This is a genomic window from Xanthobacter sp. 126 (genome assembly GCF_000526175.1).
In the GTDB taxonomy this organism is placed as follows: Bacteria; Pseudomonadota; Alphaproteobacteria; order Rhizobiales; family Xanthobacteraceae; genus Xanthobacter; species Xanthobacter aminoxidans.
Genome location: NZ_JAFO01000001.1, coordinates 2510073 through 2732808 on the forward strand (window position 1 = coordinate 2510073; position 222736 = coordinate 2732808).

At 68.1% G+C, this 222736-nt stretch carries 214 protein-coding genes, 8 tRNA genes, 1 pseudogene and 1 riboswitch (2 of these 224 only partly in view); of the genes and pseudogenes, 121 read left to right on the plus strand and 102 right to left on the minus strand.

Annotation, left to right across the window (positions count from 1 at the left end; translation table 11 throughout):
* The 4 genes in view from proS to XAN126_RS0111980 are tightly spaced (at most 31 nt apart) and all read left to right on the plus strand, a layout consistent with a single transcriptional unit that may run on beyond the window.
* Nucleotides 1-593, plus strand: the 3' portion of a protein-coding gene (gene proS / locus XAN126_RS0111965; protein WP_024278830.1) for a proline--tRNA ligase. 730 nt of this gene lie to the left of the window's left edge; 593 of the gene's 1323 nt are visible here — the last part of the coding sequence; its start codon lies off the left edge, out of view; its stop codon occupies nucleotides 591-593.
* Nucleotides 590-1891 carry a lipoprotein-releasing ABC transporter permease subunit gene (locus XAN126_RS0111970; protein WP_024278831.1) on the plus strand — a complete coding sequence of 434 codons (1302 nt, stop codon included), beginning with the start codon at nucleotides 590-592 and terminating at the stop codon, nucleotides 1889-1891. The genes proS and XAN126_RS0111970 overlap by 4 nt, the downstream gene beginning before the upstream one ends.
* Nucleotides 1891-2628 (plus strand): ABC transporter ATP-binding protein, encoded by a 738-nt coding sequence (locus tag XAN126_RS0111975; RefSeq protein ID WP_024278832.1) that lies wholly within the window; start codon nucleotides 1891-1893, stop codon nucleotides 2626-2628. The genes XAN126_RS0111970 and XAN126_RS0111975 overlap by 1 nt, the downstream gene beginning before the upstream one ends.
* Before the next feature lie 31 nt (nucleotides 2629-2659).
* Nucleotides 2660-3457 (plus strand): YdcF family protein, encoded by a 798-nt coding sequence (locus XAN126_RS0111980; RefSeq protein ID WP_024278833.1) that lies wholly within the window; start codon nucleotides 2660-2662, stop codon nucleotides 3455-3457.
* 14 nt (nucleotides 3458-3471) lie between these two features.
* Here XAN126_RS0111980 and XAN126_RS0111985 read toward each other — a convergent pair whose 3' ends face one another.
* Nucleotides 3472-3774 carry a DUF3253 domain-containing protein gene (locus tag XAN126_RS0111985; protein ID WP_024278834.1) on the minus strand — a complete coding sequence of 101 codons (303 nt, stop codon included), beginning with the start codon at nucleotides 3772-3774 and terminating at the stop codon, nucleotides 3472-3474.
* A gap of 220 nt (nucleotides 3775-3994) precedes the next feature.
* Here XAN126_RS0111985 and XAN126_RS28725 point away from each other — a divergent pair, with 220 nt between their 5' ends.
* The 4 genes from XAN126_RS28725 (at nucleotide 3995) to XAN126_RS0112005 (ending at nucleotide 7073) form a co-directional block, all read left to right on the plus strand.
* Nucleotides 3995-4132 carry a hypothetical protein gene (locus XAN126_RS28725; protein WP_197023034.1) on the plus strand — a complete coding sequence of 46 codons (138 nt, stop codon included), beginning with the start codon at nucleotides 3995-3997 and terminating at the stop codon, nucleotides 4130-4132.
* 218 nt (nucleotides 4133-4350) lie between these two features.
* Nucleotides 4351-5364 (plus strand): hypothetical protein, encoded by a 1014-nt coding sequence (locus XAN126_RS0111995; protein WP_024278835.1) that lies wholly within the window; start codon nucleotides 4351-4353, stop codon nucleotides 5362-5364.
* 10 nt (nucleotides 5365-5374) lie between these two features.
* Nucleotides 5375-5809 (plus strand): DUF1489 family protein, encoded by a 435-nt coding sequence (locus XAN126_RS0112000; RefSeq protein WP_024278836.1) that lies wholly within the window; start codon nucleotides 5375-5377, stop codon nucleotides 5807-5809.
* A gap of 106 nt (nucleotides 5810-5915) precedes the next feature.
* Complete coding sequence (locus tag XAN126_RS0112005; protein WP_024278837.1) at nucleotides 5916-7073, plus strand: hypothetical protein; 1158 nt, start codon at nucleotides 5916-5918, stop codon at nucleotides 7071-7073.
* A gap of 34 nt (nucleotides 7074-7107) precedes the next feature.
* On the opposite strand, the gene XAN126_RS0112010 is transcribed toward XAN126_RS0112005, so the two are convergent.
* Both XAN126_RS0112010 and thiD read right to left on the minus strand, forming a co-directional pair.
* On the minus strand, nucleotides 7108-7722 hold the full coding sequence (locus XAN126_RS0112010; RefSeq protein ID WP_024278838.1) for an XRE family transcriptional regulator: 615 nt from the start codon (nucleotides 7720-7722) through the stop codon (nucleotides 7108-7110).
* 105 nt (nucleotides 7723-7827) lie between these two features.
* Nucleotides 7828-8640: a bifunctional hydroxymethylpyrimidine kinase/phosphomethylpyrimidine kinase gene (thiD, locus tag XAN126_RS0112015; protein ID WP_029877086.1), complete on the minus strand. Its 813-nt coding sequence runs from the start codon at nucleotides 8638-8640 to the stop codon at nucleotides 7828-7830.
* Nucleotides 8641-8764: 124 nt separating this feature from the next.
* On the opposite strand from thiD, the gene XAN126_RS0112020 reads away from it, so the two are divergent.
* The 6 genes from XAN126_RS0112020 to XAN126_RS0112045 all read left to right on the plus strand — a co-directional run bounded on the left by XAN126_RS0112020 (nucleotide 8765) and on the right by XAN126_RS0112045 (nucleotide 13423).
* Nucleotides 8765-9001, plus strand: a complete 237-nt coding sequence (locus XAN126_RS0112020; protein WP_024278840.1) for an Lrp/AsnC ligand binding domain-containing protein — start codon at nucleotides 8765-8767, stop codon at nucleotides 8999-9001.
* 237 nt (nucleotides 9002-9238) lie between these two features.
* Entirely contained in the window at nucleotides 9239-9463 is a 225-nt protein-coding gene (locus XAN126_RS29010) for a hemin uptake protein HemP (protein ID WP_024278841.1), read from the plus strand.
* 195 nt (nucleotides 9464-9658) lie between these two features.
* Complete coding sequence (locus XAN126_RS0112030; protein ID WP_051460594.1) at nucleotides 9659-11392, plus strand: glycosyltransferase family 39 protein; 1734 nt, start codon at nucleotides 9659-9661, stop codon at nucleotides 11390-11392.
* Nucleotides 11389-12351: a phosphatase PAP2 family protein gene (locus XAN126_RS27155; RefSeq protein ID WP_024278843.1), complete on the plus strand. Its 963-nt coding sequence runs from the start codon at nucleotides 11389-11391 to the stop codon at nucleotides 12349-12351. The genes XAN126_RS0112030 and XAN126_RS27155 overlap by 4 nt, the downstream gene beginning before the upstream one ends.
* Entirely contained in the window at nucleotides 12348-13094 is a 747-nt protein-coding gene (locus XAN126_RS0112040; RefSeq protein WP_024278844.1) for a glycosyltransferase, read from the plus strand. The genes XAN126_RS27155 and XAN126_RS0112040 overlap by 4 nt, the downstream gene beginning before the upstream one ends.
* A complete protein-coding gene (locus tag XAN126_RS0112045; RefSeq protein ID WP_024278845.1) occupies nucleotides 13094-13423 on the plus strand; it encodes a lipid-A-disaccharide synthase N-terminal domain-containing protein in 330 nt (109 codons plus the stop codon). The genes XAN126_RS0112040 and XAN126_RS0112045 overlap by 1 nt, the downstream gene beginning before the upstream one ends.
* 87 nt (nucleotides 13424-13510) lie before the next feature.
* Here XAN126_RS0112045 and XAN126_RS0112050 read toward each other — a convergent pair whose 3' ends face one another.
* The 4 genes from XAN126_RS0112050 to XAN126_RS0112065 form a co-directional block, all read right to left on the minus strand.
* Entirely contained in the window at nucleotides 13511-14287 is a 777-nt protein-coding gene (locus XAN126_RS0112050; protein ID WP_024278846.1) for an amino acid ABC transporter ATP-binding protein, read from the minus strand.
* Between the two features lie 10 nt (nucleotides 14288-14297).
* Nucleotides 14298-15707, minus strand: a complete 1410-nt coding sequence (locus tag XAN126_RS0112055; protein WP_024278847.1) for an amino acid ABC transporter permease — start codon at nucleotides 15705-15707, stop codon at nucleotides 14298-14300.
* A 1-nt stretch (nucleotide 15708) separates the two neighbouring features.
* Nucleotides 15709-17004: an amino acid ABC transporter permease gene (locus XAN126_RS0112060; protein WP_024278848.1), complete on the minus strand. Its 1296-nt coding sequence runs from the start codon at nucleotides 17002-17004 to the stop codon at nucleotides 15709-15711.
* A 127-nt stretch (nucleotides 17005-17131) separates the two neighbouring features.
* Entirely contained in the window at nucleotides 17132-18142 is a 1011-nt protein-coding gene (locus tag XAN126_RS0112065; protein ID WP_024278849.1) for an amino acid ABC transporter substrate-binding protein, read from the minus strand.
* A gap of 178 nt (nucleotides 18143-18320) precedes the next feature.
* On the opposite strand from XAN126_RS0112065, the gene metC reads away from it, so the two are divergent.
* Together metC and XAN126_RS0112075 are read left to right on the plus strand one after the other, a co-directional pair.
* Entirely contained in the window at nucleotides 18321-19535 is a 1215-nt protein-coding gene (metC, locus tag XAN126_RS0112070) for a cystathionine beta-lyase (RefSeq protein ID WP_024278850.1), read from the plus strand.
* Between the two features lie 80 nt (nucleotides 19536-19615).
* On the plus strand, nucleotides 19616-19810 hold the full coding sequence (locus XAN126_RS0112075) for a hypothetical protein (protein ID WP_024278851.1): 195 nt from the start codon (nucleotides 19616-19618) through the stop codon (nucleotides 19808-19810).
* Between the two features lie 17 nt (nucleotides 19811-19827).
* Here XAN126_RS0112075 and panC read toward each other — a convergent pair whose 3' ends face one another.
* On the minus strand, nucleotides 19828-20673 hold the full coding sequence (gene panC / locus XAN126_RS0112080) for a pantoate--beta-alanine ligase (RefSeq protein WP_024278852.1): 846 nt from the start codon (nucleotides 20671-20673) through the stop codon (nucleotides 19828-19830).
* Between the two features lie 154 nt (nucleotides 20674-20827).
* Between panC and XAN126_RS0112085 the strand changes: the two genes are divergently transcribed.
* Nucleotides 20828-21562, plus strand: coding sequence for a hypothetical protein (locus XAN126_RS0112085; RefSeq protein ID WP_024278853.1), 735 nt, complete (start codon nucleotides 20828-20830; stop codon nucleotides 21560-21562).
* A 104-nt stretch (nucleotides 21563-21666) separates the two neighbouring features.
* Nucleotides 21667-22356: a DnaJ domain-containing protein gene (locus XAN126_RS0112090; RefSeq protein ID WP_245272248.1), complete on the plus strand. Its 690-nt coding sequence runs from the start codon at nucleotides 21667-21669 to the stop codon at nucleotides 22354-22356.
* Nucleotides 22357-22371: 15 nt separating this feature from the next.
* Here the strand turns inward: XAN126_RS0112090 and XAN126_RS29285 are convergent, their stop codons facing one another.
* Nucleotides 22372-24408 carry a D-alanyl-D-alanine carboxypeptidase gene (locus tag XAN126_RS29285; protein ID WP_029877089.1) on the minus strand — a complete coding sequence of 679 codons (2037 nt, stop codon included), beginning with the start codon at nucleotides 24406-24408 and terminating at the stop codon, nucleotides 22372-22374.
* A gap of 294 nt (nucleotides 24409-24702) precedes the next feature.
* Here XAN126_RS29285 and XAN126_RS0112100 point away from each other — a divergent pair, with 294 nt between their 5' ends.
* From XAN126_RS0112100 to clpA, 3 genes are all read left to right on the plus strand, one after another.
* Nucleotides 24703-25035: a phasin family protein gene (locus tag XAN126_RS0112100; RefSeq protein ID WP_024278856.1), complete on the plus strand. Its 333-nt coding sequence runs from the start codon at nucleotides 24703-24705 to the stop codon at nucleotides 25033-25035.
* A gap of 497 nt (nucleotides 25036-25532) precedes the next feature.
* On the plus strand, nucleotides 25533-25859 hold the full coding sequence (clpS, locus tag XAN126_RS0112105; protein ID WP_169121436.1) for an ATP-dependent Clp protease adapter ClpS: 327 nt from the start codon (nucleotides 25533-25535) through the stop codon (nucleotides 25857-25859).
* 245 nt (nucleotides 25860-26104) lie between these two features.
* On the plus strand, nucleotides 26105-28555 hold the full coding sequence (clpA, locus tag XAN126_RS0112110) for an ATP-dependent Clp protease ATP-binding subunit ClpA (RefSeq protein ID WP_024278858.1): 2451 nt from the start codon (nucleotides 26105-26107) through the stop codon (nucleotides 28553-28555).
* Nucleotides 28556-28627: 72 nt separating this feature from the next.
* Here clpA and XAN126_RS0112115 read toward each other — a convergent pair whose 3' ends face one another.
* Nucleotides 28628-29134, minus strand: coding sequence for a sterol desaturase family protein (locus XAN126_RS0112115; RefSeq protein WP_024278859.1), 507 nt, complete (start codon nucleotides 29132-29134; stop codon nucleotides 28628-28630).
* A gap of 146 nt (nucleotides 29135-29280) precedes the next feature.
* Between XAN126_RS0112115 and XAN126_RS0112120 the strand changes: the two genes are divergently transcribed.
* Both XAN126_RS0112120 and XAN126_RS0112125 read left to right on the plus strand, forming a co-directional pair.
* Nucleotides 29281-29661 carry a 4a-hydroxytetrahydrobiopterin dehydratase gene (locus XAN126_RS0112120; RefSeq protein WP_024278860.1) on the plus strand — a complete coding sequence of 127 codons (381 nt, stop codon included), beginning with the start codon at nucleotides 29281-29283 and terminating at the stop codon, nucleotides 29659-29661.
* 42 nt (nucleotides 29662-29703) lie between these two features.
* Complete coding sequence (locus XAN126_RS0112125; protein WP_197024030.1) at nucleotides 29704-30762, plus strand: aminotransferase class III-fold pyridoxal phosphate-dependent enzyme; 1059 nt, start codon at nucleotides 29704-29706, stop codon at nucleotides 30760-30762.
* Nucleotides 30763-30768: 6 nt separating this feature from the next.
* On the opposite strand, the gene XAN126_RS0112130 is transcribed toward XAN126_RS0112125, so the two are convergent.
* Genes XAN126_RS0112130 through XAN126_RS26295 form a run of 5 tightly spaced genes read right to left on the minus strand, consistent with a single transcriptional unit; the run spans nucleotide 30769 to nucleotide 34686 of the window.
* Nucleotides 30769-31488, minus strand: a complete 720-nt coding sequence (locus XAN126_RS0112130; protein WP_024278862.1) for a (5-formylfuran-3-yl)methyl phosphate synthase — start codon at nucleotides 31486-31488, stop codon at nucleotides 30769-30771.
* The gene (locus XAN126_RS0112135) at nucleotides 31485-32054 is read right to left on the minus strand and encodes a DUF447 domain-containing protein (RefSeq protein WP_024278863.1); all 570 of its coding nucleotides are present in this window, start codon (nucleotides 32052-32054) and stop codon (nucleotides 31485-31487) included. The genes XAN126_RS0112130 and XAN126_RS0112135 overlap by 4 nt, the downstream gene beginning before the upstream one ends.
* Nucleotides 32051-33469: a DUF6513 domain-containing protein gene (locus tag XAN126_RS0112140; RefSeq protein WP_024278864.1), complete on the minus strand. Its 1419-nt coding sequence runs from the start codon at nucleotides 33467-33469 to the stop codon at nucleotides 32051-32053. Before XAN126_RS0112140 ends, XAN126_RS0112135 begins: the two co-directional genes overlap by 4 nt.
* Nucleotides 33470-33472: 3 nt before the next feature.
* Nucleotides 33473-34051: a flavoprotein gene (locus XAN126_RS0112145; protein ID WP_024278865.1), complete on the minus strand. Its 579-nt coding sequence runs from the start codon at nucleotides 34049-34051 to the stop codon at nucleotides 33473-33475.
* Entirely contained in the window at nucleotides 34048-34686 is a 639-nt protein-coding gene (locus tag XAN126_RS26295; RefSeq protein WP_024278866.1) for a hypothetical protein, read from the minus strand. Before XAN126_RS26295 ends, XAN126_RS0112145 begins: the two co-directional genes overlap by 4 nt.
* Nucleotides 34687-34900: 214 nt before the next feature.
* Here XAN126_RS26295 and XAN126_RS0112155 point away from each other — a divergent pair, with 214 nt between their 5' ends.
* The 6 genes from XAN126_RS0112155 to XAN126_RS0112180 all read left to right on the plus strand — a co-directional run bounded on the left by XAN126_RS0112155 (nucleotide 34901) and on the right by XAN126_RS0112180 (nucleotide 42509).
* Complete coding sequence (locus XAN126_RS0112155; protein WP_024278867.1) at nucleotides 34901-35293, plus strand: cytochrome c family protein; 393 nt, start codon at nucleotides 34901-34903, stop codon at nucleotides 35291-35293.
* A 291-nt stretch (nucleotides 35294-35584) separates the two neighbouring features.
* The gene (locus XAN126_RS0112160; RefSeq protein WP_024278868.1) at nucleotides 35585-36310 is read left to right on the plus strand and encodes a 16S rRNA (uracil(1498)-N(3))-methyltransferase; all 726 of its coding nucleotides are present in this window, start codon (nucleotides 35585-35587) and stop codon (nucleotides 36308-36310) included.
* A 251-nt stretch (nucleotides 36311-36561) separates the two neighbouring features.
* On the plus strand, nucleotides 36562-37683 hold the full coding sequence (locus tag XAN126_RS0112165; RefSeq protein WP_024278869.1) for a carboxylate-amine ligase: 1122 nt from the start codon (nucleotides 36562-36564) through the stop codon (nucleotides 37681-37683).
* Nucleotides 37684-37835: 152 nt separating this feature from the next.
* A complete protein-coding gene (mgtA, locus tag XAN126_RS0112170; RefSeq protein WP_051460853.1) occupies nucleotides 37836-40418 on the plus strand; it encodes a magnesium-translocating P-type ATPase in 2583 nt (860 codons plus the stop codon).
* Nucleotides 40419-40447: 29 nt separating this feature from the next.
* On the plus strand, nucleotides 40448-40855 hold the full coding sequence (locus XAN126_RS0112175) for a DCC1-like thiol-disulfide oxidoreductase family protein (RefSeq protein WP_038226167.1): 408 nt from the start codon (nucleotides 40448-40450) through the stop codon (nucleotides 40853-40855).
* Complete coding sequence (locus tag XAN126_RS0112180; RefSeq protein WP_024278872.1) at nucleotides 40848-42509, plus strand: SDR family oxidoreductase; 1662 nt, start codon at nucleotides 40848-40850, stop codon at nucleotides 42507-42509. Before XAN126_RS0112175 ends, XAN126_RS0112180 begins: the two co-directional genes overlap by 8 nt.
* A 34-nt stretch (nucleotides 42510-42543) precedes the next feature.
* Here the strand turns inward: XAN126_RS0112180 and XAN126_RS0112185 are convergent, their stop codons facing one another.
* Complete coding sequence (locus tag XAN126_RS0112185; protein WP_024278873.1) at nucleotides 42544-43392, minus strand: fumarylacetoacetate hydrolase family protein; 849 nt, start codon at nucleotides 43390-43392, stop codon at nucleotides 42544-42546.
* Between the two features lie 617 nt (nucleotides 43393-44009).
* On the opposite strand from XAN126_RS0112185, the gene XAN126_RS0112190 reads away from it, so the two are divergent.
* The 4 genes from XAN126_RS0112190 to XAN126_RS0112205 are packed head-to-tail and all read left to right on the plus strand — an operon-like array spanning nucleotide 44010 to nucleotide 48095.
* The gene (locus tag XAN126_RS0112190; protein ID WP_024278874.1) at nucleotides 44010-44822 is read left to right on the plus strand and encodes a UDP-2,3-diacylglucosamine diphosphatase; all 813 of its coding nucleotides are present in this window, start codon (nucleotides 44010-44012) and stop codon (nucleotides 44820-44822) included.
* Nucleotides 44822-45889: a glycosyltransferase family 1 protein gene (locus XAN126_RS0112195; RefSeq protein WP_024278875.1), complete on the plus strand. Its 1068-nt coding sequence runs from the start codon at nucleotides 44822-44824 to the stop codon at nucleotides 45887-45889. The genes XAN126_RS0112190 and XAN126_RS0112195 overlap by 1 nt, the downstream gene beginning before the upstream one ends.
* Nucleotides 45886-46887, plus strand: coding sequence for a threonine/serine dehydratase (locus XAN126_RS0112200; RefSeq protein WP_029877095.1), 1002 nt, complete (start codon nucleotides 45886-45888; stop codon nucleotides 46885-46887). Before XAN126_RS0112195 ends, XAN126_RS0112200 begins: the two co-directional genes overlap by 4 nt.
* 5 nt (nucleotides 46888-46892) lie before the next feature.
* Nucleotides 46893-48095 (plus strand): MFS transporter, encoded by a 1203-nt coding sequence (locus tag XAN126_RS0112205; RefSeq protein WP_024278877.1) that lies wholly within the window; start codon nucleotides 46893-46895, stop codon nucleotides 48093-48095.
* Here the strand turns inward: XAN126_RS0112205 and dgcA are convergent.
* The gene (gene dgcA, locus XAN126_RS0112210) at nucleotides 48047-49027 is read right to left on the minus strand and encodes an N-acetyl-D-Glu racemase DgcA (RefSeq protein WP_024278878.1); all 981 of its coding nucleotides are present in this window, start codon (nucleotides 49025-49027) and stop codon (nucleotides 48047-48049) included. The two genes, XAN126_RS0112205 and dgcA, sit on opposite strands and share 49 nt — an antisense overlap.
* Before the next feature lie 312 nt (nucleotides 49028-49339).
* On the opposite strand from dgcA, the gene XAN126_RS0112215 reads away from it, so the two are divergent.
* From XAN126_RS0112215 to XAN126_RS0112230, 4 genes are all read left to right on the plus strand, one after another.
* Complete coding sequence (locus XAN126_RS0112215) at nucleotides 49340-50452, plus strand: MlaE family lipid ABC transporter permease subunit (RefSeq protein WP_280938303.1); 1113 nt, start codon at nucleotides 49340-49342, stop codon at nucleotides 50450-50452.
* 6 nt (nucleotides 50453-50458) lie between these two features.
* A complete protein-coding gene (locus XAN126_RS0112220) occupies nucleotides 50459-51265 on the plus strand; it encodes an ABC transporter ATP-binding protein (RefSeq protein WP_024278880.1) in 807 nt (268 codons plus the stop codon).
* A 92-nt stretch (nucleotides 51266-51357) separates the two neighbouring features.
* The gene (locus tag XAN126_RS0112225; protein WP_024278881.1) at nucleotides 51358-52281 is read left to right on the plus strand and encodes an MlaD family protein; all 924 of its coding nucleotides are present in this window, start codon (nucleotides 51358-51360) and stop codon (nucleotides 52279-52281) included.
* Nucleotides 52282-52288: 7 nt separating this feature from the next.
* Entirely contained in the window at nucleotides 52289-52927 is a 639-nt protein-coding gene (locus XAN126_RS0112230; protein ID WP_024278882.1) for an ABC-type transport auxiliary lipoprotein family protein, read from the plus strand.
* Between the two features lie 28 nt (nucleotides 52928-52955).
* Here the strand turns inward: XAN126_RS0112230 and XAN126_RS0112235 are convergent, their stop codons facing one another.
* Together XAN126_RS0112235 and XAN126_RS0112240 are read right to left on the minus strand one after the other, a co-directional pair.
* Entirely contained in the window at nucleotides 52956-54422 is a 1467-nt protein-coding gene (locus XAN126_RS0112235) for a YcjX family protein (RefSeq protein ID WP_024278883.1), read from the minus strand.
* Between the two features lie 2 nt (nucleotides 54423-54424).
* A complete protein-coding gene (locus tag XAN126_RS0112240; RefSeq protein ID WP_024278884.1) occupies nucleotides 54425-54946 on the minus strand; it encodes a histidine phosphatase family protein in 522 nt (173 codons plus the stop codon).
* A gap of 189 nt (nucleotides 54947-55135) precedes the next feature.
* Between XAN126_RS0112240 and XAN126_RS0112245 the strand changes: the two genes are divergently transcribed.
* A complete protein-coding gene (locus tag XAN126_RS0112245; RefSeq protein ID WP_081762619.1) occupies nucleotides 55136-56644 on the plus strand; it encodes an FAD-dependent oxidoreductase in 1509 nt (502 codons plus the stop codon).
* On the opposite strand, the gene XAN126_RS27160 is transcribed toward XAN126_RS0112245, so the two are convergent.
* From XAN126_RS27160 to XAN126_RS0112260, 3 genes are all read right to left on the minus strand, one after another.
* A complete protein-coding gene (locus XAN126_RS27160; RefSeq protein ID WP_024278886.1) occupies nucleotides 56632-57156 on the minus strand; it encodes a hypothetical protein in 525 nt (174 codons plus the stop codon). The genes XAN126_RS0112245 and XAN126_RS27160 overlap by 13 nt on opposite strands.
* An 84-nt stretch (nucleotides 57157-57240) precedes the next feature.
* Complete coding sequence (locus tag XAN126_RS0112255; protein WP_024278887.1) at nucleotides 57241-58233, minus strand: P1 family peptidase; 993 nt, start codon at nucleotides 58231-58233, stop codon at nucleotides 57241-57243.
* 131 nt (nucleotides 58234-58364) lie between these two features.
* Complete coding sequence (locus XAN126_RS0112260) at nucleotides 58365-62735, minus strand: hypothetical protein (RefSeq protein WP_024278888.1); 4371 nt, start codon at nucleotides 62733-62735, stop codon at nucleotides 58365-58367.
* A gap of 383 nt (nucleotides 62736-63118) precedes the next feature.
* Between XAN126_RS0112260 and XAN126_RS0112265 the strand changes: the two genes are divergently transcribed.
* Nucleotides 63119-63439, plus strand: a complete 321-nt coding sequence (locus XAN126_RS0112265) for a 2Fe-2S iron-sulfur cluster-binding protein (protein ID WP_024278889.1) — start codon at nucleotides 63119-63121, stop codon at nucleotides 63437-63439.
* 31 nt (nucleotides 63440-63470) lie between these two features.
* On the opposite strand, the gene XAN126_RS0112270 is transcribed toward XAN126_RS0112265, so the two are convergent.
* A complete protein-coding gene (locus XAN126_RS0112270; protein WP_024278890.1) occupies nucleotides 63471-64019 on the minus strand; it encodes an SH3 domain-containing protein in 549 nt (182 codons plus the stop codon).
* Between the two features lie 156 nt (nucleotides 64020-64175).
* Between XAN126_RS0112270 and XAN126_RS0112275 the strand changes: the two genes are divergently transcribed.
* The gene (locus XAN126_RS0112275) at nucleotides 64176-65177 is read left to right on the plus strand and encodes a D-glycerate dehydrogenase (RefSeq protein WP_024278891.1); all 1002 of its coding nucleotides are present in this window, start codon (nucleotides 64176-64178) and stop codon (nucleotides 65175-65177) included.
* Between the two features lie 12 nt (nucleotides 65178-65189).
* On the opposite strand, the gene XAN126_RS0112280 is transcribed toward XAN126_RS0112275, so the two are convergent.
* The 8 genes from XAN126_RS0112280 to XAN126_RS0112315 all read right to left on the minus strand — a co-directional run bounded on the left by XAN126_RS0112280 (nucleotide 65190) and on the right by XAN126_RS0112315 (nucleotide 71783).
* On the minus strand, nucleotides 65190-66137 hold the full coding sequence (locus XAN126_RS0112280; protein WP_024278892.1) for a glycosyltransferase domain-containing protein: 948 nt from the start codon (nucleotides 66135-66137) through the stop codon (nucleotides 65190-65192).
* Nucleotides 66138-66140: 3 nt separating this feature from the next.
* Nucleotides 66141-66959 carry a molybdopterin-synthase adenylyltransferase MoeB gene (gene moeB / locus XAN126_RS0112285; protein ID WP_024278893.1) on the minus strand — a complete coding sequence of 273 codons (819 nt, stop codon included), beginning with the start codon at nucleotides 66957-66959 and terminating at the stop codon, nucleotides 66141-66143.
* Nucleotides 66960-66992: 33 nt separating this feature from the next.
* Nucleotides 66993-67589: a DsbE family thiol:disulfide interchange protein gene (locus XAN126_RS0112290; protein ID WP_024278894.1), complete on the minus strand. Its 597-nt coding sequence runs from the start codon at nucleotides 67587-67589 to the stop codon at nucleotides 66993-66995.
* Nucleotides 67586-67756, minus strand: a complete 171-nt coding sequence (ccmD, locus tag XAN126_RS0112295) for a heme exporter protein CcmD (RefSeq protein WP_024278895.1) — start codon at nucleotides 67754-67756, stop codon at nucleotides 67586-67588. The genes XAN126_RS0112290 and ccmD overlap by 4 nt, the downstream gene beginning before the upstream one ends.
* Nucleotides 67757-67766: 10 nt before the next feature.
* Nucleotides 67767-68498 (minus strand): heme ABC transporter permease, encoded by a 732-nt coding sequence (locus tag XAN126_RS0112300; protein ID WP_024278896.1) that lies wholly within the window; start codon nucleotides 68496-68498, stop codon nucleotides 67767-67769.
* A 77-nt stretch (nucleotides 68499-68575) separates the two neighbouring features.
* The gene (locus tag XAN126_RS0112305) at nucleotides 68576-69766 is read right to left on the minus strand and encodes an ABC transporter permease (RefSeq protein WP_024278897.1); all 1191 of its coding nucleotides are present in this window, start codon (nucleotides 69764-69766) and stop codon (nucleotides 68576-68578) included.
* A complete protein-coding gene (locus XAN126_RS26310) occupies nucleotides 69763-70737 on the minus strand; it encodes an ABC transporter ATP-binding protein (RefSeq protein ID WP_024278898.1) in 975 nt (324 codons plus the stop codon). Before XAN126_RS26310 ends, XAN126_RS0112305 begins: the two co-directional genes overlap by 4 nt.
* Entirely contained in the window at nucleotides 70734-71783 is a 1050-nt protein-coding gene (locus XAN126_RS0112315) for a polyprenyl synthetase family protein (RefSeq protein WP_024278899.1), read from the minus strand. Before XAN126_RS0112315 ends, XAN126_RS26310 begins: the two co-directional genes overlap by 4 nt.
* A 225-nt stretch (nucleotides 71784-72008) precedes the next feature.
* Between XAN126_RS0112315 and fni the strand changes: the two genes are divergently transcribed.
* A complete protein-coding gene (gene fni, locus XAN126_RS0112320) occupies nucleotides 72009-73040 on the plus strand; it encodes a type 2 isopentenyl-diphosphate Delta-isomerase (protein WP_024278900.1) in 1032 nt (343 codons plus the stop codon).
* Nucleotides 73041-73071: 31 nt separating this feature from the next.
* Here fni and XAN126_RS0112325 read toward each other — a convergent pair whose 3' ends face one another.
* Together XAN126_RS0112325 and ribB are read right to left on the minus strand one after the other, a co-directional pair.
* On the minus strand, nucleotides 73072-73914 hold the full coding sequence (locus XAN126_RS0112325; RefSeq protein ID WP_024278901.1) for a DUF1194 domain-containing protein: 843 nt from the start codon (nucleotides 73912-73914) through the stop codon (nucleotides 73072-73074).
* Between the two features lie 212 nt (nucleotides 73915-74126).
* A complete protein-coding gene (ribB, locus tag XAN126_RS0112330) occupies nucleotides 74127-75434 on the minus strand; it encodes a 3,4-dihydroxy-2-butanone-4-phosphate synthase (protein ID WP_024278902.1) in 1308 nt (435 codons plus the stop codon).
* Between the two features lie 167 nt (nucleotides 75435-75601).
* On the opposite strand from ribB, the gene XAN126_RS0112335 reads away from it, so the two are divergent.
* Nucleotides 75602-76159 (plus strand): HXXEE domain-containing protein, encoded by a 558-nt coding sequence (locus tag XAN126_RS0112335; RefSeq protein ID WP_024278903.1) that lies wholly within the window; start codon nucleotides 75602-75604, stop codon nucleotides 76157-76159.
* 30 nt (nucleotides 76160-76189) lie between these two features.
* Here the strand turns inward: XAN126_RS0112335 and XAN126_RS0112340 are convergent.
* Nucleotides 76190-76265, minus strand: a tRNA-Lys gene (locus tag XAN126_RS0112340).
* 152 nt (nucleotides 76266-76417) lie between these two features.
* On the opposite strand from XAN126_RS0112340, the gene XAN126_RS0112345 reads away from it, so the two are divergent.
* Entirely contained in the window at nucleotides 76418-77584 is a 1167-nt protein-coding gene (locus XAN126_RS0112345; protein ID WP_024278904.1) for a M20 aminoacylase family protein, read from the plus strand.
* A gap of 97 nt (nucleotides 77585-77681) precedes the next feature.
* Here the strand turns inward: XAN126_RS0112345 and XAN126_RS0112350 are convergent, their stop codons facing one another.
* A complete protein-coding gene (locus XAN126_RS0112350; protein ID WP_024278905.1) occupies nucleotides 77682-77918 on the minus strand; it encodes a sulfurtransferase TusA family protein in 237 nt (78 codons plus the stop codon).
* A complete protein-coding gene (gltX, locus tag XAN126_RS0112355) occupies nucleotides 77915-79330 on the minus strand; it encodes a glutamate--tRNA ligase (RefSeq protein WP_024278906.1) in 1416 nt (471 codons plus the stop codon). The genes XAN126_RS0112350 and gltX overlap by 4 nt, the downstream gene beginning before the upstream one ends.
* 237 nt (nucleotides 79331-79567) lie before the next feature.
* Here gltX and XAN126_RS0112360 point away from each other — a divergent pair, with 237 nt between their 5' ends.
* The gene (locus XAN126_RS0112360) at nucleotides 79568-81742 is read left to right on the plus strand and encodes a ComEC/Rec2 family competence protein (RefSeq protein WP_024278907.1); all 2175 of its coding nucleotides are present in this window, start codon (nucleotides 79568-79570) and stop codon (nucleotides 81740-81742) included.
* Nucleotides 81743-81862: 120 nt separating this feature from the next.
* Here the strand turns inward: XAN126_RS0112360 and lexA are convergent, their stop codons facing one another.
* The 9 genes from lexA to XAN126_RS0112405 form a co-directional block, all read right to left on the minus strand.
* Nucleotides 81863-82573, minus strand: a complete 711-nt coding sequence (lexA, locus tag XAN126_RS0112365) for a transcriptional repressor LexA (RefSeq protein ID WP_024278908.1) — start codon at nucleotides 82571-82573, stop codon at nucleotides 81863-81865.
* A gap of 158 nt (nucleotides 82574-82731) precedes the next feature.
* Nucleotides 82732-83946 (minus strand): gephyrin-like molybdotransferase Glp, encoded by a 1215-nt coding sequence (gene glp / locus XAN126_RS0112370; RefSeq protein WP_024278909.1) that lies wholly within the window; start codon nucleotides 83944-83946, stop codon nucleotides 82732-82734.
* A 55-nt stretch (nucleotides 83947-84001) separates the two neighbouring features.
* Entirely contained in the window at nucleotides 84002-84487 is a 486-nt protein-coding gene (moaC, locus tag XAN126_RS0112375; RefSeq protein ID WP_024278910.1) for a cyclic pyranopterin monophosphate synthase MoaC, read from the minus strand.
* A 117-nt stretch (nucleotides 84488-84604) separates the two neighbouring features.
* Nucleotides 84605-85018 carry a DUF2147 domain-containing protein gene (locus XAN126_RS0112380; protein WP_024278911.1) on the minus strand — a complete coding sequence of 138 codons (414 nt, stop codon included), beginning with the start codon at nucleotides 85016-85018 and terminating at the stop codon, nucleotides 84605-84607.
* 89 nt (nucleotides 85019-85107) lie between these two features.
* Nucleotides 85108-85899, minus strand: a complete 792-nt coding sequence (gene trpC / locus XAN126_RS0112385) for an indole-3-glycerol phosphate synthase TrpC (protein ID WP_024278912.1) — start codon at nucleotides 85897-85899, stop codon at nucleotides 85108-85110.
* Nucleotides 85896-86930 carry an anthranilate phosphoribosyltransferase gene (gene trpD, locus XAN126_RS0112390; RefSeq protein ID WP_024278913.1) on the minus strand — a complete coding sequence of 345 codons (1035 nt, stop codon included), beginning with the start codon at nucleotides 86928-86930 and terminating at the stop codon, nucleotides 85896-85898. Before trpD ends, trpC begins: the two co-directional genes overlap by 4 nt.
* Before the next feature lie 20 nt (nucleotides 86931-86950).
* Nucleotides 86951-87583: an aminodeoxychorismate/anthranilate synthase component II gene (locus XAN126_RS0112395; protein ID WP_024278914.1), complete on the minus strand. Its 633-nt coding sequence runs from the start codon at nucleotides 87581-87583 to the stop codon at nucleotides 86951-86953.
* A 272-nt stretch (nucleotides 87584-87855) separates the two neighbouring features.
* Nucleotides 87856-89367 (minus strand): anthranilate synthase component I, encoded by a 1512-nt coding sequence (trpE, locus tag XAN126_RS0112400; protein WP_024278915.1) that lies wholly within the window; start codon nucleotides 89365-89367, stop codon nucleotides 87856-87858.
* Between the two features lie 11 nt (nucleotides 89368-89378).
* Nucleotides 89379-91274, minus strand: coding sequence for a peptidylprolyl isomerase (locus XAN126_RS0112405; RefSeq protein ID WP_024278916.1), 1896 nt, complete (start codon nucleotides 91272-91274; stop codon nucleotides 89379-89381).
* A gap of 175 nt (nucleotides 91275-91449) precedes the next feature.
* Here XAN126_RS0112405 and tpiA point away from each other — a divergent pair, with 175 nt between their 5' ends.
* From tpiA to XAN126_RS0112440, 6 genes are all read left to right on the plus strand, one after another.
* Complete coding sequence (tpiA, locus tag XAN126_RS0112410; protein ID WP_024278917.1) at nucleotides 91450-92199, plus strand: triose-phosphate isomerase; 750 nt, start codon at nucleotides 91450-91452, stop codon at nucleotides 92197-92199.
* Nucleotides 92200-92431: 232 nt separating this feature from the next.
* On the plus strand, nucleotides 92432-92728 hold the full coding sequence (locus tag XAN126_RS0112415) for a succinate dehydrogenase assembly factor 2 (RefSeq protein ID WP_024278918.1): 297 nt from the start codon (nucleotides 92432-92434) through the stop codon (nucleotides 92726-92728).
* Nucleotides 92729-92777: 49 nt separating this feature from the next.
* Nucleotides 92778-96287, plus strand: coding sequence for a transcription-repair coupling factor (mfd, locus tag XAN126_RS0112420; RefSeq protein WP_024278919.1), 3510 nt, complete (start codon nucleotides 92778-92780; stop codon nucleotides 96285-96287).
* Between the two features lie 135 nt (nucleotides 96288-96422).
* On the plus strand, nucleotides 96423-97928 hold the full coding sequence (locus XAN126_RS0112430; RefSeq protein WP_197024032.1) for an EAL domain-containing protein: 1506 nt from the start codon (nucleotides 96423-96425) through the stop codon (nucleotides 97926-97928).
* A 58-nt stretch (nucleotides 97929-97986) separates the two neighbouring features.
* A complete protein-coding gene (locus XAN126_RS0112435; protein WP_024278922.1) occupies nucleotides 97987-98919 on the plus strand; it encodes a MoxR family ATPase in 933 nt (310 codons plus the stop codon).
* Nucleotides 98916-100121, plus strand: coding sequence for a VWA domain-containing protein (locus tag XAN126_RS0112440; protein ID WP_024278923.1), 1206 nt, complete (start codon nucleotides 98916-98918; stop codon nucleotides 100119-100121). Before XAN126_RS0112435 ends, XAN126_RS0112440 begins: the two co-directional genes overlap by 4 nt.
* Here XAN126_RS0112440 and XAN126_RS0112445 read toward each other — a convergent pair.
* Entirely contained in the window at nucleotides 100084-100950 is an 867-nt protein-coding gene (locus XAN126_RS0112445) for a DUF296 domain-containing protein (protein WP_024278924.1), read from the minus strand. The two genes, XAN126_RS0112440 and XAN126_RS0112445, sit on opposite strands and share 38 nt — an antisense overlap.
* Nucleotides 100943-102037, minus strand: a complete 1095-nt coding sequence (locus tag XAN126_RS0112450; RefSeq protein ID WP_024278925.1) for a lysine-2,3-aminomutase-like protein — start codon at nucleotides 102035-102037, stop codon at nucleotides 100943-100945. The genes XAN126_RS0112445 and XAN126_RS0112450 overlap by 8 nt, the downstream gene beginning before the upstream one ends.
* A 62-nt stretch (nucleotides 102038-102099) precedes the next feature.
* Here XAN126_RS0112450 and XAN126_RS0112455 point away from each other — a divergent pair, with 62 nt between their 5' ends.
* The 3 genes from XAN126_RS0112455 (at nucleotide 102100) to XAN126_RS0112465 (ending at nucleotide 104853) form a co-directional block, all read left to right on the plus strand.
* On the plus strand, nucleotides 102100-102423 hold the full coding sequence (locus tag XAN126_RS0112455; protein WP_024278926.1) for an XdhC family protein: 324 nt from the start codon (nucleotides 102100-102102) through the stop codon (nucleotides 102421-102423).
* 82 nt (nucleotides 102424-102505) lie between these two features.
* Nucleotides 102506-103204 (plus strand): XdhC family protein, encoded by a 699-nt coding sequence (locus XAN126_RS0112460; protein ID WP_024278927.1) that lies wholly within the window; start codon nucleotides 102506-102508, stop codon nucleotides 103202-103204.
* Nucleotides 103201-104853: a molybdopterin-binding/glycosyltransferase family 2 protein gene (locus tag XAN126_RS0112465; protein ID WP_024278928.1), complete on the plus strand. Its 1653-nt coding sequence runs from the start codon at nucleotides 103201-103203 to the stop codon at nucleotides 104851-104853. Before XAN126_RS0112460 ends, XAN126_RS0112465 begins: the two co-directional genes overlap by 4 nt.
* Here XAN126_RS0112465 and XAN126_RS0112470 read toward each other — a convergent pair.
* Complete coding sequence (locus tag XAN126_RS0112470) at nucleotides 104825-105292, minus strand: DUF488 domain-containing protein (RefSeq protein WP_024278929.1); 468 nt, start codon at nucleotides 105290-105292, stop codon at nucleotides 104825-104827. The genes XAN126_RS0112465 and XAN126_RS0112470 overlap by 29 nt on opposite strands.
* Nucleotides 105293-105498: 206 nt before the next feature.
* On the opposite strand from XAN126_RS0112470, the gene XAN126_RS0112475 reads away from it, so the two are divergent.
* Nucleotides 105499-106671 (plus strand): putative zinc-binding peptidase, encoded by a 1173-nt coding sequence (locus XAN126_RS0112475; RefSeq protein WP_024278930.1) that lies wholly within the window; start codon nucleotides 105499-105501, stop codon nucleotides 106669-106671.
* Nucleotides 106672-106811: 140 nt separating this feature from the next.
* Nucleotides 106812-108311: an MDR family MFS transporter gene (locus XAN126_RS0112480; protein ID WP_024278931.1), complete on the plus strand. Its 1500-nt coding sequence runs from the start codon at nucleotides 106812-106814 to the stop codon at nucleotides 108309-108311.
* A 28-nt stretch (nucleotides 108312-108339) separates the two neighbouring features.
* Here the strand turns inward: XAN126_RS0112480 and topA are convergent, their stop codons facing one another.
* Nucleotides 108340-111027: a type I DNA topoisomerase gene (topA, locus tag XAN126_RS0112485; protein ID WP_024278932.1), complete on the minus strand. Its 2688-nt coding sequence runs from the start codon at nucleotides 111025-111027 to the stop codon at nucleotides 108340-108342.
* 328 nt (nucleotides 111028-111355) lie between these two features.
* Here topA and XAN126_RS0112490 point away from each other — a divergent pair, with 328 nt between their 5' ends.
* Nucleotides 111356-111568 carry a hypothetical protein gene (locus tag XAN126_RS0112490; protein ID WP_024278933.1) on the plus strand — a complete coding sequence of 71 codons (213 nt, stop codon included), beginning with the start codon at nucleotides 111356-111358 and terminating at the stop codon, nucleotides 111566-111568.
* A gap of 12 nt (nucleotides 111569-111580) precedes the next feature.
* On the opposite strand, the gene dprA is transcribed toward XAN126_RS0112490, so the two are convergent.
* From dprA to XAN126_RS0112510, 4 genes are read right to left on the minus strand one after another with little or no spacing between them, the layout of a single operon-like run.
* Entirely contained in the window at nucleotides 111581-112729 is a 1149-nt protein-coding gene (dprA, locus tag XAN126_RS0112495; RefSeq protein ID WP_024278934.1) for a DNA-processing protein DprA, read from the minus strand.
* A 6-nt stretch (nucleotides 112730-112735) separates the two neighbouring features.
* On the minus strand, nucleotides 112736-113341 hold the full coding sequence (gene plsY, locus XAN126_RS0112500) for a glycerol-3-phosphate 1-O-acyltransferase PlsY (protein ID WP_024278935.1): 606 nt from the start codon (nucleotides 113339-113341) through the stop codon (nucleotides 112736-112738).
* A gap of 58 nt (nucleotides 113342-113399) precedes the next feature.
* Nucleotides 113400-114716 carry a dihydroorotase gene (locus XAN126_RS0112505; protein WP_024278936.1) on the minus strand — a complete coding sequence of 439 codons (1317 nt, stop codon included), beginning with the start codon at nucleotides 114714-114716 and terminating at the stop codon, nucleotides 113400-113402.
* Nucleotides 114709-115656, minus strand: coding sequence for an aspartate carbamoyltransferase catalytic subunit (locus tag XAN126_RS0112510; protein WP_024278937.1), 948 nt, complete (start codon nucleotides 115654-115656; stop codon nucleotides 114709-114711). Before XAN126_RS0112510 ends, XAN126_RS0112505 begins: the two co-directional genes overlap by 8 nt.
* A gap of 245 nt (nucleotides 115657-115901) precedes the next feature.
* Here XAN126_RS0112510 and XAN126_RS26315 point away from each other — a divergent pair, with 245 nt between their 5' ends.
* A complete protein-coding gene (locus XAN126_RS26315) occupies nucleotides 115902-116327 on the plus strand; it encodes a hypothetical protein (RefSeq protein WP_024278938.1) in 426 nt (141 codons plus the stop codon).
* A 66-nt stretch (nucleotides 116328-116393) separates the two neighbouring features.
* Here the strand turns inward: XAN126_RS26315 and XAN126_RS0112520 are convergent, their stop codons facing one another.
* Complete coding sequence (locus tag XAN126_RS0112520; protein WP_024278939.1) at nucleotides 116394-117329, minus strand: AEC family transporter; 936 nt, start codon at nucleotides 117327-117329, stop codon at nucleotides 116394-116396.
* A 178-nt stretch (nucleotides 117330-117507) separates the two neighbouring features.
* Nucleotides 117508-118026 (minus strand): Holliday junction resolvase RuvX, encoded by a 519-nt coding sequence (gene ruvX, locus XAN126_RS0112525; protein ID WP_024278940.1) that lies wholly within the window; start codon nucleotides 118024-118026, stop codon nucleotides 117508-117510.
* A 91-nt stretch (nucleotides 118027-118117) separates the two neighbouring features.
* Here ruvX and XAN126_RS0112530 point away from each other — a divergent pair, with 91 nt between their 5' ends.
* The 5 genes from XAN126_RS0112530 to gatA are packed head-to-tail and all read left to right on the plus strand — an operon-like array spanning nucleotide 118118 to nucleotide 120458.
* Nucleotides 118118-118360: a type II toxin-antitoxin system ParD family antitoxin gene (locus XAN126_RS0112530; protein WP_024278941.1), complete on the plus strand. Its 243-nt coding sequence runs from the start codon at nucleotides 118118-118120 to the stop codon at nucleotides 118358-118360.
* Between the two features lie 6 nt (nucleotides 118361-118366).
* A complete protein-coding gene (locus tag XAN126_RS29025; RefSeq protein ID WP_245272249.1) occupies nucleotides 118367-118486 on the plus strand; it encodes a type II toxin-antitoxin system RelE/ParE family toxin in 120 nt (39 codons plus the stop codon).
* A gap of 35 nt (nucleotides 118487-118521) precedes the next feature.
* A complete protein-coding gene (locus tag XAN126_RS29030; RefSeq protein WP_245272374.1) occupies nucleotides 118522-118662 on the plus strand; it encodes a hypothetical protein in 141 nt (46 codons plus the stop codon).
* Nucleotides 118663-118689: 27 nt separating this feature from the next.
* Nucleotides 118690-118977, plus strand: coding sequence for an Asp-tRNA(Asn)/Glu-tRNA(Gln) amidotransferase subunit GatC (gene gatC / locus XAN126_RS0112540; protein ID WP_024278942.1), 288 nt, complete (start codon nucleotides 118690-118692; stop codon nucleotides 118975-118977).
* Nucleotides 118974-120458, plus strand: coding sequence for an Asp-tRNA(Asn)/Glu-tRNA(Gln) amidotransferase subunit GatA (gatA, locus tag XAN126_RS0112545; protein ID WP_024278943.1), 1485 nt, complete (start codon nucleotides 118974-118976; stop codon nucleotides 120456-120458). The genes gatC and gatA overlap by 4 nt, the downstream gene beginning before the upstream one ends.
* A gap of 76 nt (nucleotides 120459-120534) precedes the next feature.
* Here gatA and XAN126_RS27165 read toward each other — a convergent pair whose 3' ends face one another.
* Nucleotides 120535-121596: a glycosyltransferase family 2 protein gene (locus XAN126_RS27165; RefSeq protein ID WP_024278944.1), complete on the minus strand. Its 1062-nt coding sequence runs from the start codon at nucleotides 121594-121596 to the stop codon at nucleotides 120535-120537.
* 259 nt (nucleotides 121597-121855) lie between these two features.
* Here XAN126_RS27165 and gatB point away from each other — a divergent pair, with 259 nt between their 5' ends.
* Nucleotides 121856-123346, plus strand: coding sequence for an Asp-tRNA(Asn)/Glu-tRNA(Gln) amidotransferase subunit GatB (gatB, locus tag XAN126_RS0112555; protein ID WP_024278945.1), 1491 nt, complete (start codon nucleotides 121856-121858; stop codon nucleotides 123344-123346).
* A gap of 189 nt (nucleotides 123347-123535) precedes the next feature.
* Here gatB and lipB read toward each other — a convergent pair whose 3' ends face one another.
* Nucleotides 123536-124264, minus strand: a complete 729-nt coding sequence (gene lipB / locus XAN126_RS0112560) for a lipoyl(octanoyl) transferase LipB (RefSeq protein ID WP_024278946.1) — start codon at nucleotides 124262-124264, stop codon at nucleotides 123536-123538.
* Nucleotides 124265-124467: 203 nt separating this feature from the next.
* Between lipB and XAN126_RS0112565 the strand changes: the two genes are divergently transcribed.
* Nucleotides 124468-124552: transfer RNA gene (locus XAN126_RS0112565), tRNA-Leu, on the plus strand.
* Between the two features lie 75 nt (nucleotides 124553-124627).
* On the opposite strand, the gene XAN126_RS0112570 is transcribed toward XAN126_RS0112565, so the two are convergent.
* From XAN126_RS0112570 to aroC, 3 genes are all read right to left on the minus strand, one after another.
* Nucleotides 124628-125284: a LysE family transporter gene (locus XAN126_RS0112570; RefSeq protein WP_024278947.1), complete on the minus strand. Its 657-nt coding sequence runs from the start codon at nucleotides 125282-125284 to the stop codon at nucleotides 124628-124630.
* A gap of 99 nt (nucleotides 125285-125383) precedes the next feature.
* Nucleotides 125384-126157: a polysaccharide deacetylase family protein gene (locus XAN126_RS0112575; RefSeq protein ID WP_024278948.1), complete on the minus strand. Its 774-nt coding sequence runs from the start codon at nucleotides 126155-126157 to the stop codon at nucleotides 125384-125386.
* Nucleotides 126158-126171: 14 nt separating this feature from the next.
* The gene (aroC, locus tag XAN126_RS0112580) at nucleotides 126172-127287 is read right to left on the minus strand and encodes a chorismate synthase (protein WP_024278949.1); all 1116 of its coding nucleotides are present in this window, start codon (nucleotides 127285-127287) and stop codon (nucleotides 126172-126174) included.
* A 163-nt stretch (nucleotides 127288-127450) separates the two neighbouring features.
* Between aroC and XAN126_RS0112585 the strand changes: the two genes are divergently transcribed.
* A complete protein-coding gene (locus tag XAN126_RS0112585) occupies nucleotides 127451-128779 on the plus strand; it encodes a hemolysin family protein (RefSeq protein WP_024278950.1) in 1329 nt (442 codons plus the stop codon).
* A gap of 35 nt (nucleotides 128780-128814) precedes the next feature.
* On the opposite strand, the gene XAN126_RS0112590 is transcribed toward XAN126_RS0112585, so the two are convergent.
* From XAN126_RS0112590 to fabI, 4 genes are all read right to left on the minus strand, one after another.
* Nucleotides 128815-129567 (minus strand): hypothetical protein, encoded by a 753-nt coding sequence (locus XAN126_RS0112590; RefSeq protein WP_024278951.1) that lies wholly within the window; start codon nucleotides 129565-129567, stop codon nucleotides 128815-128817.
* A 142-nt stretch (nucleotides 129568-129709) separates the two neighbouring features.
* Nucleotides 129710-130297, minus strand: coding sequence for a histidine phosphatase family protein (locus XAN126_RS0112595; RefSeq protein ID WP_024278952.1), 588 nt, complete (start codon nucleotides 130295-130297; stop codon nucleotides 129710-129712).
* A 35-nt stretch (nucleotides 130298-130332) separates the two neighbouring features.
* Complete coding sequence (locus tag XAN126_RS0112600; protein ID WP_024278953.1) at nucleotides 130333-130845, minus strand: hypothetical protein; 513 nt, start codon at nucleotides 130843-130845, stop codon at nucleotides 130333-130335.
* A gap of 31 nt (nucleotides 130846-130876) precedes the next feature.
* Nucleotides 130877-131704 (minus strand): enoyl-ACP reductase FabI, encoded by an 828-nt coding sequence (fabI, locus tag XAN126_RS0112605; protein ID WP_024278954.1) that lies wholly within the window; start codon nucleotides 131702-131704, stop codon nucleotides 130877-130879.
* Between the two features lie 166 nt (nucleotides 131705-131870).
* Here fabI and XAN126_RS0112610 point away from each other — a divergent pair.
* Nucleotides 131871-131947 (plus strand) — tRNA-Pro (locus XAN126_RS0112610).
* 209 nt (nucleotides 131948-132156) lie between these two features.
* On the plus strand, nucleotides 132157-132801 hold the full coding sequence (locus XAN126_RS0112615) for a DUF1796 family putative cysteine peptidase (RefSeq protein ID WP_197024033.1): 645 nt from the start codon (nucleotides 132157-132159) through the stop codon (nucleotides 132799-132801).
* 13 nt (nucleotides 132802-132814) lie between these two features.
* Here the strand turns inward: XAN126_RS0112615 and XAN126_RS0112620 are convergent, their stop codons facing one another.
* Entirely contained in the window at nucleotides 132815-133900 is a 1086-nt protein-coding gene (locus tag XAN126_RS0112620) for an MFS transporter (RefSeq protein ID WP_081762838.1), read from the minus strand.
* An 83-nt stretch (nucleotides 133901-133983) separates the two neighbouring features.
* The gene (locus tag XAN126_RS0112625; protein ID WP_024278957.1) at nucleotides 133984-135351 is read right to left on the minus strand and encodes a hypothetical protein; all 1368 of its coding nucleotides are present in this window, start codon (nucleotides 135349-135351) and stop codon (nucleotides 133984-133986) included.
* 155 nt (nucleotides 135352-135506) lie between these two features.
* Between XAN126_RS0112625 and XAN126_RS0112630 the strand changes: the two genes are divergently transcribed.
* Nucleotides 135507-135767 (plus strand): hypothetical protein, encoded by a 261-nt coding sequence (locus tag XAN126_RS0112630; protein WP_024278958.1) that lies wholly within the window; start codon nucleotides 135507-135509, stop codon nucleotides 135765-135767.
* Nucleotides 135768-135771: 4 nt separating this feature from the next.
* On the opposite strand, the gene mgtE is transcribed toward XAN126_RS0112630, so the two are convergent.
* Together mgtE and XAN126_RS0112640 are read right to left on the minus strand one after the other, a co-directional pair.
* A complete protein-coding gene (mgtE, locus tag XAN126_RS0112635) occupies nucleotides 135772-137112 on the minus strand; it encodes a magnesium transporter (RefSeq protein ID WP_024278959.1) in 1341 nt (446 codons plus the stop codon).
* A gap of 190 nt (nucleotides 137113-137302) precedes the next feature.
* Entirely contained in the window at nucleotides 137303-137914 is a 612-nt protein-coding gene (locus XAN126_RS0112640) for a carbonic anhydrase (protein WP_024278960.1), read from the minus strand.
* A gap of 619 nt (nucleotides 137915-138533) precedes the next feature.
* Here XAN126_RS0112640 and urtA point away from each other — a divergent pair.
* The 13 genes from urtA to ureG all read left to right on the plus strand — a co-directional run bounded on the left by urtA (nucleotide 138534) and on the right by ureG (nucleotide 150749).
* Nucleotides 138534-139844 carry an urea ABC transporter substrate-binding protein gene (gene urtA / locus XAN126_RS0112645; protein ID WP_024278961.1) on the plus strand — a complete coding sequence of 437 codons (1311 nt, stop codon included), beginning with the start codon at nucleotides 138534-138536 and terminating at the stop codon, nucleotides 139842-139844.
* 187 nt (nucleotides 139845-140031) lie between these two features.
* Nucleotides 140032-141690 (plus strand): urea ABC transporter permease subunit UrtB, encoded by a 1659-nt coding sequence (gene urtB / locus XAN126_RS0112650; protein WP_155982297.1) that lies wholly within the window; start codon nucleotides 140032-140034, stop codon nucleotides 141688-141690.
* Complete coding sequence (gene urtC / locus XAN126_RS0112655; RefSeq protein ID WP_024278963.1) at nucleotides 141687-142820, plus strand: urea ABC transporter permease subunit UrtC; 1134 nt, start codon at nucleotides 141687-141689, stop codon at nucleotides 142818-142820. The genes urtB and urtC overlap by 4 nt, the downstream gene beginning before the upstream one ends.
* A gap of 116 nt (nucleotides 142821-142936) precedes the next feature.
* Entirely contained in the window at nucleotides 142937-143683 is a 747-nt protein-coding gene (gene urtD, locus XAN126_RS0112660; RefSeq protein ID WP_024278964.1) for an urea ABC transporter ATP-binding protein UrtD, read from the plus strand.
* A 4-nt stretch (nucleotides 143684-143687) separates the two neighbouring features.
* Nucleotides 143688-144383: an urea ABC transporter ATP-binding subunit UrtE gene (gene urtE / locus XAN126_RS0112665; protein WP_024278965.1), complete on the plus strand. Its 696-nt coding sequence runs from the start codon at nucleotides 143688-143690 to the stop codon at nucleotides 144381-144383.
* Nucleotides 144358-145206: an urease accessory protein UreD gene (locus XAN126_RS0112670; protein WP_024278966.1), complete on the plus strand. Its 849-nt coding sequence runs from the start codon at nucleotides 144358-144360 to the stop codon at nucleotides 145204-145206. Before urtE ends, XAN126_RS0112670 begins: the two co-directional genes overlap by 26 nt.
* 22 nt (nucleotides 145207-145228) lie before the next feature.
* Complete coding sequence (locus XAN126_RS0112675) at nucleotides 145229-145849, plus strand: urease subunit gamma (protein WP_024278967.1); 621 nt, start codon at nucleotides 145229-145231, stop codon at nucleotides 145847-145849.
* A gap of 1 nt (nucleotide 145850) precedes the next feature.
* Nucleotides 145851-146207 carry a GFA family protein gene (locus XAN126_RS0112680; RefSeq protein WP_024278968.1) on the plus strand — a complete coding sequence of 119 codons (357 nt, stop codon included), beginning with the start codon at nucleotides 145851-145853 and terminating at the stop codon, nucleotides 146205-146207.
* A 38-nt stretch (nucleotides 146208-146245) separates the two neighbouring features.
* Complete coding sequence (gene ureC, locus XAN126_RS0112685; protein ID WP_024278969.1) at nucleotides 146246-147958, plus strand: urease subunit alpha; 1713 nt, start codon at nucleotides 146246-146248, stop codon at nucleotides 147956-147958.
* Between the two features lie 87 nt (nucleotides 147959-148045).
* Nucleotides 148046-148585 (plus strand): DNA starvation/stationary phase protection protein, encoded by a 540-nt coding sequence (locus tag XAN126_RS0112690; RefSeq protein WP_197024034.1) that lies wholly within the window; start codon nucleotides 148046-148048, stop codon nucleotides 148583-148585.
* Between the two features lie 64 nt (nucleotides 148586-148649).
* Nucleotides 148650-149414 (plus strand): urease accessory protein UreE, encoded by a 765-nt coding sequence (locus XAN126_RS0112695; protein WP_024278971.1) that lies wholly within the window; start codon nucleotides 148650-148652, stop codon nucleotides 149412-149414.
* Nucleotides 149407-150129 carry an urease accessory protein UreF gene (locus tag XAN126_RS0112700; RefSeq protein ID WP_051460856.1) on the plus strand — a complete coding sequence of 241 codons (723 nt, stop codon included), beginning with the start codon at nucleotides 149407-149409 and terminating at the stop codon, nucleotides 150127-150129. Before XAN126_RS0112695 ends, XAN126_RS0112700 begins: the two co-directional genes overlap by 8 nt.
* Entirely contained in the window at nucleotides 150126-150749 is a 624-nt protein-coding gene (gene ureG / locus XAN126_RS0112705) for an urease accessory protein UreG (protein WP_024278973.1), read from the plus strand. Before XAN126_RS0112700 ends, ureG begins: the two co-directional genes overlap by 4 nt.
* 37 nt (nucleotides 150750-150786) lie before the next feature.
* On the opposite strand, the gene XAN126_RS0112710 is transcribed toward ureG, so the two are convergent.
* Nucleotides 150787-151272 (minus strand): hypothetical protein, encoded by a 486-nt coding sequence (locus XAN126_RS0112710; protein WP_024278974.1) that lies wholly within the window; start codon nucleotides 151270-151272, stop codon nucleotides 150787-150789.
* Between the two features lie 73 nt (nucleotides 151273-151345).
* A complete protein-coding gene (locus tag XAN126_RS0112715; RefSeq protein ID WP_024278975.1) occupies nucleotides 151346-151918 on the minus strand; it encodes a hypothetical protein in 573 nt (190 codons plus the stop codon).
* Between the two features lie 169 nt (nucleotides 151919-152087).
* Between XAN126_RS0112715 and XAN126_RS0112720 the strand changes: the two genes are divergently transcribed.
* From XAN126_RS0112720 to XAN126_RS0112730, 3 genes are all read left to right on the plus strand, one after another.
* Nucleotides 152088-152864, plus strand: a complete 777-nt coding sequence (locus XAN126_RS0112720; RefSeq protein ID WP_024278976.1) for a TlyA family RNA methyltransferase — start codon at nucleotides 152088-152090, stop codon at nucleotides 152862-152864.
* Entirely contained in the window at nucleotides 152861-154081 is a 1221-nt protein-coding gene (locus XAN126_RS0112725; RefSeq protein ID WP_024278977.1) for an RNA methyltransferase, read from the plus strand. Before XAN126_RS0112720 ends, XAN126_RS0112725 begins: the two co-directional genes overlap by 4 nt.
* Nucleotides 154082-154166: 85 nt before the next feature.
* Nucleotides 154167-154940: a queuosine precursor transporter gene (locus XAN126_RS0112730; protein WP_024278978.1), complete on the plus strand. Its 774-nt coding sequence runs from the start codon at nucleotides 154167-154169 to the stop codon at nucleotides 154938-154940.
* A 244-nt stretch (nucleotides 154941-155184) separates the two neighbouring features.
* On the opposite strand, the gene XAN126_RS28330 is transcribed toward XAN126_RS0112730, so the two are convergent.
* The 3 genes from XAN126_RS28330 to XAN126_RS0112740 all read right to left on the minus strand — a co-directional run bounded on the left by XAN126_RS28330 (nucleotide 155185) and on the right by XAN126_RS0112740 (nucleotide 156817).
* Nucleotides 155185-156003 carry a hypothetical protein gene (locus XAN126_RS28330; protein WP_155982298.1) on the minus strand — a complete coding sequence of 273 codons (819 nt, stop codon included), beginning with the start codon at nucleotides 156001-156003 and terminating at the stop codon, nucleotides 155185-155187.
* Nucleotides 156004-156134: 131 nt separating this feature from the next.
* Nucleotides 156135-156209 (minus strand) — tRNA-Glu (locus XAN126_RS0112735).
* 185 nt (nucleotides 156210-156394) lie between these two features.
* Nucleotides 156395-156817 carry a VOC family protein gene (locus XAN126_RS0112740; protein WP_024278979.1) on the minus strand — a complete coding sequence of 141 codons (423 nt, stop codon included), beginning with the start codon at nucleotides 156815-156817 and terminating at the stop codon, nucleotides 156395-156397.
* Between the two features lie 66 nt (nucleotides 156818-156883).
* On the opposite strand from XAN126_RS0112740, the gene XAN126_RS0112745 reads away from it, so the two are divergent.
* The 3 genes from XAN126_RS0112745 (at nucleotide 156884) to XAN126_RS0112755 (ending at nucleotide 158850) form a co-directional block, all read left to right on the plus strand.
* Nucleotides 156884-157654 (plus strand): Sir2 family NAD-dependent protein deacetylase, encoded by a 771-nt coding sequence (locus XAN126_RS0112745; protein ID WP_024278980.1) that lies wholly within the window; start codon nucleotides 156884-156886, stop codon nucleotides 157652-157654.
* Between the two features lie 99 nt (nucleotides 157655-157753).
* Nucleotides 157754-158329, plus strand: a complete 576-nt coding sequence (locus XAN126_RS0112750; RefSeq protein WP_024278981.1) for a cold-shock protein — start codon at nucleotides 157754-157756, stop codon at nucleotides 158327-158329.
* A complete protein-coding gene (locus XAN126_RS0112755) occupies nucleotides 158329-158850 on the plus strand; it encodes a DUF192 domain-containing protein (protein ID WP_024278982.1) in 522 nt (173 codons plus the stop codon). The genes XAN126_RS0112750 and XAN126_RS0112755 overlap by 1 nt, the downstream gene beginning before the upstream one ends.
* A 43-nt stretch (nucleotides 158851-158893) precedes the next feature.
* On the opposite strand, the gene XAN126_RS0112760 is transcribed toward XAN126_RS0112755, so the two are convergent.
* The 3 genes from XAN126_RS0112760 to XAN126_RS0112770 are packed head-to-tail and all read right to left on the minus strand — an operon-like array spanning nucleotide 158894 to nucleotide 160947.
* Nucleotides 158894-159442 carry a chromate transporter gene (locus tag XAN126_RS0112760; protein ID WP_024278983.1) on the minus strand — a complete coding sequence of 183 codons (549 nt, stop codon included), beginning with the start codon at nucleotides 159440-159442 and terminating at the stop codon, nucleotides 158894-158896.
* On the minus strand, nucleotides 159439-160056 hold the full coding sequence (locus XAN126_RS0112765; RefSeq protein WP_024278984.1) for a chromate transporter: 618 nt from the start codon (nucleotides 160054-160056) through the stop codon (nucleotides 159439-159441). The genes XAN126_RS0112760 and XAN126_RS0112765 overlap by 4 nt, the downstream gene beginning before the upstream one ends.
* 54 nt (nucleotides 160057-160110) lie before the next feature.
* Nucleotides 160111-160947, minus strand: a complete 837-nt coding sequence (locus XAN126_RS0112770) for a hypothetical protein (protein ID WP_024278985.1) — start codon at nucleotides 160945-160947, stop codon at nucleotides 160111-160113.
* Nucleotides 160948-161504: 557 nt separating this feature from the next.
* On the opposite strand from XAN126_RS0112770, the gene XAN126_RS0112775 reads away from it, so the two are divergent.
* Nucleotides 161505-162359 carry a transporter gene (locus XAN126_RS0112775; protein WP_024278986.1) on the plus strand — a complete coding sequence of 285 codons (855 nt, stop codon included), beginning with the start codon at nucleotides 161505-161507 and terminating at the stop codon, nucleotides 162357-162359.
* 190 nt (nucleotides 162360-162549) lie between these two features.
* On the opposite strand, the gene XAN126_RS0112780 is transcribed toward XAN126_RS0112775, so the two are convergent.
* The gene (locus XAN126_RS0112780) at nucleotides 162550-162834 is read right to left on the minus strand and encodes a hypothetical protein (RefSeq protein ID WP_024278987.1); all 285 of its coding nucleotides are present in this window, start codon (nucleotides 162832-162834) and stop codon (nucleotides 162550-162552) included.
* A gap of 212 nt (nucleotides 162835-163046) precedes the next feature.
* Between XAN126_RS0112780 and XAN126_RS28735 the strand changes: the two genes are divergently transcribed.
* Nucleotides 163047-163193: a hypothetical protein gene (locus XAN126_RS28735; protein WP_197023028.1), complete on the plus strand. Its 147-nt coding sequence runs from the start codon at nucleotides 163047-163049 to the stop codon at nucleotides 163191-163193.
* A gap of 28 nt (nucleotides 163194-163221) precedes the next feature.
* Here XAN126_RS28735 and XAN126_RS0112790 read toward each other — a convergent pair.
* From XAN126_RS0112790 to XAN126_RS0112810, 5 genes are all read right to left on the minus strand, one after another.
* Nucleotides 163222-163298 (minus strand) — tRNA-Pro (locus XAN126_RS0112790).
* A 242-nt stretch (nucleotides 163299-163540) separates the two neighbouring features.
* A tRNA-Asn gene (locus XAN126_RS0112795) sits at nucleotides 163541-163616 on the minus strand.
* A gap of 123 nt (nucleotides 163617-163739) precedes the next feature.
* The gene (locus XAN126_RS0112800) at nucleotides 163740-165590 is read right to left on the minus strand and encodes an ABC transporter ATP-binding protein (protein WP_024278988.1); all 1851 of its coding nucleotides are present in this window, start codon (nucleotides 165588-165590) and stop codon (nucleotides 163740-163742) included.
* Between the two features lie 169 nt (nucleotides 165591-165759).
* A tRNA-Cys gene (locus tag XAN126_RS0112805) sits at nucleotides 165760-165833 on the minus strand.
* Between the two features lie 83 nt (nucleotides 165834-165916).
* A complete protein-coding gene (locus XAN126_RS0112810) occupies nucleotides 165917-166897 on the minus strand; it encodes a glycosyltransferase family A protein (protein ID WP_024278989.1) in 981 nt (326 codons plus the stop codon).
* Nucleotides 166898-167315: 418 nt separating this feature from the next.
* On the opposite strand from XAN126_RS0112810, the gene XAN126_RS0112815 reads away from it, so the two are divergent.
* A complete protein-coding gene (locus tag XAN126_RS0112815; RefSeq protein WP_081762622.1) occupies nucleotides 167316-169001 on the plus strand; it encodes a fibronectin type III domain-containing protein in 1686 nt (561 codons plus the stop codon).
* Between the two features lie 53 nt (nucleotides 169002-169054).
* On the opposite strand, the gene XAN126_RS0112820 is transcribed toward XAN126_RS0112815, so the two are convergent.
* Nucleotides 169055-169504 carry a group III truncated hemoglobin gene (locus XAN126_RS0112820; RefSeq protein WP_024278991.1) on the minus strand — a complete coding sequence of 150 codons (450 nt, stop codon included), beginning with the start codon at nucleotides 169502-169504 and terminating at the stop codon, nucleotides 169055-169057.
* A gap of 243 nt (nucleotides 169505-169747) precedes the next feature.
* Between XAN126_RS0112820 and XAN126_RS0112825 the strand changes: the two genes are divergently transcribed.
* The 5 genes from XAN126_RS0112825 (at nucleotide 169748) to XAN126_RS0112850 (ending at nucleotide 177337) form a co-directional block, all read left to right on the plus strand.
* Entirely contained in the window at nucleotides 169748-170410 is a 663-nt protein-coding gene (locus tag XAN126_RS0112825) for a protein-L-isoaspartate O-methyltransferase (RefSeq protein WP_024278992.1), read from the plus strand.
* A 157-nt stretch (nucleotides 170411-170567) separates the two neighbouring features.
* On the plus strand, nucleotides 170568-171956 hold the full coding sequence (locus XAN126_RS0112830) for a TolC family outer membrane protein (RefSeq protein WP_024278993.1): 1389 nt from the start codon (nucleotides 170568-170570) through the stop codon (nucleotides 171954-171956).
* A 611-nt stretch (nucleotides 171957-172567) separates the two neighbouring features.
* Nucleotides 172568-172960, plus strand: coding sequence for a DUF2497 domain-containing protein (locus XAN126_RS28335; protein ID WP_024278994.1), 393 nt, complete (start codon nucleotides 172568-172570; stop codon nucleotides 172958-172960).
* Between the two features lie 172 nt (nucleotides 172961-173132).
* Entirely contained in the window at nucleotides 173133-175922 is a 2790-nt protein-coding gene (locus tag XAN126_RS0112845) for a valine--tRNA ligase (protein ID WP_024278995.1), read from the plus strand.
* Between the two features lie 557 nt (nucleotides 175923-176479).
* A complete protein-coding gene (locus XAN126_RS0112850; RefSeq protein ID WP_245272251.1) occupies nucleotides 176480-177337 on the plus strand; it encodes a tetratricopeptide repeat protein in 858 nt (285 codons plus the stop codon).
* Nucleotides 177338-177340: 3 nt separating this feature from the next.
* On the opposite strand, the gene XAN126_RS0112855 is transcribed toward XAN126_RS0112850, so the two are convergent.
* Nucleotides 177341-177757, minus strand: coding sequence for a GFA family protein (locus XAN126_RS0112855; RefSeq protein WP_024278997.1), 417 nt, complete (start codon nucleotides 177755-177757; stop codon nucleotides 177341-177343).
* Nucleotides 177758-177762: 5 nt separating this feature from the next.
* Complete coding sequence (gene xth, locus XAN126_RS0112860; protein ID WP_024278998.1) at nucleotides 177763-178551, minus strand: exodeoxyribonuclease III; 789 nt, start codon at nucleotides 178549-178551, stop codon at nucleotides 177763-177765.
* Nucleotides 178552-178716: 165 nt separating this feature from the next.
* Between xth and XAN126_RS0112865 the strand changes: the two genes are divergently transcribed.
* Nucleotides 178717-180123, plus strand: coding sequence for an MBOAT family O-acyltransferase (locus XAN126_RS0112865; RefSeq protein ID WP_024278999.1), 1407 nt, complete (start codon nucleotides 178717-178719; stop codon nucleotides 180121-180123).
* 10 nt (nucleotides 180124-180133) lie between these two features.
* Entirely contained in the window at nucleotides 180134-181300 is a 1167-nt protein-coding gene (locus XAN126_RS0112870) for a hypothetical protein (protein WP_024279000.1), read from the plus strand.
* Nucleotides 181301-181381: 81 nt separating this feature from the next.
* Here the strand turns inward: XAN126_RS0112870 and XAN126_RS0112875 are convergent, their stop codons facing one another.
* A complete protein-coding gene (locus XAN126_RS0112875; protein WP_081762624.1) occupies nucleotides 181382-181759 on the minus strand; it encodes an iron-sulfur cluster assembly accessory protein in 378 nt (125 codons plus the stop codon).
* 145 nt (nucleotides 181760-181904) lie between these two features.
* Here XAN126_RS0112875 and XAN126_RS0112880 point away from each other — a divergent pair, with 145 nt between their 5' ends.
* The 3 genes from XAN126_RS0112880 (at nucleotide 181905) to XAN126_RS27175 (ending at nucleotide 186905) form a co-directional block, all read left to right on the plus strand.
* Entirely contained in the window at nucleotides 181905-183110 is a 1206-nt protein-coding gene (locus tag XAN126_RS0112880; protein WP_024279002.1) for a deoxyguanosinetriphosphate triphosphohydrolase, read from the plus strand.
* Between the two features lie 36 nt (nucleotides 183111-183146).
* Nucleotides 183147-184907, plus strand: coding sequence for an arginine--tRNA ligase (gene argS, locus XAN126_RS0112885; RefSeq protein WP_024279003.1), 1761 nt, complete (start codon nucleotides 183147-183149; stop codon nucleotides 184905-184907).
* Between the two features lie 123 nt (nucleotides 184908-185030).
* Nucleotides 185031-186905 carry an SPOR domain-containing protein gene (locus tag XAN126_RS27175; RefSeq protein WP_155982299.1) on the plus strand — a complete coding sequence of 625 codons (1875 nt, stop codon included), beginning with the start codon at nucleotides 185031-185033 and terminating at the stop codon, nucleotides 186903-186905.
* A 53-nt stretch (nucleotides 186906-186958) separates the two neighbouring features.
* Here XAN126_RS27175 and XAN126_RS26330 read toward each other — a convergent pair whose 3' ends face one another.
* Both XAN126_RS26330 and XAN126_RS0112900 read right to left on the minus strand, forming a co-directional pair.
* Nucleotides 186959-187447, minus strand: coding sequence for a CinA family protein (locus XAN126_RS26330; protein ID WP_024279005.1), 489 nt, complete (start codon nucleotides 187445-187447; stop codon nucleotides 186959-186961).
* A 32-nt stretch (nucleotides 187448-187479) separates the two neighbouring features.
* On the minus strand, nucleotides 187480-188679 hold the full coding sequence (locus XAN126_RS0112900) for a bifunctional 2-C-methyl-D-erythritol 4-phosphate cytidylyltransferase/2-C-methyl-D-erythritol 2,4-cyclodiphosphate synthase (RefSeq protein ID WP_024279006.1): 1200 nt from the start codon (nucleotides 188677-188679) through the stop codon (nucleotides 187480-187482).
* Between the two features lie 169 nt (nucleotides 188680-188848).
* Here XAN126_RS0112900 and dusB point away from each other — a divergent pair, with 169 nt between their 5' ends.
* From dusB to hflX, 11 genes are all read left to right on the plus strand, one after another.
* Nucleotides 188849-189868 carry a tRNA dihydrouridine synthase DusB gene (dusB, locus tag XAN126_RS0112905; RefSeq protein WP_245272252.1) on the plus strand — a complete coding sequence of 340 codons (1020 nt, stop codon included), beginning with the start codon at nucleotides 188849-188851 and terminating at the stop codon, nucleotides 189866-189868.
* Nucleotides 189869-190050: 182 nt separating this feature from the next.
* Nucleotides 190051-191136, plus strand: coding sequence for a nitrogen regulation protein NR(II) (locus XAN126_RS0112910; RefSeq protein ID WP_081762840.1), 1086 nt, complete (start codon nucleotides 190051-190053; stop codon nucleotides 191134-191136).
* A 7-nt stretch (nucleotides 191137-191143) separates the two neighbouring features.
* The gene (gene ntrC / locus XAN126_RS0112915) at nucleotides 191144-192586 is read left to right on the plus strand and encodes a nitrogen regulation protein NR(I) (RefSeq protein ID WP_024279009.1); all 1443 of its coding nucleotides are present in this window, start codon (nucleotides 191144-191146) and stop codon (nucleotides 192584-192586) included.
* Between the two features lie 118 nt (nucleotides 192587-192704).
* A complete protein-coding gene (locus tag XAN126_RS0112920) occupies nucleotides 192705-193520 on the plus strand; it encodes a substrate-binding domain-containing protein (RefSeq protein ID WP_024279010.1) in 816 nt (271 codons plus the stop codon).
* Between the two features lie 314 nt (nucleotides 193521-193834).
* Nucleotides 193835-195994, plus strand: coding sequence for a PAS domain-containing sensor histidine kinase (locus XAN126_RS0112925; protein WP_245272253.1), 2160 nt, complete (start codon nucleotides 193835-193837; stop codon nucleotides 195992-195994).
* A gap of 3 nt (nucleotides 195995-195997) precedes the next feature.
* Nucleotides 195998-197365, plus strand: a complete 1368-nt coding sequence (locus XAN126_RS0112930) for a sigma-54 dependent transcriptional regulator (protein WP_024279012.1) — start codon at nucleotides 195998-196000, stop codon at nucleotides 197363-197365.
* Nucleotides 197366-197475: 110 nt separating this feature from the next.
* Nucleotides 197476-198852 carry a Trk system potassium transporter TrkA gene (gene trkA, locus XAN126_RS0112935; protein ID WP_024279013.1) on the plus strand — a complete coding sequence of 459 codons (1377 nt, stop codon included), beginning with the start codon at nucleotides 197476-197478 and terminating at the stop codon, nucleotides 198850-198852.
* Nucleotides 198853-198875: 23 nt separating this feature from the next.
* On the plus strand, nucleotides 198876-200288 hold the full coding sequence (locus tag XAN126_RS0112940) for a hypothetical protein (RefSeq protein WP_024279014.1): 1413 nt from the start codon (nucleotides 198876-198878) through the stop codon (nucleotides 200286-200288).
* A gap of 14 nt (nucleotides 200289-200302) precedes the next feature.
* Complete coding sequence (locus XAN126_RS0112945) at nucleotides 200303-201160, plus strand: D-amino-acid transaminase (protein WP_024279015.1); 858 nt, start codon at nucleotides 200303-200305, stop codon at nucleotides 201158-201160.
* Nucleotides 201161-201309: 149 nt separating this feature from the next.
* Nucleotides 201310-201564 (plus strand): RNA chaperone Hfq, encoded by a 255-nt coding sequence (gene hfq, locus XAN126_RS0112950; RefSeq protein WP_024279016.1) that lies wholly within the window; start codon nucleotides 201310-201312, stop codon nucleotides 201562-201564.
* 170 nt (nucleotides 201565-201734) lie between these two features.
* Nucleotides 201735-203114: a GTPase HflX gene (gene hflX / locus XAN126_RS0112955; protein ID WP_029877129.1), complete on the plus strand. Its 1380-nt coding sequence runs from the start codon at nucleotides 201735-201737 to the stop codon at nucleotides 203112-203114.
* 15 nt (nucleotides 203115-203129) lie between these two features.
* On the opposite strand, the gene mazG is transcribed toward hflX, so the two are convergent.
* Entirely contained in the window at nucleotides 203130-203978 is an 849-nt protein-coding gene (gene mazG / locus XAN126_RS0112960) for a nucleoside triphosphate pyrophosphohydrolase (protein WP_024279018.1), read from the minus strand.
* 126 nt (nucleotides 203979-204104) lie between these two features.
* On the opposite strand from mazG, the gene XAN126_RS0112965 reads away from it, so the two are divergent.
* A complete protein-coding gene (locus XAN126_RS0112965; RefSeq protein WP_029877130.1) occupies nucleotides 204105-204569 on the plus strand; it encodes an SAM-dependent methyltransferase in 465 nt (154 codons plus the stop codon).
* 188 nt (nucleotides 204570-204757) lie between these two features.
* Here XAN126_RS0112965 and XAN126_RS0112970 read toward each other — a convergent pair whose 3' ends face one another.
* Nucleotides 204758-205621 (minus strand): MBL fold metallo-hydrolase, encoded by an 864-nt coding sequence (locus XAN126_RS0112970; RefSeq protein WP_024279020.1) that lies wholly within the window; start codon nucleotides 205619-205621, stop codon nucleotides 204758-204760.
* A 248-nt stretch (nucleotides 205622-205869) separates the two neighbouring features.
* On the opposite strand from XAN126_RS0112970, the gene XAN126_RS27760 reads away from it, so the two are divergent.
* Nucleotides 205870-206340, plus strand: a complete 471-nt coding sequence (locus XAN126_RS27760; RefSeq protein ID WP_245272254.1) for a DUF2190 family protein — start codon at nucleotides 205870-205872, stop codon at nucleotides 206338-206340.
* Nucleotides 206341-207108: 768 nt separating this feature from the next.
* Here XAN126_RS27760 and XAN126_RS0112975 read toward each other — a convergent pair.
* Nucleotides 207109-207186 (minus strand) — tRNA-Pro (locus XAN126_RS0112975).
* A 328-nt stretch (nucleotides 207187-207514) separates the two neighbouring features.
* On the opposite strand from XAN126_RS0112975, the gene XAN126_RS0112980 reads away from it, so the two are divergent.
* Nucleotides 207515-207808, plus strand: a complete 294-nt coding sequence (locus XAN126_RS0112980) for a septal ring lytic transglycosylase RlpA family protein (protein WP_245272375.1) — start codon at nucleotides 207515-207517, stop codon at nucleotides 207806-207808.
* Between the two features lie 2354 nt (nucleotides 207809-210162).
* Here the strand turns inward: XAN126_RS0112980 and XAN126_RS29040 are convergent.
* The 6 genes and pseudogenes from XAN126_RS29040 to XAN126_RS0113015 form a co-directional block, all read right to left on the minus strand.
* Nucleotides 210163-210435 (minus strand): annotated as a pseudogene (locus XAN126_RS29040) (MerR family transcriptional regulator); the annotation flags it as partial.
* 159 nt (nucleotides 210436-210594) lie between these two features.
* Nucleotides 210595-210912, minus strand: a complete 318-nt coding sequence (locus XAN126_RS0112995) for an integration host factor subunit alpha (RefSeq protein ID WP_024279023.1) — start codon at nucleotides 210910-210912, stop codon at nucleotides 210595-210597.
* Between the two features lie 208 nt (nucleotides 210913-211120).
* Nucleotides 211121-212095: a beta-ketoacyl-ACP synthase III gene (locus XAN126_RS0113000; protein WP_024279024.1), complete on the minus strand. Its 975-nt coding sequence runs from the start codon at nucleotides 212093-212095 to the stop codon at nucleotides 211121-211123.
* The gene (gene plsX / locus XAN126_RS0113005) at nucleotides 212092-213162 is read right to left on the minus strand and encodes a phosphate acyltransferase PlsX (protein WP_024279025.1); all 1071 of its coding nucleotides are present in this window, start codon (nucleotides 213160-213162) and stop codon (nucleotides 212092-212094) included. Before plsX ends, XAN126_RS0113000 begins: the two co-directional genes overlap by 4 nt.
* A gap of 175 nt (nucleotides 213163-213337) precedes the next feature.
* The gene (locus tag XAN126_RS0113010) at nucleotides 213338-213844 is read right to left on the minus strand and encodes a DUF177 domain-containing protein (RefSeq protein ID WP_024279026.1); all 507 of its coding nucleotides are present in this window, start codon (nucleotides 213842-213844) and stop codon (nucleotides 213338-213340) included.
* A complete protein-coding gene (locus tag XAN126_RS0113015; protein WP_051460598.1) occupies nucleotides 213841-214422 on the minus strand; it encodes a ubiquinol-cytochrome C chaperone family protein in 582 nt (193 codons plus the stop codon). The genes XAN126_RS0113010 and XAN126_RS0113015 overlap by 4 nt, the downstream gene beginning before the upstream one ends.
* Nucleotides 214423-214673: 251 nt before the next feature.
* Here XAN126_RS0113015 and XAN126_RS0113020 point away from each other — a divergent pair, with 251 nt between their 5' ends.
* The 5 genes from XAN126_RS0113020 (at nucleotide 214674) to XAN126_RS0113040 (ending at nucleotide 218058) form a co-directional block, all read left to right on the plus strand.
* Nucleotides 214674-215093 carry an outer membrane protein assembly factor BamE gene (locus tag XAN126_RS0113020; protein ID WP_081762841.1) on the plus strand — a complete coding sequence of 140 codons (420 nt, stop codon included), beginning with the start codon at nucleotides 214674-214676 and terminating at the stop codon, nucleotides 215091-215093.
* A gap of 176 nt (nucleotides 215094-215269) precedes the next feature.
* Nucleotides 215270-216058: an adenosylcobinamide-GDP ribazoletransferase gene (gene cobS / locus XAN126_RS0113025; protein WP_024279029.1), complete on the plus strand. Its 789-nt coding sequence runs from the start codon at nucleotides 215270-215272 to the stop codon at nucleotides 216056-216058.
* Between the two features lie 105 nt (nucleotides 216059-216163).
* Nucleotides 216164-216355, plus strand: coding sequence for a DUF1289 domain-containing protein (locus XAN126_RS0113030; RefSeq protein WP_024279030.1), 192 nt, complete (start codon nucleotides 216164-216166; stop codon nucleotides 216353-216355).
* A 6-nt stretch (nucleotides 216356-216361) separates the two neighbouring features.
* Nucleotides 216362-217078: a TIGR02281 family clan AA aspartic protease gene (locus tag XAN126_RS0113035; protein WP_024279031.1), complete on the plus strand. Its 717-nt coding sequence runs from the start codon at nucleotides 216362-216364 to the stop codon at nucleotides 217076-217078.
* A gap of 68 nt (nucleotides 217079-217146) precedes the next feature.
* Nucleotides 217147-218058: a cation transporter gene (locus XAN126_RS0113040; protein WP_024279032.1), complete on the plus strand. Its 912-nt coding sequence runs from the start codon at nucleotides 217147-217149 to the stop codon at nucleotides 218056-218058.
* Between the two features lie 52 nt (nucleotides 218059-218110).
* On the opposite strand, the gene XAN126_RS0113045 is transcribed toward XAN126_RS0113040, so the two are convergent.
* Entirely contained in the window at nucleotides 218111-218947 is an 837-nt protein-coding gene (locus XAN126_RS0113045; protein WP_024279033.1) for an aldo/keto reductase, read from the minus strand.
* A gap of 146 nt (nucleotides 218948-219093) precedes the next feature.
* Between XAN126_RS0113045 and XAN126_RS0113050 the strand changes: the two genes are divergently transcribed.
* Together XAN126_RS0113050 and XAN126_RS0113055 are read left to right on the plus strand one after the other, a co-directional pair.
* Nucleotides 219094-219471, plus strand: coding sequence for a hypothetical protein (locus XAN126_RS0113050; RefSeq protein ID WP_024279034.1), 378 nt, complete (start codon nucleotides 219094-219096; stop codon nucleotides 219469-219471).
* Between the two features lie 77 nt (nucleotides 219472-219548).
* Nucleotides 219549-220133, plus strand: a complete 585-nt coding sequence (locus XAN126_RS0113055; protein ID WP_197024035.1) for a DUF983 domain-containing protein — start codon at nucleotides 219549-219551, stop codon at nucleotides 220131-220133.
* Between the two features lie 60 nt (nucleotides 220134-220193).
* Here XAN126_RS0113055 and XAN126_RS0113060 read toward each other — a convergent pair whose 3' ends face one another.
* The 4 genes from XAN126_RS0113060 to XAN126_RS26340 form a co-directional block, all read right to left on the minus strand.
* On the minus strand, nucleotides 220194-220877 hold the full coding sequence (locus tag XAN126_RS0113060; RefSeq protein WP_024279036.1) for an energy-coupling factor ABC transporter permease: 684 nt from the start codon (nucleotides 220875-220877) through the stop codon (nucleotides 220194-220196).
* A 36-nt stretch (nucleotides 220878-220913) separates the two neighbouring features.
* Nucleotides 220914-221156: riboswitch (cobalamin riboswitch) on the minus strand.
* A gap of 92 nt (nucleotides 221157-221248) precedes the next feature.
* Nucleotides 221249-221740, minus strand: a complete 492-nt coding sequence (locus XAN126_RS0113065; RefSeq protein ID WP_024279037.1) for a copper chaperone PCu(A)C — start codon at nucleotides 221738-221740, stop codon at nucleotides 221249-221251.
* Between the two features lie 144 nt (nucleotides 221741-221884).
* Nucleotides 221885-222340, minus strand: a complete 456-nt coding sequence (locus XAN126_RS0113070) for a hypothetical protein (RefSeq protein ID WP_024279038.1) — start codon at nucleotides 222338-222340, stop codon at nucleotides 221885-221887.
* Between the two features lie 15 nt (nucleotides 222341-222355).
* Nucleotides 222356-222736: the final stretch of an autotransporter outer membrane beta-barrel domain-containing protein gene (locus XAN126_RS26340; protein WP_155982302.1), read on the minus strand. Its footprint extends 9678 nt past the window's final position; the window shows 381 of its 10059 coding nt (coding positions 9679-10059); its start codon lies beyond the right edge, outside the window; its stop codon occupies nucleotides 222356-222358.

Consider the following 222736-nt stretch of genomic DNA (forward strand, 5'->3'; position numbering starts at 1 on the left):
GCCTGCAAAGCGTGTTCGACCGCTGGACGCAGCTTTATGCCGCGACCTCCGAAAAGCACGACACGGCAGCCTTCGAGGCCATCCCGGAAGACCGCCGCCTCGCCGCGCGCGGCATCGAGGTGGGCCACATCTTCTATTTCGGCACCAAATATTCCGAGCCTTTCGGCGCCAAGGTGCTCGGCCCGGACGGCAAGGAGCACACCATCCACATGGGCTCCTACGGCATCGGCCCCTCGCGCCTCGTGGCGGCCATGATCGAGGCGTCTCACGATGAGAACGGCATCATCTGGCCGGACGCGGTCGCGCCCTTCCAGGTGGGCATCCTGAACCTCAAGGTCGGGGACAGCGCGACCGAGGCGGCCTGCGGCGCCCTTTACGCGGAATTGACTGCTGCCGGCTACGACGTGCTGTACGACGACACCGAGGAGCGCGCCGGCGCCAAGTTTGCCACCGCCGATCTCATCGGCCTGCCGTGGCAGATACTGGTCGGGCCGAAGAGCCTCGCCGAGGGCAAGGTGGAACTGAAGCGCCGGGTGGACGGCTCGCGCGAGCTGATCGCCCCGAGCGACATTGTGGAGAGGCTGAAGGCATGACGGCAACCCATGCGGCGGCGGCGAGGGCAGGCGGGGACACCACCGGTACGCGCCCCTTCGCGCCGTTCGAGTGGATGCTGTCGTTGCGTTATCTCAGGGCCCGCCGCAAGGAGGGCTTCATCTCCGTCATCGCCGGCTTCTCCTTCCTCGGCATCATGCTGGGGGTGGCGACGCTCATCATCGTCATGGCGGTGATGAACGGCTTCCGGCAGGAGCTGCTGGGCAAGATCCTCGGCCTCAACGGCCACGTGCTGGTGCAGCCGCTGGAATCACCGCTCACCGACTACAAGGCGGTGGCCCAGCGCATCGCCGCGCTCAACGGCATCCGCATCGCGGTGCCTCTGGTGGAGGGGCAGGCGCTCGCCTCCTCGCCCTTCGGCGCCTCGGGCGTGCTGGTGCGCGGCATGGCGGAGAAGGACCTGCGCGGCCTGCCGTCCGTCGCCCATAACATCCGCCAGGGCACGCTGGAGAATTTCGACCAGGGGCAGGGCATCGCCATCGGCAAGCGCCTCGCCGACCAATTGTCCCTGCGTGCGGGCGACAACATCACCCTCGTCGCCCCGCGCGGCGCGGTGACGCCCATGGGCACCTCTCCCCGCATCAAGGTCTACAAGATCGCCGCGGTGTTCGAGGTGGGCATGTCGGAATACGACAGCGCCTTCGTCTTCATGCCGCTGCCGGAGGCGCAGGCTTATTTCAACCGCAACGCCGACGTGAACGCCATCGAGGTCTATCTCGATAATCCCGACGACGTGGGCGAGCTGCGCGCCGCCATCCAGAGCGCGGCGGAGCGGCCAGTCTATCTCGTGGACTGGCGAGTACGGAACGCCACCTTCTTCGGCGCGCTGCAGGTGGAGCGGAACGTGATGTTCCTCATCCTCACGCTGATCGTGCTGGTGGCGGCGCTCAACATCGTCTCCGGCCTCATCATGCTGGTGAAGGACAAGGGGCACGACATCGCCATCCTGCGCACCATGGGTGCCACGCAGGGCTCCATCATGCGCATCTTCTTCATCACCGGCGCCTCCATCGGCGTGGTGGGGACGCTCTCGGGCCTGCTGCTCGGCGTGATCGTGTGCCTCAACATCGAGAGCATCCGCCAGTTCATCTCCTGGCTCACCGCCACGGAGCTGTTCTCGCCCGAGCTCTATTATTTGTCCCGCCTTCCGGCGCAGATGAATTTCGGCGAAACCTCCTCCGTGGTGCTGATGGCAATGGCGCTCTCGTTCCTGGCCACGCTCTATCCGTCCTGGCGGGCCGCCCGGCTCGATCCGGTGGAAGCTCTGAGGTACGAGTGATGGACATGCCCACCCCGCCCGAAGTTCGCGGTCGCGGCCCCGGCACCGGCTCCCGTCCCCAGTTCGCGCTGGCTTTGGCCGGCGTCGTGCGGCGCTATGCGCAGGGGCAGGGGGCGCTGGAAATCCTGCGCGGCGCCGACCTCGGCATCGCCCAGGGGCAGTCGGTGGCCCTCGTAGCGCCGTCCGGCTCCGGAAAATCCACCCTGCTGCACATCGCCGGGCTGCTGGAGCATTCCGACGCCGGAGAGGTGTTCATCGACGGCGCGCCCACCGCCCGCCTGCCGGATGCCGAGCGCACGCGCATCCGCCGGCTCTCCATCGGCTTCGTCTACCAGTTCCATCATCTCCTGCCCGAGTTCACGGCGTTGGAGAACGTGGCCATGCCGCAGATGATCCGCGGCCTCACCAAGAAGGAATCGGAGACGCGGGCCAAGGAGCTGCTCTCCTATCTCGGTCTCGGCGCCCGCCTCACCCATCGGCCGTCCGAGCTGTCGGGCGGCGAGCAGCAGCGCGTCGCCATCGCCCGCGCGCTCGCCAACGCGCCACGGCTGCTGCTGGCGGACGAGCCCACGGGCAACCTTGATCCCAAGACGTCCGACCACGTGTTCAGCGCCATGTCGGAGCTGGTGCGGGCCACCGGGGTGGCGGCCTTGATCGCCACCCACAATCTCGACCTCGCCGCCCGCATGGACCGGCGTGTCACCCTGCGCGAAGGCAAGGTGGTGGAGCTGGCCTGACGGGCGCCACGGGGCGCTCCCAGAGGGTGGAATGGATTCGTTTTTCGCCGCCTCCAAGATGTTCTGGTTCCTCGTCGCGCCGTCCAACCTGCTGATGCTGCTTGGCGGCTTTGGCCTCTTTCTGGCGATCGCCAGCGGGCGTCGGTGGGGACTGGGGCTTCTCGCCGTTTCCATCGTCGGCTGGGGGGTGCTGGGCTTCTCGCCGGTGTCCAATTATCTCCTCAACCCCCTGGAGGAGCGCTTTCCCATCTACCGGGGCGATGAGCCGATCACCGGCGTGATCCTCCTGGGCGGGGCGGAAGTGGCCGAGGTGGGCATCGCGCGTGGCGTGCCGGCCTATGCCAATGCCGGCGAGCGCGCCATCGCCTTCGGAGCGCTGGCGCGGAAGTACCCCGATGTCCGGCTTGTCTTCTCGGGCGGCAACGGCAAGGGCACCTCCAGTACGCTCACCGAAGCGCGCATGACGATGATCGCCCTGCCCGAACTCGGAATTGCTCCGGAGCGGGTCGAGTTCGAGAGCCATTCACGCAACACCGCAGAGAACGCGCTTTTCACCAAGGAATTGCTGAAGCCCAAGCCGGGCGAGCGATGGCTGCTGGTGACGAGCGCGTTCCACATGCCGCGTGCGGTCGGCTGCTTCCGCAAGGTGGACTTCGACGTGATCCCCTATCCGGTCGATTTCCGCACCGCCGGCCCGAACGAGCTCAACGAGACCTTCTCGCGCACGGCGGTCGGGCTCGATATGGCGGATGTGTCGATCAAGGAGTGGGTGGGTCTCGTCGCCTACTATCTTTCGGGCAAGACCAGCGCGCTGTTTCCGGCGCCCTGAGCGTTTCGTCGGCTTCAGTCGTCGCGCGGCAGGCCGATGCGGTAGACGCCGCGGAAATCGGCCGGGTCCACCGCCTTGCCCTTGCGATAGATCATCAGCCGGCCCTCCAGTGCGAGGCGGACGGCCACCCGGCGCACCACCGGCAGTGCCCGCTGCCATTCGTCCTTCGGCATCAGCGCCAGCGCCGCATCCATGGGGCCGATGCTCTTGCCCGGCCCGGCCTCGCCCGCGAGACGCAGGAGCAGCGCCGCGGCGGCCTCATCGTCGGGCAGAGGGGAATGGCTGGCGGTCGAATCGGAGGGGCGGCTCTCGGTCATGGGGAAGTCCTACCCCATCCGCGCGGATTTTCGCATGGGCAAACCCGGCGCCCCCCGATCCGGCGGCCTGTGGATTGCGGCAGTCCCGGCTCTCGCATGCGAGCCGTTCGTAGGAAGCATGACGCAGGGCTTGCCGGGGCGTTCATAAATTCTTAATGAATGTTGCGTTGCGGGACGCTCGTCGTGCCGCGGGGACTCGTCGAAAGAGCCGCTATCCATCATGGATCTCAGCCAAGGTTATGCCCATCGCCGCTCCTGCTGGGGCGTCGCGCGCACTGCGCTTGCTGTCTTTCTGGTCGCCGTCGCGGTGATCTATCTCTACGGAGGCTTCGACGCCTCCGCGCTTCGGCCCCACTGAACGCGGCCGCCGGGAACACCGGGCGGCTTCGCGGCCGGGGGAACGGGTTTTCCTTTACCATGGGAATTGCGCGCCGGTGCGCCGCGTTGCCTTTGTGCGGCGGACCGGACAATGATCCGCGCCCCGACCGGCAGCCGTAGGCGTATCGTGGGGGCGGGAACCGGAACAGGGACGCAGGCGTTCGCCCGCGTCCCAAGGGCTGCGTCGCGGAGGGCGCCATGCTGGAATGGATGAACCGGACGCTCAGCATTCTGAACAGCAATTTCGATGTGCCGGGCTGGGTCGTGCTCGCGGCCATGGTCATCGGGGCGGTGTTCGTCTTTGTGCTGTTCGTGCGGTCGGAGCCCAATGAAAACCCGCTGACCCTGCTCGTGCTCATCGGCATCCTACTGGGTGGCCTGTCGGTGGGCAGCGCCATGGTCAAGCAGATCATCCAGGCTGCCGCCATCTCGGAAGCGCGGTCGCTGGAATCCCGCGCCGCCGGCCTTGATTCCGCAGCCGCGCAGGCACCGGCCCTCGGCTGTATCGGCGCCGATCCATCCCTGACGGGGGTGTGCGAGGCGGTGTTGTTCGAGCGGCCGGACACGGTGGCCGCCGCCCGCGCCATGGTGCGCGCACGCATGGCGCTGGTCGAAGACGCATTCGAGTTCGTGCGCCGCCGCAAGGCCGACTACCTGACCGAGCGCATCATCGCCTGGCGTCGGCCGCTGGAGCAGGACCCCTACGGCCTCGTCGCTTCCGCGCTGGTGGATTTCTCCGGCTGCACGGTGAGCTATTGTCCGCAGGCCGCGATCTTCGGCGATCCGACGCACATCATCGCCAACATGAACGAGGGGCGCTATGCCAGCCTCGTCAGCAAATATACCCCGGTGTGGGAGCGCAACGCGCGCAACCGCGGCATGACCGGGGGACCGCCGCCACGCACGGGCCCCTTCGGCATGCTGGTGACCCAGCCTGACCCAGCCCACCCGGCCCAGCCCGGTGCCCCGGGCGTTCCCGCTCCGGCCGCGGCGGCGCCAGCCCCGGCGGCGGAAGATCCTGACGTGATCGCGCCGCCTCCCAGCGCGCCGCTGCCGCCCGCCCGCCCGGCGCGCACCCCGGCCGCGCAGGCGACGCCCCCGGCCAATCCGGCCCCGCGTCCCGCCGCGCCCCGTCCGCGGCCCCAGCCTGCGGCGCCGGCCGAAGCCGAACCCGCCGCCGAGGGCGCACCCGCCGCCCCGAACGGCCAATAGCGCGGGCGCGATGGCGCTCCACCTCATCAAGCTGTGCGTCGGCGCGACCTCCATCGCCGACCTCGAAGGCTGGATCGCCGACCGTGCCGATACCGCCCGGCGGGCCGGGGTCCCGTTCGAGCAGATCCACGTCACCCGCATGGTGCCCAGCCGCAAGGACGAGCTAATCGACGGCGGCTCGCTCTATTGGGTCATCAAGGGCGAAGTGGCGGCACGCCAGCGCCTGCTCGAGCTGCGGACCGTGGTCGATCCGGACGGGGTGCGCCGCTGCGGCCTCGTGCTCGATCTCGCCGTCATCCGCGTGGAGCCGCGTCCCTCGCGTCCCTTCCAGGGCTGGCGCTACCTCGCCGACCGGGAGGCGCCCCGCGATCTCGGCACCAGCGCCGGCACCGCCGATCTGCCCGAAGCCCTCAGCCGCGAGCTGCGCGATCTGGGCCTTCTCTGAACGGGGCGGATGACGCTTGGTCATCTGCCGTTCAGGAAGCCTTCGCCATGGTCCGCCCCCGAAGCACCCGGTGCCCCCGCGCCCGGTGCCATCGAGGGAGATCCACATGACCATCCGCTTCGCGCCGGCCATATTCGCCTGTGCCGCCGGCCTGTGCGCGGCCAGCCTGACGGCGCCGGGCGCCGCGATGGCCCAGCAGAGCCAGGCGCTGAAGGAGATTCCCGCCGACAAGGCGAAGCTCACCGGCGCCATGACGGTGGACTACAACTCCCGCTCCATGCGCTCCACCAGCGGCACCGATCTCTACGAGATCAGCGACCTCTCGGTGGCCGACCTGATGATCCTGAAGGGCTCGGTGCAGCGCACGCCGGGCAAGAGCCTCGTCTATTCGGTGAAATTCGACGTCATCAACCCGTCCAACCCTTCCCAGGTGGCGCGGGAGGTGGCGATCCTGCGCGGTGACCTGCAGATCGACGCCAACGGCCGCTACATTCCGGACGCCGGACGGTTGCGCATCGATGTGGTGAAGGGCAACCAGACCTCCTCGCCCTTCGGCGGCTCCATCCAGGGCCGCAACGTGACGCGCTGGTGGGAGGTGGCCGAGCAGCTCCGCCGGGCGCAGAAGGAGGCGGACAAGATCTATTCCCGCATGGTCGACGGCAAGGTGGTGTCGATCCAGGTGAAGAACCCCGATCCGCTGCGCTTCGAGCGCACCCAACTCGCGGCAGGCCCCTTCTCCTTCCTCCCGGACGTGCGTGTCTCCGGCAACCTCGATTACGACTACGAGCTGGGCAATTGGCTGACCGACGCCAATGGCGTGACCTTCGCCTACCCCGTCGCCGACAAGTCGTTCACGGACCGCGTGTCAGGCTCGATCCGCTATGTGGAGGAGAACGGCAACTTCACCGACAAGGCCGGCAAGAAGAAGCCTTATACCGGTTATTACGAGTACAACCTGCGCTGGAACGAGCAGGCGGTGAACACCGACCAGTCCTTCTTCGACGCAAGCGCGGCGCAGGCGCAGTCTGACGCCTTCTTCTCGTCCGCGGACCAGTCGAAGCCCGGCCTCTACGGCCGCGTCTTTTACAACGACAGCGAGGACGCCTGCAAAAGGGTGAAGGGCGACAACGGCCGGGACAAGTGCGTCGGCCCCACCCGCTCGGAAGTGACCTGGGACCTCAAGGCGGAGAAGCTGACCTACGCGCAGCTCGCCAACTGGGTGAAGCTGGAGATGCTCATCCTCGGCCCGCTGACCGACGAGTGAGCTTGCGTGAAGGGGAGGTGGCGCCCCTCCCCATTCACTCCAGAACCGCGGCCTTGAGCAGGCACACCATGAAGGCGCGGGCGGGCGCGCCGCTTCGGTTGCGGATGACATGGCGGCGGTCGCAGCGATAGCGCACCGTCTCGCCCTCCTTCACCGTCTCCACCTGGCCCGCGACGTCCACTTCCAGCGTGCCGGCGATGACGGTGAGGCATTCCACCGACCCGCGCTGGTGCCCGTCGGAATCGAGCTCCCCGCCGGGCGCGGCCTCCATGTCGTAATATTGGAGCCACTCCACCGTCTTGATCCAGCCGATGATGGACAGGCGCACCAGCCCGTCCTCGGAGAGGAGGATCGGCGTGTCGGCGCGGGAGAGCTTCTCCACGAAGGGCGCATCGTCGGAGGAGGCGAGCACCCGCTCCACCGACATGTCCAGGGCCTGCGACAGGCGCCACACGGTGGCCAGCGTCGGATTGGTCTCGTTGCGCTCGATCTGGCTGATGATGGACTTCGCCACGCCGGACTGCTCGGCGAGGTCCGACAGGGACAGGTTATAGGCCTTGCGCAGGCGCTGGATGGTCTTGCCCAGCTGCCCGGTTATCACCTGCGCGCCGGTTTCGAGAGAGCTGCCCCCGCGTTCCCTGACGGCCATGCCCCAATATCCTTTCAACCGAACGAGCGTTCGCTTCAGCGGACGTTACCGTCCGGGCGCGCGGGAGGGAAGGGGACGCAAGGCAAAGGGGCGTTTTTCCGCGTCCTAGCTGCGCCAGAGCTGGAAGAAGTGGTGCACCGGGCCGTGGCCGGCGCCCACATCGAGGCGGTCGGCGGCGGCGATGGCGCCGGTGATGTAGGCCTTGGCCTTCTCCACCGCATCAGGCAGGCCGAGCCCGGACGCGAGCCCCGCAGCGATGGCGGACGAAAGGGTGCAGCCGGTGCCGTGGGTGTTGCGGGTGACATGGCGCGGGGCGGTGAACCGCCGCGTGCCGTCCGGCGTGACGAGGAGGTCCACGCTCTCCGGCCCCTCGCCGTGTCCGCCCTTCATGAGAACGGCACGGGCGCCGAGCGCCAGCAGGGCCGCGCCCTGGCGCTGCATCTCCTCTTCCGTGTGCGCGGCCTCAAGGCCGAGCAGCGCACCGGCCTCCGGCAGGTTCGGCGTGATGAGATCGGCGGCGGGAATGAGGATGGTGCGCAGGTCGTTCAGCGAATCGTCGCTCAGCAGCCGCGCCCCGGATGCCGCGACCATGACCGGATCGAGCACCACCGGCCGCGCCTTGTGGCGCGCCAGCCCCTCCGCCACCGTGCGGATGGCGCCGGGGCGCGACAGCATGCCGATCTTTACCGCCTTCACCGCGAGATCGGAAAACGCCGCATCCATCTGCGCTGCGATGAAATCATCCGGCACGTCGTGGATGGCGCTGACGCCCGTCGTGTTCTGCGCCGTGAGCGCGGTGATGACGCTGGCGCCGTAGACGCCCAGCGCGGAGAAGGTCTTCAGGTCCGCCTGGATGCCGGCGCCGCCGCTGGAATCCGAGCCGGCGATGGTGAGGGCGATGGGAATGGGCCGGCTCATGGACGCGGTGAGGCTCCGGTGGGGCAGGGATGATCGAGCCGCCACCCTTGCCAGTCCCGGCGGATTTGTCCACCTTGGCGCGGCCCGCGAGGGCCTTCCGATCCCGCCGCCAGCGGAGCACGCCGTGGTTCCCTTCTTCGTCCAGATCAAATGCCAGCTCGGGAAGTCCTACGAGGTGGCTGATGCCCTCGCCAATGCGGAGATCGCCTCCGAGATCTATTCCACGGCCGGCGAGTTCGACCTGCTGGTGAAGTTCTATGTGGAGCCCGGCACCGACATCGGCCACTACGTGAACCAGAAGGTGCAGACCATTCCGGGTATCCAGGACACCCGCACCATCATCACCTTCAAGGCCTTCTGACGCGCCTTCGCGCACCGATTCCAAGCCATCATTCGGGCCGGCCGGAGCGAACGCAGCGGAAGCTGCGGGCGCGAAGCCGTGCGTCCAGTACATCACGCGCTTCGCGGGGATTGATCGCGGAGGCCGCATGCATTACTCAAGGATAAGTCAGTGGTATTCAAGTATTGAATGCTTCTAAAGTGAGCCGCGACCCTCAGCATTGGTCGTGGCCCACGCCCGGATCTGGAGCGATTCAAAATGAACAGGTACGAACACGGGAGCGCTCATCTCGATAACGACAAGGCCGGTGGCGAGTGGACCTATCGTCCCGCGGATGAAACCTGCCGGACCATCCCCATGGTGGACGCGCAGCTCGACAGCCGGGACCTGTTCGCGGCCGGGCGGCTGGTGACGATCGCCCACGGCGAGCACACGTATCAGTTGCGGCTCACGGCGCAGAACAAGCTGATCCTGACCAAATAGCGCAGCCCACGCTTCGATCCCATCTGGCGCCGCGGTCCGCCTTGAGCTTGGCCGGTGCCATTCCTTCGCCGCGTTTGCTCTTCATGAGGAGGCGCTCCGGCGGAAGGCGGCTTTCGCGCACGACCGTCCGGTCCTTTTCGGCACGGGCGTTTCTGCTATTGTCCGCGCCCAATTCGAGCGGATCCAGACCGAAGCATGGCCATCTCACAGCCCGCATCCGACGACCGGCGGGCGTTCGATCTTGACCTGCCGCAGCGCCTCGTGGGGATCCTCGACACGGCGTCGGCGCGTCATGGCCGTGCCGTGCTGCTGCTGGTGGTGGTCGCCCTCATCACGTTTCTGCCGGGCTTCTTCAGCCTCCCGCCCGTCGATCGCGACGAGGCGCGCTTCGCCCAGGCGACGAAGCAGATGCTGGAGAGCGGAAATTACGTCGACATCCGCTTCCACACCCAGGTGCGGTACAAGAAGCCGATCGGCATCTACTGGTTGCAAGCCGCGACGGTGAAAGCCGGCGAGGCGGTGATCGGGCCGTCCGCCCGGACCTCCATCTGGCTCTATCGCCTGCCGTCGCTGGTCGCGGCCATCGGCGCCGTGCTGCTCACCTACTGGACGGCCCTCGTCTTCCTGTCCCGCCGCGGCGCGTTGTTCGCATCCCTTATGATGGCGGGATGCGTGCTGCTGGGGGTGGAGGCGCGGCTCGCCAAGACCGACGCGGTGCTGCTCTTCACCATTCTCGCCTGCTTCGGAGCGCTGGCGCGGGCCTATGTCCGCCCGCCCGAGGCGCGCCGGGGCGACTGGACCCTCGCCTTCATCTTCTGGACCGCCCTTGCGGCGGGCATCCTTGTGAAGGGGCCGGTGGCTCCGCTGTTCATCGGCCCCGCCATCGCCTCACTCGCCATCGCGGACCGCTCGGGTGCCTTCCTGCGGCCGCTGAAGCCCCTTCCGGGCCTGCTGTGGTGCCTGTTGCTGGTGCTGCCGTGGTTTGTCGCCATCTACCTCCTCACCAACGGCGCCTTCTACCAGCTGGCCGTCGGCGTCGACATGATGGGCAAGGTGGCCGAAGGCGCGGAAGGCCACTGGGGGCCGCCGGGCACCTATTTCCTCGCTGCGTGGGGCACGTTCTGGCCGTCCATCGTGGTTGCCGCAGTGGCGGCGCCCTATGTCTGGCGCCACCGGCGCGGGCGGGCGGAGCGCTTTCTGCTGTGCTGGCTGGTGCCCAGCTGGGTGGTGTTCGAGATCGCCGTCACCAAGCTCCCGCACTATGTGCTGCCGGTCTATCCGGCGCTGGCAATCCTCTCGGCCCTCGTCGTCGAGCGGGGCGGGCTGGTCCAGGCGGGCTCGCGACTGGCCGGGCTGGTGTGGATCTGGCCGGGGCTCGCCATCGCGGTCACGCTGGGGCTGGGCGGGGCCTACCTCTATTTCGGCAGCGGCTTCGGCCTCGCTGCGTGGCCGTTGCTGCTGCTGGGCGTCATGCTTTTGTGGTGGGCGGCGCGGGCGTTCCCGCGGGTCGGCATCGAGGGGGCGTTCCTCACTGCCCTGGCCGGCGCCATGGTGCTCTATCTCGCCGTCTGGCAGACCATGCTGCCGCAGATGCGGGCGCTGTGGATTTCCGAGCGCCTCGCAGCCGTGGTGAAGCAGCAGGGCTGCCCGGCCGCCAAGGTCGCGTCCTTCCCCTATCAGGAACCGAGCCTCGTCTTCCTGGTGGGGACGCAGATCAACTACGTCCTGCCCAACGAGGCGGCGGCGCTGCTGAAGAAGGGCGGCTGCGCCCTAGCCTTCATGGACGCGCGCTTTACCCCCGCCTTCGAGCGGCACGCGGGCCTGCTCGCCCTGAAGTATCACGCGGTCGCGACCATCTCCGGCTTCACCTACAACGGCGGGCGATCCACCTCCATCACGGTGTTCCGCTCCGATGAGGCCGCCCCGTGAGCCCGGAGGCCGGCACCGGCGCGGCTCCGTCCGGTTCGTTCGCCGCAGGGTTGCGGTGGGTGGGAGAAGCCGTGCGCCTGCTCCTCATCTCCATCGGACGTGGGCTCGCCTATCTGCGCGGGCGCCGCATCGGCGTGCCGCGCCCGCGCCTCGGCTTTCTCGGGCGCTGGGAGGCGCTGGCGCTCGCGGCGCTGACGGTCGGCGTGGTGGCCGCACTGATGCTGCTGGTCGACCCGCTCACCCTCGGCCTCAGGCTCAAGGCCCCGTCTTGGCTCGTCGTCATGAGCGACCGTGTCACGGACCTCGGCTTCAGCGGGGTGGTGCTGTGGCCGCTCGGCATCGGCCTCGCCTATGCGTTGATGCTCACCCACGCGGGTGACGAGATGACCCGGAGGATCGCCGCCAGCGTCGCCGCGCGCCTCGGCTTCCTGTTCCTCGCCATTGCGCCGGTGGGGCTGCTGGTGGCCATCGTCAAGCACAGCCTCGGCCGGGCGCGTCCCCACGCCGCCATGCACATCAAGGGGCCGAGCCCGGAGATGACGTTCGATGTCATGATCTGGAAATCGAGCTTCGCCTCGTTCCCGTCCGGGCATGCCACCACCACCTTCGCGGCCGCGGTGGCGTTCGCCGCTTTGTTCCCGCGGGCGCGGACGATCCTCCTCGTGGCCGCCTTTCCCATCGCGGCGACCCGCATCGTGCTCAGCTCCCATTATCCGAGCGACGTGGTGGCCGGCGCTGTGCTGGGGACCGCCGCCGCCTTGTGGACGGTCAAGCTGTTCGCTGCTCGCCGCGTCGTCTTCGCGGTTGACGCGGGCGGGACGATCGTGCCCATGGCGGGGCCGTCCGCGCGACGGCTCGCGCGGCTCCTCGCTCCCGTCAATCCCGCTCGGGCTGGAGCATCCCTCCCGCCGCCGCAAGACATGAGCACAGCCGTTCCAGCCCAAGAGGCGAGACCTTGACTTCCCTTTCTTCCGAAACCCCAGCGGCCCCGCGGCTGTCGGTGGTGATCGCCGTCAAGGACGAGGCGGACAACGTGCTGCCGCTGATCGAAGAGATCGATGCGGCGCTGTCGTTCGAACCGTTCGAGCTGATCTTCGTGGATGACGGCTCCACCGACGCCACCCTCGCCAATCTTCGGCTGGCGCAGCAGACACGGCCCTATCTGCGCATCGTGGTGCATGCGAAGGCGTGCGGGAAGTCGGCCGGCGTCGAGACCGGCGCCTGGGCGGCCCGGGGCGATCTTCTCCTGCTGCTCGACGGCGACGGCCAGAACGACCCCGCCTATCTGCCCGAGATGGTCCGCGTCATGGACGCGGGCGGACCAAGCATCGGCATGGTGCAGGGCGAGCGTCAGGGGCGCAAGGACACGGGCTTCAAGCGCTTCCAGTCGCGTCTCGCCAACCGGGTCCGTCGCAGCCTGCTCAACGACGGGTCACGCGACACCGGCTGCGGCCTCAAGGTCGTGCGCCGGGAGGTGCAGCTGCGCCTGCCCATGTTCGACGGCCAGCACCGCTTCATGGCGGCCCTGGTGCGGCGCGAGGGCTACGACATCCTCACCGTGAAGGTGGTGGACCGCGAGCGCTGGCACGGCGTATCCAAATACGGGTTCTGGAACCGCCTGTGGGTCGGCATCATCGACATGTTCGGCGTGTTCTGGCTGGTCCGCCGCCGCCGCACGCCGCATGTGGTGGAGCGCGGGTGATGGTCTATTACCTGTCGCAGATCGGGACTTACCTGCACGAAGTGTTCATTGACCAGTTCGACTGGTGGGTGGCACTCGGCCTCGTCGCGCAGTTCATGTTCACCATGCGCTTCGTGGTGCAGTGGATCGCCAGCGAGCGGGCGCAGCGCTCGGTCATTCCCTTCGCGTTCTGGACCTTTTCCCTCGGCGGCGGCTCGCTGCTGCTGGTCTATGCCATCTACCGCAAGGACCCGGTGTTCATCGCGGGACAGGCGCTCTCCACCTTCATCTACATCCGCAACCTGCAGTTCGCCCTGCGCGAGCGGCGCGCGAACCGCGCGGTGACGTAAGCCGCGCCTTTCCAAGCCGCAACCGGCGCAGGCCCCGGCCCCCGGCGAGGCCGGAGGGCGGCGGCATGCTGTGGGACCAGCGCCTCCTCAGTGCAGGATCTGGCTGAGGAAGAGCTTGGTGCGCTCGTGCTGCGGGTTGGAGAAGAAGGCGTTGGGCTCGTTCATCTCCACGATCTGCCCGGCATCCATGAAGATCACCCGGTTCGCCACCTGACGGGCAAAGCCCATCTCGTGAGTGACGCACAGCATGGTCATGCCGTCCTGGGCGAGGGAGACCATGGTGTCCAGCACCTCCTTCACCATCTCGGGGTCGAGGGCGGAGGTGGGCTCGTCGAACAGCATGATGCGCGGGCGCATGCAGAGCGCACGGGCGATGGCCACGCGCTGCTGCTGGCCGCCGGAGAGCTGGCCGGGATATTTGTGGGCCTGGTGCGGGATCTTCACCTTCTCGAGGAAGTGCATCGCCAGATCCTCGGCCTCCTTCTTCGGCATCTTGCGCACCCACATGGGGGCAAGCGTGCAGTTCTCGAGAATGGTGAGGTGCGGGAACAGGTTGAAGTGCTGGAAGCACATGCCCACCTCGCGGCGCACCTCGTCGATGCGCTTGAGGTCGTCGGTCAGTTCGATGCCGTCCACCACGATGCGGCCCTTCTGGTGCTCCTCCAGACGGTTGATGCAGCGGATGAGGGTGGATTTGCCCGAGCCGGACGGGCCGCAGATGACGAGGCGTTCGCCCCGCTCCACGGTCAGGTTCACGTCCCTGAGGACGTGGAAGTCGCCGTACCACTTGTTCACGCCGGTCATCTCGACCGCGATCTTCGGGGCGGTGGCCTCGACTTCGGCGATGATGGGATCGGTGCTCATGAAGTCCCTCTCAGTGTCGCTGGGCCCGGTCGAGGCGCTTCTCCAGCGCCATCGAATACCGGGACATGCCGAAGCAGAAGACGAAGTAGATGATGCCGGCGAAGCCGAAACCGGTGAACAGGGTGGTGGGCGAGGCCCAGTTGGGGTCGGTGAAGGCCGCCCGCATGGAGCCGAGCAGGTCGAAGATCGAGACGATCAGCACCAGCGTCGTATCCTTGAACAGGCCGATGAAGTTGTTGACGATGCCGGGGATCACCAGCTTCAGCGCCTGCGGCAGGACCACGAGGCGCATCATCAGCCCCGAGCGCAGGCCCACCGCCATGGCGCCCTCATACTGGCCCTTGGGAATGGCCTGCAGGCCGCCGCGCACCACTTCCGCCATGTAGGCCGAGGCGAACAAGGCAACGCCCACCAGCGCCCGCAGCAGGCCGTCGATGGTGAAGCGGCCGGGCAGGAACAACGGCAGCATGTAGGTGGCGAAGAACAGCACCGTGATGAGCGGCACGCCGCGCCAGAACTCGATGAAGATGATGCACAGCCACTTCACCAGCGGCAGCCGCGAACGCCGGCCGAGGGCGAGGAGGATGCCGAAGGGCAGGGACACGGTGATGCCGGTGACGGCGATCACCAGCGTCACCAGCAGGCCGCCCCACAAGCGTGTCTCGACCTGAGGCAGGCCGGTGTCGATGTCCACCGCCAGTAGCACCACGGCAAGAACGCCGTGCACGCTGAGCGTCGTCTGCGCCGCCGAGCGTCCGCCCTCCGGCCCCGCAAGGAAGCGGGAGATGCCGTAGGCGATGGCCGTCAGTAGGACGGTGGAGAGGACGTAATCGATCCAGAAGCCGATCCGCAGACCCTGCGCGCCGCCGATGGTGGAGAAATCGACGCCCAGCCAGCCGAGGACGAAGCGCTGGAGATCGAGGTTGCCGCCGGTGAGCAGCACGAAGGCCACCACCGGATAGACGCCGAAGAAGAGAATCGCGTTGAGCCTCTTGTAGGGCAGGCTCTGGATCAGCAGCGGCAGCAGCAGGATGGCGCCGAGCCAGTAGACCACATTCACCCGCCAGCGCTCGCTGGCCGGGTAGAAGCCGTAGATGAGCTGGTCGAGCTTGGCCCAGATGAAGGGCCAGCAGGCGCCCACCGGCCGCCCGAGCTTCTCAGCGAGGCAGGCGTCGCGGTTCGTGCCGGTCCACACCGCATCGATCAAGAAGAATTTGATGAGCGGCGGCACCGTCACATAAAGCAGCCAGATGCCGAACAGGGTGAGCAGCACCTGAGGCACCGAGCCGAACAGGTGCTGGCGGGCCCACAGGATGGGGCCGCGGGTCGCGACCGGGGCCGGCTGCGGCTCGTGGAACGCCGTCGAGACGAAGGGCGTCGCGGGGGTGATGGACGGGCGGGAGGCGGAGATGTCCGTCATGTCACCGCTCCACCAGCGCGACGCGCTTGTTGTACCAGCCCATGATCGTCGAGGTGACGATGGAGATGGTGAGATAGACCGCCATGATGATGGCGATGATCTCGATGGCCTGGCCGGTCTGGTTCAGCGTGGTGCCGGCGAACACGGCGAACAGGTCCGGGTAGCCCACCGCGACGCCCAGCGACGAGTTCTTGGTGAGGTTGAGATACTGGCTGGTCAAGGGCGGCACGATCACCCGCATGGCCTGCGGGATGATGACGAGGCGCAGCGTCGGCCCGTTGCGCAGGCCGAGCGAATGGGCCGCCTCGGTCTGGCCCTTGGACACGGCGAGGATGCCCGAGCGCACGATCTCGGCGATGAAGCCGCCGGTGTAGATGGACAGCGCCAGCAGCAGCGACACGAATTCGGGGATGACGCGCAGCCCGCCAACGAAGTTGAAGCCGCGCAGCTCCGGCTTCTCGACGCCGACCGGGAAGTCCATCGCGGCGGAGGCGAGGAGCGGCAGCACGATGATGAGGCCGAGGGAGGTCCAGAAGACGGGGAAGAAACGTCCCGTCGCCTCCCGCCGCTTCTTTGCCCAACGGCCGAGCAGGAAGCTCAAGATCAAGGCGGCGATGAGGGCGTAGAGGATGGCCATGGAGCCGTCCTCGAAGATCGGGCGCGGCACCACGAGGCCGCGGTTGTTCACGAACACGCCGGGTGCCGCGAGGGTGGCGGCATAGGTCGAGAGCGGGCCGCCGAGGAAGCCGAGGCCGATGGAGGACAGGCCCGAGCCGATGGCGCCGAGCAGCGGTTGCAGCCCGAAGCCCCAGCTTTGGCGCGGACCCGGCAGGGTGGCTAGCACGGCGAGGTACCAGAACATGATCTGGAACAGCGGCGGCAGGTTGCGGGTGATCTCCACATAAGCGGAGGCCAGCGCCTTGATGACCACGTTCTTCGACAGCCGGGCCACACCCATCAGGAAGCCGATGAGGGTCGCGAGGATGATGCCGAGGAAGGCCACCAGCAGCGTGTTGAGAAGGCCCACCAGGAAGGCGCGACCGTAGGACATGGATTCGTTGTAGGGGACCAGCGACTGGCTGATGGCGAAGCCGGCGCGATTGTCGAGGAAGCCGAAGCCTGAGGCGATGCCGAGCCTGGAGAGGTTGGACTGGGCGTTGGAATAGAACGACCACAGCAACCAGAGGAGGATGACCGCGACGGTGATCTGGATCACCTGGGACCGCAGCTTGGGATCCGTCCAGGACCAGCGACGGCCCCGTGGCCGCGGCGGCGCGGCAGGGCTGACTTCAGACATGAAACCCCCGAAAGCTCAGGCCTTTGGCCTGTGTTCTTGGTGGCGGAGGGCACGATGCCCGCGTCCTCCGCCCCGTCTTCAAGCCAAGTTCTCAAGCAAGGCGTGGGCCATCAGGCCGCGGATGCGCTCAGCGCACCGGCGGGCCGTACTGGATGCCACCCTTGGTCCAGAGGTTGTTGAGGCCGCGCTCGATGCCGAGCGGCGTGGCGGGACCGACATTGCGGTCGTAGATCTCGCCGTAGTTGCCGGTCGCCTTGATGATGCGCACCACCCAGTCGGGGGTGAGGCCGATGCCCTCGCCATACTTGCCGTCGGTGCCGAGCAGGCGCTTGATGTCCGGATTCTCGGACTTCACCATCTCGTCGACGTTCTTCTGGGTGATGCCCAGCTCTTCCGAGTTCAGCAGCGCGAAGTAGGTCCACTTTACGAGGTCGAACCACTGGTCGTCGCCGTGGCGGACCAGCGGGCCGAGGGGCTCCTTGGAGATGGTCTCGGGCAGGAGCACATGGTCGGCCGGGTTGGTGAGCTTGAGGCGCACGGCGGCGAGCTGGGACTTGTCCGAGGTGAACACGTCGCAGCGGCCGGATTCATAGGCCTTCACCGTCTCGTCGAGGGTCGCGAAGGCGATGACCTCGCGATACTTCATGTTGTTGGCGCGGAAGTAGTCGCCGACATTCAGCTCGTTCGACGTGCCGGTCTGCACGCAGATGGAGGCCTCCTGCAGCTCCTTCGCGGACTTCAGGCCCACCGACTTGCGGATGAGGAAGCCCTGGCCGTCGTAGTACATCACGCCGGCGAAGTTGAAACCGAGGGTGGTATCGCGCGACATGGTCCAGGTGGTGTTGCGCGACAGCACGTCGATGGCGCCGGAGGTCAACGCCGTGAAGCGGTCCTTGGCGGAGAGGGGGGTGAACTTCACCTTGGTGGGATCGTTGAAGATGCCGGCGGCGATGGCGCGGCAGAAGTCCACGTCGAGCCCGCTCCATTCATTCTTGTCGTTGGGGCTGGAGAAGCCGGGCAGGCCCTGCGTCACGCCGCAGTTGAGGGCGCCTCTCGCCTTCACGTCGTCGAGGGTCGCGGCCTGCACGGCACCGGCCAGCGACAGAAGTCCTGCTGCTGCGAGGAGGATGCGTTTCACGGAAGGTTCCTTTTTTCGCGACGACGAGCCCTGCCGCGGCCGCCTCCCGCCGCGATCCGGCACGAGATGGCTCGACGGACGGATCAAGGCCGTCTATCCCGCCCATCACAACCCCTCACAGCGGAGCGGTCAATAGCGGCCGGCCGGTCGCAAGCTGCCGTGACCACAGGAGATGCGCATGTCGGACGCAAGCAGGGATGACCACGGGGCAGACGGAGCGTCAGGCGATGGGCGGGGCACGGCCACCAAGATCGTCCATGCCGGCCGCGATCCCCGCCGCTTCGACGGATTCGTGAACACCCCGGTGGTGCGCGGCTCCACCGTGCTCTACCCGAACTACGACGACCTCATTCACCATCGCGCGCGCTACACCTACGGCCGCCACGGCAACCCCACCAGCGAGAGCCTGCAGGTCGCGCTCACCGCGCTGGAGGGCGGTGACGGCGTGGTGCTCACCCCGTCCGGCCTTTCGGCGGTGACGACGGCGCTGCTCGCGGTCGCCGGCAGCGGCGATCACGTGCTCGTGGTAGACAGCGTATATCGGCCCACCCGCAATTTCTGCGACGGGCTCTTCGCCCGCCTCGGCGTCGAGACCACCTATTACGATCCCCTGATCGGCGCGGGCGTCGAGGCGCTGATCCGGCCGAACACCAAGGCGATCTTCCTGGAGGCGCCCGGCTCCCAGAGCTTCGAGATGCAGGATGTGCCGGCCATCGTCGCGGTGGCGAAGGCGCGCGGAATCACGACCCTTATCGACAACACCTGGGCGACGCCGGTCTTCTTCAAGCCCCATGCGTTCGGTGTGGATATCTCGATCCAGTCCGGCACCAAATACATCTGCGGCCATGCGGACGTGAGCATCGGCACCATCTCCGCCATCGGCTCCGCCCTCGGCAAGGTGCGCGCCACCTACAGCGCGCTGGGCATGACGGTCGGTCCCGACGACATCGCGCTCGCCGCCCGCGGCCTGCGCACACTGGCGGTGCGGCTCGCCCACCACCAGAAGGCGGGGCTGGAGATGGCCGAGTGGCTCGCCGCGCGGCCGGAAGTCTCGCGTGTGCTGCATCCCGCGCTGCCGTCAGATCCCGGCCATGCCATCTGGAAGCGGGACTTCTGCGGCGCCAGCGGGCTGTTCAGCCTCATCCTGAAGCCGGTGCCCGAGAAGGCGGTCGCGGCCTTCTTCGATGCGCTGACGCTGTTCGGGATGGGCTATTCCTGGGGCGGATACGAGAGTCTCACCATCCCCTTCGACTGCAAGGACTACCGCACCGCGACGCGGTGGGAGGTGGAAGGGCCGGCGGTGCGCGTGCATATCGGGCTCGAGGACACCGCCGACCTCAAGGCCGACCTCGTCCAGGCCTTCGCCCGGATGCGCGAGGTGGCCGCAGGCTAAAGCCTTCGCCGGCGCCACGGGAAACCCATGGCGCCGGGGAGCGTTCTCCTAACGGAACACAACACCGTCAGGAGAACGCCATGCAAGATCCGAAGGAAGCCCGCGAGGACGTGGAATTCCACCGCACCGATGGCCACACGGTGGACGGGGGGCCGGTGAAGACGGCTGCCAAGGCCAGGCAGGGCCTCACATCCGGACGCATGCTCGTGGTCCTGTCCGTCGGGATCGCATTGGTCGTGATCGGCTTCGCGGCGAGCTATATGGGGGCGGTCTAGGCCGCCGCCCATGGTCTTCACACGGGAATGTTGTCGATTAGCCGGGTCTGGCCGAGCCATGCGGCGGCGAGCAGGCGGATGGGCTCCTTGGCGTCCTTGAGCGGCGCCAGAGTCTCGGCGTTGCGCGCCGCCACATAGTCCACCTCGAGGCCGAGCGCGGAGATCATGCCGGAGGCGGTGGCCACCGCCGCCTGCGGTTCCGTGCCCGCGCGAATCTGCTCGGCGGCGCGTGTGAGCGCGGCGTAGATCACAGGAGCGATCTTGCGCTGCTCCTCGTCGAGATAGGCGTTGCGGGAGGAGAGGGCGAGGCCATCCTCCTCGCGGATGGTCGGCACCGGCACCACCTCGACGCCGAGATCGAGATCCCTCGACAGCCGCGTCACCACCTTGAGCTGCTGGTAGTCCTTCTCACCGAACATGGCGTAGTCGGGCGCGCACTGGATGAAGAGCTTGCCCACCACGGTCGCCACGCCGCCGAAGAAGTGCGGGCGGAAATCTGTCTCCAGCCCTTCGGAGGGGCCGCCCACGCTGATGCGGGTGGCAAAGCCCGCCGGATACATCTCGGTCGACGTGGGCGCATAGACGAGATCGACCCCGACTTCGGCGAGCTTGGTGAGGTCCGCCTCCAGTGCGCGGGGATATTTGTCGAAATCCTCATGCGGGGCGAACTGGGTGGGATTGACGAAGATCGACACCACGGTGCGGCCGGCGCGTTCCCGCGCCTTCTCGGCGAGCGCCATGTGACCCACATGCAGCGCGCCCATGGTCGGCACCAGCGCCACCTTGGAGCCCTCGGCCCGGAAGCCGGCCACCGCCGACCTCAGTTCGCGCACGCGGCCCACAACCCTCGGCAAAGTCGCCATCGTCCCATCCCCTCGATACGGCGTCCGGCCGCTGGGGGGTGCAGATAGGCCCTGGGCCGGTCCGCTTCAAGCCATTGCCGCCATCCGGAGGGGTGGGGGAGGGGCCTTGGTGCGCCGTTCGATGCGGCTTATGTGTGGGAACAGAGAGGAACGCATGGCCACGCGCGACGACAGCAAGGGGAAATTGGCGGAAACCAAAGCCGCCGGATCGGTTCCGGTTTCCGGTTCGGCCGAGGTGGAGGCGTTCCTGGCCGCGGCCCGCAGCATGCCGCCGGCCCGCCCTGCGGATGGGCGGGGCAGACTGTCCTTCGCACTCGATGCCACCGGCTCGCGCCAGCCCACATGGACGCTCGCGTGCGACATCCAGGCGGACATGTTCGCCTCCGCTGCCGCCCATGGCGGCCTCGACATGCAGATCGTCTATTACCGGGGACAGGATGAGTGCCGCGCCTCCCCCTTCGTGCGCGATGCCGCGACGCTGGGCGGGCTGATGCGGCGCATCTCGTGCATGGGCGGCCTCACCCAGATCAACCGCATCCTGGGCCATCTCGGCAAGGAAGCTGAGCGCTCGGGGCTGCGTGCCGCGGTCTTCGTCGGCGACGCGGTGGAGGAAGACCCGGCGGGGCTGAAGGAGGCCGCGGGGCAGCTCGCCCTGCGCGGCGTGAAGCTGTTCATGTTCCAGGAAGGCCACGACGGGCGCGTGGAAGACGTCTTCCGCGGCCTTGCGCAGGTCACAGGTGGCGTGTGGTGTCGGTTCGATCCCTCGGCCCCCGGCGAGCTTCGCCAATTGCTCGCGGCGGTCGCCGCCTATGCGGCCGGCGGCCAGATGGCGCTGACGTCCCGCCGCGACGACGGGGCCCGTCGCCTCATCGCCGCCATGGGCCGCTGACCGGTGGCGTTTCGCCCGTCTTTCGAAACCATCCCGCCGGCGCAGGGGCGCGGCGACCCGATCCGGAGTTCCGCGTGATTAGCCTTGTCGCCGGTGCGTTGCTGTTGCTGATCGGCCTCTATGGCCTTTCGGTCTGGACCAAAGCCGATCCGAAGGCCCTCATCGCCGCCATGATGCGGACGCTGGCCTATGCCGCCCTTCTCGGCGCCGCAGGCGCTCTGGTGACAGGGCGGATCGGCATCGCGATTCCGCTCGGGGCGGTGGGCATCGCCCTCCTGGGGCGGCTCGATCCGCAGGGGATCGGCGGTTATCTCGGCGGGCTGTTCAAACGGCGGAGCGCACCGAAAACCTCGGGCGTGCGCACCGCGATGATCGAGATGGAACTGGACCATTCCACCGGGGACATGCGGGGAACGGTGCTTGCCGGCGTCCATGCCGGGCGACGTTTGGAGGAGCTGGACATCCCCTCCCTGGTGGCGCTGCGCCCGCAGTGCGATGCGCAGTCGCTCGCCTTACTCGAAGCTTATCTCGACCGCCGGGCGCCCGCCTGGCGTGAGAACGCACAGGGAAACGCGGGTGCGGGGGATATGGGCGGAGGCGGTGGCCTGGACGCTGCGATGCCCGAGGAGGAGGCCTATCAGATCCTTGGCCTTCAGCCGGGCGCGAGCGCGGAAGCTGTCCGCGCGGCGCACCGCTCCCTCATGAAGAAGCTCCACCCCGATCATGGGGGCTCCGATTATCTCGCGGCGAGGATCAACCGAGCGAAGGACGTGATCTTGCGCAAGCATCTCTGATTCTCTGTCAGAACTTCAATTCCTGATAGGCATGCAGTCGAAATCGTTACGCTTGAGTAAACGACAAGCTTCCTTGGCCGACTTCTCATCGAACCCGGCAAAGCGGGCGCGGTAGAGTTCGGTCGAACCCTTGGTCACCTTCTCGGTGTAGGGGTCCGCGCCGGCCAGCGCCGACTTCACCCGTGTGCGGGCGGCATCAAGCTTGGTGCGGGCCGCGCGCTCGGCATCGAACGCGCCGATCTGGATGCTCCAGCCGGTCTTGGCGGAAGCCGGCACGTGGCTGCGCTGGGAGGGGGCTGCGGCAGGCGCGGGCTGGGGCTCGGCCACCGGGGCGAGGGAGGCCGTGCGCACCGGCTTTGCGGCCTGCTGGACCGCCTGCGGGTTGGCGCGGTTGTCCACCACGCCTTCACGGGCGGCGCGCAGGGCGCGGGCATAGGGATCATCCGGCTCCATGGCGGCGATGCGCGCGGCGCGCATGGCCTGCTCGGCGGCGGCGTCGTGCGCGCCGAGCCGTGAATTGTCCTTGCCCGACGGCGGGGTGGCCGGAGCGGGCACATCGGTGCGCGCGGCGACCTGCTGCGGCTTGGCGTGGGCCCGGCCCTCGGCCGCGGCGGTCGCGGCTGCGGCGGCAGGCGACTGGGCAAGGCGGGAGGGGCCGAGATAGCCGAGGACGCCCGAGGGAGCGGAGGTGAACTGGGTGTTGGCGGCCACCTGGACCGGGGCGGGGGCGGCGGCAGGCGCAGCAGCCACGTTGGCGGCGATGGGCTTCTGGATGGCGACGGTCTTGACGGCCACCGGCTTGATGGGCTCGGCCGACCCGGGCTTCACTTGGGGCAGGGGAGCCGAAGGCGCTGCGGCGGCGACGGTCTGATTGGCCGTGCGCGCGGCGGGCTTGGCGGGGATGGAGGCGGTGGTGGTCGGCTCGGCGTTGGCCTCGACCACGGCCGGCTTCGGCAGCGGCGCCACCGCATGGGGCTGGACGTCGTCGCGGGCGGCGACGATGGGCATGGGCGCGTTGAAGGTGCCGGGCTTGCTGATGGAGAAGGCGTTGTCCGCCACTTCGGTGATCTTCGGCGCGATGCGGCCGCCGGCATAGGCGGTGGGCAGGTTCTGGCTGATGAGGCTGGTCATCCGCGCATCGCGCGAACCGCCGCTGGAGCCGCCGAGCACGACGCCGACGAGATAGCGGCCGTCCCGCTTCACCGAGGTGACGAGATTGTAGCCCGAGGCATTGGTGTAGCCGGTCTTGATGCCGTCCACGCCGTCGATCCGGCCGAGCAGGCGGTTGTGATTGCCGATGGCCTGCCCGCGATAATAGAAGGTGCGGGTGGCGAAGTACTTGTATTGCTTGGGGAAGCGCTCCTGGATGGCGCGGCCGAGGATGGACAGGTCGCGGGCCGTCGTCACCTGGTTCACGTTCGGCAGCCCGGAGGCATTGCGATAGACCGTGCGGCTCATGCCGAGGGCGTGGGCCTTCTCGGTCATCGCCTCGGCGAAGGCGGACTCGGAGCCGGCGAGATTTTCCGCGATCACCACCGCCACGTCGTTGGCCGAGCGGGTGACGATCGCCTTGATGGCGTCTTCCACTTCAAGGGTCTGGCCGGGCTTCATGCCGAGCTTGGAGGGCTGCTGCGACGCCGCCTTCGCGGATACCTCCAACTTGCTGTCGAGGCGAAGATTTCCGGCCTCCAGCTGCTCGAACAGGAGGTAAAGCGTCATGATTTTGGTGACTGAGGCAGGATGTCGCAGGGCGTCCGAATTTTCCTCGTACAGCACCTTGCCGGTATTCCCGTCCACGATGATGGCGGCGGAGCCGTAGCGCCAGCGCCCACCGTCCGGGTCCGCAGCGGCAGCGGTCTTGGTATTGGAGGATGGCTTCGACTTGGATGCGGACTTCGACGCGGACTTGGAGGACGACTTCGCGCTGCGCTCCACCTGCGTCTTCTTGCGCGGCTTCGCGTCGGCCACCGTTGCCGTCAGGGAGAAGGCCGCAAGCACCGCAAGGGCAAGGGCTTTCGAGCAATGTGGCAGACCGCCGCGAGCGTAACGCATGTACTTTTGTCCCGTGTCGCTGGTCGCAGACGCCGCCCCTTTTCCGGAAGACCGATGTGACAGGGAAGCCTTGTGAGAGGCTTGTGCGTCGCACCGGAGGTCCAGGGAAGCGACCAGTGCCTGACCCTAAAAACGCGGAGTTACCAAGGCGTAAACCGGGCGCCTCTGCCATATTGTGCGGTGCACCATATCGCTTGACTTTCGTTGTGCAGTGCATAATATCCACAACTGAGCGGAGGCATAATCCACTCGACGTTAGGCCGGCGCGTTTGCTGGCGCGAAAGGGGACATCCAATGGTTCAGGGCGCTGAAGAGCTCCAGAAGCTCAGCAAGGACAATGTCGAAGCCGCGATGAAGAGCTTCGGCACGCTTTCCAAGAGCGCGCAGGCGATCGCGGTGGAAATCGCCGACTACACCAAGGCTTCCTTCGAGCAGGGCACCGCTGCCCTCGAGAAGCTGCTCGGTGCCAAGACCCTCGAGCAGGCCATCGAGATCCAGCAGTCCTACCTCAAGACCGCCTACGAGGGCGCCGTCGCCCAGGCGACCAAGCTCGGCGAGCTCTACACGGAGCTGGCGAAGGAGAGCTACAAGCCCTTCGAGACCTCCTTCGGCAAGTTCGGCCGCTGAGGCAAATTCCTCGGGCTTGCGGCCTGAGGCTCGCCCCGTCCGGCGCGCAGCACTGCGTGCCGGGGGCTGGATGATCCCGCGAGGCCGGCCCGTCAGGGGTGGCCTCCCGGTTCTTCGCCGGGGGCTCGTATCGCGTCGCGCCCCGGCGCCCCCATCTGTGACGCCCCGGTCGCGCCCGATCCCTGACCGCGCATCAATGCGCCGCACGCGGGATATGCGCACCTGACCTTGCGCTCGTCAGCATTGCTCCCGACATAGAAGCCGACCGAACGTCCATACGGCCGCATGCGCTTGGTGTCCTCCTTGCGCACTGCGGTACTGGCGCGGACGCATCGATTTTTCTATGATTGCCAGCCGTCAGGGGCTGCGCCGAGGCTCCGGCTTGCCGCCGGGGATCGCGACAGGGCGCGAGGATCATGAAGCACGATTTCCATCCGTCTCTTCCGGCTGGCGCCCATTCGGCCCGCGTGATGCCCGCGCGCGTGCTGCCGCGTGCCATGGCGGGCGAGCCGCCGCGCAAGGGCGACGGACCGGGTACGGCCGTCATCACCCGCACCAAGCCCCAGACCAAGCGGCCGAGCCTTTATCGCGTGCTGCTGCTCAACGACGACTACACGCCCATGGAGTTCGTGGTGCACGTGCTCGAGCGGTTCTTCAGCAAGAACCGGGACGAGGCGAACCGCATCATGCTCCACGTCCATCACCACGGCGTCGGCGAATGCGGCGTTTTCACCTACGAGGTCGCCGAGACCAAGGTGACTCAGGTGATGGATTTCGCCCGCAAGCATCAGCACCCGCTTCAGTGCGTGATGGAAAAGAAGTGAGCCGCAACAGGCGGCGTTCAGACTTCCCGCAGAAAAGTGATCGTGCCCCGACCCGGGCGGAAGTTCGGGCCGGCGGGGCGTTGTGCCGTCGTCAAGCGGAATTCGGCGGCGGGCCCGCGCGCTTTCCTTTCGCCGAGGGACTTGCGCACTGCGGCATCCAGTACGAAGTTTGTGTGAATGGTGCACGTGCTCCGGATCTGGGGGAAGATTCCGAAAGTCCGGTGCGACGCGCGAAAGAGGTGTCGATGCCTACATTCTCACGCAGCCTCGAACAGTCGCTCCATCGCGCTCTGGCCCTCGCGAACGAACGCCACCACGAATATGCGACTCTCGAGCACCTGCTTCTCTCGCTCGTCGATGATCAGGATGCGGCCGCCGTCATGCGCGCCTGCAACGTCGACATGGAGAAGCTCCGTCGCAACCTCATCGAATATGTCGACACCGAGCTGGAAAATCTCGTCCAGTCCGGCTCCGACGATTCAAAGCCCACGGCCGGTTTCCAGCGCGTTATCCAGCGCGCGGTGATCCATGTCCAGTCCTCGGGCCGCGAGGAGGTGACGGGCGCCAACGTGCTCGTCGCCATCTTCGCCGAGCGCGAGAGCCATGCCGCCTATTTCCTGCAGGAGCAGGACATGACGCGGTACGACGCGGTCAACTACATCTCCCACGGCATCGCCAAGCGCTCCGGCATGTCCGAGAGCCGCCCCGTGCGCGGCGCCGAGGAGGAGACCGAGACCAAGTCCGGCGACGACAAGCAGAAGAAGGCCGACGCGCTCGACGCCTACTGCATCAACCTCAACAAGAAGGCGCATGAGGGCAAGATCGATCCCCTCATCGGCCGCGACAGCGAGATCACCCGCACCATCCAGGTGCTCTGCCGCCGGCAGAAGAACAACCCGCTGTTCGTGGGCGATCCGGGCGTCGGCAAGACCGCCATCGCCGAGGGTCTCGCCAAGCGCATCAACGATGGCGAGGTGCCGGAGGTGCTGGCCACCGCCACCGTCTTCGCCCTCGACATGGGCGCGCTGCTCGCCGGCACCCGCTATCGCGGCGACTTCGAGGAGCGCCTCAAGCAGGTGGTGAAGGAGATCGAGGCCTATCCCAACGCGATCATGTTCATCGACGAGATCCACACGGTCATCGGTGCCGGTGCGACCTCGGGCGGCGCCATGGACGCGTCCAACCTGCTGAAGCCCGCGCTCGCCTCGGGCTCGCTCCGCTGCATGGGCTCGACCACCTACAAGGAATACCGCCAGTATTTCGAGAAAGACCGCGCCCTCGTCCGCCGCTTCCAGAAGATCGATGTGGCCGAGCCGACCGTGCCGGACGCCATCGAGATCCTGAAGGGGCTGAAGCCCTACTTCGAGGACTACCACAAGCTGCGCTACACCAACGACGCCATCAAGGCGGCGGTGGAGCTGTCGGCCCGCTACATCCACGACCGCAAGCTGCCGGACAAGGCGATCGACGTGATCGACGAGTCGGGTGCGGCCCAGATGCTGCTGCCCGAGGCCAAGCGCAAGAAGACCATCGGCCTCAAGGAGATCGAGGCGACCATCGCCACCATGGCGCGGATTCCGCCCAAGACCGTCTCCAAGGATGATGCCGAGGTGCTGGCCAACCTGCAGACGACCCTGAAGCGGGTGGTCTACGGGCAGAACAAGGCCATCGAGGCGCTCTCCGCTTCCATCAAGCTGGCCCGCGCTGGCCTGCGCGAGCCGGAAAAGCCCATCGGCTGCTACCTGTTCTCCGGCCCCACCGGCGTCGGCAAGACCGAGGTTGCCAAGCAGCTCGCCTCCATCCTGGGCGTGCAGCTCCTGCGCTTCGACATGTCGGAGTATATGGAGCGCCACACCGTGAGCCGCCTCATCGGCGCGCCTCCCGGCTATGTGGGCTTCGACCAGGGCGGACTGCTGACGGATGGCGTGGACCAGAACCCGCACTGCGTGCTGCTGCTGGACGAGATCGAGAAGGCCCATCCGGACCTCTTCAACATCCTCCTGCAGGTGATGGACCACGGGAAGCTGACCGACCACAACGGCAAGCAGATCGATTTCCGCAACGTGATTCTGATCATGACCACGAATGCGGGTGCGGCGGATCTGGCCAAGGCCGCCTACGGCTTCACCCGCAGCAAGCGCGAGGGCGACGATTCGGAGGCCATCAACCGGACCTTCGCGCCGGAGTTCCGCAACCGCCTCGACGCGGTGATCCCGTTCGGCCACTTGCCGCCCGAGGTCATCACCCAGGTGGTGGAGAAGTTCGTGCTCCAGCTGGAGGCCCAGCTCGCCGACCGCAACGTCACCATCGAACTCTCCGACGAGGCGGGCGCGTGGCTGGTGGAGCGCGGCTACGACGAGCAGATGGGGGCGCGGCCCATGGCCCGCGTCATCCAGGAGTTCATCAAGACTCCGCTGGCGGACCTCGTGCTGTTCGGCGCGCTCAAGAATGGCGGCCACGTGCGCGTGGTGGTGGAAGGCGAGGGCAAGGAGTCGAAGCTCGGCTTCGAATTTCCCGAAGGCCCCGTCACCCCCAAGCCGGAAAAGATTGTCCCGGCCCCCGCCAAGCGCCGCAAGCCCGCGGCCAAGTCGAAGGCCAAGCCCACCCCCAAGGGCAAGGGCCCGAAGGGCGGGCCGGCCGGTGGTCCGGGCCGCTCCGGCAGCCCGGTGCCCAAGCTGCCGCTGGTCAAGGCCTGACGGCTTCCCGATCAAAAAAAAGAGGCGGCTCTCGGGCCGCCTCTTTTCGTTTCAGGATCAGGAATTGCGCGGCTATTCCGCCGCCTCGCCGTTCTTGAGGCTGCCGCCGTGCAGCTTCTTCAGCTTGGCCTTCAGCGCGGCCGGCGGCGGCGCGTAGATGAAGCCGAAGGAGACGCAGCCCTCCTTGCCCTCCACCGCATGATGCAGCCGGTGCGCCTGAACGAGGCGCTTGAGATAGCCGTTGCGCGGCACGTAGCGGAACGGCCAGCGCTGGTGCGTGATGCCGTCGTGGACGAAGAAATACAGGAAGCCGTAGACGGTCATCCCCACGCCCACCCACAGCAGGGGGCCGCCATTGCGGTAGAAATAGATGAGCAGGATGGCGATGCCGGCGAACACGACGGCGTAGAGGTCGTTGCGCTCGAACACGCCTTCGCGCGGCTCGTGGTGCGACTTGTGCCAGCCCCAGCCCCAGCCGTGCATCACATATTTATGCGCTGCCCACGCCACGCCTTCCATGGCGGCGACGGTGAGGAGCACGATCGACGTGTTGACGAGGAAGGCGAGCGCGTTCGACATGGTTCTCCATCCGCTGCGGCAGAACGGGATATCCCCGGGCCTGCCGCGGGTCTCGTCCTTATACAGCATCACCCGCCGCGTGGCGCACTGTGCAAGATCAACTGGCAAGATCAACCGTGCGCCCGGGCTCTGACGCGGAGCCGACCATGACCGTCGATCGCAAGAAGACCTTCACTGCGGATGAGGTCGCCGCCCACCTCGCCGCCGAGCTTCCCCATTGGCGCTATGAGGACGGCTGGATCAAGCGCACCTACAAGACCAACAGCTGGAAGGGCACGCTGATGGTCATCAACACCGTCGGCCATCTGGCGGAGGCGGCGTGGCACCATCCCGACCTCACCGCCTCCTACGCATGGGTGGAGGTGCGGCTCCAGTCTCACGACGCCAAGGGCATCACCGTGCGCGATCTCGCCCTCGCGAAGAAGATCGAGGAGGTGGTGCAGTGGCAGCCCGGCGCCGGCGAGGATGCGCCGCTTGAGGGCACGCCGCAGCACGATCTGCGTTTTTCCTACATCAAGTACGACTGATCCCGGCGCGCTCCTTGCTTCATCCGGTGGATGGAGGAGAGCGTGTCGGTAACCGCCCCAGATGCTTCTGGCGTCGAAGCGCCGTTCGACGGAGCAGCCGCCGTTGCGGCGCCGGCACTCGATTTCTCAGGCGCCGTCCTCTTCGATCCCGCGCGGATCATCGAAGGAGAGGTGGGCGAAGGGGAGGGCGCTCCCGCCTCCGCCAGATGTGCCGCCCTCCTGACGGACCATTCCTTCGGCGACGTCGCCCGCTTCTTTGCCGATCGCGCGACGGCGTGGCGTGGGGCGGTCGAGGCCATCCGTCTCCACCACCGCACGGCGGGGCGGCCCAAGCGGCGGGAGATCATTGTTGTCTCCGACGACCCGCGGCTTCCCCCGGTGCTCGCGCAGGATGCGGGCGTGCGGCGCATCCCGGAGGACGAAGCGGCCATCGAGGCCGCCATGGGGGCGAATGTGGCGGCGCTGCTGCTCGCGCCCGCCTCCATCGATGCCGGCCTGCGCTTTCTGCCGGGCTTCCTCCTCGCGGCGGCACGGCAGGCGGCGGATGAGTATGGCGTCGTGCTGATGTTCGACGAGACCGACGCCGGCCTCGGACGCACGGGCATGGCCTTCGCCCACGAATGGCGCGGCGTGGCGCCGGATGTGATGGTGATCGATGGGCTGCCCGGCGAGGCCGAGGATGGGGAGGGGGCTTCGGCATTGGTGCTCAGCGCCCGTCTGGCCCGCAGCCTGCCCGCCAGCCTGCTGCTGTTGGGCGAGGATGCAGCCGCCGGCCTGCTGCCGGTTCTCGCGGCCGCTTTCGTGCCCGGCTTCGAGACGCGGGTGCAGGAGATAGGTTGGAAGCTGGAGGACCGACTGGCCACCCTGCGCTGGCACCGGCCGGATCTGTTCACCGACACCACGGGCACCGGCCTCGTTCAGGGGCTGGTCTGCGCCGGGCCGGCCGCTTCGCTGACCGAGGCTCTGGCCGAACGGGGCCTTTTCGCCCGCCCGCTCGGCAACGTGCTCGCGATGCTGCCGCCGCTGACCGTGACGGAGGCGGAGATTTCGGCGGCGGGCGATATCATCGACGCGGTGGTGGCGGCGATCCCGCCCGCCTGACCGGCCTCAGGCGAGGATGCGCCCCGCCAGCGTATCGCGCACGGCGGCCAGACGCAGCGGATCGAGGGCGCTGGTCCGCCCCTCGGCACAGAGCGCACCGCGGAAGCCGAGATAATGCGGCCGCAGCGCCGCCAGCGGGGTGATATCCGCCACTTTCAGTGAACCCGCGAGGCCGGTGAGCAGCCCTTCCGCTCGGGCAGCCGCGACGAAGCGGGCGAGGGTTTCCACCGGCAGGTGGGCAAGCAGGCCACCGGCCGCCTTGTCCGCCGTGTCCAGCATCACGCCATGGAAGCCGGCGGCGGCGAACAGCGGCACGGCGGCGAGGTCCGGCGCCTGATCGGCGAAGAGGACGGCGATCAGGCGCGTTTCGCGGCCGAGGGGGCGAAGGGCGTCGAGTACGGGCGGGAGGGCGGCGCCATCGCCGAGGGCGAAGCCGATCTTCACCAGCGGCACGCCGGTGGCGGAGGTGCGCTCGGCGGCGGCGCGCAGCACGTCCGGGTCCAGCGGGTGGTCGCCCACCGTGGCGCTGAGGCTGCCCGGTGCGCCGGCGGCGCGCCACAGGGCCACGGCGTCCAGCAGCGCTTCCGGCGCCCACGCGCCCAGCGCGCCTTCGGAGGGGTTCTTGAGGTCCAGGATATCGATCCCCACCGCGAGCGCGGTGCTCATCTCGTCGAGCGTCGCCACCGATGCAAGAAGGCCCGGCCGGGCCGGAACGTGCGCCGTCATGACGCCGCCCGCGCCCGGTGGTCAGCGATGGTCTCGCACAGCCAGTCCCACGCCTCGCGCTCGGCCGGGCCGGCGGTCTTATCGATGGCGATGGAAAGATAGTTCATCTCCCGGTCCACCCGGTCCGTGTCCATCATGTGCAGGCGCGAGACGAGAATGGCCCCTTCCAGCACCGCGGCGACGGCGCGGTTCAGCCCGAGGAAGGGCGCGTGGGTCTCGCGGTGGATGGTGCGGCAGAAGAAGCGGGGGCGGGTTGGGTCGTCCTCCATGCGCACCACCTCCACCTCGTCATGGGCGAGGCAGTCGGCGAGGCGCGCGCCTCTGGCGATGCGGGTGGCGGGAACGGTTGGCCAGGAGCGGTGCCGGCCGGTGATGCAGCCGGCGAAGATGCGGGCATCGTCCGAAAAGTTCACCACGCAGCTCTTCGCCGCCGCCAGATTGTCCAGCGTGCGCGAGGGGCGGAAGGGCTGGAGCAGATAGCCGCCCTCCACCACGGTCGCGCCCATAGGCGCAATGTGCGCCTCCCCGGCGGCCGAGACGGTGGTGACGATGGTCTCCCGGATCACGCGCTTTCGCCTTTCTTCTTCGATGAAAGCGTCGAGCCCGCTTCCTTGAATGTCAACCGATGGGCCTCCTCGGCGCTGCCGCCGGTCTCGCCCGCGACGCCCCATTTCAAGGGCTCGTCCTGCGCATAGCGCTTGCCGAGGTGGTGGGCGATCTCCGCCCGCGCCGTCTCCACGCCGAGATAGAAGGCGTGGGCGCCGTCATCCTCCACCTTGAGATGGGGGAAGAGGGCGAAGGGGTCCGCCGCCACATGGTGGCCGTCGCGGTTGTAGACGTGAATGCCCTGTTCCGTCACCTCGATGCGGAAATTGCGGTCGGCCACCGTGGATGCGAGCCGCTCCACTTCCTCGGGGCTGGTGGACCAGGGGCGCCGGTCGCGCAGGGCCATCAGCCCGCCGCCGAAGCCCTGCGGCAGGGCGCCGGCCTCGCGCGCGGCGTAATATTCCCGCCGCGCCCGGTCGAACTCGCGCACCGCCGTGCGGCAATGGGGGCTCACCTGTACCGCCAGGACGGCATTGAGCCGCAGCTCGGAGATGATGCCCATCAGCAGCGCGTTCATGCCGGTGGTGTCGGCATCCGTCAGCTCGGTGACATTGCCGATGCCCATCAGGATGGGAATGTCCGGCTTCAGCCGCCGCAGCTCCGCATAGCGCACCAGCGAAGCCGTGAAGCCCAGATGGATGGGGTCGAGGATGGGATCGGCGAGGAAGGGCCGCCCCGCCGCCTCGCACGCCTCGATGGCGCGCAGGAGCGAGCCAAGGTCGCCCGCCTGCGCCGGCACCAGCACCGGCACGGCCGGGCCTTCATCGGCAATGGCGAGGTTGGTCTCATTGAGGCTGAGCAGATAGTCCGCCCCGGCGCGGGTGCCGCGACGCAGCTCTTCCGGGTCGAAGCTGTCCACGCTCACCTTGAAGCCCTCGGCCTTGAGGGCGACGATGGCCTCTTCCAGATGCGGAAACGGATTGTCGGGCAAGGCGCCGAGGTCGATCACGTCTGCGCCCTCGCCCCTCAGGAAGCGGGCACGGTCCAGCAATTGCGGGATGGTGAGGCGGGTGGCGTCCACGATCTCGGCGAACAGCGTCACGTCGTGGCGGTCAAGGGGCACGTTGCGGCCCTTGCCGCGGCCGAAATAGGTGGGCAGGTCCGCCGCCTCCTCCGGCCCGCGCTCGAACGGCAGGCCGAAGCGGGCGGCGAGGCGCTCCAAGTCGCCCCGGAAGCGGCCGGGCATCAGCACCTTGTCCGTGCCCTCGGGCAGCTTGAGGCGGCGCTCCACAATCTCCGCCGTCATCAGCGCCGCGACCTTCACGCCGATGTTCACCACCACCGGATCAAGCGTGCCGTCCGCAAGCTCCTCCGCGATGCGGCGGATGCGCGGCTCGGCCAGCGAGCCGGTGACGAGGGCGACGCGCTCGGCCATGGCTCAGGCCGGGACGGGATAGAGGGTGGCAAGCTCGGCCCGGCGACGGGCGACGGCGAGGCGCAGTTCCTCCAGCGTCTCGGCCACCACGGTCGCCTCGAAGGTCTTGAGCTTCGCGGTGTTCTCCAGATCGATGCGGCGCGGATAGACCGGCACCGGGCCTTCCGGCGCCATGGTGATCATCTCCGGCTGGCTGTCGCAGGCAAACACGATGCAGGCCACCCGGCACTTGCCGGCCTGGGCGAAGCAATTGGTGACGAGCGTATCCGAGATACCGTGCACCGCCTTCGCCACCGTGTTGGAGGAGGCGGGGGAGACGACGAGGGTATGATACTCGCCGTGATAGAATCGCCCGACGGAGGCGGAGGACGCCGAATTGTCGCGGAACACCTGCGTCTGGGCCGGCAGGGGTTCCTTGTCCTGCTTGTACATGCGCAGCACTTCGTCCGCCGCGTCGGAGATGAACAGGTCCACGTCCTGAAGCTCGCGGATGATCTCGATGCTCTCGGTGAAATAGTGCCCCGAGCCGGTGAGGGCCCAGGCCCAGCGGGGCGGCTTCTTGCTGGAACGGGTCTCGCTCATGATTGGCGTGGGCCTTTTCTTGTTTCCTCGATGCTCTGCGGCGCAAGCGGTTCGAGCGCCTGTTCCAGCAGCGCCCCGTCGTCGGCGGGGACGAGGACAATATCGCCAGAATATCCCCGTGCCATGGTCGCAAAAGCCGCATCCACCAGACCGGCCGCGGTCCAGGCCGCAATATCGCCCGCGCGGTCGCCGGTCTGAGGGATCGTCACGCCCGGCGCCTTCACCAGCACCAGCCGTGGGGCCGGAAGCCGCGCGGCGAGCCACAGGGCGAGGCTGTCGGATGTCACGTCCCAGCCCTGGGGGATGTCCGGCGCGTCGAGGGTCATGGTGGCGGGAAGCCACAGGGCAGTGCCGGTGGCGGCGGCGGACATCAGCTCGGCCGGCGTCCGCGCGGGGCGCAGGCCCGGGGCCAGGTCGAGGAACGCGTGGGCCATCTGCTCCATGGCGAGGATCGCCATGCGGTGGGCTGCCCCATCGGAAAGCCCCATCTGCGGCTGAATCAAGCGAACCTGATCGGCCAATGCTCCGCCCCCCGGCACGAGCACCAGCCCCTTCCGGTCCGAGAGGCGTTCGAGCAGAAGCCGGGGCGGCGCGCCCCGCGTCAGGCTTCCACCAATTTTGACAACAAGGGTCACGCTAAAGCCGTCGTTCCGGGTGGTCTCAAGGTCGCATCGAAGGCCGGGTTGGAAACATGCTAAGGAACCCGACCCCTCCGCCGGGGGTATATGTCGTGTCCTAGGTGGAGGCGTCTGCCCGGTAAAGCATCCAAGCTGGCTTCCGCGAAACTGCAGGTGCGAACACCACCGCCATGCACAGCCGGGGCCCGGCCGACAGAGAGGATATAGCTCAATGCGTCTTGTTCTGGCTTCTGCCCTTGTCCTCGCCGCCGCCACCGGTTCGGCCTATGCCGACCCCGACGTCGCCAAGGGCGAGACCGTATTCAAGAAGTGCATGGCCTGCCATGCCATCGGCCCCGACGCCAAGGTGAAGGTCGGCCCGCCGCTGAACGGCATCGTCGGCGCCAAGTGGGCGCACTTCGAGGGCTATGCCTATTCCCAGGACATCAAGGACGGCGCCGCCGCCGGCAAGGTGTGGGACGAGGCGACCCTCAACGACTACATCGAGAATCCCAAGCACCTCGTGCCGAAGGGCAAGATGGCCTTCGCGGGCGTCAAGAACGAGGACGAGCGCAAGGACCTCATCGCCTTCCTCGCCCAGTTCAAGCCCGACGGCTCCAAGTAAGCTCTGACAGGGAGGCGTCGACATCGAGCCTTGAGGGGCTCCGGGCGACGCCGTGCCGCGTCTGACACGGTATCTGCGTCCCTCGCATCCTCCATTCGGGGGATGCAACCAAAGGCTGCTCTTGTGGATAATACCTGAGCGCCGGTCAGGGCGTTGTCTCCCGAGGGGCGTTCGGGGGGTGAGACAGGCGGGGCCCTTCGGGTCTCCGCCTGTTCTCGTTTCCGGGGGTCGGAAACCGCAAGCTTGCAACGCGCGCCGATGCGTGGTGTCCCTCCGGCGAGAGGAGCCGCCATGCCCGAGCACGATTTCCACGCCCAACGCCTGCACGTCGCCGCCGATCTCGCCGAGGGCGCCGAGATCGTGCTGGAGCGCGAGGCGGCGCATTACGTGGCCAACGTCATCCGCCTTGGGGTCGGCGAGGACATTCTCCTGTTCAACGGCCGGGACGGGGAATGGCGGGCGACGCGGATCGCCGGCGGCAAGCGCGAGGTGCGCTTCGAGGTGCTGCGCGAGACCCGCGCCCAGCCGCCCGCGCCGACGCTGGAATATGCATTCGCGCCGCTGAAGCACGCGCGGCTCGACTACATGGTGCAGAAGGCGGTGGAGATGGGTGCGGGCATCCTGAGCCCGGTCATCACCCGCTACACGCAGGTCTCCCGCGTCAATGTCGAGCGCATGACCGCCAACGCCATCGAGGCCGCCGAACAGTGCGGCATCCTCAGCCTGCCCCATGTGGAGGAGCCGCGCCCGCTCGACGCCTGGCTCGCGTCCCTCGCCGAGGACCGTCTCCTCGTGTTCTGTGACGAGGCCTCCGACGACGAAGACCCCATCGCCGCGCTGAAGCAGGCCCGTCCGGGCCCGGTCAGCGTATTGATCGGTCCGGAGGGAGGATTCAGCCCCGAGGAGCGCACGCGCATCGTCCCGAGAGGCCTCACCCTCAGCCTCGGTCCGCGCATCCTTCGCGCCGACACGGCAGCCGTGGCCGCCCTTGCGCTGGTGAATGCGGCGCGCTGGTGAGGCGGTTTAAACGCCCATAGGGGGCTTTTGTTCCATCGTGGGGCACAAAATAGTTCTTGCGATTCGTTCGCGAACTACTTTTGATTTTGTCCATCTCGCGTGCATTGCGGGAAGACATTGAACCTCAACGTGCATTCTCGCGCGTGAATCAGTGCCCAAATTTGGACTGATTTCGCGTCAGTCTTCGCGGAACTTCGCAATAAGGCGGGCGTTACTGGCTCGCCGTGACGCCAGGTTCTGTGGAGGGCTCCGTGTCGAACGATTACAGCTTCGGAATCGAAGAGGAGTTCTTCGTCGTCGATGCCCAGACGAAGGCGGTGCAAAGGCGCATGCCGGCGGGCTTCTTCGACGAGCTGAAGGACCGGCTGGGCGATGCCGTCTCGGTGGAGATGCTCCAGTCGCAGCTGGAGATCGCGACCCGCCCGGCCACTGGCATCGGCAGCGCGCTGGATGAAATCCGCGGACTGCGCCACGCCGTCTCGCAGGTCGCGGGCGAGCACGGCCTCGCCGTCATCGCCTCCGGCACCCACCCCACCGCCACATGGGACGGTGTGCGCGCCACGCGGGCGAACCGCTACGACGGCGTGATGAACGACCTCAAGATGCTGGGCGAGCGCAACATGGTGTGCGGCCTGCACGTGCATGTGGAGCTACCCGATCCGGACGAGCGGGTGGACGTGATGCGCCGCATCGTCCCCTATATCCCGCACTTCATCGCGCTCTCCACCTCCTCGCCCTTCTGGGGCGCCAAGCAGACCGGGCTCATGGGCTACCGGCTCGCCGCCTATGACGAGCTCCCGCGCACCGGCCTGCCGGAGATGTTCGAGAACAGCGCCGCCTATGACCGCTATGTGGAAGCCATGGTCGCGGCGCGGGCCATCACCGATTCGAGTTATGTGTGGTGGGCCATCCGCCCCTCGCGCCAGTTGCCGACGCTGGAACTGCGCGCGCCGGACAGCTGCACCCGCTCGACGGACACGGTGGCCATCGCCGCCCTCTACCGCTCGTTGGTGCGGTTCCTCGTGCGCAATCCCCACCACAACCGCGATGTGGGGCCGGTGGACCGGGCCATTGCCGATGAGAACAAATGGCGCGCCCAGCGCTACGGCGTCCACGGCTCGTTCGTGGACCTCGCCCAACGCCGCGCCGTGGCGGTGCGGGACGCGGTGGATGGGCTCGTCAACCTCGTGGCCTCGGACGCGGAAGCGCTGGGCTGCCTCGATGCCCTCATGCGCGTGCGGACCATTGCTGAGGAGGGCACCAGCGCCGACGTGCAGCTCGCTGTCTTCCAGGAGGCCCAGCACCGCACCGGCAACCGCACCGAAGCCCTTGGCGCGGTCAAGAGCTGGCTGGCCACGACCACGATGCAATGAGACCGCCGTGGAAGGTCGCCTTCGCCGTCGTTTCTTGATCGAGGCCGGTACCCGCTGGCCGCAAATGTGCTCTAGGCTCCCGGCGGCTCGAACAGCGCCGGAGGCCGCCCGTGGAGATCGCCGGACAGGGTTCGCAGGACAAGGCCTCCGCCATCGGGAGCGCACCTGTCGATGCGGGGACGGCGGCCTTCTGGACAGAGGCGCCGAACGCCCTCTGCCTGCGCCTCACCTGCGGCACCACCGGACTGTCCTCCGCCGAGGCGGCCGAGCGGCTTGATCGCTTCGGCCCCAACCTCGACAAGCCGCCGAGCCGGAGCGGACCGATCCGCGCCCTGCTGCGCCGCCTGCTGGAACCGCTGATCCTCATGCTGCTCGTGGCCGCCGGCGTCTCCGCCGCGACGGGAGATGCGGCGAGCGCGGCCATCATCATCCTCGTCATCGTCGCGTCCATCGGTCTCGACACAGTGCAGGAGGCGCGGGCCTCCAAGGCCGCGGCGGCCCTGCGCGAGCAGGTCGCGCTGACGGCCGAGGTGTGCCGCGATGGCGTTTTCTGCACGCTCCCCACGGACCGGATCGTGCCCGGCGACGTGTTCCGCGTGCGCACAGGCGACATCATCCCGGCGGATGCGGTGATCCTCTCCTCCGATGGCTTCGCCGCGAACGAGGCGGCGCTCACGGGCGAGCCCTATGCGGTGGAGAAGCGTCCCGGCGCCGTCTCCTCCACGGTGGCGGCGGAGGCGACGAACGCGCTGTTCCGCGGCGCGGTGGCGCAGAGCGGCGAGGCGGTGGCGCTCGCGGTCGCCACCGGCCGCTCGACCCTGTTCGGCGCCGCTGCTGCCCTGCTCGCCGAAGAGTCCGCATTGTCGCCCTTCCAGCGCGACCTGCGGGCCCTCGGCTTCGTCATCGCCCGCGCCGCTGGCGTCTTGTCGGTGGCGGTGCTGGCGGTGAACCTCGTGCTGGGGCGGCCGCTGCTGGAATCGCTCATGTTCGCGGTGGCGCTCGCGGTGGGCCTCACGCCCGAGCTGCTGCCCATGATCACCACCGTCACCCTCTCGCGCGGAGCGGTGCGCATGGCGCAACGCAAGGTGATCGTGAAGCGCCTCACCGCCATCCACGACCTCGGCGCCATGACGGTGCTCTGCACGGACAAGACCGGTACGCTCACCTCCGCCGAGATCGTCCTCGCCGGCAGCGAGGACGCAAGCGGGCAGGCGACGCATCGGCCAGCCGAACTCGCAGCGCTGTGCGCGGAGCTGGCCGGCGACCGCAGCTGGATGGACACGGCCCTTGCCGCCGCCGCGCCGGATGCGGCGGACGGCTGGTCGGCACCCTCCCGCCTCGGCTTCGGCTATGAGCGCCGACGTGGTTCCGTGCTGGCGGAGCGGGCAGGGGATGGCGCCGGCGAGCGCCTCCTCGTCTGCAAGGGCGCGCCGGAAGCGGTGATGGACGTATGCACCAGCCGCCGGGTTGGAGACGCAATCGTCGAACTGGGTGCTGAGGCCCGTGCCGCCATCGCGACCCAGCTGAAGCGGCACGCGGAGCAGGGCCTGCGCGCGATCGCCATCGCCACGCGCGCCGGCACCCCGGACGGCATGGCCCGCACCGGCAGCCTGGAGCCGGAGGACGAATCCGGCCTCGTTCTGGAAGGCTTCTGCCTGTTCGAGGACCCGCCCAAGCCCACCGCCGCCCATGCGCTGGCCCGGCTGACGGGGGCGGGGGTCAGGGTAAAAGTGCTGTCGGGGGATGACCCCACGGTGGTCGCCCGCGTCGCCGGGGAACTCGGCATCGATGCCGCGGACATGCTCTCCGGCGCCGAAGTGGCGCACCTGTCCGACGACGCCCTGCGGGTGCGCGTGCGCAGCGTGAACGTCTTCGGCCGCATGACGCCGAACCAGAAGGTGCGGGTGGTGCGGGCCTTGATGGCCGATGGCGAGACCGTCGGCTTCCTGGGCGACGGAGTGAACGATGCGCCCGGCCTGAAGCTCGCCGATGTCGGCCTGTCGGTGGATGGGGCGACGGGCGTGGCCCGCGCCGCCGCCGACATGATCCTCCTCGCGCCCGACCTCGACGTGGTGGCCGACGGCGTGGAGGAGGGGCGGCGGACCTTCGCCAACATCCTGAAATATGTGCGGATGGGCGCCAGCTCTAACTTCGGCAACATGCTGTCCATGGCGGCGGCCAGCCTCTTCCTGCCGTTCCTACCGCTGCTCGCCACGCAGATCCTGCTCAACAACCTGCTCTACGACCTCTCCGAGGTCGGCATTCCCTTCGATGCCGTGGATGAGGCGGACCTCGCCACGCCGCAGCAGTGGGACATGAAGGGGCTCGTGCGGTTCGCGGCGGTGATGGGGCCGCTCTCCTCGCTGTTCGATTTCCTCACCTTCGCCGTGCTGCTGCTAGTGCTCGGCGCCGGTGTGGAGGCGTTCCGCACGGCGTGGTTCCTGGAATCCATCGCTACGCAGGTGCTGGTGGTCTTCCTCATCCGCACCCGCCTGCCGCTCGGCGAGACGCCGCCGGACCGGACGCTGATCATCTCCGCACTGGGCGCCCTGGCCGTCGCCTTCGTGGTGCCTCTAACCGGGATTGGCAGCTGGTTCGGCTTCGTGCCGCTTCCGGCAACCACCCTCGCGGCCGTCGCCGGCATCACCCTCGTCTATCTCGCCTGCGCGCAGAGGGTGAAGCGCTATGCGGTCGGCGTGGCGCCGACCCATGGACGGGCCGGCGGTGTCGGATAGGATGGATGACCCGGAGACAGGCGATGTCCATGGATTCCATTCCGCCCACCCAGAACTTCATCGTCTTCGACGGCACATGTGTCTTCTGCTCGGGTTTCGCGCGCTTTATCGCCCGCCATGATCGCAAGCGCCGCTTCCTGTTCGTCACAGCCCAGTCGGCACCCGGGCGGGCACTCTATGCGCAGCACGGCCTCGATGCGGACCTGATGGAGACCAACATCGTCATCGTCTCCGGCCGCCCGTATGTGCGTCTGCAAGCATTCGCGGCAGCGATGGGGGCGCTCGGCTGGCCATGGGCCGTATTGGCTCCGCTCGGGTGGATTCCCAAAGTGATCGCCGACCCCTTGTATGATTTCGTCGCCCGCAACCGCTATCGCTTCGGCAGGCAGGCCTGCCCGGCCCCTTCGGCGGAGCTGAAGGCGCGTCTCATTGCGTGAGACCGTCCTCGTCCTCGGCGGCTACGGCGTCTTCGGCTCTCGTATCTGCATGGCGCTTGCGCGGGACGAGCGGGTTGACCTCGTCGTTGCCGGACGGGACAGGAACGCCGCATCCGCTTTCTGCGCCATCTACGGTGGCCGGCCCGAGGTCATCGATCGGGAGGATCCGGCGCTGGCGGATCGCGTTGCGCTCCTGTCGCCCTTTCTCGTCATCGACGCCGCAGGTCCGTTCCAGTCCTACGGTGCGCGGCCCTACCGGGTTGCCGAGGCGGCGATCGCGGCCGGGGCGCACTATCTCGATCTGTCCGACGACCCGGCCTTCACGATCGGCATCGCCGTGCTGGACGCCGCCGCGCGTCAGGCCGGCCTGGGCATTCTCTCCGGCGTTTCGAGCGTCCCGGCGCTGTCCTCTGCCGCCGTGGCTGAGCTCGCGTCGGACATGGCCGATATCCATCTGATCGACACGGTCATCGTGCCGGGCAACCGCGCTCCGCGCGGCCTCTCCGTGGTACGCGCCATCGTCGGACAGGCAGGCCGACCGACGCGCATGTGGCGGGGCGGCCGGCCCGAGCAGGTGCCGGGATGGAGCGGCCTATCGCGCGTGTCGTTGCGTGTGCCGGGCAAAAGCCCGGTTGCCGGACGCTGGGCGAGCTTCAACGCGGCACCCGATCCCGCGCTTCTGCCAAGCTATTTCAAGGCGCGGTCGGTTCTATTCCGCGCGGGCCTTGAGCTAAAAATCATGCACGGGGGACTGCTGCTCCTGTCCCTGCCCGTGCGCTGGGGATGGGTGCGGACCCTCGCGACCCTTGCGCCTGCGCTGAAATGGGTGGCGGAGCGGCTGGAGCCGTTCGGCTCGGACACGGGCGGCATGCGCGTGCGCGTGGCCGGCCTCACGTGCGAGGGGGGCATGGAGTTGCGTGACTGGGTTCTTGTCGCTGGCGCCGGCGATGGCCCCCACGTGCCCGCTATCCCAGCCCGGGTCATGCTCGGCAGACTGCGGGCAGGCGCGGTCTCCGCCGGTGCGCGGCCTTGTGTGGCGGCATTCGCGCTCGGCGAGGCGGAGCAGGCCATGGCGAATTTTAATATTGCCACGGATCGCACGACCAAGGGCTTTCCGCTCGTATTCGCCGAAGTGCTTGGGCCGGCGTTCGGACTGCTCCCACCCGCCGTGCGCGATCTGCACACGGTCATGGATGTGCGGCGGTGGCGGGGGGAGGCGGATATCGAGACCGGCCACGGCCGCATGGCGCGGCTGATCCGGGTGCTAGTGGGATTTCCAACAGGAGGAAAACGTGTCCCTGTAACGGTCCGGATGGAGCGGCACGAGGGGAGCGAGGTATGGGAGCGCCGCTTCGGCGGCCGTACGCTCCGCTCGCGGCTCTCTCCGGGCAGTGGCGGAGTGATGCGGGAAAGGTTCGGGCCGCTCAGCTTCGACATCGCGCTCAGGGTAGAGGCTGGTCGGCTCACATATCCCGTCGTCGCCGGCCGCTGCTGCGGCCTTCCACTGCCGCGCATGCTTCTGCCGATGAGCCGGACGGCCGAGAGCGTCGATGCCGAGGGCCGCGCGGTGTTCGATGTGGAGGTGTCCCTCCCGGGGCTTGGCCGGGTCGTCCACTACCGGGGATGGCTGGTGCCCGACGATGCGATGGCGTGAAGCGGCGGGACCAATGCCCCGCCGCCATCTCCGTTCAGAGCTTGAACGGAACCACGGTCTGCAGCTGCTCGCCGAGGCCCTCGATGCCGACGCGCATCACGTCGCCGGCCTTCAGGAAGCGTGGCGGCTTGAAGCCGAGGCCGACGCCGGGCGGGGTGCCGGTGGTGATGACGTCGCCGGCATCCAGCACCATGAACTGGCTGATGTAGTGCACCAGGAACGGGATGCGGAAGATCATGGTCTTCATGGAGCCGTTCTGGACGCGCTCGCCGTTCACTTCCAGCCACATGGCGAGGGTGGAGGTGTCGGGGATTTCGTCGGTGGTGACGAGCCAGGGGCCGAGCGGGCCGAAGGTCTCGCAGCCCTTGCCCTTCATCCACTGGCCGGAGCGCTCGATCTGGAAATGGCGCTCGGAGACGTCATTGCAGATGCAGTAGCCGGCCACGTAGTCGAGGGCGTCCTTCTCCTCGACATAGCGGGCGCGCTTGCCCATGACGAAGGCGAACTCCACCTCCCAGTCGAGCTTCAGCGAGCCCTTGGGGATCATCACGTCGTCGTTGGGGCCGACGATGCAGTTCGGCGCCTTGTTGAAAAGTACCGGTTCCTCGGGAATGGGATTGTTGGTCTCGGCGGCGTGGTCCGCGAAATTCAGGCCCACGGCGACGAAATTGCCCGGACGGGCGACGCAGGCGCCGAGGCGGGCGCCTTCCGGCGCGAGCGGCAGGGACGCGGGGTCGAGGGCGGTGATCTTCTTCAGGCTCTCGGGCGCGAGCGTCTCGCCGTTGAGATCCGCGATGACGCCGGACAGGTCGCGGACCTTGCCGTCTGAATCGATTAGACCCGGCTTCTCTCGTCCAAAATCGCCGAAGCGGACCAGCTTCATCGGGGGAGCTCCTGATGGAATTGTATGGCGTTGTTCTGGTGTGGGCGGTGCAGGATCAGCCCCGTCCAAGGCGGGGGCACGCTGGCGCGGTCTTCGGCCAAGGTCAATGGTGGAACGGATAATTTTCGCCGGCAGGCGCTGCGTCGGCGCCCCCGAGGCGACGCATGCCGCATGCGACGAAAGGAGCGGGGCGAATATGCCGCGCCCCGGGATGCGCCCCTCGACGGTCAGCGCTGGTCGCGCGCGCCCGCCGGCAGAGATGAGATGTTGCGATTTGACAGGTCGCCCGACCGGGCACGGGAGGGAATGACTTGGACGATTCGACCCTCGACTGTTAGCCGCCTTCCCGAGGCAGCAATGATCTGCATCTAATCTGTGCAAGTCGCAGGATTGGGCAGGTGGCCTTCCTTTTCGCGGGCGGACGTCATAAAAGGGATACACGACTCCGGCTAAGTCCGAAGCGTCGAAAGCAAGTGCGCCGGCCCCTCGGGAAGGTCAATGGGCCAGCCTGCCGGCGAACTTGAGCGGGGCGCCTTACCGGTGCCACGATGGCGCCTTAGCCGGGGCTGGCTGTTACGGTCGCACCGGTGGGCCGCGGAAGGTGGAGGTATTCGGGCGTGAGCGACAGTCCTGAAACGCGCCGCTATCGCGCCCTCTTCATCTCGGACGTGCATCTCGGCACCAAGGGCTGCCAGGCCGAACTGCTCCTCGATTTCCTCAAGTACAATGAAGCCGATACCGTCTATCTCGTCGGCGACATCGTCGATGGCTGGCGGCTGAAGGCGAACTGGTACTGGCCGCAGAAGCACAACGACGTGGTGCAGAAGCTGCTGCGCAAGGGCCGCAAGGGCGCGCGCATGCTCTACCTGCCGGGCAACCACGATGAGTTCCTGCGTGATTATTACGGCACTCACTTCGGCGGGATCGAGGTGGTGGAGACCGCTATCCATGAGGCGGCCGACGGCAAGCGCTACCTGGTGATCCACGGCGACGTGTTCGATCTGGTCGTGCGCCACGCCAAGTGGCTCGCCTTCCTGGGCGACTGGGCCTACACCGCCGCCCTCGGCATCAATACCTACCTCAACAAGATCCGCCGCCGCCTCGGGCTCACCTACTGGTCGCTGAGCCAGTGGGCCAAGCTCAAGGTGAAGAACGCGGTCAACTATATCGGCAAGTTCGAGGAGGCGGTGGCCGAGGAGGCCAAGCGCCATCAGGTCGACGGTGTGATCTGCGGCCACATCCATCACGCCACCATCCACGACCAGTTCGGCGTCCGCTACGTCAATTGCGGCGACTGGGTGGAGAGCTGCACCGCCGTTGCCGAGCATGAGGACGGCCGCCTCGAGATCATTTCCTGGACGCGCAAGCTGGAGAAGAATGCGCCGGCCCAGGAGGGCGAGGTCGTCGAGGGGGCGCGCGCGGCGGCCTGATGCGGGTTCTCGTGGCCACCGATGCGTGGCATCCCCAGATCAATGGCGTGGTGCGATCCTTGGAGCATACCGCCCGCGAGGCCGAGAACCTCGGGGCGGACATGCAGTTCCTGACCCCGCAGGGCTTCCGCACCGTCCCCCTGCCCACCTACAACGAGATCAGGCTCGCCCTCGCCACGCCCCGCATGATCATGCGGCGCATCGAGGCGCTGCAGCCGGACTTCGTGCATATCGCCACCGAGGGGCCCATCGGCATCCTGGTGCGCCGGGCCTGCATCGCCTCGCGCCGCACCTTCACCACCTCCTACCACACGAAATTCCCGGAATACCTCGCCGCCCGCGCGCCGGTGCCGGAGCGGCTGACCTATGCGTGGCTGCGCTCCTTCCATAATGCCGGCGGCGGCGTCATGGTCTCCACCGCCACGCTGGAGCGGGATCTTGAGGCGCGCGGCTTCAAGCGGCTGATGCGCTGGTCGCGCGGTGTGGATGCGGACCTGTTCCGTCCGCGCCCCGAGGCGACGCTGAACCTGCCGCGCCCGGTCTATCTCTTCGTCGGCCGCGTGGCGGTTGAGAAGAACATCGAGGCGTTCCTCAATCTCGATCTGCCCGGCTCCAAGGTGGTGGTGGGCAACGGCCCGGCCCTAGCGAGCCTGAAGGAGCGCTTCCCCGCCGTGCACTTCCTCGGCTCGAAGGAAGGCGAGGACCTGGCGCAGGTCTATTCCGCCTGCGACGTCTTCTGCTTCCCGAGCCGCACCGACACCTTCGGCATCGTGCTTCTGGAGGCGCTGGCGAGCGGCCTTCCCGTCGCCGCCTATCCCGTCACCGGCCCGACCGACGTGCTGGCCGATGCGACGGAACTGGTGGGTATCCTCGACGAGGATCTGCGCACCGCCTGCCTGAAGGCGCTGGAGCTGTCGCCCGCTGCTGCCCGCCGATTCGCGCTGCGCTATACGTGGCGGGAAAGTGCCCGGCAGTTCCTCGACAACGTGCTGATCGCGCATGACATCGGGCCCATCGCGCGGCGCTATCGCCTTCGGCGGCGGCGTCGGGTAGCTTCCGGCGCATGAGCGCCTCCCAGATTCCGTCCGCCCCGCTTCCGACCGCCGAAGATGTCGATGCCGCTGCCGCGCGGCTCCTCGGCTTTGCCGTCCGCACGCCGCTGGTGTTCTCGCCGGTGCTGAGCGAGCGCACCGGCGCCGACGTGTTCCTGAAGCCGGAGACGTTGCAGCGCACCGGTTCCTTCAAGTTCCGCGGCGCCTTCAACCGCATGGTTCAGATTCCGGAGGAGGCGCGCGCCGCCGGCGTCGTCGCCTGCTCGTCCGGTAACCATGCCCAGGGCGTTGCCGCCGCGGCGAAGATCCTCGGCATGCCGGCGGTCATCGTCATGCCCCACGACGCGCCTGCGCTGAAGCGCGACCGGACCCGGGCGCTCGGCGCCGAGGTGGTGGGCTACGACCGCCGCACCGAGGACCGCGACGCCATCGCCCGCGCCATTGCAGCGGAGCGCGGCGCCATCATGGTTCCGCCCTATGACGATCCGCACATCATCGCCGGGCAGGGCACGGTGGGCCTTGAGATCGTGCAGGACCTCGCCGCCCTCGGCCGCGTGCCGGATCTCGTGGCGGCCAATGCCTCCGGCGGCGGCCTCGTGGCCGGCATCGCGCTCGCCGTGAAGCGGGTTGCGCCGCAGGCGCGGGTGGTGGTCTGCGAGCCGGCGGGCTTTGACGACCACGCCCGTTCCTTCCGCTCCGGCGTGCGCGAGCGCAATGCCCAGCCCGACGGCTCCTTCTGCGACGCGCTGCTGGCTCCCACCCCCGGCGCCATCACCTTCGAAATCACCCGCCGCATCGTCGGCGAGGCGGCGTCCGTGACCGACGCCGAGGTGGCACTGGCGGTGGAATACGCCTTCCGCGAACTCAAGCTCGTGGTGGAGCCGGGCGGCGCCGTGGCGCTGGCGAGCCTGCTGGAGGGGCGGCTCAACGTCTCTGGCGGCACGGCGGTGATCGTGCTCTCCGGCGGCAATGTGGATGCCGAAACCTTCACCCGCTGCCTCGCCGCCGCCTGACGATCGTGGACGAGGCCGGGGAGAACGGGCAGGGCCATCTGCCGCCGCGCGCGCTCGCGCTGCGGCTGGGGGCGGCCTACGGCACCTTCTTCATCGCCCTCGGCATCTTCCAGCCCTATCTGCCGCTCTGGTTGCAGGCGCGGGGACTGGGACCGGAGGCCATGGGTCTCGTGCTGGCCGTGCCCATGCTCAGCCGGCTTGCCGCGACCCCCCTGCTCGGTCTCCTCTCGGACCGGCTGGGACGGCCGAGGGCGCTGCTCACCCTCTTGGGAATGGCCACGGTCGCGGCCATGGTGCTTCTCGCCTTTACCTTCAGCCTTCCGGCGATCCTCCTGATCCTCGGCGCCATGTCGGCTGCGTGGTTCCCCGGCTTCTCGCTGCTGGATTCCTACACCTCGCGCCTTGCCCGGGCCGGACGGGCGGAATATGGCCGTGCGCGGCAGTGGGGCTCAGCGAGCTTCCTCGCGGCCAATCTCGCCGGGGGCGTGATTGTCGGGGCGCTGGGCGCGGATTCGGTCGTCCTGCTCATGGTCGCCGGCCATATGTCCTATGTGCTCGCGACCTTCGCCTTGCCGGAACTGCCGCGGGCCGAGCCCATGCCGTCGCCCCTCACGGGCCGGCGGGCGCGGCTCGGCTTCCTCGCCGGCATCGTCGCGGCCGGGCTGGTGCAGGCGAGTCATGCGGTGCTCTACCTCTTCGCCACCGTCCACTGGCGGTCGGAGGGCATTTCGCTCACGGTCATCGGCGTCCTGTGGGCGGTGGGGGTCGCCGCCGAAATGGTGCTGTTCCGCTTCGGTCGGCCACTGCTGGGTCGCTTTGGCGCCTATGGAATGATCGCCATCGGCGGCGCGGCGGCTGTGGTGCGCTTCGCGGTGATGGCGAGCGATCCGCCCCTCGCCGTGTTGCTACCGCTGCAGATGTTGCACGCCCTGACCTTCGCGGGGACCTATCTCGCCATGGTCGATCTTGTGACCCGCGGTGTGAGCGAGCATCGCTCCGGCACGGGGCAGACCACCGCCGCCTGGACCTCGAGCCTCATGTCGTCCGCTGCGAACGTGGCCGCCGGGCCGCTCTGGGCCGCGTTCGGACCCATGGCCTTTCTGGCCGGCTGCGCGCTGGGTCTGGCGGGGGCGGGCGTGGCCCTCGCCGCCGCGCGGCTTCAGCCCCAGAGCAGGGGCTCGGGCGGGGAGACGACAGCGCCCTCGTAGTGAAGCCCGGGGATGCGGTCGCGGGCGAGCAGCAGTGGCCCGTCGAGGTCCACCCACTTCGCTCCCTGGGCGACCAGAAGGGCAGGGGCCATGGCCAGCGATGATGCCAGCATGCACCCCACCATGACCGTGAAGCCGAGCCCGTGCGCCGCCTCCGCCAATGCCAGCGCCTCGGTGAGGCCGCCCGCCTTGTCGAGCTTCACGTTGATGGCGTCGTAGCGCGTGCGCAGATCCGCGAGCCCGGCTCGGTCGTGGACGCTCTCGTCGGCGCAGACCGGCACCGGCCGGTCGATCCGGGCGAGGCGGCGGTCGTCGTCGGCCGGCAGGGGCTGCTCGATGAGTTCGACGCCGACGGCAGCGCAGGCATCGAACAAGGTGGGCAAATCGGCGGCCTTCCAGCCTTCGTTGGCATCGACGATGAGCCGCTTGTCCGGCGCCGCCTCCCGCACGGCGGCGAGGCGCTCGCGGTCGCCGGGGGCGCCGAGCTTCAGCTTGAGCAACGGGCGGTCCGTGGCGGCGGCCGCCGCGCGGGCCATGGCCTCGGGTGTATCGAGGCTCAGGGTATAGGCCGTGACCACCGGCCGCAGGGGCGGCAGACCGGCCAGTTCAGCGCAGCCGAGGCCGGAGGATTTCGCCTCCAGATCCCACAGGGCGCAGTCGACGGCATTGCGGGCGGCACCGGCGGGCAGGCGGTGCTGCAGCATTTCCCGGCTGAGGCCGGCGGCAAGGTCCGCCTTGAGCTGCTCGATGGCAGCGACCACGCCTTCCACGGTTTCGCCGTAGCGGGCATAGGGCACGCACTCACCGCGACCGGTGATGCCGCCTGCGGTGAGGCGCGCCTCCACCACCACGGCCTCCGTCTTGGAGCCACGGGCAATGGTGAAGGTGCCGGCGATGGGAAAGCGCTCGACGCTGAGAGACAGTTCGGCCATGGGTTAAGCTTAATAGCCGATTCCGCGCCGCCCATCGCGGGGCAGGTGACGATGGTGGCGAGGTGTGTCCTGGCTGATCTCGACGCCGCCTCTACTCATCTGTATGGCTAGATTGCGTTCTTGCCTTGCGGGGCGGGAGCGCGTTCGGCAGGAGCCTGGGCTGCTGCCGAAGAAGAGCGGGGCGACGGTTTGACCGCGGCAGGTGTCGTGGTAGGGCTGCGGACGGTAAGGTCCGAAGTCTGTTCTGGGGTTGAGACCATCCGGCGTATCGCGCCGGTCGCCTTTGGAGACGCCGCGTTGCCGCACGCCTCGTTGATTTCCGTGCACAGCCAGGACGACCGCCTGACCGTGGCCGGCCGCGGTGCGTGGACGTCTGAATATGCCGACGAGTTGGAACAGGCGGTCAACGATACCGCCCATTCCTATGCCAAGCCCAAGGACGTCGAGATCGATCTCGCCTCTGTCGAGCGCATGGATACCTTCGGCGCCCTGCTGCTGGAGCGGCTGCGCCGCTCGTGGGTGGGCGCAGGCATCGAGCCCAAGGTCGTCGGGCTGGCACCGCGCTACAGGGTGCTCCTGGACGAACTCGCCCGCATGGGGCACGAGCCGGTGCCGCCCAAGCGCCGGCACGAAGGCATTCTGGAGCGCTTCGGCCACGAGGTCGTCAACGCCGCCAAGGACGCGCTTTCGCTGCTGAACTTCGTCGGTGCCACTGTGGCCGCCTTGCTGCGGGTGGTGGCGCGCCCGCGCAGCTTCCGCTTCACCTCCATGGTGAACCAGGTCGACCGGGTGGGCTTCCGCGCCGTGCCCATCATCCTGCTCATCACCTTCCTGATCGGCTGCATCCTGGCGCAGCAGGGCATCTTCAATTTCCGCCGCTTCGGCGCCGACATCTATGTCGTGGACATGGTCGGCGTGCTGGTGCTGCGCGAACTGGGCGTGCTCATCGTCTCCATCATGATCGCCGGCCGCTCGGGCAGCGCCTACACGGCGGAACTCGGCTCCATGCGCATGCGCGAGGAGATCGACGCGTTGCGCGTGATGGGATTCGATCCCATCGAGGTGCTGGTGGTGCCGCGCATCCTGGCCCTCGTCATTGCCCTGCCGCTGCTCACTTTCATCGGCTCCATGTCCGCCATTTTCGGCGCCGGACTGGTGTCCTGGGGCTATGGCGGCATCACGCCCGACGTGTTCCTCGATCGGCTGAAGCTCGCCATCGATCTCGATCAGTTCAAGGTCGGTATGTACAAGGCGCCCTTCATGGCCGCGACCATCGGCCTTGTCGCCTGCATGGAAGGCCTGAGGGTGGGCGGCAGCGCCGAATCCCTCGGCGAGCACACCACCGCCTCGGTGGTGAAGGCCATCTTCCTTGTGATCGTCATGGACGGTGTGTTCGCCATGTTCTTCGCCGCGATCGACATGTGAGCGGCCATGGACGCGCAGACCTCCCCCTCCACACTCCAGACCAGCGGCCGGGAAGCCATCATCCGGGTCCACGACATCGTCGTGGGATTCGGCGACCGGGTGGTGCTGAACCACCTCAATCTCGACGTCTACCGCGGCGAAATTCTCGGTTTCGTCGGCACGTCGGGCGGCGGCAAGTCGGTGCTGACGCGCACCATCCTCGGCCTCGTACCGAAGACCTCGGGCACGGTGGAGGTGTTCGGGCAGAATCTCGACGACCTCTCCGAGCGCGAGCGCTCGGCGCTGGAGCGGCGCTGGGGCGTGCTCTTCCAGCAGGGCGCGCTGTTCTCCTCGCTCACGGTGAAGCAGAACATCCAGTTCCCGCTTCGGGAAAATCTCAAGCTATCCCAACGGCTTCTGGACGAGATTGCCTTCACCAAGATCGAGATGGTCGGCCTGAAATGCGATGTGGCCGAAAAGTTACCCTCCGAGCTTTCCGGCGGCATGATAAAACGCGCGGCACTTGCCCGTTCGCTGGCGCTCGACCCTGAAATCCTCTTTCTCGACGAGCCCACATCGGGCCTTGATCCGATCGGCGCGGGCGACTTCGACGAGCTGATCCGGACGCTGCAACAGACTTTGGGGCTTACGGTTTTCATGGTAACGCACGATCTCGACAGCCTGCACACGGTGTGCGACCGGATCGCGGCGCTCGCTGACGGTAAGGTGATCGCGGCGGGGACGATCGAGGACATGATGGCGGAACAGCACCCTTGGCTGCGGGCCTATTTCCACGGCACGCGGGCACGGGCTGTTCAGAGCGCGCGCCGTTAGGCGCGATCGAGGCAATTGCGCGCCTTTGGGTGCGCCAGGAAAAGGAGCGGGCCGGTAAAGCGGGGCAGGCTGCAACGGAACCGGGATGAGGCATGGAAACACGGGCCAACTACACCATCATCGGAGCCTTCACGCTCGCCGTCATCGCGGCCGCGTTCGGCTTCGTGTACTGGTTCGCCGGACCGCACGATTCCACGGCCCGCAAGGTCTATGAGATCGTCTTCGACGGCTCGGTGGCCGGCCTGCGCCAGGGCAACTCGGTGCTGTTCAACGGCATCCCGGTCGGCCAGGTGACGAGCCTCGGCCTCGTGCCGGGGCAGCCGGGGCAGGTTCTGGTCCAGATCGGCATCGACAACAAGGTGCCGGTTCTCTCCGATGCGCGAGCGGGCCTGGAATCCCAAGGGCTCACCGGCATCATCGCGGTGTCGATCCGCGGCGGAAAACCGGGCGCCCCCCCGCTGCCTCCGGGCCCGAACGGTTATCCCCGCATCGCGTCCGATGGCGGGGCCGGCATGTCGGGCCTGATCAATACCGCGCAGGGAGCCGCGAAGAAGATCGAGGTTCTTCTCGACGCGATCAATCCTGACGAGATCAAGAACATCATCCACAACATCGACACCTTCGCCCAGGCGGTCGCCTCCAAGTCGGACGATGTGACGAGCGTGATCGAGCAGTCGAACGCGCTGGTGAAGCAGCTTAACGGTGTGGCGGAGCGGGTGGACAAGGTGGTTTCCAGTCTCCAGGCTGCCACTGAGGACAAGAACGGCCTGCTCAACCAGGCCACCGAGGCCGCCACGTCCGTGCGCAAGCTGGCGGACAATCTCGATCAGCGGACGGCGCTCCTCACCACCGAGATCAGCCGCTTCACCGGGCCCGGCCTGAAGCAGTTCGAGGCGCTGGCCACCGACGGACGCCGCACCCTCGGCGAGATCGACCGCGTGCTGCGGGGCATCGAGCGCAACCCTCAGCAATTCATCCTGGGCGGCGGCAACTCCATTCCGAAATACGGGCGATGAGCCGATCATGAGCGACGTTCCCGTCTCCCGTACCGCTGTGCTCACCCAGGCCGCTTCCTTGGCGCGCCGCCTGCTTGCCGCGTCCCTGTTTGTCGGTGCCGCGCTCTCTCTCGCCGCCTGTGGTTCGACCCCGACTCCCACCTACAATCTCTCGGCGCCCGGCGGCTTTACGGCCGGCGGTAGCGGCAACGGGCAGCTGGTGGTGGTGGCGCCGACGGCGCTTGCCGTGCTCAACACCGACAAGATCATGGTGGAGCCCGGAGCGGGGCAGGTCGCCTACCTCGCCGATGCCCAGTGGAGCGACAATCTCCCGGCGCTGCTGCACGCCCGCACCATCCAGGCGTTCGAGAATGCCAGCAAGCTGCGCCGTGTTGCCCGTCCCGGCGACGGCGTGAATGCCGATTACACGCTGGTGACGGACATCCGCACCTTCGCGCTGCGCATTACCGATCAGGGGCCGGTGGCTGTGGTGGAGATTTCCGCCAAGCTCATCGGAACGCAGAGCGGCCGCATTCTGGCGGCGCAGGTGTTCCGCGCCGCCGTGCCGGCCGCCTCATCCGCCGGCCCCGCCGCCACCGCCGCCCTCGATCAGGCGCAGGAGCAGGTGCTGGTGCAGATGGTGCGCTGGGCTTCGACCAAGTTCTGAACCGAAGGCGTCGGAACCGGTCGCCAGTTCAGACGAGCCGGTCGGCCAGCAGGAACTGAAGCGCCCGATCGAGCCGGATGTGCGGGATCGGTCCATCCCCGATCCCTGCGGGCGGGCGGAAACGCAGGAAGCGGAAATCCACGTCGTCCTGCCCGTCGCCTGCCATGGATGAGGCGAGACCCCGGAAACCTGCACCGGACGGATCGAACAGGGCATCCGGATCGGCCGGCAGCTCGCCCGGAAACACTGCCACCTCCTCCTCGCCATCGAACACGTGGCCGCCGGCGTCCTGACCCGCCTCGGGCGTGCCGACGATGGCGTCCAGCTCGTGACCACCCCGCCGCACGCGGGCCTCGCGGGTGGCGCGGATGGCGGCGAGCGCCACCACATCGAGAGTCGCGCCACGGTCCTGCGCCCGCTCGCGCGCCCGCTCCACGAGACGGCCCAACACGGCCTCCAGCCGGTCATGGCTCGCCCGATGCAGGTGGTCCGCCTTGGTGGCGGCGAACAGCACCTTTTCGATGCGGGGGCGGAAGAGGGTGCTCACCAGACTGTTCCGCCCGGTGCGGAAGGCGGCGAGGATTCCGTCCAGCGCCCGCTCCAGGTCGGCGAGGGCGGCGGGCCCGGCATTCAGCGCCGAGAGCGTATCCACCAGCACGATCTGCCGGTCGAGCCGGGCGAAGTGATTGCGGAAGAACGGCCGCACCACGGCGTGCTTGTAGGCCTCGAAACGCCGCTCCATCATCCCGCCCAGCGTGTCGGCGCGAGAGGGTGCGTCCTCCACCTCCAGCGGGGCGAAGGTGAGGGCAGGCGATCCCTTGAGGTCGCCGGGCATGAGGAAGCGGCCGGGCGGCAGCAGGCTCATGGCCAGCCGCTCGCTGCGACAGGCGGCGAGATATGTGGTGAACCGCGCCGCCACCTCCCGCGCCCGCGCCTCGTCGGCTGGCCCGCTTGCGGGGGCATCGGCGACTGCCGCAAGGAAGGGCGCCGCCACCTCCGCCCGCGCCTGCGCCCGCGCGAGGGCGAGGCTCTGCCGGGCAAAGTCGGCGTAGGACATGTTCAACAGCGGCAGATCCAGCAGCCACTCGCCGGGATAGTCCACGATGTCGAGGGTCAGCGTCTTGAGACTGCCGCGCCGGGTGGCATAGCGGATGGCGAGGCGCAGCTCGCTGACGCGGGTGGTGGAGGACGGCCAGCGCCGCTCCGCCCCCAGCATCTCCAGATGGTCCTCATAGGCAAAGCGCGGCACCGCGTCGTCCGGCTGGGGCTGAAGCTCCGCCCGGGCGATGCGGCCGGACTGGTACGGCTCGAAGACGGGCATCCGCGCGCCCTTGGTGAGGGCGTGGATGAGGGCCGTGGTGAAGATGGTCTTTCCCGCCCGCGACAGGCCGGTCACGCCGAGGCGCAGGGTGGGATGGGCGATGCCCTCCACCCGATCCGCCAGGGCCTGAAGCGCGATGCGCGCATCGTCCACAGCGTCCGTGAAGAACGCCATCGTCAGTCGTTTCCGCCGAGATCGCGGGGGGTGACGAAACGGTCGAGGCGGCCGATGCCGGGCGCTGTCGCGCTCCACTCGTCCACGGGAAGGTCGATGACGGCGAGGCCGCCGGTCGGGAATTTCTCTGCCATGCTGGCAAGATGGGGCGCCGGACCCGAAGCCACAAGCAGCTCGGCCAGGTCTTCGAGGCCGGGATTGTGGCCCACCAGCATGACACTGTGGGCGTCCTTGGGCTGTTCGCGCAGCACAGTCATGAGGCGGGCGGCGGAGGCGTCGTAGACGCGGGGCTCGCTCGCCACCACTTTCGGCGGCGGCAGGCGGGCGGCCACAAGATCCCACGTCTCACGCGTCCGACGGGCGGGCGACACCAGGATTCGATCAGCCAGCAGGTGTTCCTGCGCGATATAGGCACCGATGCGGGGCGCCGCGTTCCGGCCACGGGCTGCAAGGGGCCGTTCCGGGTCGGCGATGCCGTCCGGCCAGTCCGACTTCGCGTGGCGCAGCAATATGAGACGGCGCATGGTTACTAACCGATCAACGAATTGCGGCTCCTTATGACGCACGCGGCCTGTGCAGCGCAATGACCGCTGCCGCGCCGCAGCGTCACGCCCCCCGGCGCAATAGCCGGCCAAACGCCATTAGAGCGCCGCAAATAAACGCTTTCTCAAGCTGGCGGCGTCAGCATTGCCCATCTCTTATTGGACCAATTCATGAGTCAGACGTCTGCGCCCCGGCCCCCCGCGCACGATGCGATGGTGCCCGAGCGTTCCGCCGCGGGCCCCAAGCGGATCATCGACTGCGATGTCTGCGTGGTTGGCGGCGATGTTGCCGGCCTCGTTCTGGCGGCGGACCTCGCCCGGCGCGGGCGCGACGTGGTGTTGCTGGCCATGGTCGGCCCTTCGGCGGCCGTGCCCTCCTGGCCGCTCGACGGCGTCGTGGCGCCCGGCTTTCCGCTCTCGACCCTCGAGCTTTCCAGCCGGGTCGGCCGCGACGATGCGCAGGAACTGCTCATTCTCTCCGCTCAGGCGGCGGAGGCGGGGCTGGCCCTCGCCGAGCGACTCGGCGTCGAGATCGGCCCGCGCGGGCGGCTCACCGTGGCGCGAGCCCACGCGGCCGAAGACCTCTATCGAGAGCACGAGCTGCGCCAGGAACTGGCGCCCGATACCACCGTCTTTGTCGGCGCGGACGATCTGGCGGCGCTGCTTGGCACGGAAACCTTTGCCGCCGGCCTCGGCGTCGTGCCGGCCGAACGCGTGCGCACCGCTTCCCTCGTCGCGGCGCTGGAAGATGCGGCCCGGGCGGCGGGCGTGCGTTTCGTCAATGTGGAGGGCGCGCTTTCGGTCGATCTGAAGGGCGTCCGCAAGTATCTCGATATGGCGAACCAGCGGGTCCGCGCCTTCCAGGTCGCCGTGTGCGGACCGGCGGCGTTTGCCCGCCTCGGCTCGGGCGTCGCCCGGTTGCCACGGGCGCCGTGGGTTTCGGGCGGCTTCCGGCTGCCGGGCAGCAACGTGCCTTATGCCGGCGTCGTCGAGGAGTTTGGCCTCACCGGGCTCGCATATCATTTGGACGGCGACCGGCTGGCGCTCGCCGCCCAGTCGGCCCTGCCGGTGATGACGCGCGTCGGTGCGGCGCGCGTGCTCCGCCGCCACGCGGCCGAGGTCTATCCGGTCGGCAGCGGGCTGGTGGAGGGCGCGCGGGCGCGGAGCCTGCCCGATCCGGGCGGCATGCCGATGCTGTATGAGGGCGAGCGCGGCGTCTGGTACGCGCTTGCGCCCGGTGCCGGATCGCTGGGGCTCGATTTCCTCGCTGCGCGCATGATCGTGGGTGCGATCGCCGAGCGGGACGACAGGATCGCCTTGCTCCAGCCCTTCGCCACGGGTGGCCTTTCGGGATGGACCGGACGGGTGGCGCGCTTTGCGGCCTTCTGGCATGTGCGCCTCGCCGCGCGCCTGCATATGGAGAAGGGCACGCCAGCCCTCGCGCCGGCGCAGGAGCCGGACCTTCCGGCACCGTCGACGGCCGGCGCGCTGGCCCGGCGGAGCGTCGCTTCGGCGGCGTCGGCCTCCCGCCATGCGGCGCGGGCCGCGCTCCATGCAGCATCAGGCTGGGCGTCGGGCCTTGCCATCCGCGCTGCATCCGAAAACGGCCGCCGGCGCAGGCGGCTGCCGGTCGAGCCGCACGGCGAGCTGGAAGACGAGGCGCCGCCTCAGCGGCGGTAGAAGCTCTGCGGTCGCGCGCCTTCCCGGAAATAGCCGAAGAAGGCAGCGACGCCCGCCGCCTGCGCGAGAAGCCCCGGCATCAGCGCCGCGAACGCGCCGAGATCGGCGCCATCCGGGGCGATGGCGTCGCGAATGGCGAACTGGCTGTAGCCGGTCGTTGCCAGCCAGAGCACCAGCACCCACGGCAGCACGAGAACGGCGATGCGCGCGCGGGCCACGGTGAGCACCACCATGGCCACTGCCCAGCAGAACAAGACCACCTGCGGCATCAGCCCCAGCCGCAGCACCTGCTGCGCCACGCCCGCACCCGCAAAGGAATCGAACAATGCGGAGCGCGCACCTGTGACGCCCAGTGCAGAGATCAGCGTGAACAGCCCGGCCAGCGGCAATGCGGCGATGCCGCAGGCGCACCAGAACAGGAAGGCCAGTGCCCCGCCGAGGCGCGGCGCGCCTTCAGGCTTGCCGGAGGTGGGGCTGCGGAGGGGAACTTGGGGCGTGGAAGGAGCGGTCATGGGGATCCTCGGAACCCCGGGCTTATAGCCGATCCCGCGCGCCGTGCATCCGGCTAACGCCGGCGGGAACTGGGACGAACGGCGTCAGCGTCCGAAATGGTCATGCCAGCTCTTCTGGCAATCCGGGAACGGCAGGCGCCGGGCTTCGTACACCGCGCGTGCCACCGCGCGCGCCAACACGATGGAGGCGAGGGCGCCGAGCCGGGCAAGGTCCGGCAGCGGCGCCGCCAGATGCTTACGGCCGGTGGCCATGGCGAACACCACGTCGCCATCGAGCGGCGTGTGGACGGGAAACAGCGAGAGTGCGAGGCCGTTCTGCGCCATGATGGCAAGCCGCCGCGCCTGTACCGTGGTCAGCACCGCATCCGTCGCCACGACGGCGATGGTGGTGGCGAAGCGCGAGACGCCGCCCTTGAGCCGGGGATCGCTCGCCTCATCCGGAACATGCGTCGGCACGCCGAGCCCGCCCAACTCGCCGCCCCGTTCGTAGTGGCCAGCCCGGAAATGCGGGCCGTCGCCGAACAGCGGGCTTCCGGCGGCGTTGACCGCGACGATGGCGCCGACCACATGGCCGGTCCCGGTCATGGCCGAGGCCGAACCGAGCCCGCCCTTCACGGTCGCCGTCGTGCAGCCCGTGCCGGCGCCCACCGAGCCGAGGTGGAAATCCACGTCTGCTGCGTCCAGCGCATCGCGGCCGAGCTGGAGGTAGGGCGGATGACCCTCCCAGCCCTTGTCCCCGCCGTTGAGCAGGTCGAACAGGATGGCGCCGGGCACGATGGGCACGCGCGCGGTGCCCACCGCAAAGCCCCGCCCGCGCGCGGCGAGCCCCGCCATGACGCCGGAGGCCGCATCAAGTCCGAAGGCCGAGCCGCCGGAGAGGGTGATGGCATCGACGCGCTCCACCGTCGCCGCCGGGTCGAGCAGATCAGTCTCCCGCGTGCCCGGCCCGCCGCCGCGCACGTCCACCGCCGCCACCGCCGGTTCCTCCGCGAGGATGACGGTGGCACCCGTACCGATGTGCGGTTCGGTGGCGTTGCCGACCAGGAGGCCGGGCACGTCGGTGATGAGGTTGCGCATCTCGCTCTTCCCTGCCGGTTTCCCCGGCCCTGCAAGCAAGCCCCGAAAATGGAAAGACCGCGCCGGGGGCTTTGGCCCGGCGCGGTCCTTGTTGCGTCCAGCCTCGTCGACGAGACCCGATCCGTGCTGCCTCAGTCGAGGCGCCCGGAGGCGTGGGCGAGCATGGTGTAGACCTTGCCCGTGTCGGAGGTGAGGTAGGTGCGCGCCAGCGTGCTGCCGCGATCGTCGCCCGACACCTGATCGATGAGCCGCTCGAATTCGGCGACGTAGCGATCGACGGTCTCGCGGAAGCCGGCATCGGCGCGGTAGCGGCGCTTCAGGGCGTCGAAGGTCTGCTGGCCCTGCAGGGTGTAGAGCCGGCGGGAGAAGACATGGCTCTCGCCGTTATTGTGGCGGTCCCACATCTCCACGGCTGCCTGATGATCCACCATCCGGGCGATGTCGGCGGAGAGGTCGTCGAGGCTCTCCGGGGCCGCAACGGGGGCGGGGGCCGCCGGGCGGGAGCGCGGAGTGTCTTCATTGAGCTCGCCGGAGGCGCGGGCGAGAAGCTCGGTCAGCCAGCTGTCGCGTTCCTCACCGTTGGTCTCGGTGCGGGCGGCGGGCCGGGAAGCGGGACGCTCGGCCGGTTCAGCGCGGCGGTTGGCCGGGGCGCGGCGCAGCTCCGACTGGGGCAGGCTTCCGCCTTCGCTGCGGGCCGGCTCGGAGCGGCCGGTCTCGCTGCGGCTGATATCGGCGCGGGTCAACTCCTGCCGGCCGATATCTTGCCGGCCGGTATCCTGGCGGCTCGCCTCGGCGCGGGCCGGCTCGGAGCGCTGGAGTTCCGTGCGGGGGGTCTCGGCGCGGGGCTCGCGTTCGGGGCGGCTGCGCAGGGCGGAGGGGGCCTCACGCGATGCCTCGCGGGAGGCGCGGGCCGTCTCCTGCTGCGCAGCGCGGGCGGACGCTTCCACCACGTCGAGGGCCTGCCCCTGCCGGGCGACGATCTCGTTGAGCTCGGCCAGGGCCTTGATCTGCTCGGCGACCGCGCGGCGCATGGTGGCGGCGCTCGCCTCGGTCTCGGCGGGCAGTTCGAGGATGCCGCGCTTCATCTCCTCGCGGGCGAGGGTGATGGCCTGTTGCACATCCTCTGCCACCCGCTTGAGATCGGTGGCGACGGCGGTGAAGCGGTTGCCCGTCTCGCCGAAGAGGGTGTGCACGTCGTTGAGCGCCACCTCGTAGGTCTCGCGCAGGGCCGCAGCGGAACGCTCGCGCTCGGCGTCGGCAGCCGTGCGGACCAGCGCGAGCTGCTGCGCGACCGCCTCCGTGGAGCCGGATGTCGCCGCCGCGATGACGCTGGCGATCTCGCTGGCCTGCTTCTGGGAGGCCGAATAGGTCTCGTCGAGCATGGTGTGGAAGGCGGCAAGGCGGCTCTCCACGTCTCCGACCCGCTGGGCGAGGGAGCGGGCGAGCTGCTCCATCGCTTCGCGACGCGCAGCGAGGGTGCTGTCCACCTGGTCGTGGGTGGAGGCGAGCGTCTGGGTCGCCTCGTCCATGAGACGGCGGTTCTGTTCGAGCCGCTCGGACAGGGAGGACATCTGGGCCAGCGCAGTGGTCGAGACTTCCTTGAGCGAGCCGATCTGGGACTGGAAGCGCTCGGCAGTGGCGTCGGCGCTCAGGGCGATGCCGGAGACGGCGCCGCCGAAGCTCTCCACCTGGCGGGCGAAGGTGCCCGCGAATGCGTCGAGGTGGGACACTGCCTGGGTGAGGGCGCCCTGGAAGGTGGAGTTGGCGTCGTCGAGGCGCTCAATGATGACGCCCACGTCTGTGCGCAGGGCGCCGTTGGTGGCGGTGATCTCCGACACGGCGCGCTGGCTGGTGCGCTCCAGCGCGGAGAGGAAGGTGCCGTTCTTGTCGTCGATGAGATGGGCGATCTCGGTCAGGCGGGTGCCGAGGCTGTCCGCCACCTTCTCCGAATGCTCGGTGAGGGTGCGGCTGACGTTGCTCGACAGCGTGGTGAGCGAGCGCTCCACTTCGCTCGCCTCGGCACGCAGCGAGCCGGAGACGGTCTCGATGCGGCCGACAAGGGCGTCGGCGATGGCGGTGCCCCGCACTTCCAGCGACGTGGCGACGCCGTCGAGGCGGCCGAGCACCAGCTCCTCGATGCGATGGACGCGGCCGTCGAGCACGGAGGCGATCTCCTGCGCCCGGACGCCGATGTTGCGGTTCACCGCATCGGCACGGTCGGTGAGCACCTCGCCCAGCGCCTTGGAGCGGGTGGCGAAGAAGTTCTCCAGCGTCTCCACCGACTTGTCGAGGGACTCGGTGGCGTTCTTCGTGCCTTCGGCGATGGTGCGCGCGAAGTTGACCGTGCGGGTCGCGAGCGTCTCGGTCAGGCTCTGGGCGCGCTGGTCCAGCGTCTGCTCGATACGCGAGAAGCGCTGGTCCATGATGGTCGCCACCGTGTCCGTGGTGGCGGACAGGCGCTCGTCCAGCGTGGAGGTGGCGAGGCGCAGGTTCTCGTTCACCAGCGCCACCCGGTGGGTGATCTGGTCCACCAGCTCGGGGGCGTGCACCTTCACCGTGGTGTCGAAGTTCTTCACGCCGTCCTGCATGGCGCGGGCAAGGTGGGCGGCATCATGCTGCATGCGGTCGGCGAGCTCGGCGCCGCGCACGGTGATGGTCTCCTCCATCGCCTTGAGGCGGGCGGTGAGCATTTCCTTGATGGCGTCGCTCTTGGTGCCGATGGTCGCCACCAGGATGTCGGCGGTCTCGCGGAACTGTTCCGTCACCTTGGAGCCGCGGGCGCCGATGGCCTGCGTGACCTCGGTGGCGACACGCGACAGGCGCTCGGTCATGTCCTCGCCGGCACCGTTGAGGGACGCGGTGACCTCGTTGCCCTTGTCCACGAGCGCCGTGACCACCTGGTTGCTGGAGCGGTCGAGCGAGGAGGTGATGCGCTCGCCAGTCTCGGACAGGCGCTGCTGTAGATCCTCGCCGCGCACGGCGACGGCCTCGTAGATGCGGTTGCCGGTGGCTTCGATGCGGTCGGCGAGATCGGTGCCGCGCACGGCCAGCGTCTCGGCGACGCGTTCGCCGGTCTCCTCAAGCTTGCGGACGAGTTCGCCGCCGCGGGTGGAGAATTCCACCACCGCACTCTCGCTGGTGGCGCGGAAGGCGGAGTTCACCTCGGCCACGCGCACGTCGATGTCGTCGGCGAAGCGGCCGACGTTTTCGGCCAGCGTGTCCGTGATGCCCTGCTTGAGGCGGTCGATATTGTTGTTCACCTCGTCGCCCCAGCGCTCGACCAGCTGCGACACGTCGGTGGTGGTGGCGAGCAGGTTGGAGGCGAGGTCGTCGGTGCGCGACCGCAGGGTCTCCACCAGCAGGTCGCCGGATTCGGACAGATCCTGCCGGATGTCGGAGCCGGTGAGCTGGAGGCGGTCGATCAGCTCGCCGCCCTTGGCGGTGAGGCTGTCGATCATGCTGTCGCCGACGCGGGCGAGGGCGGCGGTGATGTGCTCGCCCTTCTGGCCGAGGATCTCGGTGACCTGCTCGCTCGCTTCCATCATGGTGGTGTGGATGCGCGAGGCGACGTCCTTCACCTCGCTGGAGAGCACGGTTTCGGCGGCGATGATGCCCTCGCGCAGGCGCTCGGTCTCGATCTGGATGTTGTGGCGTTCGGCCTGCAGGTCGTCGATCAGCGTGCGGATGCGCGTCTCGTTCTCCTCATAGGCGCGCTCCAGAGTGGCGACCTCGGCGCGCACCATGGATTCCAGCTCGCCGGCACGGGCGACGGCGCGGTCCATGCCGTCGCCCATGGCGGCGACCTCGCGGCGCACCGCCTGACCGACGGTGACAACGCTCTCCGTGGCAATGGATTCCGGCTGGGCGAGGCGCAGGGCGACCTCGGTCATGGAGCGGGCGATGCCCTGCAATTCCAGGGACCGGCGCACGATGCTGGCCATGCCGAAGAAGGCGAGCGGGGGAATGAGGATGCCGGCGAAGATGCCGAGCAGGGCCGGGGAGTCGCCGAGCGACTGGAGCCCGTTCGAGCTTGCCATCAGGCTATGATGGACGGTGTAGGCGAAGATGATGCCGATGACGATCCACACGAGCGAGGCGCCCGTCGCCCAGTAGAAGGGCACGACCGGCGCCTTCTTCTGCAACTGGCCGAGAAGCTGGCCGATGGGCTGGCGGTCGTCGTTGGCGGCGCGGCGCTCGGCTTCGCTGCGGGGGCGGGGCGCACCCTCGCGGCGGCCGCCGTCGACGCGAACTTCGCCACCCTCGGGGGGGCGCGGCCGGCGGTTGATGGGGCGGCCTTCACGCTGCGGTCCGGGACCGGAGAGAACACGCTCGGGTGCGGGCGGTCGATCCAGCGGGGTTCCGCGATCGGGCGGCAGGGGCGCCTCGCCCCCCTTGGCCGCAGCCGCATTGGCCTCGGCATTGTCGAGCTCGAGCGTCAGAGCCTCCTGGATGGCCGACAGAGCCGCCTCGGTCGGGTCCTGGATCTTCTTCGGGTTCTTCATCTCGCTGTCGCCTCTGCCCGCTTTCGGTGCCCCGGCGTGATGCCGCCCAAGGCTCCGATACCCGTACACGCCCCCGTCATCCGGCCATGCCGGACGAAGATGGTTTACCGTTTCTTATCCTAGACAGGCCGCGGCTCCGTTTGAACCGCCCCGGCCGCATTAATGAAGATATCGTTAATATCGAGCGGCTTGGCTTGGGCTTGGCCATTCGGTTTGCGCGGGCGGGACCCGCGACAATCGGCGCCCGCGCTGGTGCGGCGCGAGGCAAGCCGCTATAGCCAGTGGCCGGAAAGCGGCCCCGCCGCGGCCATCAGGCCGGGGCGCGCGAGCCGTCCGATCAAGCCACCGCCGCCTGCGCGGCGGAAGCCGGGAAGCGACAATCTATGGTTGCCATTACCTTTATCGAACACACGGGCGCGGTCCACAAGGTTGATGGACCGGAAGGTGCTACCGCCATGGAGACGGCGGTGCGCAATGGCGTTCCCGGCATCGTCGCGGAATGCGGCGGCGCTTGTGCCTGCGCCACCTGCCACGTCTATGTGGACGAAGCCTGGATGGACAAGGTCGGCCAGCCCTCCGAGATGGAGGAGGGGATGCTCGATTTTGCAACCGACCTTCGCCCCACCTCCCGCCTCTCCTGCCAGATCAAGCTGACGGCGGCGCTGGACGGGCTGGTGCTGCACACGCCCGAGACGCAAGGCTGAAATCCGGGAGGCTAGGGGAGCGAGACTCCCCTCAGTCCACCTTCTCGCCGGGATAGACGCCGAACAGCTGGTTCTGCTGCACATAGCCGTCGAAGCCGTCGCCGGTGATGCGGCAGAACTTGCCGTCGCAGGTCTTGACCACCCCGAGCACGCTCGGCTCGAGCTTGGCCACGACCTTGGCATCGGCATCGGCCGAGCCGCGCAGGGGGACGGTCTCGCCCTTCAGCCAGGGGGCGACGAGGGCGGTCCGCCGCAGCGACAGCATGGAGTGGTACACCCATCCCTCCGCGCCGTCGGCATCGCGGATGCGGCGCCACGTCTCATACTCGGCGGTCACCTCCACCGGCAGGCCGGCGCGGTTGAACACCCAGGCCACATCCTGATCCCGGTTCGGTCCGTTGCGGACGTTCACCTTGTCGGCCTTGAGCGAGACGAAGCGGGGAACCGGCAGGCCGGAGGTGCCGGGCTCGGCGGCGACTGCGCCCGCAGCCGTTCCCACCATCATCGCCGCCGCAAGGGCCAGGGCTTTCACCGACCGGCTGTCGAGGCTTCGCTTCAGATGAGTTCGCTTTGCGGGCATGATGGGATCGTCCTTTCGCATCGCACCTAACAGACCGGAGGGGTGCGCCGACGTGGCGGGCACGTCAAGGCCCTGCGTCCCGGCGCGCCTTGTGTTTCCCCGGCTGTCTGATAGACGGGACCAGAACCGTTAAGAAATGGGGAATGGGGAGTAACGATGGTGCGTCGCAAGCCCCTCGTCGTTGTCACGCGCAAGCTGCCCGACTCGGTCGAGACGCGGATGCGCGAGCTTTTCGATGCCAGACTGAACATCGACGACGTGCCCATGGATCAGGCCGCGCTGGTGGAGGCGGTCAAGACCGCGGACGTGCTCGTGCCGACTCTGACCGACCGCATCGATACGTCGGTGCTCTCGCAGGCTGGGGAAAACCTGCGGCTGATCGCCTCTTTCTCCAACGGCGTCGACCACATCGACGTCGCCAGCGCGCTCAACCGGGGCATCACCGTCACCAACACGCCCGGCGTCCTCACCGAGGACACCGCGGACATGACCATGGCGCTGATCCTCTCCGTGCCGCGGCGCCTCGCCGAAGGCGCTCAGGCGATGATCGCGGACAAGGAAGAGTGGACCGGCTGGTCGCCCACCTGGATGCTCGGCCGGCGGATCTGGGGCAAGCGCCTCGGCATCATCGGCATGGGGCGCATCGGCCAGGCGGTGGCGCGGCGCGCCAAGGCATTTGGCCTGCAGATTCATTACCATAACCGTCGCCGCCTCAATTCCGGCATCGAGGAAATGCTCGACGCCACCTACTGGGACAGCCTCGACCAGATGCTGGCGCGCATGGACATCGTGTCCGTGAACTGCCCGCACACCCCCGCGACCTACCACCTGCTCTCCGCCCGTCGTCTTAAGCTGTTGAAGCCAGACGCTTATGTGGTGAACACGGCGCGCGGCGAGGTGATCGACGAGAACGCGTTGACCCGCCTGCTGGAAGCCGGCGAGATCGCCGGTGCGGGGCTCGACGTGTTCGAGCACGAGCCGGCGGTGAACCCCAAGCTGGTGCGCCTCGCCCGGCAGGGAAAAGTCGTGCTTCTCCCGCACCTTGGCTCCGCCACGCTGGAAGGCCGCGTGGACATGGGCGAGAAGGTCATCGTCAACATCAAGACCTTCATGGACGGCCACCGTCCGCCGGATCGCGTGCTGCCGGCGATGCTCTGAGGCGGAAACGCCTCAGCTCCGGCTGCGGCCGGAAAGACGGCTCACGAGACGCGCGAGCCGGCTGACAGGCCCCGATGTCGGTGACGTTCGGGGGCCATTCGGTACGGGTATCGGCGGGTTCGGGGCGCATTCAGTCCCGACCTTGGCCGACCCCTCGGACTGCACCTGCTCCAGAGCCGCGATCCGCGCCTCCAGCGCCGCACGGTCGCGCCGCCAGTCGTCGGCCAGAAGAGCGGCTGGTATCTGACTATGGGTGGGCGAGAAGGGGAAGGCGCCGCGGTCGCGCGCCTCTGTCACCGGCCAACGGTGGAACCATGACCCCAGATTGTCCACCTCGAATCGTGCCACCTCCAGCCCCGACCTCCCCAGTGCGTAGGTGCCCGAGAGTTGGTCCCGGCGGGAGTAACGCAGCACCTGCGCGAGCCAAAGGCGCATGGCGGCGATGACCTCCGGGTCGTGGTGGCGGCGCAGGATGATGGCGGACCAGAAGGGCACGGCTTCCAGCGCCGCCGGGTCTGTCATCACATAATGGTTGAGCTGCTCCAGCACCCGCCCGCCATCGTCGAGGCCCATGCGCAGGACCTCCATGAACTCGTCGCGGACACTGGGCCGGAAGCTGTGCCCCGGCATGGCCGCAGCCACCCCATCCGGGAGATAGCGCGCGATCACCTCTTCCGGCGGCACCGTCAGGATGACGCTGTTGTCGATGTAGAGCGAGACGTCGTAGCCCGGCAGCACGTCGTGCGGGGAAAGCTTGACGATGCGCTGGCTGCGCACCGGGTCGAGCGGGAAGGCCGGGGCGTAGGGCACCAGCTTCCACGAGGCGCTGGTGAGGGTCGGATCGTCGGTGAAGCAGAGGAAGTCGAGCCCTGAGGCGGCCGCCATGGGCTGCTCGTTCAGCGCCTCGTAGCCGCCGATCAGGCAGGTATAGACGCACGCGCGACCGAAACCCTCCGCCATGCCTCAGGCCGCCGCGTTGCGCTTGTGCGCGGAGAGGTCGGCGATGCGCGGGCCTTCGCCCGTCAGCGGATTTTCCGGGTCCCAGCCATAGCTCAGCGTCTCGAAGCGCATGGAGCGCGCGTCGATCATCAGCAGGCGCCCCACCAGAGGCTCACCGAAACCGACGATGGCGCGGAGCGCCTCCAGCGCGGCGAGCGATCCGGCGACCCCGGCCAGCGCCCCCAGCACCCCGGCCTCGGCGCAGGCAGGGACTGTTCCGGCCGGCGGGGGCTCGGGGAAGAGGCAGCGGTAGGTGGGATTGGGGGTGCCATCCGGCCCCGTCTCATGGGCGCGGATGGTGGTGATGGTGGCATCGAACGCGCCCAGTGCCGCCGTCACGAGCGGCTTCTTCGCCAGCACGCAGGCATCCGAAACCAGATAGCGGGTGGAGAAATTGTCCGAGCCGTCCACCACCAGATCGGCCTGGGCGATGAAGTCCAGCGCGTTGCCGGCATCGATCCGCACCGGATGCGTCACCAGCTCGACATGGGGGTTGAGGGCGGCCACTGCGTCGCGGGCGCTGTCGGTCTTCAGCCGGTCGATGTCCTGCGTGCGGTGGATCACCTGCCGCTGGAGATTGGACAGGGAGACGACATCGTCCTCCACCAGGATCAGCCGACCGACCCCGGCCGCCGCCAGATAGAGCAGCACCGGCGCGCCGAGGCCCCCGGCGCCGATCACCAGCACGGTCGCGGCCTTCAGCTTCTGCTGGCCCGGTCCGCCCACGTCGTGCAGCACGATGTGGCGGGCGTAGCGCTCGATCTCTTCGGGGGAGAAGGCCATCTCTAATCCTCGGGCGACGCCTCGGCTGATGCCTCAGCCGCCGGAGAGGCGCGCCATCATCGGCAGGAGCGTGTTGCTCACCGCCTCGGGGGTCAGCGGCCCCACGAACTTGTGGACGATGGTGCCGTCCTTGGACACCACGAAGGTCTCCGGCACACCGTAGACGCCCCATTCTATGGCCGCGCGCCCCTTGGGGTCGACCCCCACCGCCTTGTAGGGCAGGCCGAACTGGCCGAGGAAGCGGCGGGCATTGTCCGGCGCGTCCTTGTAGTTGATGCCCACGAGGCTGAAGCGCGGGTCCTTGCCGAGCTGCATCAGGATGGGATGCTCCTCGCGGCAGGGGCCGCACCAGGAGGCCCACACATTCACCAGCGCCGGCTTGCCGCCGAGCGCAGCAAGATCGATGCCGGGCAGCGGCGCGCCGTCCGGCCCCTTCAGGCCTTCCAGCGGCGGCAGGGAGACGACCGGCGCCTTCTTGCCCACCAGCGCGGACGGAATGCGCGAGGGATCGCCGCCGGTCTCCAGGCGCGAGAAGAACAGCCCGGCCAGGGCCAGGAACACCACCAGCGGCAGCGCCACCAGCCACAGGCGGCGGCGCGGGCGGGTGGGGGTGATGACGGGATCGCTCATTCCGCCTCTCCCGATCGATTGGCCCTGCGGCGGCCGACGCCGCGTGCTTCCAGCTCCGACAGGGTGCGCCGCTGGCTGCGATAGTCCAGCACCAGCCAGAGGGCGAGCAGCCCGAGGCCGAGGAGGGAGACGCCGTAGGATGCGGCGATGAAGACGGTATGGGTCATGCGCGGGGGCTCAGGCCATGGCTTCCGCGGCCGCGCGGGCCTCCAGCGCCTGCACGCGGCGGCGGAGGATTTCCGTGCGCATGCCGAGCATGTGCAAAGCGATGAACACCAGCGTGAAGCCGATGGCGCAGATGAGCAGCGGCCAGAGCAGGCTGGAATCGATGGTCGAGCCGCCCATGCGGAACACCGAGGCTGGCTGGTGGAGGGTGTTCCACCAATCCACGGAGAACTTCACGATGGGCACGTTGATGAAGCCCACCAGCGTGAGCACGGCGGCGGCGCGGCCGGCGCGGTTGGGGTCGTCGATGGCCGCGCGCAGCGCCATCAGGCCGAGATAGAGCAGCAGCAGCACCAGCATGGAGGTGAGGCGCGCATCCCACACCCAATAGGTGCCCCACATGGGCCGGCCCCACAGGGCGCCGGTGATGAGGCACAGAGCGGTGAAGGTGGCCCCCACGGGCCCGGCGGCCTTGTGCGCCACATCGGCCAAAGGATGCCGCCAGACCAGGATGCCGATGGAGGAGGCGGCCATCATGGAATAGCCGAACAGGCCCAGCCACGCGAAGGGCACGTGGATGTACATGATCCGCACCGTCTCGCCCTGCTGGTAGTCGGGCGGCGCCTGGAAGGCGAGGTAGAAGCCGATTGCGAGCGTCACCGCCGCCGCGGCGGCGATCCAGGGCAGGATGCGCGCGGACAGGCTGAGGAAGCGGACCGGATTGGCAAGGTCGAGGATCGCCATGAACGCGTTCTAGTGTGCGCGGGCGCCGGATGGAAGCGCAGACGGTGTTCAGGATTTCGTGTCGCAGGGGCGAGACTTCAGGCGAGCCGGACCTGACGGCGGATGAACCAGAGGGTGACGGCGGCGCCGGCAGCGGCCCAGCCGAGCAGGATCAGGAGGGAGGGCGCCAGCGTCGCCATGCCCTCGCCGCGCCAGAGCGCCCCTTGGAACGCCTCGATGCCCCAGGCGGTCGGGGTGAGAATCCCCGCATGCTGAAGCCATTCGGGCATGAGGAAGCGCGGCACCATGCTGCCGCCCACGGCCGAGAGCAGCAGGACCGCGAAGGTGGAGAGCGTCTGCGCCTGCTGGCGCGTGCGGGAGACCGCCGCGAGCGGCAAGGCGACGCCGGCGGCTGCGGCCGAGGCGGCGACGGCGACGGCCGCGAAGGTCCAGAAATTCACGAACACGTTCACGCCATAGACGATCTGCGCCACCGTGAAGAGCACAGCCGAGAGCGCGAGGCCCTGGAGAATCAGGAAGGCGAGCTTGCCGCCCACCAGCGCCAGCACGCCGCCGCGGCTCATGACGATGCGGTCGAACACGCCGGAGCGGCGTTCATCCACCAGGCTGCCCGCGCCCTGCACCGCCGAGAACAGCAGGAACAGCATGGCGATGGCCCCGGCGTAATAGCTCACGCCCGGCTCGGACCGCCGGCGGGTGAGCGGCTGGCGCTCCATCAGCTCGGCGCCGCCCCCCGCCACCAGTTCCGGTGCCCGGGCGATGGACTGCTCCAGCCGCGAGGTCTGTTCCGGGGAAAAGGCGCCCACCAGAACCTGGATCTGCGCCGCCACACGGCGGATGGCGAGGCCGGGCAGGTCGTCGGTGAACACCCGCTGGATGCGCGCCGAGAGGAGGGCGGCAGCGACATTGCGGGCGGGATCGGTGATGACGAGCAGCGGCGGCTTGTCGGTGGCGGCGGCCACGTCGCCCCGCACCACCAGCCCCACGTCGGCGCGGCCGTCCGCCACCCGGGCGCGGACCTCCTCGGGCGTGACGAGCACGAGATCGTTGTCGCCGGCGTGGCCGAGCGCGGTAAGGAAGGCGGTGGCCGATGGCGCGTCGGTGGCGCGCGCCGCCGCGATCTTGATGACCGAGGTTTCGCCCCCGGTGCCGGCGAACACCGCCGCGAACAGGATGAACAGCACCGGCGGCAGCACGAACGTCATCATCAGCGCACCGCGGTCGCGCATCAGGGTCAGCGCCATGGCCCGGACGATGGCGCCGATCATGGATGGCCGCTCCCGGTCACGTCGGCATAGAGGGCATCAAGGCCCGCCGCCTCGAAGGCGATGGTGCGGGGCACGAGGCCGGCCACCTTGAGCGCGGCGATGAGCCCGCCCGCGCCTTCCGGCGTATCGGAGACGACGCCGCTGAAGGAGGTACCGCCTTCATCGCCGCTGAGCCCGCGCAGCGCCAGCACCTGCCGCCCGCTCGGCGAGGGGGGCGTGGCGAAGGTGACGGCGGCGCGGCGCTGGTTGGGGAAGCGCGCGGCGATGAGGGCGGCGAGCCGCCCCTCCAGCGCGATCCGCCCCTCGGAGAGGATGGCGACGCGCTCGGCCACCTCTTCGGCGAAGGCGAAATCGTGGGTGATGACGAGAACGCCGAGCCCGTCCGCCGCCAGCCGCTGCACAAGCGCGGCAAGGTCGGCGCGGGCGGGGGCGTCGACGCCGACGGTCGGCTCGTCCAGCACCAGCAGGCGCGGATTGCCGACGAGGGCGGCCGCCACGTTGGCGCGGCGCTGCCAGCCGCCGGAGAGCCGGTCGATGCGTTCGTTGGCGCGCTCCTCGATACCGGTGCGCGCCATCACCCGCGCGACGCAGGCGGGAACCTCCGTGCGGCGGACGCCGGCGAGACGGGCGAAGACGGCGAGATTCTCGGCGATGGTGAGTGCGCGGTAGAGGGCGATGTCCTGGGGGGCGAGGCCGATGCGGGCGCGGGCCTCGCCCTCGGCGGCGGGGATGCCGCAGATGCGGATCACGCCCGTGCGCGGCGGGATGCGTCCGCAGATGGCGCGGACCAAGGTGCTCTTGCCGGCGCCGTTGGGGCCGACGAGGGCTGTGACCGTTCCTGCGCGCAGCACGAGGTCCACGCCAGCCAGCACAGTGCGCGCGCCATAGCCTGCGGTGAGGCCGAGAATGGCGAGGGGAGGTGCCGGGCTTTCGTCTTTCGGGTCGTCGTAATGGTGGGCGGCGGCGCTCACGGCGCCAGCGGCCCCATCAGTTCACCGAAGGCAGCGGTCATGAAGTCTCGCAGGGGCTGCTGGCCCTCCTTGTTGGGCCCCAGTTCTTTAGAGGCTGCGAGCGCCCCCGCCAAGTGCTCCGACAACAGCTTGCGCGCGCGCGGCGCGCCGAGGGAGGCGATGACCGTCGCCTTGTTGGCGTCCTTGCCCACATCCTTGCCCAGCGCCGCGGCCGAGCCCGCGTTGTCGAGGATGTCGTCGAGGATCTGGTAGGCGCTGCCCACATGGCCGGCGAGCGCCCGGAGGTGGCCGGCCTGCGCCTCGTCGGCAGCAGCGGCGCGGCCAGCGATCTCCACCGCGGCGGAGAACAGGACGCCGGTCTTGCGGCGGTTCACGTCCTCGGTGGCGGCGAGGGAGCGGCCGGGGCTGGGGCGCAAATCGTCATACTGGCCGCCGCACAGGCCAAGGGAGCCCACCGCCTTGGAGAGGATGCACACGGCGTCGAGCCGCACATGATCGCTCGTTCCCGCCGCCGCGCCGGCGACGCCGAGGGCGCGGGACAGAAGCGCCACCGCCGCCAGCACGGCGACATCCTCGCCGTATTGGACATGAGTGGTCGGCTGGGCCCGGCGCACCATGGCGTCGTCCATGCACGGCAGGTCGTCGATGATGAGGGACGACGCGTGGATCATCTCCAGCGCGCAGCCGAAATCCAGCACCGCATGCTCGGAGGCGTCGAGCTGCATGGCCGCCGCCATGGTGAGCAGCGGACGCAGCCGCTTGCCCGGCGCCAGCAGGATGTGCCGCATGGCGGCGTGCAGCACGGCCGGATGGGACGCGGCCGGCGGCACGAGAAGGCCGAGCCGGCGATCCACGACCGCGCGGAGGTAGGAGAGGTCCCGGGAGCGGGGCGGGAAGTCCGGCAAGGCGGTATCGAGCGCCGGCGTCGCGTCGATGTCCGGCGCCGCCACGGCGAGCGCGACACCGCCAGCGGCCGCCGACAGCGCTTCCCGCGGGGCCGTCGCCGAAGCTTCGGTCCGCCGGTCCCGTCCGCCCTTCTGCCCCATACGCCCCCTCACTCTGCTCTTGGCCGCGCTCTTGGCCACCTTGGGCGACCATCCCCCTGCAACAGGCACATACGTTGCCTTGAATGACTTTAGATCACCGCTTACACAATGATGCCAGTGCGTGCGTTCCGCCGCGTCGCACATTTTGCCGGCGTGTGGCGCCAGCGCCGCGGCGCGGAATGAGCGGCGCCAAAAAGCATCCACCCTGGAAACGCCGGGAGAGGCATGGACGAGAACGCAGCCGGTCGCCGCAAGGAAGACCATATCGACATCGTTCTCTCCGGCGATCGCGTGGCCTCCCGCGTGGATGCGGGATTCGACCGCTGGGGCTTCGTCCACTGCGCGCTGCCGGAGCTGAGCCTCGATGCGGTGGACCTCTCCACCAGCCTGCTCGGCCGCCGGCTGAAGGCGCCGCTCCTCATCTCCGCCATGACCGGCGGGCCGGCGCGCTCCGAGGCGATCAATGCGCATCTCGCCGAGGCGGCGCAGGCGCTGGGCATCGCCCTCGGTGTCGGCTCGCAGCGCATCGCGGTCGAGACCGGCGCGTCCGCAGGACTCGGCGGCGAACTGCGCAAGCGGGCGCCGGATGTGCTGCTGCTCGCCAATCTCGGCGCCGCGCAACTCCTCGCCGCCGATGGCCGCGACCATGCCCGCCGCGCGGTGGACATGATCGGCGCGGATGCGCTCGTCATCCATCTCAATCCCTTGCAGGAAGCCATTCAGGAAGGCGGCGACCGCGACTGGCGCGGCGTGCTCCACGCCATCGCCGGCCTCTGCACCAACCTTCATGTGCCGGTCGTGGTGAAGGAAGTGGGCTTCGGCCTCTCCGCCGCCGTCGCGCGACGGCTGGTGAAGTGCGGGGTGGCCGCGCTGGATGTCGCGGGGGCCGGCGGCACCAACTGGGCGCTGGTGGAAGGCGCGCGCGGCACGGGCCGCACGCAGGCGCTGGCCGCCGCCTTCGCCGGCTGGGGCATTCCCACCGCCGATGCGGTGGTCGAGGTGCGCGCGGCGCTGCCGGATGTGCCGATCATCGCGTCCGGCGGCATCCGCGACGGCGTGGACGCCGCCAAGGCCATCCGCCTCGGTGCCGATCTGGTGGGCCAGGCCGCGGCGACGCTGAAGGCGGCGATGACTTCCACCGAGGCGGTCATTGCGCATTTCGAGCTGCTCGCGGAGCAGCTACGCATCGCGGCTTTCGCGGCTGGGGCTGGCAGCCTCGCGGACCTGCGGGCGGTGCCGCTGGTCGAGGCGCGCTGAGAGACGGCTCACCGGTGGTCTCGCGGCCGGATCAGTTCGCCCAGTGATCCATCCAGATCTTCTCGCCGATGGTGCAGGAGATGCGGGGCTGTTGGGCTGAGGCGTACTGGATCAGGCCCGGTCCGGGCTTTTGCACCACGCCGGCCACCTCCAGCACCAGCTTGGTGCGGATGGCGCGGGCGAACTCCTCCATCTTCTCAACCGGGATGACGAAGGCACCGGGGCCGCCGATGACGCAATCCTCGTAATAGACATCGAGTTCGGGGATATCGAGCGCGGACGAGGCGGAGCGTTTCATCAGCAGCGGCAGCCCGTTCACCGTGATGCCCCGGCGCACCACCGCATCCCGCGCCATCGCCACGGGCGGACCCTGATTGTTCACGCCGTCGCCGGAGACGTCGACGACCTTGCGCAGGCCACGGAAGCCGTTGAGGTCGAACTGGTCGGCGGCGAACAGCAGGGCACCGGAGATGGAGGTGCGGTAGATGCGCCGGATGGGCGCCGCCCTCACCGCCTCGGAAAACGCCTTCGCGCTGTCCGGGCCATCGATGATGCGCCACTCCACAACGATCTTCTGCTCGTTCTCGCCGGCCCACTCCACATATTCCACCGCGATCCGCCCGTTGGGGCCGAGACGCAGCGCATCAAGGAATTCGGGGGAGGTGAGGGCGGCCGCATAGCCCTCGCGCTGAAGGGCAAGCTCGTCGGCGTCCATGGAATAGGAGACGTCCACGGCCAGCACCAGCTCCACGTCCACCGCCAGCTTTCCAGAGCCGCCGGCCTCGGCGGGGGCGTGGGGGAGAAGGCCGAGGGCGAGGAAAGACGCGGCCAAAAGGCCGGAAGCACGAGAACACAGGCGGCGGCGCGAGGACATGGACAGCTTCCTCCCGTGGAAGAAACAGTGCGGCTTCACGTCCGTGAAATGCTGACACCGTTCCCCCGCGGGGAGAAGAGCTTTGCCGCCTTAAGGCCTGTCACGTTTTGCGGCGGAACCGTTGCAATGGCGTGCGTTGCGAGCGTCACGCCATTGTCTTTGAACCCTCACAAGGGGTTAGAGGCGGCGGCAATGCCGCCGTCGTGCGGGACTCAATCGAGCGTTTCGGTACCGAGGATCTCGATGCCGAAGCCGGCGAGGCCCACATAGGTGCGGGTCTTGGAGGACAGAAGGCGGATCGACTGGATGCCGAGATCGCGCAGGATCTGCGCGCCCAGCCCCACCTCGCGCCAGTGCCGGTCGCGCTCCAGCTCGCTGGTGCTCTTCTCAGAATTCTGGCCCATGGCCACGGCCGGCACGCCGCTGGTGCCGTCGCGCAGATAGACCAGCACGCCGCGGCCCTCGGCCTCGATGCGTTCCAGGCTCTTCTGCAGCACCTTGCCGCCGCTGAAGGCGTCGGCGATGGCATCCGCCCGGTGCAGGCGCACCAGCACTTTCTCGCCGTCGCCGATGCGGCCCTTCACGAGGGCGAGGTGGTTCACCGGATCGAAGGGCGTCACGTAGGAATAGCCCTGCAACTCGCCGACGATGGTCGGCACCGGGAATTCCGCCGCCCGCGTCACCAGCTTTTCGCGCGCCTGGCGATAGGCGATGATCTCCGCCACCGAGATGCGGGTGAGGTTGTGCTTCTCGGAGAAGGCGGTCACCTGCGGCCCGCGCTGCACCGTGCCGTCGTCGTTCACCAGCTCGGCGATGACGCCGATGGGCGGCAGGCCGGCGAGGCGGCAGAGATCCACCGCCGCTTCGGTATGGCCGGAGCGGATGAGCACGCCGCCCTCGCGGGCGATCAGCGGGAAGACATGGCCCGGCCGCACGAAATCACCGGCGCCCATGTTGGGATTGGCGAGGGCCCGCACGGTGTTGGTGCGCTCCTCGGCCGAGATGCCGGTGGTGGTGCCGTGGCGCACGTCGATGGAGACGGTGAAGGCCGTGCCCATGGGCGCGTCGTTGTTCGACACCATGGGATCGAGCCGCAGCCGCTTCGCCTCGGACGGGGGCAGGGGCGTGCAGACGATGCCGGAGGTGTTGCGGATGACGAAGGCCATCTTCTCCGGCGTCGCCAGCGAGGCGGCGAGGATGAGGTCGCCTTCGTTCTCGCGATCGTCGTCGTCGGTGACGACGATGATCTCCCCGCGCGCGATGGCTTCGATGGCGGACTGGACGCGGGCCTGGGTGGTATCGGTCACGGGCAAACCTCGGATGAGCGGGACGAGGCCGAGGAAATCGTTGGGCGTCACCTGCTGCCCCGTCGCCTCGGCGATCTTTTCGGCCGTCTCGCGGGAGATCCAGGCGCGTTCGTCATTGCACAGGGCCGTCACGCTGGCCGGTGACATGCCCACCTGCCGCGCGAACGCGCTGCGCTTAGTACCGGTTGCCGAGAGCCATTCCGCGAGCTTCATGGGGCAAGCATAGCAAAGCGAATTTCAGTGACAATGAAAAAGTGCGGAGGCGTCTTCGCTGGCCATGTTCGCTCCTGCTGAATTGACTGGATCTGCCGTCCGGAGGCTTGGCGCAAGCCATACGGTGCAGGATGATCGCGGCTGCGGCGGACTGCGGGAAACATTCGATGAAGGATTGGCTCTCGCGCAATTGGGTGGCCGGAGCGGGCTTCATGGCCGTCGCGCTGCTGCTGGCCGCGCCGCTGGTTTCCGGCGCCGGGCGCGGCGTGGTCCTGATCTTCCTCGCTTCGCCGATCTACATGCTGCACCAGATCGAGGAGCACACGGGCGACCGCTTCCGCACCTACGTGAACCGGGTGGTCTTCGGCGGGGGGGAGGCGCTGACCGTCTCGGACGTGCTGTTGATCAATCTCCCCGGCGTGTGGGGGATCAATCTCGTCGCCGTCTATGTGGCCTGGCTCGCCGGCGCGGGATGGGGGCTGGCCGCGGCCTATCTGATCTTGGTCAACGGCATCGCCCATCTCGGCATGGCTGCGCGCTTCCGCAGCTACAATCCGGGCCTCGGCACTGGCGCGCTGCTATTCATTCCCTTCGGCGTCGCCGTCGCGCTGTTCGTGCCGGCAAGCCCCGGTCAACACGCGCTCGCGTTCGCCATCGCCGTGGCGGTTCACGCGGCCATCATGGTGCGCGTGAGGGCCAACGTCGCGCACGCCCACGGCCGTTGAGCGGCGGTTGTCGAGCTTGAAGAGGTTAGGTGGTGAGCCCGTCGGGATTCGAACCCGAGACCCCATGATTAAAAGTCACGTGCTCTACCGGCTGAGCTACGGGCTCACTTGACGCGTTGGTTAGGGTGCGAAGGCGGCGGGGTCAAGGCCGGGCGGGCGGGATGTCCCGGCATTTCGGCAGGGGGCAGCGCGGGCGCGGGCATTGACCGGGCTGGATGGGTTCCGCACCATGGTCGTTCAATTGCTTCTGGAATTGCCATGCCGGTCAACAACCACATCGCTGCCCGCGCCGACGAGATCGCGGCCTGGCGTCAGGATTTCCACCGTAACCCCGAGCTCATGTACGACCTTGACCGCACCAGCGCCTCGGTGGCGGAGAAGCTGCGCGCCTTCGGCTGCGACGAGGTCATCACCGGCATCGGCCGCACCGGCGTGGTGGGAATCGTGCGCGGCAAGGGGGATGGCCCGCTCATTGGCCTGCGCGCCGACATGGACGCGCTGCCCATCCTGGAGAAGACCGGCGCCGCCTATGCCTCGCAGACGCCGGGCAAGATGCACGCCTGCGGCCATGACGGGCACACCGCCATGCTGCTCGGCGCCGCCCGCCACCTCGCCGAGACCCGCGCCTTCTCCGGCACCGCTGTGCTCATCTTCCAGCCGGCGGAGGAGGGCGGGGCTGGCGCCAAGGCGATGATCGACGACGGGCTGTTCACGCGCTTCCCCGTCCGCGAGGTCTACGGCATGCACAATCTGCCGGGGCTGGACGTGGGACGCTTCGCCATGCGGCCGGGCGGCATCATGGCCTCGGCCGACCATATCGAGATCGTGGTGGACGGGCGCGGCGCCCATGCGGCGCGGCCGAACCAGGGCGTGGACGTGGTGCTTACCGGCGCCGCCATCGTCATGGCCCTGCAGCAGATCGTCTCGCGCAATGTCGACCCGCTGGAGGCGGCGGTGGTCTCCATCGCCATGTTCCATGCGGGCGAGGCGGACAATGTGCTGCCGCCCTCGGCGACCCTCGTCGGCACCGCCCGCACGCTGGACCAGGGGGTTCGCGCGCAGTTGCGCGAGCGCATCCGGCAGGTGGCGGAAGGCGTCGCGGCGGCTTACGGCGCCACCGCAACGGTGAGCTTCAAGGAAGGCTATCCCGTCACCAGCAACCATGCCGATCAGGTGGCCTTCGCCGCCGAGGTGGCGAGCGAGGTGGCCGGCGCCTCCGAGGTGGACGCCGCCGCCCCGCCCCTCATGGCGGCCGAGGACTTCGCCTACATGCTGGAGGAGAAGCCCGGCGCCTACATCTTCATCGGCAACGGCCCGTCCGCCGGCCTGCACCATCCGCAGTACGACTTTGACGATGCGGCCATTCCCTATGGTGCGTCCTACTGGGTGCGGCTGGTGGAGCGGGCGCTGCCGCTGACGGCGTGAGGGCTCCAAGCCCGCGCGGCGTTTGAGCGAGGCAAAGCTCCCGCAGGAGTGTTTGAGCGAAGAAGCAAGGCCCGCCCGGCGTTTGAGCGAACCAAAGCTACGCCTTCACCAGCACGAAGGTCAGGAGGCCGGTCTCGACCTCCTGCTTTTCCAGCACCGCGCCCGTCTCGTGCGCGAGGTGGGGAATGTCGATCACCGCCATGGGGTCCGTGCAGGTGACGACGAGCCGCGTGCCCGCCGCCGCCTGGGCCAGCGCCTTGCGGGTGCGCAGAGCGGGCAGGGGGCATTTCAGCCCCTTCAGATCCAGCGCGACGGTGACGGCGGCCGGCTTCAAATCGCCTGATCCCGGAGCCGGCCGAGGCTCTCCTCGCGGCCGAGCACGGCCAGCACATCGAACACCGGCGGGGAGGTGGACTTGCCGGTGAGCGCGGCGCGCAGCGGCTGGGCCACGGCGCCGAGCTTCACGCCCTGCGCCTCGGCATAGCGGCGCACCACCTCCTCGGTGGCGGCGGCGCTCCAGTCCACGGCTTCCAGCAGCGGCACGAGGCGGCCGAGATGGGCGCGGGCCTCGGGCGAGAGCAGCGTGGTCGCCTTCTCATCCAGCGGGATGGGCCGCTCGACGAAGATGAACTCGGCATTGTCGAGCAGCTCGACCAGCGTCTTCGCCCGCTCCTTCAGCCCCGGCATGGCGGCGGCGAGCTGGGCGCGGCGGGTGTCCGTCATGCGCGGCAGGCGGTGCGCGGCGTCCGGCAGATAGGGCACCAGCGCGTCGATGGCGGCGAGCAGCTCCGCATCGCTGGAGGCGCGCATGTAGTGGCCGTTGAGGCTTTCCAGCTTGGCAAAGTCGAAGCGCGCGGCCGAGCGGCCCACCTTGTCGAGGTCGAAGAATTCGACCATCTCGTCGGTGGAGAACACCTCCTGGTCGCCATGGCTCCAGCCGAGGCGCACGAGATAGTTGCGCAGCGCCGCCGGCAGATAGCCCATGTCGCGATAGGCATCGACGCCCAGCGCCCCGTGGCGCTTGGAGAGCTTGGCCCCATCCGGCCCGTGGATGAGCGGGATGTGCGCCATGCGCGGCACGTCCCAGCCGAGCGCGCGATAGATTTGCGTCTGGCGGGCGGCGTTGGTGAGGTGGTCGTCGCCGCGGATGATGTGGGTGACGCCCATGTCGTGGTCGTCCACCACCACCGCCAGCATGTAGGTGGGCGTGCCGTCGGACCGCAGCAGCACGAGGTCGTCGAGGTCCTTGTTGGGGAAGGTCACGGTGCCCTGCACCATGTCGTCGATCACCGTTTCGCCCTCCTGCGGGGCGCGCAGGCGAATGACGGGCGCGCGATCGGCCGGCGCCTCGGAGGGATCGCGGTCGCGCCAGCGGCCGTCATAGCGCGGCGGGCGGCCCTCCTTGCGGGCCAGCTCGCGCATCTCGTCCAGCTCCTGGGGCGTGGCGTAGCAGCGATAGGCGTTGCCCTTGGCCAGCATCTCCGCCACCGCGGCCTGATGCCGCTCGGCGCGGGCGAACTGGTAGATGGGCTCGCCCTCCCAGTCGATGCCGAGCCAGGAGAGCCCCTCGATGATGGCGTCGATGGCCTCTTTGGTGGAGCGCTGGCGGTCCGTGTCCTCGATGCGCAGCAGCATCTTGCCGCCGGTATGGCGGGCATAGAGCCAGTTGAACAGCGCCGTGCGCGCCCCGCCGATATGCAGGAAGCCGGTGGGCGAGGGGGCGAAGCGGGTGACGATCTGCGACATCGGGCGGGGCTCGGCGGGATTGGGTCCGCTTGGACGGGAGACGCGCGGGCGGCCCTGCGGAACGCAAACCGAACCACATGGCGCGCGGGAGGCGCCCGTGTAGCATAGAGGCGGGGCACAAGGAACATGGGGCGGGGACGGGCGCGACCCGGCCCGGCCCCGCGGCGGGCGGGGATGGACGAGCGGGCTTCAGGCGGCGCGCGGGCAGGGGGGCGGGGAGCTGCGGGCGCGCTCCCGGTGCTTTCCGCGCGCGGGCTTTCACGCCTCGTCGATGCGCTGAAGGCCCGCATCGCCCATGACGTTGCGGCCGAGGCGGCATCCGGCCGGCTGATCCTGTGGCTGCCGGCCGCCTTCACCACCGGCATCCTGCTCTATTTCGGCGCCTCCACCGAACCTTCGCCCACCGCGAGCCTCGGCCTTGTGGCCCTGTTCGCGGCGGCGGCCTGGGGCGCGCGGGCGCGGCCGGTGATGTTCGGGGCCGCCGCGGTGCTCCTCGCCACCATGGCCGGCTTCGCGGCCGGCGGGGTGCGCACCGCGTTCATCGCCCACGAGATGGTGGTTCCGCCTAAGACCGCGGTGCGCCTCTCCGGCTTCATCGAGCGGGTGGAGCGGCGGACCACCGGCGACCGCATCCTGCTGCGGCTCGATGGCGATGCCGTGCGCGGGCTGAAAAAGGCGCCGGCGCTGGTGCGCCTCTCGCTCCGCAAGGGGTGGGCGCCGCCTGTGGGCAGCCATGTGACCCAGCTGGCGCAATTGCTGCCGCCCTCCGGCCCGGCCATGCCGGGCGCCCATGATTTCGGCCGCACGCCGTGGTTCCAGGGCATCGGCGCCATCGGCTACGGGCTCGGTCGGCCCAAGGCGGCGGCACCGCGCGATCCGCCTTTGTCCGTACGTCTCGCCATGGCGCTCGACGGTGTGCGCCAGAGCCTGTCGGACCGCATCCGCGCCTCGCTTTCCGGCGTGCCGGCGGAGGTGGCGGTGGCGCTGGTGGCCGGCGACCGCTCCGGCATTCCGCGCGCGGTGGAGGAGAGCATGCGGGTGTCCGGCCTCTCGCACATCCTCTCCATCTCCGGCCTGCACATGGCGCTGGTGGCCGGCACCCTGTTCGCGCTGGCGCGGGGCCTGCTGGCGCTGGTGCCGGGGCTGGCTTTGTCATGGCCCATCAAGTCCATGGCGGCGCTGATCGCGCTGTCGGGCAGCGCGTTCTATCTCGTGCTGTCGGGCAACGACGTGCCGGCGCAGCGCTCCTTCGTGATGACGGGGCTGGTGCTGGCCGGCGTGCTGGTGGGGCGGCCGTCCTTGTCGTTGCGCTCGGTGGGTGTCGCGGCGGTGGTGGTGCTGGCGCTGACGCCGGAGGCGGCGCTGGACCCGGGCACGCAGATGTCGTTCGCCGCCACCCTCGCCCTCGTCGCCGCCTATGAGCGGCTCCAGCCTTTGCGGGCGATACCCCGGCCGGAGGGCATCGCCGGAGCCGTGCTGTCCTGGGTGGCGGTGCTGGTGGCCGGCACCGCGCTCACCTCGCTGGTGGCGGGGTTGGCGACGGCGCCGTATGGCATCTTCCACTTCCAGCGGGTGGCGCCCTATGGGCTTCTCGCCAATCTAGCGGCGATGCCGGCCGTTTCCTTCCTGGTGATGCCGGCGGGGCTCGCGGGCGTGCTGCTGATGCCGTTCGGCTGGGATCATCTGGCCTGGCCGGTGATGGGCCGGGGCATCGAGATCATGACGGCGGTGTCCGACTGGGTGGGCACGCTGCCGGGGGCCGACATCCGCGCTGCCTTCATCGGTGCCGGAACGCTGCTCTGGCTCTCCCTCGCGCTGCTGGCCCTCTGCCTGCTGCGCGGCGTGCTTACCCTCGCGGCGCTGGTGCCCTTCGGCCTCGCCGCGCTGGTGGCGGGAACGCCGCTGAAGCCGGACCTCCTCATCGCGCCCGATGCGCAGACGGTGGCGGTGCGGATGCCGGATGGGCGGCTTTCCGTGCTCGGCGCCTCGGGCCAGAAGCTGGTGGTGGAGCAATGGCTGACGCGGGAGGGTGATCGCCGCACGGCCGGCAGTAAGGACCTCGCCTCCGCCTTCATGTGCGACCCGCTCGGCTGCACTGCGCCTCTGCCCGGCGGCGGCACCATCGCCGTCTCCCGGCGCGCCGAGAGCCTGGAGGCGGACTGCCTGAATGCCCGCATGGTCGTCACCCGCGATGCCCCGCCCCATGCCTGCCCGGCCGAGGTGCTGACACCGGAAAAACTCGCACGGACGGGAACGCTAGCCTTCACCCTGCGCGATGGCGCCCTCGTGGCCGAGCGAAGCCGCAGCCCCTCAGTGTCCCGGCCGTGGATGGCGCCGCTGCCGCCAGACCTCGCACCCGAGCGAGGGGCGGTCGATGCAGGCGATCCGCAGACCGACGCCACCGCTCCCTGATACGACAATTGCAAGGCGTCGGGGTGAGGGGCAACGCCTTCAAAAAAGCGCAGGCGCCCGTTGAGCGTGGACCACCGCGCCCCTCACCCCGTCCCGGATCTCCCGCGGGAGAAATGAGGATCAGTAGCGGCGCATGAGGCCGATCAGGCGGCCCTGGATGCGCACGCGGTCGGGACCGAAGATGCGGGTCTCGTAGGCCGGATTGGCGGCCTCCAGCGCGATGGAGGCGCCCTTCTTGCGCAGGCGCTTGAGGGTGGCTTCCTCGTCGTCCACCAGCGCCACGATGATGTCGCCGGTGTCGGCGGAATCGCACTTGCGGATCAGCACCGTGTCGCCGTCGAGGATGCCGGCCTCGATCATGCTGTCGCCGCGCACCTCGAGGGCGAAGTGCTCGCCGGAGCCCAGCATCTCGGGCGGGATGTTCAGCGTATGGCTGCGGCTCTGGATGGCGGAGATGGGCGAGCCGGCGGCGATGCGGCCCATGACCGGCACCGAGACCACCTGCCCCGCCTCGTCATCCTCCGCCACGGGGCGGACCTTGCCGAGGCTGCCCTCGATGACCGAGGGCGAGAAGCCCCGGCCTGCGGACCGGGCGGAGGCGAGGCCCGGCGCCACGCTGTCGGGCAGGCGGACCACCTCCAGCGCGCGGGCGCGATTGGGCAGGCGGCGGATGAAGCCGCGCTCTTCCAGAGCGGTGATCAGGCGATGGATGCCGGACTTGGAGCGCAGGTCCAGCGCTTCCTTCATCTCGTCGAAGGAGGGGGGAACACCGGTCTCCTTCAGCCGCTCATGGATGAAGCGCAGAAGGTCATATTGCTTCCGAGTGAGCATTCCCTGGCCCCGTTCCTTGCACGCACCGCCGCGGAACAGGCACTCTCGGCCGGTCCCGATTCAAGGCGCATCCAGCCCGGCGCGCCGCGAAACAAATCATGAACAGTCTTTATCTGTTCCTTTTGTGTTCCGCAAGTGGTGAAGGCTCCGTTAAGGGCTCAATCCGCGAAGGGAATAATCTCGCAGGGGTCTCCGACGCGGCCCGCCGGGGCGAATGGCGGGCGCACCAGAAGGCAGTCGGCGGCGGAAAGAATGCTCAGCATGGCGCTGTCCTGCGAGGCGCAGGGAATGGCGTGGATCGAGCCGTCCGCCCGGCGCTCAAGGGTCGCGCGCATGAAATCGCGCCGCACGTCGTTGGGCGGCAGGTCCGCCGCGAGGCGCGCCGGCACGGTCTCGGGGCCGGGGCGGGAATCGCCCTGCAGGGCGCGGATGAGGGGGACGAGGTAGACCATCCCGCAGACATGGGACGACACCGGGTTGCCCGGCAGCCCCAGCACCCGCACATCGCCACGATGGCCGAACATGAGCGGCTTGCCGGGCCTGAGCGCGATCTTGTGGACCGAGAGATCGACCCCTTCCGCCTTCAGCGCCGGGGCCATCAGGTCATGATCGCCCACGGAGGCGCCACCGGAGGAGACAACGAGATCGAACTCGCCGGAGAGCGCCCGCGCGACCACGGCGCGGATGGCGGCGAGGTCGTCCTTGATGAGGCCGAGGTCGGTCACCTCGGCGCCGGCGCGGCGGGCCAGCTCGGCAAGGCCGAAGGCGTTGGAGACGACGATTTCGCTGTCATTGCCGGTGCCCTGGCCCGGCAGCACCAGCTCGTCGCCGGTCTGGAGCAGCGCGACGCGCGGGCGGCGGGCAACCGGCACCGTCGCATGGTCCATGGCGGCGGCCAGCATGATGTCGCGGCCGGTCAGTCGCCGGCCCGCGAAAAGGCCGGGCGCGTCGGCGGAAAAATCGCAGCCGCGCTTGCGCACGTTGCGGAGCGTGGCGGTCGGGGCCGTGGTGGTGATGGTGTCGCCCTCGCGGGAGACGTTCTCCTGAATCACCACCGTGTCGGTACCTTCAGGCACCACGGCGCCGGTGAAGATGCGCACGGCCTGCCCCGCGCCCACCGTGCCAGCGAAGGGCCGTCCGGCGGCGGATTCGCCGATGACGGCGAGGCGGGCGGGCGTCTGCGCGATATCGGCGCCGCGCACGGCATAGCCGTCCATGGCCGACATGTCGGCGGGGGGCTGGGTGCGGCGGGCCGCCAGGTCGCGCGCCAGCACGCGGCCGGCCGCGGCCTGCACCGGCACATCCTCCACCCCGAGCGCAGACACGCTGGACGTGATGAGCGCGGTGGCCTCCTCGACGGTCATGAGCGCCATGGCGCGGCTCCCTCACTCTGCCTGAACGCAGGTCTTGTCATGGTGGCGGGCCGGCTCAGGCCGCGTCGGTGGCGCGGAAGTGGCCGCTGCGGCCGCCGGATTTCTCCAGCAGGCGAATGCCTTCAATCCGCATGCCACGGTCGGCGGCCTTGGCCATGTCGTAGATGGTGAGGCAGGCCACGGAGACGGCGGTGAGCGCCTCCATCTCCACGCCGGTCTGGCCCGTCACCTTGGCGCGGGCCGTGACGTGGAGGCCGGGCAATGCGGGATCGGGGGAAACCTCCACCTCCACCTTGGTCAGCATCAGCGGATGGCAGAGGGGAATCAGCTCATGGGCGCGCTTGGCGGCCATGATGCCGGCGATGCGCGCCACGCCCAGCACGTCGCCCTTCTTGGCGTTGCCGGAGAGGATGAGATCCAGCGTCTCGCGCGCCATCACCACCTGCCCCTCGGCCAGCGCCTCGCGGGTGGTCGCGTCCTTGTCGGACACGTCCACCATGCGGGCGGCGCCCTGTTCGTCGAGATGGGTGAGGCTGGCCATGGCCGTCGCGGTCTTCCCGGATTCGATGTCGGGGGGAAGATGGCGTCCGCGGCGGCGCCTGTCCACCGCCGCAGGAGCCGTGCGGCGGAAAGGCTGTGTTGCCGGGTTGGGTTCAGGTCAGCGCAGGCGGGTCCAGACCTGCGTCTTGCACAGCGGGACCACCACGCAGCCGCGCAGCTTCAGCGTGTTGTCGCCATCCATGGTGATGGTGCCGGAATAGGTCTTGCCGTCCTCGGCATTGTAGATGCTGCCGCCGGTCCATTCCTGCGGGCCGCCGGAGAAGCCGGTGAGGATGGTGAGGCCCTTCAGCGCCCGGCCGCGCTGGGCGGCGTTGGAATTGTTCACGTCCTTCAGCGCCGGATCGGCCTTCAGACCCTCGGAGGAAACGAGGCGGCCGCACAGGCCCGCGCCGCACTTGGAGATTTCCACCTGCCCGCTGCGGGTGGGGGTCTGCCACAGGCCGGTCGGGTCCGCGGCGAAAACAGGCGTGGCGAGAAGGGCGGCGAGGCCGGCAATCGCAAACGTCTTCATGAAGCTCCTCCCTTGCGTGCGGCCTCTTGCGGGCCGCCTCACGTATTAAAGAGTATCTTCACGTATACGGCAAGCCGAGGTGGCGAGGCCTATGTGGCCAACAGCTGGCACGTGGCGGAGGCGACATCCTCCTGCCGCATCAGGCTCTCGCCCACGAGGATGGTGCCGATGCCCACCTGCGCGAGCCGGGCCACATCCTGCGGGGTGAAGATGCCGCTCTCGCCGATGACGATGCGGTCATTCGGCACGCGGGGGGCGAGGCGCTCGCAGGTCTCCAGCGTGGTCTCGAAGGTGCGCAAATTGCGGTTGTTGATGCCGATGAGCCGGCAGGGCAGCGCGAGGGCGCGGTCCAGCTCGGCGTCGTCATGCACCTCGACGATGGCATCCATACCGTGGGCCGCCGCCGCGTCCGCGAGGTCGCGGGCGAGGGCATCGTCCACCCCGGCCATGATGATGAGGATGCAGTCCGCCCCCCAGGCGCGGGCTTCCGCCACCTGATAGGTGTCGTACATGAAATCCTTGCGCAGCACGGGCAGGCTCACCGCCGTGCGGGCGGCCTTCAGATAGTCCGGCGCGCCCTGGAAGGAGGGCGTATCCGTGAGCACCGACAGGCAGGTGGCGCCGCCGCGCTGGTAGGCGCGAGCGAGGGACGGTGGGTCGAAGTCCGCGCGGATCAGGCCCTTGGAAGGGCTGGCCTTCTTGATCTCGGCGATGAGCGCGGTGCGGCCTTCGGACAGGCTCTGCTCGATGGCCCCGGCGAAGGGGCGCACGCGGGGGGCGCAGCGGGCGGCGGCCTCGATCTCGTTGAGCGGGCGGGCCTTCTTGGCGGCGGCGATCTCCTCGCGCTTGTAGGCCTCGATCTTCTTGAGGATGTCGCTCATTGCGCGGCCTCCGGGGCGAGGGTGGCGGAGAGGGCGACGAGGCGTTCCAGCCGCGCGCGGGCGGAGCCGGTGTCGAGGCTGGTCCTGGCCATCTCCACGCCCTGCATCAGGTCCTGCGCCCGTCCTGCGACCACGAGGGCGGCCGCGGCGTTCAGCACCGCCACGTCGCGATAGGCGCCGGCGGCGCCGTCCAGCACGGCGCGCAGGGCCTCGGCATTGTGGGCGGCATCGCCCCCCTTCAGCGCCTCGGCGGGGGCGCGGGCAAGGCCCACATCCTCCGGGTTGAGGGTGAAGGTGTGGATGCGGCCGTCTTCCAGCACGGCGATGTCGGTGCCGCCGGAGATGGTGATCTCGTCCAGCCCGTCCGAGCCGTGGACCACGAACGCCTTCTCCGAGCCCAGCGCCTTGAGCACCTCGGCCAGGGGCACGATCCAGGATTTCGCGAACACGCCCACCATCTGCCGCTTCACGCCGGCCGGATTGGAGAGCGGGCCGAGCAGGTTGAAGATGGTGCGCGTGCCCATCTCCACCCGCGTCGGGCCCACATGCTTCATGGCCGGATGGTGGGAGGGGGCGAACATGAAGCCGATGCCGGCCTCGCCGATGCAGCGGGAAATGCCCGCCGGATCAAGATCCAGCCGCACGCCCAGCGCCGCGAGCACATCCGCCGCGCCGGATTTCGAGGAGAGCGCCCGATTGCCGTGCTTCGCCACCGGCACGCCCGCGCCGGCGACGATGAAGCTGGCGCAGGTGGAGATGTTGTAGGAGCCGGAGGCATCGCCCCCGGTGCCCACCACGTCCACCGCCTCGTCCGGGGCCTCCACGGTGAGCATCTTGGCGCGCATGACGGAGACCGCGCCGGCGATCTCCTCCACCGTCTCGCCGCGCACGCGCAGGCCCATCAGCAGCGCGCCCATCTGGGAGGGCGTCGCCTCGCCGGACATCATGCGGTCGAACACGAAGGCGGCTTCGTCGCGGCTGAGGCTCGCGCCGGTGGCCACCTTGCCGAGCAGGGGTTTGAACTGGTCCATGGTGTGTCCTCGCCCCCGTCTCAGCCCTTGGCCTTCTCAGCGTTGAAGGCGGCGGCGATCTCGAGAAAATTGCGGATCAGCGCGTGCCCGTTCTCCGAGGCGATGCTCTCGGGATGGAACTGCACGCCGTGGATGGGCAGGCTCTTGTGGGCGAGGCCCATGATGAGGCCGTCTTCGGTGTGGGCCGTCACCTCCAGCGCGTCCGGTAGGGTGTCCCGCTCGACGATCAGGGAGTGGTAGCGCGTCGCCTGGAACGAGTGGTTGAGGCCCCGGAAGACGCTTTTGCCCTCGTGCAGGATCTCGCTCATCTTGCCGTGCATGGGGGAGGGCGCGCGCACCACGTCGCCGCCGAACACCTGCCCGATGGCCTGATGGCCGAGGCACACGCCGAACAGCGGCACCTTGTCCCCCGCCTTGGCGATGAGATCGAGGCAGATGCCCGCCTCGTTGGGCGTGCAGGGGCCGGGGGAGAGCACGATGGCGTCTGGATTCTCGGCCAGCACGTCCTCCACGCTCACGGTGTCGTTGCGGTGGACGGTGACGGTAGCGCCGAGCTCGCCGAGGTAATGGACGAGATTGTAGGTGAAGCTGTCGTAATTATCGATCAGCGTGACCTTCGGGGAGGGATTGGCCGAAACCTGTGTGGCGGACATCTGGAACTCCGGCCCCGCGCCGCGCTGTGCGGGAATGGCGGGTGTTAAGGCGAGGAATGACGGGCGGTCAATGGTGATGGGCAGGTAACTCGCGTAGCTCCCCTCTCCCCTTGCGGGAGAGGGGTCGGGGGTGAGGGAGTGGCTGCGCCATCCCGGCCCCTGTGCAAACGGCGCGAACCCCTCACCCCGGCCCTCTCCCGCAAGGGGAGAGGGAGTCAGGGCTGCTCCCGCTTCACCATCGCTCGCGACGTGTCATCCCCATCTCCATCCCCTCACTGCCCCTTGCCGGCGCGGGCGGCGAAGCGGACGGCTTCCTCGCCGGCGCGGAACAGGGCCTTGGCCTTGTTCACGCACTCCTGGTGCTCGCTCTCGGGCACCGAGTCGTAGACGATGCCGGCGCCGGCCTGGACGAACATGCGCCCGTCCTTCACCACCGCCGTGCGCAGCACGATGCAGGTGTCCATTTCGCCATTGGCGCCGAAATAGCCGATGGCGCCGGCATAGATGCCGCGCTTGTCCTTCTCCAATTCGTCGATGATCTCCATGGCCCGCACCTTCGGCGCGCCGGAGACCGTGCCGGCCGGAAAGCCCGCCGCGAGCGCGTCCACCGCATCGAAGCGCCGGTCGATGGCGCCTTCCACGTTGGAGACGATGTGCATCACCTGGCTGTAGCGCTCGATGAAGAACGAATCCGTCACCTTCACCGTGCCGACGCGGGAGACGCGGCCGGCATCGTTGCGGCCGAGGTCGAGCAGCATCAGGTGCTCGGCGCGCTCCTTGGGATCGGCGAGCAGCTCGGCCGCCAGCGCCTCGTCCTCGGCATGGGTGGCGCCGCGCCTGCGGGTGCCGGCGATGGGGCGGATGGTGACCTTGCCGTCCCGCACCCGCACGAGGATTTCCGGTGAGGAGCACACCACCGAGAAGCCGTCGAAGTTGAGATAGACGAGGAACGGTGCCGGGTTCACCCGCCGGAGCGCCCGGTAGAGGGCGAAGGGCGGCAGGGTGAACGCGCTCTCGAAGCGCTGGGACAGCACCACCTGGAAGATGTCGCCGGCGCGGATGTAGTCCTTCGCCTTCTCCACCATGGCGCAGAATTCCTCCGCGCCGGTATTGGAGACCTGCGAGACCTCGCCGTGGAAGGGCTCGGGCGCGGGGTGGGCGATGGCGCGGTCGAGGTCCGCCACCACCTGGTCGAGCCGCTCCAGCGCCGCCTCCCACGCGGCGCTGGGGGAGACGCCCTCCTTCGCCCGCACGGGGGTGACGGCGGTCAGCTCGTCCTTCACCGCGTCGAACACCACCATGATGGTGGGGCGGATGAGCAGGGCCTCGGGCACGCCGATGGGATCGGGCTTGGCGGGGCCAAGCTTCTCCATCTGCCGCACCATGTCGTAGCCGAGATAGCCGAACACGCCGGCCGCCATGGGCGGGGCGCCCTCCGGCAGCTCGATGGCGGATTCGGCCAGAAGGGTGCGCAGGGCCTTCAGCGGCGGCTCGGCGCAGCGCACGAAGGCGGTCTTGTCGACGTCCGGCGTCCGGTTGATCTCGGCGAGGTCGCCGGAGGCGCGGAAGATGAGATCGGGCTTCATCCCGATCATGGAATAGCGCCCGCGCGCCTGCCCGCCCTCGACGGATTCGAGCAGGAAGGCGTTGGGCTGGTCGCCGGCGAGCTTGAGGAAGGCCGAGACCGGCGTCTCAAGATCGGCGACGAGGGTGGTCGAGACCACCTGTGCCTCGCCCCTGAGGTAGCGCGAGGCGAAGAGGTCGAAGTCGGTGGGTGCGTTCACGGGCGCCGGCCTCAGTTCGCCGGGTTGGTGCCGACCGCCTGGGCGAACAGGCGCTCGTTGATCTTCACGCCCAGCTCCTTCTGGATGGCCGCGAGATATTGCACCAGCATGTCATTCTCCAGCTGGCGCGACAGCTCCTGCGTGACGCGGCTGGTGTCCGGCGGCATCTGCTGGGGAATCTCGACCTTGGTCACCTGGAACACGATGCGGTCCGGCTCGGGCGTGGCCAGCGCGATGCCGAAGCCGCCCTCCTTCACGTCGAACACCGATGTGACGCTCTCGGCGCTGAACGGGCCTTCGGCGCGGCCGCGGTGCAGGCCTTCGGCGATCTGGAGCGGAATGTCGGCCTCGGCGGAGACCTGGGCGAGGGGGGTGCCGGCCTTCGCCCTGTCGAGCAGTTCCTTGGCCTTGGCCTCCACCGCCTTTTCCGTCTCCGCCTCGGTGTAGCGGGCGGTCACGGCGTCCTTGGCTTCCTCGAAGGTGCGGTCGCGGGCGGGGGTGATGGCGGCGGTCTCGTACCACACGAAGCCGCCGCCCTGGGGCAGCTGCACCGTGTCGGTCTCGACGCCCGGCTGGGCGGCGAAGGCGCCGGAGATCACGTCGGCTCCGCCGGGCACGTCCACCGACGCGCCCGCCGTGTCGTGGCCGGAGCGGTCCACGTCGAAGCTCTGGACCTTGAGGCCCAGCTTCTGCGCGGCTTCCTGGAGGGTGGCGCCGGAGGCGCGCTCGTCCTCCACCTTGTCGTGCATGTCGAGGATGATGCGCTTCGCCTTGTCCAGCTGCAGCTCGGAGACGATCTGCGGCTTCACCAGCTCGAACGGCTGGTAGGCGCCCGGTACGATCTTGGTGACATGCACCAGCGCCGTGCCGAAGCGCCCTTCCACCGGGCCGCTCACCGCGCCGTCCGCGAGGGAGAAGGCGGCCTCGGCGATCTTCGGATCGAGGATGGCGGACTTGGCGACGAGGCCGAGGTCCGTGTCCTTGGCGGTCAGCCCGCGCGCGGCGGCGATGTCGGCGAAGGTCGCGCCGGCCTTGATCTTCTCTTCCGCGGCCGCCGCATCGGCGGCGCTGGTGAAGACGATCTGCTGCACTTCGCGCGTCTCCGGCTTGCCGAAGCGGGCGATGGTGCGGTCGTAGTCGGCCTTGGCGTCCGCGTCGGTCACGGTGATGCCGGCGGAGAGGGTCGCGGGGGTGAGCGCGAGCACGCTGATCTTGCGGTATTCGGGGGCGCGGAACGCCAGCTTGTGCGCGTCGAAATAGGCGCGCAGCGCCTCCTCGGTGGGCGCGGGCAGGGTGCCGGCGGCGGCCGGGGTCACGCGGATATAGGAGGCGGTGCGGGTCTCGCCCTCGAAGCGGTTGACCGCCTCCAGCAGTACCTGCGGCACCGAGACGCCGGCGCCGAGCGACTGCAGGAGCTGGTCACGCACCTGGCGCTGCTTCTCGCTGGCGACGAAGCGCTGCTCCGTCAGGCCGTTGGAGCGCAGAATCTGCTGGAAATAGCCGGGGTCGAACGCCTTGGCGCCGGGGGCGCGGAAGTTCGGGTTTTCCGCAATCTCGCGGGCGATCTGCGCATCCGACACGGCAAGCGAGAGGCGGGCGGCCTCCGCATCCAGCGTCGCGTCGGCGATCATCTGGTTCAGCACCTGCCGGTCGAGCCCGAAAGCGCGCGCCTGCTCAGGCGTGATGGCACGGCCTGCCTGCCGGCTGATCCGCTGGAGCTGGTCGAGATACTGCTGGCGGAACACCTGCGCCGAAATCTCGGTGCCGCCGACGCTCGCGACAGATGACGCGCCCATGCCGCGGAACACGTCGGCGATGCCCCAGACCACGAAGCTGAGGGTGAGCACGACGAGGAAAATCTTGGCGATCCAGCCGGAGGCGCCCTTGCGGAGTGTCTGAAGGACCATCGCTCATTCGTTCAAAGAGCGCCGGGGGCCCCGGCGCGGAAGCGGCGCATCATAGGGAGGGGGAGGGGGCCTCGCAACGGCGCATGGTCGCACCCCTTTCCAGCGGGCGCGCCGCTCTGGTACGTGAGGCCCCTACGTGAGCCTTGCTGCTGCTGCAAAACCCGGAGGAACCGCTATGACGGCCGAACGCCGCCCCCTGATCGCAGGCAACTGGAAGATGAACGGCCTGCGCGCGGCCAAGTCCGAGTTGCGGACCGTGGCGGCCGGCCTTGCCGGCCTTTCGGCGGAAACCATGATCTGCCCGCCCTTCACCCTCATCGGCGCCTTCGCCGCCGACGTCGCGGGCACCCAGCTGATGATCGGCGGACAGGACTGCCACCCGGCCGAGAGCGGCGCCCATACCGGCGACATCTCCGCCGAGATGCTGCGCGACGCCGGTGCGGTGGCGGTGATTCTCGGCCATTCCGAGCGCCGCATCGACCATCAGGAGGGCGATGCCATCGTCAAGGCCAAGGTCAAGGCTGCGTGGCGGGCCGGGCTGCTCCCGGTCGTCTGCGTGGGCGAGACGCTGGTGGAGCGTGATGCCGGGGAAGCCGCTGCCGTGGTGACGCGGCAGGTGCGCCAGTCCGTGCCCGAGGGCGCGACGGCGGCCAACCTCGTCATCGCCTACGAGCCCATCTGGGCAATCGGCACCGGCCGCACCCCCACCACCGACGACGTGGCCGAGGTTCACGGCGCCATCCGCCACATCCTCGCCGAGCGCTTCGGCGCCGAGGCGAACGGCATCCGCATTCTCTATGGCGGCTCGGTGAAGCCCGACAACGCCGCTGCCCTGCTCGCCACCGCCAACGTGGACGGCGCGCTGGTGGGCGGCGCCAGCCTCAAGGCGGCCGATTTCCTCGCCATCGCCCGGGCGGTGGGCTGAGCGGATTGCCCCTCTCCCGCCCGAACGCGGCTGTTGCCGCGTTCGGTTCGTAAAGGTCGAAGTCGGCAACAGCCGACTTCGAGGGGAGAGGGGGCTTGGCCAGTGTCGCGGGGCCAGCCGCGACCAGCCGCCATCCCCCGTGCCCACTGGCCAAAACGGGGGACAAGCCCCTATATGCCGGTGTCGGACGGGCCACAGGGCCCGGCCGTCGCCTTGCTTTGGAGGTCCCCTCATGTCCGGCATCATCAGGTCCAGCGACGGCCTCGACGAGCGGCGCCGCCGCGTCCTGTTCCGGGCCCGCCATCGCGGGATGCGCGAGATGGACCTCATTCTCGGCGGCTTCGCCGATGCCGAGATCACCGCGCTGTCGGACGCGGAACTCGCTGATTTCGAGGAACTGCTGGAGCCCGAGGACCAGAAGGTCTTCGCCTGGGTGAGCGGCACCGAACCGATCCCGCCGGAATTCGACACCGAGCTGTTCCGCAAGATCTGCGCCTTCCATTTCTCGGGCCGCGGCCTGCCGGGCTGATCTTGCTGGGCTGATCTTCCGCCCCCGCCGTCCTTCCGGAGTTCCTGTCTTGAAGCGTCCCCTGCCCATCGCCGACGTGCTGGCCGAAGGCCGGCCGCTGACCCTCTCGCGCGTCGCCGACGGCATGGAGGGCATGGTGGTCGCGGACCTCGCGCGCTCCATCGCGGCGGGCAAGAACGCGCCCTGGCCGAGCCTGACGGTGGTTTGCCGCGACGGGCAGCGCATGGCGGCGCTGGAGCGGGGCCTCGCCTTCTTCGCTCCGGAGCTGGAGGTGATCTCCTTCCCCTCGTGGGACTGCCTGCCCTATGACCGGGCCTCGCCCAACGCCTCCATCGTGGCGCGGCGCATGGCGGCGCTGGCGAAGCTCGCCCGCATCAAGGGCGGGGCGGCGAGCGTGCTGCTGACCACCGTCAACGCCACGGTGCAGCGCGTGCCGGCCAAGGGGCTGGTGGCGTCGCAGTCGCTGGTGGCGGCGCCCGGCAATGCCATCGCGCTGGATGGCATCACCGAGTGGGCCGAGCAGAACGGCTTCCTGCGCACCCCCACCGTACGCGACACCGGCGAATATGCGGTGCGCGGCGGCCTCATCGACCTGTTCCCGCCCGGCCTCGATGCGCCCATCCGGCTCGATTTCTTCGGCGACACGCTGGAGAGCATCCGCGCCTTCGATCCCGAGACCCAGCGCACCACCTCCCAGCTCCGCGCGCTGGAACTGGTGCCCATGGCCGAGTTCCAGCTGACCACCGACACCATGCGCCGCTTCCGCATGGCCTACATCGCCCAGTTCGGCGCCGCCCAGAAGGGCGACACCCTCTATGAAGCCGTGAGCGAGGGCCGCCGCCACGCCGGCATGGAGCATTGGCTGCCGTTGTTCCATGAGCGCATGGACACGCTGTTCGACTATCTGGAAGGCGGAACCCTGCTGCTCGATCCGCTGGCCGAGGAGGCGGGCGGCGAGCGCATCGCCCAGATCGCCGACTATTACGACGCCCGCCGGCAGGCGCAGGACCTCAGCGGCGGACCGATCTACAATCCGCTGCCGCCGGACCGGCTCTATCTGCAAGGCCCGGAATGGTCGAAGGCCCTCGCAGGCATGCGCTTCGCCCGGCTCTCGCCCTTCGCCGTGCCGGAAGGCGGGGCGGGGAAGGTCATCGACCTTGGCGGTGTGCAGGGCCGCTCCTTCGCGTCCGAGCGGGCGGACCAGGACGCAAACGTCTTCGACGCGGCCATCGCCCATGTCAGGGATTTGCAGAAGTCCAAGAAGGTCATCCTCGCCGGCTGGTCCGAGGGCTCGCGCGAGCGGCTCGGCACGGTGCTCGCCGACCATGGCCTGAAGGGCTGCGCCGCCATCTCCCGCTTCGACAGCCTCGCCGCCCTGCCGAAGAACCAGGCGGCGCTCGCCGTGTTCGGGGTGGAGGCGGGCTTCGAGACGCCGGACTTCGCCGTCATCGGCGAGCAGGACATTTTGGGTGACCGTCTCGTGCGCCCCAAGCGCAAGGCGCGCCGCCCGCAGGACGTGCTCACGGAGCTGACCGCGCTCACCGCCGGCGACCTCGTGGTGCATGTGGACCACGGCATCGGCCGCTTCATCGGCCTGAAGACCGTGGAGGCCATGGGCGCGCCCCATGACTGCCTGGAGCTGCATTATGCCGGCGGCGACAAGCTTTTCCTGCCGGTGGAGAATCTCGAACTCCTGAGCCGCTACGGCTCGGAGGAGACGGAAGCCCAGCTGGACAAGCTGGGCGGCGGCGCCTGGCAGCAGCGCAAGGCGCGGATGAAGAAGCGCATCCGCGAGATGGCGTCCGAACTCATCAAGATCGCCGCCCAGCGCCAGCTCGGCGAGGCACCCAAGCTGGTGCCGGCCATGGGCCTCTACGACGAATTCCGCGCCCGCTTCCCCTATGAGGAGACCGACGACCAGGAAGCCGCCATCGACTCGGTGCTGGACGACCTCGCCTCCGGCCACCCCATGGACCGGCTGATCTGTGGCGACGTGGGCTTCGGCAAGACGGAAGTGGCCCTGCGCGCCGCCTTCGCGGTGGCGCTCTCCGGCAAGCAGGTGGCGGTGGTGGTGCCCACCACGCTCCTCGCCCGCCAGCATTTCAAGACCTTCTCCGACCGCTTCCACGGCCTGCCCGTGAACGTGGCGCAGGCTTCGCGCATGGTCACGGGCAAGGACCTGACCGCCGTGAAGAAGGGGATTTCCGACGGTACGGTGGACATCGTCGTCGGCACCCACGCGCTGCTGGGCAAGGCCATCAGCTTCAAGGATCTCGGCCTCGTCATCGTGGACGAGGAGCAGCATTTCGGCGTCTCCCACAAGGAGCGGCTGAAGCAGCTGCGTGCCGAGGTGCATGTGCTGACCCTCACCGCCACCCCCATCCCCCGCACCCTGCAACTGGCCATGACGGGGGTGCGCGAACTCTCCATCATCGCCACCCCGCCGGTGGACCGCCTCGCGGTGCGCACCTTCATCACGCCGTTCGATCCGCTGGTGGTGCGCGAGGCGCTGCTGCGCGAGCGCTATCGCGGCGGCCAGAGCTTCTATGTGGTGCCGCGCATCGAAGACCTCGCCGAGGTGCGCGAATTCCTCGCCGCCTCGGTGCCCGAGGTGAAGGTGGCGGTGGCCCACGGCCAGCTCGCCGCCGGCGCCCTCGAAGACATCATGACCGCCTTCTACGACGGCCAGTACGACGTGCTGCTCTCCACCACCATCGTGGAATCGGGCCTCGACGTGCCCAATGCCAACACGCTCATCGTGCACCGGGCGGACATGTTCGGCCTCGCCCAGCTCTACCAGCTGCGCGGCCGCGTGGGCCGGGCCAAGGCGCGGGCCTATGCCATCTTCACCGTGCCGGCGACCAAGCCCGTGACGGTGCAGGCCGAGCGGCGGCTGAAGGTGTTGCAATCGCTGGAGACGTTGGGCGCCGGCTTCCAGCTGGCGAGCCACGACCTCGACATTCGCGGCGCCGGCAATCTGCTGGGCGACGAGCAGTCCGGCCACATCAAGGAAGTGGGCTACGAGCTGTACCAGGAGATGCTTCAGGAGGCGATCGCCCACATCAAGGCCGGCATCACCGACTATGTGGACGACAAGTGGTCGCCCAACATCACCATCGGCATGCCGGTGCTGATCCCCGAGGATTACGTGGCCGACCTGCACGTCCGCCTCGCCCTCTACCGGCGCCTCGCCGATATCCAGGACGATGCCGAGATCGACTCCTTCGGCGCCGAACTGGTGGATCGCTTCGGCCCCACGCCGGAGGAGGTGGGCCAGCTGCTGAAGCTCACCCAGATCAAGGCGCTGGCCCGCAAGGCCAATGTGGAGAAGGTGGACGCTGGCCCCAAGGGCGTGGTGCTCACCTTCCGCGGCAACGAGTTCTCGGACCCCTCGGGCCTCGTGAAGCTCATTGCCAACGAGGGCAGCCAGGCCAAGGTGCGGCCCGACTTCAAGGTCGTGTTCCTGCGCGACTGGCCGAATGCTGAGCACCGGCTGAAGGGCACGCTGACCGTCCTGAAGAAGCTGGCCGACCTTTCCGCCCGGAAAGGAATGGCGTAGCTTTAGGTGTTCTGGTACATCCTGGAGCCGTCACAACGTGGCGTTGGGTTGGAGAAACAAGTTCCGCTGGGGTGGTGGTGCGGGATGGGGGAAGTGCAGTCGTGGCGTCGGCGCCTCTGGCCGAAACATCTCGAGATGATGGTGCCTGTCGTGTTCTTCGCGACCGTCTGCCTCGTCGCGGCCGTCTATCTCATGCTCGACTTCCAGAGAATGAGATCGGGGGTCGTCCAGCGCTATCACACACAGGCTGTCAACCTCGCCCAATGGACCGACCGCAATCTCGACCGCCTTTCAGGACTGGTGCGTGATGTCGCCGGCCGCTCCAACGATCTGTGCAGCCCGGAAGGTGTTCGCGGCCTAAGACAGCAATTGGGTACGGCTCCCCTGCTGAATGTTGAGTTCCAGGGGCGGCAGGGCGACGCTTGCACGTTGCGCTCGGTGGTCACCCTTGATGAGTTGTGCGCCGGAATAGCCGATCGGGACCCGGTGCAGATACCGCTGGATCTGGGGGACGACCGCCGGCTGCTGCTCGATCTCAACGGGGCCTGCCTCCTTGAGGCGATGGTCCCGCCGGAGGCGGACGAGGGCGTCCGCCATCGCCTGATGCCCGTCCAGCTGGGGCGGGCCGGGTTGGTGCCGGAGGAGGACACGGGCGATGGGGCCGACTCCGGTGTCTGGTCCATGTTCGCCTCGCCGGTGCAGCTCACGGCGGCATCGCACAAGTGGCCGGTGGTGGTCGTCATCAGCGTGCCGGAATCCAGCCTGGTCCACCAGTGGCTGGCCACTGTGCCGCTACAGCTCAGCCTGATAGCGGGGCTGGGGCTCGCTTTGTGGTTCGGCCCCATGTCTCTGGTGCGGCGTCGCCTCTCGGTGGAGGGGCAGGTGCGCAATGCCCTGCGGCGCGGGGACTTCTTCCTCGCCTATCTGCCCTTGGTGGATGTGGCGTCGCGCAACTGGGTGGGCGCCGAGGCGTTGTTGCGCTGGCGGCATGCCCGCCACGGCGTGCTGATGCCGAACTCTTTCATCCCCTGGATCGAGACCAGCCCCCTCATCCATGACACCACGCGGTGGGTGTTGCTGCAGGCGGCGCGGGATCTCTCCCATATGTCGCAGAAGGTTCCCGATTTCTCGCTCGCCGTGAATGTGCCGCCCGTCCAGTTCAGCGACACGCGCCTCGTGCAGATGGCGGACGAGGCCTTCGGCACGCGCCCCCTGGCGCTCTGCCAGGTGGTGTTCGAGCTGACCGAGCGCCAGGCGCTCGATTATGACGCGCCGGCCCTCGGCGAGGTGCTGCGCAGCCTGCGCCGTCGCGGCGCGCAGATCGCGGTCGATGATTTCGGCGTCGGCTTTTCCAATCTCGCCTTGCTCGGCATGATCGAGGTCGATTTCGTCAAGATCGATCGCTCCTTCCTGCGCGAGGAGGCGTGGACCGAGCCGCACATGCTGGAGGCCATGGTGCCGCTGCTGCGCGACCTCGGCGTCCTCATCATCGCGGAAGGCATCGAGACCGAGCGGCAGCTTGAACGCATCCGCAGTTGCGGCATCCGCTTCGCGCAGGGCTTCCTGTTCTCCCGCCCGATCGAGCTTGAGGCGCTGCTGGACGGGCTGCCGGCGCTGCCTGCGCCAGCCCATCCGGCCTGACCGACGGCGGGGCTTACCCCCGCTTGGCCGGTTTCCCGCCCCATGCTCTACTCGCCCCATGACCGCAGACGCGACACGGGGCGCCTTGCCCGGCTCCATTGATGACACCGGCCGGCTGCTGGCCGGGCAGGGCTATGTGGCCGACCGGGCGCTGTCCACCGTCGTCTTCCTCGCGCTGCGCATGGGCCGCCCGCTGCTGCTGGAGGGTGAGGCCGGCGTCGGCAAGACCGAGGTGGCGAAGACGCTCGCGGCGGCCCTCGGGCGCCGGCTCATCCGCCTGCAATGCTACGAGGGGCTGGACCTTTCGGCTGCCGTCTACGAGTGGAACCACGCTGCCCAGATGATCGCCATCCGCCTCGCGGAAGCGGCCGGGGAGAGCGACAAGGGCGCCATCGCCGCCGACATCTTCTCCGACCGCTACCTGCTGCGCCGTCCTCTGCTGGAGGCGTTGGAGCCGCACACGGAAGGCCCGCCCGTTCTGCTGGTGGACGAGCTGGACCGCACGGATGAAGCCTTCGAGGCATTCCTGCTGGAAGTGCTCTCCGACCATCAGGTGACGATCCCGGAACTGGGTACCATCAAGGCCGCCGCCCCGCCCATCGTGATCCTCACCTCCAACCGCACGCGGGAAATCCACGACGCCCTCAAGCGGCGCTGCCTCTATCACTGGGTGGACTATCCCGACGCCGCCCGCGAGATGGAGATCCTGCGCACCCGCCTGCCGGACGCCCCCGCGCGACTCTCGGCCGAGGTCGTGGCCTTCGTGCAGGCGCTGCGCAAGGAAGACCTGTTCAAGGTGCCCGGCGTCGCCGAGACGCTGGACTGGGCGTCCGCGCTGGTGGAGCTGAATGCGGTTTCGCTCGATCCGGGTCTCGTGGGCGATACGCTGGGCGTGCTGCTCAAATATCAGGACGACATCGCCCGCACCGATGCGCCCCGCATCGAGCGCCTCATCGAGGAGGCGCGGCAGGCCTCGCGCGCGGCGGAGTGACTAGCGCGACTGCTGCGGAAGACGGGCGGCTCGCCGAGAACATCGCCTCGTTCGGCCGCGCTTTGCGCGCCGCCGGCCTCAAGGTGGGGCCGGGCCGCATCCTCGATGCGGTGGCGGCGGTGGAGATGGCCGGCGTCGGCGCGCGCGAGGATTTCTACTGGACCCTCCACGCCCTCTTCGTGTCGCGCCATGAGGATAGCGTGGTGTTCGATCAGGCCTTCCGCCTGTTCTGGCGCCGCCGGGCGCATCAGGAGCGGCTCATCGCCATGCTCTCGCCGGTGGCCGTGCCGCAGCGCGAGCAGAAACGCGAGAGCGTGCTCCGGCGGGTGGAGGAGGCGCTGTTCGCCGGCGTCGGCACCGAGCGGCAGGTGGAAAAGCCCAGGGTGGAGGTGGAGGCGCGCCTCTCCGCCTCCGTCGAGGACGTGCTGCGCACCAAGGATTTCGCCCAGATGTCGGCCGCGGAACTCGCCGAGGCGCGCCGCCGCATCGCGCACCTGCGGATGCCGGACGACTTTGCCCGCACCCGCCGCCTGATCCCCGATCCCAGGGGCCGTCGCCTCGATCTGCGTGCCTCGCTCCGCGCCGCCGTGGCCACGGGCGGCGACCTCGTCCTGCTGAAGCATCGCGGCCCGAAGGAGAAGCCGCCGCCTGTGGTGGCGCTGGTGGATATCTCGGGTTCCATGGCCGACTATTCCCGGCCCATCCTGTCTTTCCTCCACGCGCTCGGCGGGCGACGGAAGGTCTCCGTCTTCCTGTTCGGCACGCGCCTCACCAATGTCACCCGGCAGCTGGCGCGGCGCGATCCCGATGCGGCGCTGGCCGCCGTCTCTGCCTCGGCACGGGACTGGGCGGGGGGCACCCGCATCGCCGCATCGCTGCGCGCCTTCAATGTGGAGTGGTCGCGGCGGGTGACGGCGCAGAACCCTGTCGTTCTGCTGTTCACCGACGGTCTGGAGCGGGAGGTGGACGACACGCTGGCGGGCGAGATGGGGCGCCTCAAGCGCTCCTGCCGCCGGCTCGTCTGGCTCAATCCATTGCTGCGCTACGAGGGGTTCGAGCCGAAGGCGCAGGGCGTCGCGGCCATGCTGCCGCAGGTGGACGAGATGCGCCCCGTCCACGATCTGAAGAGCCTTGAAAGCCTGGTGTCCGCTTTGTCCGGCCCGCTCAGCCGGCGGTCTCTTCCACCGCCAGTTCGAAGGTAATGAGCACCGGATTTTCGCCGCGCACCAGCCGCCCCTCCGCGAGCACGCCGGAGAGGCCGACGAGGGAGAGGGAGATGTCGGCGACCAGCGCGCCCGTCGCATCGGGGGCGATCACGCCGTTGGTCACGAAGACCTCGGTGGCGTAGTCCTCCACCTCCGGCGCATCGTGGAAGCGCGCGCCGATGATGCTGCCCACCCCGCCGCGCAGCCGCCCGCCCTTGAAGCCGTGGCGGCGGCAGATGTCCTCCACGGCACCGAACAGCTCGGTGTTGGGCCGCACCCGCGCGAAGGCGATGCGGGGGCCATCGGCCGGCGCATTCACCGCATGGGGCGTGAAGAGGGCAAAGTTGGTCTCGGGGTCGTAATCGGCTGATGTCTCCACCTCGGCGGCGCCATAGGCGCGGGCACGAATGGGCGCGGCCACCACCGCCTCGTGGGGCATCACATGGCCGCCGTGGCGGGTGCCGTCCGGCTCGATCCAGAAGGCATGGCAATGGATGAAGGGCGCGCCCTCCTTCCGTCCGAAGGTGACGTTGCCGCGCTCCAGCGTCGTCACGCCCTCGGGCGAGAAGGCGCGGCTGTACCATGCGGCGTGGGTGGCGTCGGGCGAGGCGGCGGGCATCACATAGGTGAAGGGGCCTAAGGCGCCGCCCGAAATCTCCACCTGCGCCGCGCCCATGCCGGCGTCCAGCAGCGGCCCGCAGATGGCGGCGTTGATGGTGAGGCCGGGCTGGAGGGTGAAGTCCAGCACCTTCAGCGCACCCACCGCGCTCTCGATGCGTTGGGGGGCGACCGGCCCGGGTTGGGTGATGCGGCGAAGCTCAGCCATTCGTTCCCTCATCGGCATAGGCGTGCAGGCCGCCGCAATTGTCGCTCACCTGATAGCCGCCCTCGGTCGCGGCCAGATGGCCCGGCGTGAGCGGCACTTTTCCGGCCCCGCCGGGGATATCGAGCACGTAGGTGGGCTGCGCGATGCCGGAAAGGCGCCCGCGCAGCGCCCGCACCAGTGCCTGCCCCTCGGCGATGGGCAGGCGGAAATGGCCGGTGCCGGGGGCGAGGTCGGGATGGTGCAGGTAATAGGGCTTCACCCGGCATTCCACGAGGGCGCGGAACAGCTCGGCGAGCGTCCCGGCGTCGTCGTTCACCCCCCGCAGCAGCACCGTCTGCGACAGCAGGGGAATGCCGGCATCGGCGAGCCGCGCCAGCGCCGCCCGCGCGGCGGGTGTCAGTTCCCGCGCATGGTTCACATGCACCGCCACATAGGGCGTGATGCCCGGCGCCTTGAGCGCGGCGACGAAGGCCGGCGTCACGCGCTCCGGCGCCGCGATGGGCACGCGGGTGTGGTGGCGCACGATCTTTACATGGGGGATGGCCGCCAGCCGCCCCACCACCTCGCCCATGCGCCGGGCCGAGAGCATGAAGGGATCGCCGCCGGTGAGGATGACTTCCCAGATCTCCGGATGCCCGGCGAAATAGGCGAACGCCTGCTCCAGCGCATCGTCCGACAGAAGCGAGGCCGCGCCCGGCCCCACCATCTCGCGGCGGAAGCAGAAGCGGCAATAGACGGCGCAGACGCCCACGATCTTCAGCAGCGCCCGGTCGGGGTAGCGATGCACCACGCCGGGCACGGGGCTGTGGGCGTCGTCGCCGATGGGGTCGGCCAGCTCTTCCGGGCGCACCTCCAGTTCGGCGGGATCGGGCACGAACTGGCGGGCGATGGGGTCGGCTTCGTCCGTCGTATCGATGGCGGCGGCCAGCGTGGGCGTCACCGCCACGGCATAGCGGGCGGCCACCTCTTCCAGCGCGGCGCGCGCGTCCGGCGCGGCGAGGCCAGCGCCGATCAGGTCGTCGGCGGTGCGCAGCGTCCCTTGATCGCGGGCGGCCAAGGACACAAGTTTGTTGAGAGGGTTCGGCATCGGCTCGGCGGACAGCTATATGGGAAGCCTGCCGGGATGCCAAATCGATACGGGAGCCGCCCATGGACGTGACCGACAGCGATGTTCTCGCAGCCGCCGAGCGCTGGCGCCGCGAGGGCCGGGGGGTGGCCATCGCCACCGTGCTGGAAACCTGGGGCTCGGCACCACGCCCGGTGGGCAGCCGCCTCGTCATCGATGCGGAGGGCAATTTCCTCGGCTCGGTCTCCGGCGGCTGCGTGGAAGGCGCGGTCGTGAGCGAGGCGGCGGAGGTGATCGCGGCCGGCGCGCCGCGCACGCTGGAGTTCGGCGTCGCCGACGAGACCGCCTGGAAGGTCGGCCTCTCCTGCGGCGGCAAGATCGCGGTCTATGTGGAGCCGGTGGACTGAGCACGCCGGGCGGTGACGCAGGCCGCCAAGCGTTATATTCAGTGGGGAAGATGATCCGGATGCTCCCTGAGGGAGGACCACCATGCGTCTCGACCTGCTCGCGGCCCTGAATGCGGAGCGCGCCGCCCGCCGCGCGGCGGTTGTCGTGACCGAGCTTGCCACCGGCGCCCAAAGGCTCGCCACTGCCGCGACCCTCGCCTCCGACCCGCTGGCGCCGGAGATCGCAGCGGCGCTGGCCGCGCGTCGCAGCGGCAAGGCCGGGGAGGGCAGCGTCTTCCTCGCGGTGGATGTGCCCCCGCCGCGCATGCTGGTGATCGGCGCCGTCCACATCTCCCAGGCGCTGGCGCCCATGGCGCGGCTCGCGGGATTCGACCTGACCATCCTCGATCCGCGCACCGCCTTCGCCACCCCCGAGCGCTTCCCGGATGTGCCGGTGATCGCCGAATGGCCGGACGAGGCGCTGCCGGCCTATGGGCTCGATCCGTTCACCGCTTTGGTGGCGCTGACCCACGATCCCAAGATCGACGAGCCGGCCATCGCCGCCGCCCTTCGGGCCGAGTGCTTCTATGTGGGCGCGCTCGGTTCGCGGCGTACCCACGCCAAGCGTGTGGAGCGGCTGGCGGCGGCGGGGCTGCCCCAGCAGGCCATCAGCCGCATCCACGCGCCCATCGGCATGGACATCGGCGCCTCCAGCCCGGCGGAGATCGCGGTCGCGGTGCTGGCGGAGGTGATCCGCGCCCTGCGCACCGGCGCCAGCGCAACGGCAGGAGCGGCGGCGTGAGATTCGGCCCCCTGCCGCTCGCCGAGGCCGAAGGCGCCGTCGCCGCGCATTCGGTGCGGCTCCCCGGCGGCACCATCAAGAAGGGCACCCGCCTGACGGCGGCCGACATCGCCCGTCTCGCGGCGGCAGGCATCACCGAGGTGGTCGCGGCCCGCATGGAGCCGGGGGATGTGGCCGAGGACGCCGCCGCGCGTCGCCTCGCCGATGCGGTGGCAGGCGCCCATGTGCGGCCCGACACGGCCTTCACCGGCCGCGCCAATCTCTATGCCGCCACCTCCGGCGTCCTGCGGATTTCGGATGCCGCGCTGGACGCTTTCAACGCGGTGGACGAAGCCATCACCCTCGCCACCCTGCGCGACTTCAGCGCGGTGGCGGCCGGCGACATGGTGGGGACGGTCAAGATCATCCCCTATGCCGTTCCGGGTGCGCTCGTCGACGCAGCCGCCGCGGCGGCGCAGGGCGTGATCGCCATCGCGCCGTTCCGCCTGAAGCGCGTGGCGGTGCTCTCCACCCTGCTGCCGGGCCTCGCCGACAAGGTGGTGGCGAAGACGCTGGCCGTCACCCGCGCCCGCCTGGCGATCGCCGGGGCCGAGGTGATCGCCCACCGCACCCTGCCGCACGACGCCGCGCCGCTCGCCGTCGCGCTCACGGACGCGGTCGCGGCCGGTGCGGAACTGGTCATCGTCTTCGGCGCCTCGGCCATCGCCGACCGCAACGACGTGATCCCCGCCGGGCTCGTGGCGGCGGGCGGAGAAGTCCAGCGGCTGGGCATGCCGGTGGACCCGGGCAATCTCCTGATGCTGGGCCGGCTTGGGTCCGTGCCGGTGCTGGGCGCGCCGGGCTGCGCGCGCAGCCCGAAGGAAAACGGCTTCGATTTCATCCTCCACCGCCTCCTCGCGGGGCTGGAGGTGAGCGCCCGTGACATCGCCCGCCTCGGCGCCGGCGGGCTGCTCCAGGACATCGCCGCCCGCCCCCATCCCCGCGCCGAGAGCGACGAGGCGGAGGACGGGTTCGCGGCCGTCATCCTCGCCGCCGGCCGCTCCTCGCGCATGGGGGAGGGCATCAACAAGCTGCTCGCGGAGGTGGGTGGCCGGCCTGTGATCCGCCGCGTGGCGGAGGCGGCGCTGGCCTCCCGTGCGCGGCCGGTGATCGTCGTGACCGGGCACGAGCGCGGCCGCGTGGAGGCGGCGCTGGCTGGGCTGGACGTGATCTTCGTCTACAATCCCGATCATGCGACGGGCATGGCGTCCTCGCTGCGCGCCGGCATTGCCGCGGTGCCGGAGACGGCGGCCGGCGCGCTGGTGGTTCTCGGCGACATGCCGCTGCTCGCGCCCGGTCTGCTGGATCGCCTGATGGCGGCCTACGCGCCTGCGTCGGGTCGGCTCATCGCGGCGCCGGTGGAGGGCGGGCAGCGGGGGCATCCGGTGCTGTGGTCGCGCCGCTTCTTCGCCGAACTGGCGGCGCTGGAGGGGGATGTGGGCGCCCGCGCCATCCTCGCCGCCAATGCCGAGCTGGTGGCGGAAGTGCCTGTCGCGGCGGAGGAGGGCGCCTTCCTCGACGTGGACACGCCGCGCCTCCTCGCCGAGGCGCGCGAGGCCGCCGCCAAAGGTGAGCGGCAGCTCAGAACGGCGCCGGTTGAAGGTGCGTGACGCCGATGTCCAGCCGCTCGCACAGGAATTGCGCGAGCCGCAGCCGGTGGCACCCCTCCACATGGCGCTCGAAGCACATGAGGCAGATGCGCCGGCCCTGCGCCAGCTCGGCCAATTCCTCCAGCGCCGCCTTGGCGGGATCGGTGGCGAGGTGGGCGTCATAGATACGCATCAGCGCGTCATGGTCGCCGCTGCGCGCAGCGAGCCGCCCCTCCTTGGGCGTGCCCAGCGTCCTGAGGTGGACATAGGCGACGCCGTGCTCGGCAATGCCCGCCGCCAGCGCCGTCTTGGAGAAACCCGGCCGGCGTGACGCCGCGACGGCGCGCACATCCACCAGCAGGCCGACTTTCGCCTCATCCAGCGCGGCCTGGAAGGCCGAGGGGGTGGATTGCTCGTAGCCGATGGTGAAGAGGGCGGTGCGGGCTTTGCGGCTGCTCATGGAAGGGATCATGCCGTGCGGTGGACGACCCGTCATCCCCGCCCGGAGCGCGTTTTGCAGGCGCGAAATGGACTTGAGCCGACGAAAGGCCCACTTTCTCGCCTCAGCCAGCGGTGAACGGGGAACCGCGCGGCGCTTCTCGGGTTCAAGAGCCACCCGGGCGGGCGTCGTACAAGGACGGCCGCTGGCTTGGGGGGAGACCCATCATGCGCCTGTTTCGCTGTGCCGCCTGCGATCAGCTCCTGTATTTCGAAAACCGCCGCTGCGAGAAGTGCGGCCACGATCTCGGCTACATCCCGCAAGCCAACGCTCTGGTGCCGCTGGAGCGCGAAGGGGATGCCGAGAGCAGCGTGTGGCGCGCTATCGGTCGCGGCGGCGAGCAGCGCTACCGCTTCTGCGCCAATGCGGCGCTGGATGCCTGCAACTGGCTGATGCCGGCGGAGGAGGAAGGCGAATTCTGCCTCGCCTGCCGCCACAACCGCATGGTGCCCGACCTCACGGTGCCCGAAAACCTGCGCAAGTGGCGCAAGGTGGAGGTGGCAAAGCACCGGCTCATCTATTCCCTGCTGCGGCTCAACCTGCCCCTGGAAAGCAACGAGGATCGCGAGGGCGGCCTCTGCTTCGATTTCCTCGCCGACGATCCGGACGGCTCAGCCCCGAAGATCATGACCGGCCACGACGAGGGCCTCATCACCATCGCCCTCGCGGAGGCGGATGACGCCGAGCGCGAGCATCGCAAGGGGGAGCTTGGCGAGCTCTACCGCACGCTGCTCGGCCATTTCCGACACGAGACGGGGCATTATTACTGGAACCGGCTGGTCCGCGACGCGGGCCGCCTCCAGGCCTTCCGGGCGCTCTTCGGCGACGAAACGGTAGATTATGGCGAGGCCCTTCAGGCCTATTATGCCAACGGTCCCATGCCCGACTGGCAGACGAACTATGTCTCGGCCTACGCCACGGCGCACCCGTGGGAAGACTTCGCCGAGACGTTCAAGCACTACATCCACATCGTCGATACGCTGGAGATGGCCGGCGCGTTCGGCATGCGGGTGAAGCCGCGGCTCGACCGTACGGGCGAACTTGGCGCGGAGGTGGATTTCAACCCCTACCGCGCGTGCGCCATCCAGCAGATGGTGGATTCCTGGCTGCCCATCTCGTTCGCGCTCAACAATCTCAATCGCTGCCTCGGCATGTCGGACGCCTATCCGTTCATCCTCGGCCCGGGCGTGATCGAGAAGGTTGGCTTCATCCACAGCCTGGTGCATCGGCAGGTGGAAGCCGATCCGGTGCCGGAGACCGTCACCGAGGAGGTGCCGCCGGGCCGTGGCGAGAATGCCGCCGATGCGCCGGAAGGCAGCCCAATCGCCGCGGTCGCGTAAGGCGTCGGCGGGGTGCGCCTTCACGCACTCGTGAAGCTGGGCGGGAGCGGATGGGGGTGCCCCTTCCGTCCCGTCGGCCTTGCAATCGGTCGGCAACGGGCGACCCATGGTCGTCCCTCCGCCGTCGTTCGATTCCCCCTATGAACCAGATCGATCCGCAGTCGCCCCACGCTTCGTCCGGGGAGAAGACCCCACCCAGCCACGCCGAGATCCGCCGCATCATCTTCGGGCTGATGCTGGCGATGCTGCTCGGCGCGCTGGACCAGACCATCGTGGCGACAGCCCTGCCGACCATCGGCGATGCGTTCGGCGACTTCGCCAACCTCTCCTGGGTGGTCACCGCCTATCTCCTGACCGCGACGGTGGCGACGCCGCTCTACGGCAAGCTGAGCGACATCCACGGGCGGCGGGTGATGCTGCTGACGGCCGTCGCCGTGTTCTCGGCGGCGTCCGTGGCCTGCGCGCTGGCGCCCAACCTGCTTGCCCTCATCATCGCGCGGGCGGTTCAGGGGCTGGGCGGCGGGGGGCTGATCTCCCTGTCGCAGACCATCATCGCTGATCTGGTCTCGCCGCGGGAGCGTGGGCGCTATCAGGCGCAGATCGCCGGCGTGTTCGCGGCCTCCAGCATTGCCGGCCCGGTGCTGGGCGGCCTGTTTGCGCAATATCTCAGCTGGACCCTCATCTTCTGGGTCAATCTGCCCATCGGTCTTGCGGCCCTGCTCATCACCGAGCGGCGGCTGCGCGACCTGCCGCGCCACGAGCGCCGCCATGCTATGGACTATCTGGGCGCGGCGCTGATGGCGGTGGCGAGCCTGATGCTTCTCCTCGCCCTCGGCTGGGGTGGTGTGCGCCTGCCCTGGGGCTCGCCGCTCATCCTCGGCCTGTTCGCCGGTGCGGCGGTTTTCGTGGCCCTGTTCATCTGGCGGATGCGGTGGGCGCAGGAACCGTTCCTGCCCCTCGGCCTCCTCGCCGACAAGGTGGTGGGCTGGGGCATGATCGCCTCGTTCCTCGCATTCGGGGGAATGGTCGGCCTGTCCATCTTCGTGCCGCTCTATTTCGAGACGGCGCGCGGCCTCTCCGCCACCCAGTCGGGCCTAGGGCTCATTCCCTTCATGGGTGGCGTGGTGATGGGGGCCGTGCTCTCCGGGCGCTCCATGGCGCGCCTTGCCCATTACAAGCGTCCGGCCCTCGCCGGGCTGACGCTCGCGTCCGCGGGACTCCTCGCGATCGGTCTGGTCCCGGTCATGCCGCTGGCGCTGGCCCTGGCGCTGTTCGTCGTCATCGGCCTGGGCTTGGGCACGGCCCTGCCGGTCTGCACGGTGTCCATCCAGAACGCGGTGCAGCCGCATCTGATGGGCACCACCACGGGCGTCATGACCTTCTTCCGCCAGCTTGGCGGCGCGCTGGCCGTGGCCGTGCTTGGCGCCGTGCTTCTCGCCGCGCTGGCCACGGGCGGGGCGGCGGATATCGAGACCCTGGCGCGCAGCGCGGACCCGGCGCGCCTCGCAAGCGCGTTCAGCCGGGTGTTCCTCACCATGACGGTGGTGGCGGCGCTGGCGGCCGTGGCGCTGGCGTTCCTGCCGGAGCGGCCGCTGCGCACGTCGGTCCACGCCAGCGAGGGCGAGGGCAGCATCGTGTGATGCTGCCCCGGCCGGAACGGCGCGGCGCCTATTCGGCCGCGTCGGGCTTGCTTGCGGCAGCCTTCTTGGCGGCGGGCTTCTTGGGAGCCACGGCTTTCGCCGCCGGCTTTTTGGCCGCCGGCTTCTTCGCGGCAGCCTTCTTCGGTGCCGCCTTCTCGCCATCCGCCGAAGCCGCCTTGCGGGCGCCGCCACGCGCGGGCTTGGCCGGCGAAGACGCCGCCTTGGCGTCGATGAGCTGCACCGCCTGTTCCAGCGTCAGCGTTTCGGGATCGGTGGACTTGGGCAGGGTCGCGTTGACCTTGCCGTGGTTCACGTAAGGCCCGAAACGGCCCGGACGCACGGTGATCGGCCCGCCCAGCGTCGGATGATCGCCGACGACCCGCCCGGCCGGCGTGCCGCCGCGTCCGCCACGACCCTTGGACTGCTTCTCCGCGATCAGCGCCACCGCCCGGTTGAGGCCGATGGCGAGGATGTCGTCGCCGTCCTCGATATTGGCGTAGGTGCGCCCGTGCTGGACATAGGGGCCATAACGCCCGATGCCGGCGAGGATGGGCTCGCGATCCTCCGGATGGAGGCCGATTTCGCGCGGGAGGGCCAGCAGCTTCAGTGCCGTTTCAAGGTCAACGTCCGCCGGGGCGAGGCCCTTGGGCAGCGACGAGCGCTTGGGCTTCTCGCCTTCCTTGCCCTCTCCGAGCTGGAGATAGGTGCCGAAGCGGCCGGAGCGGATGGTGACTTCCTCACCTGAATCCGGATCGAGGCCGAGCACGCGGGTGCCGTCGCCTTCCTGCGCATTGTCGCCGGTGAGCGGACGGGTGTGGCGGCATTCGGGATAGTTGGAGCAGCCGATGAAGGCGCCGAACTTGCCCATCTTCAGCGAGAGCCGGCCGGTGCCGCAGGTGGGGCACAGGCGCGGGTCTGTCCCGTCCTCGGTGGGCGGGAAGATGTGGGCGGTCAGCATCTCGTCGAGGGCGTCCAGCACCTGCGACACGCGCAGGTCCTTGGTGGCCTCGATGGCCGCGTGGAAATCCTGCCAGAAGGCGCGCAGCACCTCCTTCCAGTCGAGTTCGGCCGCGGAAACCTCGTCGAGCTTCTCTTCGAGGTCGGCGGTGAAATCGTATTCCACGTAGCGCTTGAAGAAGCTTTCGAGGAAGGCGGTGACGAGCCGGCCCTTGTCCTCCGGCACCAGCTTCTTCTTGTCGAGCTTCACATATTCACGGTCGCGCAGCACGGCGAGTACGGCGGCATAGGTGGAGGGGCGGCCGATGCCCAGCTCCTCCATCCGCTTCACCAGCGAGGCTTCCGAATAGCGCGGCGGCGGCTCGGTGAAGTGCTGGGTGGTGTTGATGTCGCGCTTGGCCAGCGCCTCGTTGGCGCTCATTGCCGGAAGGCGACGGCCCTCCTCGTCGTCGTCCTCGTCGTCCTTGCCCTCGCGGTAGAGGGTGAGGAAGCCGTCGAACTTGACCACGGTGCCGGTGGCGGTGAGGTCCAGCGTGCGGGCGCCGGCTTTCGCCTCGATGTCCGCCGTGGTGCGCTCCAGCTCGGCCGATTCCATCTGGCTCGCGACCGTGCGGATCCAGATCAGCTCATAGAGCTTGGCCTGCTCGCCATCGAGATAGCGGGCCACGTCGCGCGGATGGCGCGAGGGGTCGGTCGGGCGGATGGCCTCGTGGGCCTCCTGCGCGTTCTTGGCCTTGGTGGTGTACTTACGCGGCACGCCGGGCAGGTACTTCTGGCCGAACTGCTTGCCGATGGCATCGCGGGTGGCGGCGACGGCCTCGGGGGCCATGTCCACGCCGTCGGTTCGCATGTAGGTGATGAGGCCCACCGTCTCGCCCCCCACGTCCACGCCCTCATAGAGGCGCTGGGCGATCTGCATGGTCCGGGCGGGGGCGAGGCCGAGCTTGCGGCTCGCTTCCTGCTGCAGCGTCGAGGTGGTGAAGGGCGGCTGGGGATGCCGCTTCATGGGCTTAGCTTCGACCGAGCGCACCCGGAACGCCGCGCTGTCCAGCGCTTCGCGGAAGGCCTTCGCCTCCTCCGCCGTGCCCACCGAGAGGCGGGTGATCTTCTTGCCGTCGGCGCCGGAAAGGCGGGCCTCGAACTCCTCGTTCCGCGGCGTCGCGAGCCGGGCGAGGATGGACCAGTATTCCTTGCGGACGAAGGTCTCGATCTCCCGCTCCCGGTCGCAGACGAGGCGCAGCGCCACCGACTGCACGCGTCCGGCGGACCGCGCGCCGGGCAGCTTGCGCCACAGCACGGGGGAGAGGGTGAAGCCCACGAGATAATCGAGGGCGCGGCGGGCGAGATAGGCGTCCACCAGCGCCACGTCGATATCGCGCGGCGCCTTCATGGCCTCCAGCACCGCCTGCTTGGTGATGGCGTTGAAGACCACGCGCTCGACCTTCTGGCCCTTGAGCGCCTTCTTCTGCCGCAGCACCTCCAGCACGTGCCAGGAGATGGCCTCGCCTTCGCGATCCGGGTCGGTGGCGAGGATCAGGCCATCGGCCCCCTTCACGGCGGCGGCGATCTCGTTGAGCCGCTTCTGCGCCTTGGGGTCCACGTCCCACAGCATGCGGAAGTCGGCGTCCGGATCCACCGACCCGTCCTTCGACGGGAGGTCGCGAACGTGGCCGTAGGAGGCGATGACCTCGTAGCCGGGACCGAGATATTTGTTGATCGTCTTCGCCTTGGCCGGCGATTCGACGATGACGACCTGCATGACGAACCGTGTCTCAATCAAGGGCCGCCGCCCCATTGCGCGGCCTTGGAAAGGGGAGGGAGCATCCCGCGATACCGTTTGGCATCCCGGAAGCGAAGCGTGAAGCTCCGGCTCCGATGCCCGGCGTCTGATCGCGATCGCTCACCCCAGCAAGAGGATCGCGACGCCGAGAGCGCCGCAACATGGGGAGCCAAGGGGCGCCTGTCAAATGGTGCCCCCCTTCAGGCTCAGCCGCCGGGTTTGATGAAAGTACAACCCAGAGTATGTTTCAATATCGAACTCAATCTTTAAGACCAGTCTCAGATACCAACCGGGGCTTGGAACCGACATGACCGAACGGTCTCCCGTCGACATCGCCGACGATGCGGCCGCGACGGCTGCCTATGTCGCCGCCATTACCGCCGAATTGTCACGTCTCGCCCGCAACCACGGGTTCAGTACCCTCGCCTATGTGCTCGATATGGCGCGTCAGGAGGCGCGCGCGTTGGCCGACAACGTATCGTCCCGCGGACCGGGGAGCACCGACGCCGAGCGGCGGTGAGCCGCTCCACCCCTATTTGAGCGCAACCCGTCCGGTGCCCGGGCGGTCGAGGCGTCCGGCAAGCTCAAGCTCCAGCAGCACGATCTGGACTTCCGCGACCGTGCAACCGGACAGGCGCACCAGATCGTCGGTCGGCGTCGGCACCGGGCCGAGCAGCGAGATCACCCGGGCGCGCGCATCCTCCCCCGGCGTGACCGGCCCCGCCGGCACGAACGGCGCCTCCGCCTCCACCACTGGTTCCTCGCGCCGCCCGGCGATCGGGGTGAGCACCTCGATCACATCGGCGGCCTCGGTGACGAGCGTCGCGCCGCGCTTCAGCAGGCGGTTGGTGCCGCCCGCACGGGGATCGAGCGGCGAGCCGGGCACGGCGAACACCTCGCGCCCCTGCTCGGCGGCAAGGCGCGCGGTGATGAGCGAGCCGGACCGTTCCGCCGCCTCCACCACCACGACGCCGAGGCTCATGCCCGAAACCAGACGGTTGCGGCGGGGAAAGTCGCGGGCGCGAGGCTCCCAGCCGATGGGCATCTCGGAGACGAGGGCGCCGGTCGAGGCCACCTTGTCCATCAGGCCGAGATTTTCGGGCGGGTAGGGCTTGGCCAGCCCGCCGGCGAACACGCCCACCGTTCCGCCGTCGAGGCTCGCCTCGTGGGCGGCTGCATCGATGCCGCGGGCAAGGCCGGACACCACCACCCATCCGCCCGCCGCGAGATCCCGCGCGAGCCGCGCCGCGAAGGTGCGGCCGGCGGCAGAGGCGTTGCGGGCGCCGACGATGCCGACCATGGGCCGGCGCAAGACCTCGGCCTCGCCGCGCAAGGAGATCAGGGGCGGCGCGTCATCGAGGGCGGCAAGGGCAGGGGGATAGTCACGCTCGCCGAGCGCGACCAGCCGGGCGCCCATGCGGGCGTGTGCCTCCATCTCTGCGTCCGCCTCGGCGATGGTGGGCGTGTGCGGCGGCATCAGCCGTCCGCCGCGCCGGGCGAGGGAGGGCAGGGCCTCCAGCGCCGCGCCGGCGCCGCCGAACTGATTGATGAGGGCACGGAAGGTGCGCGGGCCGACATTCTCGGTGCGGATCAGCCGCAGCCAGTCGCGGCGCTGCTCCGGCCCGAGCAATTCGCCCTTTGCCGGCCCGCTGGCGGGACCCTTTGCCCTGCCCCGTGCCATGCCGCCTCAGCCCTTCGCGCCGATCTTGCCCTCGGTGCCTCCCAGCAGCCGGCGGATGTTCTCGTGGTGCTTCAGCCACAAGAGGATGGCGAGGACGGCGAGCAGCAGGGCGAGCTTGTCATGCCCGAGGCCCATGGCCGCGATGACCGTGGCAACCGACGCCATGAGCGCGGACAAAGAGGAATAGCGCGTGAAATAGGCCGCCCCCAGCCACACCACCGCGAAGGCGATGGCGGCGGGCCAGAACAGGCCGATGGTGACGCCCAGGAAGGTCGCGACGCCCTTGCCGCCCTTGAAGCGCAGCCACACCGGTGCGATGTGGCCGAGGAAGGCGCCGACAGCCGCCGCCATGGCGGCCGTCTCTCCGGCGAAATGGCGGGCGACGAGCACGGCCGCGGTGCCCTTCAGCGCATCGAGCAGAAGGGTTGCGGCGGCGAGATCCTTGCGCCCGGTCCGCAGCACGTTGGTGGCGCCGATGTTGCCGGAGCCGATGGTGCGCAGGTCCTTGGTGCCGGCAAATCGCGTGAGGAGGAGCCCGAACGGGACCGAGCCGAGCAGGTAGCCGAACGTGAGCGCGATCAGCAGCACGAGCGCGGGCGGGGTATCAGGCATGCGCACCTCGAACGATCTCGCCGCGCCGCCGCGGCGGGACGGCACAGGTCACGGTGGGTCAAACGTATTCGTAGACGGTGCGCCCGGCAACGACGGTCCGCAGCACCCGCCCGTCGAGGCGCGCCTCGTCGAACGGCGTGTTCCGGCAGCGCGACTTCAGGGAGCGGGGATCGAGCACATAGGGCATGCCGGGATCGAACACGATCACGTCCCCCGCCGCGCCTGGCCGGAGCGTCCCGGCATCCAGACCCAGAATCTGCGCCGGCCGGGTGGAGAGGGCGGCGAGCAGGTTCACGAGGTCCACCTGATCGGAATGGACAAGGCGCAGCGCTGCCGAGAGCAGCGTCTCCAGCCCGATGGCGCCGGGCTCGGCTTCCGAGAAGGGCAGGCGCTTGCCCTCGACGTCCTGCGGCAGATGATCGGAAACGACCACATCCACGAGGCCGGAGGCGAGCGCGCGGATCAGCGCCTGCCGGTCCTCCTCCCCGCGCAACGGCGGGGCGAGGCGGAAATAGGTGCGGTAGGCGCCGATATCCAGCTCGTTGAACGACAGATGGTTGATGCTGACCGAGGCCGTCACCGGCAGACCGGCCGCCTTGGCCCGCTCCAGCACCTCCAGCGATTCGGCACAGGTGAGCGCTGCCGCGTGGTAGCGCGAGCGCGCCGCGCCCACGAGCCGCACGTCGCGCTCCAGGATGATGGTCTCGGCCGCCTTCGGATTGCCTGAGAGGCCGAGGCGGGAGGCGAAGGCGCCCTCGTTCATCGCCCCCTGCGACATGGACGCGTCCTCGGTGTGGTGCACCAGAAGGGCGTCGAAATCGCGGGCATAGGTGAGCGCGCGGCGCAGCACCTGGGCGTTCATGATGGACTTGTGGCCATCGGTGAAAGCGACCGCGCCGGCGGCCTGAAGCAGGCCGATCTCGGTCATCTCGTGGCCTTCGAGGCCCTTGGTGATGGCGGCCATGGGATGCACCCGCACCACCGCCGTGTCCCGCGCCCGGCGCAGGATGAAGTCCACGATGGCCGGATCGTCCACCGCCGGGTCCGTATCCGGCTGGCAGATGATGGTGGTGACACCGCCCGCCGCCGCCGCGTGGCTGGCCGAGGCGAGCGTCTCGCGATGCTCGGCGCCGGGCTCGCCGACGAAGGCGCGCATGTCCACGAGGCCGGGGGCGACGACCGCGCCGGCGCAATCCACCACCTCGGCGCCATCCGGGATGCCGGCGGCGGCGATGCCGAAGCCGGCATCCTTCACCACGCCGTCGGCGAGGAAGACATCGCCGTGGAAGTCCGCGCCGCGCGAGGGGTCGATGACCCGCGCATTGGCGAGCAGCAGCGGCCGGGAATCGTTGGAATGGGAGCGGCCGTTACGCATTGGGAAGCTTCCGCGCGAGGGAATCGAGCACCGCCATGCGCACGGCGACGCCCATCTCCACCTGCTCACGAATGAGGGACTGCGCCCCGTCCGCGATGGCGGAATCGATCTCCACACCGCGGTTCATGGGGCCGGGGTGCATCACCAGCGCGTCGGGCGCGGCGTAGCGCAGCTTGGCCTCGTCGAGGCCGAAATAGTGGAAATATTCCTTCACCGAGGGGATGAAGGAGCCGGCCATGCGCTCGCGCTGGAGGCGCAGCATCATCACGATGTCCGCCCCTTCCAGCCCCGCCTCCATGGTGCGGAACACCTCGACGCCCAGGCTCTCCACGCCCGAGGGCAGCAGGGTGGAGGGCGCCACCACACGCACCTTGGCGCCCATGGTGTTGAGGAGCGCGATGTTGGAGCGCGCCACGCGCGAATGGAGCACATCCCCGCAGATGGCGACCGTGAGGCCCTGGATGCGCCCCTTGTTGCGGCGGATGGTGAGGGCGTCGAGCAGCGCCTGGGTGGGGTGCTCGTGGGCGCCGTCGCCGGCATTCACCACGCAGCAATCCACCTTGCGCGCCAGAAGCGCCACCGCGCCGGAGGCGTGATGCCGGACGACGAGGATGTCCGGGTGCATGGCGTTCAGCGTGATGGCGGTGTCGATGAGCGTCTCGCCCTTCTTCACCGAAGAGGAGGCGACCGACATGTTCATCACGTCGGCGCCGAGCCGCTTGCCCGCGATCTCGAACGAGGACTGGGTGCGGGTGGAGGCCTCGAAGAACAGGTTGATCTGGGTGCGTCCGCGCAGCGTCGTGCGCTTCTTCTCGATCTGCCGGTTGAGTTCGACGAACTCCTCAGCGAGGTCGAGCAGACCCGTGATCTCGCCGGCGGAAAGCCCTTCGATGCCGATGAGGTCTCGGCCGGAGAGCGTGAAGGCGGAAGGATCTTGCATGGCAGGCGGGAGGCATAGCGGCCAAGCGCGGCCCCGGCAAGGGAAGCCTGTGAATGAAGCTTGGCGCGGCAAGGCGGGGAGTGTTGAGATTTACGGGTCGTTCACCAACCGTGAAGGCCGGTCCCGGTGATTCCCCAGGGTCGCCACACTTTGGAACGAACTCTCACCGAGCCTTTGCGCAGCCGGACCGGACGGGCTGAGGCGAGCCGCCAGACCGTCGCCCCGGAGGTTGGGAGTTACTCGTTATGTCCATTCTGATGCGGACGAACCTCATGGCGCTCGGCGTCGCCGTGGTGCTCACCGGCGGTGCCGGCACGGGCAACGCGGCCGCCATCGGCACCGGCGCGCTGGCCATGGCGCCGGCGAAGGCCGCGAGCGTCACCGATGTCGGCTACTGGTATCGCGGCCGCTATTATCGCGGCGGCTGCTGGAATTGCGGCAACGGCGCCGCCCTGGGTGCGGGTGTCGCCATCGGCGTACTGGGTGCGGCGGCCATTGCCGGCGCTGCGGCCGCGCCGCCGCCGCCCCCGGTCGTCTATTATGAGCAGCCGCCGGTCGTTTATTACCAGCCCGCGCCGCGCGTTTATCTGGAGCCGGTTCCCCCGCCGCGCCCGCGCAGCTGCTGGGTGACGACCGGCCCCGGCGGGCAGGGCTACTTCTCGCCCTGCTGAGTCGCGGGATGCGGGGTTCGTCAGGGCGGCTTCGGCCGCCCTTTCGTTTGGATCAGGCCAGCATCGTCAGGCCAGCATCTTGGCGATGGTCACCACCAGCGGCAGCGTGATGGCGGCGCCGATGATCTGGATGGTCAGGATCTCGGCAAGGAGCGGCGCGTCCCCGCCCATCTGCCGCGCCAGCACGTAGCCGTTGGGCGCCGACGGCACGGCGGCGGTGATCGCCACCACCACAAGCTCCGTGCCGCTCAGCCCGAACGCCAGCGCCAGGGCGATCGCGATGGCCGGCTTCACCAGCAACTTCAGCGCGAGGCTGGCGAACACGATGGCGCGAGGCCGCTTCAGCCGGTCGAGGATCAGGCCGCCGCCGACCACCAGCAGCCCCAGCGCCAGCGAGGCCTTGCCGAGGATATCGCCGAACTCCACCAGGACGGGCGGCACCGGGACGTGCGTGACATTGAGCAGGGCGCCCGCGGAGCAGGCCCAGATGTACGGATTGCGCGCCAGTTGCTCGGCCACATAGGCGAAGGTGGGCGGGTGGCGGCCGGAGAAGGAGGCGAGCACCAGCACGGCGATGATGTTCACCACCGGGATCATCGCCACCAGCGCCAGCGCTGCGATGGTGATTCCCGCCGCGCCATAGAGGCCGCCCGCCACCGCCAGCACGATGTAGGTGTTCCAGCGCACCGCCCCCTGGAACAGGGAGGTGAAGCCCGGGCCGTCCGCCGCCAGCGCTGCGATCAGCGGCTTGTGCAGGAGAACAATGAGGCCCGAGAGGATCACAACGGTCCCGATGAGCGCGCCGGCAACCGCCACGACATTCACGGTGCTCAGGTCCGCCTTCACCGCGGAGACCACCAGAAGCGCCGGGAACAGCACGAAATAGGTCAGCTTCTCCAGCGCCGCCCAATGGGCCGCATCCTTCAGGAGGATGCGTCGCAGCACGGCGCCAAGGGCGATGACGAGGAAGACCGGCACGAGGGCCGTGAAGATGAGGCTCATGGGGCAGACGCTTACCGTGCCGGCCGTTCGGCGGCAGGCAATTAGTCCTACACGGCGGTGTGAATTCGCCGCGCGCCCGCTTTAGGCCCGGAGCCGGGATAAGAAAAGCGCCATTGTCCCGAAATGGGGCAGGGTCGGCGGCGGGCGGAGAACCTGCCGGGAACAGGAGAGGACCGAATCAGTCTTCGAAGTCGGTTCCCGCCTCGTTCTGTGCGAGGCGGTCGAGGAAGCCGAGCGCCCCGTCGAGGATGAAGGCCGCCGCGTGCTGGTCCACCACCTCGGCCCGTCGCGACCGGCTCATGTCCGCCGAGATCAGCGCCCGCTCGACCGCGACGGTGGACAGCCGCTCGTCCCACAGGGCGATCGGCCGCCCCGCCAGCCGGGCGAAATTGCGGGCGAAGGCCCGGCTCGCCTGCGCGCGGGGACCTTCGGTGCCGTCCATGTTGAGCGGCAGTCCCAGCACGAAGGCCACCGCCCGCCGTTCGTCGGCGAGGGCCACCAGACGCAGGGCCTCGGCGGTGAACTTTGTGCGCTTGACCGTCTCGATCACGGTCGCGATGCGGCGGTCCGGATCGGAGCCCGCGACGCCGATGGTCTTGGTGCCGAGATCAAGCCCGATCAGCGCCCCGCGCGGCGGCAGGAGGGCGGCGATGTCCGCGAGCGGACCGACGGGGGCGGGGAGGGGCGCGTCTACCATGCGTGAGGGGTAGAGGATTTGTGGAGCGGAGCAAGGGGGTAGCCTACCAACCTGTACCAATCCTTGGTATTCTTTGAGGCGGAGCTGACCCATGTCGCGCAACACGTCCGTTTCTCTCGGCGACCATTTCGCCAGTTTCGTCGATCGCCAAGTGGAGGCGGGACGCTATAGTTCGGCCAGCGATGTGGTGCGCGCCGGCCTGCGGCTGCTGGAGGAGCATGAGGCGCGACTCGATGCGCTCCGGTCGGCTCTGGCGGAGGGCGAGGCGAGCGGGCCGGCCCAGCCCTTCGATGTCGAATCTTTCCTCGCCGAGAAGCGGTCCGGCGCGGCCTGACCGCATATGGCGCGCCTTCTCCTGATCCTTACGCCCAAGGCGCGGCAGGATCTCGATTCCATCTGGACGTTCTCGCAAGACCGCTGGGGCACGGCGCAGGCTGAAACCTACGTGAGGCTGCGGTGAAGGCCGGTTATCTGCGCCACGCCGTTGGATCGCACGTGGTCTTTTTCCGGCTCGCAGGTAAAGAAACGCTGGAGGTCGTCCGAATTCTGCACCAACGGATGGAACCTGCCACGCCACCTATGACGGGCCGCCCCCCGCGTCCAAACCCTTCCACCGCGGCATACCCCTTGCTATAGCGGCAGGCAGCTTTTGGGAGCCTACTCATGTCCGTCGATCAGGCGACAGTCCGCCGGGTGGCCCATCTCGCACGCATCGCCGTGCGGGAGGAGGAACTCGGCCATCTTCAGAACGAGCTCAACGCCATCCTCGATTTCGTCGAGCAACTGGCGGATCTCGATGTCTCCGGGGTCGAGCCGCTGACCAGCGTTGTCCCCGTGGAGCTGCCCATGCGGGAAGACGCCGTGACCGACGGAAACTGCCCCGAGAAGGTGCTCGCCAATGCCCCCGACGCCGAGGGTGGCTTCTTTACCGTGCCGAAGGTGGTGGAATGACCAAGCTCACCAAGCTCACCCTCACCCAGGCGCGCGAGGGGCTTGCCCAGGGCGAGTTCACCTCCGTCGAGCTCACCGAGGCCTATCTGAAGGCCATGGAAGAGGCGCGCCCGCTCAACGCCTATGTGCTTGAGACGCCGGAGATCGCCCTCGAGATGGCGAAGGAAAGCGACAAGCGCATCGCTTCCGGCGACACCGGGCATCTGGAGGGCATCCCCCTCGGCATCAAGGACATGTTCGCCACCGAGGGCGTGCGCACCACGGCCTGCTCGAAGATCCTCGAGAATTTCGTGCCGCAGTACGAATCCACCGTCACCTCCCACCTGTGGCGGGACGGGGCGGTGATGCTCGGCAAGCTGAACAACGACGAGTTCGCCATGGGCTCGTCCAACGAGACCTCGGCCTTCGGCCCTGTGGTGTCGCCCTGGCAGCGCGACGGCGACACGACCCCCATCGTGCCCGGCGGCTCGTCCGGTGGCTCGGCGGCGGCGGTGGCGGCCTTCCTGTGCGCCGGCGCGACGGGCACCGATACCGGCGGCTCCATCCGCCAGCCGGCGGCCTTCACCGGCACGGTCGGCATCAAGCCCACCTATGGCCGCTGCTCGCGCTGGGGCATCGTCGCCTTCGCCTCGTCCCTCGACCAGGCCGGCCCCTTCGCCCGCACGGTGAACGATGCGGCGATCCTGCTGCGCTCCATGGCCGGCTACGACCCGAAGGATTCCACCTGCGTCAACCGGCCGGTGCCCGACTATGAGGAGGCGGTCGGCGCCTCCATCAAGGGCAAGAAGATCGGCATTCCGCGCGAATACCGCATGGACGGCATGGCCGACGAGATCGACACCCTCTGGCGCGAGGGTGCCAAGTGGCTGGAAGAGGCCGGCGCCGAGATCGTCGACATCTCGCTGCCCCATACCCAGTACGCTTTGCCGGCCTATTACATCGTGGCGCCCGCGGAAGCCTCGTCCAACCTCGCCCGCTATGACGGCGTGCGCTACGGCGCCCGCGTGCCGGGCAAGGACGTGGTGGAGATGTATGAGAACACCCGCGCGGCCGGCTTCGGCCCCGAGGTGCGCCGGCGCATCATGATCGGCACCTATGTGCTCTCCGCCGGCTATTACGATGCCTATTACCTGCGCGCCCAGAAGATCCGCAGCCTGATCAAGCGCGATTTCGACCTCGCCTTCGCGCAGGGCGTCGACGCGGTGCTGACCCCGGCGACCCCGTCGCCCGCCTTCGGCATCGGCGAGAAGCTGAAGGCCGATCCGGTGGAGATGTATCTCAACGACGTCTTCACGGTGACGGTGAACATGGCCGGCCTGCCGGGCATCTCCGTCCCCGCCGGCCTTTCGGCCGACGGCCTGCCGCTGGGCCTCCAGCTCATCGGCCGGCCGTTCGAGGAAGAGACGCTGTTCTCTCTCGCCGAGGTGATCGAGGAAGCGGCTGGCCGCTTCCCGGTCGAGGATTTGTGGTGGAAGGCCTGAACTGAGCACGCAAGAGAGGTCGGGGCCTAGCCCCGACCTTGCGAATGACGCCCCGCCCGGAGCGGAGCCGGTCCGGTCACGAGTACCCGACCGGCTCCTTTGGTGCGCCCTGGGCGTGACGGAGGGCGGTGAGGCGCCTGCGCAGTGACTTCCGGTGCCGGGAAAACGCCGCGATGAGGCGCGACTGGAAAGTGGCGCCACCCTGTCTCAGCTCGCGATTCTCATCCAGTGCGGCCTTGAAGGCGTGGACGAGGTCATCGGTCGCCGAAAGCACGCGGCGATAGGGGAAGATGCGGGCCAACTCTGGATAGCGCACCTCGCCTTTGCGTTCCACAAAAGGCTGAAGCCTTGCGGTGTGACTGCCCCGATCTGCGCCCAGCGCCTCCGCCAGCCGATCGAGAGCGCGCACCTTTATATCGTCCTCTTCCTTCAGGATGCCGACACCTTCGAGGAGCCTGATCGGCGCGCCCTGGGAAAAGTCTCTTCGAGCGGTCCAGCGCAGATAGCCGGCGATGCCCTTGCTCACCAGTTGAGCTTCCGAGCGAGCGGGAAAATGCGCGAGCTGGACGTTGGGGAGCAGCGTCGATGGCAGGGGTACGTCCCACTTGGTGGCGCCGTGATTGCCGTCGACGATGCCGAATCCACGCTCGGCGGCCAGCCGACCGGGTACGACGACCTTGAAGACATAGGGATCGTGCACCGCCACATGCCGGAGCCGGGTGAGGGGGCAGGGCTCGTCTGGGTCGTCGTGATGGGTCATCACATAATGGCGTGGGTTCAGGCCGCCCACCCGGTACCCTCCAAGGGCAGCGAGATCGGCTTCAAGCACCGAACGGTCCTCCGCGACGACGAACTCGTCGCCATCCAGCGGGAAGATGAAGTCCCAGCTGAAGGTCTTAAGGGCGTGTTCGACCAAAGCCGTCGTGCGCTGACCCTGATGATAAGCCGCCAACGACTTTTCGGAAGTCACCGATATCGGAAGACCTTCGCGGACCAGGATATCCAGGATGCGAGCTGTCTGGTCCGTGCTACCATCATCTACAATGTAAAGTTGATCTAAGAAAAATAGATTATGGCGTACCCAAGCTTCGATGATGTCCGCTTCGTCGCGGACGATGGAGACCCCCGCCAGCCTCATCTGCCCTACTCCTACTAGCCCCGGTGCCCAATCTAAAGGCGGGCGGAGCAGAATTTGGGTACGGCGGTAGCGGGAGCACGGCGGTTTTGGGGGCGAAATGAGGCGCAGATAACTTGGTGTAACAAAGCCTGTCATGACGTATCGGCAGCTTATGGCCGTTGCCTGCAATGTCGCCTAGGGGTACGACACCGACCAGATGGCGGCGCTGCCGCAATGGACCTGACAGCGCGGGCCATCCGCGCACGACGATAGGACGACCATGACCCTTCACACCCGGCCTGCGGAGGCCAAGAAGCTGATTTCCGGCGCCACCGGTGATTGGGAGGTGGTGATCGGCATGGAGGTGCATGCGCAGGTCGCTTCCAATGCCAAGCTGTTCTCCGGCGCCTCCACCGCCTTCGGCGGCGAGCCCAACGATCACGTGTCGCTGGTGGATGCGGCCATGCCCGGCATGCTGCCCGTCATCAACAAGGAGTGCGTGGCGCAGGCGGTCCGCACCGGCCTTGGACTGAAGGCGGAGATCAACCTGCATTCGGTGTTCGACCGGAAGAACTATTTCTATCCGGACCTGCCGCAGGGCTACCAGATCAGCCAGTTCAAGCAGCCCGTGGTGGGCGAGGGCGAGGTGATCGTCGATCTGCTGGACGGCGAGAGCTTCACCGTGGGCATCGAGCGCCTGCATCTGGAGCAGGACGCGGGCAAGTCCATCCACGACCTGTCGCCGACCCTCTCCTTCGTGGACCTCAACCGCTCCGGCGTGGCGCTGATGGAGATCGTCTCCCGCCCCGACCTGCGCTCGGCGGATGAGGCGAAGGCCTATGTGACCAAGCTGCGCACCATCCTGCGCTATCTCGGCACCTGCGACGGCGACATGGAAAAGGGCAACCTGCGCGCCGACGTGAACGTCTCCGTGCGCCGGCCCGGTGGGCCGCTCGGCACGCGCTGCGAGATCAAGAACGTCAATTCCATCCGCTTCATCGGCCAGGCCATCGAGGTGGAGGCGCGGCGCCAGATCGAGATCCTCGAGGACGGCGGCAAGATCGATCAGGAAACGCGCCTGTTCGACCCGAACAAGGGCGAGACGCGGTCCATGCGCTCCAAGGAAGAGGCGCACGACTACCGCTATTTCCCCGACCCGGACCTCCTGCCCCTCGACATCAAGCCCGAGTGGGTGGAGGAGCTGAAAGAGAATCTTCCCGAGCTGCCGGACGAGAAGAAGGCCCGCTTCATCGCCGAATACGGCCTCTCGCCCTACGACGCGGGCGTGCTGGTGGCCGAGCGCGAGACCGCCGACTATTTCGAGCAGGTGGTGGAAGGCGGCGGCGCCAAGCGCGACGGCAAGGCGGCGGCCAACTTCGTCATCAACGAGCTGTTCGGCCGGCTGAACAAGGAGGGGAAGGACATCACCTCCTCGCCCGTCACGCCCCAGCAGATCGGCGCCATCCTGGACCTGATCGGGGAGGGCACCATCTCCTCCAAGATCGCCAAGGATCTGTTCGAGATCATCTTCACCGAGGGAGGCGACCCGCGCGTGGTGGTCGAGGCCCGCGGCATGAAGCAGGTGACGGACACCGGTGCCATCGAGAAGGTGGTGGACGAGATCATCGCCGCGAACCCGGACAAGGTGGCCCAGGTGCAGGCCAAGCCCACCATGCTCGGCTGGTTCGTCGGCCAGGCCATGAAGGCCTCCGGCGGCAAGGCGAACCCGCAGGCGCTGAACGATATCCTGAAGGCGAAGCTCGGGATCTGAGGGCGTGGTCTCTCTGAGGGGAGCGCGGTAGTTGCCGCCGCGCCGCTCGCACTCCCTCTCCCCTTGCGGGAGAGGGCTGGGGTGAGGGGTGTCTCGCCCTTTCCCCCAGCAGCTGGAAGGCGGCACCACCTCTCCCCCCCCCCCCCAGCCCCTCTCCCGCAAGGGGAGAGGGGAGTCATCAGCTCCCCCTCAGACGAGCGGTTCGCCCACCACCGTCGGCCCGAATACCTCCTCGAACGCCACCCGCATCACCGCATCCACCTCGGCCATCGTCACCGGCAGGCCGAGGTCGGCAAGGCTGGTGACGCCGTGCTCGCGCACGCCGCAGGGGACGATGCCGCCGAAGTGGCTGAGGTCCGGCTCCACGTTCAGCGAGATGCCGTGGAACGTCACCCAGCGGCGCACGCGGATGCCGATGGCGGCGATCTTGTCCTCCCCGCCGCCCTTCCGCCTGACCCATACCCCCACCCGGTCCTCCCGCCGCTCACCGGTGACGTTGAAGGCGGAAAGGGTGCCGATGATCCAGGCTTCCAGGGCGCTCACATAACGCCGCACGTCCGCCGAGCGGCGCTTGAGGTCGAGCATCACATAGGCCACCCGCTGGCCGGGGCCGTGATAGGTGAACTGGCCGCCCCGGCCCGTCTCGTAGACCGGGAATCGCGCGTCCACGAGGTCTTCCGGCCGCGCGCTGGTGCCGGCGGTATAGAGCGGGGGATGCTCCAGCAGCCACACGCATTCCGCCGCCGTGCCCTCGGCGATGGCGGCCGCGCGTGCTTCCATCGCCGCGAGAGCCTCCGGATAGGGCACGAGAGCGTCGCTCACCACCCACTCTACCGGGGGAGCGGAAGAATCGAGCGGGCGGAAGTCAGTTTCAAGGCTGGCGCGGGGAACGGTGGGGGTGGGGGCGCTGGCGTTCATGCGAACTGCTTTAATCCATCCGCACGGTGGGTCCAGCCCCCGCCGTCTCAGGGTTCGCGGAACCGTCATCCACAGGCCGCAGCACGAGCGGCGCGTTACCTTTGCCGGGCACTTGTGGCGGCACATTCGATCTGTTAGACGATGGCCCCCGGCCGGAAGCGGTCCTCTCCCGAGGAACCTTGAGGCCGGTGCCATCCCTGACTGCGGTCGTGGCGGAATTGGTAGACGCGCTAGCTTGAGGTGCTAGTGGGGAGACCCGTGGAGGTTCGAGTCCTCTCGTCCGCACCAGGTTGATCTGGCTTTTGAAAAAGGCCCTTGCCGGATTTCGGCGAGGGCCTTTTTCGTTTTCGAGCCTGTCGCCGGTCAGAGCCGGGAGACCACCCGCAGCAGCACGAGGCTGCTCGCGACGATGAGGAGCGCGCCGATGCACGTGTCGGCGGCAGATCGCGCCTTCAGATAAAGCCGGCGGGCGGGCGGGGCGGAAAAGAGGACGGCGAGCAGGCCGAACCATCCGGCCGCCACCGAAAACACCAGCACCGGACTGGCAAACATCGCTCCCCGGCCGGCCGCGGCGGCGAGCAGCCCGCCGGACGCCAGGAAGAACGACAGCGATACGGGGTTGGTGACCGCGGTTAGGAAGCCGAGGCGAAACGCCTCGCGTCCGGTCCGGTGGACGGTGGTCTGGGGCGTCGGTCCCGAACGGCCGCGCAGCGTCCACACCTCCAGCAGGCAGCTGATTCCGGCGCGCAGCAGAAGGACGGCGTAGAGCAGGCAAAACACCAGCTGCAGCCGGCCCAGATCACCCGAAGGGTCAATCCCGCTCAACCGGCCGAGACAGATGACCACGGTGGTGACATTGACCGTTGCACCGGCGGAGACACCGAGGGCGGCGGCCAGTCCGATGGGCCGGCCGGCGAGGCTGGCGCGGCTGACCACCAGGAAGTTCGCACCCGGGACCAAAACCATGGCCGCGTAGGTGCCTGCGAAGACCAGAAGGGCAGAGGGAATTTCGTCGGACATGCCGTCGTCTCCGCGGTTCGTGCGGAGGCATATGCACACCCCGGTGCCACAAGCGCTTCCCTCAAACGCTGGATGCGGCCGCGATAGGCGGACCGCGCCTTACGCGTGCGCCTTCGGCATCATGTGGACGATGGTGTAGCCGTTCTGCTTCAGGGCCTTGAGGAAGGCGGGAATCATCGCCGCTGTATAGGGCTTGGTGTCGTGGAACAGCACGATGCCGCCGCCTGTCGCCTCCAGCCGCTTCATCACGAGATCCAGCTCGGCCTCCGGCGTCATCACGTTCCAGTCGCTGGCCCACAGGTCCGCGCCGAATACGACGATGCCCTTTCGCTCCAGATATTCGAGGAGCTGCGGCGTCGAGGCGAATCCCGGGAAACGGAAGAAGGGCACGCGGGGCGCCGCCCCGGCCGCGCCATAAGCCGCCGCGTCATCGGAGGCCATCCCGCGCTCGATCTCCTTCACCGCCGCGTCGAAGGGGATCTTCGCCAAGGTCGCGGCGGGATGGGTCATGGTGTGGTGGGCGACGGTGTGGCCCTCCGCCAGCTCCCGCTTCACCAGTTGCGGCCGGGCGCGGGCATTCTCGCCGATGAGGAAGAAGGTGGCGCGCACGCATTCCGCCTTCAGCGCATCGAGCACGGCGGCGGTGGTGGTCGGCCATGGTCCGTCATCGAAGGTCAGCACGACCTCCTTCGGCGCCAGCGGCAAGGTATCCGGGAAGGACTTCTTGCCGACACGCAGGCCCTTGGGGTCGACCTCCATCACCCGCCCCGTTCCCAACGCCTCCGGCCCGCAGGCGAGCGCAGGGCCGGGCGCGCAGAGGAGGAGCGCGGCCGCGGCCAGAAGAAGGCGCCGTGCGTGGGCCGGCTGCTTCATTCCCACCTCCCGCGTCAGCCTTGGGGGAACGGCCAGGCCGGGCTCTGGCCCACCTGCCCGCGATGGCGGAGGAGGTGGTCGGCGAGCACGCACCACACCATGGCCTCGCCCACCGGCACGGCGCGGATGCCGACGCACGGGTCGTGCCGGCCCTTGGTGAAGATATCTGTCTCTTGTCCGCTGCGGTCCACGGTCTGGCGCGGCGTGAGGATGGAGGAGGTGGGCTTCACCGCGAAGCGCGCGACGATGGGGGCGCCGGTGGAGATGCCGCCGAGGATGCCGCCCGCGTGGTTGGCGAGGAAGTGCGGCCGCCCCTCGTTGCCGAGGCGCATCTCGTCCGCATTCTGCTCGCCGGTGAGGCGGGCGGCGTTGAAGCCCTCGCCGATTTCCACGCCCTTGGCGGCATTGATGCCCATGAGAGCGGCGGCAAGGTCTCCGTCCAGCTTGGCATAGAGCGGCGCGCCGAGGCCCGGGGGAACGCCTTCGGCCACCACCTCCACCACCGCGCCCACCGAGGAGCCGGCCTTGCGGATGCCGTCGAGATAGTCCTCGAACAGCGGCACGGTGCCGGGGTCCGGGCAGAAGAAGGGGTTGTTGCCCACTTCGTCCCAGTCCCAACGGGACCGGTCGATCTCGATCTCGCCGATGCGCACCACGGCCCCGCGCACGGAGACGCCGGGCAGCACCTTGGCGGCGATGGCGCCGGCCGCGACCCGCGTCGCCGTCTCCCGCGCCGAGGACCGTCCGCCGCCGCGATGGTCGCGGATGCCGTACTTGATGTCGTAGGTGAAGTCCGCATGGCCGGGGCGGTAGGCGCCGGCGATGTCGGCATAATCCTTGGACCTTTGGTCCACGTTCTCGATCAGCAGCGCGATGGGCGTGCCGGTGGTGACGAGGCCGCCCTCCGGATGGGGCAGGGTGCCGGACAGCACCTTCACCTCGTCCGGCTCGCGGCGCTGGGTGGTGAAGCGCGACTGGCCGGGGCGCCGCCGGTCGAGGGCCGCCTGCACCTCCTCGATGGAGAAGCGCAAATTGGGCGGGCAGCCATCCACCACGCAGCCGATGGCGACCCCGTGGCTTTCGCCGAAGGTGGTCACGCGGAACATGTGGCCGAAGGTGTTGAACGACATGGCGCCTTTAGTCCTCGTACTGCTCCGGGCTCAATAAACGAGGACGGCCGGCAAGGGAACGAGGAAGGGTCGCCGCCGCCCACCGCGCATTTGTGGCTCCGGCGTCACACAGGAAGGGCATCCTGTGCTATGACGTGCGCCGACGGAGCACCACACCCCCGCCATGCCTCTACTCGAAATCCTGATCGTCCTCGTCCTCGTTCTCATCAACGCCGTTCTCGCAGCAGCGGAATTGTCGATCGTCTCGTCTCGCCCCGCGCGGCTGAAGACGCTGGCCGATCGCGGGAACAAGGGGGCCAAGGCGGCCATACGGCTGGCGGAAGACCCCGGCCGCTTCCTCTCCACCGTTCAGATCGGAATCACCCTCATCGGCATCCTGGCCGGCGCCTTCTCCGGCGCCAGCCTCGGTGATCTCCTGGGCGAGACGCTGCGGGAGGCCGGACTGCCCACCAGTGTCGCGCACCCGCTGGGCTATACGGCTGTGGTGGTGGCCATCACCTATGTGTCGCTGGTGATCGGCGAACTCATCCCCAAGCGGCTCGCGCTTCAGAATGCGGAGCCTCTGGCCTGCATTCTCGCGCCCCTCATGATCGGGCTCTCCAAGGTGTCGGCGCCCATGGTGTGGCTGCTCGATGCCTCGACCCGCGCGGTGCTGACCCTGCTCGGCCGGGGCGGCAGCCGCTCCAGCTCGGTCACCGACGAGGAAATCCGCGCCATCATCACCGAAGCCGAGACGGCGGGCGTCATCGACCCCGCCGAACGGCGCATGATCTCCGGCGTGATGCGCCTCGCCGACCGCCCGGTGACGGCCATCATGACCCCCCGGCCGGACGTGGAGTGGGTGGACATCTCCAAGGATGCGGAGGAGGTGCGCCACGTTCTCCTCACCACGCCCCACTCGCGCCTGCCAGCCTGCGACGGATCGCCCGAGGAGACCATCGGTGTCATCCAGGCCAAGCGCGTGCTCGACGCCTATCTGAAGGGCGAGCGCCCCGACCCGCGGCAATATGTGCAGACGGTGCCGTTCATCGTGGAAAACGTGGGCGCCCTGGAGGCCATGCGCGTGCTGCGCGGCGCCGAGGTGCCCATGGCCATCGTGGTGGACGAGTACGGCGACATGGCCGGCGTGGTGACGGGCTACGACCTGCTCCTCGCCATCACCGGATCGGTTGAGGCCAGCCATGAGCCGGGCGATGCGCATGTGGAGCGCAACGTGGTCGAGCGCCACGACGGCAGCTATCTGGTGGCCGGCGACACGCCGGTGGACGAACTGCGCGACCTGCTGGACGTCGCCCTCCCGATCGACGAGGGCTTCCACACGGTCGCCGGCTTCGCCCTCTCCCACCTCAAGGAACTCCCCGAGGAGGGCGAGGTCTTCACGGCGCTGGGATGGCGGTTCGAGATCGTCGACATGGACGGCCGCCGCATCGACAAGCTTCTCGTCTCGCGGCCCCACGTGCTGCACCGGCAGGAAGTGGCGGGGCAGGGCTGAGGCCCCGCCCTCCTGTTGCTTCGGGCCCTGGCTTTTCAGTCCCGCCGGGCGAGGGAGCGCAGGAAACCCTCGTATTCCTCGGTCAGCTCCATATCCACGCCGAACGCATTCTTCAGCAGGATGTTGGCGATGAAGGGCTGATCGTTGCGCTTCTCTTCGAGCGTTTCGCGCAGGACCGGCACGGTGTCCTCGATATGCTTGAGGAAGGCGATGCCCTTCTCCAGCGTCTCGGTCCATTTGGCGCGGTGCCACAGGGCCAGCGGGTACATGATCTCGTGGACGAAGTTGGACTTGCGGGCCTTCTCGAAGAAGCGCAGGCCCGCGCTCCAGTTCTCCTTGGAGCGCAGCGGCGGGGGCGGGATGTCGCCCAGCAGCATCTTCTTGCCGGCCTGTCCCACGAAATCCTCGAGCGTGATGGGCGTCTCGATGTTGGTGCGGAAGTGCCAGAGGGCGAAGTTGCCCGGATACTCCTTGCCCCAGGCGTCGATGAAGGCGGCCTCCACCTTGTCGACCGCCGCCTTGTCGCCTTTCAGCGCGGCCGTCATGCAGAAGGCGAACATGGCGTCGTTGGCGACATTGTGCACGCCGCCGTTGGCAAGGTCGGCCGGGCTGAGGGTGGGGGTCTTGCCATCAGCCGGAACCGTCGCATCGCCGGCGCGCAGGGCGGTGATGAATTTGGTGATTTCCAGCCAGCCCATGTAGTGGGCGATGAAGGCGTCCGGATCCACATGGACGATGGCGAGGTTGAGCGGCATCTTCCGCTTCTGCAGTTCGGCCATGTCGGTCATGAAAAGTCCCCCCGGGGCTCGGGTGAAAAGGCGTCAACAAACGACCCTGCCCGTCGCGTTCGCGACACGGGCGCCGGGTCTACCGGTTTGACGCAGCAAGAAAAATGCCAAGGGGAAATATGTGGACGGACAGCGCGGAAGCTCAGTCCGCGACTTCGAAGCCGCCGCGGGAGACCACGTAGACCGCTCCCTGCCGCACGGGCAGATTGGAGGCTTCGGCTTCCGGCATCCCGGCCTTCACGTGCAGCAGTGCGCGGATGACGCCGCCGTGGGTAACGATGACGGCGTCATCCTCGATCTCGGCGCAGGCCGCGCCGACGCGCTCGCACAGGGTGCGATAGCTTTCGCCGCCGGGGGGCGCGAAGTTCCAGGGATCGAGATCGCGCCGGCGCACGGCATCATGGTCGCGGCGGCGTAGCTCGGGCCAGGTCTGGCCCTCCCATATGCCGAAGGAGATTTCAGCGAAGCGGATGTCGGTCTTGAAGTCGCTGACAGGCAGATCGAGGCCGGTGCGCAGGATGCGCATGGTCTCCACGGCCCGCGACAGGGGGCTGGAGACATAGGCCAAGGCGCGCGTGTCTCCCGCCAGCTGGGCGAGCACGCGTCCGACCTGGCCCGCCTGGATGCGGCCGAGCGTGTTCAGCGGCACGTCGCGGCGCCCCTGGAGCCGGCCCACCACATTCCAGTCGGTCTCGCCATGGCGGACGAGGAAAAAGCGTCGCGTCGTCATCTCTCTCCGGCCCGCCCTGTCGGGCGCGGCGTCGCTCACCGCGGCGGAATCGTGATTACGTGGTCGTACCACTCGCCGCGCGGCGGGTAGGTCACGCGCAGCTTGATGGTCGAGCCCGGCGCCGCCTTGCCCTTGTAGCTCACGATGAGCCCCTTGGCCGGCTGGCCGACGCACTTGGTGGTGCGCCCGCCATCGATTCCCGTGGCGACGAAACGGCCATACTGGATGCCGACCTTGCCGCCGGGCGGGGCGGAGAGGACCTGGATGGTCGGAATCTGCGTCTGCTGGCAATTGTAGTCGGAAGTGCCGGCGGCGAAGAGCGCGCTGCGGCTGCCGCCGCCCCCGATCATGAAGCTGACGCCGCTCTCGTAGGGCGTCACATAGTCCGGGAAGATCGCGCCGCCCGGGCCGAACACGCGGTCGCGGAACGGATACTGCTCGAAGGTCGGCGGGCTCTGCGCCAGCGCCGCACCGGCAGACACGAGCAGTCCCGCGGAGACGGCAACGGCGAGGGCGAAACGGGAGGCCCGGGAATCAAGCGCCGTCATGGTTTGTCTCCTTTGTGGGCGCGCGCCGTGTTCAATCGCGGACGAGGGCGAGGTCCGGCGCGTCGGGATGCTTCATGCCCACAATATGGTACCCGGCATCCACATGATGCACCTCGCCGGTCACACCACGCGACAAATCGGAGAGGAGGTAGACGCCCGCGTCGCCAACCTCATCGGTGGTGACGGTGCGGCGCAGCGGCGAGTTCAGCTCGTTCCACTTCAGGATGTAGCGGAAGTCGCCGATGCCCGAGGCGGCCAGCGTCTTGATGGGGCCGGCGGAGATGGCGTTCACGCGGATCGCCTTGGGGCCGAGGTCAGCGGCCAGATACCGCACGCTGGCCTCCAGCGCCGCCTTGGCCACGCCCATGACGTTGTAGTGGGGCATCCACTTTTCCGCGCCGTAGTAGGTGAGCGTGATGAGGGAGCCGCCATTGGTCATCAGCTTTTCCGCCCGCTGCGCAACAGCGGTAAAGGAGTAGCAGGAGATGAGCATGGTCTTGGTGAAATTGTCCGCCGTGGTTTCCACATAGCGGCCGTCCAGCTCGTCCTTGTTGGAGAAGGCGATGCAATGGATGACGAAATCGAGGGTGCCGAACAGGCGCTCGGTCTCGGCGAAGACGGCATCCAGCGTCTCGGGCTCGGTGACGTCGCAGTGGCCGACCAGATGACCGCCCAGTTCCGCCGCCAGCGGCTCCACCCGCTTCCTCAGCGCCTCGCCCTGATAGGTGAGGGCGAGCTCGGCGCCATGGGCCCGCGCCGACTTGGCGATTCCGTAGGCGATGGATCGGTTGTTGGCGACACCGAGAATCAGCCCGCGCTTGCCCTTCAGAAGACCGCTCGCGAAACCGTCCGTCGCCATAGACCCCACTCCACATGCTCAAGCTATTGAAACCCATGATGTCGGCCAGTGGACGCACCATGGGCGCGCTTCCTATGGCATGGGGCCATCCACCGTTCAAGCGAAGCTGGCGCGTCGCCCCCCTTGCATCGCCCGAGAGCGGATGCTAGATGCGGCGCCTCTGGATCGGAGTGTAGCGCAGTCTGGTAGCGCACCACGTTCGGGACGTGGGGGTCGCAGGTTCAAATCCTGCCACTCCGACCAGATGAAAATCCGGCCAGGCCGGAGACCCTGTCCCCCATCATCTCGATGATTGTTCGCCGCCCCCGGGCGCGCCGAAGCACGCGTCACACCCCGCGGATTCTTTCTGCTGCGGGAGGTTGCGTAGGGCATCTTTTACCGTCGCATGGTAGACGGGTGCCATGTTGTCCCGCCTTCTCCGCCGCACTCCCGCGCTCGTTCCGGACCGAATCGTGAGCCTTGGTTCGGTGTGCGAGGTGGCCTATCAGGTGCGACGCCTCTCCCGGTCCGAGCGGGCCTATCCCTTTGACTGGTGGGTCACGCCGCTCGGTAGCGTCCTCAAGGTGTTGGAGGTCGGTGCCCCTGCGGTGTTCGAGGCCGCGAATCTCATGAAGGTTCCCGACTATGGAGGCAGCCGCGCCCTCTATTCGCGCCTGTCCGGCACCGTTCACCGCCACGAGTTTCCGGCGGTCGAGGACTATCTCGCCCTCGACGAGGCGGAGATGGCCAGGCGGCTGATTCCCAAATACGAGGCGCTGCAGGCCCGGCTGGTGGACGACTGCGCCGAAGGCACGACCCTCTTCGTGCGCAAGTGCCTGCCGCAGCACGATCCAAAGGACGAAGGGCTGGAGGAGACCATCGATCACCTCCATGCCGCGCTCGCCACAGACCCGCGGCTGCTGCTCCTGGACTATGCGCCGGTTCGACCCCGTCCGTGGCTTGTGACGGCGTCGGTGCCCCGCTTGCGCGACCACAACGATCTCGGCTCCGAGCGCGGATGGAATCGAACCTTCCGGGCGCTGGGGATCGCCTGTCGATCGGGCAAAAAGTTCCGATTCGACGATCTGATCGAGACGTTCGAATCGCCCTCGCCCTGATTCGCTTGCCCCGTCACGCGCTCCCGCGCAGTCGCCAGGCGGCGACGGCGAAGAGGGTGCAGGCGAGGGTCGCGAACAGGGCGAGGCCGTGCGGGTGGGCCTGCATGGCAAATCCCGCTCCCAGAGGGCCGACGAGCGCACCGAGGCCCCAGAACAGGCCGGAGACCGCATAGATGCCCACGAGGTCGCCGCCCTTGAAGCGGCTGCCCACCAGCGTGATCATGATGGTGTAGATGCCGACGAAGGCACCGCCCCAGATGAACAGCAGGGCATAGGTCGCCACGGCATTCCCCAGCGCCAGCGGCCAGATCGCCGCTCCGACCGCCGAGATGACCGCGAGCAGGATCACCAGCCTGCGGCGGTCCATGATGTCGCCGAGCCAGCCGATGGGCAGTTGCAGCAGGATGGCGCCGATCATCATCACCGACATCAGCCTTGTCGCATGCTCCTCCGCCCAGCCGAGCCCCACCGCATAAAGCGCGAGGAAGGAGAGGCCGGCGGTCTCGATGGTGGCATTCAGCATGGTCGCCGACAGGGCCAGCGGCGCGAGTCGCACGAAGCGCAGCGGATTGCTGATGGTCGGCTCGTCGAAATGCGGCGCGATCACCCTAGGCGATGCCACGAACAGCGCCGCGACCAGCGCCACGCCTGCACCCAGCAGATAGGGCAAGGCCCCCTCGGTGCCGACCAGGGAGAGAATCAGCGGACCGAGGGCGAGGCCGACCGACATGGCGGCGGTGTAGGCCGCCATGGAGCGGGCGCGGGTGTTCTCGGTCGAGAGCGCGTTGATCCAGGTCTCGGACGTGACGAACAGCGCCTCCGCCGCCATGCCGAGGAACAGGCGGAGCACGAACCAGAGCCAGATGGCCGGCATGACCGGGAAGGCGGCGAGCGCCAGTGCCGAGACAGCGATGGCGAGGAGAATCAGCCGGCGGGGGCCGAGCAGGGCCACCATCCGCGGCAGGATGACCGCCGTCGCCAGCACCCCGACGGCGTGCATGGCGGCATTGGCACCGATCACGGTTTCACTGAGGCCGCGGGCGGCCAGATCGAACGCGATGAGCGGGGCGGTCAGGGAATAGGTGAGGCCGAAGACCATGGCCGTCGCGATCACCGCGCCGCGCGCGAGCACGGTGGATGTGTCGGGAAGGGCTGGGGGGATCGGCTCGCTGCTTTCGGGGGTCACGGATGGGCTGGCCCCGCAGCCTCGGCGCGTTGGCGCACAGGAGGGGTGGTGCCGGCGCGTCCCGCTGCGAAGCGGCGCAGGAAGTCCCTCAGCCGGTCCGCGAAGGGCGGCGGCGCCGGCTCGACGATCCGCTTCATCGTGAGGGCGTAGTCGAGCACGAGGCCGGGCGTCCAGCTCATGGCCTCCGCCCGGGAGCGGATGTAGGCGGCCGCCCAGACGTCCGGGTTGAACATGAGGGAGGCCACCCGCAGCCAGGGCATCCGCGTCGCGAGGCACCCTTCCAACGCCGAATCGAGCGCGGCGGCTACCGCGACCGAACAATTGCGGTCGGTGAGGTTGTAGGTGTCCACCTGACGGTAGCCGGCCCAGAAGGCCATGAGCCGCCGCGTGTCGAATCGGGTGAACTCCACCTTCTGGTCGGCCTCGCACCAGTTGGCGCATTCGTAGGCGTAGGACGGCTGGAAGCGGCCCTTCACGTCGTTCTCCGCCGTGGCGCGCAGGATGCGGGCGAATTCATCCGGCGGATGCTCGATCTCCTCCGCCGGATAATGGCTGATGTAGAGATCCGGCTTCAGCTCGAGCGAGGCGTGACCGGTGGAAATCGCACCGTTGCGGTCCACCGCCGCGATGTAGCGGTCGAACACCGGGTGGTGGTCCTTCACGTCGGCGGAGCCGGTGGGGGTCCACACGCGCACGGTCATGGGGCCTTCCCAGGGGGGAAGGGGGCCTGTGTCGTCCACGATCACCGGCGCGTTCTCGTACCAGTCGCGGCCGCCATAGATGGGCAGGCTCAGGATGGCCACTTCGGCGAGGTGGGCTCTGAGCATCAGGCTCGCCCGCAGCATGATCCAGCCGGACATCAGCGTGAGCATGGCCACCGCGAGCGGCACCTTGAGTTCATGCGCGAGGGGCCAGTGGCTGCCGATGAACAGCGCCAGAAAAAGTTCAACACCCCCCACCGCCGCGGTCGAACGCCACATGCGGAACCGGACCACCGCCGCGGTGGCGATGCGGGCCGCTCCGTCCACGAGAAAGGCGGTGCCGAACAGAAGGGACAACGCCATTCCGTTATGGGAGGGGTAATCGAGGATGAAGGTGCCCAGGAACACAAGCGCGGCCGCGCGGCCGAGCGCCAGCAGCCGGCTGCGCGTGCCCGAGAAGGCGAAGGCCGTCAGGAGCCCCAGCAGGCCCTCGAACACGAAGACGCCCCCGAACACCTGAGTCGCTACCGACATGGTGCCGTCCATGGCGTCGATTAGGATCAGGGAGGCGACGAAAAACAGCACGGCCGCGAGCAAGGTGAGCACCCACCAGCGGTCGCGCAATGCACGGGCTCCCACAAGCAGGAAGGCAAGCTTAACCATGGCGGGGCGAGGATCACTCAGCGGAAACCGTCGCAGGATGACGGTAAAGGGATCAAGAACGCAAGTCGTCCGCGCCGGTCGGGGGCTGGCTTTCGGAACTTCGCGGTGGGTCTCGTGTTCCGCTTAAGGACGCAAAACCATCGAGAGGTATTTCAATGACGAACGCCGACATGGATCGACTGAAGTCCGATGCGTCGGGCAACACGGGCCTCAGCGCGGTCCTCGCCGAGGCGGTGGAGGGCTTTTCCTCCACCGACGATGCGGTGCGCTTCCTCGCCTCTCGCGGATTCGAGGTGACGGCATCCGACCTCGCCGCCGCCGCCAGCGACGCTGAGACGCCGGCGGAAGCGGAGGAATCGGAAGACGCTGAAGAGGACGGCTACGTCGCGCTGATGCGCTTCGTCCGGCAGTCCTGAGGTGTCACAGGATGGTGCCGTGGAGGAACAGCCATGCCACCGAGAAATAGATCACGATGCCGGTCACATCGACCAGCGTCGCGATGAAGGGCGCAGACGCGGAGGCGGGGTCGAAGCCGAGGCGCTTCAGTAGGAACGGCATCAGCGAGCCGGCCAGCGAGCCGAAAGTGACGATGCCGATCAGCGCGGCGCCGATGGTCACCGCCAGCAGCTTCCAGTACTGGCCATAGTCAAACAATCCCGTCTGCTGCCAGACGACGATGCGGATGACGCCGATCACACCCAGGATGGTACCGAGCGTGATGCCGGTGGGCAGTTCGCGCAGCGCGACGCGCCACCAGTCGCGCAGTCGCACCTGATGCAGCGCAAGGGCACGGATGATGAGGGAGGTCGCCTGAGAGCCCGAGTTGCCGCCCGAACTCATCACCAGCGGGATGAACAAAGCCAGCACGATGGCCTTCTCCAATTCGTCGGAGAAGAACTGCATCGCGCTCGCCGTGAACATTTCGGAGATGAACAGGATGCACAGCCAGCCCGCGCGCTTCTTGATCATCTCCTTGAAGGAGATTTCGAGATAGGGCTCGTCGATGGCCTCCATGCCGCCCATGCGCTGGACGTCCTCGGTCTGCTCTTCGATCATGGCGTCGATCACGTCGTCGACGGTCACGATGCCGAGGACATGGCCGGTCGTGTCCACCACGGGCACGGCGAGGAAGTCGTACTTGGAGATGGTGCGCGCCACATCCTCCTGCGGCAGGTTCGCCGGCACGGTGATTGGGGTGTAGGGGTTCGCGACCGACAGGATCGAATCATCCGGATTGCCGGAGATCAACCGGCGCAACGACACCGTGTTCACCAGCCGGCGGGTGCCGGGTGCCAGAACGTAGATCGCGTAGACCGTCTCGCGACTGCGTTCCACCTCGCGGATATGGTCGAGGGTCTGCTGCACGGTCCAGTTGGACGGCACCGAGACGAACTCTGTGGTCATCAGCGCGCCGGCCGTGCCCTCCGGATAGGTCAGCAGGTGGTCGATGGCCACCTGCGCCTCGGGGCTGAGCGCGTCCCTGAGTCGCCCCTTGGCCGGCTCCTCGATCCAGCGCAGCACATCGGCGGCGCGGTCGGCGGACATGCCTTCGAGGATGCCGACTGCCTTCTCCTGCGGCAGCGCCTCGATGACCTCGCACGCATCGTGAAACTGCGGCTGGTCAAGCACCTCAACCGCCCATTTTAGCGGCATATGCGAAACCACGCCGGTCGCTTCCTCGGCGGTCTTGCCATTCAGGAATTCGACGATGTCAGCGACGTGCTCGTGCCCGAGCCGCGATGCGATAGCCGCGTCGGTCATATGGGTGTGTCCCGGTTCGAGGGGATGTGCAAGCTGGATCGGCCCTGTCAAAAGCAAGGTGCCGGTCGAGCCGACCCATATCGGATAATCGCCATTTGATACAAGGGGATGAAACGCGGCCGGGACAACCGGCCACGTTGCCCTTTCGGCACGCCTTTACGTCACCTGCCTCGCCGGAGCGAAGGCCGCCTCAGGTGGGGGCGAAGGTGCCGTCGTCGCCGAGAAGCTCGAGGCGGCCCGTCGCCACGCCGAAATAGGCGCCGTGCAACTTGAGGTCGCCTTCCGCAACCCGCTCGGCGACCCAGGGGAAGCCGGCGAGGTTGGCGAGGGAGAGCTTGACGCAGCATTGCTCGCAGAAGCGCTGGCGCTCGTCCGGCGGAAGCCTGGCGTCTTCGGCCATGAGCCGCGCCGGCTCGGCGATCTTCATCCAGTCGGCGACGAAATCCTCTGCGCCGGGAGGGGCGCCATCGAGCAGGGCGTGGATGCCGCCACACTGGGCGTGGCCGAGCACCACCACCTGCTTCACCTTCAGCACCCGCACCGCGAACTCGATGGCCGCCGAAGTGCCGTGATAATTGGCGTCGGGCATGAACGGCGGGACGAGGTTGGCGACGTTGCGCACCACGAACATCTCGCCTGGGCCGGCGTCGAAGATCATCTGCGGATCGACGCGGCTGTCCGAGCAGGCGATGACAAGCGTTTCCGGCTTCTGGCCGCGCGCCGCCAGCCGCTCGAACAGCAGCTTGCGTTCGGGCCATGCCACTTCCCGAAACCGTTTGTAGCCGGAGATCAGATCGTCCACGCCATCGCTCCCTTCGCTTACTCGGCCACGGAAGTCTGAGCGCGCCTGACAAGTCAAGAGCATGCCGCGCGGAACCGGAGTTCGCCTTGCCACGTTCTCATCGCGACGCCTTGAAAACGTGTGGAGCCAAGGACATGCGCGGAATTCTACTTTGGATCATGGGTGTTCCGATCTCGGTTATCGTCCTCCTGTACCTCTTCAACTTCCTCTGAGGCTGGAGCTGGGCGTGGCGATTGTTGCGCCCGGCGTTTCCAGGATGCCGCGCAGAGTAGAGAAGGGCGTGAATTGCGCCCGGCCCGCTGATTAATCGCTGCGCAGATGGCTTCCGAAGGAAGTCTCGTTGTGGCAGGGCGCGGGGGCGCGTGCTGAAGTACAAAATTACCCTTTCGAGCCCTTGCATGCATCGCGCGCTGCTGTTGGTGCAAATTTAGCCATTTGCAATTCGCCATTCTGCCCAATCGATAGGCATTCACGCCAGCCTCGCTCTCATGGGCATAGGCTGGACTGGAGCGAGGTATTGCGTGGCGCCTGCCCGTCTGGCGCCGCCTGCCTTGGCACGCGCCTTGCTCACTCTCCACTGGTCGGCCCGCTCGGGCCGTCGGAATAGGGGAGAGAGCGCATGCTCGGTTTGCTGGGACGGACGACCAGGAGGGGATTCGGAGCGCTTGCCGCTGCCGCCGTCGTCGCAGGCACGATGGGTGTGGGCGCGGCACGGGCCGAAGACACCATCAAGGTCGGCATCCTGCATTCACTGTCGGGCACCATGGCCATCAGCGAGACCACGCTGAAGGACGTGATGCTCATGCTCATCGAAGAGCAGAACAAGAAGGGCGGCCTCCTCGGCAAGAAGCTTGAGGCCGTGGTGGTGGACCCGGCCTCCAACTGGCCGCTGTTCGCCGAGAAGGCCCGCGAGCTGATCACCAAGGACAAGGTCGCGGCCGTGTTCGGCTGCTGGACCTCGGTGTCCCGCAAGTCCGTGCTCCCGGTGTTCAAGGAGCTGAACAACATCCTCTTCTACCCCGTGCAGTACGAGGGTGAGGAGAGCGAGCGCAACGTGTTCTACACCGGCGCTGCGCCGAACCAGCAGGCCATCCCGGCGGTGGACTACCTCGCCAACGAGGAGAAGGTCGAGCGCTGGGTGCTCGCGGGCACGGACTATGTCTATCCCCGCACCACCAACAAGATCCTTGAAGCCTATCTGAAGTCCCGCGGCGTGAAGGCCGAGGACATCATGATCAACTACACGCCGTTCGGTCATTCCGACTGGCAGACCATCGTCTCCGACATCAAGAAGTTCGGCTCTGCCGGCAAGAAAACCGCCGTGGTGTCCACCATCAACGGTGACGCCAACGTGCCCTTCTACAAGGAGCTGGCCAACCAGGGCATCAAGGCGACCGACATCCCGGTCGTGGCCTTCTCGGTGGGCGAGGAAGAACTCGCCGGCATCGACACCAAGCCGCTCCTCGGCCACCTCGCGGCCTGGAACTACTTCATGTCCATCGACACGCCCGAGAACAAGGCGTTCATCGAGAAGTGGCACGCCTTCACCAAAAACCCGAAGCGCGTCACCAACGACCCGATGGAAGCCCACTACATCGGCTTCAACATGTGGGTGAAGGCGGTGGAGAAGGCCGGCACGACCGATCCGGACAAGGTGATCGCCACCCTGCCGGGCATCCAGCAGGCCAACCTCACGGGCGGCGTCTCGCAGATGCTGCCGAACCACCACATCACCAAGCCGGTCTTCATCGGTGAGATCAAGGACAACGGCCAGTTCGACGTGGTGTGGAAGACCAAGGACCTGATCCCCGGCGAAGCCTGGTCCAAGTACCTCGAAGGTTCGAAGAACCTTGTTGCCGACTGGGTCAAGTACAATTGCGGCAACTACGACACCACCACGAACAAGTGCCTGGGCGCCGCAGCGAAGTAAGCGGCTGCCATTGCGCGGGGATCATCGATCCCCGCGGCCTTCCCAAGGCTCTTCACGGTTTTCATCTCGACCTCTCGTACCGTCCCTTGGGGCGCCTCTCCCTCTCCCCGCAAGGGGAGGGGGAGCCCTGCTGCACTCCCGATAAGGGCCGCCGGCTTGTCCGGCCGTGCCGGAGCGGATGACCTGAATGATGCGGCTGCCCCCTTCCGTACCGAAGGCGAAAACCTCGCCCAGCACGCTGCGGACCCTGCTTCTTTCCCTTCTTGCCGTGCTGCTGGCCGGGCTTGTGGCTTCGGTCCCCGCCCGCGCGCAGAGCCAGCCGGACATCTCCGGCATCATCGCCAAGTTCGGCAACGACAGCTATTCCGACACCTCCGATGCGATCGCCGCGCTCGCCACCTCGGGTAGCCCGCAGGCGGCCGCCGTGGTCGAGGCGCTGGCCGCCGGCAACCTGCTATATGATCCGGCGAGCAAGGCCGTTTTCATCCGCACCCCCAGCGGCATGGTCGATCCGGCCTCGGGTGCCATCGTCGGCAGCGCGCCGGCCACTCTCTCGCCGGTGCGCGCCAACAACCGCGTCCGCCGCGCGCTCGATGCCGCGGCCGGGGCGCTTACGCTGATCAATGCTGATCCGGCGAAACGGCTCGATGCCGCCGCCGCCGTGTTCAAGTCGCGCGATGCTGCGGCGCTGCCCACCGTCGATGCGGCCATCGCCAAGGAAACCGTGCCGGCCGTGAAGGCCGCGCTGGCGCAGGCCCGTGCTGCCATCCTCATCGGCAAGGCTGACGCACCGGAGCCGGATCGCCGCGCCGCCATCCAACTCATCGCCGCGCGTGGCGATCAGGAGTCCATCAGCCTGCTGCGCAGCCTGCCGGTGAATTCGTCTCCGGCCCTCAAAGCTGCCGCCGAGGCCGGCATCACCAAGGCCGAGGAGAGCCTCAAGTTCTGGGCCGTGGTGCAGAATGTCTGGTACGGCCTCTCGCTCGGCTCCGTGCTGCTGCTGGCGGCCATCGGCCTCGCCATCACCTTCGGCGTCATGGGCGTCATCAACATGGCCCATGGCGAGATGGTGATGCTGGGGGCCTACACCACCTTCGTGGTGCAGGAGCTGATCCGCCAGAAGGCGCCCTATCTGTTCGACTGGTCGCTCACCATCGCCCTGCCGCTCGCCTTCCTGTTCACGGCTCTGGTGGGCATCCTCATCGAGCGCACGGTGATCCGCTTCCTCTATGGCCGGCCGCTGGAAACGCTGCTCGCCACCTGGGGTGTCTCGCTCATCCTCCAGCAGGCGGTGCGGTCCGTGTTCGGCCCCACCAACCAGGAGGTGGGCGCGCCTTCGTGGATGTCCGGCGCGTTCCAGATCGGGCAATTGTCCATCACCTACAACCGGCTCTGGATCATCTGCTTCGCGCTGATCGTGTTCTTCACCCTGCTGCTGGTGCTGCGGCGAACGCCGCTCGGCCTTTACGTCCGGGCAGTGACGCAGAACCGGCGCATGGCTGCGGCCATGGGCATCCGCACCGGCCGCATTGATGCGCTGACCTTCGGCCTCGGCTCGGGCATTGCCGGCATCGCGGGCGTTGCGCTCTCGCAGATCGATAATGTCAGCCCCAACCTCGGCCAGGGCTACATCATCGACAGCTTCATGGTGGTGGTGTTCGGCGGCGTCGGGAACCTCTGGGGCACGCTGGTGGGCGCCTTTACGCTGGGCGTCGCCAACAAGCTGCTGGAGCCGTTCGCCGGTGCGGTGCTGGGCAAGATCCTGCTGCTCGTCTTCATCATCCTGTTCATCCAGAAGCGCCCGCGCGGCCTGTTCGCGCTCAAGGGCCGGGCGGTGGAATCATGAACCGCACCCGCATCATCGACCGCACCGGCGGCATCTTTCTCATCGTGGTGCTGGCGGCGGGGGTGCTCATCCCCGCCTCCAACCTGCTGCTCCCCGCCGGCAATCCCCTGCATGTGCCGGACTACATGATCCCGCTGCTCGGCAAATATCTGTGCTACGCGCTGCTCGCCGTGGCGGTGGATCTGGTGTGGGGCTATTGCGGGGTGCTGTCGCTCGGCCACGGCGCCTTCTTCGCCCTCGGCGGCTATGCCATGGGCATGTATCTGATGCGCCAGATCGGATCGCGCGGCGTCTACGGCAATCCGGTGCTGCCCGATTTCATGGTGTTCCTGAACTACAAGGAGCTGCCCTGGTTCTGGGAAGGCTTCAACATCTTCCCGTTCGCCATGCTGATGGTGCTTGTGGTGCCGGGGGCGCTGGCCTTCGTGTTCGGCTGGTTCGCCTTCCGCTCGCGCGTCACCGGCGTCTATCTCTCCATCATCACCCAGGCGATGACCTTCGCGCTCATGCTCGCATTCTTCCGCAACGACATGGGCTTCGGCGGGAACAACGGCCTCACCGATTTCAAGGACATCCTCGGCTTCCCCATCTCCGCGCCCTCGACGCGCCTGACGCTGTTCTTCCTCTCCGCCGTGGCGCTGGCGGCGGGCTATCTGCTCTGCCGGGCGCTCGTCACCTCCAAGTACGGCAAGGTGCTGGTGGCGGTGCGCGACGCGGAGAGCCGCACAAGGTTCCTCGGCTACCGGGTGGAGAACTACAAGCTGGTCGCCTGGGTGCTCTCGGCCATGCTGGCGGGCGTCGCCGGGGCGCTCTACGTGCCGCAGGTGGGCATCATCAACCCGTCCGAGTTCGCCCCCGCACAGTCCATCGAGATGGTGATCTGGGTGGCGGTGGGTGGGCGCGGCACGCTGGTCGGCGCGGCGCTCGGCGCGCTCATCGTGAATGCGGGCAAGACCTGGTTCACCGGTGTGCTGCCGGAGGCCTGGCTGTTCGCCCTCGGCGCGTTGTTCGTGCTGGTCACGCTGTTCCTGCCCAAGGGCGTGCTCGGCCTCGCGGCCAGCCTCTCCGAGAAGTGGAAGGCCCGCCGGCCGTCCTCGGACCCCACCCCCAGCGCGAGCCCGGCGGAGTGAGCCCCATGAGCATGCTTTCTCCCTCTACCGATCCCTATGCCGTCAAGTCGCAGGGCGCGCTCTCGCTGGAGGCCGAACTCGACTTCCTGAAGGAGGAGCAGCCCGCCCCGGACCGGATGGCCCTGACCTCGGCGCTGCTCTATCTCGACAACATCACCGTCTCCTTCGACGGCTTCCGCGCCCTGAACGCGCTCTCCCTCGTCATCGGCGAGGCCGAGATGCGGGCCATCATCGGCCCCAACGGCGCCGGCAAGACGACGATGATGGACGTCATCACCGGCAAGACCCGCCCCAACCAGGGCGTTGCCTTGTTCGCCGGCACCAACGACCTCACCAGCCTGGACGAGGCCGCCATCGCCCAGCTCGGCATCGGCCGCAAGTTCCAGACGCCGACCGTGTTCGACATGCATTCGGTGGAGGACAACATCCTCCTCGCGGTGAAGGCCGACCGTCGCCCCTTCTCCAATATGGAGTGGAACCCGAGCCGCCACGAGCGCGAGCGGGTGGAGGAACTGCTTGAGCGCGTGCGCCTGAAGGACAGCCGCCATCGCCGGGCCGGCGACCTCTCCCACGGGCAGAAGCAGTGGTTGGAGATCGGCATGCTGCTGGCGCAGGAGCCGCGCCTGCTGCTGGTGGACGAACCCGCCGCCGGCATGACCGACCAGGAGACGGCGGACACCGCCGTGCTCTTGAAAGAAATCGCCAAGACCCGCTCGGTGGTGGTGGTGGAGCACGACATGCAGTTCGTGCGCGACCTCGACGTGAAGGTCACGGTTCTGCACGAGGGCTCGGTGCTGGCCGAGGGGCCGCTCGATCAGGTGAGTGCCGACGAGCGCGTCATCGAAGTGTATCTGGGGAGGTGAGGCCATGCTGAAGGTGGAAAACCTCGACCTCTATTACGGCGCCGCCCACACCCTGAAGAAGGTGTCGGTCTCCGCCGAGGCGGGCAAGGTGACGTGCGTGCTCGGCCGCAACGGCGTGGGCAAGACCTCGCTGCTGCGCGCCATCGTCGGCCAGCGGCCCATCGCCGGCGGCTCCATCACGCTGGACGGCAAGGAGATTTCGAAGCTCTCCACGCCCGACCGCGCGGCGATGGGCATCGGCTTCGTGCCGCAGGGGCGGGAGGTGTTCCCGCTGCTCTCGGTGAAGGAAAATCTGGAGACGGGATACGTCCGCCTGTCCAGCAAGGAGAAGTACGTGCCGCAGGAGGTGTTCGACCTCTTCCCGGTGCTGAAATCCATGCTCCGGCGCCGCGGCGGCGATCTCTCCGGCGGGCAGCAGCAGCAGCTCGCCATCGGCCGCGCCCTCGTCACCCGCCCGCGCCTGCTGGTGCTGGACGAGCCGACCGAGGGCATCCAGCCCTCCATCATCAAGGATATCGGCCGCGCCATCTCCTACCTCAGGGACAAGGGCGACATGGCCATCGTGCTGGTGGAGCAGTATTTCGAGTTCGCCCGCGACCTCGCCGACAGCTTCATCCTGATGGACCGGGGCGAGGTGGTGGCAAGCGGTGACAGGAGTGGGCTGGATGGCGACGATGTTCGCCGCCTCATGGCGATCTGACGCCACGTCGGCTCCCCTTCCGCCCCAGCGCCAGCGCAGCGAAGGCCGCGTCCGCATCGCCGGTGCGCGGTTTGGCGCGGTGACGCGGGTCGCCGACCTTGCGGAAGGCGGCGCCATGCGCGTGCGGATGCCGCGCGGCGGGCCGGGGCTGGAAGCCGTCATCGTCAACACCGCCGGCGGGGTCTGCTGCGGCGACCGCTTCACGATCGAAGCCTCGGCCGGGCCGGGCGCGCACCTCACCATCGCGACCCCGGCCGCCGAGAAGGTCTATCGCTCCGATGGCCCTTTGGCGGAAATCTCCGTGTCGCTGGCGGCGCAGGAGGGCGCGCGGCTGGAATGGTTGCCACAGGAAACCATCCTGTTCGACCGCGCCCGGCTGAAGCGCCGCTACGCGGTGGACCTCGCGCCGGACGCCACCTTCCTCTCCTTCGAGGCGCTCATGCTGGGCCGCCTCGCGCATGGCGACGTGATGGGGGAGGGGCATCTCGAGGATCATTGGCGCATCCGACGCGGCGGCGCCCTTGTGTTCGCCGATGCCTTCCGCTTGTCCGGCCCCATCGGCGCGTTGCTGGAGCGGCCGGCCGTCGCGGGCGGCGCGCGGGCGCTGGCGACACTCCTCTACATTGCGCCCGACGCCGAGGCGCGGCTGGAGGAGGCGCGCGCCCTCATGGAAAACGTGCCCTGCGAGGCCGGGGCCAGCGCCTGGAACGGCATTCTCGCCGTGCGCTGGCTCGCCCCCGACATCGGGACGTTGCGCCGCGCCGCAACCTCGTTTCTGATGGCTTTCCGAAAGGCCCCGCTCCCCCGCGTGTGGGCCACCTGATGCTCGTTCGAGGAGAGATGCCGTGCTGCTGACGCCGCGCGAGAAGGACAAGCTCCTGGTCGCCATGGCCGCCGAGGTGGCGCGCAAGCGCCTCGCCCGCGGCGTGAAGCTCAACCACCCGGAGGCGGTCGCGCTCATCACCGACTTCGTGGTGGAGGGCGCCCGCGACGGGCGCACCGTCGCAGAGCTGATGGAGGCCGGCGCCAAGGTGATCACCTCCGATCAGGTGATGGAAGGCATCGCCGAGATGATCCACGACATCCAGGTGGAGGCGACCTTTCCGGACGGCACCAAGCTCGTCACGGTGCATCATCCGATCCGTGGCATACCCTCCGAGACGGTCCCCGGCGAATTGCTGCCGCAGGAAGGCGACATCCACTTCAACGAAGGCGCCGAGCGGGTGCACCTCACCGTCGCCAACACCGGCGATCGGCCGATCCAGGTGGGCAGCCACTACCATTTCTTCGAGACCAACCCGGCGTTGGACTTCGACCGCGACAAGGCCCGCGGCATGCGGCTCGACATCGCCCCCGGCACGGCGGTGCGCTTCGAGCCCGGCGCCACGCGGGACGTGACGCTGGTGCCGTTCGGCGGCAAGCGGGAGGTCTACGGCTTCCGCGCCGCTATCCAGGGAGGGCTCTGACATGGCGGTGCAGCACTATTCCGGTGGCTGCCAGTGCGGCGCTGTCCACTATGAAGTGGACGTCGATCTCGATCGCACGGTCACCTGCAACTGTTCCCGCTGCCGGCGCGTCGGCGGCATCCTCGCTTTCGCCCCGGCGAGCGCCTTCACCCTCACGTCGGGGGAGGGCAAGACCACCGAATATCTCTTCAACACCGGCAAGATCCATCACCTGTTCTGCACCACCTGCGGCATCGAATCCTTCGCCCGCGGTACGGCGCCGGATGGCACAGAGACGGTGGCGGTGAACGCGCGCTGCCTCGACGGCGTGGATGTGAAGAGCCTTCACCCCATCGAGTACGACGGCGCCAGCAAGTAATCCCCGGCCCGCATGCGCGAGATTTCAGGAGCGAGACCATGACAACCGGCCGCATGCCCCGCGCCGCCTATGCCCACATGTTCGGCCCCACCACGGGCGACCGGGTGCGGCTCGCCGACACCTCGCTGGTGATCGAGATCGAGAAGGATTTCACAGTCTACGGCGAGGAGGTGAAGTTCGGCGGCGGCAAGGTGATCCGCGACGGCATGGGCCAGTCGCAGGTCACCAATGCCGACGGGGCGATGGACACGGTCATCACTAACGCCGTGATCCTTGACCACTGGGGGGTGGTGAAGGCGGACGTGGGCCTGAAGAACGGGCGCATCGCCCGGATCGGCAAGGCCGGCAACCCGGACGTGCAGGCGGGCGTGGACATCATCATCGGCCCCGGCACGGAGATCATCGCCGGGGAGGGGAAGATCCTCACCGCCGGCGGGTTCGACAGCCACATCCATTTCATCTGCCCGCAGCAGATCGAGGAGGCGCTGGCCTCCGGCGTTACCACCATGCTCGGCGGTGGTACCGGGCCAGCCACCGGCACCTTCGCCACCACCTGCACGCCGGGACCGTGGCACATCGCCCGCATGATCGAGGCGGCGGACGCCTTCCCCATGAACCTCGCCTTCGCGGGCAAGGGCAATGCATCCCTGCCCGGCGCGCTGGAGGAGATGGTGCTGGCCGGCGCCGCCGCGCTCAAGCTGCACGAGGACTGGGGCACCACGCCGGCCGCCATCGACTGCTGCCTCACCGTGGCGGACGCGCTGGACGTTCAGGTGATGATCCACTCCGACACGCTGAACGAGTCGGGCTTCGTCGAGGACACCATCGCCGCCTTCAAGGGCCGCACCATCCATGCCTTCCACACGGAAGGGGCGGGCGGGGGCCACGCGCCGGATATCATCAAGGTGGCGGGCCTGCCGAACGTACTGCCCTCCTCCACCAACCCGACGCGGCCCTACACGCGCAACACCATCGACGAGCATCTCGACATGCTCATGGTATGCCACCACCTCGATCCCGACATCGCCGAGGATCTCGCCTTCGCGGAAAGCCGTATCCGCAAGGAGACCATCGCCGCCGAGGACATCCTCCACGATATCGGCGCGCTCTCCATGATGAGCTCGGATAGCCAAGCCATGGGCCGGGTGGGCGAAGTCATCATCCGCACCTGGCAGACGGCGGACAAGATGAAGCGCCAGCGCGGGTCGCTGCCCGGCGAGACCGACAGCGACAATATCCGCGCCCGCCGCTACATCGCGAAATATACGATCAACCCCGCCATCGCCCACGGCATGTCGCGGCACATCGGGTCGGTGGAGGCGGGCAAGCTGGCCGATCTCGTGCTGTGGACGCCGGCCTTCTTCGGCGTGAAGCCGGATCTCGTCATCAAGGGCGGCGCCATCGCCATGGCGCAGATGGGCGATCCCAACGCCTCCATCCCCACGCCCCAGCCGGTGCACTACCGCCCCATGTTCGGCGCCTTTGGGCGGGCGCGGACCCACACCTCGCTCACCTTCGTGTCGAAGGTCGCCCTCGAGGACGGCCTCGCTGGTCGGCTCGGCATCTCTAAGGAGCTGGTGGCAGTGGAGAACACCCGCTCCGGCATCTCCAAGAAGAGCATGATCAACAACGACGCGACCCCCCATATCGAGGTCGATCCCGAGACCTATGACGTGCGGGCGGACGGCGAGCTGCTGGTTTGCGAGCCAGCGGAGGTTCTGCCCATGGCGCAGCGTTACTTCCTGTTTTGAGCGAATATCGCGGCGGCACGGCGGAACCTTTGCCGTGGCGCCTCGTTCCAGCGGGTGTTGCAACGCTTTCTTTCAGGAGCCACACCCATGGCCGTCGTTCGTTCATTGTCCAAGAAGCCGGCGAAGACCTCTGCCCTCGCCACACCCACCGACCTCGACAGCGCCAAGGCGCAGAAGGTGGCGGACGCCATCAACCGCGTGCTGGCCGACAGCTTCGTGCTCTACCTGAAGACCAAGAATTTCCACTGGCACGTCAGCGGCAAGCACTTCCGCGACTATCACCTGCTGCTGGACGAGCAGGCCGATACCATCCAGGCGACCATCGACCCGCTCGCCGAGCGCGTGCGCAAGATCGGCTGCCGCACGGTGCATTCCTATGGCGAGATCCTGAAGCTCACCGGCCTCAAGGAGAACAACGAGCCGTACGTTTCGCCCGAGGCCATGTTCGCGGAGCTGATCGCCGACAACAAGGCGGCCATCAAGACCATGCGCGAGGCCCACGAGATCTGCGACGAGGCGGAGGACATTGCCACCGCCAGCCTGCTGGAAGAATATGTGGACGAGGCCGAGAAGCGCCTGTGGTTCCTGTTCGAGACCAACCAGAATCGGCAGGACAGCGCCACCTGAGCGCAGCCGGAACCCGCGAAGGCGGTGGGGCAGGGCGCTCGGGTGGCTGTACCGGAGTAACCCGATGATCCGCGCCACCACCGTCGTCCGCCGTCCCGCCGTCCGCCCGGAAAAGGTGGCGGACGAGATCACCCTTGATCACCACGCGCGCCACCGCCGCCGCTTCGCCTTCACGGCGGACGGCGGCCTCTCCTTCCTGCTCGACCTCGACAAGGCGACGGTTCTGGACGACGGCGACGCGGTGAAGCTGGAGGACGGGCGCCTCGTCCGCATCAAGGCGGCCGCCGAGGACCTGGTGGAGGTCACCACCGCCAATCCCCTGCGTCTGATGAAGGTGGCTTGGCACCTCGGGAACCGGCATGTGCCGGCGGAGATCACCGAGACCGCTGTCTATTTCGTGGACGACCATGTGCTGACCGAGATGGTGCGTGGCCTGGGCGCCGGCGTGGCCAAGGTGACTCGCCCGTTCCGCCCGGAGAAGGGCGCCTACGAGGCGGCGGAAGCCCATGGCGGGCACGGCCACGCGCACGAGCCTCACGGGCACGAGCACCTTGGACATGAACACCATGGTCACGAGCATCATGGTCACGAGCATCATGGGCATGAGCATCATGGGCATGAGCACGGCCATGAGCATCATGACCATGACCATGACCATGCCCACGGCGACGCGTGCGGGTGCGGCCACGATCATGCACACGATCATTCGCATCATGGCCATGCCCATAATGACCACAAACACGAGCACGGTCACGAGCACGGCCATGACCATGTCGCCGAAGGTCATGTCCACGGCCCGGGCTGCGGACATGACCACAAGCATGGCTGACCAGCCCGACACCGCGCAGGGTGAGGGCACCACGCCTGCCCAGCCCGACCTGCTGCCCCTCTTCGCTTGGCTCTCGCCGTCGTTTCCGGTGGGGGCCTATGCCTACTCCCACGCCCTGGAATGGGCGGTGGAGGCCGGCGACGTGAAGGACGAGGCGAGCCTCGCGGCGCAGGTGTCGGACCTGATGCGGCTCGGTTTCGGCCGTTCGGACGGCATCCTCCTGGCCCACGCCTGGCGGTCGACGATGGCGGAAGACGGGGCGGCGCTCGGCGAGGTGAACGCGCTCGCCGTCTGCCTCGCACCATCCGCCGAGCTGAGGCTGGAAACCTGCCAGCAGGGCCGGTCCTTCCTCGATGCCGTTCGCGCGGCCTGGCATTCCCCTGCGCTCGAGACGGCGGCGGGCGCCCTCTCCGGCGAGGTCGCCTATCCCGTCGCGGTGGGATTAGCCGCGGGTGCGCACCGCATTCCGCTCGGCCCGACGCTCGAAGGCTTCCTTCTGGCACTGGTGCAGGCGCTGGTGTCGTCGGGCATCCGCCTCGCCCCGGTGGGGCAGACGGCGGGCACCCGTATCGTCGCCGGCCTTGCACCGGCCTTGCGGGCGCTTGCGGCGGACATTCCCGCTCTGACGCTGGACGATCTCGGCACGGCCACCTTCCGCGCCGATCTCGGCAGCTTTCGCCACGAAACCCAATATACAAGGCTGTTCCGCTCATGAGTTCCAGCAAGAATCCCCTGCGCGTCGGTGTCGGCGGCCCCGTCGGCTCGGGTAAGACGGCGCTGATGGAGGCGCTGTGCAAGGCCTTCCGCGAGCGCTACGACCTCTGCGCCATCACCAACGACATCTACACCAAGGAAGATGCGCGCCTCCTGACAGTGGCCGGTGCGTTGCCGCCCGAGCGCATCCTCGGCGTCGAGACGGGCGGCTGCCCGCACACGGCGATCCGTGAGGACGCTTCCATCAATCTGCGCGCGGTGGCGGACATGAACGCCCGCTTTCCCAACCTCGATCTGGTGCTGATCGAATCCGGCGGCGACAACCTCGCCGCAACCTTCTCGCCCGAGCTGGCCGACATCACCATCTACGTCATCGACGTGGCGGGGGGAGAGAAGATCCCACGCAAGGGCGGGCCGGGCATCACGCGGTCCGACCTGCTGGTGGTCAACAAGACCGATCTCGCGCCCATGGTCGGCGCCGATCTGGCGGTGATGGAAGCGGACACCATCCGCATGCGGGCGGGTCGGCCCTACGTCTTCTCCTCCATCCGCAATGGCGTGGGCGTGGAGGTGGTGGCCGCCTTCATCGAGAAGGCCGGGGGCCTCGCCGGGGCTGCCTGAGCCGGCAGCTTCAGCCCGCCGGCTTCCCGAGGGCTGCTCAGCTCTTGGGCTTGCAGGCGGTCTCGAACTTGGTGATGGCCGGGCCGATGCCGGAGAGGGAGATGGCCTGCTTGGCGCCCTTCACTTCGATGGTGAGGGTGCCGGAGGCCTTGGTGAGCGCCTTGACGTCCGTCATCTGGGCCGGCGCCTCCACATTCACCGCGTCGCCTTCCTCCATGGCCACCGCCTTGCCGGGGTAGCTCTTCTTCATGCTGCCGGCGCTCAGCACGATGGCGGTCTGGGCGCCGCGCGCCAGATCCTTCGAGCCGATCATGGACTGGACGGTGATGGCGGACCCGTCCTTCTGGCAAAGGAAGAAGATCGCGGCCTTGTCGCTGTCGGGCACGCCGTACACCAGCGCGGCGGTGTCCTCGCTGTCCTGGATGTGCCAGACCATCTTCTCCGCCGGCTTCTCCTGCGCGGGAGCGGCGATGGTGGGGGCCGAGATGGCAACCAGGGCGGCGGCGAGCACGGAACGAAGCATGTCAGGGTCCCTTTTGCGGCGGCGGATCATACCGGCTCGATCCAAAAGGGAAAGATGCCAGCCTGCCGTAAAGTTACCTGCGATCGGCCGGCGCGGGCATGGTGGTGAGGCAGGCGCGGCGGAAGTCCGGCAGCTTGGGCTTGGCTCCGGCGAGCGGATAGGTCTCGGTAGCACCGGGCAGGCGCACGACGAGATTGTCCGCGTCCGAGAAGAGGTCGAGGACGCGGCCGTCCAGCGCGACCGCCGCCTCCACCACCACCTTGCCTTCGGCTGAACCCCGGAAGGCGGACGCTGCCAGCTCCAGATGCCGCTTGCCGGCGGCGAGGGAGAGGGCGACGCCGTCGCCCGCCTTCACCTTGCCGGAGGCCACTTCCGCCGTGAACTGGATCAGCTGCGCGCCCGGCTGGCAGGAGACGGCGAACACAGGGTCGGCGGTGCGGGGCAGGCCGAAGCGCAGCACATAGGTCTCGTCGACCTTGACGACCAGCCAGATCCGGAGGTCCGCCTTGGCCTCAGCCTTTTTGGAATCGGATTTCCCGCCGGTCTTGCCGGTGGATTTGGGGGCAGCCTCGCCCGAGACCGGCGCGAGCACGCACGCTGCGGCTATCGCCAGGATCGCGCACCGGCCGTAGAACCATCCACCCATCGCCACCGGGTCCTCGCCCTCGCCGCACGATCGACAGGCCTGGTGACCGGCGGACGCACCTCCGGTCTCCGAATCGCAACTGTCGACTGGTGTTTGCGTCCCCCGCAGCCATCGCATATCACGGCCTCCGGCCGCCCGCGACATCGGGCAGGGAGCCCTGCGGCAAAAAATGTTGAAACCCCATTCCCATATGGCCCGTGACGGCGAACAGGACGCCGGCCGCCGCATGCGGCTCGACCGCCTGCTGGTGGAGCGCGGCCTGTTCGACAGCCGCGCCCGCGCCCAGGCCGCGCTGGCCGCCGGGCTGGTGAAGGTGGATGGGGTCGTGGTGGCCAAGGCTTCGGCGGAGGTCGGCGTCGGTGCGCACATCGAGGCCGAAGACGTCCACGACTACGTGTCGCGCGGCGCGCTCAAGCTCGCGGCGGGCCTCGACGCCTTCGCCATCGATCCCGCCGGGGCCGAGGCGCTGGATGTCGGCTCCTCCACCGGTGGTTTCACCGAGGTGCTGCTGCGGCGCGGCACGCGACGGGTGCATGCGGTCGATGTGGGGCGCGACCAGTTCCATGCCCGCCTGAGGGACGATCCGCGCGTCCGCCTGTTCGAGGAAACGGATATCCGCACCTTCGATCCCGCCCTGGTGCCGGGCGGCTTCGATCTCGTCGTCATCGATGTCAGCTTCATCCCGCTCGCGCTGGTATTGCCTGCCGCCCTCGCGCTCGCCGCGCCCGCCTCCCGGCTGGTGGCGCTGGTGAAGCCGCAGTTCGAGGCGGGGCGGGCCTTCGTCCGCAAGGGCGTGGTGCGCGACGCGGCGGTGCGGGACGAGGTCTGCGCCAAGGTGGAGCAGGAGATCACGTCGCTGGGCTGGCGCCTTCTCGGCCGCATTGCGTCGCCCATCGCGGGCGGCGACGGCAATCAGGAATATCTCGTGGGGGCGATCCGACCGTGACCGAGTTCCGCATCGAGCGCATGGGCGCGCAGGGCGATGGCATCGTCCGCGGCCCCTCCGGCCCCCTGTTCGCGCCCCTCACCCTCGCCGGGGAGCTGGTGCGGGGGGAGGCGGAGGGCGAGCGCATCCTCCTCGATGCCATCGTCGAGCCCAGCCCCGAGCGGGTGGAGCCCCCGTGTCCGCATTTCGGCCGCTGCGGCGGCTGCCTGCTCCAGCATTGGGAGCGCGCGCCCTATCTCGCCTGGAAGCGGCAGATGGTGGTGGATGCCCTCGCCCGCGAGGGGATCGAGGCGGACGTTGCCCCCACCATCGATGCCCATGGGGCAGGGCGGCGGCGGGTGATCTTCCACGCCCGGCAGTATGGCGCGCGAACCGTCGTCGGCTTTGCCGAGCGCAAGTCCCACGCCATGGTCGCCATTGACGCCTGTCCCGTGCTGGCGCCGGGGCTCGACCAGGCGCTCCCGGCCGCCCGTGCGGTGGCCGAGGCGCTGGCGCCGCTGAAGAAGCCGCTCGATCTCCAGCTCATCGCCACCGACACCGGGCTGGACATGGACGTGCGCGGCTCCGGCCCCCTGCCGCCCGCGCTTCTCACCGACCTCGCGGTCATCGCCGACCGCTTCCGCCTCGCCCGGCTGACGCGCCATGGCGAACTCGTCATCCAGCGCGAGCCGCCGCGCCTCGCTATGGGCCGGGCCCGGGTGGACCTGCCGCCGGCGGCCTTCCTCCAGGCGACGGCCGAAGGCGAGCGTGTGCTGGCGGATCATGTCACGGCGGGCATGGCTGGCGCCCGCAAGGTGGCGGACCTGTTCGCAGGCGTGGGCACCTTCGCCCTGCGCCTTGCCGAAACGGCGCGCGTGTTCGCCGCCGAAAGCCATGCGGGTGCGCTCGCCGCTCTGCTCAAGGCCGGCCACACGCCAGGCCTGAAGGGCGTGGACGGTGAGGCACGCGACCTGTTCCGCCGCCCGCTGATGGCGGCCGAGCTTGCCGCCTTCGATGCCGTGGTGATCGACCCACCCCGGCAGGGCGCGGAGGCGCAGGCGCGTGAGCTTGCGGCCTCGCGGCTGCCTCGCCTCGTCTATGTCTCCTGCAATGCCGCCACCTTCGCGCGAGATGCGGCGCTCCTCGTCGCGGGCGGGATGCGGCTTGAGGGCGTGGTGCCGGTGGACCAGTTCCGCTATTCGGCCCATGTGGAGTTGGTGGCGACCTTTTCGCGCTGAGGGTGTCCGGCGTGCTTCCCAAGCGCGATCTGGGCTTGGGCCGAACTTTGCGGTTTAATGCGGTGCAGCATCGAGGCTGCCCCACATGCTTTCCGACAACACACCCTTCGGCGTCGATGGCGTCGAGACCCGCGCCGGCATCACGCCGGTGGAGGCGCGCGCCCTCGAAGGCAAGCGCCTGCGCTATTACGATTATTGCATGGTGGCCTTCGCGGTCATCCTGATCTGCTCGAACCTCGTCGGCGCCGCCAAGGTGTCGGTGGTGGAACTGCCGCTCATCGGCCCGTTCGTGTTCGGTTCGGCGGTGCTGTTCTTTCCCCTGTCCTACGTGCTCGGCGACGTGCTGACCGAGGTCTATGGCTATGCCCGCGCCCGCCGCATCGTGTGGGTGGGCTTCGCCGCCTCCGTCTATGCGGCGCTGATGACGGCCATCGTCGTCGCCATCCCGCCCGCGCCGGGCTGGACGGGGCAGGACGCCGTCACCAGCGTGTTCGGCCAGACGCCCCGGATCTTCTTCGCCTCCATTCTCGCCTTCTGGTGCGGCGAGTTCGCCAACGCCTTCGTGCTGGCCTGGATGAAGGTGCTCACCGGCGGCCGGATGCTGTGGACCCGCACCATCGGCTCCACCATCGTCGGGCAGGCCGTGGACAGCCTCATCTTCTACCCGCTCGCCTTCCTCGGCGTGTGGGACACCCACCTCGTGCTGACTGTGATGGTCTCCAACTACCTGCTCAAGGTGGGCTGGGAAGCGGTGCTCACCCCCGTCACCTACAAGATCGTCGGCTTCATGAAGCGGAGGGAGGGGGTGGACGTGTACGACGTGGGCACGGACTTCACGCCGTTTCGGGTGAAGGTGTGAGGGGGCGTGAAGCTCGACGGGTTGCGGGGGTGGATGCTGCCAGAGCCGAGGATGCCTCTCAGGGCTCTACCCCTGAGGCCGTTTGCTGCGGTGCTGGAGGCCGAAGGCGTGCCGACAGTGACCGGAAGGTCCATTGAATAGCGGCAGGGGTGGGAGGGTCCGGGAGAGGCTGGGGAGGTGAGGCGCCGGACTTCCTCGTCCGTACCTTTGATGATCTGTTTATTTTGGATTGGTCTGCCCGCCCCTAGGGACTTCCAGAGGTTGTTGGGCTTCCCGCCGTGTTGTCGCTGTCGGCAGGGATGGGTGACTTCCGCCCCTCATCAACGACTTGCTGAGTAGCGACCATCGCGACATGGGAGATCTTTCCGAGAAGGCGCGGGCTGTTTTTTCCGTAAAGAGCCTGATGGGGCTGCAAGCGGTGCTTTCTCGCCTTCGCCCAAAACCTAGCTTCGTATGCCATTCTCGCCACTAGCCAGAGAAGGTTAATGCGAAAGCGTTGCAGCCCGGACAGTTCGAGGAGCGGGTCGGGAAACCAATCCCGTCCTTCGTGTAGCGCTTCGGTCGGCCCATTAATGGTAGCAATGCGAGGTTCCTCGAAGAATCCTCGAAGCGACGTTATGTCCCAGCTATGAGCAAGCTTATTTCGAGCCAATCGAAGCTTATCGAATTCGATGCATAGATCATGCGAGATCATGCTAAATATGTACGAAAGTTGAATTCTCTTCGCCAAATCCGAAAATGGGCCCATTCGGCCCAAAATGTCACTTTTTCCCCCAGGAACGCCTTCGGGAACTGAAATCTTGAACATATTGCGCAATTCATCGTCTGCGTAGGCGCATACGATCATTGGGAGAAAACGGGGATCTTCTTGGACGATTAGGTGAGCTATACGTTCTAGTTCAGATAGGTTAGCGCTGCCGCTATCGATCTGTTCGGCGAACCTTTTTTCCGCGTGGCTCTCAAACGCACGGGTGTAGTTGCGGTAGAGCTGCAACCCGTGTTTCTCGAAAACGTCCAGATCCATCGCGTCGATATCAGGGTCGAAGGCGTTTCCGTCAGCCATCGCTCTACCTCCGACTATGGCCGCTTCGGGCAGGTTTGGGGACCCGATTTGGGTCCCGGCTGGGGTACCATTGTCGAGGAGGGGTGCGGCAACCCCTTGCAAATCACTATGAATTTTTGGCGAAGGTATTTTGGCGCGCCCTAGGGGAGTCGAACCCCTCTCTCCACCGTGAAAGGGTGGCGTCCTAACCGATAGACGAAGGGCGCGCGGCCGTTCCGGGGTTTTGGCCACCGGAGAGGGCGTCCTTATAGGGGGCGGGCGGCTTGGCTGCAAGCCTGTGGGGAAATTATCCAAAGCCGCGTCCTCCCGCCCTGTGGGCAGAGGGCGCGGCCCGGGATCAGGTGGGCGCCGGCGGGAGGTTGCGGCGGCTCAAAAGCGGCGTGTCAGGCGCTCACCATTTGCCGGTGTTGGGCATGGAGGCCCACGGCTCGGCCGGGGGCTTGGGGCCGCCCTTCTGCAGCAGTTCGACGGAGACGTTGTCGGGGGAGCGCACGAAGGCCATGTAGCCGTCGCGAGGCGGGCGGTTGATGGTGACGCCGGAGGCCATCAGGCGCTCGCACAGGCCGTAGATGTCCTCCACCTCGAAGGCGAGATGGCCGAAGTTGCGACCCTCGCCATAGGGCTCCTTGTCCCAATTGTAGGTCAGCTCGATCTCGGCCACGTTCTCCTGCCCGGGAGGGGCGAGGAAGACGAGGGTGTAGCGGCCCTGCGGCACCTCCTTGCGGCGGACCTCCTTGAGACCCAGCTTGTTGCAGTAGAAGTCCAGCGACTGGTCGATGTCGGTCACGCGGACCATGGTGTGCAGGAAGCGCATCGGGGGGTCTCGTCCGTATGAGGGCGCAAGCCGGCGGGCCGGCCGGAGTGAAGTAGCAGGTGACGTATGATCTATGAAGGCGATCTCAAGGGGGCGCAGCAGCGCCTCCGCGAACTTCTGGACGGGTCGGCGCGCGCGGTCGCCTTTACCGGAGCGGGCATCTCCACCGAATGCGGCATCCCGGATTTCCGCTCCCCCGGCGGATTGTGGACGCAGAACAAGCCCATCCCCTTCGACGTGTTCGTCGCCCACAAGGCCGCGCGCAACGAGGCGTGGCGGCGCAAGTTCGCGACGGAGGAGGCCTTCTCCGGGGCGCGGCCCGGCCGGGGTCACAGGGCGCTCGCCCGGCTTTTGGGACGCGGACGGATCGCCGGCGTCATCACTCAGAACATCGACGGCCTGCACCAGGCCTCCGGCGTGCCGGACGACGCGCTGGTGGAACTGCACGGCAACGGCACCTATGCCACCTGCCTCGATTGCGGCGCGCGCTACGAGCTCGCCTGGGTGAAGGAGCGCTTCGATGCCGCCGGGGGCATCGCCCCCGATTGCCCGGCCTGCGGCGGGCCGGTGAAGGCGGCCACCATCTCCTTCGGCCAGGCCATGCCCGAGCGCGAGATGGCGCGGGCGGATGCGCTGACCAAGGTCAGCGACCTGTTCATCGTCATCGGCTCTTCGCTGGTGGTGTTTCCGGCGGCGGGATTTCCGCTCAAGGCCCGGCAGAAGGGGGCCCGGCTGATCATCCTCAACCGCGAGCCCACGGAGTTCGATGACATGGCCGAACTGGTGGTCCGCGACGAGATCGGGGACGCGCTCGCGCCCTTTGCCGGTGACGGGTGACAATGGCGCGCGAAGAGGGTGGGCGTTGCGCCATTCAGTTGCTATCCTACCTTCTCCGCGGCAACGGGTGCGCCGCCGCGCGTTAGTTTCGGGGTGGTCATGGGGTCTGACGCACTGGGGCTGGGGCCACGGACCGCCGGCTCGGAGGAGGGGACCGAGGAGCCTGCCGGGCTCGTCGAAGTCACCGGCTCCATCAAATGGTTCGACGCGTCGAAAGGCTACGGATTCATCGTGCCGGACGATGGAGGTCCCGACGTCCTCGTTCATGTGACATGCCTGCGCCGCGACGGCTTCCAGACCGCCATGGAAGGCGCCCGCGTGGTATGCGAGGCCATCGAGCGCACCAAGGGGCGGCAGGCCTTCCGCGTGCTCTCGCTTGACCTGTCGACCGCGGTCCACACCGCGCCGGCCTTGCCCCGGACCCGCGCCGTGGTGGAGCCCACCAGCGGCTTCGAGCGGGCCACGGTGAAGTGGTTCAACCGGCTGCGCGGCTTCGGCTTCCTCACCCAGGGCGACGGCACGCCCGACATCTTCGTGCATATGGAAACCCTGCGCCGTCACGGCCTCACCGAGCTGCGCCCCGGCCAGAGCGTCCTGGTGCGCTACGGCGACGGGTCCAAGGGACTGATGGCCGCGGAAGTGAAGGCCGACGGCGGCCCCAGCGGGAACAATTGATGAGCCAGATTCTGTCGCGGGCTGCCCTGGCGGCCAAATTCGCGCTTGCGTTCACCCTCGCGCTTCCGCTCGCAGGGCTGCCGGGCCTCGCCCGCGCGGCCGAGGCCGAGTGCGCCCAGATCAAGATCGATCCCAACCCGGTGCTGGACCCGCTGGAAATCGTCACCGCCAAGGGGGTGCTGGCCTTCCAGGTGGAGGTCGCGCGCACCAACGAGCAGCGCACTCAGGGCCTCATGTGCCGCAAGACGCTGCCCGAGCGGGGCGGCATGCTGTTCGACTTCAAGGTGGACCAGCCAGTCTACATGTGGATGAAGAACACCCTCATTCCGCTGGACATGGTGTTCATCCGTGCCGACGGCTCCATCGCCCGGATCGCCGCCATGACCACCCCGCTGTCGACCGAGACCATCTCCTCCGGAGAGCCGGTGCGCGCGGTGCTGGAGATCGGCGGGGGCGAGGCGCGCAGGCAGGGCTTGAAGGCCGGCGACAAGATTGCCCACCCCATGTTCCCTGCCAAATAGATTTCCGGCCAAATGGGTTCCCGGCGAAATAGGGGGAGTTCCCCTATTTCAGCGTCAGATAGCCCAGCAGCCCTCCGGCGAAGATGTAGAGGGCCGGGTTGACCTTTTTCCCGATCATCTTCGGCCCGAAATAGACGAGGACGAACACCGCCACGGCGATCAGCGTCGTCTCGGTCCCGGTGATGGCGGTGCGCGCTACCGCGACCGTGCCGGCAGCCATCAGCCCGACGACGATGGGCGCCAGCGCCATCTGCAAAGCGAGCCGCCAGGGCGAGCCGTCGAAATGATTCCACAGGCGGGAGGAGCCGAGCGCCAGAACGGACGCCGGCAGGAAGAAGCCGGTGAAGGCGAGGAACGCCCCCAGCGTGCCGGCGACGTGATAGCCGATGACGATCACCATCAGCATGTTCGGCCCCGGCGCCACCTGCCCGAGGCTGTAGATGTCGCGGAACTGGCTGTCGGTCAGCCAGTGATGGGCATCGATGGTCAGCGCCTTCATCTCCGGCAGCACCGCCGTGCCGCCGCCGATGGCGAGGAGCGACAGGAGCGAGAAAACGCCGAGGACGCTGAGGTCGGTGTGCGGATTGTTCATGGCTCGTCCACCTCTCCGCGGCCCGGACGGTAGATGAAGAGGGCCAGGGGCAGCACGGTGAGCAGCACCAGCACCAGCGAGACGTGGAGGAAGCTCACCAGCACCACGGTGATGAGGATGAGCAGGATCTCGCGCAGGTGCTCCAGCTGCTTGTGCCCGATCTGCACCGTCACCGCCGCGAGCAGCCCCACGGCGGCGGCACCGATGCCGGCAAGGATGGCGTGCATGGCCGGATTGCCGTGGTTGGACACGTAAAAGATGCCGAGCGCGAACACGAGCAGGCCGCCCGGCAGCGTCATGCCGAGGAAGCCGGCGATCGCGCCCACCGGACCACGCAGCCGGTCACCGACGATGACACTCATGTTGGTCGCATTGAGGCCGGGGAGGGCCTGGGAGATTTCCAGCGCCGTGAGGAACTCCTCCTCGTCCAGCCAGCCCTTTTCCACCACCAGCGCGTTGCGCAGATAGGCGACCACGCCGCCGCCAAAGCTGATGCCGCCGATGATGAGGAAGGTGATGAAGATTTCCAGGATGGAAACCTGCGTTGCGGCCGCGCCTTGCGGGGTGCCGGGCTCGGGAGGCGGTGCTGGGATCGGCGGCTCTTTGACGCTCATGGATTTTCGCCGGGAGGGTGAAGGTGAGCGGGCCGGTTGGGCCCGCCATGATCCCTATTCGGAGTGCGCGACTTCCTTGGCACCGATGCCATAGACCATGGCGGTCTTGGTGGTGCCGAGCTGCACCCATTCGGGCGCCATGTTCTGCACATCGCGGAAGAAGTCCTCGGAGAGGCGCTTCGCCTTGTCGTTGACCTCGCTGTAGTGATCGAACTTCGCCTGGAAGGCGAATTCCCCCACCAGCGACTGCTCGGACGCGCGATTGCGCCAGATGGCGATGGTCGCCTTCGCCTCGTAGCCGTGGCCGAAATCGAAGTGGCCGGGATCGACCTGGATTTCCTCCACCGCCATGCTGTTCACGAGGTCGATCTGGGAATCCCCATCCGCATCCACCGCCGACATGGAGGGGAATATGGACATGATGTTCTTCAATGCCGGGCTCAGCACGGCCCCGAGCGACGTAATGATGCAATTGTGCGAATAGAGCGAGCGGATGCCGCCGATCTCTTCCTTGAGGGGAAGAATTTCTTCCTTGAACTTCACCTGAACCGCGCCGGTGATGCGGGGGGCCATCTCCACCGCCGTCGCCTTCTCCCGATCCGGGCTGCGGTACTTCAGGGCAAGTTCATGCTCCGGGCGCGGCCAGCCGTCGTCGTAGAAGGTGCGCTTCCGCAGGATGAAGGAGTTGCGGTAGAGGTCGAAGTCCGGGGTATCATAGAACAGCACTTCGCGGACCTGCCGGTGAAAGGCGTCCTTGTTGGTGACCACGCCCACCCCGTGCTTCTTGGCGACCGCCTTCACTTCATTCCAGTAATCCTCGAAACGCTTGGGCGAGTAGAATTGCTGCGGCCGGAGCAGAATCTTGTATTCACGATAGTGGATGTCGAGCATGGCGTCGTGCTCACTTTGCGTAACGTCGGATTCGTTGGGACCCCAGAATCCGATAAGGCGCACACCTTCCGTCGCCTGCGACCGGATGTCTACTGCCTCGCCATGTCCTGCCCGCAACCGGCCACCGGCGACGTTCCGAAACTGTTGCGCGAACGTCACATCGCGCGCGTTTGCGTCCGATTTGGGCGGATGGATCGCTCGAATAGTATTGCGTGCCCTTAAATTGAGCTAACGTTGACGCCGCTTCGGCTTCAAGGACCCGGACAAGGGATACCGGTCATCCTCGAAGGTCCCGAGCGGCGCCTGGGATTGATCCCCGCACCGCTAAGGTCGTGACACGCTGCCGTTAGCATTCCCCAGTTGATGCCTCTGCACTCCGGGCCGTTGTCCGAAGTGTCCACGATGTACGCGCCCGTTCGCGGGCCGTGCAGTGATCTCGTCCAGGGCCTCGACGCCTTGGACCGAAAAGAGAGCGGCGCATTAGCGCCTGAGGAAGCGCCAGCGATGAGCCCCGCCGTTGGGACGGCGGTCGTGGGCTCCGCCTTTCGGAGGAAAAAATGACGACATTCGCAAGAATGGCGGCCGTAGCCGCTTTGTCTGCGGCAGCCTTGCTGCCCGAATCCCTGCCCGCGCACGCCGGCTCCGTGACCCAGCCAGGTGAAACGGTTGGTCTGGCTGCCGGCGCGCCGCTGCCGGAAGGCGTATATGCCGTGAATACGGCTGACTATGGCTGCCGCAATACTTCGCCCGACAGCACCTGCGTCGGCGTGGATATTCCCGTTCTGGCCTGGGCTACTCCGGTATTCCTGTTCGGCGGGCGGCTACAGCTTCTGACTGCCGTGCCGGTTGTCGGCGTCGGCGTGCAGAACGGAGACTATACGTCCGGCTTTTATAATCCGTTCTTCGCCGCTCAGGTCGCCTGGGATCTGGGGAACGGCTTCGGCTTCAGCTACATGGCCGGCTTCTATCTCGGCGTGAATACGGGGGTGGCCTTCGATTCAACCTCGTTCAACCAGCGTTTTGCCCTCAGCTACACGGCGGATGGCTGGAATCTGACGGCAAACGCCATCTGGGGCATCCAAGCGAACGGCGTGAGCAATACGATCAACCCGAACTTCCTGAACGTCGATCTGACCGCCACCAAGAAGTTCGGAAAGTTCGAGATCGGCCCGGTAGCCTATTACTCCACAGACCTTAACAATCCCATCCCATTTTACCAGAAACAGAGCCAGTTCGCGATCGGTGGCCTTGTCGGCTACGATTTTGGTCCTGTGATCCTGCAAGCTTATCTCACCACCGACGTCTATGAGCAGAACTACGGTGGCAACGATACCCGCCTGTGGGGCCGCATCATCGTTCCGCTCTGGAACCCGCCTGCGTCGACCCAGCAGACCGCGCTGCTGCACAAATAGAGCTCGTGAAGCGGCCAGACCTCCTCACGAGGGAGGTCTGGCCATGAGCGAGGCCGGGCCTCCATCCAAGGTCGGCGCGGCCGATCCGCCTCCGTGACCCGAGACGCCGACCCCCTTCGTCGCAGAACGGTCGGCGGGCCCTCGCGCGCGGAGGCGAGGTCGTGCCTGTGCCCCACTTGGTCCCGGCGACCTATTTGGGCTCCAGCGTCTTGCCGATGGAGGTGAAGAACGTCTCCGCGTACCAGCGCATCTCGGCTTCGATGTCCGGCTTGCCCGCAAGCTCGCACTGATCGACGAGCCCGCTCACGCGCTCGAACATATCGGCGATGAAGCCGTCCGGGCGATCCTGCTGCCCGGCGAGCTGGGTGACGATGTCGCGCAGGATGTAATGCTGCACCATGGTGTGGGCCTGCGTGGTGCCTACCGCCTTGAGCATCGAGCCGAGCCACTCGGCAAGCTCCGTATCCGAAGCCATTGCAATCGTCCTTTCCCAAAATCCCGCCCGGCGGCGCAATCCTGCCGCCTGAGCCTGATGCCGCGAGACCATCCCGCAAGTCGGGTGAGTCGCATCCCCCCGGTGCCGTCACACCGCCCGGGAAGATTAGCCTCCACCCGGCTTTAGCGGAACAATCGGGAAAGCGGGGGCGTTGCAGCTCCAGTCAGCGAAGCAGCGACAGGAGCACACAGATGCCGCGCAATGTCCTCTACGGCGTGATCGCGATTCTCGTCGTGGTTGGTGGGGTGTTCGCCTATCAGGCCTATGAGCGCGACCGGAACACCATGCAGATCGAGATCGGCCCCAACGGGGTGAAGGTCGATCCGCCCGGCCGCTGAGCCTGCGGCGGGGAGGGGCGGCGGAGGGTGGTCGGAGCAGCAGGATTTGAACCTGCGACCCTCTGCTCCCAAAGCAGATGCGCTACCAGGCTGCGCTATGCTCCGACATTCCGCCGAACGGCTTCGTTGCTACATTTTCAGGACGGGGGGCGCAAGGGGCGGAGCGCCCATTAGGAGAATGCAAGGTGGACGTTTCGGGCGGTTCGTGACGCAAAGTCCCGGAGACGTCCCGGAGGTCATTCCGGCCCGGATCCAGCAGCGCCACGGAGCGTCCGAAGATCACGCCCCGCGTGCAATCGCCTGTTGAGGCCTCGCGGGCGATGGGCTTTCCGACGTGGAGGTAGAAGTGGCTCCCTGAGCAGGACTCGAACCTGCGACCATTCGATTAACAGTCGAACGCTCTACCAACTGAGCTATCAGGGACCGTGGGTCTCGCGACCGAGGCCGGCGATATAGCAACCACATCGCCGCTTGTGAAGCCGTAACACGCGCTTTTCCGGGGGAAGTTGCCCCACCGGCGCGCAAAGTGGCGCCGGTGCTGGATTTTCAAGCGCGCAGCAAATCGCCTTCCGGACCGGACTCTGCCGTGCCGCTCACGCTGGAGCCGGCATTTTCGCTCTCGTGGGCGAACTGGGCGAAATAGAATCCGTAGTAGCGACCGCGACGGGCGATCAGCTCGTCATGGGTGCCGCTCTCCACCACGCGGCCGCCCTCGATCACGCAGATGCGGTCGGCGCGCACCACGGTCTGAAGGCGGTGGGCGATGACGATGGTGGTGCGCTCGTGGGCCAGTTCCGCCAGCGCCTTCTGCACCTCGGCTTCCGATTCGGAATCGAGGGCGGCGGTGGCCTCGTCGAGGAGCAGGATGGGCGCATTTTTCAGGAAGGCGCGGGCGATAGCGATGCGCTGGCGCTGCCCGCCGGAGAGCTGTGCCCCATGCTCGCCCACGGCGGTGTCGTAGCCGTGCTCGAAGCCCATGATGAAGGGGTGGGCGTGGGCCGCCTTGGCCGCCGCGACGATCTCCTCCTCCGATGCGCCGGGTCGGCCGAAGCCGATGTTCTCCCGGACGGTGCCCGAGAACAGGTAGACGTCCTGGCTCACCAGGGCCACAGAGGCCCGCACGGAGGTGCGGGAGACGGTGCGGGTGTCCACGCCGTCGATCAGCACGGCGCCGGACTGGGGATCGTAGAAACGCTCGATGAGGTTGATGATGGTGGTCTTGCCGCCGCCGGACTGGCCGACCAGCGCCGTCGTCCGGCCGGGCTCCGCCACCAGATCGAGGCTGCGCAGCACATTCTCGCCGGGGCGATAGGCGAACACCACGTCCTTGAACTCCACCCGGCCGCGGGGGCGGGGCAGGGCGCCGACACCGGGGGAGTCGGCGTCGGGTGCGGGCGCGTCGAGCAGATCGAACAGCATGCGTGCGCCCATCACGTGGCTGACCAGCTCCACATGGAGGCGCGACAGCCGCTTGGCGGGCTCATAGGCCAGCAGCAGGGCGGTGAGCACCGAGAAGAACTGGCCCGGCGAACGGCCGAGCTCGATCACGTTGTATCCCGCGTAGAGAATCACGCCGCCGATGGCGAGGCCGCCCAGCGTCTCCATCAGGGGGCTGGACTTGGCCTGGGTGCGCACGAGGCGGTTGGCGTTGATCTCCACGTCGTCGATGAACTTGTGGGTGCGCTCCCGCATCACCGGTTCAAGCGTATAGGCCTTCACCGTGCGGATGCCCTGGAACACCTCCATGACGATGGAGGACAGCTTCACGCCCGAGGTGAAGCCGGTGGTGAAGATGGTCTTGGCCTTCTTGATGAGCTTGCGCGTGCCCAGCACCGCCGCTGGCATCACCACGAGGGCGATGATGGCCAGGAAGGGATCCTGCACGAAGGCGACGCCGGCCAGCATCACCAGCGAGAGGAAGTCGCGGCCGATGCTGGTGACGATCAGGTCCAGCGCGCCGCGCGCGCCCGCGGCGCCGGCGGTGAAGCGGGTGGTGATTTCCGCCGTGTGGCGATGGCCGAAATAGGCGGCGTCCTGAAGCATCAGCCGGTCGAAGGCGCGCTTCTGGTTGTCCGCCACCACCCGGTTGCCGATGCGTGCCATGGTGATGCTCTGCCCGTAGGCCGAGGCGCCCTTGATGATGGAAAGCACCATCACGATACCGGATACCGCCCACACCGCCGCAGGGGTGGGGTGCACGAAGATGGCGTTGACCGCATCGTTCATCAGATAGGCGAGGCCCGCCGTGCAGGCGGCCATGGCGCCCATGAAGACGAAGGCCAGCACATAGCCCTTCCAGTGCTTGCGGCCATCGGACAGGAGGAGGCGCCGCAGGACGGCATTGGTCTCGTCCGAAGTGGGCGGAGGCCCGTGGCGCTGGGCGGCTTTCGCGTTCATGTACATCTCCGGCGGCGTCCGGATGCGGGACCGCTTCGGTGTCCCCATGAACTGCCAGCAAGAGGCTAAGTCAACTTTCCGGCCCGAGAGCATGCTGCAGCGCAGCGCCGCATATGGGGCAGAAGCTCGGTCATTCCAGGAGCTTCCATTCCGGGAGCTTCGCGGGAACTGGAGGCCACGGAGGGAATCGAACCCCCGTACACGGATTTGCAGTCCGCTGCGTAACCACTCCGCCACGTGGCCTCACGAGCGCGTGTTCTTAAGGCGTTCGCCCAGACCGCGCAAGCACCGGTTCGGATTGTCCCCGTCTTCGCAAACGCGGTGGGTCAGCGCAGGGCGTGCCGCAGGAGCCGGCGGGCGACACCGGTCAACGGTCCGGCGAGCGTGGCCTCGATCAGCGGTCCCACAAGCCTGATCCGCATCTGCACGCTTTTCTTCATGTGGGGGGCTACCGTTTTCAGGTCGTCCCAGGCGCGGAGGGCGCGGGCGAAGTCGGCGGCCTTCGAGGCTTGCAGGAACTCGCTGCGCAGGATGCTGGTGAAGCGGGGGGCAATCACATCCCGGCGCCAGAAGAGCCCGAGTCGGGGTTCGTCCGGATGCGCCTCGATGAGCTTGTGGAAATAGATCATCCGCGAGCGCGCCATGCGGGCGCTGAAGGAGGTCGATTCCGGATAGATGCGCCACATGGTGACGGACTTGTCGAGATAGCAGCTCTTCACGCCCATGGAGTACAGGCGAACGAACAGGTCGTCGTCCTCGTAGCCGGACAGGCGCTCGTCGAACAGGCCGGCGTCGAGCATGGCCTGCCGATCCACCAGCGAAGCGCCTGGCAGGATGAACATGTCGTGTTGCAGGCACTGCATCAGGGACCGCTTGGGATGCGGCGTGGGGACCTGATCCAGGCAATGCTCTGTAATGAGACGGCCGTTCCGGTCGATCTGGTCGAGATTGCCGTAGACCAGCCCGAGCCGGCGAATCCCGGCGTCGACGAACGGCTGCTGCAGCGCCGCCAGATGATCCTCGTACCAGACGTCGTCCTGATCCAGCAGCGCGATGTGGGAACATGTGGTCGAGCGGATGGCCAGATTGCGCGCCGACGACTGCCCGCCATTCGGCTTGTGCAGCAGGCGCACGGGATGATGACGCGCGATCTCCTCGACGATGGCGGGGCCCTCGTCGGTGGAACCGTCGTTGACGACAATCACTTCATCAGCGGGTCGGGTCTGGCCCAGTACGCTGTGGAGCGCCGCTTCAATGAACGGTGCGCCATTATAGAGTGGAATGACCGCAGCAATCCTAATCGACAATCGGCGGCTTCCTCGTCAGCGCTCGCATCGGCGAACCATTGGCCCACCGCCCCTTTTACCCAAGGGAAGAATGTGCGTCGAGGGGGCCGGGTGGTTCCGAGTACCTCATCGGCCGGTTTCGTCGGGCTTAAAGTGCTTTCCAGCACGTCCCGGAAAAGGGGCGCGCCGTCACAAAATGGAATCACCCCCGTGACGGTTGCGGCGAGGCTCCGCATGCAACGCAACTTTAAATTGTGTATATAGATCGCAGCGTCCGAAGGTATCGAAAATGGTAAATGGCGGCCACAGCCCATAGATCCAAGGCGAAATCTCTTCACCGCGCTAGGCGTTACTAAACCGCATCATTTTCAGCTATCAACACAAGCGTGGAGTCCCCTATACCCGTACCGCCCAAAGGGCTGTCAAATCGGGGGCTGCCATGAGGATTTTTCACGCCACGTCCATCGCACTGGTGTCCGCCTTCACCCCATGGCTTGCAGGATCGGCTTGGGCCCAGTCCTGCCCCGCAGCCTGGAACTCGTCATCGGTCTACACGGCGGGCGCGCAGGCCAGCGAGAATGGCATCATCTATCGCGCCAATTGGTGGACCCAGAATCAGGACCCCGCCACCAACAATGGGGGTTCAGGCACCGGGCAGCCGTGGACGCAGTCCGGATCCTGCTCCAATTGCACCGCCGTGCCGCCGGTCCCCAAGGGCCTCGCCGCATCCGGCACCACCGGCAACGCCACAACGCTGACATGGACCCCGGTGACGGTCGCGAATTGCACCATATCCGGTTACCAGATCTATATGAATGGCGCCCTGACGACGACCTCGTCCGGCGCCAGCGTGACGGTGTCGGGCCTGACGCCGCTCACCTCCTACAGCTTTGCCGTTGCAGCGGTGGATTCGGTCGGTGCGTCGGCCAAATCGGCACCGGTCACCGTCACCACCCTCAGTGGCCCGCCGCCCAGCACGGCCAGCACCGGGACGATCAATTTCCATCTGCTGCTGGGTGTCGGCACCGCCCAGGACTCGCTCACCCTCACAGGTGGGAATTACGACGACCTGATCATGTCGAATATCGTCGCCGGCGTGCTGCTGGGCCATCTCATTGATGAAGGCTTTCCCGGCATCCAGTACAACAAGGATTATCTCTACGGATCGATCTTCGCCCAGCTGCTTCAGGAAAATATCGCGACCCAATACTATAAGTCGAGCAGCGACCTCATTGATCCGAATGCAAACCAGCAGGCGGTCATGGGCGTCGGCCAGGGCGGCCCGTACCAGATCAACAACTATGCCGCCGACATGGTCTCCGGCAGCTACCAGCCCAAGGGCCATTCGCTCATAAATTATGTGGCGATCCAGAAGAACATCGGCTTCACCATGGCCAATGCGGCCACACAATACACCAAGGCGACGCCGGCCTCCTTCAACAACAAATACTATGGCCCAGCCCTGGTCGCGTACTTCCACTACAATGACCTGGTTGCCCTGAACGTCACCGGAAAGGGCGCGGGGGGCTGGACCACCCCGTGGGAGCCGGCCTTCGATACGGCGCTGAAGAACTTCACGACACTGCCGAACAGTTTCCTCGATGTGATCCTGAACGTCGCCTACAATCAGGGTTTCTACGGACCGCTCGTGTCCCGCTACAGCAATCTCGGCGCCACGGCGACGGCCGCGACCGTCACATCGGTGAATAGCTATAGTTCGGCCTGGGGAAGCTCGGATACCTACGTTCAGTATCCGTATCAGGTCCATTATTACCTGGATCAGCTCTACAACAACCCGATCCCGACCACGAGCCCGTCCCTGAAGACAACGCCCACCAACAGCGTCGTCTTCAACATGAGCGCGCTGGCCAACGTTTTCTCGAGGGTTGCCCAGACCCTGTCCTATTCCAACGGCACCAACCCCGCGCAGTTCTACACCGCAGCGCAGGCGAGCGCGGCGTTCTCGTCGGCGCTGACCAAGCTCAACGTCGCAAGCTCGGCCAAGCTTGACCTGAGCAAGGCAACGGCCCGGGCGACCATCTTCTCGATCATCGACGCGGCGCTTGCCAACCTCGAAGCCACGAGCGGCATGAGGTTCATCAGCACCACCGACAAGCAGCTCTGATGCGCGCCCGGAAGGCGGGGGAGGCGGGTTCGCCCGCGGGCTCCGCCTTCCGCTCAGCCGTAAGGGATGATCCGCGTGGTGTCCTCGCCCTTGTGAAAGCCGATGGCGAGCCGGAAGGAATAGGCCATTCGCTCGGCATGGGCGATGGCCTGCTGGGCCGCATCGGGCGGCAATACCTCGAGGGCGGTCGGGCGGAACAAAGCGAGCCAGCGCGCGAATTGTGGTTCGCCCGCATCGCTGCCGAGCGCGAGGTGCGGCGGCAGGGGGCGGCCCTCGTAGCGGCCGGACTTCAGCAGCACCGAGGACCAGAAGTCGCACATCTTGGCGAGATGGACCGGCCACGCCTCGTCGGCGATGCGACCGCCGAAGATCGGGCCGAGCAGGGCGTCCTTTTGCACGCGTGCATAGAAGGTATGGACCAGACGACGGACCGCGGCTTCGTCGAGCCCCTCGGGCTGCGGTTCCTGCGATGCAGGCGGGGAGGGGGTGTTGGTTGCCGTCATGCGTCGCGCCTCCTCGGCCGCGGCCGGTGCGCGGATCGATCCGCGCGTTCGTCAGGGTTGAGGACACTCCCGCCGCTGCCGGCCGGGAACCATGCGACTTGCGGCCACATGAGCCCGTCCGCGCCGCCGCTGTTCCCGAGGGGCGCCTTGCAAAAGGGGCGGCAATATGGCTCTTGAGCCCGACGGCACGGGACACGCCTCCGCTGAGCGCCCCGGGCCAAGGGGATGGCCGGAGACGGGAAAATGATCGATTACGTCGAGCTGCGCCGCGGCATGGTGGATAGCCAGGTGCGCACCAACAACGTCACCGACCCGGGCATCGTCGGTGCGATGCTGGAAATCCCCCGCGAGCTTTTCGTTCCGGCCCAGCTCAAGTCGCTCGCTTATATCGACGACGACCTCGCTCTGACCTCCGGCAGCCCGACCCGCTACCTCATCGAGCCCATGATCCTCGCGCGCCTCATCCAGGAGGCGGACGTTCAGGAGCATGACCATGTGCTTGATATCGGCGGCGGCACCGGCTATTCGGCCGCCGTTCTCTCCCGCCTCGCCCAGCAGGTGGTGGCCGTGGAAGAAGATGCCGGCCTCGCCGCCGCCGCCACCGCCACGCTCGCCGAGATCGGCGTCGCCAACGTCGCGGTGATGCAGGGCCCGCTGAACGGGGGCTGGAAGTCGGAAGCCCCCTACGACCTCATCCTCCTCAACGGCTCGGTGGACGAGGTGCCGGCCGCCCTGTTCGATCAGGTGAAGGAAGGCGGACGCCTTGTCGCCGTCGTTGGTCACGGCGGGGCGGGCAAGGCCTGCGTGTTTACCAAGGTGGCAGGTTCCGTGAGCGAACGGGTCGCCTTCAACGCCGCCGTTCCCGCGCTTCCCGGCTTCAAGGCCGCGCCCCGCTTCACTTTCTGACCACTGTGGCGCGTTTGCCGCGGTAGGCCGAAAACGCCGCTTCCATCGAACCGATCGGTTTCGGATCGGGAGCGGGACCGATATCTTACCGAAAAGTTACCGCGCGGCAGAGTCGGTGCGGCGAGTCTGCATGGCCGTGTCGGATCGGGAGATTGGGATGTCGGTTGCAAAGCGCATTCGCCGAAGCGGTGTTGCATGTTTGGCGGGCGTCAGTGTCTTTGCTTTGGCTATGGGTGTCGCGTCTGCCCAGTCGCTGGATCAGGCGCTGGCCATGGCCTACACAAACAACCCCACGCTGAACGCCCAGCGCGCAGGAACCCGCGCTACGGACGAAACCGTGCCGCAGGCTCTGTCCGGCTATCGCCCGACATTGAACGCCACGGCGCAGGCCGGCCCCGAATACGCCAAGCAGCAGGCCTCGGGAGTTAAGACCAACGGCTGGATCTGGCCGCGGGCCTTCGCGCTCAACGCCGCCTACACGCTGTTCAACGGCTTCGTGACCGCCAACCAGACGCGCAACGCCGAATCGCAGGTGCGTGGATCGCGCGAGACGCTGCGCAACACCGAGCAGTCGGTGATGCTGAACGGCGTCACGGCCTATATGAACGTCATCCAGGCCATCGCCCTTCTTGAACTGCAGAAGCAGAGCCTCGCGGCCTATCAGCAGGAATTGCGCGCCACCCGCGACCGCTTCAACGTGGGCGAGGTGACCCGCACCGACGTGGCCCAGGCCGAGGCCAGGGTGGCGGATGCCCAGTATCAGGTGAGCCAGGCCGTAGCGAACCTCTCCACGGCGCGGGCGAACTATCGGCAGGTGATTGGTGTCGAGCCGGGCAAGCTCACCACGCCGCGCTCGATCGAGGCCACGCTGCCGGGATCCGTGGACAAGGTGATTTCCACTGGCCTCAACAATCACCCGGCCGTCAAGGCGTCGGAATTCGCCGTGGACGCGGCGATGTTCCAAGTGAAGGTCGCCGAGGGCGGCCTGATGCCGAACCTCTCGCTGCAGGGCCAGCTCTCGCAGTCTTATGACCAGAGCTTCTCGGTCGACTCCCAGTCCGGCGCTGCGGTGACGCTCAATCTCTCGGTGCCGATCTATCAGGGCGGCGTCGAGTACGCGAACATCCGTCAGGCCAAGGAACTGCTGACGCAGGCGCGTATCGAGGTGGACGTGAACCGCGACACCATCCGCGCCCAGGCCGTGCAGTATTGGGGCGCGCTTGAGGCCGCGAAGGCGCAGATCCAGGCGGCTCAGGCGTCCGTCGCCGCCAACACGCTCGCCCTTGAGGGCGTCCGTGAGGAATGGCGGGTCGGCCAGCGCACCACCACCGACGTGCTGAACGCCCAGCGCGACCTCACCAACTCGCAGTCGTCCCTGGTCGTCGCCCAGCGCGACCGGGTAGTGGCTGCCTATGCGCTGATCTCCACCATAGGCCGGCTGGATGCCCTGTCGCTGGGTCTGAAGGTGAACTATTACGACCCTCGCGTGCATTACAATCAGGTGCGCGACAGCTGGGCCGGTGTTCGCACGCCTGACGGCAAATAATCCCCAAGACGCCCCTGCGACAGTTGTTGCTGCCAACTGAGGCGGTGCCATACTCCCTCTACAACTGGCGATTCTCTCCGTCGGCTTCCGGATGCGGATAGTTTCCGCACCCGGAAGTCCGCCGGTTCGTCTTCGGCCGAGGTCGGGACATGGCTGCGAGCCCCAAGGTGCAGGAACCGTCGATGGAAGAAATCCTGGCCTCCATTCGCCGGATCATGGCGGATGACGAGCAGCCGGCGGCGCACGCCGAGGCTGCTCCCCGCCGCGGTGAAAATCCGCCTTCCGGCGATGGGCGCCCCCGCCGTCCGCCGGAGCCCCGCGTGGTGACGCAGCGGCAGGCGCCGCCCGAGCCGCCGCCTATTCCCCGCCGTCCCGTTCCGCGTGAAGCCGCTCCGGTCGCTGGTGCTTATGCGGCGGCGCCGCGGCCCGCGTCACGTCCGGCAGCGCCTGTGCGTCCCGCCGGCGAGCGTCCTGCCGCAGAAGCGCCCGCAAGGCAGCAACGTCCGTGGCTGGATGAACAGGATGAAGCGGTCTTCGCCGAGGCCGCCGCTGCCCTGCGTCAAGCCCGCCACGAGCCTCCTCCCGCGTCACAGCGCGCAGAACCGCCCCCGGTGCAGCAGCCGACCTATCCCGACCATCCGGTGGAGGAAATGGAAGATCGCCACGAGCCTGCCGCGGCCCAGCCCCAGCCGCGGCCCCTGCGCCCGCAGCCGGCGTCTTCCGCTTTCGAGGACCATCGTCCGGCGCAGCCTGCCGGCGATGGCCATCCCGCGGAGAGCGTGCGGCGTCGCGACCTGCTTTCTGCCAATGCGGATGCTGCGGTGATGGCCGCCTTCCGCAATCTCGGCGACGTGCTGCTGCCGCAGAAGGAGCGCACGGTGGAAGATCTCGTGAAGGAGATTCTGCGCCCCATGCTCAAGGACTGGCTGGACGCCAACCTGCCGACCATCGTCGAGGATCTGGTGCGGGCCGAGATCGAGCGCGTCGCCCGCCGCCAGCGCTAGGGTCGCGGGCGTCACCACCCACCTCTCTTTCCATTCCCGTGCGACCGGCGTGTTGACGCCGGACCGCGCGTCCGGCTTAAACGCCGGCTGACCCGTTCCGACCACAGCGGACGCGGAGCCGGCCCGGCGCGCTGCGCTGGCGACGGCCGAGCGGCGCCGCGGAGTCCCGTTCATGCTGGAAAAAGTCTTCGATCCCGCCGCCGTTGAAGATCGCATCGCCGATCGCTGGGAAAATGCCGGCGCGTTCCGCTGCGGCCGTCCCGAGCGCAAGGACGCGGAAGGCTTCTCCATCGTCATCCCGCCGCCCAACGTCACCGGCTCCCTGCACATGGGCCATGCGCTCAACAACACGCTGCAGGACGTGCTGGCGCGCTTCGAGCGCATGCGCGGCAAGGACGTGCTGTGGCAGCCGGGCACCGACCATGCCGGCATCGCCACCCAGATGGTGGTGGAGCGCCAGCTCGCCGCCCAGAAGCTCCCCGGTCGCCGGGACCTCGGCCGTGAGGCCTTCATCGAGAAGGTGTGGGCGTGGAAGGCCGAGTCGGGTGGCACCATCGTCAACCAGCTGAAGAAGCTCGGCGCCTCCTGCGACTGGTCGCGCGAGCGCTTCACCATGGACGAGGGGCTCAGCCGCGCCGTCCTCAAGGTGTTCGTGCAGCTCTATCGCGAAGGGCTGATTTACAAGGACAAGCGCCTCGTCAACTGGGACCCCAAGCTCATCACCGCCATCTCGGACCTCGAGGTGCTGCAGGTGGAGGTGAAGGGCAATCTCTGGCACCTGCGCTATCCCATCGAGGGCGAGAAGGACCGCTTCATCGTCGTCGCCACCACCCGTCCCGAGACCATGCTCGGCGACACGGCGGTGGCGGTGCATCCGGACGACGAGCGCTATCGCGATCTCATTGGCAAGCACGTCATTCTGCCGCTGGTGGGCCGGCGCATTCCCATCGTGGCGGATGAATATTCCGACCCGGAGAAGGGCTCCGGCGCGGTGAAGATCACCCCGGCGCACGATTTCAACGACTTCGACGTGGGCCGGCGCCACGATCTGCCGATGATCAACGTGCTCGACGCCGAGGCGCGGATCGATACACAGGGCATTCAGGACGATTACGCCGAGCGCCCCGAGGCCTATGTGGACCTGCCGGACGCCGCGGGCCTGCTGACCCATCTGGCGGGCATGGACCGCTTCGCCGCGCGCAAGCACATCGTCGAGCTGCTCACCTCGCTGGAGCTGCTGGAGACCATCGAGCCGCACACCCACATGGTGCCCCACGGCGACCGCTCCAACGTGGTCATCGAGCCGTGGCTGACCGACCAGTGGTACGTGGACGCCAAGACCCTCGCCCAGCCGGCGCTGGCGGCCGTGCGCGAGGGGCGCACCACCTTCGTGCCGAAGAACTGGGAGAAGACCTATTTCGAGTGGCTGGAGAACATCCAGCCCTGGTGCATTTCCCGCCAGCTCTGGTGGGGCCACCAGATCCCGGCCTGGTACGACCCGTTCGGCAACGTGTTCGTCGCCGAGGACGAGGATCAGGCTTTCGAGGAGGCGCTGGCCCACAATGTCGGCAATGAGAGCCTGTCGCCCGAGGAGGCGCAGGCGCTGATCGACGACGCGGACAAGCGGGCAGGGTTCCTCACCCGCGACGAGGACGTGCTGGACACGTGGTTCTCGTCCGCCCTGTGGCCGTTCTCCACCATGGGCTGGCCCGACGAAACGGCCGAGCTGAAAAAGTTCTATCCCACCAGCGTGCTGGTGACGGGCTTCGACATCATCTTCTTCTGGGTCGCCCGGATGATGATGATGGGCCTGCACTTCATGGACGGCGAAGTGCCGTTCAAGGACGTCTACATCCACGCCCTCGTCCGCGACGAGAAGGGGGCGAAGATGTCGAAGTCCAAGGGCAACGTCATCGACCCGCTCGACCTCGTGGAGAAGTACGGCGCGGACGCCCTGCGCTTCACGCTTGCCGCCATGGCGGCGCAGGGGCGCGACATCAAGCTCGCCACCTCCCGCGTCGAGGGCTACCGCAACTTCGCGACCAAGCTCTGGAATGCGGTGCGGTTCGCCCAGATGAACGGCTGCGTGCGCGCGGACGGCTTCGATCCGGCCAAGGTGGAGGGCACTCTCAACCGCTGGATCATCGGCGAGGCGGCGCGTGCGTCGTCAGAGGTCAGCGAGGCGATCCTCGCCTACCGCTTCAATGAGGCGGCGGGCGCGGTCTACCGCTTCATCTGGAACGTGGTGTGCGACTGGCACCTGGAACTGGCGAAGCCCGTGCTCTCCGGCCCCGACGGCGCGGCCAAGGACGAGACCCGCGCCGCCACCGCCTACGTGCTCGACGTGGCCATGGGCCTGCTGCACCCGTTCATGCCCTTCCTCACCGAGGAATTGTGGTCGGAGACCGGCAAGGAGGGGCCGGCGCGCACCAGCCTGCTCGCGCTGGCGCCGTGGCCGGACCTGACGGGCCTCGAGGCGCCCGACGCCGAGGCCGAGGTGGGCTGGGTGGTGGACCTCATCACCGAGATCCGCTCCGTGCGGGCGGAGATGAACGTGCCGGCCGGCGCGCAGGTGCCCCTCGTGCTGGTGCAGCCCGGCGCGGAGACGACCGCGCGCGTGGCCGCCTGGGATGACGCCATCCGCCGCCTCGCCCGCCTGTCCGACGTCTCGGTGTCCGATCAGGTGCCCGCCAGCTCGGTGCAGATGGTGGTCCGGGGCGAAGTGGTGGCCCTGCCGCTCGCCGGCGTGGTCGACCTCGGCGCGGAGCTGGCCCGCCTGCGCAAGGAAGAGGGCAAGCTCGACCAGGAGGTCGCCCGCATCGACGCCAAGCTCGGCAACGAGAGCTTCGTCGCCCGCGCGCCGGAAGAGGTGGTGGAGGCCGAGCGCGAGAAGCGTGAGGAATACGTCCTGCGCAAGGAGAAGGTCCGGGCCGCCATCAGCCAGCTCTCCGCTGGTGCCTGAGGGCGCGGCTTTCCAAAACGTCAATGGCGAGTGGCCGAGGCGCGGAGGCGAGTGGCCGAGGCGCGGAGGCAAGTGTTGCCGCCGCGCCTCAGTTTTTGCCGACCGTCTTGATCATGGTTAAGACTTGAACTTTCCGGCCGCCTTCTTGCAGGGTCTTGGCGGCTCAAATTGTGACAGGGAAGACACACTCCCGATCCTTTGAACGTGCTGGGTTCCCGTAGGGGCCTTACGCCGCGAACTCGCCACAAAACGACACGAAATCGAACCTCAACGCGCTGCGGTGAGCGTAACCCGGAATGTGTTTCCGGCCGCCGCGCCTGAGGTGGGTCCTGATGGACGGTCGTTGCACATGGCGAAAGGATGCCCCGGCGGGCGGCGCCGGGCTTCGCCCGAAAGGTCGCCTCAGAGGCGCCGCTGCTCGGCCTTTCCTCGGCCCCGATATTGCCGCCGCGTCAGTTCACCTTCCGTCCATCATGAATTCGGTTGCGACACACGGGACATTTCGGGGCGCAGTGAACGGGACGGCGAGCGGGCCACGCCGCCCGCGCCGGGTGCGCGTGCCTGCCGCGATCGCCGGCGTTCTCTTCCTCGCCGTGGCCGGTCTTGCAGCCGGACGCGCCCATGCCTTCGACGGCACCGCGCAGACCCTCCAGCCCTACGAGATGCAGCCGCTGACGCCGCCGGCCAACGTGCCGCTGGCGCCGCAGGTCCGCCCCGTGGACGAGGCCTTCCGCACCGGGGCGCAGGCGCTCCGCGCCGGCCAGACCGCCAAGGGCATCGACGCCCTCGGCTATGCTGCCGCCCAGGGCCACGCCATGGCCCAGTGGAAGCTCGGCCGCATCTATATGGACGGCGACGGCGTCAAGCGCGACGATGCCAAGGCGTTCGAATATTTCCAGAAGATCGCCAGCAGCCACGCCGAGGACTATCCCGGCACCGCTCAGTCGCGCTTCGTCGCCAATGCCTTCGTGGCGCTGGGCTCCTATTATCTCGTGGGCATCCCATCCGCCGGGGTGAAGCGTGATCCCTCCCGGGCGCGGGACATGTTCTCCTATGCCGCCTCCTACTTCGGCGACGCGGACGGGCAGTACCAGCTCGGCAAGCTCTATCTCGAAGGCGTCGGCGGCCCCCGCGACGCGCGCAACGCCGGCCGCTGGCTGACGCTCGCCTCGCAGAAGGGCCAGTACGAGGCCCAGGCCACCCTCGGCGTGCTCCTCTTCCGTGGTGACGAGGGCGTGCCCCGCCAGCGGGCCCGTGGCCTCATGTGGCTGACCCTGGCCCGCGATTCCGCCGTTCGTCCCGAGGACAAGTGGGTGGTGAACGCCCACGAGCAGGCTTTCGCCGAGGCGACGGCGGACGAGCGCGAGAAGGCGCTCGGCTATCTGGAAGTGTGGCTGAAGACGGCGAAGCGCTGACGTCTACGGATCAGAGGGTCGTTCGCCGTCGAAGTGCGGCAATCCTTCTCCGAGATCACGGGCCATGTGCAGCGCCGAGCTGACCCAGATGTGATGGGTCGGCGGTACGCGGTCGGGATCGTCCAGCGTGCCGATGGTCACGTCCACATCGCTCTCCCGCGCCATGTCGAACACGATCGGGCTGCCGCAATTCACGCAGAAGCGCCGGGCGACGCCGGGGCTCGATTCGAAGGCGGCCGGCGTGCCCGAGATGAAGGTGACATCCTCCCGCGCCACGGAAACCCATGGCAGGGCCGCGGAGCCGGAGGCGCGGCGGCACATGGTGCAGTGGCACCAATAGGCGCTTTTCACGCGCTCCAGCCGATAGCGCAGGCGGCCGCACAGGCAGCCGCCCTCAAGGCGCGTCGCATCCCCCGTCATTGGCGTCACGCTGCGATGGAGAAGTCGGCCCAGACCGGCACATGGTCTGACGGCTTCTCCCAGGCGCGGACATGCTTGTCGACGCCCGTGGCAATCAGCCGATCGGCCGCCTGCGGCGACAGCAGGAGGTGGTCGATGCGGATGCCGTTGTCCCGCTGCCACGCGCCGGCCTGGTAGTCCCAGAAGGTGAACAGCCGCCCGGCATCGGACGTGGCGCGCAGGGCGTCCGTGAAGCCGAGATTGAGCAGGGAACGGAACGCTTGCCGGGTGCGCGGCAGGAACAGGGCGTCGCCCGTCCAGGCCGCGGGGTCGGCGGCGTCGCGCGGCTCGGGAATCACATTGAAGTCGCCGGCGAGCACCAGCGGCTCCTCCAGCTTCAGCCGGTCGGCCGCGAAGGCGGAAAGGCGCTCCATGAAACCGAGCTTGTAGGGGTATTTCTCCGTATCCGGCGGGTTGCCGTTGGGCAAATAGATGCAGGCCACCCGCACCACGCCGCCCTTCACCGACACCACCGCCTCGATGAAGCGGGCCTGCTCGTCGCCGTCATCGCCGGCAAGGCCGTGGGTCACGTCCTCCAGCGGCAGGCGGGAGAGGAGGGCGACGCCGTTGAACCCCTTCTGCCCATGCACGCTCACGTTATAGCCCAGCGCCTCGAACGCCTCTTTCGGGAAGGCCTCGGTCTGGCACTTGATCTCCTGGATGCAGACCACGTCCGGCCGGGTCTCGCCCAGCCAGCGGACTGCGTGGTCGAGGCGCTGGCGGATGGAATTCACGTTCCAGGTGGCGATGCGCATGGGATGGCGGCTCCTTCGCGGCGGAGGATACGCCGGCCCGCCGGGGAGGCAATGGGGCGGAGCGCCTTACCTATCGCCACGCCCGTCGACAATCCGCCAAAGGGTTGCGGCATCGGGAAAAGAGTGGCAGGAACGCCGGATGACAATCTCTGGCGGCCGGGCGGCATGACCTTCGCGTCCATCGAATTCCTGTTCTATTTTTTCCCGCTCTTTCTGGTCGCCTATTTCTCCGCGAAGACCATCACTACGCGGAACTACATCTTTCTCGCCTTCTCGCTCGTCTTCTATTCGGCGGGCTATACGCCGCACATCCTCATCCTGCTCGCGTCCGTTGCGGCGAACTTCTTTCTCGCCAAGGCCATCGAGGTGCGCGACGGCGCGGAGCGCAAGCGCGTGCTGGCGCTGGGCGTGACGCTGAACCTCGTGCTGCTTGGGGTGTTCAAATACACCGGCTTCCTGGCGGAGAACCTCAACGCCATCATCGAGCCCATGGGCGTGGCGCTGCCGGTGCCGCAGATCTCGCTGCCGCTGGGCATCTCCTTCTATTCGTTCCACGCCATTTCCTACCTCGCGGACATCTACAAGAAGAAGGTCCACGCCAACCGCGATCCGGCGCAGTTCGCCCTCTATATGTGCATGTTCCCGCAGCTCGTGGCCGGCCCCATCGTGCGCTACGCCACGGTGGCGCGGCAGCTGTCGCAGCGGCGGGTGACGCTCGGGCGGTTCTCGGCGGGCGCGCGGCTGTTCGTGATCGGTCTCGCCTGGAAGGTGCTGATCGCCGACGAGGTGGCGCGGCTGGTGGACGGGGTGTTCGACACCACCACCCACCCGACCTTCGTGGAGGCCTGGCTCGGCCTCTATGCCTATACGGTGCAGATCTATTTCGACTTCGCGGGCTATTCCACCATGGCGGTGGGCCTCGGCATCATGGTGGGCTTCGTGTTGCCGCGGAACTTCCGGCTGCCCTACACCGCGCATTCCATCACCGATTTCTGGCGGCGCTGGCACATGAGCCTGTCCGCCTTCCTGCGCGATTACCTCTACATCCCGCTGGGCGGAAACCGGCGGGGGGAAACGCGCACCTACATCAACCTCTCCGTTGTCTTCCTGCTCTGCGGCCTGTGGCACGGGGCAAGCTGGACCTTCGTGATCTGGGGTGCGCACCACGGCGCCTTCCTCATCATCGAGCGCGCCTTTCTTGGCCGCTGGCTGAAGCGGATGCCGGGGCTGGTGAGCCACCTCTACACGGTGCTGGTGGTGATGATCGGCTGGGTATGGTTCCGCGCCGATAGCCTGCCGGGGGCGATCGACATGTTCCACGGGCTCGTCGGCCTCAACGGTTTCAGCCGCGCCTCCATGGCGCTTGGCTTCGGCCTGACGCCGCTCGCCATCATGGCCCTCGTCGTGGGCGGGCTGATCGGCTTCTTCCGCTGGCCGCGCTGGAAAATCCTGTCGGGGGAGGGGGCCATGGCGCGGGTGGCGGATTTCGCGCTGATCGCGGTGCTGATGCTGGCGAGCGTCGCCTGGGTGGGCGGCACCAACGGCACACCCTTCCTCTACTACCGGTTCTGAGGCGCGCCCGATGACCCTGCTCTCCCGGCATCGCCGCTATCTGGGCGTCCTCGTCGCCGGCCTGTTCGGCTTCCTGCTGCTGTCGAACCTCATTCCCGATCCGCTCGCGAGCATGCAGTGGCGGGTGAAGGTGGCGCCCGAATGGGAATTCAGCCGCAAGCTGGACCTGTGGTTCCGCAACATCGGCATCTTCATCCAGGACAATTTCGGCTTCCGCGCCACCCTGCCGGTTCTGCGCCGGGAGCTTCGGGCGGAGCTGGACTCCCCCGACAGCAAGCCCTTCTATGCCGGCCGCGACGGCCAGCTGTTCTGGGGCCGGGAGCAGACGCCCGCGCAGTCCGCAGGGGCTCTGGTGCGCGCGGCGAACGTGGAGCGCTTCGTCGACATGCTCGGCGAGATGCAGCGCATCCTCGCGCCCCTCGGCACGAAGATCGTCGTCGCCCTCCCGCCCAACGCCCAGTCGGTGGAAACGCAGGCGCTGCCGCTATGGAACGATGCGCTCACCTACCCCACGACGGAGTACGACCTCGCGCTGGCGGGGTTGAAAGCGCGGGGCGTCACCACGGTGGATCTGCGCCCGGTGCTGAAGGCGAGCCCGGCGCCGCGTTATCTCCTCACCGACACCCATTGGAACGCCCGCTCGAGCATTCTCGCCTTCAATGCGGTGATGGTCGCCGCCGGTCATCCCGACTGGCAGGTGGACCCGGCGCAGGTCGTCGGGCCGCTGGAGCCGGCCGCGCGGGGCGACCTGCTGCGCGCCATGCGCATGCCGCCGGAGGTGAAGGAGGAGGATTTTCGCCTCAACCTGCCCGCCAAGGCGTCAAAGCCGCGCTTCGACCCCGTGTTGCGCAGCCTCAACGAGCACATCGCCTTCAAGTCGGTGGTGCGGGACTACGCGTCGCAGGGGCTCAAGGTCCTGATCATGGGCGATTCATTCACCGCCATGTCCTGGCCGCGACTGTTCGCCAATGCACCGGTGAAGGAGGTGGCCTGGATGCACGCCTCCGCCCGGGTGACTGGCAATTGCGACTTCAGCTTCGACGACGTGAAGCGCTACGCGCCGGACCTCATCATCTATGCCCGCACGGAGCGCTTCTTTCCCTGCTACGGCGACGACTGGCCCAAGGGCCTGCCGCGCCTGTGGCGCAGCGCCGTGCCGCGCAACGTGGCGCCTTAGCGGACGTGCGGCGGTCCAGCCGCCAAGCTGGAACGCGAGCGGCGCGTTTTCGCGTTGCGTGCAGCTGCGCCCGGGAGCGGATCAGACCGCGAAGCTGGACCCGCAGCCGCACTTGGCGGTGGCCATGGGGTTCGAGATCTTGAAGGCGGAGCCCATGAGATCGGCCTTGTAGTCGAGCTGGGAACCCTTGAAATAGTCGAGCGACAAGCGATCGACCACGATCTTGGCGCCTTCCTTCTCGATGACGAGGTCATCGTCCGACTGTTCCTGCGTCACATCATACTTGTAGGAAAAGCCGGAACAGCCGCCGCCTTCCACGCTGATGCGCAGGAACGTGCCGGCAGGCTCGGGAGAAAGAATCTGGCAGATGCGGCGCGCGGCCGCGTCGGTCACTGTGAAATCCACTTCCGTCACCGGAGCATCGGCGGGAGCGGTCGTCGGGGCGAGGGAGGTTTCCATGGTATCGACTTTACGAATTGAAGCTGGCAATGGCTTCTAAGGTAAGTCCATCCGCCCCCGATTTAAAGGGCGGGCGGTGCAAAAGGGTTTTGTGCGTCGCCGCAGGGTCTTGTGCCGCGCCGGCCGGAACGGGGGAGGGGCGGTCATGGCGGTGAGCGGCGCGACGCCCCGCGTGGCCTGGGCCTGCGAAGCCGAGCGGTCCCGCGGCCGGCTGGTCCCGGAGCCCGAGATGCCGCCGCGCAGCCCGTTCCGGCGCGATTGCGACCGCATCATCCATTCCACGGCCTTCCGCCGCCTGAAGCAGAAGACGCAGGTCTTCGTCTTCAACGAGGGCGACCACTACCGCACGCGCCTCACCCACACGCTGGAGGTGGTGCAGGTGGCCCGCTCCATCGCCCGCGCGCTGGGGCTGGATGAGGACCTCGCCGAGGCGCTGGCGCTGGCGCACGATCTCGGCCACCCGCCCTTCGCCCATGCCGGCGAGCGGGCGTTGGACGCCTGCATGGCGGGGCAGGGGGGCTTCGACCACAATGCCCAGTCGCTGCGCGTCGTCACCCGGATCGAGGGCCGCTATGCCGCCTTCGATGGCCTCAACCTGACGTGGGAGACGCTGGAAGGCATCGCCAAGCACAACGGCCCGCTGACAGACTGCGAGGGCAACGGCATCGGCCGCTACCGCGACGGGCTGCCCCACGCCATCCGCGTGCATTCGGCCCAGCAGGATCTCGAATTGTGGAGCCACGCGTCGGCGGAGGCACAGGTCGCCGCCATTTCCGACGACATCGCCTACGATGTGCATGACCTCGATGACGGTCTGCGCGCCCGCATGTTCACCCTGGACGACATCGCCGGCCTGCCTCTGGTGGGCGAGGCGCTGGCCAGCGTGCGCGGGCGCTATCCCGGGCTCGACGTGCCGCGCACGGTGAACGAGGTGCTGCGTCTGGTCATCACCCTGCTCATCGAGGATGTGGTGGCGGAAAGCACCCGCCGCGCGCAGGCCGCCGGCGTGGCCTCGGCGGAGGACGTGCGGGCCCTCGGCGCGCCCATCGTGGCGTTCTCGGATGCCATGCGGCAGAAGGAGAAGGCGCTGAAGGGCTTCCTCTTTCCGCGCATGTACCGGCACGAGCGGGTCAACCGCATCATGGCCGAGGCGCAGGGTGTCATCCGCGATCTGTTCGCCTATTTCATCAACCGCCCGAAGGACCTGCCGCCCTCCTGGCAGGACGGTATCGAGACGCTGGAAGGCGAGCGCCTCGCCCGCCGCGTCTGCGACTACATCGCGGGCATGACCGACCGCTACGCCCTCGACCAGCACGCCCGCTTCTTTGACTCGACACCGGACTTGCGTTAGGCGCGCCGGCAACCGAACCCGATTGGACCCCATTCCATGAACGTCTACGCGATCTTCGCCGATCACGTCCGCGAAGCCGTCGCCGCCCTTTCCGCCGAGGGCCTCGTCAAATCCGGCCTCGACCTCGCCCGCGTGGTGGTGGAGCCGCCGCGCGATGCGACCCATGGCGACCTCGCCACCAACGCGGCCATGGTGCTGTCCAAGGACGCCGGCCTGAAGCCGCGCGATCTCGCCGAGAAGATCGCGGGCAAGCTGCAGGCGGTGCCGGGCGTGGCGCGGGTGGACGTGGCCGGCCCCGGCTTCATCAACATCGCCCTCGATGCCGCCTTCTGGCCCAAGGTGCTCGCCGCCGCGCTCACCCAAGGCCTCTATTTCGGCCGCTCGACGCTGGGCGGGGGCGAGAAGGTGAATGTGGAGTACGTCTCCGCCAACCCCACCGGCCCCATGCATGTGGGGCATTGCCGGGGCGCGGTGTTCGGCGATGCCATGGCGCGCCTGCTGGCGTTCGCCGGCTTCGCCGTGACTAAAGAATACTACATCAACGACGCCGGCGCCCAGGTGGATGTGCTCGGCCGCTCCGTCTTCCTGCGTTATCGCGAGGCGGTGACGGGTGAGAAGGCCGACATTCCGGACGGACTCTATCCCGGTGACTATCTCGTCGCCGTCGGCCAGCAGCTCGCCGAGATGCACGGCGGGGAATACATGGCCGCACCAGAAAGCGAGTGGCTGCCGGTATTTCGCTCCTTCGCCATCGGCTGCATGATGGAGATGATCCGCGACGACCTCACCGCCCTCGGCATCGAGTTCGACGTGTTCTTCTCCGAGCGTTCGCTGGCCTTCGGCGCGGTGGACAAGGTGGGCGCCACCATCGAGGCGCTGCGCGCGTCCGGCGAGGTCTATGAGGGACGCCTGCCGCCGCCCAAGGGCGCGCCCATCGAGGATTGGGAGGATCGCGAGCAGACCCTGTTCCGCTCCACCGACTTCGGCGACGACGTGGACCGGCCGCTGAAGAAGTCGGACGGCAGCTACACCTATTTCGCCGGCGACATCGCCTACCACAAGGACAAGGTGGAGCGCGGCTTCCTCAAGATGATCGACGTCTGGGGCGCCGACCATGGTGGCTACGTGAAGCGCATGCAGGCGGCGGTGAAGGCCGTGTCGGGCGGCAAGGGCAGCCTCGATGTCGAGCTGATCCAGCTCGTGCGCCTGTTCCGCAATGGCGAGCCGGTGCGCATGTCGAAGCGCGCAGGCTCGTTCGTCACCCTGCGCGAGGTGGTGGACGAGGTGGGCCGCGATGCGGTGCGCTTCATGATGCTGTTCCGCAAGAATGACGCGCCGCTCGACTTTGACCTCGGCAAGGTGATCGAGCAGTCGCGTGAGAATCCCGTCTTCTACGTGCAGTATGCCCACGCCCGGGCCAAATCGATCCTGCGCAATGCAAGCGAGCAGTTCTCCGATCTGCCCGCCGAGCCTGCCGCCTTCGCCGGGGTCGCCTTGTCGCGACTCGACGACGAAGGCGAGCTGACGCTGCTGCGGCGCATCGCCTCCTGGCCGCGCCTCGTCGAGCAGGCGGCAACGGCGCGCGAGCCGCACCGCATTTCGTTCTTTCTGCATGATCTGGCGAGCGAGTTCCACGCCCAGTGGAACCGGGGAAAAGACTTGCCACATTTACGCTTCATTATCGAGAATGATCGAGATTTGACCTCGGCTCGCTTGGCTTTGGTGCATGGCGTGGCCACGGTACTCGCTTCCGGTCTCAAGGTGCTCGGGGTGGAGGCCGTTGACGAGATGAAATAATCGCTCGTCCGGTTGCGGCCTGGCATATGCTGGCCGAGGTGCGGGCGGGGCTTGTTGGCCGGTTCGCGAAGATCCGTTTCGCGAGGATCCGGCCGGGTGGGCGGCGCAACACATCGAGGCGACATGGGCGACGAAAGCAGGTACCGCTACCGGCGTGACGATGCTGCCACGGGAAGCGGCCCCGGCTCCCGGCCGGCGCAGGCCGCCAGTGGCGATCGCGCGAGTGGTCGTGATCCCCTCGCCGAGCTTGCTCGGCTCATTGATCACGATCCCTTCGACGATTTCGACGGGCTCCAGCCCGAACAGCAGTCCCGTTCGGGCGCGCCCCAGCAGAGCGCGCCCCAGCAGGCGGCCCCTCGCCCAGCCCCCGCGCAGCGCTATGCGCCGCCGGCAGCTCCCCCACCGGCGCAGCGTCTGGTGCCGCCTCAGCCGACGCGCGCCGCGCTCCAGCCGCCGCCCCGTCCGGCCGCTGTCGAACCCGATTATGATGAGGACGACGACGCCGAGGCGTGGAACACCGCCCCCGCACGCCAGCCCGCCGTTCCGGCGCGCGCCGCGCCCTCTTATGCGCCGGAGCCCCAGTCCCGCGCCCCGCAGGGCTATGGGCAGTCCGGCTATGCCCAGCCGGCCCCGTCCTACGCCCCCGCGCCGCGCCCGGCGGACCCGCGCGCGGCTGACGTTCGCCTGGGTTATGGCTCGCTCGCCCGCGATGCCGCCGCTGCCCGCGCCGTGCCGCCGCCGCAGCAGCAGCCGGCTCAGGATTATGACGATTACGACGACGACTATGACGACGGCGTAGACGATCCGCGCCAGCCCGATCCTCGCAATGCCGATCCTCGCAATGCCGATCCTCGCGCGCGGGCCGCCAGCTACGGGCAGGGTCAGGCCCCGCAGGCGCAGCAGGCTTACGGCCGGGCGGATGCCCAGGGATATCGCCAGGACGCACGCTCTCAAGATGCCCGGTATCAGGACGCGCGTTACCCGGACGACCGTCGTCCCGCCTCCGGCCAGCCGTCTCAGCAGGCGGCGCGCTACGACGACGAGACGGACGAGGCGGGCTACGCCTATTCCGCTGCGCGCCGTGACGAAGACTACGATTACGACGACTACGACGACCGCTACGATCCCGAATATGCCGATGACGGCTACATGCCGCCCCACGGCGATGAGATGTACGAGCCCGAGCCGCGCCGCCGCCGTGGTCGCACGGCGCTTCTGCTCGGCGTCTCGCTGGTCGGTCTCCTGGTCGCGGGCGTTGCCGGCGTGTTCGCCTACAACATGGCCGTGGGCCGCTCCGGCCTGATGTCATCGTCCAGCGCGCCGCCGGTCATCAAGGCCGATTCCGCCCCTGCCAAGACCACGACGCCGGCCACAGCAGACGCCCAGAAATCGATCTATGACCGCGTGGGCGGCCCCGTGACCGCCGGAAACGAGAAGATGGTGCCCCGCGAGGAGCAGCCGGTGGACGTGACGTCTGCCGCCCGCGCTCCTGCGGACAGCGCCCCGGCTGCGACCCAGCAGCCCATGCAGGCGACACAGAACCTCACCGAGCCCAAGCGCGTGCGCACCATGACCGTGCGCGCCGACGGCAGCGTGACGCCCGGCGTGCCCTCCAGCGCCGTCTCGGCCTATGCGCCGAGCCAGAACCCGATCCCGGTGGGGCTGCCGCAGCCCAATCCCGTCACCACCGTGCCTGCCTCCGCGCCAGCGGATGCGACGGCGAGCACGTCTCCCGCGCCCACGGCGGCCGGCACCTATGTGGTGCAGGTGGCTTCCCAGCGGTCCGAGAGCGATGCGCTCGGCTCGTGGAAGGCGCTGCAGGCCAAGTATCCGAACCTGCTCGGCAGCTACAAGGCAACGGTCAAGAAGGCGGACCTCGGCGACAAGGGCATCTATTACCGTGCCCAGGTCGGTCCCTTCGCCGGCCGCGACCAGGCCAACGAACTCTGTCAGTCCCTGCGCGCGCAGGGGGGCGATTGCGTCGTGACCAAGAACTGACGGGCGATCGCCGCACAGAACAGAAAAGCCGCCTTCGGGCGGCTTTTTCGTTTTCAGGACGCTGCGCTGCGCAGCAGGTCGAGGGCTTCGAGAACAGACAGCCGCCGGACCTCGGCACGGCCGATCTCGCCGAATCGCTTTTCTCGGTGGACGACCTCGCCGTCGCGGCGGGCACAGGCGAAATGGACGAGGCCCACTGGCTTGGCCGGCGAGCCTCCGCCCGGCCCGGCCACGCCGGTGATGGCCACCGCGGCATCCACGCTCGCCGTCTTCAGTGCACCCGCGGCCATGGCGCGTGCGGTTGCCTCGCTCACGGCGCCGTGAGCGGCAAGGGTCGCTTCAGGCACGCCGATCATCGCCATCTTGGCGGCGTTGGAATAGGTGACGAAGCCGCGATCCACCACATCCGACGATCCCGGCACCTCGGTGAGGGCGCCGGCCACGAGACCGCCGGTGCACGATTCTACCGTTGCCAGCGTCCAGCCGCGGGCGCGGAAGGCGTCGAGGACGGCGACCGCGCGGGCGTAGGTTTCCTCGTCCATCGTCAGATCTCCTTCCGTCAAAATTCTTGCCGTTAAATTTCCTGGCCCGCCGGCAGGCGGATGGTGGCGCTGGCCATGGCGGCGATGCCCTCGCGCCGGCCGGTGAAGCCGAGCTTCTCCGTGGTGGTGGCCTTAACCGAGATGCGCGCGGCTGGAACGTCCGTGATGCGCGCGATCTCGGCGCGGATGGCATCACGATGTGGGCCGACCTTCGGCGCCTCGCAGATGAGGGTGAGATCGAGGTGGGCGATACGCCCGCCGCGCGCCTTCACCTTTTCCACCGCATGGGCAAGGAAGCGGTCGGAGGACGCGCCCCTCCACTGCGGGTCCGAGGGCGGGAAATGCGCACCGATGTCGCCGTCGCAGAGCGCCCCCAGCAGGGCGTCGGTGAGGGCGTGCAGGCCCACGTCGGCATCCGAATGGCCGACCAGTCCGAAACCGTGTGGCACCGGGACGCCGCCGAGCATCACATGGTCGCCAGGACCGAAGGCATGGACGTCGAAGCCGGTACCGGTGCGCACGTCCGGCAGGTCGGCGAGCGTGGAAGCGGCGGCGCGGGTCATGTCTTCGGCTGTGGTCAATTTGATATTCCCTGTCTCGCCGGCAAAGGTCGCGACCCTGTGGCCGGCCCATTCCATCACCGAGGCATCGTCGGTCAGTGTTGTGACGCCGCTTTCCGCCGCCGCGCGATGGGCGGCCACGAGCGGGGCATAGCGGAACGCCTGGGGCGTCTGCACGGCGCGCAGCGCGGCGCGATCCACGGTCTCCTCAACCAGCCCGGCGGCGTCAACGCGCTTCACCGTGTCGGTCACCGCCAGCACCGGTATGGCGGCATCGGCTTCACCGGCCGCGGCGATGGCGCGGGCGATGAGATCGGGCGTGGCGTAGGGGCGGGCGGCATCGTGCACCAGCACGACCGCCGGCGCTCCCGTACCCGCCAGCGCCTCCAGCCCGGCGCGCACCGACTCCTGCCGCGTCGCGCCACCGGAAACCGGTGCCAGAATCTTGGGCAGGCCTCCTGCGGCGTCCGCAAAGAGGCCTGAATCATCGCTATGGATGACCGCAAGCACGGCCGTGACGGCGGGATGCTCGCAAAAAAGGCGCAGCGTGCGGCGCAGCACCGGCTCGCCGCCCATTTGCTGGTACTGCTTCGGCAAAGGCCCGCCCGCGCGGCTTCCGCGCCCGGCAGCCACCACGATCGCCACGCAGCCCGTGGCCGACGTTCCGGTCACGGCCGGCCCTCCTTTTTGAACGAAGGCGGCAGGTCAGGCTGGCAGCGCGAGTGGGGACCGGACATGCTGCGGTGCAACGGTGCGCACACTGCCCTTGCGTGCCGCGCACATTTGTCTAAGATGTAGGCAGAACACAGCTGGCCTAAATTCTGTGCAAGAGACTGTCCCATTGTCCATTCCGGCGTTGCGCCTCGGCGCCGTGACCCTGCCCAATCCGGTTATCCTCGCCCCCATGGCGGGAATCACCGATGCGCCGGTGCGGCGGATGGCTGTCCGCCATGGCGCGGGGCTCGTCATATCAGAAATGCTCGCCAGCGAGGCGCTTCTCGAGGGCCATCCCGAGATGCTGCTGCGCGCTGAAGGGGAGGGCGTGTCGTTTCATGCCGTCCAGATCGCCGGCAACGATCCGCGACTGATGGGAGAGGCCGCGCGCGTGGCCGAGGCCGCCGGAGCCGGACTCATCGACATCAACATGGGCTGCCCCGCCAAGCGCGTGACCACCGGCGCCGCCGGCGCCGCCCTGCTGCGCGACCTGCCTCTGGCGCGCGCCATCTTCGACGAGGTGCGCGGGGCGGTCAGCGTTCCGGTCACGGTGAAGACCCGCCTCGGCTGGGACGATGGCTCGCCCACCGCCGTGGCCCTCGCCGAAATGGCCGAGGCGTGCGGGCTTTCCATGGTGACGATCCACGGCCGCACCCGCTGCCAGTTCTACACCGGTCGCGCCGACTGGAGCGCCATCCGCGCGGTGAAGGATGCCGTATCGATCCCGGTGATCGCCAACGGCGACGTGGGGAGCCTTTCCGATGGACCGGCCATTCTCGCGGCATCCGGAGCCGACGGGCTCATGATCGGCCGTGGCGCGCAGGGCCGGCCCTGGTTTCCGGGCCGGGTGGCGCAGGTGCTCGCCGGCCGCATGGTCGAGGAGGATCCGCCGCTCGATCTGCAGCGGGACATCCTGCTGGAGCTCTACGAGGGTTGGCTCTCGCTCTATGGCACGGCCCTCGGCGTCCGGCAGGCGCGCAAGCATATCGGCTGGGCGCTCGATGCAGCGGCAACAGGGCAGGGGAACGCACGCGCCGCCTTTGTGGAGCGCTGGCGCAAGGCGCTGCTGGTGCTCGACGAGCCCGGCCGCGTGAAGGCCGGGATCACGGCGGCCTACGACGAACTCATGTGGAGGGCCGCGGCATGACGGCCGAAGCCAGAAAGCAAGACACACGGAAGATGGAAAAAAAGGCCAAGGGCAGTTCGAAGGCCGCGACCAAGGCTGCGGGCAAGGAGGTTGCCAACGAGGCGGCGAAGATGAAGGAGGCGCAGGAAGCCGTCATCCCGCCCGTTCACCCTGTCGCCAAGGCCGGCAGCGCCGAGCCCGGCATGACGCGCGCCATTCTCGATGCCGTGCCGCATCCGCTGTTCACCATCGCCGGCAACGGCCATGTGGTGGAGGCCAATGTGGCGGCCGAAGCCTTCTTCGAGGTCAGCGCCCCGCTGCTGCGCCGGCGTCCCCTGACCGAGTTCGTACCGTTCGGCACGCCGCTCCTCGGCCTCATCGATCAGGTGCGCCAGCGCGGCGCGCCGGTGAACGAATATCGCGTGGACCTCGGCACGCCCCGCAACGGCGGCGAGCGCATCGTGGACATCCATGTGGCGCCGGTGAACGAGCAGCCGGACCATGTGGTGGTGATGCTCCAGGAGCGGACCATCGCCGACAAGATGGACCGCCAGCTCACCCATCGCGGCGCTGCCCGCTCGGTGAGCGCGCTCGCCTCCATGCTGGCCCACGAGATCAAGAACCCGCTCTCCGGCATCCGCGGCGCGGCGCAGCTTCTGGAGCAGTCCGCCGACGACGAGGACCGGGCGCTGACCCGCCTCATCTGCGACGAGGCGGACCGCATCGTGAAGCTGGTGGACCGGATGGAGGTGTTCTCCGATGAGCGCCCGGTGGAGCGCGAGCCGGTGAACATCCATGCGGTGCTGGAGCATGTGCGCACGCTCGCGGCCTCGGGCTTTGCCCGCCATATCCGCTTCGTGGAGGAGTACGACCCCTCCTTGCCGCCGGTGCTCGCCAACCGCGACCAGCTCATCCAGGTGTTCCTGAACCTGGTGAAGAATGCGGCGGAAGCCATCGACAGCGATCAGGACGGCGAGATCCAGCTCACCACCGCCTTCCGCCCCGGCGTGCGGCTGATGGTGCCGGGCGCCTCCACCCGCGTCAGCCTGCCGCTTGAGTTCTGCGTGCGGGACAACGGCAAGGGCGTGCCGGAAGACCTCGTGCCCCACCTGTTCGACCCGTTCGTGACCACCAAGCCCACCGGCTCTGGCCTCGGTCTTGCTTTGGTGGCGAAGATCATCGGCGACCACGGCGGCATCGTCGAATGCGACAGCCAGCCCCGCCGCACCACGTTCCGCGTGCTCCTGCCCATGTATCGCGGCAAGAGCCCTGTTCGAGAGGACAATTGAGGTGTCGATGCCATCCGGAAGCATCCTGGTCGCCGACGACGATGCCGCGATCCGCACCGTGCTCAACCAGGCGCTCTCGCGCGCGGGATATGAGGTGCGGTCCTGCGGCAACGCCGCCACGCTGTGGCGCTGGGTGAGCCAGGGCGATGGCGATCTCGTCATCACCGACGTGGTGATGCCCGACGAGAACGCCTTCGACCTCCTGCCGCGCATCAAGAAGGCGCGGCCGGATCTGCCGGTCATCGTCATGAGCGCGCAGAACACCTTCATGACCGCCATCCGCGCCTCCGAGCGCGGGGCCTATGAATATCTGCCCAAGCCTTTCGACCTGAAGGAGCTGATTTCCATCGTCGGCCGCGCATTGTCGGAGCCCAAGAAGGGGGACGGTCACCACCACGCCCCCGAGGAGCAGGACAACATCCCGCTGGTGGGCCGCTCGCCCGCCATGCAGGAGATCTACCGCCTCCTCGCCCGCCTGATGCAGACCGACCTCACCGTGATGATCGCGGGCGAGAGCGGCACAGGCAAGGAGCTGGTGGCCCGCGCGCTGCACGATTACGGCAAGCGCCGCACCGGGCCGTTCGTCGCCATCAACATGGCGGCGATCCCGCGCGACCTCATCGAGTCCGAGCTGTTCGGCCACGAGAAGGGCTCCTTCACCGGCGCCACCACCCGCAATCCCGGCCGCTTCGAGCAGGCGGAGGGCGGCACGCTGTTCCTCGACGAGATCGGCGACATGCCGATGGAGGCACAGACCCGCCTGCTGCGCGTGCTTCAGCAGGGTGAATACACGACGGTCGGCGGGCGCACGCCCATCAAGACCGACGTGCGCATCATTGCCGCTACCAACAAGGATCTGCGCACGCTGATCCAGCAGGGCCTGTTCCGCGAAGACCTGTTCTTCCGCCTGAACGTGGTGCCCCTGCGCCTGCCGCCCCTGCGCGAGCGCTCGGAGGACGTGCCGGACCTCGTCCGCCACTTCTTCCTGCAAGCCGAGCGGGAAGGCCTGCCGGCCAAGCAGATCGACACCGCTGCCCTTGACCGGCTGAAGCGCTATCGCTGGCCCGGCAACGTGCGCGAGCTGGAAAACCTCGTCCGCCGCCTCGCCGCGCTCTATCCACAGGAGGTCATCACCCCCGCCATCATCGAGGCCGAGCTCTCCGAGCCCATGCCGAACATGCTGTCGGAAGAAGGCCCGGTGGACGCGACGCTTGCCGCCTCCGTCGAGCGCCACCTCAACACCTATTTCTCCGGCTTCGGCGAGAACCTGCCCCCGCCCGGCCTCTATCACCGTATCTTGAAGGACGTGGAATATCCGCTGCTCTCCGCTGCGCTCGCTGCCACCCGCGGCAACCAGATCAAGGCGGCGGAACTGCTTGGGCTCAACCGCAACACGTTGCGCAAGAAGATTCGCGATCTCGATATCCAGGTGATCCGCACGTCGCGGTGACCCCCACGTCTTGAGGCGCGCACACGCCCCGCGGGTGTCCCACCCGCGGGGTTTATTGACGGCCACGATATATCCAAATGAATATAGCTTGTTTGCTTGTTCATTTCGGAGCCTTGCCATGCGCGCCCGCATTTGCGCCGTTGTTTTTCTTTGCCTTTCCGCCGCCACGTCCCGCGCGGAGGATATCCGCCTTGTCGCGGCGGGCAGCCTCACCGGCGCTTTCAACGCGATGATCTCGGACTATGGCCGGAGCCACCCGAGGGATCACGTCTCCACCAAATGGGGCCCGTCCGGGGTGCTCAGGACAGAACTCGAAAACGGCGGCGCCTTCGACATCTTCGCGTCCGCCGCTCTGCCCCACGCGCAGGCGCTGACGGACAAGGGCCTTGCCAGCGACAGCGTCCTGTTCGCCCGCAACGCTTTGTGCGCCATCGCTCTGGCCGATGGCCCGGCACTCGCTTCCGACACGCTGGTGGAGACCCTGCTGAAGCCGGACATCCGCCTCGCCACCTCGACCCCGAAGGCCGATCCGGGCGGTGACTATACGTGGGAGCTGTTCGCGCTGATCGACAAGCAGCACCCGGGCGCGTTCGCCACGTTGAGCGGAAAGGCGCAGCAGGTATTCGGCGGCGCGGCCACGACCGGACCGCTCAACGGCCGCCACCGGCTGGCTGTAGCCCTTGGGGACAGGAGCGCGGACGTGGCGATCTACTACTGCTCAGGCACTCAGGAGATGAGCAAGGCGGAACCCGGCAGGTACAAGGTGGTGACGCTGCCGCGCGACCTTGCGGTCGGGCCGGAATATGGGCTGACGCTCGCCAACACGGCATCCCTGCCGGCCGCCGACTTCGCCATGTACATCCTCTCCCCGTCCGGCCAGAAGACCCTGTCGGATTTTGGCTTCATTCCGGTCACGTTGCCAGCCGCGCGCTGATTCGATCGCGGCCGGACGCCGCCCCGCCGCAGGGGACGGACTCTTGCGGGGCCTCATCTTTCGGATGGACAGAAAAGGCCGGGTCGTTCGTTGACCCGGCTACCTGCGTTTTGCTCCCTCACCGCAAATACGGTGGAAGGGGGATGCGTCTGTCACATTTTTGCACCAGTGTCGTTCCACTGCATCACTCTGGACTGCGCGAGTCGTCGCGCGGCCGGCAGCGTTGGGACGGTTAGGCACACATGAGCGATGAGCCGGTCAGATACGCCGCAAAAGACATGAGGCCGCGGCGCAGTCTGTTCTCGCGTCTGTTCGTGCCCGTTGTCGTTGTCCTGGCGCTGGCCACGGCGGTTGCGACCTTCGCCGTCATCATGGGCCTCACCTCCATCGTGCCGACGGAAGAGGTGGTCAACGGCTTGCTGACCGCCGCTGGCGCTGCCGTGCTTGTTCTCGTTGCCATCATCGGCCGAGAGGTGTGGCGCATCTTCCGGGCCCGGGCGCGCGGGCGCGCTGCCTCGCGCCTGCATGTGCGAATCATCGGGTTGTTCGCCGGCGTCGCGGTGGTGCCGGCGGTCGTGGTGGCGCTTGTGGCGAGCTTCACCCTCGACCGCACCCTCGACCGCTATTTCTCCGAGCGCACGCAGGAGATTGTCGGCTCGGCCTCCTCGGTCGCGCAGACCTATGTGCGCGAGCACGCCCTATCCATCCGCGGCGACGCCCTGGCCATGGCCAACGACCTGTCGCAGCAGAAGACCCTCTACGACACCGACATCGACAAGTTCCGGCAGGTGCTGACGGCCCAGGCTGCCCTCCGAAATGTGCCGGGCGCCCAGATCATCCATCGCGACCTGTCGGTGGTGGAACGGGCCAATCTGCGCACCGGACGCGAATTCCTCGTCCCCGCCAACATCGCCATCAACGAAGCAACCACCGAGCAGCCCATCATTTACGTGGACGCCGACTATGTGGGCGCCGTGGTCCCGCTCACCGGCTTCGACGATCTCTTCCTCTACGTGGCTCGGCCGATCGATCCGCGGGTGCTCGGCTATCTGAAGGTCACGAGCGAGACGCTCGCCGACTATCGCGCCTTGGAAGGCAGGCGCTTCCGCGTGCAGATCACCTTCGCGCTCATGTATGCCTTGATTACCCTCATCGTGTTGCTCTCGGCGGGGTGGATGGCCATCAATTTCTCCAAGTGGCTGGTTGCGCCCATCCGCCGTCTGATGTGGGCGGCGGATCGCGTGGCCAAGGGCAATCTCGACATCCAGGTGCCGGTGAACCGTGCAGAAGGCGACCTCGCCACCCTCGGCGAGACCTTCAACAAGATGACCGGCGAGCTGAAGACCCAGCGCAACGCCCTGGTCAGCGCCCGCGACCAGATGGACAGCCGCCGCCGCTTCACCGAGGCCGTGCTCTCCGGCGTCGGCGCGGGCGTGATCGGCCTTGATGCCGATGCCCGCGTCACCATCCTCAACCTCTCCGCCGAACGCCTTCTCGGTGTCACCGAGGCCGAGGGCCTCGGCCGCCCGCTCGCCGAGGTGGTGCCGGAGACGGCGGCCCTGCTGGAGGAGGCGCGGGGCGCCGGGCAGCGGGCGGTGCAAGGCAACATCACTGTCCAGCGCGACGGTCGCGAGCGCATCTTCGCCATGCGCGTCACCACCGAGCAATCGGGAGCCGAGGCGCACGGCTGGGTGGTGACGCTCGACGACATCACCGCCCTCATCACCGCCCAGCGCACCTCGGCATGGGCGGACGTGGCGCGGCGTATCGCCCACGAGATCAAGAACCCGCTTACCCCCATCCAGCTGTCCGCCGAGCGGCTGAAGCGCAAGTACGGCCGCCACATCACCCAGGATCGCGATGTGTTCGACCAGTGCACGGATACCATCATCCGGCAGGTGGGAGACATCGGCCGCATGGTGGACGAGTTCTCCTCCTTCGCCCGCATGCCCAAGCCCGTCGTCGATGCGCAGGATCTCGCCGAGACGGTCCGGCAGGCGGTATTCCTCATGCGGGTCGGACACCCCGACGTCACCTTCGAGGCCGAGCTGCCGGCAGCGCAGCCGGCCCGCTTCGACCGCCGGCTCATCAGCCAGGCACTCACCAACATTCTCAAGAACGCCGCGGAAGCCATCGAGGCTGTCCCGGACGCCGAGCGCGGCAAGGGCCGCATCCGCGTCCGCGTCTCCGCGGCGGGGGAGGATCTCCTGATCGACGTCATCGACAATGGCGCGGGCCTGCCGCGCGAGAAACGCAGCCGCCTGCTGGAGCCCTATGTGACCACGCGCGAGAAGGGGACGGGGCTCGGCCTCGCCATCGTCGGCAAGATCATGGAAGAGCACGGCGGCGGCATTGAACTCAACGATTCGCCCGAGGGTCGCGGCGCCTGGATCAGGCTCCGCATGCGGGCGGATGGTCTACCACCGGCCGGCGCGGGCGGGGCGCAACCGGTCCCTCAAGCAGGGAGGGCCTGATCCATGGCCATGGACATCCTCATCGTCGACGACGAGGCCGATATCGGCGAGCTGGTCGCCGGCATTCTGGAGGACGAGGGCTATTCCGCCCGCACCGCCCGGGATGCCGACGGCGCGCTCGGCGCCATTGCTTCGCGGCGGCCGAATCTCGTGTTCCTCGACATCTGGCTGCAGGGCAGCCGCCTCGATGGCCTGGAACTGCTCAACGAGATCAAGTCGCAGCACCCGGACCTGCCGGTGGTGATGATCTCCGGCCACGGCAACATCGAGACCGCGGTCGCCGCCATCAAGCGCGGGGCCTACGACTTCATCGAGAAGCCGTTCAATGCCGACCGGCTGGTGATGGTCACCGAGCGGGCGCTGGAAACGCTGCGTCTCAAGCGCGAGCTGAAGGAGCTGAAGCAGCTCACGCCGCACGGGCGCATCCTCGTCGGCCGCTCCAGCGCGATCCAGCAGCTCAAGGGCACCATTGAACGGGTCGGTCCCACCAACAGCCGCATCCTCATCGTCGGCCCCTCCGGCTCGGGCAAGGAACTCACCGCGCGGCTCGTTCACAGCGTTTCCGGGCGCGCGCAGGGGCCGTTCGTGGTGCTGAATTCCGCGGCCATGACGCCGGAGCGGCTGGAGTTCGAGCTGTTCGGCGTCGCGGACGGGGAGGGCAGGGAGCAGAAGCGCGGGGCGCTCGAAGAGGCGCACGGTGGCACGCTCTTCCTCGACGAGATCGCCGACATGCCGCGGGAGACGCAGAACCGCGTGCTGCGGGTGCTCGTGGAACAGACCTTCACCCGCGTCGGCTCCAACGACAAGGTGACGGTGGACGTGCGCATCATCTCCTCCACCGGGCGCAACCTGGAGGAGGAGATCGCCAAGGGCCGCTTCCGCGAGGATCTCTACCACCGCCTCTCGGTGGTGCCGATCCGCGTGCCGCCGCTCGCCGAGCGGCGCGAGGACATTCCCGATCTCGTGGACTTCTTCCTCGATAGCATCTCCCAGACCACCGGCCTGCCGCGCCGGCCCATCGGCGAGGACGCCATGGCGGTACTGCAATCCCACGACTGGCCGGGCAATGTGCGCCAGCTGCGCAACAATGTGGAGCGCCTGCTTATTCTTGCCGGCGGCGATCCGGAGGCGACCATCACCGCCGCCATGCTGCCGCCGGACGTGGGCGCGCTGGTGCCTACGCTTCCGAACGGCAACGGCGGCGAGCATCTGATGGGCCTGCCGCTGCGTGAGGCGCGCGAGGTGTTCGAGCGCGAATATCTCGCCGCCCAGATCAACCGCTTCGGCGGCAACATCTCGCGCACCGCCGAATTCGTCGGCATGGAGCGCTCGGCCCTTCATCGAAAGCTTAAGGCTCTCGGCGTAGGGTGAAGGTCCCCGGACGTGACCGGGGGGCGGGTTGACGGGGTGCCCGAAAAGGGGACTGCATCGGTGCGTTCGGTCCGCTGACCTGCGGGGGCCGGGCGCCGGGGGGAGGGTTCATGAAGGTCGTGATCTGCGGCGCGGGCCAGGTGGGGTTCGGCATCGCCGAGCGCCTCGCCGGTGAGCAGAACGACGTGTCCATCATCGACACGTCCCCGCGCCGCATCCAGATGGTGACGGAACAGCTCGACGTGCGCGGCGTGGTGGGGCAGGGGTCCCATCCGGACGTGCTCGCCCGCGCGGGCATCGAGCAGGCGGACATGCTCATCGCCGTGACCCTCCACGACGAGGTGAACATGGTGGCCTGCCAGGTGGGCCACGCCCTGTTCAACGTGCCGACCAAGCTCGCCCGCATCCGCGCCCAGACCTATCTCGCCCCCGAATGGCGCGACCTGTTCTCCCGCGACCAGCTGCCCATCGACGTCATCATCTCCCCCGAGGTGGAGGTGGGCGAGATGGTGCTGCGCCGCCTTTCCCTGCCCGGCGCCTCCGACACGGTGAGCTTCGCGGACGGTGCAGTGGTGATCGTCGGCGTCTCCTGCACCGAGGACTGCCCGGTGGTGGACACGCCGCTGAAGCAGCTGACCGAGCTTTTCCCGGACATCCAGGCGACCATCGTCGCGGTGAGCCGGGCCGGGCGCAGCTTCGTGCCGCGCTCCAACGACCAGCTTCTCACCGGTGATCTCGTCTATTTCGTCGCCCAGGCCGACCACGTGCAGCGCACGCTCTCCCTGTTCGGGCACGACGAGGTGCCGGCCCAGCGGATCGTCATCGCTGGCGGTGGCAATATCGGCTACTACGTCGCGACCGAGCTGGAGAAGCGCAACGCCGCCGCCCGCGTGAAGCTGATCGAGGCCTCCCGCGAGCGCTCGCAGACCATCGCCGAGGAACTGCGCCGCACCGTCGTGCTCAACGGCGACGCGCTGGAACGCGCCATCCTCGACGAGGCGGGCGTGGGGGAGGCGGACACAATGATCGCCCTCACCAACGACGATCGGATCAACATCCTCTCGTGCCTGCTCTCCAAGCAGGTGGGGGCAAAGCGCATCCTCGCGCTGCTGAACGAGCAGGGCTACGCCACCTTCGCCCGCGGCCTCGGCATCGACGCCCATGTGAATCCGCGCCAGATCACCGTCTCCAAGGTGCTCCAGCATGTGCGGCGCGGCCGCATCCGCGGCGTCCATGCGCTGCTCGACGGCTCGGGCGAGATGATCGAGGCGGAAGCGCTGGAAACCTCGCCGCTGGTGGGCAAGCCGCTGCGCGATCTCAGCCTGCTGGACGGGCTGCGTATCGGCGCCGTGGTGCGCAACGGGCAGGTACTGCTGCCGCGCGGCGATTTCGTCGTCCGCGCCCACGACCGGGTGGTGCTGTTCGCCCTCGCCGATCGCATCAAGCGCGTGGAGCAGCTGTTCCGCGTGGCCCTCGAATTCTTCTGAACCGACCTCAAGGTTCCCGACCCATGGCCAACGCCGCCCGCCCGCTTGCCGCCGGCATCGCCGCCATCGGGGCGTTCGCGCTCCTGCCGATGGCGGTTGCCGCGCGCACCGGCACGGGGCCGGTGGCCGTGTGGCTCGCCACGTCCGGCTTCTGCCTGTTCCTCGCGGGCTTGCTTCGCTTCACCACCCACGGGCTGGAGATGCGCCTGACGCGGTCAGGGGCCGTGGCGCTGGTGGCCTGTATGTGGCTGGTGCTGCCGCTGATGGCGACGCCGGCGGTCGCCATCGTCTCCGGCCTGTCGCCGCTTCAGGCCTGGTTCGAGGCGCTTTCCGCCTTCACCGCGACCGGTCTCACCGCGCTCCATCAGGGACCGGCGAGCCTCTATGTCTTCCTCGGACTGCTGCAATGGGCCGGCGGTCTCTTGACCGTGGTCACGGCGGTCGCCGTGCTGGCGCCGGCGGGGCTCGGCGGATTGCCGGATCGCACGCCGCGCGGCGGCACCGCGCTCGACGTGGTAGATCTGGTGAAGGTCCTGCGCGAGATCAGCCCCGCCTATGTGGCGGCGACCGCGCTGGCGATGATCGTGCTGCTCGCGTCCGGCGAGACCCTCTATGTGGCCTTCACGCTGGCCACCGCCGTGGTCTCTGCCGGCGCCCATCTGCCGCCGGAGGCACAACTGGCGCTGGCGCTCGACGAGACGCCCAAGTGGCTGCTGCTGCCCTTCCTCATCTTCAGCGCCACCAGCGTGCGCTGGCACCGGGCGCTGATCACCCGCCGCATCAACGCCGCGCCGGAGCAGGTGGAAAGCATCATCATCATCGGCTGGTGGGCGGTGCTCGGCATCATCCTCGGCGCCCTGCTGTTCCGCACCGACGAGATGTCGTCGCTCGACGCGGTGCGTGACGGCCTTTTCACCGCCGCCTCATTGATCTCGACCAGTGGCATCGGCCCGCATGAAGGCACCTATGCCAGCCTGCCGCTCGGCCTCGTCATTCTTGTAGTTCTGCTGGGCGGCGGCGCGCTGTCGGTGGCGGGCGGGCTGAAGATGCTGCGGCTGCGCGCCATCCTGCTGCGCACGCGGGGCGATCTCCTGCGCCTGGTCTATCCCCACATCGTCCTGCCCTCGGCGCTGGAGGGCGGCGTCGGTTCCGCCATGCGGGGCGTCTGGGCGGGGGCGGCGAGCCTCGCTTTCCTGTACGGCCTGTGCGTGATCGCGCTCAGTCCCGGCCTGCCCTCGCTCGATGCGGCGCTGGCGGCAGCGGCGGCGGTCGTCACCAATACCGGCCCGGTCTACGACGCCGCGGGCGGCGGCTGGCCGGCCATCTCCTCCCTGCCGTGGGGCTCGGTGCTGGTCGCCGGCATCGGCATGGTCGCGGGGCGGCTGGAGATCATCGGGCTTTTCGTCTTCATCCATCTCGCCATCTGGCGCACCTGAGGGCCGACGCAGTCATGTCGCGCATCGCCTACGTCAACGGACGCTATCTCCCCCATCGCGACGCCAGCGTGCATGTGGAGGATCGCGGCTATCAGTTCGCCGACGGCGTCTATGAGGTCTGCGAGGTGCTCGGCGGCCGGCTGGTGGACGAACGCCGGCATCTCGACCGGCTCGATCGCTCCCTGCGCGAGCTGTTCATTGCATCGCCCATGTCACGGGCGGCGCTGTCCGCGGTGCTCAGGGAAGTGGTGCGCCGCAACCACGTGCGCAACGGCATGGTCTACCTGCAGGTGTCCCGGGGCGTCGCACGTCGCGACCACGCCTTTCCTGCGCCGGATACCGCCCCCTCCATTGTCGTGACCGCCCGCCGCACCGACCGGGAGGCGCAGGAAGCGCTGGCGCGCAAGGGCGTCGCCGTCATCACCGTGCCGGAGAATCGCTGGCCGCGCGTCGACATCAAGAGCGTCTCCCTGCTGCCGAACGTGCTGGCGAAGCAGTTGGCGAAGGAGGCTGGTGCGCGCGAGGCGTGGTTCGTCGATGACGACGGCTATGTGACCGAAGGCGCCTCCACCAACGCCTGGATCGTGACCGCCGGCCGCACCATCGTCACGCGCCCCGCAGACAGCGGCATCCTCAGGGGAATCACCCGCACTGTGGCATTCGAGGTGGCGGCGGATCTCGGCTATACCATTGAGGAACGGCCGTTCACGGTTGCGGAGGCCCACGCCGCGGACGAGGCGTTCATCTCGGCCGCGACCACGGTCATCATGCCGGTCGTGATGATCGACGGTAGCCCGGTTGGATCAGGTGTCCCCGGCCCCGTCGCTAAGGCTTTACGATTGAAATTCCACGATTTTTCGGAAGTCGCCTGAGTTTGTCCCAGACCGGATCATGTTGCGGAGCAAAATAATATTGCGCCGCCATGGGGCTGTGCCATTCTAGGAGCCCAACTCTCACGGGGGTGTACACTCCATACGTGCGCTTGCCCGTGGGCCTCAACGCCGAAACAATGGATACGAAAATGGCGGCGGAACGGACACAAAATCTCCAAGACACTTTTCTCAATCACGTCCGCAAGAACAAGACTCCCCTCACGATTTTCCTGGTGAACGGGGTGAAATTGCAGGGCGTCGTTACTTGGTTCGATAATTTCTGCGTGCTCCTGCGCCGGGACGGGCATTCCCAGCTGGTTTACAAGCACGCGATTTCCACGATCATGCCGGGTCACCCGGTCCAGTTGTTCGATCCCACGGACGATGGGGGAGAAAAGGCTTAAGCGTGCAGCATCAAAGCGGGAAGAAGGCGGGCGGACGTTCAAAGTCCAAGGCAGATACGTCGAAGACGGCAACGTCCAAGCTCGCAGGCCGCAAGGTTGAAGGTCCCATCGACGCCGGGGAGGATATTCCGGTCCCCGGCGAGCATGAGGCGCTGCTGTCCGAATCCGGGATGGATTCCGAAAGCCCCACCCACGACACGACGCACGAGCCTACGCGTGGCGGTATCGACCGTCGCGCGCCGGCCGTGCGCTGTGCTGTCGTCACTCCCGTCGTCAGCCGGCGGGGCAGGGGAGGCGCGCCGGAACGGCGCAGCCCCGAGGCGCGGCTCGACGAGGCCGTGGGCCTTGCCGCCGCCATTGAGTTGAACGTCGTCTTCTCAGGCCTCGTATCTCTGTCCGAGATCCGCCCCGCGACCTATCTTGGTACCGGAAAAGTGGAAGAGCTGGCGGCGATCGTGGAGGCCGAGCATGTGGATCTCGTCTTCTTCGACGCTGCTCTGTCTCCCGTTCAGCAGCGCAATCTGGAGAAAGCCTGGTCCACCAAGGTTGTGGACCGCACCGCGCTGATTCTCGAAATTTTCGGCATGCGCGCCCGTACCAAGGAAGGCGCGTTGCAGGTGGAACTGGCCCACCTCAATTACCAGCGCTCCCGGCTGGTGCGTTCCTGGACCCATCTGGAACGCCAGCGCGGCGGCTTCGGCTTCCTCGGCGGCCCGGGCGAGACGCAGATCGAGGCCGACCGCCGTCTCATCGGCGATCGCATCATTCGCATCGAGAAGGAGCTGGAGCAGGTGAAGCGCACCCGCGGCCTGCACCGGGCGAGCCGCAAGCGCGTGCCTTATCCCATCGTTGCGCTGGTGGGCTACACCAACGCCGGCAAGTCCACGCTGTTCAACCGGCTCACCCGCGCCGAGGTGATGGCCAAGGACCTGCTGTTCGCCACGCTTGATCCGACCCTTCGGGCTGTGGACCTGCCGCATGGCACCCGCATCATCCTCTCCGACACGGTGGGCTTCATCTCCGAGCTGCCGACCCAGCTCGTCGCCGCCTTCCGGGCCACGCTGGAAGAGGTGCTGGAGGCGGACCTGATCCTGCACGTCCGCGACATCTCCCACCCCGACACCGAGGCGCAGGCGGCGGATGTGGCCGACGTGCTGGAAGACCTCGGGGTCGAGGTCAAGGACGGCGGACGGGTCATCGAGGTCTGGAACAAGATCGACCGGCTTTCGCCCGAGGCCCGCGAGCAGGTGCAGAACCAGACCCTGCGTGCGGGGGCCGAGGCGCCCGTTGCCGTCTCGGCCCTGACCGGGGAGGGGACGGACGACCTCCTCGGCGTCATCGAGCGTCGTATCACCTCCGGGCGCGTGACGCTTTCGGTGATCCTTGCGGCGGAGGACGGCGAGGGGCTCGGCTGGCTCTACCGCCATGGCGAGGTGCTGGAGCGCACCACCGGCGAGGACGGCGTGCTGCAGGTGGCCCTGCGCATTCCGCCGGAGCGCGCCGGCCTTGTCGCCCGGCGCTTCGGGGCGCGACGGGTCCACACCATGTAGGCGGCGTGCCGGCGGCTATTCGGCCGCCCGCTCGCTCTGCTTCTCCAGCCGCTTGGCGTCCTGCCAGAGGGCTTCCATCTCGTCGAGGCTGGCATCGTTCGGACGGCGGCCGTCCGCCGCGAGCTGTGTCTCCACATGGCCGAAGCGCCGGGTGAACTTCTCGTTGGTGCCGCGCAGCGCCGTCTCGGGATCGACGTCCGCATGGCGGGCGAGGTTCACCACGGCAAACAGCAGGTCGCCGATCTCGTCGCGGATGGCCTCGGTGCCGCCGGCGTCGAGGGCCTGCGAGACTTCCTCGGTCTCCTCGCGGATCTTGGCCAGCACCTGCCGCGCATCATTCCAGTCGAAGCCCACGCGGCTGGCTTTCTCCTGAAGCTTCAGGGCGCGGGTGAGGGCAGGGAGGGGCAGGGCGACGCCCGAGAGGGTCCCTTTTACGCCCTCCTCCGGCGCCAGCCCGGCAGCGGCGCGGGCGGCGGCGCGCTCGGCCTTCTCCTGTGCCTTGATCTCGGTCCACATCCCTTTCACCGCTTCGGGCGACAGATCGCGGGCGTCGCCGAACACATGGGGGTGCCGCCGCACCAGCTTGGACGTGATGGCCTCCACCACGTCAGGGAAGGCGAAGGTGCCTTCCTCCTCCGCCAGGCGGGCGTGGAACACCACCTGCAGCAGCAGGTCGCCCAGCTCTTCCTTCAGATCCGGCAAGTCGGCGCGGGCGATGGCATCCGCCACCTCATAGGCCTCTTCCAGCGTGTAGGGCGCGATGGTCGCGAAGGTCTGCTCCAGATCCCACGGGCAACCGGTGCCCGGCGTGCGCAGGGCCGCCATGATCTCGATGAGGCGCGCAATGTCGCGGGAGGGCTGCATGTGGGGCTCCGGAGGGATGGGGCACCATCCTAGTGCGCGGGCACGCCGCGCGCGACTGCGCCCGATGCCGCCTTTGAGCACGGGGCTGCGACGCCTATGCTGTCGGCGTCCAACGGATTCCCGCCCATGATCGAGATCACGCCCGCCAGCCCCATCGACGACGACATCCGGCCCGGCGAGACGAGCGTCGCGCTGCCGGAGCACTTCGACGCGGGGCTCTATTTCATCGGCCGCATCCGCACGCCGTGGACGGTGCGCGCGGCCTGTCCGCGCCGCGGCGATCCGGAGGAGGGGCCCGTCTGTACGCTGGAGATCGATCCGCGCTGGGCGGACGCTCTGACGGGCGTCGCCGACTGCCCGCACCTCCAGGTGCTCTACTGGATGGACCGGGCGCGCCGCGACCTCGTGCTCCAGAGCCCGCGCGACGGCGGCACCCGCGGCACCTTCGCGCTGCGCTCGCCGGTGCGGCCGAACCCCATCGCGTCCTCGGTCGTCACGCTCGTGGGCGTGGAGGGGCTCAAGGTGATGGTGCGCGGCCTGGACTGCCTCGACGGCACGCCGCTGGTCGACCTGAAGGTGCAGCACGCGTGAGGCGGGGCGATCGCGTCTCCCCCTGAAAACGATAATCGCAGAAGATATATTATGGAACATAAAGGGCGACGGGCAACCTTCGCTCCGCCGGGTACCACGGTTCGGTACCGCCGAAATTCACAATTTCATCCATCTAAGACAGCGACTTAAGTGAGACTTCAAAAGTAATGCCCGAGTCGAGCAGGCGGCTAGCCTGCCGCCCCGGTCCGCTCATGAACGGCCGCGCCGCTTCGGACGTCCGACGTGAACTGCATGCCGTCATAGGCAGGGATCACCCCCTCCGGCAGGCGCGCCGCCAGGGTGGAATAATCGAGGTCCGTGTGCAGGTTGGTCAGGATCGCGAGATTGGGCTTGAGCAGCGCCACATGGTCCAGCGCTTCCTGCAGAGTGAAATGCGAGGGGTGCGGCGTCTCCCGCAGGGCGTCGATGATCCAGACGTCGAGATTGTGCAGATGCGCCAGGCTGTTTTCGGGAAACCCATTCACATCGCTTGAATAGGCCACGCCGCCAAACCGGAAGCCGAAGGCGTCGATGTCGCCGTGCCGCTGGCGGAACGGCAGCGCCGCGATGGGGCCGCCCGCGCCATCGATGACGATCTCTCGGCCTTCCCGATACCGATGGTCGTTCAGGATCGGCGGATAGGCACTGCCCGGGGGCGTGGCGAAGCAATAGGCGAAGCGCTGATGCAGGACGCGAGCGGTATCTTCGTCCGCATAGATGTCGACGCGCTTGCGGTTGTGGATGGCCAGCGGCCGCAGATCATCGATCCCGTGGGTGTGGTCTGCATGCTCGTGGGTGAACAGCACGGCGTCCAGATGGGTCACGTTCACGCCGAGCAATTGCTCCCGCAGGTCCGGCGAAGCATCGACAAGGACGCTGGTTTTGCCGCCGGGACCGACGCGCTCCACCAGCATCGAGCAACGGCGGCGGCGATTGCGCGGATTGGCGGGATCGCAGGCGCCCCACCCCTGCCCCACCCGCGGTACGCCGCCCGAGGAGCCGCATCCCAGGATGGTGAAGGTCAGTGTCGCGGCGTCGCTGGAGGGGGGCATCACGTCTCTCCCGGCGGCCGGGATCACCCGGCGCAGAATCTGCCGCAGGGTGCTCCAAATCGCGCCCGGAGTCACATCGCGCCACCTTGTAAGGCGGCGTTTTCATCGTGGCTGAAGCGGTCCTTCGCTTCTAAAACCCTCGGGCTTGCCGCCACAGCGCTCCTTCAGGATCGGATGAGGTTCGGGCAGAAAATCATATGTCAGCAAAGAGATGCGAATCGCGATTCGCCTGAAGCATGAGGTGAACAATGGGCGGCACCCCGGTGCCGCCGCGCAGCCGTCAGCCGCCGCCGCGCGCGTCAACGGCTCGCCCATTCGGCGGCTCAGCGATACCATGCCCGCAATCGCCCCCCGCGGGGGTGGGGGGCACAAGCGGCGCGGGCGTGGTCGTGGGTGCGCTATTCGGCATCGCGTCCACCGCCGCACCTGAGGGTGCCGAGGTGGAACTCGCTGTGGTCAGTGTTTTCGACATCGCGAAGGTGTCGGCACAGGCGTGGACACAGGGTGTCAAGGTCTATTGGGACGGCACTGCCAAGAACTGCACCCACCACGGCTTCGGGCAACACGCTCATCGGCACCGCCTAAGCGCCGGCCGCGACCCCCTCTGCGACGGGCCGGGTCCGGCTCAACGGTTATGGCGCGTGATGCAGCCGCGTCCCACCACGACTCCCCGGCCTCGCAGTGGCGACATCTCCAGGCACTGGCCGGGCACCGGATAGTCGGGGGCGTTTCATTGAAGGGCTTGTGCGCAGCCCCATAGCGGAAAGGTACTCTGCGCCTCCCGGCACCCTCGAAGGAGTATAGAAATGTTCAAGAGAGAACCAAGCTCACACGGGGCGGCTCGAAAAGGCCGCCCTATTTGTCGGTGCCCAAGACAAGCTCAGGTTGCCGTGCAGCTTCTCGGTAGGTGCCATATGCTTCGGCGACGCTGACGCTAACGCCGATTCGAGGGCCTCATGTGGGAAACGTTTCTCTCCTGGGCCGGACTCTAGTTATTTCTGGAGGAGTTTCAGGGGGGCACGTCAGACACTACCCTCCCGTCTGTTCCCCAGATCCCCGATGACCTTGAAGGCTGGCGGTCACTTGATCGCGCCCTGGGCGCCAAAATCCATGCTCTTCCCGGACATATAGAGGAGCGCCAAAATTCGATTAATTCGACAGCAGAGAACTGGATTGAGGACTTGGAGGGGGAGCTTTCGAAACGCGCTGCCGAGTCGGGCCTTGAGGCACTCAATCTCGCGAAGGCATTGAGAAGAAGGTACAGCATTGGGGCTGCCGCTCCGCTTTATGATATGGCTGAGTGGCTTACCCCACATCTTTCAAAAGAAAAGGCCAGAAGCGGCCGATGGCTGCGCTTCTGGCCTTTCGTGCGGACTTAGTGCGGACCAACACCCTGTGTGGTGCAGACTAGGTGCGGACCGACAAGGCGGAAAATGAAAACGGCGCCCTAGCGCCCATCATTTCATTAATAAAATTAATTATTTGAATGGTCGGAGCGAGAGGATTTGAACCTCCGACCCCTAGTCCCCCAGACTAGTGCGCTAACCGGGCTGCGCTACGCTCCGACGTGGAGGGGAGGCTTAGACCATCACCGTGGCCCCGACAAGCCCCTCCCGAACCGAATGTGCAAAGCGCGCGCCGCTCTCCCCAGGGATCATTCAAACGGGATAAAGATACCACCTCAGGCTGCGCTGTTCGGCGACACATCGCGGCGGGATTGTGGCAGGGGAGAACGAATCGCCACTCTTTCGCCGGCGAACCGTGTCAATGTGGCCTGATTGCGCGGTCATTCGGCGATCTTCCTCAACAACACGGAAGATTGAACGGATGAAGATACGTGTGGTCCTGTCCTGCGCCGCCCTGTCCCTGCCGGCCTCCATGGCCGTTCCGAACATGGCGAACGCGGACACCTCCACCGGCATCGCCTCCTACTATTGGCAAGGCCGCAGCACCGCGAGTGGTGAACGTTTCAACCCGACGGCCTACACGGCCGCCCATCGTTCCCTGCCCTTCGGCACCAAGGTGCGTGTCACCAATCTTCGCAATGGAAAAGCCGTCGTGGTCCGCATCAACGATCGCGGGCCATTCGTCCGTGGCCGGGTGATCGACGTGTCCAAGGCGGCAGCGTCGGAGCTCGGCTTTACCGGCTCTGGCGTCACCCGCGTTTCCCTCTCCGTCGTCGAGTGACCGGACGGAATTGAAGGGGAGGCCGGGCGTGTCTGGGGATTGCCTCGCGCCCGGCCTTGCCCGACACCGATTATGGCCGGTCAGTCGGCCGCCCTGGCCTCGCCCCGCCGTCCGGTCAGTCCTTCCATCAGCCGACGGCATTCGCCCAGCTCATAGAGGGCCGACTGCATCCGGTGCACGTCGTCGCGGGAGAGCACCGGGGCCGCAATGGGCGGCTGGCCCACCACGCGCGGCTCCGACCGAAGATGCGGCGGCAGATACTGCTCCGGCGGTCCGGGGCGCAAAGGCTCACGGGGGAGCCTCTGGCTCGGCTCCGCCTGCTGGCTGACGACAACCTCCTCGACCGGAACGGCCGGTGCCGCCCTGCTCCGCTCGGCCGCCGGCCGCGTCGGTTGAACCGACGTCGCATGGGCCTGCGCGGGTGCGGCAGGCTGAGGCGCCAAGCCACGGCTGGCCATGCGCTCGGCCAGAAGCCGCTGTTCGGACTCCGGCATGGGAAACCCGCCCTCGCCTTCTTCGCTGATGGGGCCGATGAGCGGCCCGACACGCGTGGCGCGGGGAAGGGCCTGCGGGGCGCCCTCGCCCCATTCCTCGTCGATCGCGCGGCGCATGGCTTCGCCCTGCCAACTGCCCGGCGACCGGGGCAGGCGGGCCGACACCTCACCCGGACCATACGATTCCGTCGGGTAGGGCTCACGCCTCATGGGGTGTTCCACGCCTGCGCGCGGCGCAGGGGCGGGCGCGGCGGCCAGTGACGGCTCGCGCCGCGCCTCACCGGCGCGGGGGTCCGGCCGGCGCGGGCGGTCCACGGGCCGCTCGAAGGCGCGCCGGTCCGACGGACGATCGGCGTAACGATCCTCGGACCGATCATGGGGCCGATCCTGGTCGTTCATGGAATACTCCGGCTCGGCGGCTCTCGGGTTCTGTCGGTAAGGGGCGGGCGCCTCGGTAGGCAATGGCGCGGCCTGGGGCCATTCGTCATCGGCCGGACGAGCGGAGGGGGCACAGAATGCGCGGGGCGGTTCGGGAGGCGCGTCAGCCGCCCAGCGGCCGTCGTCCCGCCACTCCTCGTCCCTCCGATCCTCGTCCTGACGGTCCCTGGCCTGCCAGTCGGTGCCCCGATCGGCATCCGAGGCCGTCGGTTCAACGGTCGCGCTTTCCACCCAATCGGTCTGGCGCCAATCGCCGTCACGCAGCAGCCGGCCTTCGCGCGTATCGCGGTCACGCGGAGGGGGCGGCTCCGCCTCGAGCCAGTCGCGATTCTCGGCCGCCGCCCGCCGGGCGTGGCGGGGGATGAAATCCTCGGGCGGGCCCGGATATTCCTCCGGCTCGCGGGGCAAGGGCGCGGCGCGATCGGGACGGCTTGGTTCCAGCGCGCGAGGGTCCTCGTCGCGGGCGTCGTGGCGAGCCTCATGGTGGGTGTCGTACTCGGGGATTTCATGCGGGCGGGGCGGACGTCGATCCTGCGCTTTGAGGCGGCGGATGCGATCCTCGATGGGCTCGGACACCTGCGGTGCCGGCGGAAAATCATCCAGGAACGGCAGCAGCGGGTCGTCGAGCTCGGGCGAATGGGGCGCCTGATCGTCGGTCGGCATGGCGAGACGCGACGCCGGCCCGCGGCTCGGCCGCTGCATGGGGCGCAGCTGAGGCTCGAGCCGTTCGCCCGGATGCCCCTCCGGCGCGGCCCGGCGGGGCGGAGGCGGCTCGGCGCGTCGGCTCGACATCTCGTCCGCATCGATATCCGCGTGGGAACGATCGCGACGCATATGACGCTCAGCGCCCGGTTCCAGCCTCGGTTCCAATCCCGGATCACTCCGACGCATCGGAGCGGCGTCGCGATCCATATCCGCATCGTGCCGCGGGACCGAGCGCCGGGCGGGAAAGTCGTCCGCCTCGTTCCGGGGCGCCTCGAACGAGGGCTCGCGGCGCTCGTCCTCTGCGGGGCGACGGCGGTCCGGGGGAGCCTTGTCGCGATCAGGCGAGCGACTCGATCCGTCAAATTCGGGTTTGTCGCGAAGCGGCTGATTGCGCAGGGGCATTTCCCGCTGCGGGGCATCGAATGCGGGATCGAGCCGCTCCGAGCGGCCGCCACGGGGGCTGCCTTCACGCAGGGGCCTCGGGGGGGCGGCCGGTTCGGACGCGAGATCGCGGTCGGCCTCGGCATCGGGGAAGGGGAGCGGCAGCTCGGCGCTTTCGGGCAGCTCGGGAAGGACATCCTCCTCCCCTCCCCGCCCCTTGCCGCGCCGGCGCGGCAGCAGACCGAGCAGGCCGCCGAAGGTCACGCCCTCCCCGCCGGCGGCGCGGGCCGGACGCGCGGAGCGCATGGAGGCCACCTCGCGCTCAATGCCGAGATCCTGGACGTAGCGCACGCCCTGGTCCTTCAGCACGCGCTGGGCGCCCTTGATGGTGAAACCGTCGGTATAGAGCAGGTGGCGGATGCCGCGCAGGAGGTCCACGTCCTCTGGCCGGTAGAATCGCCGGCCGCCGGCGCGCTTCACCGGCTTGATCTGGGTGAAGCGGCTTTCCCAGAAGCGCAGGACGTGCTGCGGGAGCTCAAGCTCGTCCGCGACCTCGCTGATGGTCCGGAAGGCGTCCGGAGCTTTCTCCGTCTCGCGCGCGTCGCCCACCTTGTCTCCCGCTTCGTTCGACCGAATCGCCCAGAGCCCGTGCGGGAATCATAGGTGCGATTGGCGCATGCGGAAAGGCGGACAAGCCACGGCAAGGGCTTGTCCCCGGTTGTTCGCGCGATCGGTTACGAAATCCTGTCCGTGGGCAGGCGACGGGGATCAGTCCTCGTCGGCGCCGTCCGGCTCGGTGCCGTTGATGCGGTGCTTCAGGATGCTCGAGGGCTTGAACACCATGACCCGGCGGGGCTCGATGGGCACTTCCTGGCCGGTCTTGGGATTGCGCCCGATGCGCTCACCCTTGTCGCGCACGACAAAGGAACCGAACGAAGACAGCTTGACCGTCTCGCCGCGGGCGAGGCAGTCCGCAATCTCCTTCAGAACCATCTCGACGAGCTGGGCAGACTCGGTGCGAGAAAGTCCAACCTGCTGATAGACGGCCTCACACAGATCCGCCCGCGTTACGGTCCGACCAGCCATATGTCTCCCCGACCCCTGAAAGCGCGCTCGGACCGGCCGCCAACGCCCTGCGACCGCCCAGCCTTGCAAACGCAGCAATTCTTAACAGTTGAGGCTGCACGAATGTGACGGATACGACGCCGCACCTCCCGCAGACCCCAGCGCCTGCGGGCAACGGCGTCCGGCAAACTAGCCGCGCCAGCCGAGCAAGGTCAACGCATTATGTGGCCTACCAGCGGATCAGTGCCGACCCCCAGGTGAATCCGCCCCCCATTGCCTCAAGCAACACCAGATCACCTTTGGTAATCCGGCCATCCCGCACTGCGACATCGAGTGCCAGGGGGATGGACGCGGCGGAGGTGTTGCCGTGGAGATCCACGGTCGTCACCACCTTTTCCGGCGCGATGCCCAGCTTCAGCGCGCTGGCGTCGATGATGCGGCGGTTCGCCTGATGGGGCACGAACCAGTCGATGCTGTCCGCGCTCTCGCCGGTGGCGGCGAAGGCGTCCTCGATCACGTCGGTGATCATGCCCACCGCGTGCTTGAACACTTCCTTGCCTTCCATGCGCAGATGGCCGGCGGTGCCCGTGGTGGACGGCCCGCCGTCCACATAGAGCTTGGCACGATGGCGGCCGTCCGAGCGCAGGTGGGAGGTCAGCAGACCGGAATTGCCGGCCGTCGCGGCGTCCACGCCTTCAAGGACGAGCGCCCCGGCGCCGTCGCCGAACAGCACGCAGGTGCCACGGTCCTCCCAATCGAGGATGCGCGAGAAGGTCTCGGCGCCGATCACCAGCGCCCGCTTGAAGGCGCCGGTCTTCAGATAGGCGTCGGCCGTTGCGAGGGCGAAGACGAAGCCGGAGCACACCGCCTGGACATCGAAGGCCGCGCCGCGGGTGATGCCGAGCTCGGCCTGTACCGTCACCGAGGTGGCCGGGAAGGTCTGGTCCGGCGTCGCGGTGCCGAGGATGATCAGGTCGATGTCGGCGGCGGTGAGGCCGGACGCATCCAGCGCGCGCTGGGCCGCCTTGATGGCGAGGTGGGAGGTGAATTCACCTTCCGCAGCGATGTGCCGCTGGCGGATGCCGGTGCGCTGGACGATCCACTCGTCGGACGTGTCCATGCGCGACGCGAGCTCGGCGTTGCTGAGAACCCGCTCGGGAAGATAGGACCCGGTGCCCCGGGCGACGGACCTGATACCGCTCACGATTGTCCTTCCGCCCCTGCGGCCTCCGGCCGGCGCTCGGAAATCTCCGGAGGCCTGCGGCTGGTGAGGCTCTGTTCGATGTGCGCCAGCAATTGGTGGCGCACCATGTCATAGGCGAGGTCGACGGCGGCGGCGAAGCCCTCCGCGTCGGTGCCGCCGTGGCTCTTGATGACGACGCCGTTGAGGCCGAGGAACACGCCGCCATTGGCCCGGCGCGGGTCCATCTTCTCCTTCAGCACGCGGAAGGCGTCGCGCGCGAAGAGATAGCCGATCCTGGCCCGCAGCGTCCGGCTCATGGCCGAGCGCAGGTAGGAGGCGAGCTGCTTGGCCGTGCCCTCGGCGGTCTTGAGGGCGATGTTGCCGGAAAAGCCCTCGGTCACGACCACGTCCACCGTGCCGGCGCCGATGTCGTTGCCCTCGACGAAGCCGTGATAGTTCACCGACACCCCCTCCTCCCGGAGGATGCGCGCGGCTTCCTTCACTTCCTCGACGCCCTTGATTTCCTCGACGCCCACGTTGAGGAGGCCGACGGTCGGCTTCTCGATGTCGAACAGCACCCGCGCCATGGCCGAGCCCATGATCGCCATCTCGACGAGGCTCTTGGCGGTGGCGCCGATGGAGGCGCCCACGTCCAGCACCACCGTCTCGCCGCGCAACGTCGGCCAGATGGCGGCGATGGCGGGGCGGCTGATGCCCGGCATGGTGCGCAGGTTGAAATTGGCCATGGCCATCAGAGCGCCGGTGTTGCCGGCAGACACGGCAACGTCGGCCTCGTGGACCTTCACCGCGTCGATGGCCTTCCACATGGACGACTTGTAGCGGCCCCGGCGCAGCGCCTGGCTCGGCTTGTCGTCCATGCCGACAACAACGTCGGTGTGGATGATGCGGGACGCGGCAGCGAGCTTGGGGTGGCTCTTCAGAACCTCGCGGACCCGCGCCTCATCGCCATAGAGGAGGAAGCTTGTGTCGGGATGGCGCCCCAGCGAGATTTCCGCCCCGGCAAGGACCGTCTCGGGTCCATGGTCGCCGCCCATGGCGTCGACGGCGATGCGGACGGGTACGGTCATCTCCGGCGTAAATCCCTGCTTTGATCGAATGGCGGCGGGCTGTGCCCTGGCGGGAAAAAGTGAGGAATCGAAAAAATCCCGGCAATCATGTCCCGTCGTTACCGCCGCCGTTGCGGCGGGCGGACAATAGCGTGTCGCGGCGCCATCGCAACTGCTCCGGGGCGGCGAGGTGCGCTCACTCCTTGTCCTTCAGGCGGGAGAGTGCGGAGAAGGGCGAAATGGCGGGATCCTCCGCCGGCGGCTCGAACACCGCCCCGGGCTTGCGCGGGTAGGGATCGACGCCGAGGGCCAGGAACTCGCACACCAGCGCACCCACATCGATCCGCCCGTCCACGATCTCGTCCGGCGGGTCGATCTCGTTCTCCTCGTCCTCTTCGGAGGGCTTGTAGGTGCCGGCGGGCGCGAAGTGGACGTCGATTTCCTCCTCGAGCGGCGCGTCGAACGCCTCCAGCGTCACCCCGCACGTCTGGCGGACGGTAGCCGTGAGTCGGCCCGAGACGCGCACGCCCTCCCTGCCTTCCGGCACAAGGTGAAGCGTCGCCAGAATCCCTTCGGCGTGGAGCACGCCCGCATAGCGCGCAAGCGCCGCCGTGGCGGCTGCATCGGGCGCGAGCTTCAGGTGAAGGCCGAGCGGGGGGAGGTCGGCGACGGAGATCATGTGGGAATAAGGAAGGTCGCTCATTGTCCCGCCTCCGGAGCAGGCCTGAGTTGGGGCGCCGGCAGCACCAGCACGCCGCGGGCGAAGGTTTCAAAGGGCGTTGCCGCAAGGCTGTCCGCAGCGGCACGAACGTAGGCCGCGAAGGGGGCTGCCGTGGGCACCGTCTCTTCCGTACCGAGAACATTGCGGGCGAGAGCTTGCGCCAGAAGCGCGTTGCCGCGGTCGGCCAGTGCGGTATCATATGCCGCAACGCGGCCGTAAAAGGCTTCGCCGATCTTCTTCATCTTCTTCGGCACGGTGAGGTCGCCGACGCCCAGCTCACGCATGGTGCTGTCCATGTCGGCGGCGAAGGCGTCGAAAATCTCCTGCGACATAGCGCGCGCGGTGTCGTCGCCGTCCTTCAGGCGATGGCAGACCAGCACGGTGTGGAGCACCACCATCTCGAAGCGTCCCTCCAGCGTATCGGGAACGCCGAAGTCGGTGTAGAACTCCGCCCGCCGCGACTGTGCCACGATCACGCCATACAGGCGCTCGATGGTCTCGCGGGACTTGGCACGCTTTGACGAGCCGAACAGCTTGGACGAGCGGAACAGGTTGAGCATTTAGGATCCCGGGCCAAGGTCCGGCGAGGAGTTGAACGGGCAAGCGGCGTAACGCGCCCTCGCCCGCATGGCAAGGGGCGGTAGCCGAGGCGGCGCGCCGGGGCGCCGTTCACTGGACAAAAATGGGGATGCGTGTGGCGTCACGAAACAAGAGGCATGAACGCACGGCGAACGCGCACACGGGGAACGCGCCGACCACCAGGAACCGGAGGCTCGGCCTTGCGGGGACCGCCGCCCTTTTGCTCGCCGGGATGGCGCTCGCTGGCTGCGACCAGGTGATCGTGAACGGCACGGGCGGCCAGCTCTCCGGCGTCGTTCGCACCTATCAGCGCGGCTACGTGCTGGCCGAAGGCGCGCTGGATCAGATCCCGGTCGGATCGAGCCAGGAACAGGTATTGCTGGTTCTTGGCACGCCGTCCACCGTCGCGACGCTGAACGGCGACGCCTTCTTCTACATCTCACAGACCCAGCAGCGCGTCGCCTTCCTGAAGCCGGAGATCACCGAGCAGAAGGTGCTCGCGGTCTATTTCGACAAGAACAAGCGCGTGACCCGCGTCGCGCAGTACGGACTGAAGGACGGCAAGGTGTTCGACTTCGTGTCGCAGACCACGCCCACCAGCGGCGAGGAACTGAGCCTCATCCGCCAGATGATCGGTCTCATCACCTTCTGATCGGGGATTTGGGCAGGCCCGCCGTGCGCATCGCGTGCGCCGGGCCGTGACCTACGCGGTACTTGACCTGCGCGGTACTTGACCTGCGCGGTACTTGACCTGCGCCGCAAATGGCGCTCCCAAGGGCGGCGGGTCCCCCGCCCCTTCGCAACGCCCGGAGCGACGAGCCCCAACCGATGGCCAGAACACTCGGACAGGACCTCGCCGCCGCGCTGCGCTTCTATTCCCGCCTGCCGCTGCCGGCGGGGGATGACACCGCCTTCGCTCCGCCCGATATCGACCGCATCGCCTATGCGATCCCCATCGCCGGTGCTGTGCTCGGCCTGATCGGGGCGCTGGTCCTTATCCTCGCCATGGCCGTGAAGCTGCCGGCGTTCCTTGCCGCGGTGCTGGCGGTGACGGCGCTGGCGCTGGCCACCGGATGCTTCCACGAGGACGGGCTGGCCGACACCGCGGATGGGCTGGGCGGCGGCCGTGACCGTGCGCACAAGCTCGCCATCATGCGCGACAGCCGCATCGGCACCTATGGCGGGACGGCGCTCCTGCTCGGGCTGCTGCTGCGGATCGGCGCGCTGGAGGCGCTCGCCATATCGGTCGGCCCGCTGCGCGCCGGCCTTGCCCTCATCGCCGGCGAAGCGGCCTCCCGTGCCGCCGGGGTGCTGCTCATCGCCGCTTTGCCCCCGGCCCGGACGGATGGCGCCGGCGCCTCGGTCGGCCGGCCCTCGGAAGCGGCGGCGCTGTCCTGTGCCCTGGTCGCCGCGCTCATCGTCTGCGTGCTGATGGTGGCGGCGTTCGGCATCGGCGCGGCCTTTGCCGGCCTGATCGGGCCTGTGCTGGCGCTGCTGGTGATGATGCGCCTGTCGAGCCGCCTCATCGGCGGGCAGACCGGCGACGTGGCGGGCGCCACCCAGCAGGTGGCGGTGATTGTGTTCCTCCTCGGCGTGCTTATCTTCGGCGGACGGTAGGCGAGCGGCGATTCCCGCCCCGCCTCAGCCGGAAGGAGCCGAGGGCCCGCCCGCGCAACCATGACCGAGCCGTCAGAAACCCGGACCGTTTCCCGCACCGGCACCATCGTCACGCCCTGCATCAAGGTGTGTGCGGTGGAGCCCTTGAGCGGGCTGTGCATCGGCTGCGGGCGGACGCTGCGCGAGATCGGCGGCTGGGCCTCCTTCTCCCCGGATGCGCGCGACCGGATCATGGCCGTCCTCCCCGACCGTCTGGCGCGTCTCAGGCAGACGGCGCCGGACGCCTTCATGGAATAGGCCGCCATGCGCAGCGACCGTCTCCTCTGGCTCCTCCTGATCGGCCTGTTCGCCGGCGGCGTCATCCTCGCGGTCAACCACGAGCAGGGCGAAGTGGCCGGCATCGACATCAACAAGTTCGGCGCGCTGGTGGGGCAGCTCTCCATCGCCGTGTTCGTGGGCGCGGCGGCGTGGTCCATCATTCGCGGCCGGATCGCCGAATCGCTCATGGCCGCCGCCTTCTGGCTGGTGCTCGCGGTGCTGCTGGCGCTCGGCTACACCTATCGTGACCCCCTCGCCCAGGTCGGCCGCAAGGTGCTGGCCGAGGTCGCGCCGGGCTATGCGGTCAATCTCGCGCAGACCGGCACGAGCATCGTGGAGGTGACGCGCGGCGCGGGCGGCGATTTCGCCGTGCGCGCCGGCATCAACGGCTCCGGGGTGAGCATGCTGGTCGACACCGGAGCGTCCTCCGTCGTGCTGACCCACGAGGCGGCGCAGGCGGTGGGCCTGCCGGTGGATTTCCTGAAGTACGACGTGCCCGTCGACACCGCTGCCGGCCGAACGCGCGCCGCCGCCGTGGTGCTGGACACCATGACCATCGGCAGCATCGTCGAGCGGCACGTGCCCGCCCTCGTCTCTCCCGCCGGCGCATTGCGCACCAGCCTCCTCGGCATGAGCTTCCTGTCGCGGCTGGACGCCTTCGAGTTCCGCGGCGACAAGCTCGTCATGCGTGGCGGAAAATGATTGTATTTCTGCACCCTGCTCGTCATGGTTAGGGTCGCGCGTTCCTCATGCCTGAACGGCGAAGCTTGATGCGCGTGCCCACAGCGACCGATCTCCAGAAGGAACGGGCGATCCTGTTCGCCATCCTTCTCGATTTCAGCGTCTTCGTGCCCTACCTCATCACCGTGTCGCGGATCGGTTCGCTGGCCATGCTGGCGGAACTCCTGCGCGGCGGCCTGCTGCTTCTGGTGGAAGGCCTCGCGCTGGTGACGTTGCGCGCTGCCCATCGCGGCCGCATGCATTTCTACGATTTCGGCATTGGCAAGCTCGAGCGCATGTTCGCGGCCGCCATAGGCGTGCTGCTGCTGCTCGCGGCCGTGTTCATCCTAATCAAGGTGATGGATTCGTCCGAATCCGAGCCGCTGCCGTTCTTCTGGGTGGCGGTCGCCCTCGGGCTCGTCATTTACAACCTGTTCACGAATCTGGCGCCGCTGGTTCCGCTGTGGCGGGCGACGCGCGCGGGCACCTCCATCATCGTGCTCAGCCAGTTCCGCGCCCGCATCGCCAAGGCGGTCGCCTCGGTGACGGTGGTCGTGTGCGTCGCCCTCGACGTGCTGCTGCCACATACCGAGGTGGGGCTGGCCGCCGACGATATCGGCGGGCTTATCGGCGCGGCCTTCATGCTGGTCATCGGCGGCGCCATGATCTCGGAAGCCCTGCCGGACCTTCTCGACCGGGCGCTGGCCGAGCCGCTCCAGATGAAGGTCAACGCCGCGCTCGCCGCCTATTTCGATCGCTATGAGCAGCTCATCGGCGTTCGGACCCGCAAGTCCGGCAATGTCGCCCATGTGGAGATCACGGTGGGCTTTGCGCCCGGGCGCACCATCGCCGATGTCAGCTCGGTGACGCAGGGCCTGCGCCAGACACTCACCGCCGCCATTCCCGACGCCGACGTGGTGGTCATCGCCGCGCCCTACGATCCGGACGCGCGACCGGCTTAGAGCATATGCATTTTCTTCACGCGAACCGGCATCCACTTCGCTTGAAAATGCTTCAGAGCATCTCCAGCCCCACCTTGCGGCGCGGCGGGGGGAAGGCCTTGTCGATGGCAGCGAGGTCTTCGGCGTCCAGCACCAGATCGCGCGCGGCGGCGTTCATCTCCACATGCTCGATGCGGCTCGCCTTGGGAATGGCGACGACGTCCCCGCTGCGCATCACCCACGCCAGAGCCACCTGGAACGGGTCCACCCCGTGCTTCCTGGCCACGCTGCCCAGCGCCCCGCCGCGCGGCAGGCGGGCCTGCTCGATGGGGCTGTAGGCCATGACCGGGATGCGCGCGGAGCGCAGCTCCGGGAACAGGTCGAACTCCGGCCCGCGACGGCTCGGGTTGTAGAGCACCTGATTGGCCGCGCAGGCGGTGCCGCCCTTGGTCGCGAGCAGCTCCTCCATGTCGTCCGTGTCGAGGTTGCTCACGCCCCAGAGGCGGATCTTGCCCGCCTTCTGCAGCGCCTCGAATCCCGCGACGGTCTCCGAGAGGGGATGGTTGCCGCGCCAGTGGAGGAGATAGAGGTCGATCACGTCGGTCTTCATCCGCTTCAGGCTGCGCTCGCAGGCGGCGGCGACGCCGGCCCGGCTGGCATTGTGGGGATAGACCTTGCTGACAAGGAACACCTCATCCCGGCGCCCGGCAATGGCCTCCCCCACCACCTCCTCGGCGCCGCCGTCGGCATACATCTCCGCCGTGTCGATGAGGGTGAGGCCGAGGTCGATGCCGCGCTGCAATGCCTTCGCCTCGGTGGCGCGGGCGGTGGAGCGCTCGCCCATGTACCAGGTGCCCTGGCCGAGGGCGGGCACCGTCTCGCCATTGGGAAGGGTCACGGTATTGGTCATGGCGGTTCCTCGGGCTTCGTTCCGCTGGCTGGTTGCGGGCGACCATAACGCCTGCTTCTGGGAGGTCCAGAGCCGGCCTGCGGCAGGGGGACGCTGCGTAGTTTCACGTGCTTGACCCCTCCTGCCGCGTTGCACACAAGCGGAGCATGGGCATCGGGTTGGGATTCAAGGGCTTGCGGGCGGCCGCTGCAGCACTTTTCGTGCTGGCGCAGCTGACGCTGGGGTTCGCCCACCAGCCTGTCGCCCTGCCCTCCTCCGAAGCGCCGATCGATCTTGCGGCCTATGCGCTGCCGGACGGGTCGCTACCGGACCTCTGCCTCAATAGCGGAGACGCGGGACCGGTTCTCAAGGCCCATCCCTGCGACGCCTGCGTGCTGACCTCGGCGCCCGGCCTTGCCGTGGCGCCGCAACCCGCGCTGGCGACACCCGATGGCCGGCGCATCGCCCACCTCGCCGCGCGCAGCGAACGCCGGCCGGCCGAACAAGCCCGCGGCGCCCAGGCGCGTGGCCCTCCTGTGTCCTGACCCAAAGCAGAACCGGCGCGGGAGCCTCCCGACGCCTCCGGTCCCTGCCGCCCATGCGGCCCTTCGGGTTTTCGTTCATGTCAGACACGCAATCTCACGCGCCTTCGGAGGCGCTCGCGCGCGCCCGCGCCGCCATGTCGGCGGAATTCGGCACCGTCACCCGCACCGCGTTCGATCCGGCGCGCCGCGCGCCGCGGCGGCTCTATCACACCAACGGCTTCAACCCGCCCCGCCCCATCGAGGCGGCGGCGCGGCGCGGCTGGTCCGGGCGATGCCCGTCCTGCGGCGAGGGTGCCCTGTTCGGCCGATGGATGCAGGTTTCGGAAAGCTGCGCCCACTGCGGCGAAGCACTGGGCCATGCCCGCGTCACCAACGCCGTGCCGGTCCTTGCAATCCCGCTCGCGCTGCTGGCCGGATCGCTGGTGGGCGGGATCCTGGAACTGCTCAGCGACCTCCCGCTGGCGCTCGAGCTTGCGGCCAGTGAGCTGGTGGCCGTGGCCACCGCCTTCCATGTGCTGCCCCGCGCCAAGGGCCTCGCCATCGGCCTCGCCTGGGCAAACCATGTGGGCGGCTTCGATCCGCTCCGCCATCTGGTGCCGGACCCGGAAGCCCCGGCCGCCCTGCCCTCCCCCGCCCTGCCCCCACAGGTCGAGGCCCCCTGAAACGCAGAACGCCGGCGGGAGCACCGCCGGCGTTCGCTTATCCGAGAGTTAGGCCCGCGATCAGGCCGCGTCGTAGAGCCGGCGCTCCAGCAGCGGGTTGCCGCCCTTGAAAGCGCCGTGCAGCGCCTTCGCGGCAGCGAGCACCGCGAGGTCCACCAGCGGCTCGACGATGATGACGAGCATATAGGCGCCGCCGAAGGTCGCCACCGAGGCGATGTTCTCGGAGGCGAAGCCCTGGCCATAGACGGCCCAGAACGCCACCCAGCCGACGATGCCGGCCTGATAGGTGGTGGAGAGCGCGAGCGCCTGCCCGTACTTCAGTTCCACATAGGGCGTGCCCGGCGCCACGATGCGGCGCGCGACGGCGGCGACGCCGAACAGCGGCACCAGCAGGGTCGTCACGTTCATCCCGTACTGGGGCAGGTCGAACGGCGCGAAGAACAGGCCCTGGACGAGCAGGCCGAAGGCGAGGCCGAGGGCCGCGGGGGCCGCGCCAAACATCAGAAACAGGGTCGAGCCGAGGATGAGGTGCACTTCCGAGACGCCCACCGGATAGTGCGGCAGCACCTCGAAGAAGCTGAACACCAGCGCGGTGGTGGCGAGGGTACGGCCCGCCAGCGATAGGACGCCGCGTTCGCGCGCCGATTCATAGGCAAGCTTCAGGGCATAGCCGCCGGCGGCGGCCGCCGTGACATAGCTGAGGCCGATCTTGGCCCCGTCCACGAGTCCGGGTTCGATATGCATGCTGGTCTCCGTTGCCGTCTCACCCGACGGCCCGAGGGGTTTCATCATGCGACCGGCCGGTCTCCTGACTCGCGGGTCTACGCTCACCCCCGCCTTCCCGGCCGGCCCTAGGGGCTGTGGCCAGTGGCATGCTGGAAGATCGCTCGCCGCTCACAGTCGCGGGGGCGGTTGGGGCTTCGGGCCGCCCTGACGGATTTCCGCGCAGGTTCAGACCCTACCCCATTCCCGTTTCACTCCGGATGCCGTGGCAACCGGAGCACCGTTCGCACGCGCAGCAGGCACCGAACACCTCCGCGCTGTCAAGCAATGCCGCAGGCAAGACGCGCCGGGACCTTCCGGCCCGGCGCGTCTTGCGGGCAAGCTTGCCGGCCTCAGTGGCCGGGATGGGCGCTGCCGGAGGCGCCGAGGCCCTCCACCTGGAACTGCACGGGCACGGTGCCGGCCTTCTCGAACGTCAGCGTGCCGTCCACAGAGGTGCCCTCCTTGAGGGGAGACTTCAGGTCCATGAACATGATGTGGTAGCCGCCCGGCTTCAGCTCGACGCTGCCGCCGGCCGGGATGGTGAGGCCATCGGCGAGCGGGCGCATAATCATGACGCCGTCCTTCATGGCCATCTCGTGGATCTCGACCCGGCCGGCGAACGGCACGGTGGCGGAGATGAGGCGGTCGGGTGCGGCGCCGGTGTTCTTCACCACGAGATAGCCCGCGGCGACGCTGGCGCCGCCGGGCGTGGCCCGCGACCAGGGATGGTCAATCTGCAGCGTCCCGGCCTTGTAGTCGTGCGCCACGGCAGCGCCCGTCAGGGCGACGGTGGCGACGGCAGCGGCCATCACGGCACGGCGGGTGAGATGGAAAATGGACATGGGTGCTCCTTGGTTGCGCCGGTGGGGCTCCTGCCCCATGGCGGGATGAACCTGCTGGTTGGACTTTGATTAGCCGCCCGCCACCTGAGCCGGACACGCGATGGCGTGGCCGCGCAGGCGGGGCAGATTCGGCCTTCGAAGGCGTCAGGGGTCAGGCGTCGAGGGGGGACCCTGCGAGGACCGCGGCTCGCGGCGGTCGCGACCACTTCCTTCTGCGGCGGCAACGGCCGCCCGCTCGGAAATCGCGGGGGTCGCGACAGGACGTCCGGCGTCGGCAGCAACCGGAAGGATCGGCGCCAGAGAATGGAAGGCGCAAAGGGTGCAGCAGACGGAATGGTCTGCCTGCGGCGACTCGGGGGTGTTGTCCGGAACTCCGGTGCTGCGGGCGCACAGGGCACTGCCGCCGGATGCGCTGGCCATGGCCGTGCCGGCGGAGCGCTCGAGCGCGATGCCCGCGACGAACAATTGCAGCACGAAGGCATAGGCAAGCCAGACGCAAAACGCGCCGCGCCCCCACCCTGCCTCACGCCACCTCGCCACCCGCTGCTCCCGGACCTTGATCACCGGCCGGCATGTTAACCGCCCGGCGGAGAAAGTCATCCGGCGCCGCCGCCCTCAGAAGTGGACGGCGAAGCGCGCCATGCCGCGCTGGGACAGGAAATCCTGGCCGACGTTCAGGCCGTACTCCACCTTGATCTCCAGATTGTCGCGGGTGACCGCCTGCAACCCGAGATCGAGATTGCCCAGCACGTCCGGCAGCGGCGTGGTGGTGACAAAGCTGCCGGCAGACTGCGGCGCCCACAGGAAGCGGGCCGTTGTCTGCCAGGCATCGTTGGAGGCGAAGGACGCGCCGAGGGTCATGTAGGGCCGCAGCACCACCCCGTCCGGCAGATCCATTCGGCCGCCGAACTCCACCGCCGGGGTGGCGACGAAGGTGGTGAGGCTCGATCCCTGCAACGCCAGCTCGGCTCCCGTGCGGCCGAGTTCGCTGAAGCC

Excerpts from the sequence above, each read along its gene's own strand:
- XAN126_RS0111970 (WP_024278831.1), top strand. The coding sequence starts at position 590 with ATGACGGCAACCCATGCGGCGGCGGCGAGGGCAGGCGGGGACACCACC.
- XAN126_RS0111975 (WP_024278832.1), top strand. The coding sequence starts at position 1,891 with ATGGACATGCCCACCCCGCCCGAAGTTCGCGGTCGCGGCCCCGGCACC.
- XAN126_RS0111980 (WP_024278833.1), top strand. The coding sequence starts at position 2,660 with ATGGATTCGTTTTTCGCCGCCTCCAAGATGTTCTGGTTCCTCGTCGCG.
- XAN126_RS0111985 (WP_024278834.1), bottom strand. The coding sequence starts at position 3,774 with ATGACCGAGAGCCGCCCCTCCGATTCGACCGCCAGCCATTCCCCTCTG.
- XAN126_RS28725 (WP_197023034.1), top strand. The coding sequence starts at position 3,995 with ATGGATCTCAGCCAAGGTTATGCCCATCGCCGCTCCTGCTGGGGCGTC.
- XAN126_RS0111995 (WP_024278835.1), top strand. The coding sequence starts at position 4,351 with ATGCTGGAATGGATGAACCGGACGCTCAGCATTCTGAACAGCAATTTC.
- XAN126_RS0112000 (WP_024278836.1), top strand. The coding sequence starts at position 5,375 with ATGGCGCTCCACCTCATCAAGCTGTGCGTCGGCGCGACCTCCATCGCC.
- XAN126_RS0112005 (WP_024278837.1), top strand. The coding sequence starts at position 5,916 with ATGACCATCCGCTTCGCGCCGGCCATATTCGCCTGTGCCGCCGGCCTG.
- XAN126_RS0112010 (WP_024278838.1), bottom strand. The coding sequence starts at position 7,722 with ATGGCCGTCAGGGAACGCGGGGGCAGCTCTCTCGAAACCGGCGCGCAG.
- thiD (WP_029877086.1), bottom strand. The coding sequence starts at position 8,640 with ATGAGCCGGCCCATTCCCATCGCCCTCACCATCGCCGGCTCGGATTCC.
- XAN126_RS29010 (WP_024278841.1), top strand. The coding sequence starts at position 9,239 with ATGAACAGGTACGAACACGGGAGCGCTCATCTCGATAACGACAAGGCC.
- XAN126_RS0112030 (WP_051460594.1), top strand. The coding sequence starts at position 9,659 with ATGGCCATCTCACAGCCCGCATCCGACGACCGGCGGGCGTTCGATCTT.
- XAN126_RS0112045 (WP_024278845.1), top strand. The coding sequence starts at position 13,094 with ATGGTCTATTACCTGTCGCAGATCGGGACTTACCTGCACGAAGTGTTC.
- XAN126_RS0112050 (WP_024278846.1), bottom strand. The coding sequence starts at position 14,287 with ATGAGCACCGATCCCATCATCGCCGAAGTCGAGGCCACCGCCCCGAAG.
- XAN126_RS0112055 (WP_024278847.1), bottom strand. The coding sequence starts at position 15,707 with ATGACGGACATCTCCGCCTCCCGCCCGTCCATCACCCCCGCGACGCCC.
- XAN126_RS0112060 (WP_024278848.1), bottom strand. The coding sequence starts at position 17,004 with ATGTCTGAAGTCAGCCCTGCCGCGCCGCCGCGGCCACGGGGCCGTCGC.
- metC (WP_024278850.1), top strand. The coding sequence starts at position 18,321 with ATGTCGGACGCAAGCAGGGATGACCACGGGGCAGACGGAGCGTCAGGC.
- XAN126_RS0112075 (WP_024278851.1), top strand. The coding sequence starts at position 19,616 with ATGCAAGATCCGAAGGAAGCCCGCGAGGACGTGGAATTCCACCGCACC.
- panC (WP_024278852.1), bottom strand. The coding sequence starts at position 20,673 with ATGGCGACTTTGCCGAGGGTTGTGGGCCGCGTGCGCGAACTGAGGTCG.
- XAN126_RS0112085 (WP_024278853.1), top strand. The coding sequence starts at position 20,828 with ATGGCCACGCGCGACGACAGCAAGGGGAAATTGGCGGAAACCAAAGCC.
- XAN126_RS29285 (WP_029877089.1), bottom strand. The coding sequence starts at position 24,408 with ATGCGTTACGCTCGCGGCGGTCTGCCACATTGCTCGAAAGCCCTTGCC.
- XAN126_RS0112100 (WP_024278856.1), top strand. The coding sequence starts at position 24,703 with ATGGTTCAGGGCGCTGAAGAGCTCCAGAAGCTCAGCAAGGACAATGTC.
- clpS (WP_169121436.1), top strand. The coding sequence starts at position 25,533 with ATGGCGGGCGAGCCGCCGCGCAAGGGCGACGGACCGGGTACGGCCGTC.
- clpA (WP_024278858.1), top strand. The coding sequence starts at position 26,105 with ATGCCTACATTCTCACGCAGCCTCGAACAGTCGCTCCATCGCGCTCTG.
- XAN126_RS0112115 (WP_024278859.1), bottom strand. The coding sequence starts at position 29,134 with ATGTCGAACGCGCTCGCCTTCCTCGTCAACACGTCGATCGTGCTCCTC.
- XAN126_RS0112120 (WP_024278860.1), top strand. The coding sequence starts at position 29,281 with ATGACCGTCGATCGCAAGAAGACCTTCACTGCGGATGAGGTCGCCGCC.
- XAN126_RS0112130 (WP_024278862.1), bottom strand. The coding sequence starts at position 31,488 with ATGACGGCGCACGTTCCGGCCCGGCCGGGCCTTCTTGCATCGGTGGCG.
- XAN126_RS0112140 (WP_024278864.1), bottom strand. The coding sequence starts at position 33,469 with ATGGCCGAGCGCGTCGCCCTCGTCACCGGCTCGCTGGCCGAGCCGCGC.
- XAN126_RS0112145 (WP_024278865.1), bottom strand. The coding sequence starts at position 34,051 with ATGAGCGAGACCCGTTCCAGCAAGAAGCCGCCCCGCTGGGCCTGGGCC.
- XAN126_RS0112155 (WP_024278867.1), top strand. The coding sequence starts at position 34,901 with ATGCGTCTTGTTCTGGCTTCTGCCCTTGTCCTCGCCGCCGCCACCGGT.
- XAN126_RS0112160 (WP_024278868.1), top strand. The coding sequence starts at position 35,585 with ATGCCCGAGCACGATTTCCACGCCCAACGCCTGCACGTCGCCGCCGAT.
- XAN126_RS0112175 (WP_038226167.1), top strand. The coding sequence starts at position 40,448 with ATGGATTCCATTCCGCCCACCCAGAACTTCATCGTCTTCGACGGCACA.
- XAN126_RS0112185 (WP_024278873.1), bottom strand. The coding sequence starts at position 43,392 with ATGAAGCTGGTCCGCTTCGGCGATTTTGGACGAGAGAAGCCGGGTCTA.
- XAN126_RS0112195 (WP_024278875.1), top strand. The coding sequence starts at position 44,822 with ATGCGGGTTCTCGTGGCCACCGATGCGTGGCATCCCCAGATCAATGGC.
- XAN126_RS0112200 (WP_029877095.1), top strand. The coding sequence starts at position 45,886 with ATGAGCGCCTCCCAGATTCCGTCCGCCCCGCTTCCGACCGCCGAAGAT.
- dgcA (WP_024278878.1), bottom strand. The coding sequence starts at position 49,027 with ATGGCCGAACTGTCTCTCAGCGTCGAGCGCTTTCCCATCGCCGGCACC.
- XAN126_RS0112220 (WP_024278880.1), top strand. The coding sequence starts at position 50,459 with ATGGACGCGCAGACCTCCCCCTCCACACTCCAGACCAGCGGCCGGGAA.
- XAN126_RS0112225 (WP_024278881.1), top strand. The coding sequence starts at position 51,358 with ATGGAAACACGGGCCAACTACACCATCATCGGAGCCTTCACGCTCGCC.
- XAN126_RS0112230 (WP_024278882.1), top strand. The coding sequence starts at position 52,289 with ATGAGCGACGTTCCCGTCTCCCGTACCGCTGTGCTCACCCAGGCCGCT.
- XAN126_RS0112235 (WP_024278883.1), bottom strand. The coding sequence starts at position 54,422 with ATGGCGTTCTTCACGGACGCTGTGGACGATGCGCGCATCGCGCTTCAG.
- XAN126_RS0112240 (WP_024278884.1), bottom strand. The coding sequence starts at position 54,946 with ATGCGCCGTCTCATATTGCTGCGCCACGCGAAGTCGGACTGGCCGGAC.
- XAN126_RS0112245 (WP_081762619.1), top strand. The coding sequence starts at position 55,136 with ATGAGTCAGACGTCTGCGCCCCGGCCCCCCGCGCACGATGCGATGGTG.
- XAN126_RS27160 (WP_024278886.1), bottom strand. The coding sequence starts at position 57,156 with ATGACCGCTCCTTCCACGCCCCAAGTTCCCCTCCGCAGCCCCACCTCC.
- XAN126_RS0112255 (WP_024278887.1), bottom strand. The coding sequence starts at position 58,233 with ATGCGCAACCTCATCACCGACGTGCCCGGCCTCCTGGTCGGCAACGCC.
- XAN126_RS0112260 (WP_024278888.1), bottom strand. The coding sequence starts at position 62,735 with ATGAAGAACCCGAAGAAGATCCAGGACCCGACCGAGGCGGCTCTGTCG.
- XAN126_RS0112265 (WP_024278889.1), top strand. The coding sequence starts at position 63,119 with ATGGTTGCCATTACCTTTATCGAACACACGGGCGCGGTCCACAAGGTT.
- XAN126_RS0112270 (WP_024278890.1), bottom strand. The coding sequence starts at position 64,019 with ATGCCCGCAAAGCGAACTCATCTGAAGCGAAGCCTCGACAGCCGGTCG.
- XAN126_RS0112275 (WP_024278891.1), top strand. The coding sequence starts at position 64,176 with ATGGTGCGTCGCAAGCCCCTCGTCGTTGTCACGCGCAAGCTGCCCGAC.
- XAN126_RS0112280 (WP_024278892.1), bottom strand. The coding sequence starts at position 66,137 with ATGGCGGAGGGTTTCGGTCGCGCGTGCGTCTATACCTGCCTGATCGGC.
- moeB (WP_024278893.1), bottom strand. The coding sequence starts at position 66,959 with ATGGCCTTCTCCCCCGAAGAGATCGAGCGCTACGCCCGCCACATCGTG.
- XAN126_RS0112290 (WP_024278894.1), bottom strand. The coding sequence starts at position 67,589 with ATGAGCGATCCCGTCATCACCCCCACCCGCCCGCGCCGCCGCCTGTGG.
- ccmD (WP_024278895.1), bottom strand. The coding sequence starts at position 67,756 with ATGACCCATACCGTCTTCATCGCCGCATCCTACGGCGTCTCCCTCCTC.
- XAN126_RS0112300 (WP_024278896.1), bottom strand. The coding sequence starts at position 68,498 with ATGGCGATCCTCGACCTTGCCAATCCGGTCCGCTTCCTCAGCCTGTCC.
- XAN126_RS0112305 (WP_024278897.1), bottom strand. The coding sequence starts at position 69,766 with ATGATCGGCGCCATCGTCCGGGCCATGGCGCTGACCCTGATGCGCGAC.
- XAN126_RS0112315 (WP_024278899.1), bottom strand. The coding sequence starts at position 71,783 with ATGGGGCAGAAGGGCGGACGGGACCGGCGGACCGAAGCTTCGGCGACG.
- fni (WP_024278900.1), top strand. The coding sequence starts at position 72,009 with ATGGACGAGAACGCAGCCGGTCGCCGCAAGGAAGACCATATCGACATC.
- XAN126_RS0112325 (WP_024278901.1), bottom strand. The coding sequence starts at position 73,914 with ATGTCCTCGCGCCGCCGCCTGTGTTCTCGTGCTTCCGGCCTTTTGGCC.
- ribB (WP_024278902.1), bottom strand. The coding sequence starts at position 75,434 with ATGAAGCTCGCGGAATGGCTCTCGGCAACCGGTACTAAGCGCAGCGCG.
- XAN126_RS0112335 (WP_024278903.1), top strand. The coding sequence starts at position 75,602 with ATGAAGGATTGGCTCTCGCGCAATTGGGTGGCCGGAGCGGGCTTCATG.
- XAN126_RS0112345 (WP_024278904.1), top strand. The coding sequence starts at position 76,418 with ATGCCGGTCAACAACCACATCGCTGCCCGCGCCGACGAGATCGCGGCC.
- gltX (WP_024278906.1), bottom strand. The coding sequence starts at position 79,330 with ATGTCGCAGATCGTCACCCGCTTCGCCCCCTCGCCCACCGGCTTCCTG.
- lexA (WP_024278908.1), bottom strand. The coding sequence starts at position 82,573 with ATGCTCACTCGGAAGCAATATGACCTTCTGCGCTTCATCCATGAGCGG.
- glp (WP_024278909.1), bottom strand. The coding sequence starts at position 83,946 with ATGGCGCTCATGACCGTCGAGGAGGCCACCGCGCTCATCACGTCCAGC.
- moaC (WP_024278910.1), bottom strand. The coding sequence starts at position 84,487 with ATGGCCAGCCTCACCCATCTCGACGAACAGGGCGCCGCCCGCATGGTG.
- XAN126_RS0112380 (WP_024278911.1), bottom strand. The coding sequence starts at position 85,018 with ATGAAGACGTTTGCGATTGCCGGCCTCGCCGCCCTTCTCGCCACGCCT.
- trpC (WP_024278912.1), bottom strand. The coding sequence starts at position 85,899 with ATGAGCGACATCCTCAAGAAGATCGAGGCCTACAAGCGCGAGGAGATC.
- trpD (WP_024278913.1), bottom strand. The coding sequence starts at position 86,930 with ATGGACCAGTTCAAACCCCTGCTCGGCAAGGTGGCCACCGGCGCGAGC.
- XAN126_RS0112395 (WP_024278914.1), bottom strand. The coding sequence starts at position 87,583 with ATGTCCGCCACACAGGTTTCGGCCAATCCCTCCCCGAAGGTCACGCTG.
- XAN126_RS0112405 (WP_024278916.1), bottom strand. The coding sequence starts at position 91,274 with ATGGTCCTTCAGACACTCCGCAAGGGCGCCTCCGGCTGGATCGCCAAG.
- tpiA (WP_024278917.1), top strand. The coding sequence starts at position 91,450 with ATGACGGCCGAACGCCGCCCCCTGATCGCAGGCAACTGGAAGATGAAC.
- XAN126_RS0112415 (WP_024278918.1), top strand. The coding sequence starts at position 92,432 with ATGTCCGGCATCATCAGGTCCAGCGACGGCCTCGACGAGCGGCGCCGC.
- XAN126_RS0112430 (WP_197024032.1), top strand. The coding sequence starts at position 96,423 with ATGATGGTGCCTGTCGTGTTCTTCGCGACCGTCTGCCTCGTCGCGGCC.
- XAN126_RS0112435 (WP_024278922.1), top strand. The coding sequence starts at position 97,987 with ATGACCGCAGACGCGACACGGGGCGCCTTGCCCGGCTCCATTGATGAC.
- XAN126_RS0112445 (WP_024278924.1), bottom strand. The coding sequence starts at position 100,950 with ATGGCTGAGCTTCGCCGCATCACCCAACCCGGGCCGGTCGCCCCCCAA.
- XAN126_RS0112450 (WP_024278925.1), bottom strand. The coding sequence starts at position 102,037 with ATGCCGAACCCTCTCAACAAACTTGTGTCCTTGGCCGCCCGCGATCAA.
- XAN126_RS0112455 (WP_024278926.1), top strand. The coding sequence starts at position 102,100 with ATGGACGTGACCGACAGCGATGTTCTCGCAGCCGCCGAGCGCTGGCGC.
- XAN126_RS0112460 (WP_024278927.1), top strand. The coding sequence starts at position 102,506 with ATGCGTCTCGACCTGCTCGCGGCCCTGAATGCGGAGCGCGCCGCCCGC.
- XAN126_RS0112470 (WP_024278929.1), bottom strand. The coding sequence starts at position 105,292 with ATGAGCAGCCGCAAAGCCCGCACCGCCCTCTTCACCATCGGCTACGAG.
- XAN126_RS0112475 (WP_024278930.1), top strand. The coding sequence starts at position 105,499 with ATGCGCCTGTTTCGCTGTGCCGCCTGCGATCAGCTCCTGTATTTCGAA.
- XAN126_RS0112480 (WP_024278931.1), top strand. The coding sequence starts at position 106,812 with ATGAACCAGATCGATCCGCAGTCGCCCCACGCTTCGTCCGGGGAGAAG.
- topA (WP_024278932.1), bottom strand. The coding sequence starts at position 111,027 with ATGCAGGTCGTCATCGTCGAATCGCCGGCCAAGGCGAAGACGATCAAC.
- XAN126_RS0112490 (WP_024278933.1), top strand. The coding sequence starts at position 111,356 with ATGACCGAACGGTCTCCCGTCGACATCGCCGACGATGCGGCCGCGACG.
- dprA (WP_024278934.1), bottom strand. The coding sequence starts at position 112,729 with ATGGCACGGGGCAGGGCAAAGGGTCCCGCCAGCGGGCCGGCAAAGGGC.
- plsY (WP_024278935.1), bottom strand. The coding sequence starts at position 113,341 with ATGCCTGATACCCCGCCCGCGCTCGTGCTGCTGATCGCGCTCACGTTC.
- XAN126_RS0112505 (WP_024278936.1), bottom strand. The coding sequence starts at position 114,716 with ATGCGTAACGGCCGCTCCCATTCCAACGATTCCCGGCCGCTGCTGCTC.
- XAN126_RS0112510 (WP_024278937.1), bottom strand. The coding sequence starts at position 115,656 with ATGCAAGATCCTTCCGCCTTCACGCTCTCCGGCCGAGACCTCATCGGC.
- XAN126_RS26315 (WP_024278938.1), top strand. The coding sequence starts at position 115,902 with ATGTCCATTCTGATGCGGACGAACCTCATGGCGCTCGGCGTCGCCGTG.
- XAN126_RS0112520 (WP_024278939.1), bottom strand. The coding sequence starts at position 117,329 with ATGAGCCTCATCTTCACGGCCCTCGTGCCGGTCTTCCTCGTCATCGCC.
- ruvX (WP_024278940.1), bottom strand. The coding sequence starts at position 118,026 with ATGGTAGACGCGCCCCTCCCCGCCCCCGTCGGTCCGCTCGCGGACATC.
- XAN126_RS0112530 (WP_024278941.1), top strand. The coding sequence starts at position 118,118 with ATGTCGCGCAACACGTCCGTTTCTCTCGGCGACCATTTCGCCAGTTTC.
- XAN126_RS29025 (WP_245272249.1), top strand. The coding sequence starts at position 118,367 with ATGGCGCGCCTTCTCCTGATCCTTACGCCCAAGGCGCGGCAGGATCTC.
- gatC (WP_024278942.1), top strand. The coding sequence starts at position 118,690 with ATGTCCGTCGATCAGGCGACAGTCCGCCGGGTGGCCCATCTCGCACGC.
- gatA (WP_024278943.1), top strand. The coding sequence starts at position 118,974 with ATGACCAAGCTCACCAAGCTCACCCTCACCCAGGCGCGCGAGGGGCTT.
- XAN126_RS27165 (WP_024278944.1), bottom strand. The coding sequence starts at position 121,596 with ATGAGGCTGGCGGGGGTCTCCATCGTCCGCGACGAAGCGGACATCATC.
- gatB (WP_024278945.1), top strand. The coding sequence starts at position 121,856 with ATGACCCTTCACACCCGGCCTGCGGAGGCCAAGAAGCTGATTTCCGGC.
- lipB (WP_024278946.1), bottom strand. The coding sequence starts at position 124,264 with ATGAACGCCAGCGCCCCCACCCCCACCGTTCCCCGCGCCAGCCTTGAA.
- XAN126_RS0112570 (WP_024278947.1), bottom strand. The coding sequence starts at position 125,284 with ATGTCCGACGAAATTCCCTCTGCCCTTCTGGTCTTCGCAGGCACCTAC.
- XAN126_RS0112575 (WP_024278948.1), bottom strand. The coding sequence starts at position 126,157 with ATGAAGCAGCCGGCCCACGCACGGCGCCTTCTTCTGGCCGCGGCCGCG.
- aroC (WP_024278949.1), bottom strand. The coding sequence starts at position 127,287 with ATGTCGTTCAACACCTTCGGCCACATGTTCCGCGTGACCACCTTCGGC.
- XAN126_RS0112585 (WP_024278950.1), top strand. The coding sequence starts at position 127,451 with ATGCCTCTACTCGAAATCCTGATCGTCCTCGTCCTCGTTCTCATCAAC.
- XAN126_RS0112590 (WP_024278951.1), bottom strand. The coding sequence starts at position 129,567 with ATGACCGACATGGCCGAACTGCAGAAGCGGAAGATGCCGCTCAACCTC.
- XAN126_RS0112595 (WP_024278952.1), bottom strand. The coding sequence starts at position 130,297 with ATGACGACGCGACGCTTTTTCCTCGTCCGCCATGGCGAGACCGACTGG.
- XAN126_RS0112600 (WP_024278953.1), bottom strand. The coding sequence starts at position 130,845 with ATGACGGCGCTTGATTCCCGGGCCTCCCGTTTCGCCCTCGCCGTTGCC.
- fabI (WP_024278954.1), bottom strand. The coding sequence starts at position 131,704 with ATGGCGACGGACGGTTTCGCGAGCGGTCTTCTGAAGGGCAAGCGCGGG.
- XAN126_RS0112620 (WP_081762838.1), bottom strand. The coding sequence starts at position 133,900 with ATGGTCTTCGGCCTCACCTATTCCCTGACCGCCCCGCTCATCGCGTTC.
- XAN126_RS0112625 (WP_024278957.1), bottom strand. The coding sequence starts at position 135,351 with ATGGTTAAGCTTGCCTTCCTGCTTGTGGGAGCCCGTGCATTGCGCGAC.
- XAN126_RS0112630 (WP_024278958.1), top strand. The coding sequence starts at position 135,507 with ATGACGAACGCCGACATGGATCGACTGAAGTCCGATGCGTCGGGCAAC.
- mgtE (WP_024278959.1), bottom strand. The coding sequence starts at position 137,112 with ATGACCGACGCGGCTATCGCATCGCGGCTCGGGCACGAGCACGTCGCT.
- urtA (WP_024278961.1), top strand. The coding sequence starts at position 138,534 with ATGCTCGGTTTGCTGGGACGGACGACCAGGAGGGGATTCGGAGCGCTT.
- urtB (WP_155982297.1), top strand. The coding sequence starts at position 140,032 with ATGATGCGGCTGCCCCCTTCCGTACCGAAGGCGAAAACCTCGCCCAGC.
- urtC (WP_024278963.1), top strand. The coding sequence starts at position 141,687 with ATGAACCGCACCCGCATCATCGACCGCACCGGCGGCATCTTTCTCATC.
- urtD (WP_024278964.1), top strand. The coding sequence starts at position 142,937 with ATGGCCCTGACCTCGGCGCTGCTCTATCTCGACAACATCACCGTCTCC.
- urtE (WP_024278965.1), top strand. The coding sequence starts at position 143,688 with ATGCTGAAGGTGGAAAACCTCGACCTCTATTACGGCGCCGCCCACACC.
- XAN126_RS0112670 (WP_024278966.1), top strand. The coding sequence starts at position 144,358 with ATGTTCGCCGCCTCATGGCGATCTGACGCCACGTCGGCTCCCCTTCCG.
- XAN126_RS0112680 (WP_024278968.1), top strand. The coding sequence starts at position 145,851 with ATGGCGGTGCAGCACTATTCCGGTGGCTGCCAGTGCGGCGCTGTCCAC.
- ureC (WP_024278969.1), top strand. The coding sequence starts at position 146,246 with ATGACAACCGGCCGCATGCCCCGCGCCGCCTATGCCCACATGTTCGGC.
- XAN126_RS0112690 (WP_197024034.1), top strand. The coding sequence starts at position 148,046 with ATGGCCGTCGTTCGTTCATTGTCCAAGAAGCCGGCGAAGACCTCTGCC.
- XAN126_RS0112695 (WP_024278971.1), top strand. The coding sequence starts at position 148,650 with ATGATCCGCGCCACCACCGTCGTCCGCCGTCCCGCCGTCCGCCCGGAA.
- XAN126_RS0112700 (WP_051460856.1), top strand. The coding sequence starts at position 149,407 with ATGGCTGACCAGCCCGACACCGCGCAGGGTGAGGGCACCACGCCTGCC.
- ureG (WP_024278973.1), top strand. The coding sequence starts at position 150,126 with ATGAGTTCCAGCAAGAATCCCCTGCGCGTCGGTGTCGGCGGCCCCGTC.
- XAN126_RS0112710 (WP_024278974.1), bottom strand. The coding sequence starts at position 151,272 with ATGCTTCGTTCCGTGCTCGCCGCCGCCCTGGTTGCCATCTCGGCCCCC.
- XAN126_RS0112715 (WP_024278975.1), bottom strand. The coding sequence starts at position 151,918 with ATGGGTGGATGGTTCTACGGCCGGTGCGCGATCCTGGCGATAGCCGCA.
- XAN126_RS0112720 (WP_024278976.1), top strand. The coding sequence starts at position 152,088 with ATGTTGAAACCCCATTCCCATATGGCCCGTGACGGCGAACAGGACGCC.
- XAN126_RS0112730 (WP_024278978.1), top strand. The coding sequence starts at position 154,167 with ATGCTTTCCGACAACACACCCTTCGGCGTCGATGGCGTCGAGACCCGC.
- XAN126_RS28330 (WP_155982298.1), bottom strand. The coding sequence starts at position 156,003 with ATGGCTGACGGAAACGCCTTCGACCCTGATATCGACGCGATGGATCTG.
- XAN126_RS0112740 (WP_024278979.1), bottom strand. The coding sequence starts at position 156,817 with ATGCGCTTCCTGCACACCATGGTCCGCGTGACCGACATCGACCAGTCG.
- XAN126_RS0112745 (WP_024278980.1), top strand. The coding sequence starts at position 156,884 with ATGATCTATGAAGGCGATCTCAAGGGGGCGCAGCAGCGCCTCCGCGAA.
- XAN126_RS0112750 (WP_024278981.1), top strand. The coding sequence starts at position 157,754 with ATGGGGTCTGACGCACTGGGGCTGGGGCCACGGACCGCCGGCTCGGAG.
- XAN126_RS0112755 (WP_024278982.1), top strand. The coding sequence starts at position 158,329 with ATGAGCCAGATTCTGTCGCGGGCTGCCCTGGCGGCCAAATTCGCGCTT.
- XAN126_RS0112760 (WP_024278983.1), bottom strand. The coding sequence starts at position 159,442 with ATGAACAATCCGCACACCGACCTCAGCGTCCTCGGCGTTTTCTCGCTC.
- XAN126_RS0112765 (WP_024278984.1), bottom strand. The coding sequence starts at position 160,056 with ATGAGCGTCAAAGAGCCGCCGATCCCAGCACCGCCTCCCGAGCCCGGC.
- XAN126_RS0112770 (WP_024278985.1), bottom strand. The coding sequence starts at position 160,947 with ATGCTCGACATCCACTATCGTGAATACAAGATTCTGCTCCGGCCGCAG.
- XAN126_RS0112775 (WP_024278986.1), top strand. The coding sequence starts at position 161,505 with ATGACGACATTCGCAAGAATGGCGGCCGTAGCCGCTTTGTCTGCGGCA.
- XAN126_RS0112780 (WP_024278987.1), bottom strand. The coding sequence starts at position 162,834 with ATGGCTTCGGATACGGAGCTTGCCGAGTGGCTCGGCTCGATGCTCAAG.
- XAN126_RS28735 (WP_197023028.1), top strand. The coding sequence starts at position 163,047 with ATGCCGCGCAATGTCCTCTACGGCGTGATCGCGATTCTCGTCGTGGTT.
- XAN126_RS0112800 (WP_024278988.1), bottom strand. The coding sequence starts at position 165,590 with ATGAACGCGAAAGCCGCCCAGCGCCACGGGCCTCCGCCCACTTCGGAC.
- XAN126_RS0112815 (WP_081762622.1), top strand. The coding sequence starts at position 167,316 with ATGAGGATTTTTCACGCCACGTCCATCGCACTGGTGTCCGCCTTCACC.
- XAN126_RS0112820 (WP_024278991.1), bottom strand. The coding sequence starts at position 169,504 with ATGACGGCAACCAACACCCCCTCCCCGCCTGCATCGCAGGAACCGCAG.
- XAN126_RS0112825 (WP_024278992.1), top strand. The coding sequence starts at position 169,748 with ATGATCGATTACGTCGAGCTGCGCCGCGGCATGGTGGATAGCCAGGTG.
- XAN126_RS0112830 (WP_024278993.1), top strand. The coding sequence starts at position 170,568 with ATGTCGGTTGCAAAGCGCATTCGCCGAAGCGGTGTTGCATGTTTGGCG.
- XAN126_RS0112845 (WP_024278995.1), top strand. The coding sequence starts at position 173,133 with ATGCTGGAAAAAGTCTTCGATCCCGCCGCCGTTGAAGATCGCATCGCC.
- XAN126_RS0112855 (WP_024278997.1), bottom strand. The coding sequence starts at position 177,757 with ATGACGGGGGATGCGACGCGCCTTGAGGGCGGCTGCCTGTGCGGCCGC.
- xth (WP_024278998.1), bottom strand. The coding sequence starts at position 178,551 with ATGCGCATCGCCACCTGGAACGTGAATTCCATCCGCCAGCGCCTCGAC.
- XAN126_RS0112865 (WP_024278999.1), top strand. The coding sequence starts at position 178,717 with ATGACCTTCGCGTCCATCGAATTCCTGTTCTATTTTTTCCCGCTCTTT.
- XAN126_RS0112870 (WP_024279000.1), top strand. The coding sequence starts at position 180,134 with ATGACCCTGCTCTCCCGGCATCGCCGCTATCTGGGCGTCCTCGTCGCC.
- XAN126_RS0112875 (WP_081762624.1), bottom strand. The coding sequence starts at position 181,759 with ATGGAAACCTCCCTCGCCCCGACGACCGCTCCCGCCGATGCTCCGGTG.
- XAN126_RS0112880 (WP_024279002.1), top strand. The coding sequence starts at position 181,905 with ATGGCGGTGAGCGGCGCGACGCCCCGCGTGGCCTGGGCCTGCGAAGCC.
- argS (WP_024279003.1), top strand. The coding sequence starts at position 183,147 with ATGAACGTCTACGCGATCTTCGCCGATCACGTCCGCGAAGCCGTCGCC.
- XAN126_RS27175 (WP_155982299.1), top strand. The coding sequence starts at position 185,031 with ATGGGCGACGAAAGCAGGTACCGCTACCGGCGTGACGATGCTGCCACG.
- XAN126_RS26330 (WP_024279005.1), bottom strand. The coding sequence starts at position 187,447 with ATGGACGAGGAAACCTACGCCCGCGCGGTCGCCGTCCTCGACGCCTTC.
- XAN126_RS0112910 (WP_081762840.1), top strand. The coding sequence starts at position 190,051 with ATGACGCGCGCCATTCTCGATGCCGTGCCGCATCCGCTGTTCACCATC.
- ntrC (WP_024279009.1), top strand. The coding sequence starts at position 191,144 with ATGCCATCCGGAAGCATCCTGGTCGCCGACGACGATGCCGCGATCCGC.
- XAN126_RS0112920 (WP_024279010.1), top strand. The coding sequence starts at position 192,705 with ATGCGCGCCCGCATTTGCGCCGTTGTTTTTCTTTGCCTTTCCGCCGCC.
- XAN126_RS0112930 (WP_024279012.1), top strand. The coding sequence starts at position 195,998 with ATGGCCATGGACATCCTCATCGTCGACGACGAGGCCGATATCGGCGAG.
- trkA (WP_024279013.1), top strand. The coding sequence starts at position 197,476 with ATGAAGGTCGTGATCTGCGGCGCGGGCCAGGTGGGGTTCGGCATCGCC.
- XAN126_RS0112940 (WP_024279014.1), top strand. The coding sequence starts at position 198,876 with ATGGCCAACGCCGCCCGCCCGCTTGCCGCCGGCATCGCCGCCATCGGG.
- XAN126_RS0112945 (WP_024279015.1), top strand. The coding sequence starts at position 200,303 with ATGTCGCGCATCGCCTACGTCAACGGACGCTATCTCCCCCATCGCGAC.
- hfq (WP_024279016.1), top strand. The coding sequence starts at position 201,310 with ATGGCGGCGGAACGGACACAAAATCTCCAAGACACTTTTCTCAATCAC.
- hflX (WP_029877129.1), top strand. The coding sequence starts at position 201,735 with ATGGATTCCGAAAGCCCCACCCACGACACGACGCACGAGCCTACGCGT.
- mazG (WP_024279018.1), bottom strand. The coding sequence starts at position 203,978 with ATGCAGCCCTCCCGCGACATTGCGCGCCTCATCGAGATCATGGCGGCC.
- XAN126_RS0112965 (WP_029877130.1), top strand. The coding sequence starts at position 204,105 with ATGATCGAGATCACGCCCGCCAGCCCCATCGACGACGACATCCGGCCC.
- XAN126_RS0112970 (WP_024279020.1), bottom strand. The coding sequence starts at position 205,621 with ATGCCCCCCTCCAGCGACGCCGCGACACTGACCTTCACCATCCTGGGA.
- XAN126_RS27760 (WP_245272254.1), top strand. The coding sequence starts at position 205,870 with ATGGGCGGCACCCCGGTGCCGCCGCGCAGCCGTCAGCCGCCGCCGCGC.
- XAN126_RS0112980 (WP_245272375.1), top strand. The coding sequence starts at position 207,515 with ATGGCGAACGCGGACACCTCCACCGGCATCGCCTCCTACTATTGGCAA.
- XAN126_RS0112995 (WP_024279023.1), bottom strand. The coding sequence starts at position 210,912 with ATGGCTGGTCGGACCGTAACGCGGGCGGATCTGTGTGAGGCCGTCTAT.
- plsX (WP_024279025.1), bottom strand. The coding sequence starts at position 213,162 with ATGACCGTACCCGTCCGCATCGCCGTCGACGCCATGGGCGGCGACCAT.
- XAN126_RS0113010 (WP_024279026.1), bottom strand. The coding sequence starts at position 213,844 with ATGAGCGACCTTCCTTATTCCCACATGATCTCCGTCGCCGACCTCCCC.
- XAN126_RS0113015 (WP_051460598.1), bottom strand. The coding sequence starts at position 214,422 with ATGCTCAACCTGTTCCGCTCGTCCAAGCTGTTCGGCTCGTCAAAGCGT.
- XAN126_RS0113020 (WP_081762841.1), top strand. The coding sequence starts at position 214,674 with ATGGCGCTCGCTGGCTGCGACCAGGTGATCGTGAACGGCACGGGCGGC.
- cobS (WP_024279029.1), top strand. The coding sequence starts at position 215,270 with ATGGCCAGAACACTCGGACAGGACCTCGCCGCCGCGCTGCGCTTCTAT.
- XAN126_RS0113035 (WP_024279031.1), top strand. The coding sequence starts at position 216,362 with ATGCGCAGCGACCGTCTCCTCTGGCTCCTCCTGATCGGCCTGTTCGCC.
- XAN126_RS0113040 (WP_024279032.1), top strand. The coding sequence starts at position 217,147 with ATGCGCGTGCCCACAGCGACCGATCTCCAGAAGGAACGGGCGATCCTG.
- XAN126_RS0113045 (WP_024279033.1), bottom strand. The coding sequence starts at position 218,947 with ATGACCAATACCGTGACCCTTCCCAATGGCGAGACGGTGCCCGCCCTC.
- XAN126_RS0113050 (WP_024279034.1), top strand. The coding sequence starts at position 219,094 with ATGGGCATCGGGTTGGGATTCAAGGGCTTGCGGGCGGCCGCTGCAGCA.
- XAN126_RS0113055 (WP_197024035.1), top strand. The coding sequence starts at position 219,549 with ATGTCAGACACGCAATCTCACGCGCCTTCGGAGGCGCTCGCGCGCGCC.
- XAN126_RS0113060 (WP_024279036.1), bottom strand. The coding sequence starts at position 220,877 with ATGCATATCGAACCCGGACTCGTGGACGGGGCCAAGATCGGCCTCAGC.
- XAN126_RS0113065 (WP_024279037.1), bottom strand. The coding sequence starts at position 221,740 with ATGTCCATTTTCCATCTCACCCGCCGTGCCGTGATGGCCGCTGCCGTC.
- XAN126_RS0113070 (WP_024279038.1), bottom strand. The coding sequence starts at position 222,340 with ATGACTTTCTCCGCCGGGCGGTTAACATGCCGGCCGGTGATCAAGGTC.